We start from the raw sequence: 161,877 nt of genomic DNA, 5'->3' as shown, positions 1-161,877 counted from the left end.
CGCCCCCCCCCCCCCCCCCCCCGCCGCCCCCGCGGGGACCCCCCCCCGGGGCGGGGAACATCTCCACGGGCCGCTCCCCGCCCGCCGCGACGCGGTGTGCCCCGGCTCACGTGAGCCGGACGCGCGTCAGGTCGAACGCAAGGTCACTTGAGGGTGACCTTGGCGCCCTCGCCCTCGAGCTTGGCCTTGGCCTTGTCGGCGGTCTCCTTGTTGACCTTCTCCAGGACCGGCTTCGGCGCGGCCTCGACCAGGTCCTTGGCCTCCTTGAGGCCCAGGCCGGTCAGCTCACGCACGACCTTGATGACCTGGATCTTCTTGCCACCGTCGGCGTCGAGGATGACGTCGAACTCGTCCTTCTCCGGCTCGGCCTCGGCGGCCGGGCCGGCGGGGCCGCCGGCGGCGGCGACGGCGACCGGAGCCGCCGCGGTGACCTCGAAGGTCTCCTCGAACTGCTTCACGAACTCGGAGAGCTCGATCAGCGTCATCTCCTTGAACGCGTCGAGCAGCTCGTCGGTGCTGAGCTTCGCCATGTCTGGCGTCCTTTCTGAAAGTGAAAACTAAGAACGTGGGTGCGCCGGGTGGCCTCAGGCCGCCTCGGCGCCCTCCTTCTCGCGCTTGTCCTGCAGAGCGGCCGCCAGACGCGCGGTCTTGGCGAGCGGAGCCTGGAACAGGGCCGCGGCCTTGCTCAGGTTGCCCTTCATGGCGCCGGCCAGCTTCGCCAGCAGCACCTCGCGGGACTCCAGGTCGGCGAGCTTCGTGACCTCGGCCGCGGAAATGGCCTTGCCCTCGAAGACACCGCCCTTGATGACGAGCTTCGGGTTGGCCTTCGCGAAGTCGCGAAGCCCCTTCGCCGCCTCGACGACGTCGCCCGAAACGAAAGTCAGCGCGGTAGGACCGGTGAACAGCTCATCGAGGCCGGAGATGCCCGCATCGCTCGCGGCACGCTTGGCCAGCGTGTTCTTCGCGACCGTGTAGCTGGTCTCCTTGCCGAGCGAGCGCCGCAGCTGGGTGAGCTGCGAAACCGTGAGCCCGCGGTACTCGGTCAGCACGGTCGCCCCCGCGTTGCGGAAGCTCTCGGTCAGCTCGGCGACGGCCGTGGCCTTGTCGGCCCGGATCGGCTTGTCCGCCATGTCCCTCCTCTCTCGTTGCTCGGAGCTGGTACGCCGGCGACGAGCGGACGCTCGCGACGGCGGCGGAGGCATCACGACAACGAGAAAAGCCCCGGCGCAGGGCGCACGGGGCGAGGGCCGGCACCGTGGGCGCGGTCGGCGGACCACGTACAGCACCGAGTTTCGCTTGCCGCCCTGCGCGGGTCGCCCGTCATCGCGGGACCTTCGACCGTGCCAGGGCACGGTGACCAGCGGTCTCTGGGTGGAACTACGCGCCAAAGGTTACGCGACGTGTCCCGTTACCGCCAAATCGCCCCCGGAGTGCTCCCGGTCACTCAGGCCCGGCTCCGCCGGCCCCAGGCGTAGCCGGCCAGCACCACGGCCGCCCAGGCCAGCCCCCAGGCGGTCAGCAGCAGGCCGGTGGGAGCCGCGAGCGGGCCGGCCAGCGCCCGGGCGGTGGGCAGCACCGGCGGCGCCAGCCAGGGCGCCACCGAGCCGGAGAGGCCCAGGACCAGCGCGCCCACCCCGCCGAGGGTGAGCACGGCGACGCCGTAGCCGGCGCTGCGGGTGATCGCCCGGCAGGCCAGGGCGCCCAGCCCGACCGCCGCCGGCAGGGCCAGCAGGTGGGCCCAGAGGCCGAGCGCCAGCCCCTCGGCCAGCGGCCGGTCCCCCGGCCCGGCCGGGCCGGTCACCCCGCCGACCAGCCAGGGGAAGACCAGCGCGACGGCCACCGTGCCGAGGCCGGCCACAGCCGCCGCGAGCAGGCCGGCGGCCCGCTCCCGGGCCGGGCCGAGGACCACCCGGGCCAGCCGGCGCTGCACGTCGGGCTCGACGTCGAGCAGGATCTTGGTCTGCCAGGCCAGCACCGGGAAGAGGACCACGGCCGAGACGCCGTAGGCCTCCGCGGGCTGGGCCCGGCCGCCGCCATAGAGGACGCCGAGGGCGAGCAGGCCGGCCAGCACCGGGGCCAGCGCCCGGCCGGTACGCAGGAAGCCGACCAGCCGCAGCCGGACCAGCGCGATCACCGGGCCACCTCCGGGGCCGGCCCGGGCGCGCCCGACAGCGGCCCCTCGCCGGGGGCGGCACCCGGCCGGCCGGAATCGCCGGGCTGCCCGGTGCCGGAGAACGGGTCGTCGGCAGCGACGGCGGGCGCGGAATCGGACCCTGGTCGCGTGGCGGGGGGCGGGACGGCGTGGTCGCGTATCCGAAGGACGTGGTGGCCGTCGGCGCGCAACCGGGCGACGGCGGCGGCGACCCCGCCGGCCGGGACGGACAGCTCGACCACGACGGTGGCCACGGCCCCGGACGGCGCCGCCTCGGTGACCGTGCCGTCGGCGACCGACCAGAGCCGGGCGCCGGGGAGCCGGACGGTCTCCCCGCGGTGGTCGCTGACCAGCACCGTGCCGCCGTCGGCCAGCACCTCGTCGACCACCTCCGGCACCAGCTCGCGGGCGGCGGCGTCCAGCCCCTCCCAGGGCTCGTCGAGGACGAGCAGGCCGGGCGGGCGGAGCAGCGCCTGGGCCAGGCCGACCTTCTGCGCGGTGCCCTTGGACAGCTCGGGCAGCCGCACGCCGTGGAAGCGCGTCAGGCCGAGCCGGTCGACCCAGCGCCGCACCGCCCGGTCGGCGTCTGGGCCGGGCAGGCCGGCCACCCGGGCCATCGCGGCCAGGTAGGCGCCCACGGTGAAGGGCTGGTCGGCGGGAAAGCGCTCCGGCACCCAGCCGACGGCGGCCGGCCGGTCGACCACCCGGCCCCGCGTCGGCCGGAGCACGCCGGCGGCGAGCTGGAGCAGGGTGGACTTGCCCACCCCGTTGCGCCCGAGCACCACGGCCACCTCGCCCGGGCCGATCGCCACGTCGGTCTCCCGCAGCACCCACGGACCGCGCCGCTGGTACCGCAGCCAGACACCCTCCAGCCGCATGCGCCGAGCCTGCCACACCGGACAGACGGACGGGGCCCCGCCACGGATGGTGGCGGGGCCCCGTCAGGGCAGTCGTGCTCAGGCCTCGGACGAGGCCTCGGTCAGGTTCTTCACCACGTTCGGGTCGACCGGGACGCCCGGGCCCATGGTGGTGGTGAGGGTGACCTTCTTCAGGTACTTGCCCTTGGCCGCGGACGGCTTCGAGCGCAGGACCTCGTCCAGCACCGCCGCGTAGTTGTCGATCAGCTGGGTCTCGGAGAACGAGGCCTTGCCGATGATCAGGTGGAGGTTGGAGTGCTTGTCCACCCGGAAGGTGATCTTACCGCCCTTGATGTCCGCGACGGCCTTGGTGACGTCCATGGTCACCGTGCCGGTCTTCGGGTTCGGCATGAGGCCGCGCGGGCCCAGGATCCGCGCGATCCGGCCGATCTTGGCCATCTGGTCCGGGGTGGCGATCGCCGCGTCGAAGTCCAGCCAACCGCCCTGGATACGGGCGACCAGCTCGTCGGTGCCCACCTCGTCCGCACCCGCGGCGGCGGCCTCTTCGGCCTTCGCGCCGGCGGCGAACACGATCACGCGGGCGGTCTTACCGGTGCCGTGCGGCAGGTTGACCGTGCCGCGGACCATCTGGTCCGCCTTGCGGGGGTCGACGCCGAGGCGCATCGCGACCTCGACCGTGGCGTCGAACTTGACGTTGGTGGTCTCCTTGGCCAGCTTGACGGCCTCGGCGGGGGTGTAGAGCTTCGACCGGTCGATGACCTCGGCGGCCTTGCGGTAGCTCTTGCTGCGCTGCATTTCTGGTAACTCCTGTGGTCTATGGCGGGCCCGCGACTCCGCGGCCCTCCCACGAACGGATCGGGTGGAGCGGTGCTACGAGGTCAGTCGGCGACGGTCAGGCCCATCGACCGGGCGGTGCCGGCGATGATCTTCTCGGCCTGGTCGATGTCGTTGGCGTTCAGGTCCGCCATCTTCTTCTCGGCGATCTCCCGGAGCTGGGCGCGGGTCACCGAGCCGACCTTCTGGGTGTGCGGGACGCCCGAGCCCTTCTGCACGCCGGCGGCCTTGATCAGCAGCCGGGCGGCGGGCGGGGTCTTCAGCACGAAGGTGAAGGTGCGGTCCTCGTAGACGCTGATCTCGGCGGGGACGATGTCGCCCCGCTGGGACTCGGTCTGCGCGTTGTAGGACTTGCAGAACTCCATGATGTTCACGCCGTGCTGGCCGAGCGCGGGGCCGACCGGCGGCGCCGGGGTGGCCTGGCCCGCCGGCAGCTGAAGCGTGAACGTCTTGACGAGCTTCTTCTTCGGAGGCATGTCTCTTCCTGGGGCTTGGAACTGGGATTTTCGCCGGCCCGCGGGCGCGCACGGTCAGCGCGGTGCGGACAGCCGACGTTCTAGGGTAGCGCAGCCTTCCGCCACCCTTGCCGCCGAGGTCCGGCGGGCCGCGAAAACGGCGCACCGGCGGCCGGCCCGGGGGCCCACCGCCGGTGCGGACGTACGTCAGATCTTGGCGACCTGGTTGAAGTTGAGCTCGACCGGGGTCTCCCGGCCGAAGATCGACACCAGGACCTTGAGCTTCTGCTGGTCGGCGTTGATCTCGCTGATCGTCGCCGGCAGCGAGGCGAAGGCGCCGTCGGTGACGGTGACCGAGTCGCCGACCTCGAAGTCGAGGACCTTGACCTCGGGCTTCGCCTTCTTCTGCTCGGTCTCGACCGCCGGGGCCAGCCACTTGAGCACCTCGTCGAGGCTCAGCGGCGCCGGCCGGTCGGCCCGGTCGGTCGCGCCGACGAAGCCGGTGACCCCCGGGGTGTTCCGGACGCAGGAGTAGGACTCGGCGGTCAGCTCCATCCGGACCAGGATGTAGCCCGGGAAGACCTTCGCCTGGACCTGCGACCGCTTGCCGTTCTTGACCTCGACCTCTTCCCGGGTCGGCACCTCGACCTGGTAGATGAAGTCCTCCATGTCGAGGGAGGTGATCCGGGTCTCGAGGTTGGTCTTGACCTTGTTCTCGTAGCCGGCGTACGAGTGCACCACGTACCAGTCGCCGGGGGCGTAGCGCAGCTTCTGGCGCAGCTCGGCGACCGGGTCGAAGTCCTCGTCCGGGGCGGGCTCGGTGGTCGGGAACTCCGGCTCGCTGGCGGCCTCGACCGACTCATCGTTGGCCGCCGTCGCCACCGTGGACTGCTCGTCCGGGGTCTCGGCGGTCTCGTCGTACTCAGGCACGCTCGCTCACTTCCGTCACTATCGCTGTCCGCAGGTCAGCTCGGGTTGCCGAAGACCCACAGCACCGCCTTCGCGAAGCCGTAGTCCAGGCCGGCCACGATCGCCAACATCACCGCGACGAAGGTGACCACCACGGCCGTGTAGGTCAGCAGCTCCTTGCGGGTCGGCCAGATGACCTTACGCAGCTCGGCCACGACCTCGCGGAAGAACCGCGCGATGCGGGCGAACAGCCCGATCCGCTCGGTGTCCCTGCGGGTCTTCCGCTCCTCGGTGGAATCCGCGCGGGCCCGCTTGCGCGTGGCGGTGCCGCCCCGGGAGACAGGCTCGTCCGCGTCGGTGGCGTCGTCGTCGGCCACACCGTCGACGGTCGCGTCGTCGTCCAGACGCTCGTCGCCGGCGTCCTCGCCGCGCCGCTTGCTCTCGGCCACTTCGCCCTCCGTGCGGGATATCGGGTCGCACGCCGGGCGGCGTGCGCGGCGTGTGGTCACGCCGGCCGGACCAACCGTCCCGCGACGGGCCGCGGCCGGCGGACCGACCGGGAGGGCCCCGAATGCCTCGGAACCAACCCCGCCGATGCCACCACCACGGGCCGGGCGCCGCTGTGCGGCGGCGCGACCCACGGGAACGGTCAGGCCTGAGGCGCAGGGGTGACAGGACTTGAACCTGCAGCCTGCGGTTTTGGAGACCGCTGCTCTGCCAATTGAGCTACACCCCTGTGCGGCAACTCACCCCACCCGGACACACGGTGCCGAGCAGGGGTCACTTGCCCCACGGCGGACCAGTGTACGGGTAGTCGTGCGACTTTCCCAACCGGTCCACCCCTCGCGCGTCGAACGGATCCTCAGCGAGGCGTCCGCACGGTCGCGCGAGCCTGCGACAGCACCTTCTCCCCCAGGCAGGTCGCGGTGATGTCGAGCCTGGTCAGGCCGTCATCGGTGACCTCCTTGACCACCGCGGAGACCTCGACCTCGGCGCCCTCGTCGGTGTCCGGCACGACCACCGGGCGGGTGAAGCGGACGTTGAAGTCGACCACCGCGTCCGGCGCGCCGGCCCAGGTGGTCACCGCCCGGCCGACCAGGGCCATGGTGAACATGCCGTGGGCGATCACCCCGGGCAGGCCGACCTTCGTGGCGGTCCGGTCGCTCCAGTGGATCGGGTTGAAGTCGCCCGAGGCGCCCGCGTAGCGGACCAGGTCCGCGCGGGTCACCCGGAACGTCTGGGTGGGCAGCTCCATCTCCTCAGGCCTCCCCGCGTACGACGATCTTGGACCAGACGGCGACCACCGGCTCGCCGGCGACGGTGGACACGTCGGTGCGGGTGGTGAGGAAGCCGTGCCCGCCCCGGTTGGTGACCTCCTCGATGGTGTTCACGCAGACCAGCTCGTCCCCGGCCACCACCGGCCGGGTGTACGCGAAGCGCTGGTCGCCGTGCACCACCCGGCTGTAGTCGACGCCCAGCGCCGGGTCCTCGACGATCTGCCGGCTGGCGGCCATGGTCACGATCACCGGGAAGGTCGGCGGGGCCACCACGTCGGGGTGGCCGAGCGCCCGGGCGGCCGCCGGGTCGTGGTGCGCCGGGTCGGTCGCCCCGATGGCGGTGGCGAACTCGCGGATCTTTTCTCGGCCCACCTGGTAGGGGGCGGTCGGCGGATAGCTCCGGCCGACGAAGGACGGGTCCAGGGACATGCCGCGAACCTACACGGGAAGCACGAACGCCGATCCGTACGGGCGGTCGGCCGTCGAGGGCCGCCGTCCGTGCGGACCGGCGTTCGGAAGCTGTCTGCGGGCCGGCGGTGCCGGCCGTGGGTCAGCGGGTCTCGCGGTGGATGGTGTGCTTGCCGTCCCGGGGGCAGAACTTCTTCAGCTCGATGCGGTCCGGGTCGTTACGGCGGTTCTTGCGCGTGATGTAGTTGCGCTCCTTGCACTCCACACACGCCAAAGTGATCTTCGGCCGGACATCGGTCGCCTTCGCCACGGCGGAGTGCCTTCCTCGCTCACGGATAACAACTACGGCGCATCAGCCTACGCGCTGACTACGCGGACATGCAAAGTGGGCGCCTGTGGCGCCCATCCCACCGACCACCCGGGCGGACCCGGAGGACGAGAGTAGCGGTGGCCGGACTTGAACCGGCGACACAGCGATTATGAGCCGCTTGCTCTGCCATCTGAGCTACACCGCCGTGGCGGGTCCAGCCGGACCCTCTGAGCCCCCTTACGGAATCGAACCGTAGACCTTCTCCTTACCATGGAGACGCTCTGCCGACTGAGCTAAGGGGGCCTGCCCGATCACCCGTGGGGTGTCGCGCAGAGGAAACAGTACACGACCCCGCCGCCGAGGTGAAATCGGATCCCCCGTTGTCGCGTCCGCGCAGGTCAGGGCACAACCCGCAGGCGGGGAAGCTCGCCCGCCACGATCGTCTCGGGATCGACCTGTGCGCCGAACCAGGCCTCCAACCGCTCGTACGGCAGGGGCCGGCTGAACAGGAAGCCCTGGCCGATCTCGCAGCCGATGTCCTGGAGCAGCTCCAGGGTCAGCTCGCTCTCCACGCCCTCGGCCACCACGGCCAGGCCGAACTGCTGCGACAGCGTCACGACGGCGTTGACGATGGCCAGGTCGCCCGGGTCGGTGGCCATCCCCTGCACGAACGAGCGGTCGACCTTGACCTCGTGCACGGGCAGCCGGCGCAGCTGGGCCAGGGACGAGTTGCCGGTGCCGAAGTCGTCCACCGAGAGGCGGACACCGAGGTCGCGGAGGCGCTTCAGGGTCGGTATGGGACGTTCGGTGCCGTCCAGCACCCCGGCCTCGGTGATCTCCAGCGTGAGCCGCTGCGGCGGTACACCGTACTCGTCGAGCAGGTCCCGCACCAGCGCCGGGAAGTGCTGGTCAGTGAGCGTCCGGGCGGCGAGGTTCACCGAGATGGCGAGGGCCTGGTCCCCGTGGCTCCAGTCCCGGCTGCGCCGCAGGCTCTCCCGCAGCACGAACTCGGTGAGCCGGCCGAGCTGGCCGGTGTGCTCGGCCACCGCCACGAAGTCGTCCGGGACCACCGTGCCGTGCGCCGGGTGCTCCCAGCGGGCCAGGCACTCCACGCCGACCAGGCGCCGGTCCCGCAGCGTGACCTTGGGCTGGAAGTAGACCTCCAGCGCGCCGTCGTCCAGCGCCCGGCGCAGGTCGCCGGCGAGGCCCAGCCGGCGCAGCGACCGGGACTCCAGCGCCGGGCTGTAGAGCTGGACGCCGCCCGGGACCGACTTGGCGGCCGTGGCGGCCAGGTCGACGCGCTGGAGCAGGGCCGCCGCGTCGCTCCCGTGATCGGGATGGACGGCCACCCCCACCACGGTGTCCACGTCCAGGGTGAGGGCGTCGAAGACCATCTCGTCGCGGATCTGCTCACGCAGCTGGCCGGCCAGCTCCAGCGCCGCCTCGGTGCTCTCCAGCCGCAGCGTCACCAGGAACTCGTCGCCGCCGGCCCGACCGACCAGGGCCGAGGAGGGCGCGCAGGCGCGCAGCCGCTCGGCCACGTCGACGAGGACCTTGTCGCCGGCCGCGTGGCCGAGCGACTCGTTGACCTGGCGCAGCCGGTCGACGTCGAAGAGCAGCAGCGCCACCACCTCGCCGGGCGCCGCGATCCGGACCGCCTCGGTCACCGCCGCGGTGATCCGCCGGCGGTTGGGCAGCTTGGTGAGCGTGTCGTGCTCGGCGTCGTGCCGCAGCCGGTCGACCAGCCGGGAGTTCTCCAGGGCGACCGCGGCGTGCGCGGCGACGGTCTCGAACACCGCGATGTCGGCCGAGGTGAAGTGGTTGCCGTCGCCGAGCCGGTTGGCCACCTCCAGGGTGCCGATCACCACCGGACCGGAGCGCAGCGGCACCACCACGGCGTCCTTGACGCGCCGCTCCCCCAGCTCCGCCCGGAACTCGTCGTCGGTCGTCACGCCGTGTCCGACCGCCACGGTACGTCGGGACTCCCGTACCTTCTCGCGCAGTGCCTGTGGGGTGTGCGCCACGTCGAGCAGACCCGGGTCGTCGACCCGGGCGGTCAGCAGCGTCTCCGGGTGCCGCCCCTGGGCCGGGAGCCAGAGGGTGGCGTACTCGGCCTGCATCATGGCCCGCACCCGGCCGAGCAGGGCGTCGGCGAGGGTGCCACTCTGCCCGCTCTCCACCACCGCGCGGGTCAGCTCGTAGAGGTCGGTCACGGTGCGGTGCTGCCGGAAGAACTGCGCGTACGACCGGTAGACCAGCACCACACCGGCGCCGATCCCGGCGAGCAGCAGCAGGGACCACCAGGTGCTGCGCACCAGGATCAGCACGATCAGCCCGATCGAGACGTTGACCCCGGCGGTCAGCAGGCCCGTCTTCGCGCTGCGCAGCGCACCCCGGCCGGTCTGCCAGCCGTGCAGCAGGGTGTGCACGGCGACCACGCTGACGACACTGACCAGCAGGACCATGCTGACGGCGGCGAAGATGCTGACCCAGGTCCGCGGCCCCACCCCGTTCATCGGGGGGAACGCCTGGAGCACCAGCACGGCAAGCGAGGTGCCGGCCGCGGCACGGGCGACGTTGAACCAGACCTTCGGCGCCGAGAACCGGTGCCGGATGTGCGTGATCAGCGCCGTCAGCGTGTAGATGCCCACGACCGTCAGAGGCGGCAGGAAGTAGAGCGCGAGAACCAGCGGCAGCTCGGTCAACGTGAAGCCGAGCGTCTGCCGGCGGACGACCAGGCTCAGCAGCGGCAGCCCCGCCACGATCATGAGGACCAGGAAGAGCGCCGCCTGCGGCCATTTACCGACGGGATGCTCGACCAGCAGGCCGGTCACCGTGGCGCAGGCCACAGCGACCAGCGCCAACGGTGCCGTGATGATCCAGGCGTCCTCAGACGACCTGCGTCGTGGCTGATCGCGACGGCTCATGCCGCTCCTTCGCGTTGGCGGCGCGCCGCCGCGTCACCGACGCGAGTCGTCGCCCGGCCGGCGCCCAGCACTCGTGGCAGCCGGGCTCGACGAACACAGACCGGAGGGACCGGTCACTGCCACACGATGTCCAGGGTCTGCGGGCCCCCCATGCTGCCATCAAAACCGACAACGCCGACACCGCCGATGAGGGCGGCGAGAACGAGAAGTGAGCCAAGCAGCCGGCCCAACCTTCGACCAGACATGATTGCTCCTGTCGAGAGAGTTTCAGCGATGGTGGAGGTTCCACGATCGTGCCACATGGGGTGCACGCAAAAAAGCGGAGGAGGGCCCCCTTCGGGGCGGCAGACAGGGAAATCATCCGTTCGACCGGCGTGCCCGCCCCTCCGGCCCAGCCTGCTGTCACGATCGGTCCGGAGACTGCTACGGAAGGCGCGCAGAACGACTTCACGGTTAAAGCGCGCGTAAGAGCAGATTCGCTTACCAGCCATGATGATCGGCGATCTTGACCACAATGGACGGCGAACCGGACAGCACGGCGACCCCGACGAACAGACTCCACCATCATCGATGTCGGGGCAAGGGGCTCGGGCTGTCCGACAGCTCAGGCGGAGTCCCGCAGCGGCCGGAAGGCGGCCCGCACCTCGGTCGCGAACAGCTCCGACTCGTCCAGGCGGCGAAGTGGCCACCCTTCTCCACCTCGTTGAAGTAGGCGACGCCGGGGTAGGTCAACCAGTACAGCGTGATGTTGTCGACGACGCTGTCCCGGGAAGTAGCCGAAGCCGTCCTTCATGACGGTCTCGAGCGCGCCGTGCGCCGCGCGCAACTGCTCGGTGTTCGCCGGCAGCTCGTCCTTGATGCCGATCGCCCCGGCCAGCAGGTTGAGGTGGATGCCGAGCAGCCCGTCGGGCGCCTGGCGGCCCATCGCGCCCGTGACGGAGGCGCTTACGGCGCCCCCCCCTGCGCGACGTACCGCGGGTAGCCGGGCAGGGACGGCAGCACCAGGTGGAAGGCGTCCTCGGCGGTGCCGCCGTGCGCCGTCGGGTTGGTGAGCGGGCCGACCGCCCCGAGCAGCTCGACGACCGAGCCCGGCGGACCGAAATGCGAACACCGGCTCGGGTACGACCCGGAGCGGCTCACCGACCCCACGAGAAAGGCCCCGGAGCACGTAGCTCACGGGGCCATCTCTGCACCTGGTGGCGGGTAGAGGATTCGAACCTCTGTAGCTTTCGCGACGGATTTACAGTCCGCTCCCATTGGCCGCTCGGGCAACCCGCCAGGGCACACCACCGCGTCGCGACGCGGCGGCGGAAGCAAGGATAGCGGTTGCCCCCGGGGCCACCGCAAGCGGGTACCGTCAGGGGGTCCCACGCTGGTCAGTGGGGGACGGATCAGGACAGACCGCCGGACAGCAGGAGCATGATCATGGCAGCGAACCCGTCGTTCGACATCGTGAGCAAGGTCGACCGGCAGGAGGTCGACAACGCCCTCCGCCAGGCGGAGAAGGAGCTCGCGACGCGGTTCGACTTCCGCGGCACCGGCGCCGAGATCTCCTGGTCGGGCGAGGAGGCGATCGGCCTCCAGGCGGAGACCGAGGAGCGGGTGCGGGCCGCGCTGGAGGTCTTCAAGGAGAAGCTGGTCAAGCGGAACATCTCGCTGAAGTCGCTGGACGCCGGCGAGGCCCGCGCGTCGGGCAAGGTCTTCAAGATCGACGCCAAGGTCATCCAGGGCATCGACTCGGAGAAGGCCAAGGCGATCAGCAAGAAGATCCGCGACGAGGGCCCGAAGGGCGTGCAGGCGCAGATCCAGGGCGACCAGCTCCGGGTCACCGGCAAGAAGAAGGACGACCTCCAGGCCGTCATCGCGCTGCTCAAGGGCGAGGACTTCGGCGTCGCGCTGCAGTTCACCAACTACCGCTAGGACGGGCCGACGGTGGCCGGCGGGCTGGGCGTCCGAGCCCGCCGGCCACGGTCAGCGCGAGAAGATCAGCAGCAGGATCACGGTCACGACCGCGCTGACCAGGAGCGAGCCGAGACAGCCGACCCGGTTCGAGAAGAAGAGGAACATACGTGGGCTTTACCCCGCCCACGAGGATCTGATCACGCGACGAGCGACTGCTCGGCGCGTACCGCGGCGGCCTCGGCGCGGGCGATCGGGCCGGCGGGCGGCGCGGCGACCGCGGCCCCGACGGCGACCGCCGCCCCGGCGAACAGGAACGCCCAGGGCACACCGCCGGCGTGGTCGACGATCAGCCCGGCCACCGCTCCCCCGGCGGCGCTCGCCGCCACGGACATGGTGACCACCCAGGTGTACGCCTCGTTCAGCATGCCGGCCGGGGTGATCCGGCCGACCAGGGTGTTCTCCAGCGTCAGGGCGGGGGCGATGGTGGCCCCGCCGAGCACCAGCGCGACGCCGAGCGCCGCCGGTCCGGGCATCAGCGCGAAGACGGCGAAGCTGGCCGCGACCGCGCCGAGCAGCCAGGCGAACTGGCGGCTCATGTTGGCCGCGGGCTTGCGTACCCCGAACCAGAAGCCGCCGAAGGCGCTGCCGACGCCCCAGACGGCCAGCAGCACGCCGGCGAGGCTCTCCGGGTCGTCGGTGGTGGCGTTCCCGGCGAAGGCCGGGACGATCACGCCGGCCGCGCCGAAGGCGATGCCCAGGCTGGCGACGCAGAGCAGCAGGGCCGGGAAGCCGCCGAGCCGCAGGGGGCCGAGGCCCTTGGCGTGGTGTTCGCGGGGGTGCGGCTGCCAGCCGCGCATGACCCGACCGAGCGCCACGGCGGTGGTGCCGACCAGGGTGACCACGGCGGCGCCGACCAGCGCGGCGGCGGCGTCGGCGACCAGGACGAAGCCGGCCACCAGCAGCGGGCCGAGCACGAAGACGACCTCGAAGAGGGAGGTCTCCGCGGCGAGCGCGGTGTTGCGCAGGTGCGCCCGGCCGGCGGCGTGCGCGGTGAGGTCGTTCCAGGCGCCCCGGATGGCGGCGGTCAGCGGCGGGTAGGTGGCGCCGGCGACGCCGGCGGCCAGGTAGATGAGGGCGAGACTGTCGGACCCGGACCGGCTGGCACCGAGCAGCCCGAAGAGGGCCAGCGGGTGCGCCACGGCGGTGGCCAGCAGCACCGGGGTGGGGCCGACCCGGTCGGCGATCCGCCCGGCGACCGGGCTGAGCGCGGCGCCGGACAGGGCGTAGATGCCACCGGCGACGGCGGCGAGCGAGTAGCGGTCGGTGACCTCCGCGACCACCAGCAACAGCGCCAGCGGGGTCATGCCGATCCCGAGCCGGCCGATGAGGCCGAGGACCAGCAGCATCGGCGCGCCGGGGATCCGCCAGACGCCCAGGTACTGGCGCAGTGCGGCCACGGTCGACCTCCAGGGTGTAACGAGTGGGAGACGTTTCGACCCTAACGCCGGGGCGTATCCGCGGGAAACGGTTTGTGCCCGGACACACCACTCCGCCCGCGTCCGGGTGGACGCGGGCGGAGGCGGGCGGTGCGGGTCAGCGCTCGAACTGCACCGGCCCGGAGTTGCGGGCCAGCTGCTCCAGCCGGGCCACCCGCTGCTCCATGGGCGGGTGGGTGGCGAACATCGCGGCGATGCCGCCGCCCCGCTTGAACGGGTTGTCGATCATCAGGTGCGCGGTGCTGGTGAGCTGGCCCTGCGGCGGCAGCGGGCGGGCCTGCGTACCGGCGTGGATCTTGCGCAGGGCGCTGGCCAGCGCCAGCGGGTCACGGCTCAGCTCGGCGCCGGACTGGTCGGCCTGGAACTCCCGGCTCCGGCTGATCGCCAGCTGGATCAGGGTGGCCGCGATCGGGCCGAGGATCAGGGTGAGCAGCAGCACGGCCGGGTTCGGGGCGTCCTCGTCGTCGGAGGAGCCCAGCGGGATGAACCAGGCGATGTTCGCCAGCGCGGTGATGATGCCGGCCAGGCCGGCCGCCACGCTGGAGATCAGGATGTCCCGGTTGTAGACGTGGGACAGCTCGTGCCCGATCACGCCCCGCAGCTCCCGGTAGTCGAGGATCTCGACGATCCCCTGGGTGACGCAGACCGCCGCGTGCTCCGGGTTACGCCCGGTGGCGAACGCGTTGGGCTGCGCCGTCGGGCTCACGTACAGCCGGGGCATCGGCTTGCCCGCCTGGGTCGAGAGCTCCCGGACCATCCGGTACAGCTCGGGGAACTGTGCCTCGCTGACCGGTTGCGCCCGCATCGAGCGCAGCGCGAGCTTGTCGGAGAAGAAGTAGGTCACGCCGTTCATCAGCAACGAGACGACGACGGCGATGACGAGACCGCCGCTACCGCCGAACCAGTAGCCGACCGCGAGGATCAGCGAGGTCAACAGGCCGAGCAGCGCTGCGGTCTTGAGACGGTTGTGATGCACGATCGCTCCTTCGGTGCGCGGGCCCGCGCGGAGCCCGCTGACCGGTTCAACAACACCGGTACCCGCCAACCATCCAGCTCATGGCTGAAAGTTGGCTGGGGTTTCCTGTGCGCGCGCTGTGCGAGCTGCCCAACGGGGGACCAAACCGTCAGCGGGCCGCCACGTCGAGCACCAGTTGCGGGGCGAAGCCGAGCACCACGGCCAGCGCGGTGGCGACCCCGAGCGCGACCACCACGATCCGGGCCGGGCGGACCGCCACCTCGCCGGGCGCGGCGTAGAGGGTGGCGGCCACGCGCAGGTAGTAGGCCAGGCCGAGCACCGCGTTCAGCGCCACCACGAGGGCCAGCCAGCCGGCGTGCCCGGCCAGCAGCGCGCGGACCACGGTCACCTTGGCGAACAGGCCGGCCAGGCCCGGCGGCAGCCCCGCCAGCCCGATGAGGGCCAGCGCGAACGCCCCACCCACCCACGGGTGCCGCCGCGCCGCGCCGCGCAGGTCGGCCAGGGTGGCGCCGTCACCGTCCGCCGGCCGCAGCGCCACCACCGCGGCGAACGCGGCCAGCTCCAGCAGCACGAAGAAGACGGCGTACGCGACGGCCGCGGCGTACGCCCCGGCGCGGGCGTCGGCGGTGCGCCCGCCGACCAGCGCGAGCGCGCCCAGCGGGGCGAGGATGTAGCCGGCCTGGGCCACCGACGACCAGGCGAGCAGCCGGACCGTCCGCCGCTGGCGCAGCGCCACCAGGTTGCCCACGGTCATGGTGAGCACCGCGAGCAGGGCCAGCACCGGGCCGGTCACGTCGGCCGGCAGCGCGCGCTGCACCACGGCGAGCAGGGCCACCACGCCACCCAGCTTCGAGGCCGTCGAAAGGTACGCCGCCACCGGCAGCGGCGCGCCGTCGTAGGTGGCCGGCGCCCAGGCGTGGAACGGCACCGCGGCGACCTTGAAGGCCAGCCCGGCCACCACCAGCGCCACGGCGACCGTGCTCAGCGGCAGGTCGAGCAGGCCCTCCCGGTCGGCGCCGAAGGCCGCGCCGAGCCGGTCGAGGTGCAGGCTGCCGGTCACCGCGTAGAGGAGCGCCGCGCCGAGCAGAGTGATCGTGGTGGCCACCACGCTGACCACGAAGAAGGTCACCGCCGCCTCGGCCCCGGCCAGGCTGCCCCGGCGCAGGCCGACCAGCACGTAGAGCGGCAGGGTGAGCGTCTCCAGCGCCACGACCAGGGTGATCAGGTCGCCGGCCGCGCCGAGCACCACGCCGCCGGTCATGGCGCAGGCCAGCAGGAAGCAGTATTCCCCGACCGGGATCCGGCCGGCGCGCAGCAGCGGGCCGGAGAGCGCCAGCACGCCGAGGGTGAGCAGCGCGATGACGACCGCGACCAGCGCGGCCCGCCCGGTCCAGAGCCAGGAGCAGTCCGCCCCGACGCAGAAGGTGCGGCGCTCGCCGGCCGCGCCGACCAGCGCCGCGCCGAGCGCGGTGCCCGCCGCGCCGAGGGCGGCCACGGCCACCGTGGCGGCGGCCCGGGCCGCCAGCAGGTCGACCAGGAGCACCAGCACGGCGGTGCCGGCGGCCAGGTAGGCCGGCAGCAGCGCCACGTTGTCCACGCTCTGCACGACGCTCATTTGAGGACTCCCACCAGGGCGCCGACCGGGCCGGAGGCGTAGGACAGGACCAGTGCGGGGGCCAGGCCGACGGCGAGGGCGAGCAGCACCAGCGGCGCCCAGGCGGTCAGCTCCGCCCCGGCCAGGCCCGGCGCGAGCGGAGCCACCGCCGGGCTGGGCCGCCCGTGGGTGACCCGGCGCAGCAACCGGAGGAAGTACGCGGCGGTCAGCGCACCGCCCAGCGCCGCGAGCACGGCCAGGGTGGTCCACAGCCCGCCGCCACGCCGCAGGGCGGCCACCACGGCGAACGCCTCGCCCCAGAAGCCGGCCAGCCCGGGCAGCCCGAGCGAGGCGACCGCCGCGAACCCGAGCAGCCCGGCCAGCCGGGGCGCGGTCTCCCGCAGCCCGGACAGCTCGGCGAGCGACCCGGTGTGGGTGCGGTCCTTGACGGCCCCGGCCAGGAAGAACAGCAGCCCCGTGATGACGCCGTGCGCGATGTTGCCGATGAGTGCGGCCTGGAGGCCGGTGGCGGTGAGCGTGGCGACCCCGAGCAGCACGAAGCCCATGTGCCCCACGCTGGAGTACGCGATGAGCCGCTTCAGCTCGTCCTGGGCCAGGCAGACCAGGCCGCCGACCAGGATCGCCGCGACAGCGAGCACCCCGAGCACCGGGGCGGCCCAGCGGGCGCCCTCCGGGGCGACGCCGACGGCCACCCGGATCAGCCCGTACGTGCCCATCTTGAGCAGCACCCCGGCCAGGATCACGCTGCCCACGGTGGGGGCCTGGGTGTGCGCGTCGGGCAGCCAGGAGTGCAGCGGCCAGAGCGGGCTCTTCACGGCGAAGGCCAGCGCCAGCAGGGTGAACGCGGCCAACTGGGTGCCCCGGGAGAGCCCGGCGCCGCCGGTCAGCGTCACCAGGTCGGCGGTGCCCGCGGCGGCCACCACCACGTAGACGCCGACCAGCAGCAGCACCGAGCCGAAGAGCGTGTAGAGGACGAACTTGCGGGCCGCGCGGCGCCGGTGGTCGCCACCCCAGCCGGCGATGATCGCGTACATGGGGAGCAGGACGACCTCGAAGAACACGAAGAACAGCACGAGGTCGAGGGCGAGGAAGGTGCCCAGGATGCCCACCTCGACGACCAGCAGCAGCGCAACCAGGGCCCGCCCGCTGCCGCCGCCGGAGGGCACGCGCCAGAGCGTGTAGCCGCAGCAGAGCAGGGTGAGCAGCGCGGTGAGCACCACGAGCGGCCAGGAGATGCCGTCCACCCCGAGGTGGAAGCGCAGGTCGAGGCCGGGCACCCAGGACACGTTCACCTGGTGCCAGGGCTGCACGGCCGGCCGGGGGCCGTAGCCGAACCAGCCGTGATCGCCGCCGACCAGCGGCAGGGCGGCGAGCAGGGTCAGCGCGGCGGCGGCCGTGCCGACCAGCCGGCCGGCCCGGTCACCGGGGACGGCTGCGGCCGCGACCGCGCCCAGCGCGGGCACCGCGAGGACCGCGACCAGCAGGAACTGCCCGAACGTCATGAGGCCACTCCGATCAGGGCGACCGCGAGGCCGATGAGCAGCGCGCCGGCCAGCACCCCGGCCGCCGCGCGGGGCAGGGCGGCCCGGTGCAGCGCGGCCAGCCCGCCGCCCAGCTCGACCGCGGCCCGGCCGCTGCCCTCCACGAGGCCGTCCACCCCCAGCTCGTCCCCGGTCCGCACGGCCCGGGCCAGGGCGGTGGTCGGGCGTACGACGAGGGCGTGCTGGACGTCGTCGAGCCGGAACGCCCGGGCGAAGACCGGCCGCAGCGGACCCAGGAAGCGCGCCGGGTCGGCGGCCGGGTCGCGGCGCCAGCCCGCCCAGGCGACGCCCGCGCCGACCAGCAGCAGCAGGAACGGCAGGACCAGGTTCGGCGCCAGGTGAACCAGCTCGACGGCCTCGTCGGTGGCGTCGGCGGGCACCCGCAGCCGGTCGGCGAACCACGGTGCGAAGGCGGCCAGGCCGAGCAGCGCGGCGGGCACCGCGAGCAGCAGCACCGGCCAGCGCAGCACGGCCGGCGGGTCGTGCGGGTGCGCCAGCGGGGTCCGGGTCGCGCCGAGGAAGGTGCGCAGCAGCAGGCGGGTCGCGTACCAGGCGGTGACCGCGACGCCGAGCAGCCCGGCCAGCCAGACCAGCCAGCCCACCCAGGCCGGGGCCGGGCCGGCGCCGTCCAGGGCGGCGGCCTCCGCGGCGGCGAGCACGCCGTCCTTGCTCCAGAAGCCGGACAGTGGCGGCACCCCGGCCAGCGCGCCGAGGCCGATCACCATGCACCAGAAGGTCACCGGCATGGCGGTGCGCAGGCCGCCCATCCGGGACATCAGGGTGGTGCCGACGGCGTGGATGACCACGCCGGCCGCGAGGAACAGCAGCGCCTTGAACGCGGCGTGGGTGAGCAGGTGGAACAGGGCCGCCGCGGGGGCGCCGACGGCGAGCGCGCCGGTCATGTAGCCGATCTGGGAGACCGTCGACCAGGCCAGCACCCGCTTGATGTCGTCCTGTGCGGTGGCCGCGAACGCGCCGAGCAGCAGGGTCACCGCGGCCATCACCCCGAGCACGGCGAGGGCGGCCGGGGCCTGCGCGAAGAGCGGGAAGAGCCGGGCCACCGCGTAGACCCCGGCGGCGACCATGGTGGCCGCGTGGATGAGCGCGGAGATCGGGGTGGGGCCGGCCATGGCGTCGGGCAGCCAGGTGTGCAGCGGGAACTGGGCGCTCTTGCCGGCGACCCCGGCGAGCAGCAGCAGGCAGGCCGCCGTGAGCGTGCCGGCCGGATAGTCGTGGGCCAGCACGTCGGCGATCCGGAAGCTGCCCGCGCCGACGCCGAGCAGCGCGATGCCGAGCAGGAAGCCGACGTCACCCACCCGGGTGACGAGGAACGCCTTCACGGCGGCGGCCGGCGCCTCGGGCAGCCGCCGGTCGTGGGCGATGAGCAGGTAGGAGCAGATGCCCATCACCTCCCAGCCGACCAGCAGCAGGATCAGGTCGCCGGAGACCACCACGGTCAGCATGGCCGCGGTGAAGAGGCTGATCTGGGCCGCGTAGGGCGGGTAGCGGTGGTCCACCTCGACGTCGTCGTGCGGGCCGCGCCGCAGGTAGCCGACCGAGTAGACCTGCACGGCCAGGGCCACCGCGGCCACCGCCACGGCGACCAGCACGGCGACCCCGTCGAGCCGCCAGCCGAGGGTGACCCGTAGCCCGCCCAGGTCGACCCAGTCGGTGGCGCCCTCGACCGGCCCGTCCACCCGGAGCAGCAGCGCCAGCGCCGCCAGCAGCGCGACCGCCGCGCCGGCCACGCCGAGCGCGATCGCCGCCCGCCGCGCCGGATCCTCCCCGGTGGTCGCCCCGCGCGGCGAGGGCGGCAGCAGCAGCCCGAGCAGGCCGGCGATCAGGGGTACGCCGGGCAGCGCCACCGCGAGCAGTCCGGTCACTTGTCCCCCTCGCCCCGGCCCGTGGCGACCCCGGCGGGCGCTTCGGTGAGCGGCACGTCGTCCACCGTGACGCTGGCCCGCAGCCGGTAGAGCTGGAGCACGATGGCCAGCCCGACGCCGATCTCGGCGGCGGCGAGCACGATCACGAAGAGCGCGAAGACCTGGCCGGAGTGCGGCAGCGCGGCACGGACCGTGGTGTCGGCGGTGACCAGGATCAGGTTGACCGCGTTGAGCATCAGCTCGACGGCCATCAGCACGAGGACGGCGTTGCGGCGGCGCAGCACGCCGTAGACGCCGAGGCCGAACAGCAGCGCCGCGGTGACGTACGGGATGACCGGTCTCACGCGCGCCCGCCCTCGTCGCCGGCCGCCATCACGGGGCGGGCCGGCTCGACCGGACCGCCGGGCCTGCCGGGGCGGGCCGGGCCGGCCGCCGGGGTCGCGCCGGGGCGGCCGATGTCGGGGCGGGACAGCACGATGGCGCCCACCAGGGCGGCGAGCAGCAGCACCGAGAGCACCTCGAAGGGCAGCACCCAGGAGCGGAACACCTGCTCGCCGAGGCGCTCGGCGGTGCCCGTGGCGGGCAGCCCGACCCGCGACCAGCGGAACGCGTCGACCAGCAGCACGGCCAGGCCCAGGCCACTGCCGGCGCCGATCAGCGCGGCCGGCCAGCCGGGCCGGTCGAGGTCGTCGGAGGGGCCGATCGGGGCCCGGGTCAGCATCACCGCGAAGAGCAGCAGCACCACCACGGCGCCGACGTAGATGAGCACCTGCACCCAGGCGACCAGCTCGGCGCCGAGCACCAGGTAGTCACCGGCCAGCGCGCCCAGGCAGACCACCAGCCAGAGCCCGGCCCGGACCAGGTGCCGGGTCGCCACCACCAGCGCGCCCGCACCCACCGCCACCGCGCCGAGAGCGAGCAGCAGCACGTCGGCACCCGTCATGACGGCGCGCCTCCGCCCTGCTCGGCGCCCGGCTCGGGGAGTGCCCGGGTCGGGGCCGGGCGCGCGGCGGGGGCCGCGGCCTTGCGGGCGGCGGTGGTCTCCTCCTTCGAGGGATCGCCGTGCGGGTCGTGGGCCGGCGGCGGCGGGACGGTGGCCATCCACTCGCCCAGGTGGTCCTTGTCGTGCAGCAGGTCCTTGATGTCGTACTCGGCGTACTCGAACTCGGGCGTCCAGTAGAGCGCGTCGAACGGGCAGACCTCGATGCAGATGCCGCAGTACATGCACAGCGAGAAGTCGATGTCGAACTTGTCGAGCACGTTGCGCTGGCGGGGGCGGGCGGCGCCGGGGACCGCCACCTCCTCCTTGTGCGAGTCGATGTAGATGCACCAGTCCGGGCACTCGCGGGCGCAGAGCATGCAGACCGTGCAGTTCTCCTCCAGCAGCGCGATCACGCCGCGGGAGCGGGGCGGCAGCTCGGGGACCACGTCCGGGTACTGCTGCGTGGTCGAGCGGCGGGTCATCGTCTTCAGCGTGACCGCCAGGCCCTTCACCAACCCCTCGCCGGGCACCCCGCTGCGCTCGCTCATGCCGCCCATCCTGCCCTGTGCCCCCCGCGCGCGCGACCACCACCCGGACTGTTGGCGGCGGTATCGTGAGCGCGGGGAGAACGGCGCACCGGAAAGGACCCGTCATGACGGCCGCGCTGCAGAGCGACTATCCGCCCGAGGGCGGGTGGACGACCGACGACCTGGACGCGCTGCCCGAGGACGGCCACCGCCGCGAACTGCTCGATGGCGTGCTGCTCATGTCCCCCTCCCCCACCCGGATGCACCAGACCGTCGCGATGCGGCTCGGCGTTGCGCTCGAAGAGGACTGCCCCGACGGCTACGACGTGACCCAGGGGGTGGAGGTACGGATCAACCGCACCCGCTCCTTCATTCCCGACGTGCTGGTGACCACGTCGGCCGCAGCGGCACGCGAGCCGTCGAAGTACGAGCCCCACGAGGTGGTGCTCGCCGTCGAGATCGTCTCGCCGAACACCCGCTCCATCGACCGGGTCCTGAAGCCGTCCCTCTACGCGCAGGCGGGGATCCCGTTCTACTGGCGGGTCGAGTGGGAGGACGAGGGGCTGGTCGTCTACACCTACAAGATCGATCCGGTGCACGAGGTCTACACCGAGACGGGTCGGTGGACGAAGTTCGTGGACACCGGCGAGCCCTTCCCGGTGAACCTGCCGATCGGCCGGATCACTCCCCGTCGCGTGTGAGCGGCGGGAGCATCTCGACGCCGAGTTGCTGGAGGACCTGGAACAGCTCGTTGACGCTCCACACGTCGACGATCCGGCCGGTCTCGTCGAAGCGGAGGAAGCTGGCCCCGGAGTAGCTGACCACCCGGCCGGTGGGCGGCACCGGGCCGAACTGCCCGGCCTGGGTGCCGGCGGCCCGCCAGTGCACGGCCACCCGGTCACCGCCGGCCACCACCTCGACGATCTTGTAGCGCAGGTCGGGGAAGGACGCCCGCCGGTCCCGGTGCCAGGCCAGGGTGGCCTCCGGGCCCGTCCCGCCCAGCCCCGGGCAGTCCTCGGCGACCAGGTCGTACGCGCTCTCCTCGCGGCCGGCGTTCCACACGTCCGCGATGAAGCGTCGGGCCGCCGCCTCCACATCCGTCACCGCGGCAGCCTAGCCCCCGCCCTTCGCGCTCGGCCTGCCAGGAGCGGCCGGAACGACCATGATGGGACCGGAACGAGACATCTTCGGGAGGCGACGTGGGCGGCGACCAGATCCTCGACCGGACCGGCGGCAAGTACGTCGAGCCCGGCGGCGAGTTCACCCGGGACCAGCGCTACATCGCCACCCGGATCACCGCCGACGGGGCCAGCGGCTGGCCGGTGGAGGCGGGCCGGTACCGGCTGGCGGTCAGCCGGGCCTGCCCCTGGGCGAACCGGCTGATCATCGTCCGGCGGCTGCTCGGGCTGGAGGACGCCATCTCGATGGCGGTGGCCGGGCCCACCCACGACAAGCGGAGCTGGACCTTCGACCTCGACCCGGGCGGCCGGGACCCGGTGCTCGGCATCGAGCGGCTGGCCGACGCCTACTTCCGGCGCTTCCCCGGCTACGAGCGTGGCATCACCGTGCCGGCGATCGTGGACGTGCCGACCGGGCAGGTGGTCACCAACGACTACGCGCAGATGAGCCTGGACCTGTCGACGGAGTGGACCGCGTACCACCGGCCGGGCGCGCCGCAGCTCTACCCGGAGCGGCTGCGCGACGAGATCGACGAGGTCAACGCGGTGGTCTTCGCGGACGTGAACAACGGCGTCTACCGGTGCGGCTTCGCCGGCAGCCAGGAGGCGTACGAGAAGGCGTACCACCGGCTCTTCGACCGGTTGGACTGGTTGACCGAGCGGCTGACCGGGCAGCGCTACCTGGTCGGCGACACGATCACCGAGGCGGACGTGCGGCTGTTCACCACGCTGGTCCGCTTCGACCCGGTCTACCACGGTCACTTCAAGTGCAACCGGCAGAAGCTGAGCGAGATGCCGGTGCTCTGGGCGTACGCCCGGGACCTGTTCCAGACCCCGGGCTTCGGCGACACCGTCGACTTCGACCACATCAAGCGGCACTACTACGAGGTGCACCGGGACATCAACCCGACCGGGGTGGTGCCGCTCGGCCCGGACCTGGCGAACTGGCTCACCCCGCACGGCCGCGAGCAGCTCGGTGGCCGCCCGTTCGGCGACGGCACGCCCCCGCAGCCGGCGCCGCCGGCCGAGCGGGTCGACCCGGACCACACCCCCCTGCGCGACGCGGCCTGAGCCCGCCCGGCCTCACATGGCCAGGCGGACGGCGGCGGTCAGCACCAGCTGGGCCAGGGCCAGCGGGACCAGCACCAGCCAGCAGAGGCGCTGGAGCTGGTCCTCGCGCAGCCGCGGGTAGCTCACCCGGAGCCAGATGATCACGAACGCGACGGCGAACACCTTGAGCAGGGTCCACAGCCAGCCGAGCTGGGCGTCGGCGAACGGGCCCTGCCAGCCGCCCAGGAACAGCACGGTGGTCAGGGCGGCGATCACCACGATGCCGACGTACTCGGCCAGCAGGAAGAACGCGAAGCGCAGGCCGGTGTACTCGGTCATGTAGCCGAAGACCAGCTCGGAGTCGGCCACCGGCATGTCGAACGGGGGCCGGCGGATCTCGGCCAGCCCGGCCACGAAGAAGATCACCATGGCGGGCGCCTGCCAGATCAGCCACCAGGGCTGCCACGCCTCGACGATGCCGGGCAGGCTGAGCGTGCCCGCCGCCATGGCCACCGAGGCGGCGGCCAGCACCAGCGGCAGCTCGTAGCCGAGCAGCTGGGCCGCACCGCGCAGCCCGCCGAGCAGGCTGTACTTGTTGGCCGAGGCCCAGGCCGACATGAGCACGGCCAGCACCCCGATGCCGACCACGGCCAGCACGAAGAACAGGCCGATGTCCAGCGGCTGCCCCACCAGGTCGCCCGGGCCGAGCGGGATGACCAGCAGGGCGAGCAGGTAGGGCACCAGGGCCACCGCGGGGGCCAGCCGGAACACCGGCCGGTCCGCGTCGCGCGGGGTGACGTCCTCCTTCTGCACGAACTTGATGCCGTCGGCCACCAGCTGCGCCCAGCCGTGGAAGCCGCCCGCGTACATCGGGCCGAGCCGGCCCTGCATGTGGGCCATCACCTTGTGCTCGGCCTGGCCCACGATCAGCGGCAGGGTGAGGAACGCGACCAGCACGCCCGCAACCCGGAGGACCAGCTCCAACCAGTCCGGCATCAGCCCTCCCCCTCCTCGGCGTCGCCGGCCGGCCGCGGCCGGGCCGGACGGGACGGGCGCTCGCCCGGTGCGGGGCGGGCCGGGCGTTCGCGGGCCGGGCGGGCCGGCGTACCCCCGCGGGGGCCCTCCCCCATCCCGGCCGCACCGGCCGGCGTGGGCGTCGTGCCCCACTCCCCCGGCGCCGGCACGCCCGGCGGCCGGATCGGCCGGCGGCCGCCGCCCGCCTCCGACTCACCCGGTTCCTTCGCGCCCGGCCACGGCTTCGCGACCCGGGAGGCGAGCACGAACTCCTTGCGCAGCGGGTGGCCCTCGAACTCCGGCGGCAGCAGCAGCGGCCGCAGCTCGCCGTGCCCCTCGAAGCCGATGCCGAACATCTCGTGGGTCTCCCGCTCGTGCCACGCCGCGCCGGGGAACACGTCGACCACGGACGCCACGACCGGCGCCTCCCGGGGCACCCGGGTACGCAGCAGCAGCCCGTGCCGGTGCCGGACCGACCACAGGTGGGCCACGATGTCGAAGCCCTCGGCCAGCTCGTCGACGGCCGACAGCCAGTCGAAGAAGTCGCAGCCCAGCTCGTCGTCGCCGCGTGCCGCGCGCACCGCGTCGCGCCAGCTCGCCGGGGGTACGTCGACGGTGGCGCGGGCGTACCCCTGACCGCCGGAGACCGTTGTGGTGGCCTCGACGGGCGCGAGCAGCGCGACCACCCGCCGGCCGACCTCTTCCGGAGTCATGCCGCTGATCCTATGGCCGCCGGCCCGCAGCCGTGTCGGGCCGTCCACGCTCCCCCGGGCGGGATCCGCCGCTTTGCCGGGCACGTGGGCCTCGGGCAGGGAAGGATGAACACCGTGCGCGCTGTCACTGTGACTCCCGGCGTCCCCAATTCCCTGCGCCTCGACGAGGACTGGCCCGAGCCGCCCACGGACGAGGGCGCGATCCTCGTGCAGGCCCTTGCGGTGGGCATCTGCGGGACCGACCAGGAGATCATCGCGGGCGCGTACGGCCAGGCGCCGCCCGGCCAGGAACGGCTGGTGCTCGGCCACGAGGCGCTGGGCCGGGTGCTGGAGGACCCGACGGGCACCCTCCAGCCCGGCGACCTGGTGGCCGGGATCGTCCGGCACCCCGACCCGGTGCCCTGCCCGAACTGTGCCGTGGGCGAGTGGGACATGTGCCGCAACGGCCGGTACACCGAGCAAGGGATCAAGGGTCTGCCCGGCTTCGCCCGGGACCGCTGGCGGGTGCAGCCGAGGTTCGCCGTCGGCCTGGACCCGATGCTCGCCCCGGTCGGGATGCTGCTGGAGCCGACCAGCGTGGTGGCGAAGGCGTGGGACCACATCGAGCGGATCGGCAGCCGGGCCGTGTGGCAGCCGCAGAACGTGCTGGTCACCGGGGCCGGGCCGATCGGGCTGCTGGCCGCCCTGCTGGGCATCCAGCGCGGGCTGTCGGTGCATGTGCTGGACCGGAACAAGACCGGGCCGAAGCCGGAGCTGGTCCGGGCGCTCGGCGCGACGTACCACACCACGACCGTGGCGGAGCTGGACTTCGCGCCGGACGTGGTGGTGGAGTGCACCGGCGCGCCGGTGGTGGTGATGGACGCGATGACCAAGGCCGGGACCAACGGCATCGTCTGCCTCACCGGGGTGTCCAGCGGCGGCCGGACCATCGACTTCGACGCGGGGGCGCTCAACCGGGAACTGGTGCTGGAGAACAACGTGGTGTTCGGCTCGGTGAACGCCAACCGCCGGCACTGGGACCTGGCCGCGCAGGCGCTCGCCCGGGCCGACCAGGCGTGGCTGAACTCGCTGATCACCCGCCGGGTGCCGGTCTCCTCCTACGCCGACGCGTACGCCTCCGGCGGCGAGGACATCAAGGTGGTGCTCGACTTCGAGCGGTGAGGGCGGGGCGGCCGAGCGCGGGCTCCGCCGCCCCGGGAGCCTCAGATGCCGGGCAGCCGGCCGTTGCGGAACAGGTCCACGAAGAGCTGGTGGTCCTCACGGGCCCGGATGCCGTAGGTGTGCGCGAAGTCGATCAGGTAGTCGACGAAGCCCTCCGCGTCGGCGTCCACGACCGCGACGATCGACTCCTCGGTGGAGTAGTCCACGAGATCGTGGCTGGACTCGTCGTCAGCCACCGAGTGCATCCGCGCCACCGCCCGGCCCAGGTCGGTGAGCACCCCGCCGAGCTCCTCGGGCTCGTTGACGTCGGCCCAGTCGAGGTCGGCCGCGTACGGGGAGACCTCGGCGACGAGCTGGCCGACCCCGTCCAGCTCGGTGAAGCCCAGCCACGGGTCGGCGTACGCCTGCAACGCCCGCTGCGACTCGGCGGTCCGGTGCCCCTGGTGCCGGAAGTAGGAGCGGACCCGCTCGTCGTCGATGTGTCGGGCCACCGCCGGCACCTGGGCCTGCTTCATGTAGAGGACGACGTCGTTCTCCAGCGCCTGGGTGTGCCCCTCCAGCAGCAGGTTGTAGGAGGGCAGCCCGGCCGAGCCGATGCCCACGCCCTTGCGCAGCACCACGTCCTTGATGCGGGCGGCGACCGGGCGCAGCCGGCCGGCCGACGCGGGCCGGGTTTCCAGGTACGCCTCGTAGGCCGCGCAGACCCGCTCCCGGGTCGCCGCGTCGATCTCGTGGACCCCGTCGACGAGCGAGAACCGGCGGTCGTAGTCGTCGATGGTCGTCTGCGTGGCGAGCAGGTCGACCCGGGTGTTCAGCCGGGCCTGCTGGAGCACCCGGCGCAGCACGCCGTCGGCGTTCTCCAGGGTGATCGAGCCGATCGCGTCGTCGCCGCCGGCCGCGATGGCCCGCAGCTCGGCCAGGTACGACCGGGCGAAGGCGGCCACCAGCTCGCCGATCACCCGGTCGGAGAGCGCCTTGGCGTAGCCGAGCAGGGCCACGCTGGCGGCGAAGCGCTTCAGGTCCCAGGAGAACGGCCCGACGTACGCCTCGTCGAAGTCGTTGACGTTGAACACGAGCTGCCCGGAGGCGTTCATGTAGGTGCCGAAGTTCTCGGCGTGCAGGTCGCCGTGGATCCACACCCGGCTGGTCCGCTCGTCGAGGAACCGGTCGCTGGCGAAGTCGCCGCGCTGGTCGGCGTAGAAGAGCGAGGCGCTGCCCCGGTAGAAGGCGAACGGTGAGGCGGCCATCTTGCGGAACTTGCGGCGGAACGCCGCCGGGTCGATCGCCATCGACGCGCCGAACTCCTCGGTCAGCACGTCGACGATGAAGGCGGAACGCTTGTCCGCGGACTGGGTCATGGTCCGCAGGCTAGACCTCGGCCGCCACGTCGCGGGTCAGCCGGCCGGGGGACGGACCGGTGGCGCGGTGAGGGATTCCACCGGCCGGGGGGTGCTCTCCGCGGGCCGCGGGTCGACCGGCGGGGCGAGCCGGTCGGGGCGCGGCACGCCGCCGACGCCGGACTCCTCGGCGGCGATCTTCTCCTGGAGGCGGAGGATGCCGTGCAGCAGCGCCTCCGGGCGGGGCGGGCAGCCGGGCACGTAGACGTCGACGGGGATGAGCTGGTCGACGCCCTTGGTCACCGAGTAGGAGTCCCAGTAGGGCCCGCCGCAGTTGGAGCAGGCGCCGAACGAGATGACGTACTTCGGCTCGGGCATCTGGTCGTAGAGCCGCTTGATGGCCGGAGCCATCTTGTCGGTGACCGTGCCGGAGACCACCATGAGGTCGGCCTGGCGGGGCCCGTGAGCGAACGGGATCACGCCGAGCCGCATGAAGTCGTGCCGGCCCATGCTGGTCGCGATGAACTCGATGGCACAGCAGGCCAGCCCGAAGTTGAACACCCAGAGGGAGTAACGGCGGCCCCAGTTCAGCACGAACCGGATCGGCTCGCCGAGCACGGCCGGCAACTGCACCTCGGGCCTCCCTCGCCTGTCTTCGAGTTGACAGTCAACCACAGCACCCGGGACGGCAACCGGTGCAACCGGTGCCGGCGTCAGGGCGTGTGACGGGCGTGACCGCGCCGGCGGCACGTGCACGGGGAGGAACAGATGACGGTGACGAGGGAGCCACGGCTCGGCGAGCCGCCGCCCGGGGAGACAGCGGACCGGCCGGAACGCCCGGGCCGGGGCGAGGCGATCGACTTCGACGGGCTCTACCATGCGCACTTCCGGTCCCTGACGCTCCAGCTCGCCGCCTACTGCGGCGACCTGTCGCAGGCGCAGGACTTGGTGCAGGAGGCGTTCTGCCGGGCGTTCGCCCGCTGGTCGCGGGTGTCCCGCTACGACGACCCGGTGGCCTGGGTACGCCGGGTCGCCTGGAACCTGGCCACGAGCCGGTGGCGGCGGCTGCGCACGGCCCAGTCCTGGCTGCACCGGCAGCGCGAGGAGCACGTGCCGGGTCCCGGGCCGGACCGGGTGGCGCTGACCGCCGCGCTGGCCCAGTTGCCGGCCGTCCAGCGCCGCGCCGTGGTGCTGCACTACCTGGCCGATCTCACGGTCGTGCAGATCGCGGAGCAGGAGGGGGTGCCGGAGGGCACGGTCAAGTCCTGGCTGCACCGGGGGCGGGCCGCGCTGGCGGCCCAGCTCGCCACCACGAACGAGGTGAACCACCATGACTGAGCTCGAAGACATCCTGGTCAGCGGCGAGTTCGCCGCGTTCCGCGAGGCGTACGCCCCGGCGGTGCACCCGGCCGGGACGACGGCGGTGCGGGAGACCGTCCGCCGCCGGCGCCGCCGGACCGCGGTGGTCACCGCGGCGGCCGTGGTGCTCGCCGTGGCCATCCCGGTGGGCGCGAACGCCGCCCTGAACCGGCGCCCCGACCCGAGACCGGGGCCGGCGCAGACCGCCACCCCCAGCCCGTCGGAGACGACCGCCTCGCCGACCCCGCCCCCACCGACGCCGAGCACGGCCAACCCCACCCCGGCCGCCCCGGACGGGCGCATCACCCGGTCCCAGCTGCTCGCCGCCCGGCTGGACCTGCCGACCTGGCCGGGGTACGCCCCGAAGACCTGCGTCAGCGACAACGTCCGGCTCCGGCCCGCGGCGGAGGAGGACTCCGTGCCGAGGCTGCTGGCCGATCCCCGCTACGGCGACCTCGACGGCGACGGCGCGACCGAGACGGTGGCCCTGGTCGCCTGCCGCTACGGCGAGGCCTCCGCGAAGCAGGTGCTGGCCTTCGACCGGGACGAGGCCGGCCGGATCGTCACCATGGGCCGGGTGGTCGCCACCCACGACGGGATGGACGACATCACCGACTTCTCCGTGCAGGACGACGGGAGGATCCGGGCGTACGTGGCCGACATCCAGCCCTGTTGCAGCGTCCCGGAGTGGTCGCCGCAGCGGCAGTGGCGGACGTACGCGTGGACCGGTGAGCGGTTCACCCAGGCGGCGGGGCCGACGAAGTTCGGCGTGGACCCCCGCCTGACCGACCTCACCCTGACGGCCGGCGACCTCGTCGTCGGGCCGGCCGACACCAAGGGCAACCGCACCGCCACGGTGACCGTCACGGTGACCAACAAGGGACCGGTGGACGTGCCCCTGCTCGGCTTCTCCGAGTTCTACAGCATCGGCGAGCCGGCGGGCGGGGACCTGAGCCGGTGCCGGACGGTGCGGTCGGACGGGGGGGACGCCTGCGTCCTCGACGCCCTGGCAGCCGGGAAGCGGAAGACGTACACCTTCACGTTCCGCTACGACCCGCCGGAAATGGCGGACATCCGGCCGACCCTGCGGGTCATCCACTACGACCCGCAGGAGCGGTGGTGGGGCGACCTGAAGTTCAAGGACAACCAGGTCGAGCTGCGCACGGCCGGCTAGACCCGCCGCGTCGCCTTCGCGACAGAGCATGCCGCAACCGGCCGTCCTGACTGGACGTGTCACCAGCATCGGACCGGCGGAAGCGCCGCCGTCCACCAACGGGGATTCACGGGAGGACCAGCATGACCACACGGACGACACGGGTCGCCACCGCGCTGCTCGGTGGGGCCGCCGCCCTGCTCACCCTGGCCGCACCGGCCGCCGCCGCGCCGGAGGCGACCACCGGCGGCATCGACGTCACGGCGCAGCGGCTCGTCCTGGAGCCGACCGACCAGGGGTACGTCGGGACGCTCGCCGCCACCGTCACCAACCGCAAGCCGACCGCGACGTCGGTGAGCCTGGTGATCACGGAGCCGGCCGGCGCCTCGTTCACCACGATCGAGCCCGGCGGGGCCTGCCTCTACGACCGGCTCGTGGAGAACCGGCTGGTCATCAGCTGCATGGGCGACCAGGTCGAGGCCGGGGGAAGCGTCACCTTCCGGCTCGGCTTCCACGTCTGGACCACCGCCCGCGACTACCCCATGGTCGCCGACGGCGGACGGATCGAGGTGGTCCCGAACGGCGCGGCCCGGGCCGCCGACGCCACCGGCTTCACCACCCTCTTCCGTTCCACCACGGGCAGCCTGCGGAAGCCGCGGCCGTACGTGCAGGCCACCGAGACCGACCTGAGCATCCGGGGCGGCGCGGTGACGCTCAACCGGCAGCCGGACGGCAGCCTGCTCGGGCGGATGCCCGTCACCGTGCGCTACGGCAACGACGCCCCGACCTTCGCGCTCAACGTGGATGCGGCCCTGCCCTCCGGGGTGGACGTCCACCACATCGAGCCGCAGGACATGCCGAGCTTCCCGAACTGGTTCACGGTGCCGGGCGGCCGGTTCATGCCGGGCGAGGAGCGGACCTTCGACGTGTTCCTCAGTGCGCCCGCCGGCACGCCGGCCGGTGAGCTGGGCACCGGCACGTTCACCGTGGCCGGGAGCTACTTCTGGGCGGCCGACCCGCCGCAGGACGTGGACCCGGCCGACAACAGCACCTCGTTCGCGGTGACCGCGGTCGACGCGAGCTGACCACCTGCGAGGGCCCGGGACCGCGGGGTTCCGGGCCCTCGTCGTGCTCACCACGTCGGGCGCTGGAGCAGCCCCACGAACTCGACGAGCAGCCGCTCCCGCAGCCGGACCGGGGCCGCCTGGAGCAGCGTGTTCACGGCCGCCATCCGGTCCGGCGCCGGCCCGGCGCCGAGTCCGAGGCCGGCGGCGAGCCCGGCGATCAGGTCCGGGGTGAGCGCCTCCGGGGTGAGGCTGCCGGCGAGCGCCAGCAGCTCCGGCGGCAGCACGACCGGCCCGGCCGCCCGGGCGGCCGCCGTCGCCTCGGCCAGCGCCGGGCCGAACTCGGCCACCCGCGGGGCCACCGCCGCGGTCACCGTGAGGTGCACGCTGGCCGGCAGGCCCGCGTACGCGAGCTGCGGCTGGGTGTGCCAGCCCCGGGCGGTCAGCTCGTCCACCAGCACGAACAGGTCCAGCTCCGGGTCGTCGGCGGTGAAGCAGACCACCGTCGACTCCGGCTCGGCCAGCAGCCGCAGCCCGTCGACCGCGCGGACCGCGTCGGCCAGCCCGGCGACCGCGTCCCGGGTCACCGCGGCCAGCCGCAGGTAGCCGTCCTCGCCGAGGTGCCGCAGGGTGGCGTACGCGGCGGCGATCGGCCCACCCGACCGGGTCGAGGCGATCACCGGGTTGACCATCGTGTAGCCGGGCCAGTCGGCGTACGCGAAGAACTGCGGCGCGCGCAGCCCCGCGTCCCGGTGCAGCAGCACCGACACGCCCTTCGGGGCGTACGCGTACTTGTGCAGGTCGACCGAGATCGAGGTGACCCCGGGCACGGCGAAGTCGAACGGGGGCACCGGCGCGCCGAGCCGGCGCAGCCAGGGCAGTGTCCAGCCGCCGAAGCAGGCGTCCACGTGGCACCGCACCCCGGCCGCCGCCGCCACGGCCGCGATCTCCGCCACCGGGTCGACCACGCCGTGCGCGTACGACGGTGCGGAGGCGACCACCAGCACGGTCTCGGGCCGGATCGCGGCGGCCACGTCGGCGACGGCCGGGCGCAGGGTCACCGGGTCCACGGGCACCGGGTCGAGGGCCACCCGCAGGTAGTGGGCCGCCTTGGCGAAGGCGGCGTGCCCGCTGACCGGCACCACGATGCGCGGCTCGGCGAGGTCGGGCCGGGCGTCCCGGGCCGCCTTGACGGCCAGGATCAGCGACTCGGTGCCGCCGCTGGTGACGCTGCCGACCACGTCCGGCGCGGACGTGCCGGGGCCGCCGCCGAGCAGCCGGGCGGCCGCCCCGACCAGCGCGTTCTCCATGGCCAGCAGGGACGGGAAGGCGGTGGGGTCGAGACCGTTGACGTGCGCGCTCTCCGCGTACGCCGCCTGCGCCAGCTCGTCCAGCCCGGCCACCCCGGGGTCGTAGACGTAGGCGAACAGCCGCCCGCCGTGGGTCGGACGGTCGGCCGCCCGCAGGGCCCGGATCTCGTCGAGGACCCGCGCCGCGGACACCCCCTCGACGGGCAGCGCGCCCGTCCCTGCCGTGTCGGTCATGGTGCTCAGGTTGTTCCTCTCGTGACGGTCCGGCCGGGCGGGCGGACTCGCGTGTCTCAGGCCCGCGCCGCCGGCGCGACCCCGCCGGGTGCGGGCGCGGCGGCCAGGTCAGCCGGGGTCAGGGTGTAGCCGCGCAGCAGCACCACCGGGGCGGCGACGAGCAGCGCCGGCAGGACCGTGAAGCCGAGCAGCACGCCGAGCCGGGCGGTCGCCGACTGGTCCGCCGCGACCCCGGTGGACGAGCTGACGTAGCCCGAGAGCTGGAGGACCAGGCCGTAGATGCCGGGGCCGAGGGCCAGGCCGAACGTCTCGCCGGCGGTCCACAGGCCGGTGAACACGCCGGCCTGCCGCCGGCCGGTGCGCGCGGTGTCGAAGGCGATGCAGTCCGGCAGCATGGCCAGGGCGAAGACCTGCTGGCCGGCGTAGCCGACGCCGATCAGCGCGACCACGGCGTACACCCCGGCGGCCGGCAGCGCCGGGGACGCGACCAGGGCGAGCGCGCCGGCCGCGAAGAGCAGCGACGCGGCGACCAGCGCGGCGCGCTTGCCCAGCCGGGCGCCGGCCCGGGTCCACAGCGGCATGACCAGCAGCGCCGGGCCGACGAAGCAGGCGAAGAGCAGCGTCGGGCCGCTGTCCGGGGCGCCGAGCACCTGGTCGGCGAAGTACTTCACGCCGGCCAGCACGGTGGCCACCCCGGCGGACTGGATCACGAAGCAGACCAGCAGCACCCGGAACGGCCGGTTCCGCCCGGCCACGGCGAGCTGGGCGCGCAGGCTCGGCTCGCTCTCCCTCACCGTGCCGGTCGGCGCGGACCGGGTGCCGAGGAACGCGCCGACCGTGCCGGCCACGATGAGCGCCGCCACGAACAGGCCCATCCAGCGGTGCCCCGGCACGCCGTCGCCGCCGGCGGTCACCACGGCCGGGGCCACCGCGCCGGAGACCAGGATGGCCAGCGCCAGCACCGCGATCCGCCAGCTCATCAGCCGGGTACGCTCCGCCGGGTCGTCGGTCAGCTCGGCGGGCATCGCCACGTAGGGCACCTGGAAGAAGGCGAACGCCGTCGCGGTGGCCAGGAACGCCAGGGCCACGTACGTCCCGGCGGCCGGTCCGGCGCCGAACGGCGCCGCGAAGATCGCGGCGAAGAGCACGGCCAGCGCCAGCCCGCCGACGAGCAGCCAGGGCCGGCGCGCGCCCCAGCGGGACCGGGTCCGGTCGGAGATCCGGCCGGCGACCGGGTTCACCAGCACGTCCCACGCCTTCGGCAGGAGCACGAGCAGGGCGGCCACCCCGGCCGCGACGCCCAGCGTGTCGGTGAGGTACGGCAGCAGGAGCAGCCCGGGCACCGTCCCGAACGCGCCGGTGACCAGCGAGCCCAGCGCGTAGCCGGCGTGCACCCGGCGAGGCAGGCTCCCGCCCGTTCCTGTCATGGAGCCGAATGCTACTCACGTTATGTCGGCGGTCACATCCCCTCGTCGGGCGACCAGGCGGCCGCCGCCATGTCCACCCCCGCGGGGCGCAGCGGGCAGCCCTCGGCGCGCAGCCGGGCCCGCGCCTCCACCTCGTGCCCCGGTGGCAGCCGGCCGGCCGAGTTCACCACCCGGTGCCAGGGCACCCCGCCCCCGTGCCGCGCCATGATCGAGCCGACCAGCCGGGCCGAGGCCCGCCCCGACCGGTCCGCGAGGGCGTCGGCCACCGCCCCGTACGACATCACCCGGCCGGGCGGAATCCGCTCGACCAGGTCCAGCACCGCCTCGACGTACTCGTCAGGTGTCACGGGCTGCCACGATATGGGAACGCGCCGAGGTGCGGCGGACCGCAGCGCGCAGAATGGTCCGGTGCGCGAAGCAGTCACCTCGGCCCGCCGGATCGTCGTCAAGATCGGCTCGTCCTCGCTGACCACCCCGGCGGGCGGCCTGGACGACAGCCGGGTCGACGCGCTGGTCGACGCGCTCGGCGCGCTGGCCGCCGCGGGGCGCGAGGTGGTGCTGGTCTCCTCCGGCGCGATCGCCGCCGGCCTGGCCCCGCTCGGGCTGCCCCGGCGCCCCCGCGACCTGGCCACCCAGCAGGCCGCCGCCAGCGTCGGGCAGGGCCTGCTCATCGGCCGGTACGCGACGGCCTTCGCCCGGCACCGGCTGACCGTCGGGCAGGTGCTGCTCACCGTCGACGACGTGACCCGGCGGGCGCACTACCGCAACGCCTACCGGACCCTGCGCAAGCTGCTCGACCTGCGGGCCGTGCCGATCGTCAACGAGAACGACACGGTGGCCACCGAGGAGATCCGGTTCGGCGACAACGACCGGCTGGCCGCGCTGGTCGCCGCCCTGGTCGACGCCGACCTCCTGGTGCTGCTGTCGGACGTGGACGCGCTCTGGACCGGCGACCCGGCCCGCGCCGGCAGCACCCGGATCACCGAGGTGCACGGCGAGGGCGACCTGGCCGGCGTCGACATCGGCGGGGCCGGCCGGGCCGGCGTGGGCACCGGCGGCATGGTCACCAAGGTCGAGGCGGCCCGGATCGCCACCGGCTTCGGCATCCCCGTCGTGCTCACGGCCGCGCCGCTGGCCTCGCCGGCGCTGGCCGGCGAGCCGGTCGGCACCTTCTTCCACCCGAGCAGCCGGCGCCCGGCCGCCCGCCTCTTCTGGCTGGCGCACGCCACCGCGCCGCGCGGCCGGCTGCACCTCGACCCGGGCGCGGTGCAGGCGGTGGTGGGCCGGCGCAAGTCGCTGCTCCCGGCCGGGATCACGGCGGTCGACGGCGCGTTCACCGCCGGGGACCCGGTGGACCTGGTCGACACCGAGGGCGCGCCGGTCGCCCGCGGGCTGGTCAACTACGACGCGGTCGAGCTGCCCGGGCTGCTCGGCCGCTCCACCACGGAACTCGCCGCGGCGCTCGGCCCGGCGTACGAACGGGAGGTCGTCCACCGCGACGACCTCGTGCTGCTGTGAGGAGTACGCACATGAGCGTGGTCGAGCAGGCCCGCCGGGCCCGGAGCGCGGCGGAGGCCCTCGCGGTCGCCACCCGTACGGTCAAGGACGCCGCGTTGCAGGCGATGGCCGACGCGCTGGTGGCGCGTACCCCGGAGATCCTGACCGCGAACGCGGCGGACCTGGCGGCCGGGCGGGAGGCCGGGCTGAGCGCGGCCGTGCTGGACCGGCTGGCCCTCGACGAGGGGCGGGTGGTTGGCATCGCCGACGCGCTGCGCCAGATGGCCGCGCTGCCCGACCCGGTGGGCGAGGTGGTCCGCGGCGCGACCCTGCCCAACGGGCTGGAGCTGCGTCAGGTCCGGGTGCCGTTCGGGGTGGTCGGCATCATCTACGAGGGCCGCCCCAACGTGACCGTCGACGCGGCCGGGATCTGCCTGAAGTCCGGCAACGCCGCGCTCCTGCGCGGCTCCTCCTCGGCGGCGCACTCCAACGCCGCCCTGGTCGCGGTGCTGCGCGACGCCGTCGCCGGCGCCGGCCTGCCGGCCGACACGGTGCAGCTCCTCGACTCCAGCACCCGCGACTCGGTCAAGGAGCTGATGCGCGCCCGCGGCCTGGTCGACGTGCTGATCCCGCGCGGCGGCGCGTCGCTGATCCGCACCGTGGTCGAGGAGTCCACCGTGCCGGTGATCGAGACCGGGGTGGGCAACTGCCACGTCTACGTGGACGCCGCCGCCGACCTGGCCAAGGCCGTGGCCGTCACCCTGAACTCGAAGACCCAGCGCCTCTCCACCTGCAACACGGCCGAGTCGTTGCTGGTGCACGCGGGCATCGCGGACGCCTTCCTGCCGGCCGTGCTGGCCGCCTTCGCCGACGCCGGGGTGACCGTGCACGGCGACGCGCGGGTGGCGGCCTACTCAGACGCCGTGGTGCCGGCAACCGAGGAGGACTTCGACACCGAGTACCTCTCCGCCGACATCTCCGTCGCGGTGGTCGACTCGCTGGACGCGGCCGTCGCGCACATCCGGCGGCACGGCACCGGGCACACCGAGGCGATCGTCACCGACTCCCAGCCGGCGGCCCGCGAGTTCGTGGCCCGGGTGGACGCCGCCGCCGTGATGGTGAACGCCTCGACCCGGTTCACCGACGGCGGCGAGTTCGGCTTCGGCGCCGAGATCGGCATCTCCACGCAGAAGCTGCACGCCCGCGGCCCCATGGGGCTGCCCGAGCTGACCAGCACCAAGTACGTGGTCACCGGGGACGGCCACCTCCGCTGACCCGGGCGACTCAGGCGGTGGGGGCGGCCGGCTCCGGCGGCGCCGACTCCGGTGGCGGAGCGGCCGGCGGGGCCGGCCTCGGCAACGGCACGACGGGCGGCAGGACCAGCTCGCCCGGGGGCGCCGGGCGCGGCGCGGGCACCAGCGGCGCCACGAACGGCGCGCCGGAGACCGGGGCCTCGGGCGTGGTCGGGCGGCAGGCGCGGATCGCCCGCAACGTCGTGTGCACGTCGAACTGGTGGCCGTCGTCGCTGTCCCAGCCGCCGTCACTGCGCTGGGTCTCGGCCAGCCGCCGGCGGGCCGAGACCAGCAGCCACTGCTCCTCGCCCACGTCGACCCGGCGCAGCGTGGCGGCGAGCCAGGCCACGTCGGCCGGGGACATCTGCGGGATGCGCTCGGCCAGGACCGCCTGGATCCGGGCCGACTCGTAGTACATCTGCTGGCGGTGCAGCACGGCCGCGGCGAGCCAACCGGCGGGCAGGAAGGACGGCCAGCTGCCGTCGGGCGCGAGCTGCGCGGCGAGCGCCTGGGCGGCCCCCTGCACCACGCCGGCGTACGCCCCGCCGACCCGGTGGTCGAGCGGGCCGGCGGCGCGGGCGTCCAGCCCGGCCACGGTGAGCCAGAACCCGGCGTTGGCGGTGAGGAAGAGCCGCGCCTCCGGGTCGCCCGGGGTGGCCCACTCGGGGGCGAACCCGGCCAGCGACGGGTCCTCGTCCCAGCCGCCGTCGGCGAGCTGCCGGGCGGCCAGCCAGTCCAGGGCGTGCCGGGCGGCCGGGCGGCCCAGCGCCCCGAGGTCGTCCAGCTCGGCCAGGCGGTAGCAGGTCGCGTCGACCGAGGCGACCTCGCCGTCGAGCACGGCGGGCCACCCGCCGCCGGGCGCCTGCCCGGACTCGGCCGCGTCGAGCAGGTCCGGCGGCACCGGGGCGCCGGTGCGCAGCCGGGAGAGGCGGGCGCGGTCCACCGCGTCGCCGTGCGCCACGACGAAGCCGATCGCCGCGTCCAGATCCACCACGGCAGTCACGCTACCGGCGCAAACGTGGTTACGCCTCGGTAGCTCGGCCAGGGGTGGCCCGGCCCACCGGCGGTGTGACGAAGGGCCCTCCCGGCAGACCGGGAGGGCCCAACGACCGCGACCTCAGTACGCCGGCAGCGACGGGTCGATCTGCTTGATCCAGGAGAGCACCCCGCCCTGGACGTGCACGGCGTCCCGGAAGCCGGCCGCCTTCAGCGCGGCGAGCGCCTCGGCGGAGCGGACGCCGGACTTGCAGTGCAGCACGATCTGCTTGTCCTGCGGGAGCTTCGCCAGCGCGTCGCCCGAGATGATCTCCCCCTTGGGGATGAGGGTGGCGCCGGGGATCCGGACGATCTCGTACTCGGCCGGCTCGCGGACGTCGACCAGGAAGATGTCCTTGCCGGCGTCCTGCCAGTCCTTCAGCTCCAGCGCGGTGATGGTCGAGTCGACCACCGCCTCCTGCGCCTCGTCGGAGACCGCGCCGCAGAAGTCCTCGTAGTCCTCCAGCAGGTCGGTGACCGTGGGGTTCTCGCCGCAGAGCACGCAGTTCGGGTCCTTGCGGACCTTGATCTTGCGGTAGCTCATCTCCAGGGCGTCGTAGACCATCAGCCGGCCGACCAGCGGCTCGCCGATGCCGGCCAGCAGCTTGATCGCCTCGTTGACCTGAATCGACCCGATGGACGCGCAGAGCACGCCCAGCACGCCGCCCTCGGCGCAGGACGGGACCATGCCGGGCGGCGGCGGCTCCGGGTAGAGGCAGCGGTAGCAGGGACCGTGCTCGGCCCAGAACACCGACGCCTGGCCGTCGAACCGGTAGATCGAACCCCAGACGTACGGCTTGCCGAGCAGCACGGCCGCGTCGTTGACCATGTAGCGGGTGGCGAAGTTGTCGGTGCCGTCGACGATCAGGTCGTAGCCGGAGAAGATCTCCCGGACGTTGTCCCGGTCCAGCGCGGTGTTGTGGATCTCCACGTTGACCAGCGGGTTGATCTCGCGGATCGAGGCGGCGGCGGACTCGGCCTTGGACCGGCCGACGTCGGAGACGCCGTGGATGATCTGGCGCTGGAGGTTGGACTCGTCGACGGTGTCGAAGTCGATGATGCCGAGGGTGCCGACGCCGGCGGCGGCCAGGTACATGAGGGCCGGCGAGCCGAGACCGCCGGCGCCCACACAGAGCACCCGGGCGTTCTTCAGCCGCTTCTGCCCCTCCACCCCGACGTCCGGAATGATCAGGTGGCGCGAGTAGCGACGGATCTCGTCTACGGTCAGCTCGGCGGCGGGCTCGACGAGCGGGGGCAACGACACGGTGGACTCCCCGGGATCGGCGGTGGGACCGCGCCATTGTCGCTCGCCCCGGTAGGGATCGGCCATGATGAGGGCCACGTCGCCCGACATGCGGGAGCGGGAATAACTCAGACCCCGTCGGTCGGCTCGCCGGAGTAGCGGACCCCGTCGACGTACGGCCAGGCGTTCGCCACGCAGCCGTCCAGCCCGTACGTCTGCTGCTGCATCACCGGCGCCGGCTCGCCGGGCCCGGGGCAGGCCTGGTGCAGCTCGCCGAACTCGTGCCCGACCTCGTGGTTGACCACGTACGTCCGGTAGACCTCCAGCGGGGCGCCGTAGTCGGGCACCGCCTCCATCCAGCGGGCCAGGTTGATGACGACCCGTCCGGGCAGCCGGCAGGAGGTGTACCGCTCGGTGCTCAGGCCGCCCTCGGCGCACATCCGCTCGGAGGTGGCCGGGGTGGCCAGGTAGATGGTGAAGTCGGCGGCGGCCGCCTCGGGCACCCGCTGCACCCGCAGCTGCCCGGAGGCGATCCAGCTGCGCGGGTCGCCGAGCACCGCGTCCACGGTGGCGGCGAACTCGTCCGCGTCCTGCCCGGCGTCCCGCTCGACCTCGATCCGGTAGCGGCGCAGCGGGCCGTCGTGGCCGCGTACGGGTGACCGGCCGTCGGCCGCCGCGAAGCTGCCGGGGCCCGCGGTGGGATACCCGCCCGGCTCGGTCCGGGTCCCCGCGCCCGCGCCGTTGGCCAGCGACGGATCGGCGGCGGACAGCGGATGCCGGGTGGACAGGTGCACCGGCCAGTCCGGGCCGGCCAGCCGGGTCGCCCCGAACGCGCCGGCGGCCGCGGCGAGCAGCACCGCCAGGAGCAGCACGGCCCGCCGGCGGCGGCGCATCCGGCGCAGGCCGGGACGGGCCGGCGCCGGGATCCCGGGGTGGGCCGGTGGACGGTCGAAGTCCAGCCGGGTCGACGGGCGGTCACGGGCCGGCGCGGGGTCCTCAGGCGGGTCGTAAGGGGACGACGGCGTCATGACACCAGCGTGCCATGACAATTCGGGCAATTAGCTCTTTTCGCCGACCTTTCCGCGAAATACTGCTCATCGCCAGGATCAGGTCTTTCACACCGCCGGACCGGTGTACCGCTTCCCGGACAGGTACGGCCACGGGTTGGGCCGGCAGCCGTTCAGGAAGAGCGTCTGCTGCTGCATCACCGGGGCCGCCCGGCCCGGCCCCGGGCAGGCCTCGTGGTGGTGCCCCAACTGGTGGCCCACCTCGTGGTTGATCACGTAGAGCCGGTAGGTGTCCAGCGGCAGCTTCGCCGCGACCAGGTGCGGCGCCGAGGTCCGCCACCGGTCCAGGTTGATCACCACCTTGCCGGTGACCCGACAGGACGTGTACGGCACCCCGCCCACCCGGATGTTGATGCCCCCGGCGCCGCAGAGCCGGCCCGCGGTGTCCCGGGTGGCCAGGTAGATGGTGAAGTCGGACGCGTTGCCCGGGCCGACCCGCTGCAACCGCAGCCGGCCACCGTCCACCCAGCTCCCCGGCCCGGCCAGCGCCCGCTGCACGGCGTCGCCGAAGGCGTGCACGTCCTCACCCGAGCCGTCCTCCACCGCCACCCGGAACCGGCGCAGCACCCCGGCCCGGCCCAGCACCCCGCCGGTCCGGTCGTCGTAACCGAAGCTCCCCCGCCCGTGCGACGGCACCGGTCCGGGCAGGCTGAGCACCGGCGCCACCGGGGCACTCGACACCGGGTCCGTCGACGGCGACGGCGACGGTGAGGGCGACGGCGACGCGCCCGACGGCGGCGGCGCACTGGCCGGCACGGGCGCCCGGGCCGCCGAACCGACATCGACGAGCGCCTCGGCCGCCGGATGTTGCAGGGCGACGCCGATGCCGACCGCGGCGGCGGCGAGGAAGGCGCAGACCACGACAGCGGAACGCCAGCGGCCGGCGGGCGGGGCGGTGGGCCGCGCGGCACGCGGACGGACGGAGGTGGGCATCCGGCTCAGCCTGCCATGTCGCGCCGCCGCCCGCTCTCCCCCGTTTCGGCGATCAGCTCGCTGGCCTGCCCCTCCGGGCGCTCGATCACGGTCCTCGCGCCGGCGTCGCCTGGTCCTCGCTCGGCGCCCGGCTGCGCCGCCCAGGTGCGGTCCCCGCCGGGCGGCGACCCGGCGGGGGACGCCTCGGCCAGCAGCGCCAGCACCGCCCGCGCCACGGTGCGAGGCACCTCCAGCTGGGCCACGTGCCCGACCCCGTCGAGCAGCAGCAGGCGGCTGTCCGGGATCACCCGGGCGGCCTGCGGCGCCACCCGCACGTCGACCAGCCGGTCCTGCCGCCCGCCCACCACGAGCGTCGGCGCCCGCACCGCCGACGCCAGCCGCCACAGCGAGCCCGACCCCGGCAGGTACGACCGCAGGAAGCTGGACACCAGGCCACGGAACGTCCGGACGTAGGCGGCGGCGTAGTGGGCCGCCTCGTACCGGATCCGGATCTCCTCGACCGCCTCCAGCCGGCGCTGCGCGCTGATCCGGGTCAGGTCGGCGATGCACGCCTCCATCACCTGCTGCGCCATCACCTCGGGGGCGAGCTGGGCCAGCCGCCAGGCGGCCAGCCGCTCGCCCCGGGGGATCGCCAGCAGCGGCAGCATCCGGCCCTGCAACGAGCGCCGGAAGTCCAGGAACGGCAGGGCCGGGGAGATCAGGGTCAGCGTCCGCACCAGGTCCGGCCGCAGCGCCGCCACCCGGACCGTGACGGCGCCGCCCAGCGAATTGCCGAACAGGTGCACCGGCCCCCGGTCGCTGTGCTCGATCCAGCGGACCACCCGGTCCGCGAAGGCCGGCACGGTGTAGCGCCGACCGGGCTCGCTGCGCCCGAAACCGGGCAGGTCGATCGCCTGACCGTCGAGCCGGTCGGCGAGCAGGCCGGCCAGGTCCGTCCAGTTCTGCGACGAGCCACCGAGGCCGTGCACGTAGAGCGCCGGCTCGGCGCCGGGAGCGGTGGCCGGGGTGTCCCGCACGTACGTCACCGTGCCGTCGAGCCGGACGTTCCGGCCGGGCCAGGGCGGCGGGACGTGGTGCGCGGGCAGGAGGTGGTCCGGCCAGAGGGCGGCGGGCTTCATGGCTCCAGTCTTCCCGGACCGGCCCGGCCCGACACCGGCTCAGGCGAGCAGCGCCTCCAGCCGGCGGTTCACCGCGGCCAGGGTGGCCCGCACGACGGCCTGCCGGGGATCCCCGGCGACCAGGGCCGAGCCGGCGAGCTGCTCCACCCAGCCGTCACAGACCAGCAGCACCACGACGGTCGCCACCTCGCAGTTGCCGAACGGCACCACGGCGGCGTGCTCGACGAAGCACCGGCCCCGCTCGCCGGCCGGCGCGGCCCGGCCGAGCAGTTCGTCCACGGCGGCGGCCGCGGCCACCGCGCAGAGCCGCAGCACGTAGCCGTCGACGGCCGGCCCGGTGGAGTGGCCCTCCGCCGTCCGGTCCCCGGCGATCAGGCGGACCTCCACGGTGGCATCGAGGCCGAAGGTGCTCACCTGGACGTGGTCGATCACCACCCGGGGCCCTGGCAGGCCGCCGGTGTCCAGCGGTCGCGACGGCGCGGTCTCCGTCGTGCTCATCTGCCCACCGGAGTACGAGGTGCCGAGCGTGACCGGGCTGCCGGTGGGTGTGCCGGCCGGGGCGGTGGCCAGCGAGGACTCCTCCACCGTGGCGCGGCCCCGGTGGCCGCTGGCCTGCCGGCGGCGGCGCGGCGGCTCGATGCCCGGGTCGGCGCCCTCGGCCGGCGCCTCGGCGGGCCGGCCGGCGCGCGTCTCGGGCGCGGCGAACCGACCCTCCCCGGACCGGTTCTCGGCCGGCCGGTTGGTGCCGGACCGAGCCGGCCCACCCAGGTCCTCGGCCGGACGGGACTGCGGTGCCGACCGTGCCCGGTTCGTCAGGTCCTCGGCCGGACGGGACTGCGGCGCCGACCGGAGCGCGCCGGGCCGGTCCTCGGTCGGGCGGGGCTCGGCGGCGCGGTCGGTGCGCGGCTGGGCCGACCGGCGGCGGACCGGGGGCGGCGGGGCCGCGGGGGCGCCGGACAGGTTCTGCGGGGCGGCGGCCAACCCCATCCGCTCCTGGAGCAGGCGGGCCACCATCCGGCTCACCTCGGCCGGATCCGCGCCGTCGGCGAGGTCCAGCCGGAGGCTGTGCGCCCCGGCCGGGGTGCGGCGCAGCGCCGCGTCCCGGACGCCGGCCACCTCGCGGACGGCGTCGAGGATCGCGTTGACGTCGAAGCCCTCCGGCCGCTCGCGCAGCGGCGCGGGCTCGTCGTCGCGGCGCAGGTGGGTGGCGATGCGGGCGAGTTCCGGGGTCTCGGCGGACGGTTCCACGGCGGGCGGCTCCGGCACGACGGGCACGTCCGGCTCGGCAGGGACGCGCTGCGGCAGCACCGGGGTGGGCTCCGCCGACCGGGGGTCGGCGGCCGCCTCGGCGGTCGGCGCCGGCTCGGGCGCGGACCGGCGGGCCGCGTAGGGAGGTGCGCTCGTCGGGGCGGGCGCGGGGTCGCGGTCGACGGGGGCCCCGCCACCGGTGGCGGGGGCCCGGGACGCGCCGGCCGGCTCGGCGGGCGGCTGGTCGGCCGCGCCCGGCAGCCGGTACGGCCGGCCCTCCCGCTCCTCGGCGGCGCGGGCGGCCGGCGCGTAGCCGGTGGACGGCGGGCCGGCGGGCGCCTCGCGGGGCACCGGCGGGGCGCTGGTCGGGGCGGTGCGCGGCGGCGCGCTGAACGGGGTCACCGGCACGGGCGGCCCGGCCCAGGGCGGTCGCTCGGGGATCTCGCGGGCGGCCGGCTCGTACGCCGGGCGGGGCTCGGGCTCACTGCGGGACACCTGGTACGGCCGGGACGGCTCGGGGCGGGGCGCCTCGTAGCCCGCGGGCTGCTCGGCCCGGACCGGCTCGTACGGGCGGGCCGGCTCCGGCCGGGGCGGATCGTAGGCGCCGGGCGGCTCGAACCGGGCCGGCTCGTACGGCGGGGAGGGCTCGGGCGCCCACTCCTCGCGGCCGGCCCGGCGGCCGACCGGCTCGTCCTCGCCGGCACGGCGGCCGGGGGGCTCCTCCTCGCGGGCGCGGCGGCCGGCCGGCTGGTCCTCGCGGCCCCACGGCGGCGCCCAGCTCCCGACCGGGCTCGGGCGGTTCCAGGCCGGGCCGGGCCACTCCGGCTCCTCGACCGGGCGGCGCTCCCCGGCATCCCGGTCGTCGGCCGCGGCGCGCGGCTGCTCGGCGGCCGGCCGGCGTTCCTCGGCGGGGCCGGCGGGCGGGGCCGAGGTGGGCCGGTCGGCCCAACCCCGGGAGAGCGACGGCGCCTCGGCCGGCGGCTGCTCCGGCGGGAAGCGGTCGGCCCAGCCGGCGGAGGCGGGCGTCTCGGTCGCGGGCTGTTCCGGGGGGTGGCGGTCGGCCCAGCCGCGGGAGAGCGACGGGGCGGGTTCGGAGCGCTCGCCGGTCGGTGCGTGGAAGCCGGGAGGCACCTCGAAGCCGGAGGCGGCGGCGCCGACCGGCGGCACCTGGAGGGCCGGCGGCGCGGACGTGGGGCCGCTCTCCGTCCAGCGGGTGGCGCGCGGCGTGTCGTCGGAGGTGTGCCGGGACCCGGGCTCCACCTCGGCGGTCGGCTGCTCGACCGCGGGCGCCGGCCGCGGGGCCGGCACGACCAGCCGGTCGCCGCCGGTCTCCCGGCGCGGCTCGTCCGCGGGCGGGGCGCTGACCGGCGCCTGGCGGGTCACGGGCGACTCCTCCCCGGCGTGGTGCACGCCGTTGACGTGACGGCCGTTGACCCGGGCCGGCGGCTCCTCGGCGGCCAGCCCCGGCAGCGGGGCCGGCAGATCGCCGTGCCGGGGGGACGAGGCGCCCCAGCCGGTGGTGAGGTCGGCGCGGGGCCAGGCGCCGGGCGCCGGTGCGCCCCGGGCCCAGCCGGTCGCCGGGGGCGCCCATCCGCTGCCGGCGTGGGCAAGGTCGTCCTGCTGACCCGTGCCGTCGCCGTGCTCTCCCGGGGTGGCGGCTCCGGGTTGCCCTGATTCACTCACCGCGCGCTCCTTGGTCGCCCCCGCTGAGGCTACCGTGTGGTGACAGTGGCGATAAGTTACAGCGGCGGGCCAATTCCGCGCCGGGTTCACCAACCCGGACCGGTTCGGGTGATAAGTGCCGGCTCGTACAGAGAAACTCGGAGGTTCCCATGACCGCTGTGGGGAACGGTGCGCAGACCGCCGGCCGGCCCACCCGCCTGCCCCGCTCGGCGCGGCGCAAGCAGCTGCTCGCGGCCGCCCAGGAGGTGTTCGTCGCGCAGGGCTACCACGCCGCCGCGATGGACGACATCGCCGAGCGGGCGGGAGTCTCCAAGCCCGTGCTCTACCAGCACTTCCCCGGGAAGATGGAGCTCTACCTGGCGCTGCTGGACACGCACTGCGACGCCATCGTGGCGAAGGTGCACGACGCGATGCGCGGCACCCAGGACAACAAGGAGCGGGTCGGCGCCTCGGTGCGCGCGTACTTCGACTTCGTGGATCACGAGAGCGAGGCGTTCCGGCTGGTCTTCGAGTCGGACCTGCGCAACGACCCGGCCGTCCGGCAGCGGGTGGAGCGGGTGGAGCAGGGCTGCATCGCCGCGATCACCGACACCATCATCTCGGACACCGGCGTGAGCCGGGCGCACGCCGAGCTGCTCGCCTCCGGCCTGGTCGGCGCGGCCGAGACGGCCGCCCAGTTCTGGCTGGCCGGCGGCCGCCAGGTGCCCAAGGCGGAGGCCGAGGCACTGGTCGCGGCCCTGTCCTGGCGGGGCATCGCCAGCTTCCCGCTGCAAGGTGAGTCAGCCTGAACATCGGGCCGCCAGATCGGATAGCCTTCCCACGGTGGCTTTTTCGCCCCAGTTGAGGAGGCACAGTGGAGGTCAAGATCGGCGTGCAGTACGCGCCGCGGGAGCTGGTCCTGGAGAGCGCGCAGTCGCCGGCCGAGATCGAGCAGATCGTGACCGACGCCGTCGCCAAGGGTGAGGGCACCCTCTCCCTGACCGACGAGAAGGGCCGGCGGGTCATCGTGCCGGTCACGAAGGTCGCCTACGTCGAGATCGCGGAGGCCTCGCCCCGCGCGGTCGGTTTCACCGTCCGCTGATACCCGCCGGCCCGCCGTGGCGGGGGCATCCCGTCACGGCGGCGCAGGGCGTCAGTTGTTCAGCCCCGCGGCGGTCATCCGCGCGGTGTGCGCGTCGGTCAGCCGGCGGAACAGCGCCGGCACGTCCACGCCCTCGCGGGAGATCAGCGCGGTGAGGGCGCCCCGGTCGGCGGCGGCGACCCGGCCGGCCTGGGAGAGCGCCTCGCCTACCAGGCGCCGGGCCCACATGGAGAGCCGGTTGGCCACCCGGGGGTCGGCTTCGACGGCGGCCCGGATCTCGGTGGCGGCGAACTCGGCGTACCGGGAGTCGTGCAGCACGTCGAGGATCAGGCGCCGGTCCGGCCCGTCGAGGCCGCCGGCGATCTCGCGCAGGAAGTCGTCGCTGATGGCGTCGCCCACGTACGCCTTGGTCACCGCCTCCAGCCAGTCCTTCGGCTCGGTCGAGTCGTGGTACGCCCGCAACGCCTCGACGTAGGGGGCCATGGCCTCGTCGGGGGTCACGCCGAGCGCGGTGATCCGGTCGGCGATCCAGCGGTAGTGGGCGATCTCGGCGGCGGCCATCTGGCTCAGCGCGGCCCGTCGGCGCAGGTCGGGGGCGAGGCGGGCATCGGCGGCCAGCCGGTCGAAGGCGAGCAGCTCGCCGTACGCCACGAGGCCGAGCAGGTCGACCAGGGCGGGGTCGGGGGCGGACACGAGCGCAGGCTACCGTCCAGGCGCAAGACCCGCTGAGGCGTGACCCAGGTCACACCGATCACCCCTGGCCGCCGTGCGGTGACCGGAATCAGGACGGCCCCGGTGCCGTTCAGCTAAGATGACACAGTTGCCGTGGGCACCGATTCGTTCAGCTGAGCTGATCAGCACCGGTCCCCGGCGCGCGTGCGGCCCGGTCCGGCTCGGCGATCACCGCCCCCGACCGTGTGGCCCGCGCCATACCGTTCGCGCCCTGAGGACATGACGGGGCGCACCACGAGAGGGCACCCCCAAATCCATATGAGCGAGCAGATTCAAGGCCAGGAACTGGCCCCCACCGCTCCGGTCCGTCCGGAGGCTCCCACCTTCGCCGAACTCGGCGCCCGCCAGGAGACCGTCGAGGCGCTGGCCGCCGCCGGCATCACCCGCGCCTTCGCCATCCAGGAGTACGCGCTGCCCATCGGGCTGCGCGGCGTCGACCTGATCGGCCAGGCGCCGACCGGCACCGGCAAGACCCTCGGCTTCGGCATCCCGCTGCTGGAGCGCGTCTTCGCCCCCTCCGAGGGCGGCGACGGCGTGCCGCAGGCGCTGGTCGTCGTGCCCACCCGCGAGCTGGGCCTCCAGGTCGCCAAGGACCTCGACGCCGCGGGGCGCACCCGGGGCGTCCGGGTGCTGCCGATCTACGGCGGCGTCGCGTACGAGCCGCAGATCGACGCGCTGCGCAAGGGCGTCGAGATCCTGGTCGGCACCCCGGGCCGGCTGCTGGACCTGGCCAAGCAGAAGCACCTCCGGCTCGACCGGGTGCACGCGCTGGTGCTCGACGAGGCCGACCGGATGCTCGACCTGGGCTTCCTGGACGACGTCGAGAAGATCCTGGCCATGCTGCCGGAGGACCGGCAGACCATGCTGTTCTCCGCCACCATGCCGGACCCGATCGTCGCGCTGTCCCGGCGCTTCCTGCGCCGGCCGGTGACCATCCACGCCGGGCACACCGCCGAGACCGGCCCGTCGCCGCAGACCCAGCAGCTGGTCTACCGCACCCACTCGATGAACAAGGTCGAGATCGTGGCGCGCATCCTCCAGGCGGAGGGCCGCGGGCTCACCATGATCTTCACCCGGACCAAGCGGGCCGCCGACCGGGTGGCCGAGGATCTGGACTTCCGCGGTTTCGCGGTCGCCGCCGTCCACGGCGACCTGGGCCAGGGCGCCCGGGAGCGGGCGCTGCGGGCGTTCCGCGCCGGCAAGATCGACATCCTGGTGGCCACCGACGTGGCGGCCCGCGGGCTCGACGTCACCGGCGTCACCCACGTCATCAACTACGACTGCCCCGAGGACCAGGACACCTACACCCACCGGATCGGCCGCACCGGCCGGGCCGGGGCGTCCGGTGTCGCGGTGACCTTCGTCGACTGGGACGACATGCCCCGCTGGCGGATCATCGACAAGACCCTGGGGCTCGACATGCCCGAGCCGCCGGAGACCTACCACACCTCCCCGCACCTCTACACCGACCTGGACATCTCCCGCGACATCAGCGGCACCCTGCCGACCGCCGAGCGCACCCGCGCCGGCCTGTCGGCCGAGGTCGAGGAGGACCTGGGCGGCGGCCGCTCGCGGCGCGGCGAGCGCGGCGAGCGCGGCCCGCGGCGCGGCGAGGGCCGGGGCGAGGGCCGCGGCCGGGAGCGCCGCCGGGGTCGCGACGGCGACACCGGTGCGGCGCCCGAGGGCGCGTCGACCGAGGCGTCCGCCGAGGAGAGCACCCGCAGCCCGCGCCGCCGCCGGCGTCGCCGGGCGGGCGAGACGGTGGCCGGCGAGGCCACCGCGGTGATCTCCGCCGAGGGTGGCGCCGAGCCGGCCGCGGCCGCCGAGGGCGACTCGGCCGCCAAGCCGCGCCGCCGCCGGCGCCGCCGTGGTGGCGGTGGCGGGGGCACCGGCACGCCGGCCGAGGCGACCGCCGACTGACCCGCGAGACATCCGACGTCCCCCGTACCGGTCATCCGGTGCGGGGGACGTCCCCGTTCCACCTGCCCCCCGGCCGACCCCAGGAAGAGGAAGCCATGCCGGAACCGCTGGATGCCGCGCTGAGCGAGGTGCGGGCGCTGCTGCTCGACCCCGCCCTGACCCGGGCGGTCGCCGCCGGGCGTCGCCGCGGCCAGCGCCCCTCCGTGGTCCGCGCCGAACTGCGTCCGGTCACCCTGAAGGGTGGCCCCCGGCTCCAGATCTCCACGTCCGACGGGGCCCGGCCGTACACCCGGAACGTGGCGCCGGGCGCGGAGGCCGGCACGGCGGTCGACGCGCTGCTCGCCGAGCCCTTCGGCAACTGGCACGTGGAGACCGCCGACAGCACGATCCAGCTCCGGGTGACCAAGTCGGGCGAGGCGCAGGTGCACCGGGCGGCGGCGAGCCGGCCGGCGCCGGAGCCCGGCGGCCATGACCGGGCCAAGGACTGGCTGCTCGACCCGGGTGACCCGATCTTCGCCGAGATCGGCGGCTCGGCCGCCAAGCGCCGCCAGGTGGACGCGTTCCTCCGGGCGCTGGCCGCCACCCTGCCGGACGACCTGACCGGGCCGCTGCGCGTGGTGGACCTGGGCTGCGGCAACGCCTACCTGACCTTCGCGGCCCACCGCTACCTGTCCCAGCGCGGCCTGGACGTGACGCTGGTCGGGGTGGACGTCCGCGAGGACCAGCGCCGGCGCAACACCGAGCTGGCCGAGCGGCTGGGCTGGGCCGACCGGGTGAGCTTCGTGGCCGGCACCATCCTCGACGCCCAGGTCGAACCGGCCCCGGACCTGGTGCTCGCCCTGCACGCCTGCGACACGGCGACCGACGAGGCGCTGGCCCGGGCGCTGCGCTGGGACGCCCGCTGGGTGCTCGCCGCCCCGTGCTGCCACCACGACGTGGCCGCCCAGCTGCGGGCCCGGCCCGCGCCGCGGCCGTACGAGCTGCTCACCCGGCAGGGCATCCTGCGCGAGCGGTTCGCCGACGTGCTCACCGACGCGCTGCGCGCCGGCCTGCTCCGGCTGCACGGCTACCGCGCCGAGGTGGTGGAGTTCGTCGACTCCCGGCACACCCCGCGCAACCTGCTGATCCGGGCCCGGCGCACCGGGAGCGCGCCGACCGACGACCAGCGCGCCGAGTATCGCGAGCTGGTCGACCAGTGGGGCGTCACGCCCCGGCTGGAGACGCTGCTCGCCGACCGCGCCTAGCGGCGGCGGTCGCCGCGGTTGCGCTCCGCGCGGTCGAACGCGGGGACCCGCTCGCCGGGACCGCGGTTGGCGGGCCGGTCGCCGTCCTGGGACGAGGTCGGGAACGGCACCACCTTCGCCGACTCGTCGGCGTTGCCGGCGGCGGCGAACGCGTCCCACGAGATGTCGACCAGCACGCGCTTGAGCTCGGCGTGCCGGGCGGCGGCGTTGCGCTGGAGCGCCATCCGGGCGCCCAGCACCACGCCGACCAGCGTCGTGGTGATCGCGCCGGCCGCGGCGATCAGGTGCACGCCGGTCGCCTGGCTGCCGCGCACGGCCAGCACCAGCAGCCAGATCCAGAAGCCGAGGGCGAAGACGCCGGCCTTCGCCACGAAGAAGAGGCTGACCGCACCGGGACGGTGGGGCACGGGACGATCCGGCTCGGCCATGCTGCTCCTCGACGTCTGTTCGCTGCTCCGGCGGTCCGTCGATTTTAGTTGACGTGGCGCAACTGCCGATGCCCACGCGGTCCCGCCCGCGGGACCTTCCGACCGATCAGTCAGTTACTTATTTCAACCGGCGTACTAGGCTCGGTGCCCAGACTCGGGTGCTCCGGCGGGAAGGGACAGACCCCCCGACATGGGATCGGCAGACGTTTCACCGCAGATGGCCTTCGCGCGTTTCGTGCGACGCGCCATCGATGACGCCCGCGAGGAGCGCGGCTGGACGGTGACCGATCTCGCCACGCACACCGGCGTGGGGCGGTCGACCGTCTTCCGCTGGCTGGCCGGCGACTGGCAGGACTACCCCGAGCTGGCCAAGGTGCGCGGCTTCTGCGCCGCCCTCGACCTGCCGGTGGCGGCCGCCTTCCGCGCCCTGGGCCTGCCCGACGCCGGCCCGGTGCCGCGCCGCCGCGCCGAGGACGGCCCGGTGGAGGCCGACGTGCGGGTGATCCTGGAGCGGCTGGCCGACCCGAACGTCCCCGCCGAGGAGAAGCACCACATCCGCGACCTGCTCCGCTACCTGGCCCGCCGCCCGGTCCGCCGGGCGGGCTGACCCGCGGCTCAGGCCACCGGGACGGTGAACGCGGCCGTGCGCACCACGCCGGCGACCTGGAAGTCCAGGAACATCCGGTAACGTCCCGGCCCGGGCGCGGTCAGCCAGAAGGTCACCGCGTCGCCGTCCCGCACCGGCTCGGGGTGCACGTGCAGGTAGCCGAGGTCGCCCTCGCGGAGCGCGACCAGGTGGCCGTACGCGCCGAGGTAGGGCTCCAGCGGTGCGGCGCCGCCGGGCCCGGTGACCCGGAACCGCAGCGGCACCGACTGTCCCACCGTGGGGGTGCCCTCGTAGGCGACGGTGAACCCGTCGACCGTGGTCGAGGTGGCCGGGGCGGGGAGCGGCCGGGGCGCGTACCCGCCGGGCGCGGCCAGGTCGGCGCCGAGGATCACGGCGGTCTGCCGGCCGTCGTCGGCCACGGCCGTGAAGTCCGCGTACGCCCGCCAGGCGCCCGGCTCGGCCATGGTCAGCGGCACCGACCAGGTGCCGTCGGGGGCCATGGTCGGGTGCAGGTGCTGGTAGCCGGTGAGGTCGCGGCGCACCACGATGAGGTGCATCGGCTTGTCGTGCACGACGGCGAACCGGGTGACCGCCCGCCGCCGCTCGTCCCTGATCTGGAACCGCAGCTCACCCGCCCGGCCGGGGACGAACTCCACGGTCGACGGGGCGAGCGTGTAGCCGGCCGAGCTGATCGACAGCCCGGCCGCGTCGGCGTCGCCGCCCCGGGTGACGGTGGCCCCGCCGTGCGAGTGCGCCCCGACGCCGGGTGCGTGGCTGTGTTCGCCGGTCACCGGGAGGCTCCCGGTGCGGGTCGGGTTCGGCGGCGGGTTCAGCCGGCCGAGACCGAAGCCGAGCAGCACGGCCAGCACCAGCCCGCCCACCGTCAGGGCGAGCCGCAGCGTCGCCCGGTCCACCTCGACCGGCCCGCCCGGACCGGACCCGCCGGCGTCGTCCACGGATTTCACCAGGGCGGGGCCGGCGAGGGGCGGTGACTCAGGCAACGCCGGAGGCCAGCTCGTAGCCGGCCTCGTCGACCGCCGCGCGGACGGACTCGACGGGCAGCGGGGCGGCGCTGGTGACCGTGGCCGTGCCGGTGGCGAGGTCGATCCGGACCTCGTCCACGCCCGGCAGGGCGGACAGCTCCTCGGTGACCGCCCGGACGCAGTGTTCGCAGGTCATGCCGGTGACGGCGTACGTCTGGACGACGGGCGGCTGCTCGGTCATGGGCCCACCGTACCGCCGGTCGGGGGTCGGCCCGCCGACGGTCCGCCGACGGTGGCGACGCTCGCATTCCGGCCGGGTCGGGAACTTTCCGCGCCCCGGACGCGACGGTTCAGCCGGCCACCGCGAGTGCCAGCGGCAGCACGTCGGGCGCGCCGGCCCGGCGCAGCAGCCGGGCCACCATGCTCATGGTCCACCCGGAGTCGATCAGGTCGTCGACGAGCAGCACCGGCCCGTCCAGCCCGGCCAGCGCGTCGGCCAGGTCGGCGGGCACCGCGAAGGCGCCGTGCAGCGCGCGTACCCGCTGGGCGCTGTTGCCGCGCGGCCCGCCGGCCCCGGACGGTCCGGTGGGGACGACCCGGCCGAGCAGCGGCAGCCGGCCCACCGCGGCGATCCGCTCGGCGAGCGAGCCGACCAGCTCGGGCCGGGTGCGGGAGCCGACCGCGACCACGCCGACCGGGCGACGCGGCCACGGGTCGTCGCCGTGCGCCCATGCCTTCAGCACCTCGACCACGGCCGCCGACACGTCGTCGGGGACCGGGCCGTCCGCCGCGTCCGGCCCGACCAGGCCGCGCAGCCGGCCGCCCCAGCCCAGGTCGGACAGGCGCCCCACGGCCCGCCCGGGCAGCGCCTGCTCCGCCGGGGGGATGCGGCCCTTCAGGGGTACGCCGACCGCCTCCAGCCCGGTCGGCCAGAGCTTCTTCGGGGCGATCTCCACGCCGGGGCGGCCCAGGAAGGTCTGCGCGGCGGTCAGCGCGGCGTCGGACACCTCGGTGCCGAACAGCGGGGCGGCGCAGTTGTCGCACCGGCCGCAGTCCCCCGCCCCGGCGTCGTCCAGGCACTCCCGCAGGTAGCGCATCCGGCAGCCGGGCGTCGTCGCGTACTCCCGCATGGCCTGCTGCTCGGCGGTGCGCGCCTGGGCGACGCGGCGCAACCGGGCCTCGTCGTAGACCCAGGGCTCGCCGGTGGCGAGCCAGCCGCCGCGCACCCGGCGGACCGCGCCGTCCACGTCGAGCACCTTGAGCATCAGCTCCAGCCGGGCCCGGCGCAGGTCGACCACCGGTTCGAGGGCCTGGGTGGAGATCGGCCGCTCGGTGTCCAGGGCGGCGAGCACGGCCCGGACCTGCTCCTCGGGCGGGAAGGCGAGCGAGGCGAAGTACCGCCAGATCGCCGCGTCCTCGACGCCGGGCAGCAGCAGCACCTCGGCGTGCTCGACGGCACGGCCGGCGCGGCCGACCTGCTGGTAGTAGGCGATCGGCGAGGGCGGCGCGCCCAGGTGCACCACGAAGCCGAGGTCGGGCTTGTCGAAGCCCATGCCGAGCGCGCTCGTGGCGACCAGCGCCTTGATCTTGTTGTCCAGCAGGTCCTGCTCGGCGGCCCGCCGGTCGGCGTCCTCGGCCTGGCCGGTGTAGGAGGCCACCGACCAGCCCCGGGCGCGGAGGAATTCGGTGGTCTCGCCGGCCGCCGCCACGGTCAGCGTGTAGATGATCCCCGAGCCGGGGAGCCGGTCCAGGTGGTCGGCGAGCCAGGCCAGCCGGTGCGCCGGGCTGGGCAGATCGAGTACGCCGAGCCGCAGCGACTCCCGGTCGAGGGTGCCGCGCAGCACCAGCGCGTCGCCCAGCTGCTCGGCCACGTCCTGGGTGACCCGGGCGTTGGCGGTGGCCGTGGTGGCGAGCACCGGGGTCCGCTCGGGCAGGTTGGCGAGGAAGGTGCGCAGCCGCCGGTAGTCGGGACGGAAGTCGTGCCCCCAGTCGGAGACGCAGTGCGCCTCGTCCACCACGAGCAGCCCGGTGGTGGCGGCCAGCTTCGGCAGCACCCCGTCCCGGAAGTCGGGGTTGTTGAGGCGTTCCGGGCTGATCAGCAGCACGTCCACCGCCCCGGCGTGGATCTCGGCGGTGATCTCGTCCCACTCGTCGAGGTTCGCCGAGTTGATGGTGCGGGCCCGGATGCCGGCCCGGGCCGCCGACTCGACCTGGTTGCGCATGAGCGCCAGCAGCGGCGAGACGATCACCGTGGGGCCGTGCTCACCACGCTCGCGCAGCAGCGCGGTGGCCACGAAGTAGACGGCCGACTTGCCCCAGCCGGTGCGCTGCACGCACAGGACCCGCCGCCGGTCGACCACGAGCGCCTCGATGGCGCGCCACTGGTCCTCGCGGAGCCGGGCGTGCTCACCCGCCAGCCGCCGCAGCACCGCCTCGGCGCGCTCCCGGACAGCCATCCGATCCTGACCCATCCGGCATTTCTACCAGGCGAGCCGCCGCCGGTCCGAGTCACGAGTGCCGGACGGGCGGCGGCTCGGGCGGCAGGAAGAGCAGCACGTCCCGGAGCGTCTCGGTCGCCGCGGGTGGCAGCTGGCACCGCCCGGCCAGTTCCTCCAGCGACCCGTACGGGCCGCGCAGCCAGCGGTCGACCGCCACCTGGCGGCGCTGGTCGGCGGTCAGCCCGGGCAGCGTGGCGAGCACCGGATCGGGCACCGCGTTGACGTCGACCAGGCCGCCGTCGTCGTAGGTGCGGAGCAGGTCCGGTCGGCCGATGCGCAGGTCGACCCGGGCGGCCGGATAGTGGTGCAGCAGGTAGCGGGCCTGCTCCCGGCGCAGCCGCCGCTGCTCGTCGGTGCGCTGCCGGCCGGTCCGGAACAGCCCGCCGACGGCCGCCCAGAGGGTGGGGTTGAGCAGCACGACGTGCGCGATGCCGAGCAGCCAGCAGGTGCCCATCGCGACGATGAGGTAGAGCGCCTCCCCGTCGCTGATCTCCTCGGTCTCCGGGCTGCTGACCGCGAGGACGAAGACGCTGAAGACGAGCAGGAAGTAGCCGATGCCCGCCAGGGCGAGACGCCAGCTACGCCGCCAGAGCGCGTACCCGAGGACCACGGCCCAGGTGAGCGAGCCGAACGACACCAGCACCGTGGCGGTGCCGGCGACCGTCGCGACGAGCCGGACCCAGCCGGGCGCCCGGCGGTCGGCCGGCGCGTCGGCCGGCTGGTTCATGGCGACCAGAAGGGCGTGCGGCACCGGGGTCAGCGGTCCGGCCGGCCCGGCGGCCCAGCCCGGCGCGGCCGGCGGGATCGGCGCGGCAGCCGGGGCCGGTCCGGTGGGGTTCGGCGTCGGGGCGGGCGCCGGCCGGACGGCGACCGCCTCCGGTGCGGCGGATGTCGACCCGTCCGGCAGGCCCGTGCCGTCCGGGGTGTCGCCGGCCCGGGGCGCCGGCACGGCCTCCGGCGCGGGCGGGGTGGGCGGCTCGGACGACACCGGTGGCGCCTGTGGGGTCAGGCTCGGGTCGGAGCGGAGGATGCGCCGGTGCAGGTCCTGGAGCGCCTCGCCGGGCTCGATGCCGTACTCCTCGCGGAGCAGGTCGGCGAAGTCCCGGTAGGCGGCCAGCGCCTCGGCCTGCCGGCCGCCGCGGTGCAGCGCCAGCATGAGCTGGTGGCGCAGCCGTTCGCGGACCGGGAACTCGGCCACCAGCTCGACGAGCCGGCCGACCAGCTCGCCGTGCCGGCCGCTGGCCAGCTCCAGCTCGGTGCGCGTCTCCAGGGCGACGGCCCGCAGCTCCACCAGCCGGTGCCGGGCGGCGTCGAAGTACGCGCCGGTGAACCCGGTGAACGGCTCCCCCTGCCACCGTTCCAGGGCGCCGGTCACCTCGGCCAGCGCGTCCTCGGTACGCCCCGCCGCCTGCCACTGCCGGGCCCGCCGCACGCCCCGCTCGAAGCGGACCGCGTCCACCGCCTCCGGCGGGATCCGCAGCACGTACCCGGCGTCGGTGAGGGTCAGCACCTGCCCCGGCGTACGCGGCGACCGGTCGGGTTCGAGCACCCGGCGCAGCCCGGCCACGTACTTCTGCACCACGTTCGGGCCGTTCGCCGGTGGCTCCTCGGGCCACACCGCGTCGACGATCTGCCCGGTCGGTACGGGACGCCCCGCGGCGAGCAGCAGCACGGCCAGCACGGCGCGCTGCTTGCCGGGGCCGAGGTCGAGCGGGCGGTCCGCGTACCAGGCCCGTTGCGGGCCCAGGATCTCGAAGCGCAACGCCTCTGACATGCGAGTTTCCGCTCCTGTACCCCCGGCCGCCCGCCGCGGCGGCCCACGGCAGTCGGACGGCAGCATATCGGCAGCGGGACGGCCGTGACGGCCTGCCAGAATGCCGGTGCAACAACCACCTGGGAAAGTGAGTCGAACCAAGATGACGCAGCGTACCGGCACCGCCGCGACGTTCCGGCGGGTCGCGGCCCTCGCGACCGCCGTGCTGACAGCCACCGCCCTGTCCGCGGGATGCGGCACCGGCGACGGCGCCTCCAAGGGCGCCGAGTTCACCCCTGGCGCGTCCGCGTCGGCCGACCCGAAGGCCACGCTCCTGGCCGCCGTGCCGGACGAGAAGGACCCGGCGTTCCGCTTCTCCACGCTGGACGGCGCCGACAAGTTCACGGGCGTGGTGGACCCGGCGGCGCACGGCATGGAGCTGGGTATGTCGCAGAAGAACGACGACCCGGAGTTCACCATGAACATGACGTTCCGGGTGATCGAGAAGGACCTCTGGATGCGGGTCAAGCTGACCGGCATGCCCGGCCTGCACGACATGCTGAAGCTCCCGAAGCGCTGGATGGCGCTGGACCGGACCAAGCTGTCCGACGGGTCGGAGGCGCCCGTCTACCAGGGGGCCGACCCGGCCAACACCGCCGCGATCATCCGGACCTCGGACACGGTCGAGGACAAGGGCAACGGTACGTACACCGGCTTCGCCGACCTGACCGACAACGCCGACGTGCAGAGCGCCTTCGACGCGGTCGACGTGGCGGCGCTGGGCGACGCGGCGAAGAAGGTGCCGTTCACCGCGGTCGTCGGCCCGGACGGGAACCTCACCTCGCTCACGCTGGACGTCCCGGCCGCCGGCAAGCAGAAGGCCATGAAGCTGGTCACCCGGTACTTCGACTTCGGCAAGGCGCCGAAGCTCACCGCGCCGGCCGGCGACGAGGTGCAGAAGGCGCCCGCGTCGGCGTACGAGATGTTGAACGGCTGACCTGCGACGCGAGGAGGGGCGGCGGCCACACGGGGGTCCGCCGCCCCTTTCGCGTATGTGTCAGCGGCCGAGGACGGAGCCGCCGTTGACGCCGAGGACCTGGCCGGTGACGTAGCCGGCGGACGGGCCGACCAGGTAGCGGACGGCCGCCGCGACGTCGTCCGGCACGCCGGCCCGGCCGACGAGGGTGGCGGCCACCCGCTTGGCGTGCCCCTCCGGCGTCATCCGGTCGCCGAAGAACTCGGTCTCGGCCACGTACCCGGGGCTGACCACGTTGACCGTGATCTGTTCCGGACCGAGCTGGGCGGCGAGGTCGTACGCCCAGCCGTGCAGCGCGGCCTTCGCCGCCGAGTACGGCCCGCCGCCGCCCCGCTGGGCGGCGATCGAGCTGAGCAGCACCACCCGGCCGCCGGGGCGGCGCAGGGCGGGCAGCAGCGCCTCGGTGAGCAGGACCGCGGTGAGCACGTTGGCGTCGAGGTTGGCCCGCCACCAGCCCGCCACGTCGGCGAGCGTGTCGGTCGCCCCGCCCAGGTAACCACCGGCGTTGTTCACCACGGCGTCGACGGTCCGCTCCCCGACCGCCTCGACGACGGCCGCCACCTGCCCCGGATCGGTCAGATCAGCGGCCACCACGCTCACGGCCTCCGGCCGCCCACACTCGGCCGAGATCTGTTCGGCGGCACCGCGCAGCACATCGAGCCGCCGCCCCACGATGACCACGTCGAACCCGTCAAGCACGAGCCCCCGCGCAACGGCGGCCCCGATCCCGGTCCCACCCCCACTGACGACGGCGAGCCTGCTCTCCCCCATGACCCCTCCCCGTTGATCAAGAAGTTTGCGTCATCCTACGGCGGATTCCCCGACGCAAACTTCTTGATCAACACCCGAGGGACGGGGGTCAGCGGCGGCGGAGGGCCGTTACGAGGGGGGTCAGGCGGGTGCGGAGGCTGGCCAGGCCGCCGGGGAAGAAGTAGACCGCCAGGATGAACACCGTGCCCAGGACGAACAGGGGCTGGCTCAGCGGGTGGCTCAGGACGGCCGGGAGGCTGTTGACCGCGTCGCTGGTGCCGAAGGCGGTGAGGCGGTGGTCCAGGTACATGTAGAGGATGCCGCCGAGCACCGGGCCCCAGCGGGTGCCGGGACCGCCGAGCACCACCATGACCAGCAACGACAGGGTCAGCTCGCTCGACGTCACGTGCGGGCTGGCGCCGCCGACGATCAGGCAGTAGACCACCCCGCCGGCCGTGGCCAGGCCGCCGGCCAGGGTGAACGCGACAAGCTTGAACCGGTACGGGTCGAGTCCCAGCACCCCGATCCGCCGCTCGTCGTCGCGCAGCCCGGCCAGCACCCGCCCGGTCGGCGAGCCGCTCACCCGGTGCACCACGAGAACCACGAGGGCCAGGTACGCGAGCGCCAGCCAGTAGAGGTTCACCGTGTTGGTGACCCCCACGAGGGCGGCCGGCAGCCCGGAGACGTCCAGCGGCAGCCCCTCCTCGCCACCGGTGAGCCCGCCGAAGTCCCGGGCCACCAGGATCGCCCCGACCTGGGCGAAGGCGAGCGTCACCATGGCGAACGCGATGCCGACCGTGCGCAGCGCGACGGCGCCCAGCAGCGCGGCGAGGATCGTCCCGCCGGTGACCGTCAGCAGGGCGGCCTGCCAGAGCGGCAGCCCGGCCCGGGTGACCAGCACGTCGGTGCCGTAGACCCCGGCGGCGAAATAGAGGGCGTGCCCGAAGGAGAGCATCCCGGTCCGCCCGAAGAGCAGGTCGTAGCCGGCCGCCAGGCCGCCGAAGACCAGGCAGATGGCGAGCAGTTGCAGCGTGCCGGGCGAGTTCAGCGGCCCCTCGAAGATGCCCGGCAGGTTGACCGTGGAGTAGGGCAGAATCGCGGCCACCACGAGGGCGACCAGCGGCGCGTACGGGCGCAGGCCGTGCCAGCGGGAGTGCCCGGGGGTCAACTCGTCGGGCACCGCGGCGGGCGGCGCGGGGACCTCGGGACTCTTGACCTCGGTCATGCGTGAGCCACCTTTCCGGCCAGGCCCTGCGGACGCAGCAGCAGCACCACGGCGAGCAGGCCGACCACGCAGAGGTCGCCCAGCCCGGACGTGCCGTAGTAGTTGACGAACTGTTGCAGCAGCCCCACCGCGACCGCCGCGTACGCGGACCCGACCACCGAGCCCATGCCGCCGATCACCACCACGATGAACGCGAAGATCAGCAGCGAGCCGCCCTGCCCGGGCGAGACGGTGCCGAAGTAGACCGAGCCGAGCGCGCCGGCCAGCGCGGCGGCCGCCCCGCCGATCGCGAAGACCAGGGTGAACGCCTTGCGCACATCGATGCCGAGCGCGGTCACCATCTCCCGGTTCTCCACGCCGGCCCGGATGATCAGGCCGTACCGGGTGAACCGCAGGAAGGCGAGCAGCGCGCCGAGCACCACGGCGGCGGCGACGATCAGCAGCAGCCCGGCGTTCGGCACCTGGGCGCCGAGCACCGAGGTCACGTCCCGGGTCCAGCCGGGGCGCGGGAACGGCCGCGCGTCGGCGCCCCAGGTGGCCTGGAGCAGCGCCACCCCGGCCAGCGACAGGCCGACGGTGACCAGCACCTGTTCGATGGTGCGGGAGTAGAGCGGCCGGATCAGCACCAGCTCGACGAGCACGGCCACCACCGCACCGGCGAGCACGCCGAAGGCGACCGCCACGAGGAAGCCGAGGCCGTCCGAGCCGGCACCGGGCAGGTTGCCCGCCGCCCACCAGGTCGCGTACGCCCCCACGCCGAGGAAGAGGCCGTGCGCGAAGTTGAGCACGTCGGCCAGGCCGAAGACCAGGGACAGGCCGGAGGCGACCAGGAAGTAGAGCGCGGCCAGGCCGAGCCCGGTCAGCGTCAACAGGATCACGGTGCTCATGCCTTGACCTCCGCGCCCACGCCCAGCAGCGACTTCGTCAGCGCGGTCTCCAGCAGCAGGTCCTGCGCGTCGCCGGTCCAGGCGACCCGGCCGGCGGAGAGCACCACGGCGTCCTTCGCCAGCCGCCGCACCACGGCCAGGTTCTGCTCGACCAGCAGCACCGGCACGGATTCCGCGACCCGTTCCAGCACCTCGGCCACCTCGGTCACCACCTTCGGCGCCAACCCCTTGGTCGGCTCGTCGACCAGCAGCAGCCGGTTGTCGTTGAGCAGCACCCGGCCGATCGCGAGCATCTGCTGCTGCCCGCCGGAGAGCGAGCCGGCCCGTTGCCGTCCGCGCCGGTCCAGCTCGGGGAAAAGGGCATAGACCTTGTCGTACGCCGGGGTCGTGCCCCGCCGCTCGGCCAGCCGCAGGTTCTCCGTGACGGTGAGCCCGGCGAAGACGCAGCGGTCCTCCGGCACGTAGCCGAGGCCGTCGCGGACCAGGCGGTGGGTGGGGCGGGCCAGCAGGCTGCGCGCGCCCATCCGGACCGTGCCGCGCACCTCGCCGTTGCGCGGGGTGAGCCCGACGATCGCGCGCAGCGTGGTGGTCTTGCCGACGCCGTTGCGGCCGAGCAGCACGGTCACCCCGGTCGGCGCGACCTCGAACGACACCCCCTGGAGGATGTGCAGCCCGGCGATCCGCACCGACAGGTCCTCCACCGACAGGATCGGTTCGGTCATAGCGATTCCCCCAGGTACGCCTCCTGCACGGTGGCGTTGGCCATCACGGTGTCCGGGGTGTCGCAGGCCAGCAGCGCGCCGTGGTGCATCACGGCGATCCGGTCGGCCAGCTCCAGGATCACGTCCATGTGGTGCTCCACCATGAGCACCGACCGCCCGCTGTCCCCGGTCAACGACCTGATCACGCTGACCAGCTCGGGCACGTCCTCGGCGCTCACCCCGGCCATCGGCTCGTCCAGCAGCATCACGCGGGGCTCCCCGGCGAGCAGCAGGGCGATCTCCAGCTTGCGCTTCTCGCCGTGGGCCAGGGTGCCCGCGAGGGCCGTACCCCGGTGGTGCAGGCCGACCCGGTCGAGCGCCGCGTCGGCGGCGGCGGCCACCTCCCGGTCGGCCGCCGCCCGCCGCCACAGCTTCATCGAGCCACCCCGGTGCGCCTGTACGGCGAGCCGGACGTTCTCCCGCACCGTCAGCGAACCGAAGACCGAGGACGCCTGGAAGGTACGTCCCAGGCCGAGCCGGGCCCGCCGGTGCGGGGGGAGGTCGGTGACGTCCGCCCCGTCCAGCAGGATCCGTCCCTCGGTGGGCCGGCGCAGGCCGGTGATCAGGTTGAACAGGGAGGTCTTGCCGGCGCCGTTCGGCCCGATCACGCCGAGGAACTCCCCGGGCGCGAGGTCGAGGTAGACGGAGTCGACGATGGCGACCTCACCGATCCGCCAGGTCAGACCGCGGGTGGCGAGCACTTCTCAGCCCTTCATCTGCGCGACCGGCGGCGCGGTTTCGTCACCGGTCAGGGTCTTCTGCGCGGCCGCCGTGAAGGCGGTCCCGCTGCCGGAGAGCTTCGCCTGGTACATCGGCTGGAGCAGCGCGTGGTCCTCGGCGCGGATGGTCATCTTGCCCTTGACGCCGTCGAACTGCCAGCCCTCCAGCGCCTTGATCATCTTGTCCACGTCGTCGCCGCCCTCCTGCACGGCGCGGACGACCATCTGGGCGGCGGCGAAGCCGTCCGGGTGGAACAGGTCGAGCGCGCCGCCCGGGATCTTGGCCTTGGCGGCCTTGGCGGCCTCGGTGTCGCTGGCCCCGTCGAAGTAGTGCGACAGGAAGGAGATCTTGCTGCCGGCCGCGCCGAAGGTGGGCCAGGAGGCGCGGATGTCCAGGCCGGTGACGACCGTGGTGGAGGCCAGCACGCCCTGCTGGTCGAGGGTCTGCCACATGGCCGGGGCGGTGGTGCCGGCCCAGGCCACGAAGAGCAGGTCGGGCTTGGCGGCCTTGATCTGGCTGGCGAACGGGGTGAACTCGGTCGCGCTGGCCGGGGCCCGGACGCTGCTCACGGTCGCGCCGGCGCCGCCGATCACGGCCTTCACGGCGGCCTCGTTCGCGTCACCGAAGGCGCCGTCCTGGGCGAAGACGACCACCTTCTTGCCGGCGGCGTCACCGATGAACGACTTGGCGGTCACCACGTCCTGGTACGACTGCCGGCCCGAGCGGAACGTGTACTTGTTCGCGCCGGTCACCGCGTCGGTGGCGGCCGGGCCGGAGATGAACAGCACCTTGTTCTGCGCGGCGATCGGGGCGACCTGGAGGGCGACGCCGGACGAGGTGGAGCCGGCGATGATCTTCGTGCCCTTGCCGATGAGGTCCTTGGCCGCGGAGACCGCCTTCGCCGGGTCGCCCGCGTCGTCGACCTCGGTCAGCTCGATCTTCCGGTCACCGACCTTGCCGGTGCCCTTGGTGGCGAAGTCGAGGCCGGCCTTGAAGCCCTCGATGTACTGCTTGCCGTAGCTGGCCAGCGGCCCGGACTGGGAATACACGAGGCCGACCTTGACCGGTGCGGCGTCGCCGCCGCCGGAGGCGGTGTCCTGCGGGCTGCCACAGGCCGTGGCGGCGAGCGCGGCCGCCATCACCGTGGCGGCGGAAAGGAACACCCGTCGCGTGTGCCGGATCGTCATTGCGACTCCAGGTGGGGACAGGGGAAGTGTCAGTTGTCGGCTCACGCTAGAAGTGACGTCACGCACGGGCTATGTGGCCGAAACACACAAGTAACCAGGGTGGGGTGGCCGGCCGTTACAACCACCCCCGACCGGTGGATCACCACCCCGTGCCCGGTGGCCGCGGGCACCACCCGGCGGGGCGCCGCTGTGTCGCGCCCCGCCATCGATCCGGAACGCGCGACGGCCCGGCGGAGTGTTCCGCCGGGCCGCCGCGATCGGTTGTGGGGTCAGAGCTGGAAGCGTGCCTTCCGGCGCACCCGGCTGAGCCCGATCAGGAGGCCGCCGGCCGCCAGCAGGCCGCCACCCAGGTAGGAGGCCTGTGCCACGCTGTCGCCGGTGACGGGCAGCTCGGGCTTGCCGCCCTTGCCGTCCCAGCCACCCTTGTCATCCCGGCCGTCCTTGTCGTCCTTGTCGTCCTTGCGGTGGTCGTACTTGCCGTCCCGGATGCAGATCGTGACGGTGACCGGGTCGGAGACCACGGTCCGGTAGTGGTACCGGCCGGTGGCGACGGCGGTGTTCTCCACCTTGCCGTTCTTGACGTCGCGCCAGTCCACCTCGTGAGGATGGACGGCGTGGCAGTCCGTGCTGGTGCCCGGCGCCAGCGTGGTGCTGTTGCAGGCCACGTACCCGGCGGCCGGGTCGTCGACCTCGACGTCGGTGATCCGCACGGTTCCGGTGTTGGCCACCCGGTAGGTGTAGAAGATCTTGTCGCCCTCGGCCGCGAAGCCGTCGTTCGCACACCGCCCGCGGCAGTCCGACTCGACCCGGGCCTTCTTGTCGATCGACAGGCTGACCTGCGGGTCCCCGGGGTGGCCGGGGTGGCCCGGGTGGCCGGGGTCGCCCGGATCACCGGGATCGCCCGGGTCGCCGGGGTCATCTGGATCCCCAGGATCGCCGGGGTCCCCCGGATCACCTGGGTCGCCGGGGTCGCCGGGGTCACCCGGATCGCCCGGGTCGCCGGGGTCCGCGTCGGAGGCGGCGCAGGTGTGGTGGAGCACGAAGTTCTCGGCCGTCCCGGAGATCACCGCGGTGGCGGCGGTGAGGGTCCAGTGGGCCGGCAGCCGGATGAAGGCGCGGCTCACGCCCTCGAAGTCGACGATCTCGCTGTTCGGCGTGCCGGGGATCGGCCGCGTGACGGTGCCGCCGGGCGTGCGGAACGTCGTCGACAACGACTGGAAGACGCCGCTCGTCTCCGGGTCGCCGGAGAGGTCGAACACCCAGGTCTCCTCGTCCGGGAAGGGCCCGCCGCCCGGATAGCAGAACTGGGGAGCGTCCGCCGCCCGCGTCGGCACGTCGTCCGGATCGATCCTGATCGTCTGGGCGGCCAGGGCCGGCGTGCCACCCAGCAGCAGTGCGCCGGCCAGCACCCCGAGGGCGGCCACCCGCGCTCCGATGCTCGCCCGCCTGCTCGGCGCAGAGGTAATTCTCATGTACATCCCCCGTGTCGTGAATCCTTGACACGGGTCGAAACGACCCTTAATGGGACATGTTACGCAAAGCGGACACGAATCCCACGGACGATGGAACCGCCTCCGATCCTCACCGAAGACGGACGTTGGCGCACTCGCCGTCGTGGTCGGCCGGGAGCGGGCACCGCCGGCGGCCGTCGAGCAGCCGGTCGCTGCTGCACGACCGCGAGCTGATCACCGGTCAGCCGGGACGCGGCACCTGCGTCGCCGACCGCCCCGGGAGGTAACTCCCGACGCCTACAAAGTTGATGTCGTAAACGACTCACGCCCGCCGCGCCCTCGCTCAGCCGGCCGCTCTTGAATCGTTCCCGACATCAGCTCGAAAGGCTCCGGCGAGGACACCCCGACCTCACCCGATCCATCCACGTCATCAAGTTGTCAGCGGGCGGCAAGACCACGCCCGGCCGCGACGACCAGGGCAACGCCACGCGACGGCCCGCACCGCCTCGCCGACATCCCCGCGCCCGCCGCACGAAGGCCCGCGAACCGGAAAGACACGTGGGGTGACCGGTCGCAGCTGATCACCCCACGTCGGGAGAGGCGCCGCGCCGGGGCCCCGAGCCGCCCCGGCGCGGACGCCGGTCAGAGGCCCGCGCGCGCCGCTACCCGCCGTGTCGGGCTGGTCGGCGAAGGCGCCGTCGAGGCCCAGGCCGAAGAAGAGTTCGTACTCGGCGGTGACGTCGCCGCGGGCGTTCGGGTCGGCGCCGATCCGGAAGTCGGCCGGCAGGAACTGGTTCTCGGCGCGGAACGTCCAGGCGTGCACCAGCAGCTTCACCCGGTGCGCGTCGTCGATCACCGAGGTCGGCGCGAGCAGCCTGCCGGCGGCGTCCCGGGGCACGATGAGGTTCTTGCTGAGGCCGACGCCGTCGGCGTAGGTCGCCACCCAGGCCAGGCCGGCGGCGGTGGCCAGGTCGGCGTAGCCACGCGGGTCACCGCCGGCCGTGAAGTCGTAGGGGGCGCCGGCGGCGTCCATGAGCTGCACCAGGCGCACGTCGATCATCCGGTCGAGCTTGCGCAGGTTGGCCGTCTCGAAGCTCTGCACGAAGACCGGGTCGTTGCGGTGGGTCAGCTTGTTGGCCTTGAGCGTGGCGACCAGCGGCTCCTCCAGCGCCAGCCCGATGGAGGCGAAGTAGCTGGGGTGCTTGGTCTCCGGGTAGACGCCGATGGTCCGGCCCCGCGCCTTCGACTCGGCGCGGGCCAGGTCGATGACCTCCTGAAAGGTCGGCACCGGGAACCTGCCGTCGAAGGCGGTGTTGGCCACCCGCACCTGGGGCAGCCGCTCCTTGGCGCGCAGCGTCCGCAGCTCGGCCAGGGTGAAGTCCTCCGTGAACCAGCCGGTGACCTTGACCCCGTCGATGGTCTTCGTCGCCTTCCGGGCGGCGAACTCCGGGTGGGCCGCCACGTCGGTGGTACCCGAGATCTCGTTCTCGTGCCGGGCGACCAGCACGCCGTCCTTCGTCGAGACCAGGTCCGGCTCGATGAAGTCGGCGCCCTGGCGGATCGCCAGCCGGTAGGCCTCCAGGGTGTGCTCCGGGCGGTAGCCGCTGGCGCCGCCGGGGCCACCACGGCCGCCGCGAGCAGCGCGCCGGCCACGCCGAGGGCGGAAAGGGTGCGTCGCAACGCCGTCTCCTGTCGTCGAGGGGTACGCACAGCAGACCGGTCCGGGTTGGCCGGCAGTTGGTCGGTTCCTGGCCTGCCGGTGAATCTCCGGGCGGAAGATGACCTGGTGCGCCGCCTGCTCCGGAACCCCGTACGGCTGGTGCCGTTCGGGTTCCTGGCGGTGATCCTGCTCGGCACCGGCCTGCTGATGCTGCCCTGGGCCACCAGCGAGAGCCACTTCACCCCGTTCGTCATCGCGCTGTTCACGTCGACCTCCGCGGTCTCGGTCACCGGCCTGGCCGTCAACGACACGCCGAACTACTGGAACGAGTTCGGCCTGGCCATGATCACCGTGCTCACCCAGCTCGGCGGCCTGGGCATCCTGACCGTCGCGGCGCTGGTGATCCTGGTGGTGTCCCGACAGCTGGGCCTGCGCAACCGGCTGCTGGTGCAGGCCGAGACCGCCGAGTTCGGCATCGGCGACGTCCGCTGGCTGCTGGTCCGGATCGTCGCGACGGTCTTCGCCACCGAGGCGGTGATGACCGCGATCATCACGGGCCGGCTCTGGCTGGTCTACGACTATCCACCCGGGCGGGCGCTCTGGTTCGCCGCCTTCCACGCGATCCAGGCGTTCAACAACGGCGGTTTCACCCTCTACTCGGACGGCCTGGTCGCCTTCTCCCGTGACCCGTGGGTGGCGCTGCCGCTGGGCCTCGGCGCGATCATCGGCGGCCTGGGCTTCCCGGCGCTGTTCGAGGCCGTCCGGGAGTGGCGCGGTCCGAGCCGCTGGGCGGTCGCCACGAAGCTGACCATCTGGGGCACCGTCGCGCTGATCGGGTTGGGCTTCGCCTTCCTGCTGCTCTCCGAGTGGACCAACCCGGCCACCATCGGCACCTACGACACCCCCGGCAAGGTGCTGGCGTCGTTCACCCAGATCGCCCTGAGCCGCACCGGCGGCTTCGACGTGATCAACGTGGACAAGCTCAGCAACGAGAGCTACCCGCTGCTCATCGTGCTGATGTTCATCGGCGGCGGCAGCGCCAGCACCGCGGGCGGCATCAAGGTCTCCACGTTCTTCCTGCTCGGCTTCGTGATCTGGGCGGAGCTGCGGGGCGAGCCGGACGTGAACGTGGGAGGCCGGCGGGTCGCCACGGCCAGCCAGCGCCAGGCGCTGACCGTGACGCTGCTGAGCGTGGCGCTGGTGGTCCTCGGCACGAGCCTGCTGACCCTGTTCACCGCCAACGTGCGCAACTTCGCCGCGGTGTTCGAGGTGACCTCCGCGTTCAGCACCACGGGTCTGTCCACCGGCCTCGCCCCGGAACTGTCGCAGCCCGGCAAGTACGTGCTCATCGTGCTGATGTTCATCGGCCGGGTCGGCCCGCTCACCCTCGGGTCCGCTATCGCGTTGAACACCCGGCGACACCTGTACCGCTACCCGGAGGAGCAACCCATTGTCGGCTAGGAGGACGGACGACAACAGCGTCGTGGTGATCGGCCTGGGCCGGTTCGGCTCGCGGCTCGCCGGCTCGCTGCTGCAACTCGATCAGGACGTGCTCGCCATCGACCACGAACAGGACCGGGTGCAGCGCTGGGCGTCCCGGCTGGACCGGGTGGTGCAGGCGGACACCACCGAGGAGAACGTGCTGCGGCAGGTGGGCGTGGCGGACTTCCGGCGGGTGGTGGTGGCCATCGGCGCGTCGGTCGAGGCGAGCGTGCTCACCGTGCTGGCGCTGACCGAGTTGGGCATCCCGCAGATCTGGGCGCGGGCCACCTCGGAGAAGCACGCGAAGATCCTCACCTCGGTGGGCGCGCACCACATCATCTTCCCGGAGGCGGAGACCGGCGAGCGGGTCGCGCACCTGATCGTCAGCCGGATGCTCGACTTCATCGAGTTCGAGGACGACTTCGCCATCGCCAAGGTCCGGGTGCCCGCGTCGTTGGTCGGCCGTCCGCTGCGCGAGCTGACCCCGACCGACCGGTACGGGGTGATGGTCATCGGCGCGAAGCCCCCCGGCGAGCCGTTCCGCTACGCCGGCCCGGACACCGTCCTCCAGCCGGACAGCGTGCTCATCGTGGAAGGCGCGATCGGCCGGGTGCAGCAGTTCGCCGCGCTCGGCTGACCGTCACTTCTTCTTGCCCTTACCGCCGTGCCCACCCCCCTTCGGCCGGTCTACCGGCCTTTTCCCTTGCCGCCCTCCTTGCCCTTGCCGGCCTTGTCGGGTTTGGCCCTGCCGGCGGTGCCGCTCTTCGCGGTGGTCCTGGCGGGCGCCTTGGCAGGCACCTTGGCGGGCGCCTTCACCGGCGGTTGGGTGGTCGGCGGCGTCGTCGTCGGCACCGAGCCGGCCACGCCCGACACCTGCACGCCGCAGGTGCTGTCCCCGACCTTGAACTCCACCGGCAGGGGGTTGCTCCCGGTGTAGCTGCCGGTCAGCGAGACCTTCTTCGCGGCGCCCGGTGCCAGCGCGGGCTCCGTGGCCGGCGCCTGGAGCAGCACCGTGTTGCCCTGCTGGCGCACCGCCGGCTGAGCCGTCCCGACCGTCTGCTTGCCCGGGAAGGTGAAGCTCATGGTCCAGTCGCGCAGCTCGCGGGTGCCGGTGTTGGTGAGGGTCAGGTCCGCGGTGAAGTCCTTGCCGGAGTCGCGGCGGAGCACGTAGTCGACGGCACACGGGATCGGCTCGGGCAGCCCCATCCGGGCCTCCGTCGGCTCGACCCCACCGCTGGCCGGGCTCTTCGAGGTCACCCCCCACAGGGTCGCGGTGACCGCGATGAGGCCGGCGGCGGCCACCCCGGCCTCCACCTTGCGGCGGCGGGCGGCGGCGCGGCGGCTACGGGTGCGGAGGACCGAGAAGGGCAGCGCGTCGGTGGCCGTGGACCAGGGCAGGATGGTGGTGCCCGCGTTCTCCATCAGCGCCGGGTCGAACTGGCCGAGCGCCGGGGACACCGGCACGATCGCCGCGATCCCGGCGGCCTCGGCGAGCGTACGGGCCACCTCGGCGGTGGCCGGGCGGTCCTCGGGGCGCTTCGCCAGGCAGCGCCGGACCAGCTCGGCGACCTCGTCGGGGAGGCCCACCACCGGGGGCATCGGGTCCGGCTCGTTGTACATGTGGGCGCGGAGCATCTGGGTGGTCGTGCTGGCCTGCCAGGGCAGCCGGCCGGTGAGCATCCGGTAGAGCAGCAGGCCGACCGCGTAGACGTCGGTGGCCGGGGAGACCTGGCCGTTGTCCAGCCGCTCCGGCGCCAGGTAGGCGGGCGTGCCGAGCAGCGCACCGTCCGGGCCCTTCTCACTCTCCCCCACCAACGCCGAGATGCCGAAGTCGACGACCTTGACCCCGGTCGAGGTGAGCATGACGTTGCCGGGGGTCACGTCCCGGTGCACCACGCCCCGGGCGTGCGCGGTGGCCAGCGCCGACGCCACCTCCGCGCCGATCGTCACCGCCTCCCGCCAGGGCAGCTGCCCGCCCCGCCCGAGCCGGCTGCTCAGCGGCCCGCCGTCGACCAGCTCCATCACCACGTACGGGACGGTCAGGCCGACCTGCTCGGACTCGCCGTAGTCGTACACGTTGGTGATGTTGGGGTGGCAGAGCCGCGCCGCGGCCTGCGCCTCGATCCGGATCCGATGCCGGAACGCCTTGTCGCTCGCCAGCCGCGAGGCGAGCACCTTGATCGCCACCTGCCGGCCGAGCACCTCGTCGTAGCCGCGCCAGACGACGGACATGCCCCCCGCGCCGAGCTGCTCGACCAGCCGGTACCGCTCGCCGAGCAGCTGCGCGCCGTTCCTGACCCCTGCACCCATGGTCGGTCCAGTTGCCCGAGGTCGGCCCTCGTACACCTCACCGGTCGAAATCGGTCAGCAAAGTCACCCGTTCAGGCGGTCGCCAGGAGCTGGTCCACCGGGGCGAAGTCGTCGGTGAGCACCTGCGCGTCCCCCACGAACGCGGCCAGCCTGTCGCCGTGCAGCAGCCGGGCCGGCTCGGGGAGCAGCCGCAGCTGGGCCGGGATACCGTCCAGCGGCAGCGGCGCGTCCGAGGCCACGATGAGGAAGTTCGCGCCGGCCTGCCCGGCGATCGCGCCGGGCGGGGCGATCAGCGCGACGTTGCGGAACTCGGCGGCGACGGTGGCCAGCTCCGCCCGGATGAACCGGCCCGGCGGGTAGTCGATGACGTTCTGCACGTAGATGCCGTCCGGGCGGAGCACCCGGCGGATGTCGGCGGCCATCTCCCTGGTGGCCAGGTGCCAGGGCACCACCAAATGACCGAAGGCGTCACCGACGACGAAGTCGCGGCTGTCGGTGGACTCGGCGCCGAGCAGCACCCGCGCGTCACCCACCCGGGCGCGCAACTGCGGCCCGGTGCGCACGCCCAGCTCCCGCCGGTCCAGCTCGACCAGGCCGCCGTCGATCTCGAAGACGAGGTTGTCGCTGCCCGGCCGGGTGGCGGCCAGGTAGCGCGGCATGGTGAAGCCGCCGCCGCCCAGATGCAGCGCGTCCATCCGCTGCTTCGGCGGCCGGGCCAGGTCCGCGACCAGGCCGATCCACTGCGTGTACGCGTACTTCAGGTGGGTCGGGTCGGCCAGGTCCACGTACGAGTGCTCCGCCGAGTTGAGGTAGAGCGTCCGCCCCTGGGTCCACTGCCCGTCCACCTCCACCCGGGCGCAGTGGTACGCGGTCTCCACGTCGCACGGGTTCGGGGCGACCGCGGACAGGCCGGCCCCGGCCAGGCCGAGCACCGCCAGGGCCGCCTTCGCCCGGGTCGGACCGGGCAGCCCCGTCCCCGACCCCCGGCGCAGATACGCCCCCAGCACCAGCCCGGTCACCCCCAGCACGCCGGCCAGCGCCAGCACGATGACGGTGCTGGGCAGCGCCGCCACCAGCACGAAACCGGTGGCCAGGGTGGCGGTGATGCCGCCCAGGGTGCCGATGCCGGAGAGCCGGCCGACCACCTGGCCGGTGCGGCGCAGGTCGGCGAGCTGGAGCTTCACGACCAGCGGGGTGACCCCGGCCAGCAGCGCCGCCGGCAGCAGCACCGCCAGCGCGGTCAGCAGGAGCACCGCGCTCGCCGCCCCGCCGCGCAGGACCTCACCGGCGTACCGGACCACCGGCAGGGTGACCGCGGTGGCGATGCCGGCCAGCACCAGGGCGGGGGCGAGCAGGGTGCGCGGGTCCCGCCGGTCGGCCAGCCAGCCGCCCATCCACGCCCCGTAGGCGATGGCGCCCAGCGCCATGCCGATCACCGAGCTGGTCACCTGGAGGGTCACTCCGACGTACGGGCCGACCAGGCGGAGCGAGACCGTCTCCAGCACCAGCACCGCCCCGCTGGAGAGGAAGACCAGGAACGCGGCGAGCCCGTTCGGCAGGGCCCGGGGCGGGACCGGCGCGGTCGGCGCCGGCTCCGCGACGACGTCGGACGATGTGCTGCTCACCGTGGCGATGCTACGCAGCGTTCCTCGACGGAGAGGTCAATACATCGAGATGTGAACATGGTTTGTGTGGTCCGCGGCAGGGCTGCCGCCCCCGCTGTACGCCCGCCAACCGGTGTTCGGCATCCAGATCTGGCGGTACCAGATGACGTACATGATGCCGAGCCGGCTGGCGTTGTTCTTGGCCCAGGAGGCGAGGCTGTCCCCGTACGCCTTGTCACCGCCGGTCGCGGTGACGTCCTCGAAGCCGCCGGCGGCGGCGGAGAAGTCGCAGGCCCGGCCCTTGGGATGCTCGCCGTCCCCGCCGCTGCGGAAACAGGAGGCGTAGCGCTTGTAGCCGGCCGCCTGGGCCTGCTGGAGCATGTGCAGGGTGCGCGGGGTGATGCAGCCGTCGGCCGGCGTCGGGTCGTTCACCGAGCAGGACTCCGACGGCCACGAGCCGTCCGGGTTGCGAGGCGCCGGCTTGGCCGACGACGAGCCGCCGCTGAAACCGGAACCGGAGCCGGAGCTGACCTTGGCGAGCGCCACCTCGGCGTCCCGCTTCTTCTTGGCCAGCACGGCGAGCTGCTTCTGCTGCTCCCGGACCTCCGTGTCGATGGCCACCTTGGCCTCGGCCGCCTGGGCCTTCGCCTCGGTGAGGTCGTGCAGGCGCTTGCTGTCCCGCTGGGCCATCATGTCCAGCTCGGCCGCCCGCTGAAGGAACGCGTCCGGGTCGGAGCTGGCCAGCAGCATCGACACCGGGGTCAACCGGCCCAGCCGGTAGGACTGCCCGGCCACCTCGCCGACCTGCGCGGTCAGCTCGACCAGGCGTACCTCCAGCTGCTTGAGCTGGCCGGTCAGCACGGCCTGCCGGCGCTTGGAGTTGTCGAGCCGGTTCTTGGCCTCGATGTGGCCCTTCGCCGCCGCCTCCAGGGCCGCCCGGAGCTGCTTGCTGCCGCCCTCGTTCGGGGCGCTCGGGGTGGGCGCGGCGGCGGCCGCCCCGGCGGGGGCGGGACCGGCGCCCAGCAGCAGGGCCGTCGCGGCGAGCAGGGCGAACAACGACCGGCGGACGCGCCGGCGGGTGAGCCTGGTCCTGGGCACGTGAAGGTCCTTCCGTCGACCGCCGGCCCCCCGAGTCGACCTTGCGCGGCGGCGGCTCCACCGGCGCCGGGCGGCGGCCTGCTGGCGGAGACCGCCGGTCACGATACCGGACCGTCCGCTCCGCGCCATGCCCCCGACCTCGGCGGACGCCGATCGTCGACGGACCGTGCCGGGGCCGTCGCGGACCGCACGGTCAGCCGCCCAGCAGGGCGGCCCGGACCTCGTCCCAGATCTCCTCGCTGGCCGCGACCAGCAGGCCCTTGCCGTCGTCGGCCGGGTGGTAGTCGGTGCCGTCGAAACGGCGCGCCACCCCGCCGGCCTCCCGGACCAGCAGTGTGCCCGGGGCATGGTCCCAGGGCAGGGTGCGCCAGAACAGCACGAACTGCTGGGCGCCGGTGAGCACGTCCAGATATTCGCGGCCGGCGCAGTGCTGGCCGGGCAGCAGCTCGCCCAGCCGCTCGCCGCCCGCCTCCACGCTGCGCCGGAAGTCCGGGGGCAGGAACCGGGTCATGGCGGTGCCGCGCAGCGCGCCGGCCAACGGCTCCCGCTCGGTCGTACGCACCGGCGTGCCGTCCAGCCAGGTGCCCTCGCCCACCCGGCAGGTGGCCATCGTGCCGTCCAGCGGGTCGTAGACCCAGGAGGCGGCCGGCACCCCGTCGGTCAGCAGCGCCACCATGAGGGCGAACGGGCGCCGGCCGGCGGCGAAGTTGGAGGTGCCGTCCACCGGGTCGACCAGCCAGACGTCACCGGCGCCCCGCAGGTGCCGCAGCAGGCTCGGGTCCTCGGCGACCGCCTCCTCGCCGACCACCACCGAATCGGGACGCAGCCGGCGCAGCCCGGCCGAGATCAACGCCTCGGCCTTGCGGTCGGCGACGGTGACCACCTCACCGGGGGCCTTCTCGGAGATGTCGGCGTCGTCGAGGCGGCGGAACAGCGGCACCACGACGTCGGCCGCGACCTCCCGCAGCAGCGCGCCGACCTCCTCCAGCAGCGGGTCAGCCACGCGGCGGCAGCTTGACCACGCTGACGAAGAACTCGTCGATCTGGCGGACCACCGAGATGAAACGCTCGAAGTCCACCGGCTTGGTCACGTAGGCGTTGGCGTGCAGCTGGTAGCTGCGCAGGATGTCCTCGTCGGCCTGCGAGGTGGTGAGCACCACGACCGGGATCCGGCAGAGCTGCTCGTCGTTCTTGATCTCGGCCAGCACCTCCCGGCCGTCGCGGCGGGGCAGGTTCAGGTCGAGCAGGACCAGGTCGGGGGTCACCGCGTCCGCGTACTGGCCCTCGCGGCGCAGGTAGGCCAGCGCCTCGGCGCCGTCCGAGACGACCGTGAGGCGGTTGCGGAGCTTGTGCTCCTCGAACGCCTCCTGGGTCATCAGCACGTCACCCGGGTCGTCCTCGACGAGCAGGACCTCTATCGGGCTCTTGCCGTCCGCCGGCGCGGTCATCCCACCGTCTCCTTCATGCCACCCGTTGTACCGTCCCGGGCCGCCCCCTCGGGCGTCTCTTCGCGGCCCGCGCCGTCCGGCTGCCGCGCCACACTCACGGCGGGGTCCTCGGCGCCGTCCCCGGTCGCCTCCGGGTCCCCGGTCGACTCCTCGACCCGGGCCTGCTCCGCAGCCCGCGCCGCCTCGACGTCCTCCGGGAGGGCGGGGAGGGTGAACCGGATCGTGGTGCCCTCCGCGGTCCCGGTGTCCACCCAGACCCGGCCGCCGTGGTATTCCACGATCTTCTTGACGATGGCCAACCCGATGCCGGTGCCGGGGTACGCGTCCTTGGAGTGCAGCCGCTGGAAGATCACGAAGATCTTGTCGGCGAACTCCGGCTCGATCCCGATGCCGTTGTCCCGGCAGCTGATCTCCCACTCGTCGTCGACCAGCCGGGCGGAGACGTGCACCTTCGGCGGCACGTCCGGCCGGCGGAACTTGATCGAGTTGCTGACCAGGTTGGCCAGCAGGTTGGTCAGCAGCGGCTCCTCGCCGCGGATCACCGGCAGCCGGTCCCAGGTCAGCTCGGCGTCGGCGTACTGCCGGGCCGCCTCGGTCTGCCCGGCCACGTCGCCCATCACCTTGTTCATGTCGACCTCGGTGAAGCCGGTGGTGAGCCGGCCGATCCGGGAGAACGCGAGCAGGTCGTTGATCAACCGCTGCATCCGCTGCGCGCCGTCCACCGCGAAGGCGATGTACTGGTCGGCCCGCTCGTCGAGCTGGCCCGAGTAGCGCCGCTGGAGGAGCTGGCAGAAGCTGGCCACCTTGCGCAGCGGCTCCTGGAGGTCGTGCGAGGCGACGTACGCGAACTGCTCCAGGTCACGGTTGGAGCGGGTCAGCTCCTCGGCCTGCTTCTGGAGCTGGCTGTTGACCCACTCGATGCGCTCGCGGGCCTCGCGTACCTCGTCCAACTCCCGGGCGATCTTCTGCCGCATGATGTCGATGTCGTCGGCGAGCAGGCGGAACTCCGGCGGCCCGGACCCCTCGATCCGGTGCCGGTAGTCGCCCGAGGCGACCTCGCGTACCTGACCGACCAGGCCGGCCAGCGGCCGGATCAGCATCCGGTCCAGCGAGAGCAGCAGCACCGCGCCGGCCACCGCCACCACGAGGGCCGCGACGATCAGGAGCACCACCAGCACGTTGCTGGTCGCGTTGACCTTGTCGGCGGTCTTCTGCCGGACCTTGAGGATCTCGCCCTGGAGGCCGTCCACCGCGGACCGGATGCCGTCGAACTGCTGCCGGGTCTGGTCGGTGATCAGCGCCTGCCCGGCGGACGGACCGCTGCGCTCGGTGGTGCTGATCACCGGCTCGGCGACGGCGGACCGCCACGACGCCGCCCGCTGCTCGACGACGTCCAGCGCGCGCAGCACGTCCGGGTAGTTGACGGCCAGCTTCCGCATCTGGGCGAAGGTGTCCCGCTCCCGGTCCACACCCACCTGGTAGGGCTCCAGGTCCTTGCGGTCGGCGTTCACCGCGTAGCCGCGGACGGCCGTCTCCTGGTCGAGCAGGGCGCTCATCAGCTCCTGCGCCTGGACCCGCAACGGACCGGTCTTGAGCAGCACCGCGTTGATGTTCTGCCGGTTCTTGGCGGCGAGGGTCGCCTCGGCCGCGGCCAGCCCGAGCAGCAGCACCAGCACCACGCCGAGCAGCGCGCCGACCCGCCGTCGCAGGGTCCACCCCTGCTGGTACGCCTTCACCGGCCGCCGCCACGGGTGACGAGCAGCATCGCCACGTCGTCGGCGAGCGGGCCGCCGTTGAGCTGCTCGGCGCGGCCGACCAGCCAGGCGGGCAGCTCGGCCAGGGGCACCGCGCGGTTGGCGGGGTCGGCGAGCAGGTCGGTCAGCCCCGGCACGTCCAGCCGGTCGTCACCGGTGCCCACCCGACCCTCGATGAGGCCGTCGGTGTACATCAGCAGGGACCAGTCATCGGTGTCGAACTCCAGATCGAAGGCAACGGGTCGGCGCGGCCGTACGCCCAGCAGCAGACCGCCCTTGGCCGGCACCGGGGCGACCTTACCCCCGCTGAGCAGCAGCGGCGGCGGATGACCGGCGAGTCGCACGGTGGCCCGGTCGGCGGCCAGGTCGAGCCGGGCGGTGGCCACCGTGGCGAAGATCTCCTGGAGCCGGCGCTCGCTCATCAGCACCTGCTCCAGCGCCGGCAGCACCTCGTCGTCCGGCACCCCGGCCAGGACGAGGGCCCGCCAGGCGACCCGCAGCTCGACGCCGAGGGCGGCCTCGTCCACGCCGTGGCCGCAGACGTCGCCGACGATCAGGTCGATCCGGTCCGGCCGGGTCTGCACCACGTCGTAGAAGTCGCCGCCGATCAGCGCGGCGTGCCGGCCCGGCCGGTAGAAGGTGTGCACCGACACCTGGTCGGTGGTCATCAGCGGCTGGGGCAGCAGGCCGCGCTCCAGGCGCGCCGACTCGGCCTGGCGCAGCTCCACCTCGCGCAACCGGCGGGCGTTCTCGTCCGCCCGCTTGCGCTCGACCGCGTAGCGCAGCGCCCGGGTCAGCAGGACCCCGTCGACCTGCCCCTTGACCAGATAGTCCTGCGCACCCTCGGCGACCGCGACGATGCCCAGGTGCTCGTCGGAGCGGCCGGTGAGCACACAGACCGCCGCCCCGCTGGCCATCTCCAGCACCTGGCGGAGCCCGTCCAGGCCCTGCGCGTCGGGCAGACCCAGGTCGAGCAGGACGCAGTCCACACCCATGACCCGCTGCCGGGCCTCGCTGAGACTGGTGGCGATCAGCAGGTCGATCATCGAGTTGGTCTCGGCGAGCAGCTCGCCGACCAGGAAGGCGTCGCCCTCGTCGTCCTCGACCAGCAGGACCCGCAGCCGCTCGCCGGGCGGCACGGTGGCGTAGTGCCCGAGCCCGGCCTGCGGCACGACGGGGGCACCCGGCAGGCCGGTCCCCCGGTGCGGCCGGGTCACCGCCGCGAGACGCGGGAGTTCGCTGGTGATGTCGGGGCTCCTTCCGAATGCCCTGCTGATCCTGTATCAGACAACGGTCGCACACAACACGACCGGAGTCGGCGCGGGCGGGGCGAGCGAAACCCACCCCACGGACAGCGGCACGGCCGGGGACCGATGTTACGCCGCGACCCGCCCGTGACCGGAGCGCACCGGCCGGCGGGAGTGCCGCCGCAGGCCGCGGGGGTGCAGGATGATGCCCACCCCCGAACCACCCCGAGGAGTCATCCGTGGGCGTACCCCCCACCCGCCCCGCCGACCGTGCGCCGGCGCGGCCGGGCATCCCTCCCACCCGGCCGGCGGACCGGGCGCTGTCCCGGCCGCGGCGGCGGCTGCCCGCCGCGCTCGCGGCGCTCGCCGCCCTGCTCGCCGTCGGCGCCGGCGTCCTGGTCGACCTGGCCACCCCGGCGCCGCGCCCCGCCGACGCGCCCGCGGACGCGTTCAGCGCCGAGCGGGCGTACCAGAACGTCAAGGTCATCGCGGCGCGGCCGCACGTGGCCGGCAGCGCCGCCAACGACCAGGTCCGCGAGCATGTCGTGGGCGTGCTGCGCGGCCTGGGCCTGGAGACCGAGGTGCAGGACACCGTGGCCCCGGAGGCCGGGCAGCTCAGCGGGGCGGCCGGCGGCGCGACCCTGGCCCGGGTGCGCAACGTGGTGGCCCGGCTGCCCGGCACCGACCCCACCGGGCGGGTGTTCCTGGTGGCCCACTACGACTCGGTGCAGTCCGGGCCCGGCGGCAACGACGACGCGGCCGGCACCTCCACCGTTCTGGAGGTGGCCCGGGCGCTGGCCGCCGGCCCGCGTCCCCGCAACGACGTGGTCCTCGTGCTCACCGACGCGGAGGAGGCGTGCCTCTGTGGGGCCGCCGGCTTCGCCGCCGACCACCCGCTGGCCGCCGACGGCGGCGTGGTGCTCAACCTGGAGGCGCGCGGCTCCACCGGCCCCGTGATCATGTTCGAGACGTCCCGGAACAACGCGAAGCTGGTGGAGGCCTTCGGCCGGGCCGCCCCGCACCCGGTGGGCACCTCGTTCGCCGTGGAGATCTACCGGGCGCTGCCCAACGACACCGACTTCACCGCGTTCCTCGACCGGCGGTTCGTCGGCCTGAACTCGGCGTACATCGACGGCGGCGCGGTCTACCACACCCCGCTCGACGTGCCGGCCGCGATGGACCGGGGCAGCCTCCAGATGCACGGCGACAACGCCCTGGGCCTGGCCCGCGAGTTCGGCCGGACCGACCTGCGCGACCTGGGCTCCGACCACGACGACACCTACTTCCCGGTGCCCGGCGGGCTGGTCCGCTACCCCGGCTGGCTGACCCTGCCGCTGACGCTGGTCGCCCTGCTCGCGGTCGGCGCGCTCGGCTGGTTGCTGCGCCGGCGCGGCCGGGCCACCGCCGGACGGCTCGCGGCCGGCGCCGGGCTGGCCCTGGTGCCGGTGGTCGCCGCCCCGCTGGGCGCATGGCTGCTCTGGACCGCGGTCACCACCGTCCGCCCCGGCTACGCCGAACTGCTCGACCCGTACCGGCCGGTCTGGTACCGGCTCGCCGTGGTGGCGCTCGCCGCCGCGATCCTGTTCACCTGGTACGCGCTGACCCGCCGCTGGGCCGGCCCGGCCGCCCTGGCCTTCGGCGGGCTGGTCTGGCTGGCCCTGTTCGGGGTGCTGCTCGCCGTGCTGGTGCCCGGTGGCGCGTACCTGACGACCCTGCCGGCCCTGGCCGGCGCGGTGGCCGGCCTGGCGGCGCTGGCCACCCGGCGGGACGGCCCGTGGCCGGTGCTCGCCGTGACCCTGGCCGGGGCGGTGGCCGTGGTGATCCTGCTGCCCACCGTGGTGCTGCTCTTCCCCGCGCTCGGCATGGGCATGGGTGGGGTGGCGGCGCTCTTCGCGGTGCTGCTCGGGCTGGCCGCGCTGCCCGTGGTGGACCTGCTGCACCCGCAGGCCGGCGGCCAGCGCGGCCTCGGGGCGCTGCGGGCCCGCCGGCTCGGCGCGCTGCCGGCCGGCGCCGCCGCGCTCGCGGCCGTGGTGCTCGCCGGGGTCGGGCTGGCCGTGGACCGCTTCGACGCCGCCCACCCCGTGCCGACCCATTTGATGTACGCCCTCGACGCCGGGACGGGCACGGCCCGGTGGCTCAGCCACGAGGACGACCCGCAGCCCTGGACCGACGGCTTCGTGGGCGGGAAGGCCGACGTCTCGGACGATTTCCCGGGCCTCGGCGACGGGGAGCTGCGGGCCGGGCCGGCCCCGGCGGCGAGCCTGCCCGCGCCGGCGCTGGAGCTGCTCTCCGACACCCGCTCCGGTGACCAGCGGGTGCTGCGGGTGCGCGTGGTGCCGCAGCGGCCGGGGGTCCGGCTGCTCTCCCTGCACGTCGACACGTCGACCGCCACCGTCCGGTCGGCGACCGTGGCGGGGCGGGACGTGCCGGTCAAGGCCCGCGACGGCCGGTGGGGCTTCGGCGTCGTCTTCCACGCCCCGCCGGTGGAGGGCGTCGAGGTGACCCTGACGCTGGCTCCGAAGGCGGGGCAGGTGAACCTGCGCGCGATGGACGCCAGCGACGGGCTGGGCGGGCTGCCCGGGTTCCGGGCGCGGCCGGCGGACGTCGGCGTGGTCGGCTCGCACAGCTCGGAGATGCTGGCGGTGGCGCGGACCTATCCCCTGTAGAAAAAGTTCCGGGGCGGATGTCGAGGGGAGCTGACCCAGCTTCTACCCGTGGGTGCAGGTCAGACCCACGATCCCGACGAGCAGATCATGACGAAGGTGACGACCGGAGCCAGAGCGCGAAGCACATTCGGGATCTGGTCGAGCGGACCGGCGCGCTCGTCGTCGGCCGGCGGCTGTTCGACATGACGAACGGCTGGGGCGGCCGGCACCCGATGGACGTGCCGGTCGTCGTGGTCACGCACCACGTGCCGGAGGGCTGGGACCGGGAGGGCGAGTCGTTCGTGTTCGTCACCGACGGCATCGAGGCCGCCATCGATCGGGCGAAGGCGATCGCCGGCGACAAGGAGGTCGGCGTCAACGGCGGCACCATCGCCACCCAGGTGCTGGAGGCCGGCCTGCTCGACGAGGTGCACGTCGACCTCGTCCCGGTCCTGCTGGGCGACGGCATCCCGTTCTTCGCCGGCCTGAAGATCGCCCCCGTCCAGTTGGAGGGCCCCACCCGGGTCGTCCAGGGCACCGGGGTCACCCACCTGGCCTACCGGGTCCGCAAGCAGGGCTGACGCCGGCGCGGCGAGCCGTGTGGCCCCCGGGGGATCGCCCGGGGGCCACGGTTCAGCGGGTCAGGAGACCTTGTCGATCTTGCAGGAGACGTCGCCGGTCACCTTCTGGCTCAGCACGACCATGCCCTGCTCGACGGCCTTCTGGCCGGGCCGCACGTCGGAGACGATGGCGGTGGTGTTGCCCACCCGGGTGCCCTTGGCGTCGAGCACGAACACGTCCACGAGGTAGGTGTTCTGGTCCTTGCTGGTGTTGTTCACCTCGACGTCGAACTTCACGTTCGCCAGGAACTCGTCGCCGGCCGACTCGGCCTCGCACGACTTGAGCTCGACGTGCCCGGCCTTCGCGTCCTGGCTCTTGCTGACGTCGTCGGCCGCCTTGCCGACCAGGGCGGTGCAGGCCACGAAGCCGCCGCCGCAGAGCAGGACGGCCAGGCCGGCGATGATGAGGAAGACCTTCAGCCCGGTCGACATGCCCTTCTTCGGCGGGGGCGCGGGGGCGAACCCGGGCGACGGGGGCGGGGTCGGCTGCGACATTCGTTGTGCCTTTCATGGACGCTCGTGAGCCTCCGGCGGGTTTTCCGTGCCGGAGGCTCACCGGTGCTTGTTTCTGCAGGTCATGGCGACGCCCCCGACGTGGGAGCGACCCGGCAGAGAGTGCCACGGCAGACGCCCCTACAAGATCGACCACCTCGGTGCTTGCTGCCGGACAATCAGTTACCTTGAGCAACTAGTTGGGCGACGGTTCCCACCCAGTCGGCTGAGCATGATCAGCCGGGACGCCCCCGCAGCAGGGGGCGGCTCAACCGCCCGCCCATGGCGTCGCCCGTGACCACCCCCGCCAGCATCAGCACGACAAGGCTGGCGACCAGCACCGGCGGCCAGCCGCCCACCCACGGCATCGCGGCCACCAGGATCAGCAGCCAGAACACCCGGTGCCATGGGACGGTGCCGACGATCTTGTAGGTGAACAGGGTGCGGCCGAGCAGGAAGAGCGCCGGCCCGCCGAAGATCAGCGCGATCCACCGCCGCGGCGTGTCGCCCGTGGGCCGCGCGACGACCAGGTCGAACGCGGCGGCGGTGCAGACGATGCCGGCGAGCATGACCAGGTGCGTGTACGGCGCCAGCCGGGTCGCCCGCCGCAGCAGCCGCGGGGCGGTGGTCCGCACGATGTCGCCCGCACCCAGGACGTAGATCTGCCAGAGCAGCAGCATGGCGGCGAAGGCGCTCAGGAAGGCGGCCGACCGGGCCAGGGTGAACTCGGACCGGCTGATCTCCAGCGTCGGCACCAGGATGATGTCGCCGAGCGCCAGGATGACGAACTGCTGGTAGCGCTCGCCCAGGTGCTCGGTCGTCTTCTCGTACTGCCCGAAGGGCACCCGGCCGAGACCGGGCGTCGGGTAGCGCGCCGCGGCCGAGACGTAGTCGATCGTGACCGCGACGACCCAGAGCGCCCACGGCCACCCGTCCGGCAGCAGCGCCCCGCCGAGCCAGAAGACGCCGGAGACGAGGAACCAGAAGAGGAAGCGGGCGGCCCGCTGCTCGGCCATGTGCCGACGCCGGTGCAGCACGCCGACCAGCACCACCCCGCGCACCAGGTGCGGGATGACGTAGCCCACCGCGAAGACCAGCGCGTGCGAGTCGACGGCCAGCGCCGCCGCCGTCACGACGGCACCCAGCATGGTCACCATCAGGATGGCCTGGATCGGTCGCTGGTCCGGGTCGTAGAAGTCGGTCGTGGTCGAGGTGATCGACCAGGTCCACCAGACCGCCATCAGCATGATCACGACCGGCGCGAGCTCATTCCACGAGGTCCGCTCCGCGATCAGCATCGAGACCAACGCCAGGGCCGCCACGAAGACGACGTCGAAGAGCAGCTCCAGCAGGGTCGCCCGGGTCGAACCGTTCGGCCGGCGCACCAGCTCGCTGCTGCCTCCGGTCGTCATGCCCGACCTCCCGCCACCCGTCGACGCCGGGTCGCGGGCGACGCTGCGTCCCCGCCGATTATCGGGGCCGCCCCGGTGGCCCGTCCCCGGATCGGCATTCCCCGCGATGTAACAAGCGGCCGGCCCGGTCGCGCCTTTACGAAGGTGAAGCCAAGCTTGGTCGAACGGCACCGCCGTGACTGACCTCTCCGCGATCGCGAGGGAGCGGGCAGCGCTGGCGACGATCGCCGACGCGATCGTCGCGGCGTCGGTCGACAAGGGCCTACGGATCGAGGTGGCCTGCCCCACGTCCCGCCTCGCCGTGGTCGACCACCTGGCACAGGCCCTGCACGCCCGGGGCCGCGTCTGCCGCTGCCGCGCGGCCGGGTCTGAGCCGGGAGAGGCCGCCGGCCCGCCCCTGGATCGGGGACAGCACGGCATCGTGGTCATCACGGGCGGGCCTGCCAGCGACACCGATCGCGGCGTGCTGCGCGTGGACGTCAGGGTGACCGCCGCCGCCCAAGATGGTTTCCCGGCGGGCGGTGATCCGGACATCGTCCTCGACTACCAGGACCCGGACGGGCCGATGATCCGCTACCTCGCGCCCCACCTGTCGGCCGGCAACCGGAGCGGATAGATCCCGCTACTTCCAGCGGAAGTGGACGAAGAGGCGGCCGAAGTTCTTCGAGTCCTTCTCGACCCGGTGGTAGAGCTGCTTGACGTCCTTCTGGTCGAGGAAGCGCAGCACCTTCTTCTTGAGCTGCCCCGAGCCCTTGCCGGGGATGATCTCCACGAGGGTGGCCTTCTTCGCCACGGCCTCGTCCATGATCCCGCGCAGCGCGCGGTCGATGTCGTGGCCGCGGTTGTAGATGTCGTGGAGATCGAGCTTGAGCTTCACCAGCCCATCGTAGGTACGACGAAGGGCAGCCCGGCAGGGCTGCCCTTCGTTGTCGACCGTCAGCGGCCGCCGACCTTGCCCTCCACCCGGCGCAGCGCCGTGGTGTAGTCGGCGTTGGTCGAGTACATGGCCGCCGCGATGCGCAGGTGCCGCAGCGCGTCGGCGGGGCGGTTCATCCGCTCCAGCGTCCGGCCCAGCACGTGGTGCGCGTAGTGGTCGCTCGGGTCCCGGTCGACCAGCTCGCGCAGCTGCTCCTCGGCCCGGTTGAGCTGGGCCGACTGGAAGTACGCCCGGGCCAGCAGTTGCCGGACCGAGGAGTTGCCGGGCTCGGCCTCGACGATGGGCTCGAGCAGCCGGGCCGCTCCGGTCGGGTCACCTGCTTCGAAGAACATGGTCGCCCGCCGGTACTCCGCCAGAAGATCCACTCGACCCACCTCCTCGTGTCGCGCCAGCCCTTTGTCCGACGCTGGCACAACACCAGCCGTACCGCGAGTGTTCCGTCGGGTGTGATCGCGGTCAGGGGGTCGGGTCGAACCGGTCGCCCACCAGGTCCCAGGCCCGGACACCACCGACGATGCCGGCCGTGTTCGGGACGACCACGACGTCGTCGCCCATCCGGGCCAGTTGTTCCGGCCGGATCAGCCGCGAGTTGCCGCCGCCCAGGTAGAGCCGGTCCCAGCGGAAGACCGGGCGCAGGCCGTCCACGACCTGGCGGATCCGCCGGGACCAGAACGCGTCGCCGAGCCGGCGCCGTTCCGGCTCCCCGACGTACGTGTCGTAGGTGGTGTTCCAGCGCACCGGGGCGTGCGACAGCTCCAGGTGCGGGGCGAGCACCCCACCGTCGAAGAGCGCGCTGCCCAGCCCGGTGCCCAGGGTCAGCACCAGCTCGCAGCCGGTCCCGGCGACCACGCCCGCGCCGTGCACCTCGGCGTCGTTGAGCACCAGCGCCGGGATGCCGAACGCCTCGGCCAGGGCGGTGCGCACGTCGTGCCCGGACCACTCGGCGACCAGGGCGGGGTCGAGCCGGCTGCGCGGGCCGGAGCGGGTCACGTAGTGCGGGGTGGCCACCACCACGCCGTGCCGGATCATGCCGGGCATCCCGACGGTGAGCCGGTCCGCCGCGGGCAGCCGGCCGCCGAGGTCCAGCAGCGTCTTGACGAACAGGGTCGGCGGCAGCGGGTACGGCGTGGGGACGCGCAGGGGGCGGGCCCGCATCGTCCCCGCGGCGTCCAGCACGGAGGCCTTGATCCCGCCGCCCCCGCAGTCGATCGCCAGAGTGGTCACCACGGCTGTGAGTCTTCCTCACCCCCGGCCGGCCCCGAGCGCGGGTCGACCGATTCGCCGCGCCGGTAGGCTCGGTCTCCTCATGAGCGCCACGTTGATCGCCAAGGACCTCACCGCCGGGCACGGCGACCGCCTCCTCTTCACCGACCTGGACCTGGTGGTCGCCCCGGGCGACGTGGTCGGGCTGGTCGGGGTGAACGGCGCCGGCAAGTCCACCCTGCTGCGCACCCTCGCCGGGCTCCAGCCGCTGGAGCAGGGGTCGGTGGCGTTGAACCCGCCGGCCGCCACCGTCGGCTACCTGCCGCAGGAGCCGGAGCGCCGGCCGGGCGAGACGGTCCGGGACTTCCTGGCCCGCCGCACCGGGGTGACTGCCGCGCAGGCGGCGCTCGACGCCGCCACCGAGGCGCTGACCGCCGGGACGCCCGGCGCGGACGACGCGTACGCCACGGCGCTGGAGCGCTGGCTCGACCTGGGCGGGGCGGACCTGGACGAGCGGGCCGAGCAGGTGGCCGCCGAACTGGGGCTCCGCGTCGACCTGGAGCACCCGATGACGGGCCTGTCCGGCGGCCAGGCGGCCCGGGCCGGGCTGGCCTCGCTGCTGCTCAGCCGGTACGACGTCTTCCTGCTGGACGAGCCCACCAACGACCTGGACCTGGCCGGCCTGGACCGGCTGGAGCGGTTCGTCACCGGGCTGCGCGCCGGCACCGTGCTGGTCAGCCACGACCGGGAGTTCCTCACCCGGACGGTCACCCGGATCGTGGAGCTGGACCTGCACCAGGGCCAGGTCAACCACTTCGGCGGCGGCTACGCGGCCTACCTGGAGGAGCGCGAGGTGGCCCGCCGGCACGCCCGCGAGGAGTTCGAGGAGTACGCCGGCACCCGGGCCCAGTTGGAGGCGCGGGCCCGGACGCAGCGGTCCTGGATGGAGAAGGGCGTGAAGAACGCCCGCCGCAAGGCCACCGACAACGACAAGATCGGCCGCAAGTTCCGCTCCGAGGCCAGCGAGAAGCAGGCCGCGAAGGCCCGGCAGACCGAGCGGTTGATCGAGCGGCTGGAGGTGGTGGAGGAGCCGCGCAAGGAGTGGGAGCTGCGGATGGAGATCGCCGCCGCGCCCCGCGCCGGCGCCGTCGTGGCCGCGCTCCGGGGCGCCGTCGTACGCCGTGGCGACTTCACCCTGGGCCCGGTGGACCTCCAGATCGACTGGGCCGACCGGGTGGCGATCACCGGGGCGAACGGCTCCGGCAAGAGCACCCTGCTGGCCGCGCTGCTCGGCCGGCTGCCGCTGGACGAGGGGCACGCCGCGCTCGGGCCGGGCGTGGTGGTGGGCGAGGTGGACCAGGCCCGGGGGCTCTTCCTCGGCGACCAGCCGCTGCTGGACGCGTTCGGCGCCGCCGTACCCGAGCAGAGCCCGGCGGACGTGCGGACGCTGCTGGCCAAGTTCGGCCTGCGGGCCGACCACGTGCTGCGGCCGGCGGCCACCCTCTCCCCCGGCGAGCGGACCCGGGCCGCGCTGGCCCTGCTCCAGGGGCGCGGGGTGAACCTGCTGGTGCTGGACGAGCCGACCAACCACCTGGACCTGCCGGCGATCGAGCAGCTGGAGTCGGCGCTGGCCGGCTACCCGGGGACCCTGCTGCTGGTGACCCACGACCGGCGGATGCTGGACGCGGTGAGCGTGAACCGGCGGCTGCGGGTGGCGGACGGACGGATCGCCGAGGATTGATCCGTGCCGACCCGGTCGCGCGGGGTGAGAATGACCCCATGCTCAAGTGGGAGTACGCGCTGCTGGTCCGCCGCCGTCAGGCCGCCACCACCGACATCGGGTGGGAGGTCGTCTTCATCTGGTACGGCCCGGACGGCTCCATGATCGACGTCACGCCGTACGGCGACACCGCGCTGGCCCACCTGAACCGGGCCGGTGACCAGGGCTGGGAACTGGTCGCCATGAGCGAGGACCCGTCGCTGCCCGGCAACAACGAGTTGCACCGCTACCACCTGAAGCGGCCGAAGGCGGCCGCCCCGCAGCCCCGCCAACGGATGCGCGGCTCCCGCACCGCCCGCCGCACCATCGCCGGCTGACCGCCGACGGCGGCGGCCCGGATCCGGGCAGGTGAGGCATATCGGGCGGGGATGCGGGTATCGCGCCGCCCGGAGGTGGGCGCATGGTCGCGATCGGGCAATCCGCACTCTCGGGCGAGCGGCTGCGGGAGGTCGACGGCTTCCTCACCGAGGCGTGGGTCGACCTCGCCCGGCACGACGAGCGGCTGCGCGGGCTGACCGTGGAGGTGCGCTTCGACCGGGGCGTCGCCCATGTCGACGGCACCGTCGCCGATCCCGCCCAGCTGCGCCTGGTCCGGGACCTGGTGGGCCGGCTCGCCGGGGTGCTCGGCGTCTGGTGCCGGGTGAGCGTCGCCGGGCGCGCGCCCGTGGTGGTGGACCTGGGGTGCGGGGCGACCAAGCAGTGGCCGGGCAACCTGGGGCTGGACATCTACCCGGCGCCGGGGGTGAACGCGGTGGCGGACCTGTCCGGCTCGCTGCCGCTGGCCGACGACTCGGTGGACGTCTTCTTCGCGGTGCACATCCTGGAGCACCTGATCGACTTCCTGCCGCTGCTGGACGAGTGCCACCGGGTGCTGCGCCCGGGCGGCGTGCTGCACGTGATGAGCCCCTGGTGGCGGCACGTGAACGCGGTGGCCGACCCGACCCACGTGCGCCTGCTGGACGTGCAGACCTTCAAGGGCATCTGCGGTCAACGCCCGCCCGGCACCCCGCGCTGGTATCCGCTGCACGTGGGCTGCGACGGCGCCTCCATCTTCGCCGACCTGACCCCCCTGCCGCCGGACGCACCACCCCCGTCCAGCTCCCACCTGGCCCGCTTCTTCGACTGACCCGGCCCACCGGAGGGTCAGGGGGCGGACTCGCGGAGGGCCAGGCGGTGCGGGGCCACCAGCTCGCGGGGTGGGGTTTCCGGGTCTGCCGTCAGGCGGTTGGCCAGGAGTTCGACCGCCAGGCGGGCGATGCGTTCCTTGTCGGGGGCCACCGTGCTGAGGGTGGGGATGGAGAAGCGGCCGTCCTCGATGTCGTCGAAGCCGGCCACCGCGACGTCGTCGGGCACCCGCAGGCCGGCCTCGTGCAGGGCGCGCAACGCGCCGAGGGCCAGGGTGTCGTTGAAGCAGAAGACGGCGTCGGGGCGTACCCCGGTGGAGAGCAGGTGCCGCATGGCGGCCGCGCCGTCCGCGCGGTGCCAGGCCGGCGCGGGCGCCACGAGCCGCTCGTCGTACGCGATGCCGGCGTCGGCCAGCGCGGCGGTGTAGCCGGCCAGGCGGAGCCGGGCGCTGGCCCCCTCGGGGGTGCGCTGCGAGCCGATCGCGGCGATCCGGCGGCGGCCGAGCCCGACCAGGTGGGCGGTGATCTCCCGGGCGGCGGCCACGTTGTCGACCACCACGTGGTCGGCGGGGCCGTGGTCGACCCGCTCGCCGAGCAGCACCATGGGCATGCCGTCGAGGCCGACGAGGTCGTCGGCGGTGAGCGCGAGCGGGCTGAAGATCAGGCCGTCGATCATGTGGTCGCCGATGCCGCTCGCGGCCTTGCGTTCCTGCTCCGGGCCGCCGCCGGTCTGGTCGATCAGCACCGTCCAGCCGTGCTCGGCCGCGGCGGTGACCACGTGCCGGGCCAGCTCGGCGAAGTAGGGAATGTCCAGCTCGGGGACGGCCAGGGCGATCACGCCGGTGCGCCCCTTGCGCAGGTTGCGGGCGGAGAGGTTGGGCCGGTAGTTGAGTTCGGCGATGGCGGCCTCGACCCGGGCGCGGGTGTCCGCGCGGACGTGCTGGTAGCCGTTGACCACGTTGGAGACGGTCTTCACCGACACGCCGGCCCGTTCCGCGACGTCCTTGAGCCTGTGCCGCACTGGACTTCCTCCCGGGTGACTGCTGGGGCGCACTCTACCGCGTCACGACGACGTAACGACCCCTTTACATCGTTGCTTACAACGTTGTACAAACCAGGGACACCAGTGACCGAGGTCACCGGGACAGCACCGAGGAAAGGTGGCACTCGTGCCGAACGCGCAGCTGACGATCGACCCGACCTTCACCATCGGGACGGCCGACCGTCGCCTCTTCGGTTCCTTCGTCGAGCACATGGGGCGCTGCGTCTACGGCGGGGTCTACGAGCCGGGCCACCCGGACGCCGACCCGCGCGGCTTCCGGCGCGACGTGCTGGAGCTGACCCGCGAGCTGGGCGTCTCCGTGGTCCGCTACCCGGGCGGCAACTTCGTCTCCGGCTACCGCTGGGAGGACGGCGTCGGCCCGGTCGGCGACCGCCCGCGCCGGCTGGACCTGGCCTGGAAGACCGTCGAGACCAACGCGTTCGGGCTGGACGAGTTCATGACCTGGGCGGCCGAGGCCGGCGTCGAGCCCATGATGGCGGTCAACCTCGGCACCCGCGGCGTGCAGGAGGCGTGCGACCTGCTGGAGTACGCCAACCACCCGGGCGGCACCCAGCTGTCCGACCTGCGCCGCAAGCACGGCGCCGAGGAGCCGTACGGGGTGCGGCTCTGGTGCCTCGGCAACGAGCTGGACGGCCCGTGGCAGGTCGGCCACAAGACCGCCGACGAGTATGGCCGGCTCGCCGCCGAGACCGCCCGCGCCATGAAGATGATCGACCCCTCGATCAGCCTGGTCGCCTGCGGCAGCTCCAACCGGGGGATGCCGACCTTCGCCTCCTGGGAGGCGACCGTGCTGGAGCACACCTACGAGCACGTCGACTACATCTCGGCCCACACCTACTACGACCCGTCCGACGGCGACCGGGCCAGCATCCTGGCGTCGGCCGTGGACATGGACAACTTCATCCGCGAGGTGGTCGCCACCGCCGACCACGTGGCCGCCAAGCAGCGGCAGAAGCGCAAGCTGAAGATCTCCTTCGACGAGTGGAACGTCTGGTACCAGTCCCGCCTCCAGGCCGACCTGGACCGGCGCGGCTGGGTCGAGGCCCCCGCCCTGATCGAGGACGACTTCACCGCGGTCGACGCGGTGGTGGTCGGCGACCTGCTGATCACCCTGCTCCGGCACGCCGACCGGGTCGGGGTGGCCTGCCAGGCCCAGCTCGCCAACGTGATCGCCCCGATCCGGACCCGGACCGGCGGCCCGGCCTGGCGGCAGAGCATCTTCCACCCGTTCGCCCTGACCGCCCGGCACGCGCGCGGCACCGTGCTGCGCACCGAGCCGGTCGGCCCGACCTACGAGACGAAGCGGTACGGCGAGGTGCCGGTGCTGGACACCGTCGCCGTGCACGACGAGGAGACCGGCGAGCTGGCCGTCTTCGCGGTCAACCGGGGCCCGAACGAGCTCCCGCTCGACCTGGACCTGCGCGGCCTGCCCGGCCTGCGCGCGGTCGAACACGTCACCCTCGCGGCCGGCACCGACCCGGCCGCCACGAACACCGAGGCGGAGCCCACCCGGGTGACGCCCCGGCAGCTCACCACCCCCACCCCCGACGGCGGCCGGTGCTCCGTGGCACTGCCCGCCTGCTCCTGGAACCTGCTGCGCTTCGCACCTCAGTCGTGACCAGGCAATACTGCATCCCGTCCCCCAAGGAGTAAGCATGATCCAGAACGAGATGAGCCGGCGCCGGCTGCTCGGCCTCGGCGTCGGGCTCGGCGCGGCGGCCACGCTGACGCTGGCCGGCTGCGGCGGCGGCAGCAGCACCAAGGGGTCCACCGCGGCCGGCAACGGCGGCAAGGAGTACACCGGCCCGAAGGTCGACCTGAAGCTGTGGAACGGCTTCACCGGCGGCGACGGCGACATCTTCAAGAAGCTGGTCGAGCAGTTCAACAGCGAGCACCAGAACATCGCCATCAGCGTGATCACCTACGAGTGGCAGGACTACTACAGCAAGCTGCCCGGCGCGGTCTCCAGCGGCAACGGGCCGGACATCGCGGTCATGCACATGGACCAGCTCGCCACGTTCGCCGCCCGTGGCGTGATCACCGAGCTGGACGACGTGGCCAAGACCCTCCAGCTGAGCGAGGGCGACTTCGCCCCGACGGTGTGGAAGGGTGGCCTCTACCACGACAAGCGGTACGGCATCCCGCTGGACATGCACCCGCTCGGCTTCTACTACAACAAGACCGTCATGCAGAAGGCCGGCCTCGACCCGAACAAGCCGCCGACGACGAAGGACGAGTACACGGCGGCGCTCACCGAGCTGAAGAAGTCGGGCGTCCAGGGCTTCTGGGTCAGCCCCTTCCAGTTCACCGGCGGCATGACCTTCTACAGCCTCCTGCACCAGTGGGGCGGGACGCTCTTCGACGGCGAGGTGGCGAAGGCGACCTTCAACTCGGACCCGGCCGTCGAGGCGTGCACCTGGCTGGTCGACATGATCAAGCAGGGCTTCTCCCCCGCCAACGTCGGCCAGGACGCCGACTACCTGGCGCTCAAGAGCGGCAAGAACGCCTTCAACTGGAACGGCATCTGGCAGATCAACGACCTGAAGAAGAGCGCCGGCCTGGAGTGGGGCGTCGCGCCGCTGCCGCAGATCGGCAGCCAGAAGGCCGCCTGGGCGAACTCGCACAACTTCACGATCGTCAAGCAGCGCAGCGCCGACAACAACAAGGTCTCCGGCGCCAAGGTCTTCATCAACTGGCTCAGCGAGCACTCCCTCGACTGGGCCAAGGGTGGCCAGATCCCGGCCCGCAAGGAGGTCCGCGAGGGCGCCGAGTTCAAGGCCCTGCCGGAGATCAGCGCGCTCGCTCCCGAGCTGGAGTACGCCGCCTTCCCGCCGGCCTCGCCCGGCCTCGGCGAGGTCATGGTCACCTTCTACAACGCCTTCAACGAGGCGGCGCTGGGCAAGAAGTCGCCGAAGCAGGCGCTGGACGACGGCGTGGCCAAGGCGAACAAGCAGCTCGAGGACAACCGCAAGAAGTACGGGAGCTGATCCGCCGTGGCGGACGTGATCGAGGTCGGGGCGGCGCGTGGTGACGCGCCGCCCCCGGCGGGCCGCGCCCGCCGCCGGGGCGTGACGGAACGGGGGCACCGGGCGACGCCCTACCTCTTCCTCGCGCCGTACCTGGTTCTCTTCCTGGTCTTCGGGCTCGCGCCGATCCTGTTCGGGGTCTGGTTCAGCCTGCACCAGTGGGACCTCCAGCTGCCGAACCGGCCGTTCGTCGGGCTGGAGAACTACCGCGACCTGTTCTCCAGCGACTCGGCCGACTACGCGGACTGGTGGGCCGCCGTCCGGGCGACGGCGATCTTCACGGTGCTGTCGGTGCCGCTGCTGGTGGTGGTCCCGCTGGGCCTGGCCCTGCTGCTGAACGAGAAGTTCCCCGGCCGGACGTTCTTCCGCGCCGCCTTCTTCGCCCCCTACGTGCTCGGCGTCGCGGTGATCGGCCTGCTCTGGCGCTTCCTGCTGGACGCGAACCTCGGCCTGGTCAACCGGCTGCTCGGCGCGGTCGGGCTGCCCGCGGACACCCCCTGGGTGACCGACGTGCCGTGGGCCTGGGTCTCCCTGGTCGGCGTGACGGTCTGGTGGACCTGCGGCTTCAACGCGGTGATCTACCTGGCCGGGCTCCAGGACATCCCCGCCGAGCTGTACGAGGCGGCGCGCGTCGACGGCGCGAGCGCCTGGGACCGGTTCCGCCACGTCACCCTGCCGGGGCTGCGCCCGGTGCTGCTGTTCGTGCTCACCACGACGATCCTCGCCTCGGCGAACGTCTTCGGGCAGTCCTTCCTGATCACGCAGGGCGCGCCGGGTGAGCAGACCCGGACGGTGGTCTGGCGGATCGTCGACGAGGGGCTGCGCAACTACGACGTGGGTCAGGCGTCCGCGATGAGCGTGCTCTTCGCGCTGATGCTGGCGGTGGTCAGCATCGTCAACTTCCGGCTGTTCCGCTACCGCGAAGACTGAGGGGACGACCATGACGAACGTGCGTCGGTCCGTGCGCTACGCCGCGCTGGTCCTGATCACCGCGGTGTTCGTGACCCCGCTGGTCTGGATGGCCCTGACCTCGCTGAAGACGTACGACGACGCGCAGCAGGACCCGCCGAGCTGGCTGCCGAACCCGTTCTCCACCTACGGCTACGACCAGATCCTCGGCAACACCGCCAACCCGGTGCTGCGCTGGTTCCTCAACAGCATGCTCGCCGCCAGCCTGCACACGCTGCTGGTCCTGGTCACCGCGTCGATGGCCGCGTACGCCCTGGCCCGGCTGCGGTTCCGGGGCCGGAAGCTGAGCTTCGCGCTGATCGTCGGGACGCTGTTCCTGCCGCCCACCTCGCTGATCATCCCGAACTTCGTGATCGCCGACCAGCTGGGGTGGATCGACACCCTCACGGTGGTGGTGGTGCCCGGCGCGGCGAGCGCGTTCGGCGTCTTCTTCCTGCGCCAGTTCTTCCTCTCCATCCCCGCCGAGCTGGAGGAGGCGGCCGTGCTGGACGGGGCGAACCAGTGGGAGGTCTTCACCCGGGTGCTGCTGCCGCTGTCGAAGCCGGCGCTGGCCACCCTCGCGGTGCTGTCGTTCCTGACCAACTGGAACGACTTCCTGTGGCCGGTCTACGTGCTGTTCAGCCCGGAGCGGCTGACCCTGCCGGCCGGTCTGGGCCTGCTCCAGGGCGCCTACGTGACCGACTACCCGGTGATCATGGCGGGGGCGGTGCTGGCCAGCGTGCCGGTGCTGATCCTGTTCGTGCTCGCCCAGCGGCACATCATCCAGGGTGTGTCCCGCAGCGGCCTGAAGGGATGATCGACCGGCGGATCCGGCGACGCGGCGCGGCGGCCCTGACCGCCGCGCTGCTCGTCGCCGGTTGCGGCAGCGGAGGAACCCCGTCGAGTACGCCGGAGGGCGCGCACGTGTTCACCAACCCGGTCGTCCGCAGCGACGCCCCCGACCCGCAGGCGATCCGGGTCGGCGAGACCTGGTACCTGTTCCACACCAACTCGGGCGGCCGGAACGTCCCGGTGCTCACCTCGCCCGACCTGGTCGACTGGACCCCGGCCGGTGATGCCCTGCCGGAGCTGCCGGCCTGGGCCGACGCCGGGAAGACCTGGGCGCCGGAGGTCATCCAGCTCGCCCCGGACCGGTTCGCCCTCTACTACACGGTGGCCGACCGGGCCTCCGGCCGGCAGTGCCTCGGTCGGGCGGTGGCCACCACCCCGCTCGGGCCGTACCGGGACGACGCGGACGGCCCGCTGGTCTGCCAGGCGGAGCTGGGCGGCTCGATCGACGCCAGCCCGTACCGGGACGCCGACGGGAGCCTGTGGCTCCTCTGGAAGAACGACGGCAACGCCATCGGGGTGGACACCTGGCTCTGGTCGCAGCGCCTCTCGCCGGACGGGCTGCGGCTGGTCGGCACGCCGACGAAGCTGCTCAAGCAGACCGAGCCGTGGGAGGGCACGCTGATCGAGGGGCCGTTCTTCCACCGCCACGACGGGAAGCTGCTGCTCTTCTTCGCCGCCAACGCCTACGACCAGGCGAGCTACGCCGAGGGCTACGCGGTCTGCGAGAGCCCGGCGGGGCCGTGCGTGAAGGCCGCGGAGAACCCGATCCTGAAGTCGAACGCGGTCGCCTCCGGCCCGGGGCACGCGTCGATGGTCTCGAAGGACGGCCGTACCTGGCTGCTGTACCACGCCTGGCCGCCCGGTCAGGAGGGCAGCACCGACCCGGGCCGCCAGGTCTGGCTCGACGAGGTGGTCTGGACCGACGGCCGGCCCGTGGTGAAGGGTCCGACGGCGGAGCCCCAGCCGCGCCCCTGAGCCGCACGGCGCGACATCGCGGTATCCCCGGTGCCGGGATACCGCGATGTCGTCCTCCGGAGGTCGGTCAGCTCGTGACGGCCGGCTCCGGCTCCGCCCGCTGTTCGCGGCGGGCCAGGCGGTTCTTCCGGTGGCCGTAGCCGAAGTAGATGATCGCGCCGAGCAGCATCCAGGCGAGGAACCGGAGCCAGGTCTCCACCGACAGGTTGAGCATCAGGTAGAGACAGGCCAGCGCGGACACGATCGGCAGCACCGGCGAGAACGGCACCTTGAACGGCCGCTCCAGCTCCGGGCGCCGCCGGCGCAGGATCGGCACCGCGACCGAGACCAGCACGAACGCGCAGAGCGCGCCGATGCTGACCAGGTCGGCCAGGGCGGAGAGCGGCAGGAAGCCGGCCAGCAGGGCCACGCCCACCGTCATGATCGCGGAGATCCGGTACGGGGTGCCCCAGCGCGGGTGGATCTTGGCGATCGACGGCGGGATGAGCCCGTCCCGGCCGATGGCGAAGCCGATCCGGCCCATGGCCACCAGGTCGACCAGGATCACGCTGGTCAGGCCGGCGACGGCGGCGATGGAGACCAGGATGGCGGCCCAGCCGGCGCCGACCGCCTCGAAGGCCGACGCGATCGGGGCGCCCTCGTCGATGTCGGTGTAGCGGACCATGCCGACCAGGACCAGCGAGACGCCGATGTACAGCACCGTCGAGATGCCCAGCGTGCCGAGCAGGCCCAGCGGCAGGTCGCGGCGGGGCTTGCGGGTCTCCTCGCCGAGGTTCGCCACGGCCTCGAAGCCGGTGTACGCGAAGAACACCACCGCGGCGGCGGTGAGCACCCCGGCGAAGCCGAAGACGGACGGCTCCAGCCCGAAGAGGGCCTGGGTGACCGGCTGCCGGATGCCGTCCTCGCCGCCCCCGGCCGGCTCGGTGGTCGGGATGAACGGGCTGAGGTTGGCGGCCTTCACGAAGAACGCCCCGGCGACCACGATGAACACGCAGATGGCGACCTTGACCAGGACCAGCAGGTTGGTCACCCGGGCGGACTCGCGGATGCCCACGATGCCGATCGCGCCGAGGATCAGCACGATGGCGATCGCGCCGAGGTTGACCACGCTGCCCTCCTCGGCGAACCAGGCGCTGGGCAGGTCGAACAGTTCGGCGAGGTAACCGGACCAGCCGCGGGCCACCACCGCCGAGCCGAGCGCGAACTCCAGCAGCAGGTCCCAGCCGATGATCCAGGCGACGATCTCGCCCATCGTCGCGTACGCGTAGGTGTAGGCGCTGCCGGCGGTCGGCACGCTGGACGCCAGTTCCGCGTAGCAGAGGGCGGCGAGCAGCGCGACCACGCCGGCGATGGCGAACGAGATCACCACACCGGGGCCGGCGTGGTTCTTCGCCTCGATACCGGTCAGCGTGAAGATGCCGGTGCCGATCACGATGCCGATGCCGAAGCCCATGAGGTCGGTCGCGCCGAGGCGGCGACGCAGCCCGGGCCGGCCGTCCTCGCCGTCGGCCTCGCCCTGGGCGAGCACGTCCCGGATCGGTTTCGTCCGCAGAACGGACATGACCACCTCCCACCGTGCGACCACCACGGTGGCGGTCCGTGACCGGGCAAGCTACCCAGGCCCCCGCCGCGGTAATCCGGTACGGCCCGTGTCGGGGAGGTCACGGACCGGACTGTGGCCCGAGTCACCCTCGGACGTTCGGCCCGACCTGCGCATCGATCCGCCCGGAGGTCTTGCGCCGTCTGCGGATTGATGAAAGTTTTCTACCGGCGATAGATGCTCTGCGGCGAATCTTGCCGGATGCGCCGAGCGTCCTCCGCCACCCGACACCGCCCCCGGGAGCCCCAACGAAGGGACCGCACCGCATGAAGGCAACTCGGCTCAGAGCCGCCGGGCTGGCCGTGGCGCTGCTCGGCGCGCTCGTCGCCGGCACCCCCGCGAGCGCCGCGGAGAGCGACACGGCGACCGACTCCACCGCGACCACCTGCGTCACCGACCCGGCCGTCCCGAAGCGGCAGTTCCGGGCCATGTGGATCGCCTCGGTGACGAACATCGACTGGCCCACCAAGGCGTCCTGGACCGCGCCCGACCAGATCGCCAAGCAGAAGGCCGAATACCTGGCCTGGCTCGACCTGGCCCAGAAGCTCCACCACAACGCCGTCGTGGTCCAGGTCCGCCCGACCGCCGACGCGTTCTGGCCCTCGGAGATCGAGCCGTGGTCGGAGTACCTGACCGGCGTCCGCGGCCAGGACCCGGGCTGGGACCCGCTGGCCTTCCTCGTCGAGGAGTCGCACAAGCGCAACCTGGAGTTCCACGCCTGGATGAACCCGTACCGGGTCTCCATGCCGGCTCCCGGCGGCGCGGGCGCCGACATCTCGAAGCTCGCCCCGAACCACCCCGTGCGCCAGCACCCGGACTGGGTGTTCGCCTACCCGCCGGCCGGGGTCGCCGGCAGCCGGCTCTACTACAACCCCGGCATCCCGGAGGTCCGCGAGTTCGTGCAGACCGCGATGATGGACGCGGTCAAGAAGTACGACATCGACGGCGTGCACTTCGACGACTACTTCTACCCGTACCCGAGCGGCACGTACCAGTACCCGGACGACGCCACCTTCGCCCAGTACAACCGGGGCTTCACGAACAAGGCCGACTGGCGGCGGGACAACATCAACCTGCTCATCCAGGAGATGAACGCCAAGATCAAGGCGGAGAAGCCGTGGGTGAAGTTCGGGGTCAGCCCGTTCGGCATCTGGCGCAACAAGTCGGCCGACCCGCTCGGCTCGGACACCACCGGCTCGCAGTCGTACGACATCATCTCCGCCGACACCCGCAAGTGGGTCAAGGAGGAGTGGATCGACTACATCGTGCCGCAGCTCTACTGGTACATCGGCCAGTACCCGGCCGCCGACTACGCGCGGCTGGTGCCGTGGTGGGCGGAGACCGTGCGGGGCACCAACGTCCAGCTCTACATCGGCCAGGCCGACTACAAGAGCGGTGAACCGGCGTACGGCTCGTTCTGGATGAACCCGCGGGAGCTGTCGAACCACCTGACGCTCAACCGGTCGTACCCGGAGGTGCTCGGCAACGTGCACTTCTCCGCGGTGCAGGTGCGGGCGAACCGGCTCGGCGCCACCGACATCTACGCGGCCGAGCACTACTCCCGCCCGGCGCTGGTGCCGACCATGTCGCAGCTGCCGTCCAAGCCGCTGCTCATGCCGGTCGTCACCCGCGCCGAGCGGCAGGACGACGGGGTTCACCTGAGCTGGCGGCAGCCGGCCGACGGCGAGGGCCCGTTCGGCGAGGCCACCTCGTACGCGATCTACCGGTTCGACGGCGCCGGCCTGGCCGACCGCTGCGACTTCGCCGACGCGTCCCACCTGGTCGCCACCGTGCGCGGCACGGACGGCGACGTGCAGTCCTGGGTGGACACCACCGCGACGGCCGGCGCACACACCTACTACGTGACCGCGCTGGACCGGGTCTGGAACGAGGGCCCGGCGAGCCCGCCGCGCTTCGTGCGCTGACCCGACCGGTGACGCCCGGGGCCCGCTCGCGGGTCCCGGGCGTCGCCGTGTTCAGCCGGCCTTGCGCAGCCGGACCTCCAGCCCGATCAGCCCGTCCCGGTCCACCTCGGCGCCGCCGAAGGCGCTCTCCGCGGCGAGCCGGGCGAAGGCGCCGCCCGTGACCGCCCGCCGGCGCAGCATCCGCAGCGCCGAGCGGGTCCAGAAGCCGTCCAGCCCGCGCAGCCCCATCCGGGCCACCTCCCGCTCGATGTCCGCCGGCGAGGCGTCGGCCCGCAGGTCGTGGATCACCGCCCGGCCGCCGGGCCGCAGCACCCGGTGCAGCTCGTCCAGCGCGCGGACCGGGCGGACGAAGTTCTTGAACGCCGCCTGACAGACGACCAGGTCGAACGAGTCCGCCGGGAAGGGCAGCTCGTGCACGTCGCCCTGGCGGAAGGTCGCCTCGACCCCGGCGCGCCGGGCCGCCTCCCCCGCCAGCTCGACGAACGTCCGGCTGACGTCCAGCCCGGTGATCCGGTACGCCCCCAGCCGGGCCAGCTCGATCGTCAGGTAGCCGGGGCCGGGCGCCACCTCCAGCACCGCTGCCCCGGGCGGCAGCCCCTCGGCCAGCCGGGCGGCCTGCCGCTGGTAGTCGGCCAGTTGCGCGGCCGAGCCGCGGTTGCGGGCGTACCAGCGGGCGGTCCGCCCCTCCATCTCGGGCAGCAGCTTGCGCTTGGGCGCGTGCAGGTCCTTCGTGCTCACTCGGTCCCCCTCTCCCCCAGGTCCGCCCACTCGGGCGGCACCGCTCCGGTCTCGTGCCAGGCCCGCCACTCGGCCACCCCCGGCAGCGCGCCGGTGGTCAGCTCGTCGAGCAGGCCGCGCACCCAGGTGGCCTCGGCCTCCCGGACGGCCAGGTCGTACTCGGCCTCGATGAGGAAGATCCGGGGCACCTCGCGGGCGTGGCCGGCCAGCGCGGCCCGCTGCGCGGCGAGCTGGCCCTCCAGCCGGTCGAGGCGCTGCCGCAGCAGCTCGATCGCCTCGTCGGGCCCGAGGACGCCGAGCACCGACAGGCCGGCCTCGAACCGGGGCTGCTCCCGCTCCGGGACGGCGACCAGCTCCCGGGTCCAGTCGACGAGCTCCGCGCGCCCGGCGTCGGTGATCCGGTAGATGGTGCGCTCCGGGCGCCGCCCCTGCCGTCCGCTCTCCACCGCCGCCAGCAGGCCGTGCCGCTCCAGGTTCGCCACCACCGTGTAGAGCGAGCCCCACTTGATCGGCATGTCCTGGTCCTTGCCGCGGGCGCGCAGGACGGCGGCGATCTCGTAGGGGTGGCGGGGCCGCTCGGCCAGTGCCGCGAGCACGGCGAGGGCCAGCAGGTTCCCGACCCGGCGTCGCTTGGCCACCACCGTCCCCCTCGCGTGCGATTACTCGTACACGAGTATATGGTCCGGGCGCATCCGCGCAAGGCATTCGTCTGTTTCGACGCATGTCACCAACACGTCGTCCGGAACATCGCCCCCGGTTCCGCAGGTGATCGAAAATCATCGACATCTGACCCACCACCCCCGGGGAGGTACCGGTGTCCCGACGTCTCAGCACCCTGCTCGCCGCCGGCACGATCGCCCTGCTCACCGCCATCGGCGTGGCCACCCCCGCCGCCGCCGCGGTGAGCACCGAACAGAAGCTCGCCGTGCTCTCCAGCTGGACGCAGACCAGCGCCAGCAGCTACAGCGCCTGGAACTCCGCCCGGCTCAACAAGTCCGCCTGGACCGAGTACGCCTTCGACTGGTCGACCGACTACTGCTCGTCCAGCCCGGACAACCCGCTCGGCTTCAACTTCAGCCTCTCCTGCTACCGGCACGACTTCGGCTACCGCAACTACAAGGCCATGGGCCAGTTCTCGGCCAACAAGTCCCGGCTGGACAGCGCCTTCTACGCCGACCTGAAGCGGGTCTGCGCCACCTACAGCACCATCGTGCGGCCCGCCTGCTACAGCCTGGCCTGGACCTACTACGAAGCGGTCAGCGTCTTCGGATCCGTGGCCGCCGTGCAGCAGGCCGACCTGGACCGCGCCGCCCGCATGAAGGCCGACGCCGAACGCCGGGCCGCCCTGCGCTGACCCTGTTTCTCGTCGTCGATCAGGGGGTTCGCGTCGCCGGGAGGCCGGAATCCCGACGCGAACCTCCTGGTCAGCTCGCGGTGGAGCGGCGCGGGGCGGGGGCCGTGAAGCGGGGGGAGTCGGGCGTGGTCAGGTCGGGATGTTCCAGGTCCAGGGCCAGGGCGGCGGCCTCCTCCAGACGGAGGGCGGCGCCGCTGGCGTAGGCGGTGTCGAACGCGGCGTCGCCGAGGGCGCGCCGCAGTTCCGCCTGGCGGGCCAGCCAGTACGGGCCGTAGATGCCCGGGGTGGCGCGCAGGTTGGCCCGGGTCGCCTGGGCCGCGCCGAAGAACCGGGCGGCGCTCACCGGCTCCCCGCCCAGCGCGCAGCGCACCGCGATCGCGTTCAACGTGTCGCAGGCCCGGCCCAGGTAGCCGTGGCTCATCCGGGACCGGAGCGCCACCAGCAGGTGCTCGTGCGCGGCGACCAGATCGCCGCGGGCCAGCGCCACCAGGCCGAGCAGCATGTCCACCGAGCGGCGGCCCCGCTCGACCGGGCGGGCCGCCTCCACCGGGCGGGCCGCACCCAGCACCTCGGCCGCCTCGTCCAGCGCGCCCCGCCGCCAGAGCAGCTCGGCGAGGTTGTAGACGGCGAGCAGCGCGTCGGAGACCACGTCCTGGTCGTACGCCCAGTCGATAACCTCCCGGCAGACCCGCTCCGCCTCGACGAACTGTCCCATGTCGACGAGCGGCGCGGCCCGGCCGGCGAGCACCCGCGCCAGCAGCCCCAGGTCGCCGGCCTGCCGGGCGGCCGCCTCGGCCCGCTGCGAGTAGCGCAGCTCCTCGGCGAACTCCCCGTCCGCCCCGGCGTGCAGCGAGTGCATGTGGTACGCCGCCGCCAGCTCGGCCTCCGGGATCGGCTCCCCCGTCTCGGCGATCCGGCCGTAGAGCCGGAACAGCCAGAGCCGCCCCTCCCGGGCCAGCCCGCGCTCCCGCCACCACTGGTCCAGCCCGCCGGCCAGGCGCAGACCGGACCGCGCGCTGCCGCCCGTGGCGCACCAGCGCAGCGCGGCCCGCAGCTCCCCGGCGAGCGGGTCGAGCGCGTACAGGGAGAGGGTGACCGGCCGACCGTCCGGGCCCAGATGGGCGCGGTCCAGGGCGTGCCGGGACCAGGCGACGTGCCGGTCCCGGGCGTGCTGCTCCTCGCCGGCCTCGATGAGCCGCCGCGCCGCGTACGCTCGGATCGGGTCCAGCATCCGGTAGGTGCTTCCCGAGGCGTGCGGCTCGGCCAGCACCATCGACTTGTCCACCAGCACCGACAGCGGGTCGAGCGGGTCGTCGTCGAGCAGCCACTGCACGGTCGACAGGTCCACCGGGCCGGCGAAGACGGCCAGCCAGCGCAGCAGCCGGGCCGAGCGCGCCCCCAGCGTCCGGTACGACCAGGTGACCGTGGCCTGCATGGTCAGGTGCCGCTCGTTCGCCGAGCGCTGCACCGCCCGGCTCGCCGGGGTGGCCGGGGCGGCCCCGGTCGCGGCGGCCACCCGGTCGACGGTGTCCTGCTGGTTGCCGGTCCAGCCGACCTCCACCGGGCCCGGCTCCAGCTCCTCCCGCCCGGCGTCCAGGGTGCCCAGCATGTCGTCGAGACGCTCGGCGAGCTGCCCGGCCGAGAGCACCCGCAGCCGCGCGGCGGCCAGCTCGATGGCGAGCGGCAGGCCGTCCAGCCGGCGCACCACCCGGCGCAGGTCGGCCTGTTCGGCGGGGTCGGGCGCCCGGCCGCCCCGGGCCGCCGTGGTGCGGTCCAGCAGCAGGGCCACCGCGTCGCTCGCCCCGCCGTCCGGGCCCGGGTCCACCGAGAGCGGCGGGATCCGCCACACCACCTCGCCGGGCACGCCGAACGACTCCCGGCTGGTGGCCAGCACCCGCACGCCCCGCCCGCCGGCCAGCAGCCGGGAGATCACCTCGGCCGAGGCGGCCGGCTGGGCGTCGCAGGTGTCCAGCACGACCAGCATCCGCCGCGCCGCCGCGTACTCGACGAGGGTGTCCACCATGGGGCGGCCGGGTTCCGGGCGGAGCCCGAGCACGGCGGCGATCTCGAACGCGACGAGCCCCGGGTCGGTCACCGCGGCGACGTCGACGAACCACACCCCGTCCGGGTACGCCTCGACGACGCCGGAGGCCAGCTCCACCGCCAGCCGGGTCTTGCCGGCGCCGCCCGCGCCCAGCACGGTCACCAGCCGGTACGTCTCGACCAGCCGCCGCAGCTCGGCCCGCTCGGCCTCCCGGCCGACGAACGAGGTGACCAGGGTGGGCAGGTTGTGCGCCACCGCGTCGGCGGTGCGCGGCCGCGGAAAGCTCCGTTCCAGGCCGGGCGCGACGAGCTGGAACAACCGCTCCCGGTCGTCGAAGCCGCGCAGCCGGTGCAGCCCGAGGTCCAACAGGGACACTCCGTCCGGCAGCGGGTCGGCGTGCCGGGCGGTCGCGGCCGAGCAGAGCACCTGTCCACCGTGGGCGGCGGCGGCCACCCGGGCCGCCCGGTGCACCTCGGGGCTGGCGTACTCGCCGTCGCGGGGCTCGGCGTAGCCGGTGTGCAGGCCCATCCGGACCCGGGGCGCGGCCTCCGGGGTGGGCCAGTCGTGGCCGGCCAGCGCGCGTTGCGCCGTGAGGCAGGCGTGCACCGCGGTGGCCGCGTCCGGGAAGGCGAGGAAGAACGAGTCGCCCTCGGTCAGCAGCTCCGCCCCGTCGGTGCCGGCCAGCGTGTGGCGCAGCAGCCGGCGGTGTTCCCGCAGCACCGGGCGGTAGCCCGGACCGAGCAGCTGGGCCAGCCGCGTGGAGCCCTCGATGTCGGTGAAGACGAAGGTCACCCAACCGCTCGGGAGGTCGATCCGTGGCGACATGCGTGGAACCTCCGCCCCGTGACGTCGGCTTCATGCTGCCCTATGGTCACGCGGTCACGCATCGTGAGAACGGTCGGGCAGATTCCGACCCAAGGTGCCAGAGGATCACACGGGCGGCAGGCCGGACCGACCGGCGGGCCGAGGGTGGGCGGGGCCGTCAGCAGCCGCAGGCGCCGCCACAGCAGCCGCCGGACGGGGCGGAGGCCCCGCCGACCGGCCCGGAGCCGCCCCGGCCGGTGACCGCGACGGTGGAGAGCAGCTTCACCGTGTCGGCGTGTCCCTGCGGGCAGGAGGCCGGCTGACCGGCTTCGGCCATCGGGCGGTTGACCTCGAAGGTGTCGCCGCAGGCGCGGCAGCGGAAGTCGTAGCGGGGCATGCCATCAGCGTACGACCGGACCTGACGCCTCGACAGCCATGGGTGATACTCGACGGGTGGTGGACGGCGAGCAGCGATCGACGGTTCGGCCCCTGCGACCGGCCGCGCCGCCCGACGGCGGCGCCGGCCCCGTCCCCCGCCCCCGCAGCAACCCGGCACCGGAGCCGGCCGATCAGAAGGCGAAGCCGGCCGCCGCGAAGGCCGAGCCGGCCGAGCCGAAAGTGGAGCAGGCCGCCGGCCAGGTTGAGCCGGCCGGTGAGCCGGTGGCCGGTCGACGGCGTCGGATGCCGTTCGCGCACGCCGTCCGGGTGCCGCCGCCCCGGCAGCTCGCCGTCGGCGCGGCCCGGGCCACCCGCGCCTGGTCGCGCCGGCCGAGCGGTCGCACCACGCTGCCCGCTCTCTTCCTGCTCGCCCTGGTCACGGCCACCGCCACGGCCGGCGCCCTGCTGGTCCCCGCGGCGGTCCGCAAGCCGGTGGCCGTCGACGCCACCACGAACGCCCCGGTGCAGGGCGTACCCCAGACGGGCGCGGTGCCCGGGGCGACGGGCGTCCCGGTGGGCCCCGGCGTGACCGGACTGCCCGGCACCCCCCTCCCGACCCTCACGGCCACGCCCGGTGGCACGCCGACCGGCCCGGTCGTCGGCCCGGTGACCCCCGGCCGGCCGGCCGACGCGCTGGCCGCCTGGGCGCAGCGGGTGAGCGCGACCACCGGCATCCCGCAGGTCGCCATGCAGGCGTACGGCTACGCCGAGCTGGTGCTCGCCCAGACGCAGCGCAGCTGCCAGCTGAGCTGGACCACGCTGGCCGCGATCGGCTACGTCGAGTCCCGCCACGGGTCGGCCAACAGGGCCACCCTCCGGCCCGACGGTGTCGCCGCACCGGAGATCCTCGGCGCCCCGCTCGACGGGCAGGGCGGCCGCTCCCGGATCCTCGACACCGACCAGGGGCAGCTCGACCACGACCGGGTCTACGACAAGGCGCTCGGCCCGATGCAGTTCATCCCGAGCACCTGGCAGGAGATCGGCGCGGACGCCGACAACGACGGCGTCAAGAACCCGCACGACATCGACGACGCCGCCCTGGCCGCCGGCCGCTACCTGTGCAAGGGCGGCCGGAACATGACGATCCCGGGCGACTGGTGGGGCGCCATCCTCTCCTACAACGATGTACGCCGCTATGCGCAGGATGTCTTCGACAAGGCCGACGAATACGGACGGCTGAGCGGTACGTGACGTGACCGCTCGCGTACATTCACGGACTGGACCCTTCCCCCGGGCAGCCGTTGACGGCAAGCTAGACGGGTGATGATGCGCGAGTGGGACCCTCGGACCGCGTCGTCCGCCGAGATCGCGTCGCTACTGGACACGCTGAACGCGGTGCTGGCGGCCGATTTGCCACAGGATCCGCCCTGGCGGGCGAACTCCCTGCGGGAGTACCTCTCCGAGGTCATGCCGGGTGAGCGCCGGATCTCCTGGGTCGCCGAGGGCGATCCCGGCGCCGACGGCACGCCCGGGCCGATGCTCGGTCACGTCAACGTGCTGCTCCTCGGCGGCATCGGCGTGCTGGAGGTGCTCGTCCACCCGGAGCTGCGGCGCACCGGGCTCGGCCGCGAGCTGGTCCGGGTGGCCGCCCGCCGGGTCTGGGACGAGGGCTTCCAGTCGATCGGCGTGGAGGTGGTCGGCGACACCCCGGCCGTAGCGTTCTACGAGGCGCTCGGCTTCACGAGGGAATACGTCGAGACCCGCAGCGTGCTCGACCTGGGCTCGGTGGAGTGGCCGGCGCTGGCCGAGATGGCCACCGAGGTGGGCGCCGGCTACCACGTCGAGTTCTGCCCGGGCGGGCCGCCGGACGACCTGATCGAGGCGTACGCGCGGGCCAAGGCCGAGGTGCGCGACGTCGACGACGGCGAGCTGCGGCCCAGCTCCTACGACCCCCAGCGGCTGCGGGAGAGCCTCGACACGCTGCACCGGCGGGGCATGAAGCCCTACATCGTGCTGGCCCTGCACGAGCAGACCGGCGAGGTGGCCGGCCTGACCGAGGTGGTGGTGCCGGCGCAGCACCCGACCCGGGCCGACCAGTACGACACCATCGTGGTCCGCGACCACCGGGGCTACGGCATCGACCGGGCCATCAAGGCCCGGATGCTGCTGGAGCTGCGGTCCGCCGAGCCCGAGCTGGCCGAGGTGCAGACCTGGAACGCGCAGGCCAACGAGGCGATGTTGAAGGTCAACGCGGAGCTGGGCTACCGTCCCGACCGGGACTGGTGCGAATACAGCGTCGACGTGGCCGAATTGGTACACCGGCTCGACAACCAGCGCTGACGGATATCCATCAAACGGCTGCCCGGGGGATGGACGGCGGACCGGAACGGCACTTAACGTGCGTTAGTTCCTGTCCACCCATCGTGGAGGCTCCATGCGCACGCGTCGCACCTTCGCCGCGCTCGCGACCACCGCCGCCGTCTCCGTCACGGCCATCGGGATCGCACCCCCCGCGGCCAGCGCCGCGCCCACCGACCTTTTCATCTCCGAGTACGTCGAGGGCTCGTCCAACAACAAGGCCGTCGAGCTCTACAACGGCACCGGCGCGCCGATCGACCTGGCCGCCGCCGGCTACCAGCTCCAGCTCTTCTTCAACGGCGCCACCACCTCGACCAACGTGCCGCTGACCGGCGCGGTCGCCGCCGGTGACGTCTTCGTCTTCGCCGCCTCGACGGCCGCGCCGGCGATCCTCGCCCAAGCCGACCAGACCTACGGCGGCTCGCTCTACAACGGCGACGACGCGATCGTGCTGCGCAAGGGCACGACCGTGGTCGACTCGATCGGCCAGGTCGGCGTCGACCCCGGCTCCGAGTGGGGCACCGGGCTCACCAGCACCGCCGACAACACCCTGCGGCGGCTGCCCTCGGTGAGCGCCGGCGACACCGACCCGGCCGACGCGTTCGACCCGGCCACCCAGTGGGCGGGCTTCGCCACCGACACCTTCGACGGGCTGGGCAGCCACAGCATCGACGGCGGCGGCCCGGTCGACCAGGCGCCGACGCTGACCTGCGGCGGCACGCTGACCCTGGAGGCCGGCGCCACCGCGACGCGCCAGGTCACCGCCACCGACGCCGACGACACCGTCACCGACCTCGCGGTCACCGCGGTCAACCCGGCGCCGGCGAGCGGCTCGATCAGCCGTACCGCGTTCACCCCGGCCAGCGCGGCCGGCGGCACGGCCACCGCGACGCTGACCGCCACCGGCCTCCCGGCCGGCGCCTACTCGGTCACCGTGACCTCGACCGACGCCGAGGGCGGCACCGCGACCTGCACGCTGACCGTGCAGGCCACCGCCGTGCTGTCCGTGGGCGAGGTGCAGGGCCGCACCGGTGACGACGAGAACGGCCGCACCGACCGGTCGCCGCTCGCCCCGGCCAGCGGCAACGGCACCAGCTCCACGCTCTACGACGTGCGCGGCGTGATCACCCAGAAGTCGCTGACCCGCACCTCCGCCGGGGCCGACCAGTGGGGCTTCTACCTGCAGAGCCGCGCCGGCGCCGAGGACGGCGACCCGCTCACCTCGGACGGCATCTTCGTCTTCATGGGCTCGTTCACCACGCTGATCGGCGGCTACGCCCCGACCGTCGGCGACGAGGTGGTGCTGCGCGGCCGCGTCTCCGAGTACTTCAACCAGACCCAGCTCTCCAGCGCCTCGCTGGTGCGCAAGCTCGACTCCGGGCTGGACGTGGACACCGCCGTACGCGTGGACGACGCCCGGCCGCCGGCCGACGCGGCCGCCGCCGGCCTGTTCTGGGAGCGGCACGAGGGTGAGCGGATGCGGGTCCGCTCCGGCAGCGGGGTCTCCGCCCCGCGGCACATCTTCGCGTCCACCCTGGACTCGGAGGTCTACGTGCTGGACCGCGAGGACCCGATCATGAAGCGGTCCGACCCGTACGCCCGCCGGGTGTTCCGGGACGCGCACCCGCTGGACGACATCCCGGGCACGCTGTTCGACAACGGCAACTACCAGCGCATCCTGCTGGGCGCCGGCGGCGTGAAGGCGACCGCCGGGGACTCGAAGGCGCTGCTGCCGGAGGCCCGCACCTTCGACACGCTGACCGAGGACGCCTACGGCGCCATCTCGTACGCGTTCAGCAAGTACAGCGTGCAGCCCGAGCAGCTCACCCTGACCGGCGGCGCGGACCCGGCGGAGAACAACCCGCCGCAGCCGGCCGACCGGAGCAGCGAGGTGGCGGTCGCCACCTACAACGTGGAGAACCTGTACGACTACCGGGACGACCCGTTCGACGGCTGCGACTTCGCCGGCAACTCGGGTTGCGCCGGGGTGAGCTCGCCGTTCGACTACGTGCCGGCCAGCGAGGCGGCGTACACCGAGAAGCTGGGTGTGCAGGCGCGGCAGATCATCGGTGCCCTGCACAGCCCCGACCTGCTGCTCGTGCAGGAGGCCGAGGACCAGGACATCTGCACGGTGGCCGACGGCAAGCTGGTCTGCGGTGACACGAACAACGCCGACGGCGCGCCGGACACCGTCCAGGAGCTGGCGCTGGCCATCGCGGCCAACGGCGGCCCCGCCTACGCGGCGGCGTACGACCGGACCGGCGCGGACGCCCGGGGCATCGCCTCGGCGTTCCTCTACCGCACCGACCGGCTGACGCTGGCCGAGGCGAGCGCCGGCGACCCGCTGCTGGGCTCGGCCCCGACCGTGCAGTACCGCTCGGCGGCCCTGCCCTCGAACGCCGACGTGCAGAACCCGAAGGGGTTCAACGCCGTCCTGCCGGCCGACGTGGACCGCACGACCGGGGTGGACGGCAGCAACGTCTACACCCGCGCGGTCCAGCTGGCCAAGTTCACCGTGGCGGCGGCGCCCGGCTCGACCGAGCACTTCACGCTCTGGGCGGCCACCAACCACTTCTCGTCCGGGCCGGACAGCCGGGTCGGGCAGCGGCGGGAGCAGGCCGCGTACGGGGCGGCGCTGGTGCAGGCCGTCGAGGCGGCCGACCCAGACGCGCGGGTGATCTACGGCGGCGACCTCAACGTCTTCCCGCGGCCGGACGACCCGATCGCCACGGCGGCGAACCCGACGCCGTCGGACCAGCTCGCCCCGCTGTACGAGGCCGGCCTGCACAACCTCTGGGACGACCTGGTGGCGGACGTGCCGGCGGCGGCGTACTCGTACACCTACGACGGGCAGGCGCAGACGCTGGACAACCTCTTCGTCAACGACCCGCTGCACGAGGACCTGGTGCAGGTACGCACGGCGCACATCAACGCCGACTACCCCACCGACGCCGAGGGCCTGGGTGACCGCGGGGCCAGCGACCATGACCCGCAGGTGGCCCGGTTCCGTTCCCGCGCGTCGCTGAGCGTCTCCGACGCCGCGGTGGCCGAGGGCGACAAGGGCGACAGCACCATGACGTTCACGGTGACCGTCTCTCGCCCGCTCTCGGAGCCGGCCCTGCTCTGCGCCACCACCTACGGCACCACGGCGCAGGCCGGGTCGGACTACGACCCGTACGTGGGGTGCCAGACCCTGGCCGCCGGCCAGACCTCGCTGACCTTCCCGGTGACCGTCCGCGGTGACCGGAAGCGCGAGGCGGACGAGCAGCTCAAGCTGTACGTGGCGGGCGTGCCGGGCCTCCGGCTCGCCGACCCGGTCGGCGTGGGCACCATCCGCGACGACGACTGACGGCGGTACCGCGACGCGGCCCGTCGCCCGGCTCACCAGCCGGGCGACGGGCCGTTCCGGTAGCCGCACCGCCGCGGGTCACGCGGGGGCGGGACGCCCCGGTACTTGGCCACCCGCACCTCCCACTGACTGCGCCGACGGAGGGCGTCGCGGTACGCCCGGTCCCGGTAGAAGGTCTCCGGCGGGCGGGCCAGCCCGTACAGGTCCGCCCACCACTCCCCCGGCTCCGGGTCGGCGATCACGTCCAGGTGGGACGGATATCGACGCTCGGCGCCGTCGCGCAGGTCGTCGCGGTCCCGCATCGGCGCGAGCACCCGGCCGAACTCGTCGACCACGGCGAGACGGAACCCGGCCACGCCGATGATCCGACGGAGCATGGCGATGCTCGGGGTCAGCGTGCCGGCCTCGATCCGCCCGACGGTCGACGGATGGACCCGGGCGACGCGAGCGAGCTCCCGCTGGCTGGCGTCGGCCCGACGGCGGACCGCCCGGACGATGCCCGCGGCGGGCCACGGGATGTCGAAGGGGTCGGTGAGCATCGTGGGCGGCTCGACAGGTTCGTCGCTCGTGACCGCCGGCTCGTCGGGGTTGGCGGGGGCGCTCATGCGGCCACGATCGTCCCTCGCCCCTGAACGCGGCAACCCCGACCGGTCCGCCTGTGGACAACCACGGTGCCTGTGGACAGGCCGCGCCACGCCGGCGATCCGTCCATAGCCCTGTCGCGCGGCCGGAAGCCACCACTGAGAGTGAGGATGGCGGAGCGTCACCGAATGCGAGTGGCCCTTGCCTTCCGCCCGGAGCCGCGCGGGCTCCAGAGCGGTTGAATATGGACAAAGCCGGCGCGCTGATCGTGGTGGCCCCACCCCCTCCACCCCGCTTTGCTCTGCAGCCTCATGCGCACCGGGCACGGAGGGTTGCCGCTGCGCCGATGGCTGCAGAGCAAAGCGAGCTTGGGTGAGGGTCGGGGGTGCGGATCGACGGAACGCAGAGTGACCATGCGCGCCCGCCTGTCCCCGCCCCGGGCCGGGCCGTCGGGCTCGGGCCCGGATGCCAGTACCGGTCGGCCGTTGCGGCCCGCCGCGATCCGGGAACGAAATCCGCCCCCGGAGCGTGTACCGGACATGGGAAGCCACCCCTCGGCGCCGGCCGCTCCTGCGGACGTGTTGACGCGCTCGCGCGACACGCCCTCGCACCTGCCGTTCGAGCAGTTCTATCGAGACCACGTGGACCGTGTCCACCGCGCGCTCGCGCTGGCCGTCGGGGACACCGCGGTGGCCCGGGAGGCGACCGACGAGGCGATGGCCCGGGCGTACGCCCGGTGGGACCGGGTGCGCCGGCTGGACAACCCGGGTGGCTGGGTCTTCCGGGTCGGGCTGAACTGGGCCACCTCCTGGTGGCGGAAGGTGCGCCGGGAACGGCCACCGGCCGAGGACCGGCATCCCGCCGCGGCCGCCCCGGATCCCGCCGGGCTGGCCGCGCGGTCGGCCCTGGAACTGCTGCCCCTGAGCCGGCGCACCGTGATCGTCTGCCGGGTGCTGCTGGATCTCTCCACCGCCGAGACCGCCGCCGTGCTGGACCTGACCGAGGGCACCGTCCGCAGCCGCCTCTCGCGGGGGCTGGCCGAGCTGCGGGCCGCGCTGGCCGAGGAGGAGTGACCGTGGACGTCGTACCTGAGGATCTTGCCGAGCTGGTCCACCGCGCCGCTCGCGCGACCGCGCCGTACCCGGCGGATCTGGCGACGCTACGCCGGCGGGCCCGGGTCCGCCGGCGGCGGCGGACCGCGACGGCCGTGGCGGGTCTGGTGGTCCTGGTCGCGCTCACCGGCGGCGCCGTGCCCCTGCTCGTCGGCGGGCACCGGCCGGCCGCACCGCTGGCCGCGCTGTCGCCGTCAAGTTCGTCGTCGCCGTCGCCGTCGCTGACCGTTCCCGGCTCGCCGCCGCCGACACCGGCGCCGGCGCAGCGCCTGATACTGAATGGTGAGGGCGGCACCGTGCGACCGCACCGAGGCGGCCCGGAGATCGGTCTGCTCGGCGGCGTCGCGGACGAGCTGCGCAGCGACGGCTCGGTGCTCCGGCACCGGGTCCCCGCCGGCTGGCAGGAGACCGTGGCGCTGCCCGACGGACGGTTGGTCGGGCTCACGTTCACCGACCTCATGCCCGGCGTGCGCCGGACGGACGGCCCCGACGTGGCCGGTCTCTCCATCAAGCTCATGGTGCTCGGCGCGAACGGAGGCGTCGAGGTCAGCCGGGAGATCCGGGTCAGGGGTCAGGCCCTCGGACTGGCCGGCGCCGACGCGCGGTACGCCTACCTGGCCCGGGACGGCGTGGGCCTGGTGTCCCACGAGCTGACCACCGGCCGGGAGAAGACCCTGATCCGGGTGCCGACCAAGGTCGACGGCGAGCTGCCGTTCCGCGCGGCCGACGTGACGGCCGGCCGCGTGGTGTCGGTGACCGGTCCGGCCGACATGACGCGATGCCAGCTTGACGTGCGTCGACTCGCCGACGGGAATCGGCTGTCCCGCCTCACCGTGGCCGGCGATTGCGCGCCGTCGATCCGGCTCTCCCCGGACGGCAGCCTCGTCGCGGTGCCCTACCGCCGGCCGGTCGGGCGGAACCTCGACTACCGGCTGGCGATCCTGGACACCGCCACCGGGCAGGTCCGCGCTGACCAGCCGCTCGGGACGGCCAGCCCGACCTTCGGCATGACGGGCGGTGGGACCTGGGGTGCCGCCTGGGTCGACGACACCACCGTGCGTGTGGTCTGGGCGCAGCTACCGGACCCGCCCCGGAAGGTCTACTCCGTCGCGGAGCTGGCCCGGGTCGTGACGATCGGCGTTCAGTAGCGCTGGCGGAGCAGCTGGGCGGCCTCGACCGCCCAGTAGGTGAGGATGATCTGCGCGCCGGCCCGGCGGATCGAGGTGAGCGTCTCCATGATCACCCGCTCGCGGTCGATCCAGCCGTTCGCGGCGGCCGCCTCGACCATCGCGTACTCGCCGGAGACCTGGTAGGCGGCGACCGGGACGTTGACCGCGGCCCGGACCGCCGCCACCACGTCGAGGTAGGGCAGGGCCGGCTTGACCATCACCATGTCGGCGCCCTCGGCCACGTCCAGCTCGACCTCGCGCAGCGACTCCCGGAGGTTCGCCGGGTTCTGCTGGTAGGTGGACCGGTCGCCCTCGAGCGCCGACTCGACGGCGTCCCGGAACGGGCCGAAGAAGCCGGAGGCGTACTTCACGGCGTACGCGAGCACCGAGACATCCTGGTGCCCGGCGGCGTCCAGGGCTCGGCGGACCGCGCCGACCTGGCCGTCCATCATCCCGGACGGCCCGACCACGTGGACCCCGGCGTCGGCCTGGGCGACCGCCATCCGGGCGTACGCCGACAGGGTGGCGTCGTTGTCGACGGCGCCGTCGGGGGTGAGCAGGCCGCAGTGCCCGTGCGAGGTGAACTCGTCCAGGCAGAGGTCGCTCATCACCACGGTGGCGTCGCCGACCTCGGCGATCACGTCCCGGATGGCCACGTTGAGGATGCCGTCCGGGTCGATGCCGCCCGACCCGGTCTCGTCCCGCGTCGCCGGCACTCCGAACAGCATGATCCCGCCGACCCCGGCCTGGACCGCCTCGACGGCGGCCTTGCGCAGCGAGTCCCGGGAGTGCTGGAGCACCCCGGGGAGCGACGCCACGGCCCGCGGCTCGGTCAGCCCCTCCTTGACGAACATCGGCACGACCAGTTCGGCCGGGTCGACGCGGGTCTCGGCGACCAGCCGCCGCACGGCCGCGTTACGGCGCAGCCGGCGGGGCCGGATCTCGGGGTACGACATGACGGGCCTCCTGTCAGCGGAACCTCAGGGCGGTCGGGCCCTGCACCTTCGAGCCGCGGCGCTGCTTGGCCGGCATGGCGGCGAGCTTCTCGCGCAGCTCGACGGCGTAGGCGGCGAGCGCCTCCACCAGGTCGGGCACCGAGGCGTGCTGAGGCTGCACGTCGACCCGCAGGCCGAACTCCGTGGCGGTCTCCGCCGTCTTGGGCCCGATAACCGCAACAACGGTACGCGCGTGCGGCTTCCCCGCGATGCCGACCAGGTTCCGGACGGTGGAGGACGAGGTGAAGAGCACCGCGTCGAACCCGCCCGACTTGATCGCGTCGCGGATCTCGGCCGGCGGCGGCGCGGCCCGGACGGTCCGGTACGCGGTCACGTCGTCGACCTCCCAGCCCCGCTCGGTGAGCCCGGCGGCCAGGGTCTCGGTGGCGATGTCGGCGCGCGGCAGCAGCACCCGGCCGACTGGGTCGAGGATCTCGTCGTGCGGCGAGAACTCGGCCAGCAGGCCCTCGGAGGACTGCTCCCCGGAGGGGATCAGCTCCGGCTGGATGCCGAAGGCGCGGACCGCCTCGGCGGTGGCTTCGCCGATGCAGGCGATCTTGACGCCCCCGAAGTGGCGGGCGTCCAGGCCGTGCTCGGCGAACTTCTCCCAGACCGCCCGGACCGCGTTCACCGAGGTGAAGATCACCCAGGCGTACCGGCCGTCGACCAGGCCCTTGACCGCCCGCTCCATCTGGGCCGGGGTGCGCGGCGGCTCGACCGCGATGGTCGGCACCTCGCACGGGATCGCCCCGTAGGCGCGCAGCCGCGCGCTCATGGCGCCGGCCTGCTCCTTGGTGCGGGGTACGAGCACCTTCCAGCCGTACAGCGGCCGGTTCTCCCACCAGCTCAGCTTGTCGCGGTCGGCGACGCCCGCGCCGACGGTGAGCACCACCCGGCCGGTGAAGCCGAGCGCCGCCGCGACGAACGAGTCCACGGTCGACGTGGTGGTGTACTGCGTCTCGCCGGTGCCGTCGCCGGTCACCCCGACGGCGGTGGTGCCCTCCACCCCGGCGGCCAGCAGGCCGTCCCGGATGGCGGCCAGGTCACCGGCGTCCACCGCGATGGCCAGCGAGCCGCGGGCGACGGCGGCGGCCAGCGCGTCGAAGTCCAGCGTGGTGACGTCCTCGACGTCGGCGGCGGTGCGCACGCCCGGCAGCGGCACGCCGGCGTAGGTGGCCACGCCCTCGGCCTGGCCGACGCCCGGCACCACCTCGAAGTGCGCGGCGGTACGCGCCACCGCCTGCACCTCCTTGACCACCGAGTCGTGGCCGAACGGGTCACCGGCGACCAGGTGCACGGCGTTCTGGCCGGACCGGGCCGCGGAGATCAGCACCTTCGCCACGTCCCCCGGCACACCCTCGGCGGGGCTGAACTCGGCGTCGGACCTGGCCTGGGCGCGGACGTGGTCGAGCAGCGACTCGGGGACTCCCCGGTCGTACACCACCTGGTCGGCGTCCACCAGGGCGTCCAGCGCCCGGCGGGTCAGCAGGCCCGGGTCGCCGGGACCGGCCCCGACGAACGCGATCCGGCCTACGGGCTTACGGGTGCGGGTCATTCTGTGCTCCCAAATTGCTGGGTCCCCGGGCCGGCGTGTCCTTCTTGGCCGAGGATCGAGTCGGCGCCGAGTTCGAGGAGTTCGGCGGCGAGTGCCTTGCCGATCTCCGCCGCGTCGGCGGGCGTTCCGGTGCGGGACAGCCGGAGGTCACGGGTGCCGTCCGGGCTGATCACCGCCCCGCGCAGGTAGATCTCCTCACCGGCGTCACCCTCGGCGAGTTCGCCGTAGGCGGCGACGGGTGCGCTGCACCCGGCCTCCAGGGTGGCCAGCAGTGCCCGCTCCGCGACGACCGCGGCGCGGGACGGTGCGTGGTCGAGCACGCCGAGCAGCTCGACCAGGTCCTGGTCGTCGATCCGGCACTCCACGGCCAGCGCGCCCTGGGCGGGCGCCGGCAGCATGAGCATCGGATCGAGCGTCTCGGTGATGACGTCGGTCCGGCCGAGGCGGGCGAGTCCCGCCCGGGCCAGCACGACGGCGTCGAGGTCCGCGTCGGGGCCGAGCACCCGGCCGAGGCGGGTGTCGACGTTGCCGCGGATCGGGGTGACCTCCAGCTGCATGCCGAGGGCGTGCAGCTGGGCGATGCGGCGCAGCGCGCCGGTGCCCACCCGGGCGCCGGGCGGCAGCTCGGCGAGGGTGCGGCCGTCCCGGGCGATCAGCGCGTCCCGCGGGTCCTGCCGCTGCGGCACGGCGGCGATGTGCAGGCCGGGCGCCGCCGCGGTGGGCAGGTCCTTGTACGAGTGGACGGCGAAGTCGATCTCCCGGGCGGTCAGCGCGTCCCGCAGCGCGGAGACGAAGACGCCGACGCCGAGCCGGTGCACCGGGGCCGTGGAGCGGTCGCCGGCGGTCACCACCTCGACCAGCTCGACCGGGCGGCCGGTGGCCGCGGTGAGGGCCTCGGCCACGTGGCCGGACTGGGCCATCGCCAGGGCGCTGCCCCGGGTGCCGAGGCGCAGGGGGGCGGTCATCGCGCACCTCCGGTGAGCGGGTCGGTGTCAGCCGGCATGATGATCTCCGCTTCCACCACGTCGGGGACGATGTCGACCGGGGAGGTCTGCGGCACCTCGAGGTCGAACAGCTCGCGCAGCAGGGCGGCGTACTGGTCGCCGCCGGGCTCGGCGGCGAGCTGGCGGACCCGGACGGTCGGCTGGTGCAGCAGCCGCTGCACCACCCGGTGGACCGTGCGGGCGACCTCGGCGCGCTGGTCGTCGGTGAACTCGGGGCGGCGCTGGGCGAGCCGGCGCAGCTCGGCGGTGACCACGTCGTCGGCGCGCCCGCGCAGGGCCGCCACGGTGGGGGCCACGTCGGCGCCGCGCAGCCAGCTCAGGAACGCCTCGACCTCACCGGCCACGATGCGGGTCACCTCGGCGGCGTCGGCGGCGGCCGGGCCGTCGGCGAGGATCGTCGCCATCCGGTCGATGTCGATCACCTCGACGCCGGGCAGGGCGGCGACACCCTCCTCGACGTCGCGCGGGACGGCCAGGTCGAGCAGGACCAGCGGGCCCCGGGCGGGGTCGCGCCGGGCCAGCGCGCGGGTCACCACGTCGCGGGTCAGGACCGGTTCGGTCGCCGCGGTGGCGGCCACCACGATGTCCACCGTGGTGAGCGCGTCGACCAGCTCGGCCATCGGCACGGCGGCCGCGCCGTACGACTCGGCCAGCCGGACGGCCCGCGCGGCGCCCCGGTTGGTGACGGTGAGCGGGCCGGCGCCCAGCCGGGAGAGGGTGGCCACGCTCAGCGAGCCCATCGCCCCGGCGCCGACGACCATGGCGGGCCGGCCGGTCAGGTCGCCGTCGAGCAGGCCGGCGGCCAGGTCGAGGGCGGCGGTGACGACGCTCTGGCCGGCCCGGTCGATGTTGGTCTCGGCGTGCGCGCGCTTGCCCACCCGCAGCGCCTGCTGCATCAGCTCGTGCAGCAGCCGCCCGGCGGATTCGGCGCCGCTGGCCGAGTGGTACGCGTCGCGGAGCTGGCCGAGGATCTGCGCCTCGCCGACCACCATCGAGTCCAGCCCGGTGGCGACCCGGAAGACGTGGTCCACGGCGGCGGCGTCGTAGTGCACGTAGAGGTGGGTGGCGAGCGCCGCCGGCGGGGCGCCGGCCTGCTCGGCCAGGACCGCGCAGATGTCCCCGAGGCCGCCGTGGAAGCCGGAGACGGCCGCGTACACCTCGACGCGGTTGCAGGTGGAGACGAGCACGGCCTCGGCGACGTACGGCTGGGCGACCAGGCGGTCCAGGGTGCGGGTGAGGTCCGCGGGCGGGACCGCCAGCTGCTCCAGCGTGGCGACCGGGGCGGTGCGGTAGGACGCGCCGACGACGAGCAGTTTCACGTGCCGATCGCCTCCTGGGTGTCGGTGGCCGCGAGCCCGCCGGGGAGCGCGGTCAGCGACGCCTTGCGGTGCTCGTGGAAGGACAGGATCTGCAGCTCGATCGCGAGGTCGACCTTGCGCACGTCGACCCCCTCCGGAACCGAGAGTACGCAGGGGGCGAAGTTGAGGATGCTCGTCACGCCGACGGCCACGAGCTGATCGGCGACGGCCTGGGCGGCCGGCGCGGGGGTGGCGATCACGCCGATCGAGATCGACTCCTCGACGGCGACCCGGGCCAGGTCGTCGACGTGCCGGACGACCAGCCCGTTGATCTCCTCGCCGACGCGGGACGGGTCGGCGTCGAAGAGCGCGGCGATGCGGAAGCCGCGGCTGGCGAAGCCGTCGTAGCCGGCCAGGGCGTGACCGAGATTACCCACGCCGACCAGCGCGACCGAGCGGCACTGGGTGAGCCCGAGCACCGACTCGATCTGCTCGATCAGCAGGGTCACGTCGTAGCCGACGCCCCGGGTGCCGTACGAGCCGAGGTGGGAGAGGTCCTTGCGGAGCTTCGCCGAGTTGACCCCGGCGGCGTTGGCCAGCCCCTCGCTGGAGACCGTCTCGTGGCCGGTCTCGGCGATCGCGTGCAGGGCGCGAAGGTATTCCGGGAGCCGCGCGACGGTCGCCTCGGGCAGTTCCGGGAGCGCCGGCACGGCACCGGCTCGGCCGGGCGCGCCAGGGTGACGGTGCTGACTCATGAGACTCCGTGCGGTGCGATCCTCGACCAGCGACGGTGACCGGTCGTTCCGGGACTCCCGCTGGCGACCGATGTTGCCGGCTGTGCTAGCAGGGCGCGTCGGAACTACAGAGTAGGCGCTTGTGAAGAGGTGCACAAATCGCGATCTTGATAGCTCGCGACGCACCTCCACCTGCCCCTCCATTCCAACAAGATCGATAGACGGAGCTCCCTCGGCGCCGCGTGGCGATTATTGCGCAATCCCGACTTCTCTGACCAATCGCGCGCGCCCGGTAACGCTGTGTCGTCGTCGGGGAGAGGCGCGTCTCACGTCCGGGAGGCGGCGGAGGTAGGGAGAACCCCACCCCGGAGAGGCCCGTGCACGGGATGGGTCGGTCCCGTCCCGGCCCATAGCCTCGGAGCATGACCGCCGTACCGCTGGGCGCCGCGCCCACCACACCCGTCCGGGGCCTCGTCCGCCAGCTCCTGCGCGACTCCGGCTACGTGCTCTTCAGCCTCCCGCTGGCGCTCGTCGGCTTCGTGCTGGCCGTGGCCGGCATCTCGCTCACCGCCGGTCTGCTGGTCACCACGCTCGGTCTGCCGGTCCTCACCGGCACCCTGTACGCGGCCCGGGGGCTCGCCGACCTGGAACGGCTGCGGCTGCCCGCCGTGCTGCGCCAGCCCCGGGTCCGCCCCGTCTACCTGGCGCCCGAGCGGGGCGCGGGCTTCTGGCGGCGGGTCCTCACCCCGATGCGCGACCCGCAGTCCTGGCTCGACCTGCTGCACGCCTTCATCCGGCTGCTGGTGACCCTGCCCACCTTCGTGGTGGTCGTGGTCTGGTGGGCGCTGGCCCTCACCGGCACGCTCTACGGCGCGTACGACTGGGCCATCCCGCGCGGCCCCGACGACCAGGACCTGAGCCAGCTCCTCGGGATGGGTGACGGCGCCGGGGCGCGGGTCGCCCTGAACACCGCGATCGGGCTGTTCGCCCTCTTCACGCTGCCCCTGGTGGCCCGGGCCTGCGCCCGGATCCAGGCCGCCCTGGCCTACTCGCTGCTCACCGGTGTGGCCGAGATGCGGCAGCGGATCACCACGCTGGAGGAGCAGAAGCGGGCCGCCGCGTCCGCGGAGGCGTCCGCCCTGCGCCGGCTGGAGCGGGACATCCACGACGGCCCGCAGCAGCGCCTGGTCCGCCTCGCCATGGACCTGAGCCGGGCCCGTCAGCAGCTCGCCGCCGACCCGGAGGCGGCCCGCCGGACCCTGGACGAGGCGGTCAGCCAGACCCGGGACACCCTCGACGAGCTGCGCGCCCTGTCCCGGGGCATCGCCCCGCCGATCCTGGTCGACCGGGGCCTGCCCAGCGCGCTGGCCGCGCTCGCCGCCCGCGCCCTGGTCCCCACCGAACTGGTGGTGGACGACGAGCTGGGCACCGCCGCCGGGCGGCTCGACCCGGGGCTGGAGAGCACCGCGTACTTCGTGGTGGCCGAGGCGCTGACCAACGTCGCCAAGCACAGCCGGGCCGCCGCCTGCCGGGTCGAGGTGACCCGCAAGGTCGGCCGGCTGGAGATCACCGTGGCCGACGACGGGATCGGCGGCGCCCACCTGGCCAAGGGACACGGGCTCAGCGGCATCGCCGACCGGGTCCGCGCCGCCGGCGGGACCCTGGAGGTGGCCAGCCCGACCGGCGGGCCGACCCGGGTCCACGCGGAACTCCCCCGGTGACACCGCCGCCGGGCGACATTCCTGAGCGGAACACGGCCGCGCTGTGGATCCAGGACGTGATAGACACCGGACCCATGCGGGTGGTGATCGCGGACGACGCCGTGCTGCTCCGGGAGGGGCTGGTCCGGCTGCTGACCGAGTCGGGACACGAGGTGGTGGCCGCCGTCGGTGACGGGGACGCCCTGGTCGAGGCGGTGGTGGCGCACCGGCCGGACGTCTCGGTGGTGGACGTGCGGATGCCGCCGTCGCACACCGACGAGGGGCTGCGGGCGGCCGTGGAGGCGCGCCGGCGGGTGCCGCGTACGCCGGTCCTGGTGCTCTCCCAGTACGTCGAGGTGTCGTACGCCGACGACCTGCTCGCCACGACGGGCGGCGGGGCCGGCGGGGGCGGGATCGGCTACCTGCTCAAGGACCGGGTGGCCGCGATCGACGAGTTCCTGGACGCGCTGGCCCGGGTCGCCGGCGGCGGGACGGTGCTGGACCCGGAGGTGATCAGCCAGCTGCTGGTCCGGCGCCGCCGCAACGACCCGCTGGCCGAGCTGACCCCCCGCGAACGCGAGGTGCTCGCCCTGATGGCCGAGGGCCGTTCCAACACCGCCATCGCCCGCGCCCTGGTGGTCAGCGACGGCGCCGTCGAGAAGCACGTCCGCAACATCTTCACCAAGCTCGACCTGCCCCCCGACGCCACCAACCACCACCGGCGGGTCCTGGCGGTCCTCACCCACCTGCGCGCCTGAGCGCGCCCGGCGGGATCAGACGGTCCGCGCGAGGGCGACCGCCTGGGTGAGGGTGTCGGCCACCGGGTGCGCGGAGGTGCGCAGGCGCGCGGGGTCGGAGAGGCCACCGGTGTAGAGGACGCAGGCGGCCCCCACCGAGGCGGCGGCGTCGCCGTCGTCCAGGGAGTCGCCGATCAGCACCACCTCGCGGCCGTCGAGGCCCAGCTCGGCGAGGTGCTTCTCCAGCCACTCCGCCTTCGGGCCGCCGCCGACCGCGGCGCGCAGCCCGTCCACCCGGGCGAAGTGCGGGGTCAGCCCGTACGTGTGCACCGTGGGCACCAGCTCGTCGTGGAACCACATGGACAGCAGGGACTGGCTGCCCGGCCAGGCGGCGATCGCGGCGGTGGCGTCGGCGGCCAGCGCGCAGCTGGTCAACCCGGCCCGGTACGCCTCGTGGAAGATCCGGTCGAGCCGGCCGAACGCCTCGTCGTCGATCGCCCGGCCGAGCATCTCGGCGTAGTAGTCGCCGATCGGGCGGCGGAACCGGACCCGGTGCTCGTCGGCGGTGACCACCGGACCGCCGGCGCTGGCGAAGGCGACGTTGGTGGCCCGCACCACCAGGTCGAGGTCGTCGAGGAGGGTTCCGTTCCAGTCCCACACCAGGTGGCGGCGCGCAGCGGTCATCGCTGCACTGTAAGGGGCGGCTCAGAGCTGGGGCGTGGTGAGGTCCCGCAGCAGCCGTTCCTCCTCGACCCGCCAGTAGCCGTGCTCCCTGCCGTCGAGCAGCACCACCGGCAGCCGGTCGCCGTACTCGCGTTCCAGCTCCAGGTCGCCCGTCACGTCCTTCTCGATCCAGCGGTCGCCGGTCACCGCCACCACCCGGTCGAGCGCCGCCTTCGCGTCCTCGCAGAGGTGGCAGCCGGGCCGGGTGATCAGGGTGAGCCGGGCGTCACTGGACATCGGATACCTCCGTGCGGATCTCGGTCGGCGGCGCGGGCGCGGGCACCGGAGGCGCCGCCGGGCGGAGCTCGGTCTTGCGTACCTTGCCGATCGCCGAGTGGGGCAGCTCGTCGACGAACTCGACGGCGGTCGGGCACTTGAACCGGGCCAGGTTACGCGCGCAGTGGGCGAGCAGCTCCTCCGCCGTCACCGTCGAGCCGGCCGCCCGCACCGCGTACGCCCGGACAGTCTCGCCGGTCCGCGGGTGCGGCATGCCCAGGACGGCCGACTCGGCCACCCCGGGGTGCGCCTGGAGCACCAGCTCCACCTCGTGCGGGTAGACGTTGAAGCCGTTGACCAGGATCAGCTCGCCGAGCCGGTCGACCAGGAAGAGGTCACCGTCGGAGTCGGCGTACGCCACGTCGCCGGTGGGCCACCAGCCGTCCGGGTCCGGGCCGCCGCGCCCGTCCGGCCAGTAGCCGTCGAAGAGGTTGTCGCCGCGCACCACGATCTGCCCCGGGTCGGTGCCCTCCGGGTCGTCGGAGAGGTGCAGCTCGTCGGCGTCCTCCTCGGCCGTGGGCACCCCGTCGCGCCACAGCTCCGCGCCGTCGGACCCGACCAGGCGCAGCTCGACGCCGGGCAGGGGGCGGCCGATGGAGCCCGGCTTCGGCTCGCCGCCGACCAGGGTGGAGGTGAGCACCGGGGCGGTCTCGGTGAGCCCGTACCCGACGTGCACGGGGTGCCCGGTCACCTCGGTGAAGCGCGCCCCGGCGGCCGGCGGCAGCGGCGCCGCGCCGCACACCGCGACCCGCACCGAATCCAGCGCCCCGGGGCGGTCGCCCGCCGCGTCGGCCCAGGCCAGGAACATCGACGGTACGCCCACCAGCACGCTGACCCGGTGCCGGGCGATCTCGTCGAGCGCCCCGGTAGGGCCCGGCTCGTCGACGAGCACCCCGGTGGCGCCGTGGTGCACCACGGCCCCCAGCCCGGAGTTCAACCCGTACGCGTGGAAGAGCGGCAGCGCGAGCAGCACGGTGTCGTCGGGGCCGACCACCGGCGGGTCGATCCGGTCGACCTGGGCATGGTTGGCGGCCAGCGCCCGGTGCGACAGCATCGCCCCCTTGGGCCGGCCCTCGGTGCCGGAGGTGTAGAGCAGGACGGCGAGGTCGTCCCCGCCCCGGGCCGGGAAGCCGGCCGCCCCGTCACCGTCGGTGACCGGCGGGGTGGTGTGCACCGCGGTGAGCGCGGGCAGCTCGCCGGTGGGTACCCGGTCGACCACCTCGGCCGCGCCGACCAGCACGGCGGTCCCGGAGTCGGCGAGCACGTGCCGCAGCTCCCGGGCGGTGAAGCCCGGGTTGACCGGCAGCGCCACCAGGCCGGCGCGGAGCACGGCCAGGTAGGTGACCACGAAGTCCGGGGTGTTGCCGAAGGCGATCGCCACCCGGGGCGGATGGCCGTCGGGAGCGGACGGTGGCACCGCCGTGGCCAGGGCGCGGGCGGTCGCGGTCACCGAGGCGTCCAGAGCGGACCAGGTCAGCGTCCGGTCGCGCCAGCGCAGCGCGGGACGGTCACCGTCGACGGCGGCCGCCCGGCGGAGCCGGTCGGCGAGGTTCGGCGCGGAGCTGTGGGCTGCGTCCTGCACGGTGGCTGAGTCTGGCACAGCGGCGTCCGCCCGGCCACGCCCGAACGCCGGGGACGCCGCGTGGCGCACCACGGGGCCGGCTCCGCCGGACACGCCGGACCTCGGTCCCCTCGACGGGACTGTCCACCCCGCCAGGAGCGATTCCCGAACGTGGGAAGGGGCCCTCCACCGGTCGGCCGATGGGGTCCTCCGGGCAGCCGGAAACGCACCGGCCGGGTCGCCGCCGCGACACGCCGAGGGCGCAACAAAATTGGCTCCGACCAGGACTTTCCACTCCGGACCAGGTAGCGACGCGAAAGTCAACCGCACACGACGGACAACGCGTCCGCCATTTGTGCGACGGGACCGGAAATACTTCCGCTCTGTGTAACGGACTTGCCACGCGTGGGTGACGTTGGCCCTATCATCACTCGGGTCGGCTCACCCCATTTGCCGTGAGTCGACACCCCTCAGCCCGAGGAGGCCCCCGTGCCTGTGAGCGCATTGGACCAGCACCTCAAGGAGACGTGCCGCCCGTCGGCACGTCCCGGAACGGCCGCGCCCGGTCGGGGCGTACCCGGTCCCGCCGCGACGCCGCGGCGGCCGGTGCGGCCGTGCCCCGCCTGCGTCGGGGAGGCGCGGTGACCACCTTCGGTTACGCGGACCGGCCGGCCGGAGTGACCGGCCCGACCCAGCGAACACCGGTCAACGAGCGCCTGGAGCCCGCTCCACGGGCCGCCGCCGACGGGATGCGCGGTCTCGCGGTACGCGGCGAGGGGCGCCGGGTCCGCAACCGGACGCACCACAACGAGGCGCCGCCACGCCCGGCGACGCCCGGCGGCAACGCGAAGCCCGCCGCCGGCCGGCTCGGCGCGCCGTCCCGGCCCACCATGCCGGCCCAGGGCCGGCGCGGTGAGGCCGCGGCGAACAGCGAGCCCTCGGCGGCCGAGACCGCCGTGCTGCCCGCCGTGACCACCGGCGACACGGCGGTGCTGCCGGCCGTTCCGGCCGCCGCCGCCACCGGCTTCCCGAGCCGCCCCGACCCGTCCGACCCGGCCACCGAGGTCTGGGCGCTGGTCGAGCGGGCGCAGGCCGGCGAGGCCGAGGCGTTCGGCCTGATCTACGACCGGTACGTCGACACCGTCTTCCGGTTCGTCTACTTCCGGGTCGGCAACCGCCAGCTCGCCGAGGACCTCACCTCCGACACGTTCCTCCGGGCGCTCAAGCGGATCGGCAGCTTCACCTGGCAGGGGCGCGACCTGGGGGCCTGGCTCGTCACCATCGCCCGCAACCTGGTCGCCGACCACTTCAAGTCCGGCCGCTACCGGCTGGAGGTGACCACCGGCGACGTGCTCGACGCCGACCGGGAGGACCGGGGGCCCGAGGGCAGCCCGGAGGCCGCGGTGGTCGAGCACATCACCAACGTCGCCCTGCTCACCGCCGTCAAGCAGCTCAACCCGGAGCAGCAGGAGTGCATCGTGCTCCGCTTCCTCCAGGGCTTCTCGGTGGCCGAGACGGCCCGCGCCATGGGCAAGAACGAGGGCGCCATCAAGGCGTTGCAGTACCGGGCGGTCCGGGCCCTGGCCCGGTTGCTGCCGGACGGCTTCCAGCCCTGACCCGACCCGTTCCCACCCGCCCGGCGAGCACCCCGGGCGCGGACCCGCGCGCCCTCCGAACCCCGTGACGACGATCACTCTTGGTGATTTCGCCACCGACCGGGCCGTAACCGGCTACCCGCGCGAACCGTTTCTCCGGGTGCGACCAGTGGTTGTCCCGGCGTCCCCCGGGCCACCCGGTCCGGTGGGTCAGGTCGGCCGTCCCGGTCGGCCGTCGGCCACACGCTGCCACCGGTCGCTGGTGACGACGACGGCCAGAGCGGCCGTGACCAGCGAGAGGGGGTGCCTGCGGTGGACAGCGACCTCTTCTCCCGTCGGCGTGCCGAGCGCTTCGCGCAACTCCTCGACGAGGCCAACGGCGGCCGGCGGCACCACGTCCGTTCCCCGGCCGACGACGAACTCGCCGCGCTCGTCGCGGTGAGTCGGCGGCTCACCGCCGACCGGCCGGACGTCGAGGTGGACACCGAATTCCGCACCGGGCTGCGGGCGATGCTCGTCGCCACCGCCGAACGCGAGGGTGTCACCGCCCCGGCGAAGACCGGCGTCCGCGGCTCCCTGCTGCCGGCGATGACCGGGCGGCGGGCCCGGGCCCGCGGCGCCATCCTGGTCGGCGTGGCCGCCGGCGCGATCGCCCTCTCCGGCATCTCCGCCGCCAGCGAGAACGCGGTGCCCGGCGACGCCCTCTACGGCATGAAGCGCTCGACCGAGCGCGCCCAGCTCGCCCTGGCCAGCTCCGACATCAGCCGGGGCCAGCTCTTCCTCGACTTCGCCCGCACCCGGCTCGACGAGGCCGCCACGGTCCGCGACGACCGGCTCGGCTTCAGCGCCGTGCTGGACGACATGGACGCCGACACCCGGCAGGGCGTACGCCTGCTGACCACGGTGGCCGCGCAGCGCTCCGACCCGGCGGCGCTGGACGCCGTCGACACGTTCCTCGGCGGCCAGCGCCGGGCGGTCAGCGGGCTGCTCGACCGGTCGGACCACGCCGACCGGGACCGCACCCGCCGCTCGCTGGCCCTGCTCGACGCGGCCGGCCGACGCGCCGACGCGCTCCGCGAGGCGATCGCCTGCGGGCTGCCGGCCCCGGCGGCCAGCGACGCGCTCGGACCCGCGCCGACCACCTGCCCCGGCGACCGCTGAACCGGCCGGACAGCCGTTCACGCCACACTTCTCCCGCCGGACATCCGCCCGTCACACGGCGCCGGATAGGCTCGATGCGGAGGGCGTACGCGGTCGTTCGAGGGGAGGTCGCCGTGACCCGGAGCCGCAAGGTGACGGTCAGCACCGACGTCCACGGGCACACCGCCGGCTGGTCGGAGACCCCGGAGGCACCCCCGGCCACCCCGACGCCCGACCCGACGGCCGCCGCGTTCTTCGACGTGGACAACACGATGATGCAGGGCGCGTCGATCTACTGGTTCGCCCGCGGGCTGGCCGCCCGGAAGTACTTCACCACCGGTGACCTCGCCCGGTTCGCCTGGCAGCAGGCGAAGTTCCGGCTGCTCGCCACCGAGCACGCCGGGGACATGTCGCAGGCCAAGGAGGCGGCGCTCGCCTTCGTCGAGGGCTGGCGGGTCGACGACGTCGAACGCCTCACCGAGGAGATCTTCGACGAGCTGATGGCCCCGCGCATCTGGGCCGGCACCCGCAAGCTGGCCCAGCGCCACCTCGACGCGGGCGAGCGGGTGTGGCTGGTCAGCGCGGCCCCGGTGGAGATCGGCCGGGTGATCGCCACCCGCCTCGGCCTGACCGGGGCGATCGGCACGGTGGCCGAGGTGGTCGACGGGGCGTACACCGGCCGGCTGGTCGGCGACCTCATGCACGGCCCGGCCAAGGCCGAGGCCATCACGCAGCTCGCGGCGGTGGAAGGGCTGGAACTGAGCCGCTGCGCGGCCTACAGCGACTCGGCCAACGACCTGCCGATGCTCTCCACCGTGGGGCGCCCGGTGGCGGTCAACCCGGATCCGGCGTTGCTCCGGCAGGCCCGCGAGCGGGGCTGGGACGTCCGCGACTTCCGCACCGGCCGGCGGGCCGTGAAGATCGCCGTGCCGTCCACGGCCGCCGCCGGGCTGCTCGCCGGCGCCGTCACGGCCGGGCTGGCCCTGCACCGCCGCCGGCAGCGCGTCGACTGACGCGCTGCGCGGCTCAGGGGCCGAACGGGTCCGGGCGGCGTTCGAGCAGCCGGTGCAGGGTCTGCTGGATGGTCTCCCGCACCTGGTCGGCGAGGTTGAACACGACCATCGGATCGTCGGCCGAGTCGCGCAGGTGCGCGGTCGGGATCGGCGGGCAGAACTCGATCAGCCACTTGCTCGGCAGCGGCACCATGCCCAGCGGCCCCAGCCAGGGGAAGGTCGGCGTGACCGGGAAGTAGGGCAGCTTGAGCAGCCGGGCCAGCGGCTTGACGTCGGCGAGCATCGGGTAGATCTCCTCGCCGCCGACGATGGCCACCGGCACGATCGGCGTGCCGGTCCGCAGCGCCGCCGAGACGAAGCCGCCCCGCCCGAAGCGCTGGAGCTTGTAACGGTCGGCGTAGAGCTTGCCGACCCCCTTGAAGCCCTCCGGGAAGACCCCGACCAGCTCGCCGTTGCCGAGCAGCCGCTCCGCGTCGGGGTTGCACGCCACCGTCCCGCCGGTCTTGCGGGCGATCTCGGAGACCACCGGCATCCGGAAGACCAGGTCGGCGCCGAGCAGTCGCAGGTAGCGGCGCGCCGGGTGCCGGTCATGCAGCGCGGTCGAGAGCACCAGCGCGTCCAGCGCCACCGTGCCGGAGTGGTTCCCGACCACCAGGCCGGCCCCCGCCGCGGGCACGTGCTCGACGCCGCTGACCTCGGTGCGGAACCAGTCCCGGTAGAGCAGCCGGACCAGCGGGTGGAAGACGGCGTCGGTCAGGTCCGGATCAAAGCCGAACTCGTCCACCTCGTAGTCGCCGGCCAGCCGCCGCCGCAGGAAGGCCAGCCCCTTGGCCACCTTCCGGTCCCAGTGGTCTCCCGGCCGGTCCGCCACCGCCGATCCGCGCGGGGTCGCGTCGCCCGCGACCGGCTCGTCCGCCGGCTTCTCCGCCGGGGCCTTCTTGGCGACGGTCTTCTTCGCCACGGTCTTCTTGGCCACGGTCCTCTTCGGGGTGACGTCGCCCGGCGCGCGCGTGCGCGGGGCCGGGGCCGGCTCGTCGGCGGAGGTGTCCGGCTCGTCGGCGGCCGGCGGCGCCGCCTTCATCGCCGGCTCGGCGGCCGCCGCGGCCCGCCGGTGCCCGTTGCGCCGCGCCGGCTCCGCGTCCGGCCCCGGCACGGTCAGCGGTACGTCGTACCGCGCCTCGCCCCGCTCCTCGCCCGCGCTCACGAGCGCTCCCGCACGGCCGCCCGGACCTGCCGGATGCCCTCCAGCACCAACTGCTCGGCCGTGGCGAGCTGGTCCCGGGTCACCACGACACCGCCGTGGTGGGCGCGGATGAAGTCGTCGAACGCGGCCGCTGTCGAGCGGGGTGTGAAGCCGTACTCGCGCTCCAGTCTGGTGGTGTCCACCACCCGACCGTGCACGAAGAGGTCGACCTGGTCCAAACCGTAGCGGCCGAAGCCCATGCTGCGGGCGATGGCGGCCACCCCGGCGAGGCCCGGCTCCAGCACGGGCACGGCCACCCGGCCGGCCCGGCGGATGGCCTGCGACAGCGAGAGCACCCCCGGCCCGGCGACGTTGTAGGTGCCGGGGTGCTCCTCGGCTACCGACCGGTGCAGCACCTCCAAGGCGTCGTCGAAGTGGACGAACTGCAACCGCGGGTCGCGGCCGAAGACGGTGGGCACCACCGGCTGGGCGAAGTATCGGGTGAGCGTGGTGTCGGCGGTCGAGCCGATGAACGGCGCGAAGCGCAGCACGGTCGCCGTGACGTCGGGCCGGCGGCGGCGGAACCCGCGGACGTACCCCTCGATGTCGAGGATGTCGCGGCCGAAACCGCCGCGCGGCACCTCGCGCGGCTCGGTCTCCTCGGTGAAGACGGCCGGGTCGCGGAACGACACCCCGTACGCGGCGGTCGACGAGCGGACCACGAGCTTGCGCAGCCGCGGCGCCCGCTGGCAGGCGGCGAGGAGCTGCATGGTGCCGATGACGTTCTGTTCCTTCATCGCCGACCGGCCGCCCTGCTGCGGGTCGGGGGCGGTCACCAGCGCCAGGTGCACCACGGCGTCGACGTCGAGGTCGACCAGGAGGCCGCCGAGCGAGTCGAGGTCGAGGCGGACCCGCTCGACCCCCGAGAGCAGGTCGTCGAGCTCGGGGTTGGGGGTGGCCGGGTCGACCCCGATGACGCGTTCGATGCGGGGGTCGGCGGCGAGCCGGGCGGCGACGTGCGCGCCGAGGTAGCGGCCGACCCCGGTCACGACGACGACCCCCGGAGCACCTGAGGTGCCACCGGGGGTCATGTCGTGCGCCTCGGCCGGCAGGCGGGATCGAGCCGGGACGTCCACGGCCTGATCACCTGAGCCTCCGGGGGTCGGCAGGTGGCAAGTGGCGCCGGGTGCCGGGCCGCAGCCCGGCCCCGGTCACTTGCCGAGACGACGACGCTGGACGCGGGTCTTGCGCAGCAGCTTGCGGTGCTTCTTCTTAGCCATGCGCTTGCGGCGCTTCTTGACCACCGAGCCCATACGACAGCCTTTCGATGCAACGTGCGGGGCGGACCGGGAGACACCACGGGACGTGGCGTCGGTGACCGCTTGCGGACAACGGACCGGACCAGCGTGGTGGGCAGGGCACACCAGGGTGCGGTCACGGTCGGGGTCCAGGGTAGCCGGAGTGCGTCAGCAGGACCAACGCGCCCCCGTCGATGCCCGTTACGTCGCACTCGCCGGCCTGGCCGCGCGACGTGTCAGGCGCTTTCCTGGAACGCGCCCCGGAGGTATTCGTGCACGGCGTGCTCGGGCACCCGGAACGACCGGCCGACCCGCACCGCGGTCAGCTCACCGCTGTGCACGAGACGGTAGACCGTCATCTTGGACACCCGCATGACCGTCGCCACCTCGGCGACGGTCAGGAACCTGACATCCGACAGTCGAGCGTCGGACTGCGACCCGGCCATGGCTCACCGACCCATTCCCATGCCCGGCGCGTGCCGCCGAGCAGGTTGCTTCCCGCCACGACGAGCGACGCGCGTGTTACCAGTACGGTAGCGGGGCGGCTGTGACCGGCGCGATCCCTTCTTTCCTTTGATCATGGCGGGTGCCTCGTTGAGCTGGTGTTTTTCGCCCGGACGGGTGGCTCGTCCGGTTCACTCGGCGCGCAACGCGACCACGGGGTCGAGCCGGCCGGCGCGCTGGGCGGGCACCACCCCGAAGACGATGCCGACGGCCGCCGAGACGCCGAAGGCGAGCGCCAGCGACCACCAGGTGATCGCCGCCGGGATCGGCGAGACGGCGTCGACCAGCAGCGCGGTGCCCACGCCGAGCGCCATCCCGGTCAGCCCGCCGATCGAGGTGAGCAGCACCGCCTCCAGCAGGAACTGCACGCCGATGTCCCGGGGTCGCGCGCCGACCGCCTTGCGCAGGCCGATCTCGCGGGTCCGCTCGCGTACCGAGACCAGCATGATGTTGGAGACGCCGACGCCGCCGACCAGCAGCGAGATGCCGGCGATGGCGGCCAGCACCCCGGTGAGCACGCCGAGGATGTCGCCGAGCACGCCGAGGATCTGCTGCTGGGTCACCGCGCTGAACTCGGTGTCCGGGTGCCGGCGGGACAGCTCGGCGACGATCCGCTCGCCGAGCTGGTCGATCCGTTCCCGGTCGGGCGCCTTGACCGCGATGCCGTCGATCCGCTGGGTCCCCCAGAGCCGCTGCGCGGCGGTCACCGGGATGTGCACCTCGTCGTCCCGGTCGACGCCGAGGCTCTGCCCGAGCGGGGTGAAGACGCCGATCACCCGGAACCGGACCCCGGCCAGGGTGACCTGCTGGCCGAGCGGGTCCCGCTCGGGAAACAGCGCCCGGGCCACGGACGCGCCGAGCACCGCCACCCGGCGGCTGGTGTCCACGTCGGCCCCGGTCAGGTAGCGGCCGCGGGCCAGCGTGCGGGTGAAGACCGACGGGGTGGTCTCCAGCACCCCCTGCACGGTGGTGAAGTCGGACCGGGCGCCGGCCCGCGCCGTCGCGCCGGAGGCGATGGTGACGGCCACCCGGCCGGGGTCGCCGACCACCCGGGAGACGGCGTCCACGTCCTTCAGGTCCAGCGGCGACACCACCGGGGCGGTGCCGACGTCGAGCTTGCCGGGAACCACCAGGAGCAGGTTGGAGCCGAGCCCCTCCACCTGCTGTTCGACCTTCTGCTTGGTGCCGGTGCCGATGGCGACCAGGAGCACCACCGAGGCGACCCCGATGATCACTCCGAGCATGGTCAGCGCGCTGCGCATCCGGTTGGCGCGCAGCGCGTCGAGCGCCACCCGCCACGCCTCGGCCACCCTCATCCGGCACCCCCGGCCGGCGTGCCGGTCCCGCCGGTGCGCGGAAGGCGTCCGGTGGCTCCGGTGGCGCCACCGGAGCCACCGGACGGGTGCCCCGGGCCGCTTCCGGACGCGGACCGGGGCTCCGCGCTGGGAGCGGCGTCCAGTGTCTCAGGTCCACCGTCGCCGCCCGACAGCGGTCGATCATGAACGGTGTCGGAGCGGATCAGCCCGTCCCGGACGGCGATCCGCCGGCGGGCACGGGCGGCCACCTCCGGGTCGTGGGTCACCATGACCAGCGCCACCCCGGACTCGGCGTTCAGCCGTTCCAGCAGCTCCAGCACGGCCTCGCCGGTGGCGCTGTCCAGGTTGCCGGTGGGCTCGTCGGCGAGCAGCACCGCCGGGTCGGTGACCAGGGCCCGGGCGATCGCCACCCGCTGCTGCTCGCCCCCGGAGAGCTGGTTGGGGCGGTGGGTCAGCCGGTGGCCCAGCCCGACCCGGCCGAGCATCGCCGCGGCGCGTTCCCGCCGCTGCCGCGCCCCGACGCCCCGGTAGACCAGGGGCAGCGCCACGTTGTCCACGGCGGACGTGCGGGGCAGCAGGTGGAACGCCTGGAAGACGAAGCCGATCGTCTCGTTGCGCAACGTCGCCAGCTCCGGCGCGGTCAGGGTGGCCACGTCCCGGCCGCCGATCACCAGCCGGCCGCCGGTCGGCCGGTCGAGCCCGCCGAGCAGGTGCATGAGGGTGGACTTGCCCGAGCCGGAGGGCCCGATCACCGCCACGTATTCGCCCTGCGCGATGGTGAGCGACACCCCGCGCAGCGCGGGCACCGACACCCCGTCCAGCTCGTACGTGCGGGACACGTCGACCGCCTCGATCGCGGCGACGGTCACGGCAGCTCCTGGCCGTCGTGGACCTGGTCGGCGCCGCGTACGACGATCCGGTCCCCGGCGCGCACCCCGCTGACGATCTGCACGAGGTCCTGCCCCTGCACGCCCACGGTCACCGGCACCCGGTCGGCCTTCCCGTCGCGCAGCAGCCAGACGGCGTCCCGCCCGTCGGCGTTGAAGACCGCCGAGGCGGGCACGGCCACCGCGTCGGCCGCCTCGCGGACCCGGAGGTGGACCACGGCGTTCATGCCGGGGCGGGGCGCCGGGGCGGCCTCCCCCTCGCCGAGCCGCCCGGCCCCGAGGCCGAGCCGCACCCGGTAGGTGACCCCGCCCCGCGCCGAGCTGGTCGGCAGCATGTCCACCGAGCGGACGGTGGCGTCGTACGTCGCGCCGGTCACCGCGTCCAGCTCGACCGTGGCGGCCAGCCCGGCCCGGACCAGCAGCACATCGGTCTCGTCCACCTCGGCGAGCAGGCCGAGCTGACCGGTGTCCACCACGGTCAGCACCGGCGTGCCCGCGGTGACCCGGCCACCGGCCGGCACCGCGTCGTCCACCCCCGCGGGCGGGCCGCCCTGCCCGGCCGCGCCGAGGGCCGACGGGTCGAGGCCCGGCACCGCACCGCCGGCGGCGCCGAGCAGCCCGGTGAGGTCGGTCGGGGTGGCCGCCCGGGTCCCGCCCGGCTGCACCACGCCGGGGATCGGGGCGCGCAGGGTCAGCGCGTCGACCGTCGCCTTCGCCAGGTCGTACGCCTGCTGGGCCTGGAGGCGCTGCGCGGTCGACAGCGCGCCGACGGCGCTGTTCAGCCCGGCCACCCCGCGCTGCACGGCGCTGACCGCCCGGTCGGCGGCGCGGGCGGCCGACGCGTACTGCTCCTGCGCCGACTCGACCTGGAGCAGCAGCGCGGCCCGCAGCTGCGGATCACCGATCTTCCCGGCCGCCTTGCGGGCGGCGGCGAACGCCTCGGTGGCGGCCCGGTCGGTGTCCCGCCGGCGGCCGCCCAGGTCGCCGGCGCCGACGCCCCGACCCGCCCGCTTCGCGGCCCGGAGCGCCTCGCGGGCCTGCGCCAACCGGTCCCGCGCGGACGGCGAGTCGATCACGGCGAGCACCTGCCCCCGCGCGACCCGCTGTCCAGGCTGGACACGCAGGGTGGCCAGGGTGCCGTCGGCGGGGGCCGTGAGGGTCGCGGCGGCCCGGGCGGTCACCGTGGCCGGCGCGTCGATCACCTCGGTCACCGCGGAGCGGCCCACCTGGGCCACGGTGACCGCGGACCGGTCGTCGCCGCACGAGGCGGCGGTGGCGCCGGTCAGCGCGACGACGGCGAGGAGGGCGGTGACGAGACGGGGGCGGCGGGCCGCGGGCAGCCGCGGCGAGGGGGTGCGGGCCACCCGGCCCATGCTACGACCCGTCGACCAGCGTCGACGCCTCAGCCGGCGACCGCTCGCAGGTAGGCCACGCAGTCGTCGTGCAGCCCCGACCAGGGCTCGCCGAACACCTCGTCGGCGGCCTCGGCCATCGACCGGCGCTCGTGTACCACGGCCCGGAAGAAGTCCAGCACCCGCTGCTCCCCGAACCGGTCGACCAGGTGGTGCACGGCCAGGTAACCGATGCCGTAGGCGCCGCCCACCCGGTCGTCGGAGGCGTCGTCGGCCGGGGCCAGCGCGTCGAGCCGGCCGTTCCACCCGCCCCGGACCAGCTTGCGCGCCTCGGCCAGGCCCTCGTAGCGGTCCACCGGCTGGCCGTCGGCGCCCGCGTACTCGGCCAACCCCTCCACCAGCCACCAGCTCGACCGGTCCGCGTAGCCCCCGTCGGGCAGCGACGCGGCGTGGGTCAGCTCGTGTCGGAGCAGGTCGTCGACGCCACCCGGGGTCAGGCTCTGCGCGTTCAGCACGACGTCGTGGTGCCCGCCGCCGACGCCGACCGCGTACCCGGCGGTCCACTTCGGCCGGCCGCCGCCGTACCAGCGCTGCCACTCGGCCCGCCCCGCGTAGTAGACCAGGTAGCGGTCCGGCGGGGGCGCGGACACCGCGTACAGGTCGGCGACCGTGGCGGCGGCCTCGGCCTGGGCGAGCAGGCCCGGCAGCTTGCCCCGCAGCGCCGGCGTGGTCGCGACCACGGCCCGCTTCCCGACCGCCACGGCCAGGTCGCTGACCTCCCAGGGCCGCGCGCCGGCCGGCGTCGCCCGGGACTCCTCGACGGCGGTCAGCCAAGGTTCGGAATCCCCCGCCACCCGCCACCGGGTGCCCAGCTCGACGCTGCTCGGCGTGCAGCCCGGCACCACGAAGCAGTAGCCGACGGTCACCGTCAGCCGCCACTCCCCCGGCCGCCGGTCGTCCGCCGCCGGCACCCCGTCCGCCACCGGCCGCCATGCGGTGACCCGGAGCGCGCGCAGCGCGGCGTACCGCCGGGTGAGCGCGGGTCGGGCGGCGGGCTCCGCGACGGCCAGGAAGCCGGCGCGGTCACCGTCGAGCAGGGCGGCGGCCTGCCGGTCGAGCTGAGCCGCCATCCGCGCGCGAAGCTGCCGCTCGGCCGCCGTGCCGCGGTCCTCGCGGTCCGCCGCCGGCCGCCCGGCCGCGTCGCGCACCAGCCCCAGCAGCAGTACGCCGGGAACCCCGCACGCCACCAGCACGAGCACCAGCCCCAGCACGGCCCAGAGCCGCCACCGCCGCGTCGGGGGCCCACCACCGACGACGAACGGGTGTACGCCGGGAGCGGTGGCCAGCTCACCGGCCGGGTCGGACCGCGGCCCGGGTTCCGAAGCGGAGTCCTCGGCAGCGGCAAGCGCGCCCTGAACGGCCGACCCGCCGTCCCGCGGCACAGTGGCCGGCTGCTCGTCGCCGCTCGCCGCCGCGCCGGCGGGCCGCTCGTCACCGTCGGTCACCGGCGAAGGGTACGACCAATCGGGCGATCCGGGAAGAGTCCCCCCGCGCGTCACGCCGGCCCGCCACCCGGGAGAGATCTTGGTAGGAAACGGCCGCCACCGGGGCCGAAATCGTCCAAGATCCAGTATCAGGGGTCAGACCTTGTCGCCGGACAGGGTGAGGAGGGTCTTGTCCAGCGCCCACAGGGCCACCAGCAGCGCGCCGGGCACCGGGCGGCCGGCCAGGGCGAGCAGCAGGCCGCCGGTGAGGAAGCAGGCGGCCTGCACGCCCAGCTTGGCCGGGGCGGGCAGCGCCACGGTGGCGCGGGGCGAGCAGAAGAGCCCCCAGACCACGGCGATCGCCAGCGGGGCGCCGAGGCCGGCGAGCAGCCGTACCGGCCAGCCGGCGTCGAGGGTGAAGCCCCACCAGCCGGCGGCCGCGAGCATGGCCAACTCCAGCAGGAAGATGAGCGTGAGCAGGGCGGCCTTCACCGGGACCTCCAGTTGCGGTACGCGGTGTCCAGCGCGGCCACCATCTCGTCGAAGGAACGGTCGATGTCCCGGGGCAGCCCGAACCCGCCGGCCGCCTCCAGGGTGATGAACCCGTGCACCGCGGCCCGGAACATCCTGGTGGCGTCGACCGCGGCGTCGCCGTCGAGGTCGTACCCGCGCAGGATCGCGTAGATGGCACCGACGGCCCGCTCGGCGGCGGCCAGGTGCTCGGGGTCGTCGGGGTCCGGCGCCCGCTGGGTGGCCGGGTAGCGGCCGGGGTGCCGGCGGGCGTACTCCCGGAGGGCGGTCGCGGTGGCGCGCAGCGCGTCACCGCCGGCCCGGCCCGCGGCGGCGGTGGTCAGCTCGGTGGCGACCTCGGCGGTGGCGAGCACCGCCAGCTTCTGGTGCAGCGCGTCGACGCCCTTGACGTGCTTGTAGAGGCTGGGCAGCGCGACACCGAGCCGGGCGGCGAGCGCGGCCAGGGTGAGCCGGTCGTAACCGACCTCGTCGGCGAGCACGGCCGCCTCGCGGACCACGGTCTGCGGGGTGAGGCCCGCCCTAGGCACCGGAGGTCACCGCCAGGAACTCGACCAGGTCGGCGGCGGTGGCGTCGGGCTGGTCGGCGTGCGGGTAGTGGCCGGAGTCGGCGATCATGCGGGCCTCGGCGGTGGCGAAGAGCCGGCGGGCGGCCCGCGCCTCGGCGCCCGGGTCGGGGAAGTCCGGGTCCTTCGTGCCCATCAGCACCAGCACCGGCTGCCGCACCTCCCGGGCCCGCTCGCTCCAGTGCGGGTCGACCGGCGCGACCACGCCGCGCACCGCGGCCATCCGGCCCCGGAGCTTGGCGACCATCTCCTTGCGGTACGCGGCGTCGTCGGCGGGCCGCCCGCACGGGAACAGGGTGCGGTGGAACATGCCGAACAGCCGCGGACTGCGCAGCACAACCGCCTGGGCGGCCCGCAGCACCGGGTTGGGCTTCGGCGGGGCGACGAACGGGCTGACCTGGACGATGCCGTTGACCAGCGCGGGGCCGTCGGCGGCGGCGAACACCACGGCGGCGCCGCTGGAGGAGCTGCCGACCAGGGTGGCCGGGCCGCCGCCGAGCGCTCGGACCACGGCGAGCAGGTCGCCGCCGACCTCGGCCGGCGCGTAGCTGGACCAGCGGGGGCTGGAGTCGCCGTGCCCGCGCACGTCCACCGAGGCGACCCGGTAGCCGGCCGCGACCAGCCGGGGCACCAGGTGGCGGAAGGCTGCCCGGTTCTCCCCCATGCCGTGCGAGAGGACCACGAGCGGCCCCTCCCCGTGCACCTCGTACGCGATGGTTCCGCCGTCCCGCGCCACCTGGCTAATCGTCATAGCCATAAAGCTAATGTCATTAGCTTTATGCGTCAAGGCCCCGGAACGCGGAACGGGCCGGCAGGACGACGTCCCACCGGCCCGTTCCGTTCGACTCACTTCTTCGACATCAGGGCGCGGCCGAAGAACATCATGTTGGCGGGGCGCTCGGCCAGCCGGCGCATGAGGTAGCCGTACCACTGGTCGCCGTAGGGGACGTAGGTGCGCACCGTGTAGCCGTCGCCGACGAGGCGCTTCTGCTCCTCGGGGCGGATGCCGAACAGCATCTGGAACTCGAACCGCTCCGGGCCGCGGTCGAACCAGCGGGCCCGGTCCTCGCCGATCGCGATCAGGCGCGGGTCGTGGGTGGCCAGCATCGGGTAGCCGTCACCGGACATGAGCACGTTCATGCAGCGCACGTACGACTTGTCGACCTCGCGGGCGGACTGGTACGCCACCGACTCGGGCTCCTTGTACGCGCCCTTGCAGAGCCGCACCCGGGAACCGGCGCCGGACAGCTCGCGGCAGTCCGACTCGGTCCGCCGCAGGTACGCCTGGAGCACCGCACCGGTCGACGGGTAGTCCTTGCGCAGCTTGGCGAGGATGTCCAGGGTCGAGTCGGTGGTGGTGTGGTCCTCCATGTCCAGGGTGACCGTGGTGCCCACCGCGTCGGCCGCCGCGCAGATCGCCCGCGCGTTGTCGTACGCGAGCTGCTCGTCGAACATCTGCCCGAGCGCGGAGAGCTTGACGCTGACCTCGGCGGCCGGGGTGAGCCCGGCGGCGCCCAGCAGTCGCAGCAGCTTGAGGTATTCGTCCCGGGTGGCGTTCGCCTGCTCCGGGGTGACGGTGTCCTCGCCGAGGTGGTCGAGGGTGACCGCTTGGCCGTCGGCGACGAGTGCACGGGTCGCGCGCAGCGCGTCGTCGGTGCCGGCGCCGGCGACGAACCGGCGGACGACGTCCCGGGTGAACGGGGCCGTCGCGACGAGCCGCTCGACCTGGGATGACCGGGAGGCGGCGAGGATGACGGAACGGAGCATGAGCCGAGCGTAACGCCCGGCGCTGGGCCCGCGCCGGGGGGCGGCGGGCAACGTCACGCAGCGTTCCGACGGCGACCGCGGGGCCGCCCGGCTGGCGGCGATCCGCTACAACGATCACGTGGAACGACGCCCCCGACGCCGGCTCCGGTCGGCCACCGTGCAGCTCGGTGCCCTGACCGCCCTCGCGCTCGCGCTCTCCGGCTGCAACAACGGCTACGACGACGACGATGACGACTGTGCGCTCGGCCCGGCCGGCGGGGGCGGCGACACCGTCGCCGTGGCCCTGCGGGTCCCCGCGCCGGCCGCCGCCCGGGACACCCCGGCGCCGGTCGCCGCGGCGCTGCCCGAGCGCGGCGGCTTCGGCACCCACCTCGCCTCCTGCGGCGGCTGAGGTGCGGCGCGAGACCAGCACCCCGCGCCCCGACTGGGACGCCACCATCCGGGCCCAGGGCCTGGTGTACGTCGACACCGAGCTGCCCGACGGCGAGATCATGTCGTACTGGGACGAGACCGCCGCGTACGCCTTCGAGCTGGACGAGGTGCTCCGGCTGGAGGAGGCGACGGAGGAGCTGCACCGGATGTCGGTGGCCGCCGCCGAGCACGTGGTGGCCCGCAACCGGTACGCCGAGTTCGGCATCCCGGAGTGGGCCGCCGAGGCGGTCGCCCGGTCGCTGCGGGAGGCCCCGCCGACCCTCTACGGCCGCTTCGACCTCTGGTACGACGGCAGCTGGCCGCCGAAGCTCCTGGAGTACAACGCCGACACCCCGACGGCGCTGGTCGAGGCGAGCATCGTGCAGTGGTACTGGCTGGAGCACACCCGGCCGGACGCGGACCAGTGGAACAGCCTGCACGAGCGGCTGGTGGGCGGCTGGGCCAAGATCGGCGCCGGCCTGCACGACCCCCGCGTGCACGTGCTCTGGTCGTCGGAGGAGGAGTCGGGCGAGGACCAGATCACCGCCGGCTACCTGGCCGAGACCGCCCGGCAGGCGGGCCTGGACGTCACGCTCATGCCGATCCAGCAGGTCGGCTGGGACGGGCGGCGCTTCGTCGACGCCGCCGACCGGCCGATCACCACCTGCTTCAAGCTCTATCCCTGGGAGTGGATGCTGGCCGAGCCGTACGGGCCGCCGGCGCTGGCGCCGGGCACCCCGACCACCTGGATCGAGCCGGCCTGGAAGCTGCTGCTGTCGAACAAGGCGCTGCTGGCGGTGCTCTGGGAGCTCTACCCCGGGCACGACTACCTGCTGCCCGCGTACCTGGACTCGCCGCGCGGGATGGCCGAGTACGTGGCGAAGCCGCTCCTCGGCCGGGAGGGCGGCTCGGTACGCATCGTGACCGGCGGCACCGAGATCACCAACCCGGGGATCTACGGCGACGAGGGCTTCTGCTACCAGGAGTTCCGCGCGTTGCCCGAGTTCGCGGGCAGCCGGATGGTGCTGGGCAGCTGGATCGTGGACGGCGAGTCGGCCGGCGCGGGCGTCCGGGAGAGCGAGAGCCTCATCACGGACGGTTACGCGCGGTTCCTGCCCCACTACATCGACGCGCCGCGCACCCCGTGAGTCGTCTACCGTTGGTGTCGTGAACTTCGACGCGTACGCCCGGACCGGTGTTGATCTCGTCAACGCCCGCCTGGACGACCTCGACGACCTGCGGGCCCTCTTCCCGGACGACAACGCGTGGATGCGCGACGAGGTCGCCGAACGGGACCTGACGATCTTCCGGCGGGCGCAGAAGCGCCTGCGCGACATCTTCGACTACGGCACCTCGGGCCGCGACGCCGAGGCGGTGACGGAGCTGAACGCGCTGCTGGAGGCCTTCCCGGTCCAGCCGCGCATCTCCGGTCACGACTCCTCCGACTGGCACATGCACGTGACCAGCCGGGGCGCCTCGGTCAGCTCGGAATACCTGGCCGGCGCGGTCTGGGGCCTGTCGGTCTGGCTCTGCGAGTACGGCAGCGCCCGGTTCGGCGTCTGCGCCGACGAGCGCTGCGGCAACGTCTACCTGGACACCTCGTCGAACTGCTGCCGGCGGTTCTGCTCGGAGCGCTGCGCCACCCGCTCGCACGTGGCCGCGCACCGGGCCCGCAAGCGGGCCGCCGTCGGCGAGCAGGTGACCGTGCCGGCCCAGCCGGAACCGCTCACCCCGGTCAGCTGACCGGGGCGGGCCCCGGCGTCAGGCGTCGACCGGGGAGGGGGCGGTCAGGTTGGCCCGGGCGAACGCGAGCGACTCGCGCAGGTCCGCCTCGCGGACCGCGCGGCTCTTCGCGCCCCGGGTCGTCACCTCGACCGCCACCGAGCCGGTGAAGCCCCGGCCGGCCAGCGAGCGGAGCAGCTCGGCGCAGGGCTGGCCGCCCCGCCCCGGCACCAGGTGCTCGTCGCGCCCCTCACCGGTGCCGTCGCCCAGGTGGACGTGGGCCAGGCCGGACCCCATCCGGTCGGCCATGGCCAGGGCGTCGGTGTGCGACGCCGCGCAGTGCGACAGGTCCAGCGTGTACGAGGCGTAGCCGGTGTCGGTCGGGTCCCAGCCCGGGACGTACGGGACGAACTGCCGGCCGGCCATCCGCACCGGGTACATGTTCTCCACGGCGAAGCGCAGCCCGCCGAAGCGGCCGGCGATCTTGTCGAGCCCGTCGGCGAAGTTGCGGGCGTAGTCGCGCTGCCAGGTGAACGGCGGGTGCACCACGACGGTGGGCGCCTCCAGGACCTCGGCCAGCTCGGCTGCCCTGCGCAGCCGCTCCCACGGGTCGGGGCTCCACACCCGCTGGGTCACCAGCAGGCAGGGCGCGTGCACCGAGAGGACCGGGACGCCGTAGTGCTCGGACAGGCCGCGCAGCGCGCCCGGGTCCTGGCTGACCGGGTCGGTCCAGACCATCACCTCGACGCCGTCGTAACCGAGCGTCGAGGCCAACTGGAACGCCGCCGCCGTCCGCTCAGGGAAGACCGAGGACGTGGACAGGAGCACCGGAACGCGGGAAGTCACGCCCCTCAGGGTAGCCGCACCCGCCAGCGCGCATCAGGACGAGCACCCGCAAAAGGCGTAGAAGGGCTGACCGGGATCACATCGGCGCGAGTTGATCGAGGCGGCGCAGGATGACCCCCTCGCGCAGCGCCCACGGGCAGATGTCCAGGCAGTCCACGTCGAGCCGGCGCAGCACCGCCTCGGCCACCACCGCACCGGCGAGGAGCTGGTGGGCCCGCTGCGCGCTGACCCCCTCCAGCTCGGGCAGCTGGGCCGGCGGGATGTGCCGGATGAAGCCGAGCACCTGGCGCAGCCCGGTGCGGGTCAGGCTGCGCCGCGCCCACAGCCCGGCCCCGGAGGGCGCCGCGCCGGCCAGCCGGGCCAGCATCCGGAACGTCTTCGAGGTGGCCACCGGGCGCTCCCAGCCCACCGCGGTGAGCTGCTCCACCACCGGGTCGAGCTGGGCGTCGACGTACTCCCGCAGCTCCTCCACGGTCTCGGCCGACGGCGGCACGGCGCCGGACGGGTCGACCTTCAGCCGCTCCCGGCTCAGCCGACCCGCGCCCAGCGGCAGCGAGACCGCCACGTCGGGACCCTCGTCGATGCCGGCGGCCAGCTCCAGGGAGCCGCCCCCGATGTCCATCACGAGCAGCCGGCCGGCGGACCACCCGAACCACCGCCGCACCGCCAGGAAGGTCATCCGCGCCTCGTCCGCGCCGGAGAGCACCTCCAGGCGTACGCCGGTCTCGTCCCGGACCCGCGCCAGCACCTCGCCCGCGTTGGTGGCGTCGCGGACCGCGCTGGTCGCGAAGGCCAGCAGGTCGTCGGCCTCCAGACCGTCCGCCGCGGCGCGGGCCATGCCGACGGCCTTGACCAGCCCGTCGGCGCCCGCGTCGGTCAGCGCGCCGTCCGGGCCGATCTGCTCGGCCAGCCGGAGCACCACCTTCTCGGAGTGCGCCGGCCAGGGGTGCGCGCCGTGGTGGGCGTCGACCACCAGGAGGTGCACCGTGTTGGAGCCGACGTCGAGGACACCCAGTCGCATGGTGACGACCCTAGGGCCAACACGTTTCGTCGGCTCGCCGGCCGGGCGCCGTCACCCCGCGTACGCTGGGCCGGGTGACAGGGCAGATCGAGCTTCACGTGCTGGTGGACGACCCCGACGACCCGCGCAGCCGGGAGGTCGGGCTGGACTTCCCGCGGGAGTGGATCGAGTTCGTCGACCCGGCCGACGCGAAGCACGTGGTGCGGGCCGACCTGACCTGGCTGCTCTCCCGCTGGACGTGCATCTTCGGCCGGGGCTGCCACGGCATCATCGCGGGCCGCGCCGCCGACGGCTGCTGCTCGCACGGCGCGTTCTTCACCGACGGCGACGACGAGAAGCGGGTCCGGGCGGCGGTCAAGCGGCTCACCCCGGAGACCTGGCAGCACTTCCGCCGGGGCTTCAAGAACTGGACCGAGAACGACACGATCGACGGCAAGAACCCGGCCCGGCGGACGGCCACCCGCGCCGTCGACGCGCCCTGCGTCTTCCTCAACGACGCCGACTTCCCCGGCGGGGGCGGCTGCGCGCTGCACGCCCAAGCGCTGCGCGACGGGGTGCACCCGCTGGAATACAAGCCGGACGTCTGCTGGCAGCTGCCGATCCGCCGGGACCAGGACTGGCACAAGCGGCCCGACAACACCAAGGTGCTGATCTCCACGCTCACCGAGTTCGACCGGCGCGGCTGGGGCGCGGGCGGTCACGACCTGGACTGGTGGTGCACCTCCTCCACCGACGCGCACGTCGGCGCCGAGCCGATGTACATCTCCTACGGCCCGGAGCTGACCGCGCTGATCGGCGCCCCCGCGTACGCGAAGCTGGCCGAGCTCTGCGCGGCCCGGCTCCGCCAGGGCCAGGTCGCCCCGCACCCCGCCACCGAGGGCTAGTCCCGCCCAGCGGCCGCCAGCACGACGACGCCGTCGTCGTCGCTGTGCACCTCCGCGCCGGGGGTGAAGACGCAGCCGCCGAACGACACCGGGACGTCCCGCTCGCCCGCGCCGGTCTTCGCGCTCTTGCGCGGGTTCGTGCCGAGCGCCTTGATGCCGATGGGCAGGGCGCCGAGGGCCACGACGTCGCGGACCGCGCCGTTGATCACCACGCCGGCCCAGCCGTTCTCCGCCGCCGTGCCGGCGATGAGGTCACCCATGAGGGCGGTATGCAGCGAGCCGCCGCCGTCCACCACCAGCACCCGGCCCTCCCCCGGTTCGGCCACGATCGACTTGACCAGGGCGTTGTCCTGGAAGCAGCGCACCGTGACGGCCGGGCCGGCGAAGGCCCGGACGCCGCCGAACTGGCGCAGCTGGGTGTCGCACGAGCCGAGGGCGTCGCCGTGCCGGTCGTAGAGGTCGGCGGTCGTGGTGGTCTCCATGGTCGTCCTTCTCTCACTCAGGGTTGCGGAGTCGGGGGCGGTGGGCGGTGCAGGCGGGTGGCGGCGACGGCCGCGCCGGCCAGGCCGGCCGCGGTGCAGGCGAGGACGCCGGCCGCGCCGGTGCCGGCCGCGAGCGCGCCGGCCGCGCTGGGGATGAGCACCTGACCGAGCCGGTTGCCGGTGAGCCGCAGCGACATGGCCCGGCCGCGCAGCCCGGGCGGGGCCACCTCGGCCAGGAACGACATGGTCAGCGGTTGGCCGGCACCCAGCCCGAGCCCGGCCACCGCCACCACCACCAGCAGGACCGCGAAGGGCAGCGGGGGCAGCAGCAGGGCCAGCCCGACGGCGGCGAGCGCCACGGTGCCGACCAGCACGACCCGCCGGCCCAGGGCCGCCACGAGCCGCCCGAGCAGCAGCCGGGACGCCATCGAGGCGACCGCCCGGACCCCGAGCAGGATGCCGATCGAGCCGGCGGCGATGCCGCGTTCCGCGCCGAGCGCGGGCAGGTAGACCAGGCTGATGTCGACCGCCGCCAGGACGACGCAGCTCACCGTGAGGGCGCGGACCAGGCCGGGCTGGCGGAGCAGGTCGCGCAGCCCGCCTGCGGCGGCACCGTCGGCGGCCTGCCGGTGGTGTCCGGACGGGCGCAGGAACAGCGCGACGACCAGCAGCGGCAGCGCCACCACCGTGGCGCCGAGGAAGATGGCCCGGGTGTCGGGGATCGTGCGGTCCCCCCCGAAGAGCACGATGAGGCCGGGGCCGAGCGCCTGCCCCAGCGAGGCGGCGAAGGTGTAGTAGCCGAACGCCGCGTCGTACCGGTCGGCCGGGGTGCGGTTGGCGACCAGCGCCTGCTGGGCGACCACCGCGCAGAGGTGCGCGGTGCCGAGCGCCATGCTGGCCAGGACCAGGCCGGCCACCGAGCCGGCGAGCAGCACGAACCCGAGGCCGGCGGCCACCAGCAGGGCCGACCCGGCGAGCGCCACCCGGCGCTCGCCGAGCCGGTCCACGGCGTGCCCGGAGGGCACGGCCAGCACCAGGGGTACGACGGCGAAGCTGGCCCCGAGCACGCCCAGCCAGGCACCCGGCACGTCCAACTCCAGCGCCCGGTACGCGGACGCCGGCCGGAGCATGAACGTGACCGCCTGCACCGCGACGGTGTGCGTGAGCAGGAGGCCCGTCTGGGCGCGCCCGGGGACGGCGGCGCCCCCGGGCGGCACTCAGTCGGCCTTCACGGCGAGCACCGGGCAGGGCACCCGGAGCAGGATCTCCTGCGCGGTCGAGCCCATGATCAGCTTGCCGACCGGGGTGCGGTGCCGGATGCCGATCACGACCAGCGACACGTCCTCCCTCTCGGCGATCTCGGCGATCTCCTCCGCCGCGTCCCGCCCCCGCATGAGCTGCCGGACGTTGTGCGGCACCCCGGCGGCGACCAGCTCGCGGACCACCCGGTCCAGGTCCGGCTCCTGGGCCAGCCGCGGGTCGACGTACGCGTCGCCGCGCGAGGTGTTCACCACGAGCACCGGCTCGTCGCGGAACCGGGCCTGCTCGATCGCGGCCCGCAGGGCTGCCTCGCCCAGCGGCGAGGGGACGTACCCCACCAGCACCGTCATGCCGTCACCAACCTTCCGCGCAGCGGACGCACCACGAACCGGCCGATCAGCGGCCAGAGGAGCACCACGGCGATCGTGGCGTAGATCAGCCAGGACACCCAGCCGCCGATCAGCCCGTGCAGCTCACCGCCGGAGAGCTGCAGCGAGCGCCGGCCCTGCAACTCGGCACGCGGGCCGAGGATGACGCCGACGATCAGCGGCAGGATCGGCAGCCCGAAGCGGCGCATGCCGAAGCCGAGCAGGCCGAGGGCGAGCAGCAGGTACAGGTCGAACGGCTGCGCGTTGACCGCGTACGCGCCCATCGAGGCGAAGAAGAGGATCCCCGCGTAGAGGTAGGGGCGCGGGATCCGCAGCAGCCGCGCCCAGGCCGGGGCGAGCGGCAGGTTGAGCACCAGCAGCAGCAGGTTGCCCACGAACAGGCTCGCGATCAGCGTCCAGACCAGGCTGGACTCCCGCGTGAAGAGCAGCGGGCCGGGCTGGATGCCGTACCCCTCGAAGGCGGCCAGCATCACGGCGGCGGTGGCGTTGGTCGGCAGGCCGATCGCCAGCATCGGCACCAGCGTGCCGGCGGCCGAGGCGTTGTTCGCGGCCTCCGGCCCGGCGACGCCCTCGATCGCCCCCCGGCCGAACTCCTCCGGGTGCTTCGTGAGCTTCTTCTCGGTGACGTACGACAGGAAGGTGGGGATCTCCGCCCCGCCCGCCGGCACCGCGCCGAACGGGAACCCGAACGCCGTGCCGCGCAGCCACGGCTTCCAGGACCGCTTCCAGTCCTGCTTGCCCAGCCACGGCTGGCCCACCGGGATCACCTCGCCGGACTTGCGGCGCAGGTGCGCGGCGATCCAGAGCGCCTCGCCCACGGCGAAGATGCCGACCGCCACCACGACCACGTCGATGCCGTCGGCGAGCTGCGGCAGCCCGAAGGTGAGCCGCTGCTGGCCGGACTGGTCGATGCCGATCACACCGATCACCAGGCCGAGCAGCAGCGAGGCGAAGCCGCGTACCCGGGACGCGCCGAGCACCGCGGTGACGGACACGAACGCCAGCAGCATGAGCGCGAAGTAGTCGGGCGCCCCCAGGCTGATCGCGAACTGCACCACCGGCGGCGTGACCACCACCAGCAGCACGGTGGCGATGGTGCCGGCGACGAACGAGCCGATCGCGGCGGTGGCCAGCGCCTGGGCGGCCCGGCCCGCCTTCGCCATCTTGTTGCCCTCGATGGCGGTCACCACCGACGACGACTCGCCGGGGGTGTTCAGCAGGATCGAGGTGGTCGAGCCGCCGTACATGCCGCCGTAGAAGATGCCGGCGAACATGATGAACGCCTGGGCCGGCTCCATCCCGTAGGTGACCGGCAGGAGCAGCGCCACGGTCATGGCCGGGCCGATGCCGGGCAGCACGCCCACGGCGGTGCCGATGGTCACCCCGATCAGCGCGAACAGCAGGTTCATCGGGGTCAGCACGTGGGCGAACCCGTCGAGCAGGTTGGCGAAGTTGTCCATCTACAGGATCCCTTGCAGCACGCCGGCGGGCAGGTCGACACCCAGCCCGATGGCGAAGGTGTAGAACGTGATCAACGACAGCGCGACGGCGATCAGCAGGTTGCGCACGTAGTGGCGGTTGCCCAGGGCGTAGGCCGAACCCCAGAAGAGGATCGTCCCGCTGATCACCCAGCCGAGCCGTTCGATGAGCACGGCGTTGACCAGGAACGCGCCGACCAGCAGCAGCACGGTGCGCCAGTCGATCGGAAGGCTCAGGTCCACGTCCTCGCCGGCCTCCGGCTCGCCGCGGCCGCCGCGGGCCACGTCCACCGCGTAGATCACCGCGATGACGAGCAGCAGCACGCCGAGCAGGATCGGCACCGGCTTCGGGCCGATCGGGTCGGCCGTGTTGATCGCGCGCCCGATCCGGGTCGTCGCGTCGAAGATGACCAGCCCGCCGACCAGGGCGAGAAACGCCACCACGCCGTACTGCGCCCGGTCGGGCCGCGGGGCCGGCTCCGGTGCGGCGTCCACCGCGGGGTCGGCGGCTGCCGGCTCCTCCGCTGCCGGGGCCGGCGGTGTGGCGGGCGGCGGTGCGGCCGCGGCGGCCTCCGGGCCCGGCTGGGCCGGGATCTCCGGTACGACCGGGGGCCGGGGCGGCGGGTCGCCGCCCCGGTCCGGTCGGGTGGTCATGCCGCTCATGCCAACCCGAGCTGCTTGAGCACGTCGGCCACGGCCTTGTCCTGCTCGGTGAGGAAGGTGCCGAACTCGTCGCCGGTGACGAACGCGTCGGTCCAGCCGCGCTTCTTCAGCTCGGCCTTCCACTCGTCCGAGTCGTGCATCTTGGTCAGCACGTCGATCCAGACCTTCTTGTCGGCGTCGCTGATGCCGGGCGGCGCGACGATGCCCCGCCAGTTGGTGAAGACCAGGTCGATGCCGGCGGACTTCAGGGTCGGCACGTCCTTGAGCGCCTCGATGGGCGCCTCGCTGGTCACCGCGAGGACGCGGATCTGGCCGGCCTCGACCTGGTCGAGGAACTCGCCGAAGCCGCTGGCGCCGAAGGCCACCTTGCCGCCGAGCACGGCCGGCAGCAGCTCGCCGCCACCGTCGTACGAGACGAAGTTGACCTGCTTGGGGTCGATGCCGACGGTCTTCGCGAGCTGCATGGGCAGGAGGTGGTCCGGGCCGCCGGGCGACGAGCCGCCGCCGACCGCGATCCCCTTCGGGTTGGCCTTCCAGGCCGCGACCAGGTCGTTGATGGTCTTGTACGGGGAGTCCTTCGGCACCACGATGGCGCCGGCCTCCTCGATCAGCTTGGCCAGGGGGGTGGTCTGGGTCAGCGTCGCCGCCGACTTGGAGGTGTACGAGGCACCGACCACGCCCAGGCCCATCTGCATGGCCAGCTTGCCGTTGCCCTTCTCGTTCACCGTCCGCTGGAGGCCGACCGTGCCGCCCGCGCCGGGCAGGTTGAACACCTGGACGCCGGAGGCGATCTTGGCGTCCTCCATCACCTTCGCGGCGGTCCGGGCCGTGGTGTCGTATCCGCCGCCCGGGGTGTTCGGGACCATGATCCGCAGGCCGCTGACCGGTTTGCCGTCGTTGCTGGAGCCGCCCTCGTTCTTGTCGGCGGTGGCGCCACAGGCAGCCAGGGCCAGCGCCGTGGCGGCGGCGACCCCCATGACCAGCACGTTTCTCCTAGTTGCCATCTTGTTTCTCTTCCGTTTCGAATGAGTCCAGCGGCAAGATGGTGGCCTCCACCCGGGCAGCTTGTCTGCGTTGTGTCACCAGCGGAAGTTGAGGTCTTTGTGGTCGCGGTCACGTCCCGGCGCCGTACGCTCGCCGGGCAGCTGCTGATCCTCCAGCTCGCGATCATCGTCGTCGTGCTGGTGGCGGTGGCCGCCGTGTCACTGGCCCAGTCCGAGGCCACCTTCAAGCGGGTGGAGGGGGATCGGGTGGCGGCGCTCGGCGAGCAGCTCGCCGCCGACAGACTGCTGCGCGACCGGCTCAACCAGCCGGCGCCGGCCGAGACGATCGCGCCGCTGGTGCAGAACATGGCGACCCGGTCCGGGGTGACCTCGGTGACCGTGGCCGACGCGCGGGGCCGGGTGGTCAGCTCCACCAACCCGACCCTGGTCGGCTCGCTGCTGGGCGACCGCCTGGTGGGTGAGGGCCGGAGCTGGTTCGGCGAGCTGGAGATCGACGGATCCCGGGAACTGGTCGCCCAGGTGCCGGTGCTCGGCGCCCGCGAGGAGAACCTGGGGCACCTTCTGGGCGTGGTGGTGATCGGCGAGAAGTCGCCGACCTGGTCGGAACGGCTGGTCGGGGCCTCGTCGTACCTCCTCACCTACCTCGGCATCGCGAGCGCCCTCGGGGTGGTCGGGTCGTGGCTGCTGGCCCGCCGGATCAAGCGGCAGACCCTCGGCCTGGAGCCCCGCGAGATCGCCGGGCTGGCCGAGCACCGGGAGGCGCTGCTGCACGGCATCGCCGAAGGGGTGATCGCGCTCGACCCGCAGCACCGGGTCACCCTGGTCAACGCGGTCGGCCGGCGGCTGCTCGACCTGCCCGAACACTGCCTCGGCCGCAGCCTCGCCGAGCTGCGGATCAACGGCCGGCTGCGGGACGTGCTGGCCGGCGCGGGCAGCGGACCGGAGGCCCGGGACCAGGTGGTGGTCCGGGGCGGCCGGGTGCTGGTGATGAACCGGATGACGGTCCGCAAGGACGGCCGCCGGCTCGGCTCCGTCACCACGCTGCGGGACCGGACCGAGCTGGCCCGCCTGGAGCAGGAGATCGGCGGGTTCCGCAGCACCACCGAGCTGCTCCGGGCGCAGACCCACGAGTTCGCCAACCAGTTGCACACCATCTCCGGGCTGATCCAGATCGGCGAGCACGACGAGGTGGTCCGGTACGTCGACGCGCTGAGCCGCCACCGCGCCTCGCTCGACCTCACGGTGACCAGCCGGATCCACGACACGGCCGTGGCGGCGCTGCTCATGGCCAAGTCGGCGGTCGCCGCCGAACGTCGGGTGGAGCTGCGGGTCTCCGAACGGACCGGACTCGACCGGCTGCCCCCGGAGCTGGCCGCCGACGTGGCCACCGTTCTCGGCAACCTCCTGGACAACGCGATCGAGGCGGTGGCCGGCCACACGTCCGACCGTCCCGCCTGGGTCGAGGCCGAACTGCGCCAGGACGCCGCCTCGGTGGAGATCGTGGTCCGCGACTCCGGCCCCGGGGTGGCGCCGGAGCTGGCCCAGGAGGTGTTCACCCACGGCTTCACCACGAAGGCGGCCGAGGGCGGCGAGCGCGGCATCGGCCTGGCGCTGACCCGGCTGGTCTGCCACCGTCGCGGCGGCGAGGTCGCGGTGACCAACACCGACGAGGGCGCGATGTTCACCGCCCGGATGTCGGTGCCGCGCGACGTGCCGGAGGGGGCGCGATGATCGACGTACTCGTCGTCGACGACGACTTCATGGTGGCTCGGATCCACCGCGGCTTCGTCGAGCGGATCGAGGGCTTCCGGGTGGTCGGCACCGCCAGCACCGGCGAGGAGGCGGTGGCCGCGGTCGACCGGCTTCGCCCCGACCTGGTCCTGCTCGACCTCTACCTGCCCGACATGTTCGGCCTCGACGTGGTGACCCGGATCCGGGCCGCCCGGCACGACTGCGACGTACTGGTGATCAGCGCCGCCCGGGAGGCCGAGGCGGTCCGGCGGGCGGTCCGCTACGGCGCGGTCAACTACCTGCTCAAGCCCTTCGGCTTCGACGAGCTGCGCACCCGGCTGGAGCAGTACGCGGCCCGCCGCACCGCGCTGCGCGCGGCCGTCGTCGCCGACCAGGCGGACGTGGACCGGGTGCTGTCCCGCAGCGGCTCGACGGCCGCCGCGGCGACCCTGCCCCGGGGCCTCAGCCCAGAGACGGCCGAGCTGGTGGAGCGCGCCCTGCGCGAGCACGAGGGGACGCTCTCGGCCAGCGAGTGCGCCGACCGGGTGGGCATCTCCCGGGTCAGTGCCCGCCGCTACCTGGAGCACTACGCCGGGAGCGGACGGGCCGAGGTGACCCTCAAGTACGGCGCGGCCGGCCGCCCCGAGCGCCGCTACACCTGGCTGGCCTGACCCCGCCCGGCTCGACGTCGCCCACGTGCACGGCGCGGCTCAGCCGGTGGCGGCGTCGACCAGGGCGCGGGCGGTGCGCTTGGCCGCCTCGGCGGCCGCCGGGTCGGCGTCCAGCACGCCGCTGGCCAGGCCGCCGTCGATCAGCAGGGTGAGCTGGCGGGCCAGCAGCTCGGGATCGGCCGCCCCGGCCCGGCGGGCCAGGTCGGTCACCCAGGCCCGGACCACGTTCTTGTGCTCGACGGTACGGGCGTGCACCGGGCTGCCGGTCGGTGACTCGGCGGCGGTGTTGATGAACGCGCAGCCGTGGTAGCCCTCCCGGCGGCAGGCCCCGCCGAGCGCGTCGAACATGCCGACGAGCTGCTCCCGGGGCTCGTCGCCGGCGTCCCGGGCGGCCGCCCGCAGCGCGCCGAACCAGGCCTGGTCGACCTTGTCCAGGTAGGCCAGCACCAGATCGTCCTTGCTCGGAAAGTGCTTGTAGAGGGTGGCCTTGGCCACGCCCGACTCGGCGATCACCGTGTCCACCCCGACGCCGCGCGGCCCGTGCGCGTAGAAGAGCCGGAACGCGGTGTCCAGGATGCGCTCCCGAGCGGAGCCGGCGGGGGTACGGGCCATCAGCCCAGTTTACAGACCGGTACGTCTGCCTGTCGGCGTGCTTCCCTGCCTCCGGGCGTCGCAGTAGACAGACCTGTCTGTTAGTCTCGGTCGCACCGAGCGCGTCGCACCGGCGTCGCGCCATTTCCGGAGGACGGACTCGACATGCGCATCGCAGTACTGGGCACCGGCATGGTCGGTCGGGCGATCGCCGCGCGCGCGGCCGAGCTGGGGCACGACGTCACCGTGGGCACCCGCGACGTGGCGGTCACCCGGGCGGGCGACTGGGCGGACTGGGCCACCGCCCACCCCGGCGTCGACCTGGCCGCTCATGCCGACGCCACCGCCGACGCCGAGCTGGTGGTGAACGCGACCAGTGGCGACGGCGCCCTCCCCGCGCTGACCGCCGCGGGCGAGAAGAACCTGGCCGGCAAGGTCCTGCTCGACATCGCCAACCCGCTCGATTTCAGCAAGGGCTTCCCGCCCACCCTGTCCGTGCTCAACGACGACTCGTTGGGCGAGCGGATCCAGCGGGCGTTCCCGCGTACCCGGGTGGTGAAGGCGCTCAACACCCTCACCGCCGACCTGATGACCCACCCCCGGCAGCTCGCCGACGGGGACCACACCGTCTTCGTCTCCGGCGACGACGGGGAGGCCAAGAAGGTGGTGACCGAGCTGCTCACCAGCTTCGGCCACACCGACGTGATCGACCTGGGCGACATCACCACCGCCCGGGGCACCGAGATGCTCCTACCGCTCTGGCTGCGCCTGTACGGCGGGCTCGGCACCGCCCTGTTCAACATCAAGGTCGTCCGCTGACGCCACGTCCGACGACCCAATCCGGAGACGCCGCTGGCCGGCACCCGTGTTCGGGTGCCGGCCAGCGTGTCGGCTCAGCTGTTCCAGTTGTGGGCGACGATGTCGGCGGCCTGCTGCTCCCACTGCGCGTACGCATCCGGGTAGGCCGAGACCTGCACGGTCTGGGCGGCCTCGGTCAGCGGCATGTCCTGCCAACCGTCAACCTGCTTCAGACCCTTGAGGAACGCCAGGGTGGAGTACTCGGGGTTGGTGATCTGCTCCGGCGTGCCCCAACCACTGGACGGGCGCTGCTGGAACAGACCCAGCGAGTCGTGGTCGTTGCGGTCGCCGAGGTGGCCGAGGTTCTCCAGCTTCGACTCCTGCAGCGACGTGGCGATCGAGACCACGGCGGCGCGCTCCGGCAGACCGGCCTTCTTCGTGGCGGCGATGATCGCCTTGGCGTTGGCGGTCTGCTCGTCGCTCAGGTCGATCGTCGACTGGGCGCCCTGGACACCGTGCGGGATCAGCTTCGCGGTGTCCGGCTTGTCGGCCTGCACCACCGCCGCCTCGGACAGCCCCGTCACCGGCGCCGCCTCGTGGTGGTTCAGCGGACCGGCGGCCAGACCACCGGCGACAGCCAGACCAGCAATACCGAGCACGCTCTTACGCAGCATCGTGTTCATGGAGAAAGCTCCATTCGGGGGTTGGCGCACCACGCCGATGGGGGTCGGCCGTGCGCAAGCACCGTCAGGCGCTCAGGAAGTTTTCGGGGGGATCATCGGCGCGGGGCCGGGAAGCCTCTTCGTCGCGCCGGGACCATGTACAACGACCGGCGGGCCACCATCATTCCGGCCCGGCCACCCCGCCTGGCGGGGCGTCCTCCTCGGTCGTTCACGGGGATACAACGACCCCGACCCGCCGGCCATTCCGCCGCCGGAGTGCGGCCGACGACCTCGCGAAACGGACATACGACCCAGGCGGCCCGAGGTCGGCGGAACACCCAATTGGCGGTCGGTGCGAGGTCGGGGCGATGGGAAAACGCCGGACAGGGGTTACCCTGACACCATGTCGGCCACCAGCACCGCGTACCTCGCCCGGCCCGGGCGACCCGCCGTGGTGGCGCGCACCCTCGGCGAGCTGACCGGCCCCACCCGGGGCATCGTCGAGCTGCCGGTGCGCCTGATGTGGAGCAGCGAGCGTGCCTTCGACCTGGCCGACCCCGACGACCTGCTCTGGATGTACGAGAACGTGCTGCGCGAGACCAGCCGGGTCGAGGATCTGCGCGAGCTGATCGACGGGGGGACGCTGCGCCGGGTGTGGCCGCTGTTGAACCTGCCCCGGGGCGTACGCCTGGCGTGGGAGAGCCGGCACCGGGGCCTGCGCACCGCGTGACCCATCTGCACGACTTCTACCGGGAGGTGGCCCGGGTGGCCCTCGCGGCCGCCGGCCCCCACCGGTTCGTGCTCGGCGGCGGGGTGGCCTGGGCGGCGCACGGCCTGGTCACCCGCCCGACCGAGGACGTGGACCTCTTCGCCGACGTGGAGGGCGCCGCCGCCGCGGCGGCGGCCGGGGTGCGGGCCGCCCTGGAGCGGGCCGGCTATCGGGTGGTCGACGCCGATCCGGACAGCGAGCTGGGTGAGCTCTTCGACGGCTACGACCGGGACCTGCGAGACTTCGTGGTCAGCCGGGACGGCCGGGAGATCCGGCTCAGCCTGGCGCGGCTCGACCGCTACCGCAGCCCGGTCGTGATGGACCTGGGCCCGGTGATGGACGTCCGCGACCTGATCGCCAACAAGACGGCCGCGCTGGTCAACCGCCGGGAGGTCCGCGACTACATCGACGTGTCGGCCGCGCTGGACCGGTACACGGTCACCGAACTGCTGGCGCTGGCCCGGCAGGTGGACCCGGCGCTGGACGCCGACGACGTCCGGGCGGCGGGCCGCTACCTGGACCGGGTGCCGGACCGCCGGTTCGCCCGCTACGGCCTGGACCCCGGCCAGATCGCCGAGGTCCGCCGCCGGATGGCCGCCTGGCCGCGCTGACGGCGGCGGGGCCATTGGCCGGCCGGACTCACTTGGTCGGCTTGCCGCCGGTCACGCCGAGGATCTCCCCCGTCACGTAGCTGGACTCCTGCGAGGCGAAGAAGACATACGCGGGGGCGAGTTCGGCCGGCTGGGCGGGGCGACCCATCGGCGTGTCGGTGCCGAACTGCTTCACCTTGTCCTCGGGCATGGTCGCCGGGATCAGCGGGGTCCAGACCGGGCCGGGCGCCACGGCGTTGACCCGGATGCCCCGGTCGGCCAGGTTCAGCGCGAGGGCCTTGGTGAAGTTGGCGATGGCCGCCTTGGTGGTGGCGTAGTCGAGCAGTTGCGGCGCCGGGTTGAACGCCTGGATCGACGAGCTGTTGACGATCGCCGAGCCCTCGGGCAGGTGCGGCACGGCGAGCTTGCAGAGCCAGAACATGGCGTACACGTTGGTCTTGAAGACCCGGTCGAACTGCTCGGTGGTGATGTCGAGGATGCCGTTGTCCTGCGACATCTGGAAGGCCGCGTTGTTGACCAGGATGTCGATGCCGCCGAGGTCGGACAACGCCCGCTCGATCAGCTCCCGGCAGTTCGCCTCCTCACGCAGGTCGCACCGCACGGCGACGCCCTTGCGGCCGGCCTGCTCGACCAGGCTGACGGTCTCCCGGGCGTCCGCCTCCTCCTCCTCGCCGAGGTAGGAGATCAGCACGTCGGCGCCCTCCCGGGCGTACGCGAGGGCGACCGCCCGACCGATCCCGGAGTCACCGCCGGTGATCACCGCCCGCTTGTCGGTGAGCCGGTCGCTGCCCCGGTACGACTCCTCGCCGTGGTCCGGCTTCGGACCCATCTCCCGCTCGGTGCCGGGCGTCGACTGCTGCTGGCCCGGCTGGCCCTGCTGCTGGCCGTACTGGCGGGTGGGGTCCTGCTGGGTGTACTGGTCCTCGCTCACCGGGTCTCCCTCGGGCCGTCGTCGCGCTCCCCTGCCGCCCTACCCCCGGACCGGGACCGGAAACGGCGGTGTTACACGCCGGTGGCCGGCGGCGCTTGTGGTGTGAGATACCTCTGGGCGATGTGGCGTCTGTGACACACGGTCGTTATGGTGCGCAACGGCGCCCACGAGGCGCGTCCACCCCCATGGAAGGGCACCTCATGACCACCTCCTCCGGCGCCTCGCGCCGCCAGGTGCTGGCCGTCGCGGCCGCCGCCGCGACCGCCCCCCTGATCGCCGGCGCTCCCGCCGAGGCCGCGTCGAAGCCGTCGAAGACCTGGGACCTCACCGTCCTCGGCACCTCGGACACCCACGGCAACGTCTACAACTGGGACTACTACCGCGACGCGGAGTTCGACGACAGCAAGCACAACGACGTCGGCGTCGCGAAGCTGGCCACCCTGGTCAACCAGATCCGCGCGGAGCGCAAGGGCAAGGCGACCCTGGTGCTGGACGCCGGCGACACCATCCAGGGCACCCCGCTGGCCACGTACTACGCCAAGCAGGAGCCGATCACCGAGACCGGCGCGACGCACCCGATGGCCAACGCCATGAACGTGCTGAAGTACGACGCCGTCACGCTCGGCAACCACGAGTTCAACTACGGCCTGCCGCTGCTCGCCACCTGGATCGGCCAGCTCGGCTTCCCGGCCCTGGCCGCGAACGCGATCAACGAGAAGACCGGCAAGCCGGCCTTCCTGCCGTACGTGATCAAGGAGGTCGCGCTCGGCGGCTACGACTCCCCCACCCTGAAGGTCGGCATCCTCGGCCTGACCAACCCGGGCGTGGCCATCTGGGACAAGGGCAACGTCGAGGGCCGGCTGGTCTTCGCCGACATGGTGGCCACCGCCGCCAAGTGGGTGCCGGTGATGCGCGAGCGCGGCGCCGACCTGGTCATCATCTCCGCCCACGGCGGCGACAGCGGCACCTCCAGCTACGGGCCGGAGCTGCCGAACGAGAACCCGGTGGCGCTCATCGCCGAGCAGGTGCCGGGCATCGACGCCATCCTCTTCGGCCACGCCCACAACGAGGTGCCGCAGAAGTTCGTCACCAACAAGGCCACCGGCGCCCAGGTGCTCACCTCGGAGCCGTCGAAGTGGGGCCAGCGGCTGACCCGGATGGACTTCACCGTCACCAAGGTCAAGGGCCGGTGGCAGGTGGTCGCCAAGTCCGCCACCACGCTGAACACCAACACCGTGGTCGAGGACCCGGCGGTGCTCGCGGCCGTGCGCGGCCAGCACGACAAGACCGTCGGGTACGTCAACCAGGTCGTGGCGCAGTCCACGGAGGAGCTGTCCACCGTCGAGTCGCGGTACAAGGACACCCCGATCCTGGACTTCATCAACCACGTGCAGGCCGAGGTGGTCAGCAAGGCGCTGGCGGGCACCGCGTACGCGGGCCTGCCGGTGCTGTCGCAGGCGTCGCCGTTCAGCCGGACCGCCGTCTTCCCGGCCGGTGACGTGCGGATCCGCGACGTCGCCGGCCTGTACGTCTTCGACAACACCCTCGAGGCGGTCGTCATGACCGGCGCCGAGGTGAAGGCGTACCTGGAGTACTCGGCGAAGTACTTCAAGACCTGGGCGGCCGGGGTGACCATCGACCTGCCGAACATCAACGACCCGAACGTGCCGGACTACAACTACGACGTCGTCTCGGGGCTCGAGTACGACATCGACATCGCCAAGCCGGTCGGCCAGCGGATCACCCGCCTGGTCCTGCCGGGCACCGACACCCCGGTCGCCGCGGACGCCCAGTTCGTGGTGGCCGTCAACAACTACCGGCGCAGCGGTGGCGGCAACTTCCCGGGCATCGTGAAGACCCAGGTCTACAACCAGCAGCAGGAGATCCGCCAGCTGCTGATCGACTGGGCGCAGGCCAAGGGCGAGATCCGGCCGGGCGACTTCTTCGTCGACAACTGGAAGCTGGTCCGCGACGGCGTGCCGGTCTTCTGACCCGTACCACCGACGGGCCCCGGGGTGTGCGCACCCGGGGCCCGTCGGCCGTCTCCGGGGCCGGTCAGCCGCCGCCGGCGCGCAGGTCCCACTCGTGCTGCCCGCCCGTGGGGTCGGGCCGGTCCCGGCGCGGCTCGGTCTCACTCTCGGTCGACTCCACCCGCTCCTCCGGCCGCACCCCGGGCGGCAGTTCGCCGAAGCGGACGTGCCGGAGGAAGGCGTACTCCTCGTCGGTGAACGACTCGCGCGGTTCGCTCATGACCGCATTGTGCGCCCGGCCGCCCACCCGTCGCATCAACCGACCCGGGGCGGGTAAGCCGCCGCGACGACCCGTCCGGCGACGAGGTGGAGGACGACCATGCGCGCCATCCGGATGACCGCCCCGGGGGTGCTGGAGCAGGTGGAGGTGCCCACCCCGACCGCCGGACCGGGCGAGGTGCTGCTGCGCGTCGGCGCGGTCGGCGCCTGCCACTCCGACCTGCACATCCTCGACGCCCCGGCCGGGTTCTTCCCGGTGCCGATGACCCTCGGGCACGAGATCGCCGGCACCGTCGACCAGTTGGGGCCCGGCGTCACCGGCTGGTCGAGCGGCGACCGGGCCGCGGTCTACGGGATCATCGGTTGCGGCCGCTGCCGGGCCTGCCTGCGGGGCGCCGAGAACGCCTGCCGGGTGGTGCCGGTCGGCGGGATCGGGCTCAGCCGCGACGGCGGGCTGGCCGAGCACGTCGTGGTGCCGGCGTCCCGGCTGCTGCACGTCGGGGAGACGGACCTCACCCAGGCGGCGCCGCTCACCGACGCGGGGCTGACCCCGTACCACGCCGTCGAGCTGGCCCGGGACCGGCTGCGTCCGGGCACCTCGTGCGTGGTGATCGGCATCGGCGGGCTGGGCCACATGGCCGTGCAGATCCTGGTCGCCACCACCGCGGTACGGATCATCGCGGTGGACACCAGCGTCGCGGCCCTGGACCTGGCCGGCCGGTTGGGCGCGCACGACGTGGTGCAGGCCGGGCCGGACAGCGTGGACCGGATCCGGGCGCTGGTGGGCCCGCCGCCCGACGGCGCGGACGTGGTCCTCGACTTCGTCGGCGCCGACCCCACCGTCACCACGGCCCGGCAGGTGGTCGCCACCGGCGGTCAGGTGCTGCTGGTCGGCCTGGCCGGCGGGACCCTGCCCGTCCGGCCGGTCGCCGACGAGCCACCGACCGTGCCGCTGGAGACCGCCGTCCAGGTGCCGTTCTGGGGCACCCGGTCGGAACTCCAGGAGGTGATCGCCCTGGCCCGGTCCGGTCAGCTCCAGGCCGACGTGCAGACGTTCCCCCTCGCCGAGGCGCCGGAGGCGTACGAGCTGCTGCGCCGCGGGGAGATCCACGGCCGCGCCGTCGTCGTGCCCTGACTAGCGCGGGGCGGTGGCGTTCGGCCGTCGCGCCGGCAGCCGGTCCAGCAGCGCCAGGCCGGCCCGCACCGGGCGGCGGGCGAGGGTCCGCTCGAAGCTGGCCTGCCCCAGGCAGAAGCGGACGAACATCCGCCAGCCGGGCGGCGTGGCCAGCAGCGCGTGGAACACCTCGGGTCGCCGCGCGAAGACCTCCAGGAGCCGGTGCCCCGCCCGCATCTCCGGCACCAGCCGGAGGCGGACCTCCCGTTCGTAGGCGTCCAGGTCGCCGCCGGCCACCGCCTCCCCGGCCAGCCGGCCCGACCGCAGGGCGAAGCTGATGCCCTCCCGGCTCCACGGCTCCAGCAGGCCCGCCGCGTCGCCGGCGACCAGCACCCGGCCGCGACGCAGCGGCGAGTCCTCCGCCCGGCACCGGGTCAGGTGCCCCGAGTCGTGCTTCGGCGTGACCCCGGCCAGGCCCAGCCGGGCCACGAAGTCACGCAGGTAGGCGCGGGTCGGCTCGCCCTCGCCCCGGGCCGCGATGACCCCGACGGTGAGCCGGTCACCCTTCGGGAAGACCCAGGCGTACGAGCCGGGCACCGGCCCCCAGTCGAGGAGCACCCGCCCGCGCCAGCGGTCCTGCTCGGCGGGCGGGACCGGCAGCTCCAGCTCCAGCCCCAGGTCGACCTGCCGCCAGATGACCCCGACGTGCCGGGCCGTCATGCCGGAGGAGCCGTCGGCGCCGATCACCGCGCGGGCGCGTACCGTGTCGCCGTCGGCCAGCCGCAGGCGTACCTCGTCGGGGTCCTGCTCGACGGCGCGGACGGCGACGCCCTCGCGGATCTCCGCCCCGGCGGCGACCGCGGCGGCCCGCAGCCGGTCGTCGAACTCCTCCCGGCGGACCATGGCCACCAGCGGTGTGGAGTGCCGGCGGGTGAAGCCGCGTCGCCCGTCCCGGGTGAACGTGATCCGGTCGACCCGGTCGTGCGCGGGCACCTCGATCCGGTCGGCGATCTCGGTCAGCGAGGTGCCGATCAGCCCGCCGCCGCAGGTCTTGTACCGGGGGTGGGTGGCCCGCTCGACCACCAGGGTGCGCGCGCCGGCCCGGGCCGCCGCGTGCGCGGCGGAGAGGCCGGCCGGACCGCCACCGACGACGACGAGGTCCCAGATGATCACTGGTGCAGCCTAGGGCACCCTGCCCTCGGCCCGCCCGGCACGCGCCCCGCGCGACCCCCCGATCGGGTGGGCATCATCGGACGCCGCCCGGGTAACCGCCGGGCGCAGGCCGCCCGCCGGTCGGGCGGTCCACGCCGAGGAGGGAAGCGATGCAGCAGGTACGGCTGTCTGCGGTCGAGGAACGGGTGTACCAGGCGGTGACCGCGCTGGAGGTGCGGGGACACGTCCCCTACCCGGACCTGATCGCCCAGGAGACCGGCATGACCGAGGACGAGCTCCGCGAGCCGCTGCACCTGCTCACCGAGCGGGGGCTGCTGCACCGGGAGGACTCCCCGATGTCCGGGCTGGACTTCGGACCACGGTGGTGCGCACGCCAGATGACCTGACATCGTCGTTTGCCCCATCGGGGGCCGGGTAGCGATCGGTGATGCGTGATCGACGCTCTTCGGGGGGCACGATGAGCACGGACCGGTCGTCGACGCCGGTGGACACCGCCGGGTCCGACGACCGGCGCCGCTGGAAGGCGCTCAGCGTCGGCCTGGTCGCGGCGTTCATGACCCTGCTGGACGTCAGCATCGTCAACGTCGCCGTGCCGTCGATCGACCGCGCGATCCACGCCACCCCCAGCGACCTCCAGTGGGTGCTGTCCGGGTACGCGCTCACCTTCGGGCTGGTGCTGGTGCCGGCCGGGCGGTTCGGCGACGCGCGGGGCCGGCGTACCGCCTTCGTGGTCGGGGTGGCGCTGTTCACCGTGACCAGCGCGCTGGCCGGCCTGGCCCGCTCGCCGGAATGGCTGATCGCCGCCCGGCTCGTGCAGGGCGCCGCCGCCGGGGTGGTCAACCCCCAGGTGAGCGGCATGATCCAGCAGTTGTTCCGGGGCGCCGAGCGGGGCCGGGCGTTCGGGCTGCTCGGCGCCACCATCGGCGTCTCCACCGCGGTCGGCCCGCTGCTCGGCGGGCTGCTCATCGAACTCGGCGGGGAGGAGCACGGCTGGCGCTGGGTCTTCTTCGTGAACATCCCCGTCGGCATCCTCGCCGTGGTGCTCGGCTGGCGGCTCATCCCGGCCCGCCCGGCCGGCCAACCGGACCGGCACCGGCTGGACCCGGTCGGGGTGCTGCTGCTCGGCCTCGGCGTGACCCTGGTGCTGCTGCCGCTGGTGCAGCGGGAGCAGTGGCGCGGGGCCGGCAAGTGGGCGCTCATCCCCGTCGGCCTGCTCTTCCTGGCCGGCTTCGCGCTCTGGGAACGGTGGTACGCGCAGCACCGGCCGCCGCTGTTCGACCTGCGGCTGTTCCGGCTGCGCTCGTACACCCTGGGCTCGCTGATCGGCCTGGTCTACTTCGCCGGGTTCACCGCCATCTTCTTCATCTTCACCCTCTACATCCAGGTCGGGCTCGGCTACAGCGCGCTCGCGGCCGGCCTGGCCATCACCCCGTTCGCGCTCGGCTCGGCGGCCGCCTCGGCGCTGGGCGGCCGGGTCGTCACCCGGTACGGCCGGCCGCTGGTCGCCGCCGGCCTGCTCGTCGTGGTGCTCGGCCTGCTCGCCACCGTGTGGGTGCTGCGGGACTCGCCGCACCGGTCGGTGCCGCTGCTGACCGCCGTGCCGTTCCTGCTCGCCGGCCTGGGCAGCGGCCTGGTCATCGCGCCGAACCAGACGCTGACCCTCTCCGAGGTGCCCGTGCCGCAGGCCGGAAGCGGGGCCGGCATGCTGCAGACCGGACAGCGGATCGGCTCGGCGGCCGGCATCGCCGGGGTCGGCGCACTGTTCTTCTCCTCGCTGGCCGACAGCAAGGGCGACTTCTCCGTCGCCTACCGGCACTCGCTCCTGCTGGCCGTGGGGATCATCGCGCTGGCCCTGGTGGCGGCGCTGGTCGACGTCGTGGCCGGCCGCCGCCATTCCGGCGACCCCTCCTGAGCCGCGTCAAATGAGAACCGGCGCGGAACAGGTTGCGAATTCGTCGTCCTGAGGGGTGCGCCGGAGACGTAGACGGCGGTAGATACATGGGTCATGACGAACACCCTCGACCGTCGTACCCTCCTGCGCCTCGCCGGGGCATCCGCCGGCACCGCCGTCCTGGCCGGCGCCACCCTCGCCGGACCGTCCCCCGCCGGCGCGGCCACCGCCGCCTTCCGGCACGGCGTCGCCTCCGGTGACCCGCTGCCGGACGGGATCCTGCTCTGGACCCGGGTCACCCCCACGCCCGACGCGCTGCCCGGCTCCGGCGCCGGCCCCGACGTGGAGGTGAGCTGGCAGGTCGCCACCGACCCCGACTTCCGGGCGCCGGTCGCCGCGGGCACGCTCACCACCGGACCGGCCCGCGACCACACGGTGAAGATCGCCGTGTCCGGCCTCGCCGCCGCCACCACCTACTGGTACCGCTTCGGCCACGCCGGCGCCTGGTCGCCGACCGGCCGGACGATGACCGCACCGCCCGCCGACGCGGCCGTCGACCGGCTGCGGATGGGCGTGGTGTCCTGCGCCAACTGGGAGGCCGGCTACTTCGCCGCGTACCGCCGGCTGGCCGACCGGGGCGACCTCAACCTCGTCGTCCACCTCGGTGACTACCTCTACGAGTACGGCACCGGCGAGTTCGCCGCCGCCGGCCGGGTGGTCCGGCCGACCCAGCCCGCGCACGAGGTGCTCACCCTGGCCGACTACCGGATCCGGCACGCGCTCTACAAGACCGACCCGGACCTGCAGGCGCTGCACGCCGCCGTGCCCTGGGTGATCACCTGGGACGACCACGAGGTCGCCAACGACGAGTGGTCCGGCGGCGCGGAGAACCACACCCCCGGCACCGAGGGCCCGTTCGCCGACCGGCTGGCCGCCGCCCGGCAGGCGTACCTGGAGTGGATGCCGGTCCGGGTCGGCGCGGACGGGGCGATCTACCGGCGGTTCCGCTTCGGCCGCCTGGCCGAGCTGTCCATGCTGGACCTGCGTTCGTACCGGTCGGCGCAGGCCTCCGGCCCCGCCGTCGACGACCCGAACCGGACCATCACCGGCGACGCGCAGATGGCCTGGCTGAAGGCCGGACTGTCCGGCTCCGCCGCCCGGTGGAAGCTCGTCGGCAACCCCGTGATGATCGCCCGCCTGGACGTCGGCGCCCTGCCGTCCTGGCTGCTCGGCCCGCTCGGGAAGCTGCTCGGCATCCCCGAGAACGGCGGGGTGCTCAACGCCGACCAGTGGGACGGCTACAACGCCGACCGCAACGAACTCGTCGGCCACCTCCGGGCCACCGGCACCCGGGACGTGGTCTTCCTGACCGGCGACATCCACACCTCGTGGGCCAACGAGGTCACCACCCGGACGACGCTGTTCGAGCCGGCCGCGGCGGAGTTCGTCGTACCGTCGGTGACCAGCGACAACGTCAACGACTTCCTCAAGCTGCCGGCCGGCAACGCGCTGAGCCAGGTCGGCGCCGGGCTGCTCCGCTCCACCAACCCGCACGTGCGCTGGGCCGAGCTGGACGGGCACGGGTACGGGGTCCTCGACGTGACGCCGCAGCGCTGCCGGATGGACTGGTACCACCTCGCCGACCGGACCAGCAGCACCAGCGGCAGCCGGTGGGTGGCGGGCTGGTCGGTGGGGACCGGCTCCTCCCGCCTGCGGGCCGAGAGCGCGCCGGTGTGAAAACGCCGCTGGCCGGCACCCCGTGGTTC

General features: G+C 73.8%; 155 protein-coding genes, 4 tRNA genes and 1 pseudogene. 54 read left to right on the top strand and 106 right to left on the bottom strand.

The genetic code is table 11. The features are described 5' to 3' along the window. Positions 1-143: 143 nt before the first annotated feature. From rplL to FXF50_RS22665, 18 genes are all read right to left on the bottom strand, one after another. Positions 144-530 carry a 50S ribosomal protein L7/L12 gene (gene rplL / locus FXF50_RS22750; protein ID WP_091262814.1) on the bottom strand — a complete coding sequence of 129 codons (387 nt, stop codon included), beginning with the start codon at positions 528-530 and terminating at the stop codon, positions 144-146. Positions 531-584: 54 nt separating this feature from the next. Next, a complete protein-coding gene (rplJ, locus tag FXF50_RS22745; protein ID WP_148430896.1) occupies positions 585-1,130 on the bottom strand; it encodes a 50S ribosomal protein L10 in 546 nt (181 codons plus the stop codon). 314 nt (positions 1,131-1,444) lie between these two features. Then, positions 1,445-2,134, bottom strand: a complete 690-nt coding sequence (locus tag FXF50_RS22740) for a hypothetical protein (protein WP_148430895.1) — start codon at positions 2,132-2,134, stop codon at positions 1,445-1,447. Further along, positions 2,131-3,030 (bottom strand): ATP-binding cassette domain-containing protein, encoded by a 900-nt coding sequence (locus FXF50_RS22735; RefSeq protein WP_148430894.1) that lies wholly within the window; start codon positions 3,028-3,030, stop codon positions 2,131-2,133. Before FXF50_RS22735 ends, FXF50_RS22740 begins: the two co-directional genes overlap by 4 nt. Positions 3,031-3,108: 78 nt before the next feature. Then, positions 3,109-3,825: a 50S ribosomal protein L1 gene (rplA, locus tag FXF50_RS22730; RefSeq protein WP_148430893.1), complete on the bottom strand. Its 717-nt coding sequence runs from the start codon at positions 3,823-3,825 to the stop codon at positions 3,109-3,111. An 83-nt stretch (positions 3,826-3,908) separates the two neighbouring features. Continuing rightward, a complete protein-coding gene (gene rplK / locus FXF50_RS22725) occupies positions 3,909-4,340 on the bottom strand; it encodes a 50S ribosomal protein L11 (RefSeq protein WP_091570017.1) in 432 nt (143 codons plus the stop codon). A 186-nt stretch (positions 4,341-4,526) separates the two neighbouring features. After that, positions 4,527-5,249: a transcription termination/antitermination protein NusG gene (nusG, locus tag FXF50_RS22720; RefSeq protein ID WP_046567240.1), complete on the bottom strand. Its 723-nt coding sequence runs from the start codon at positions 5,247-5,249 to the stop codon at positions 4,527-4,529. 35 nt (positions 5,250-5,284) lie between these two features. Continuing rightward, entirely contained in the window at positions 5,285-5,677 is a 393-nt protein-coding gene (gene secE, locus FXF50_RS22715; protein WP_148430892.1) for a preprotein translocase subunit SecE, read from the bottom strand. 214 nt (positions 5,678-5,891) lie between these two features. Further along, positions 5,892-5,964: transfer RNA gene (locus tag FXF50_RS22710), tRNA-Trp, on the bottom strand. 126 nt (positions 5,965-6,090) lie between these two features. Further along, a complete protein-coding gene (locus FXF50_RS22705; RefSeq protein ID WP_091317948.1) occupies positions 6,091-6,483 on the bottom strand; it encodes a MaoC family dehydratase in 393 nt (130 codons plus the stop codon). A 4-nt stretch (positions 6,484-6,487) separates the two neighbouring features. After that, on the bottom strand, positions 6,488-6,934 hold the full coding sequence (locus FXF50_RS22700; RefSeq protein WP_148430891.1) for a MaoC family dehydratase N-terminal domain-containing protein: 447 nt from the start codon (positions 6,932-6,934) through the stop codon (positions 6,488-6,490). A gap of 121 nt (positions 6,935-7,055) precedes the next feature. Then, complete coding sequence (rpmG, locus tag FXF50_RS22695) at positions 7,056-7,223, bottom strand: 50S ribosomal protein L33 (protein ID WP_067301359.1); 168 nt, start codon at positions 7,221-7,223, stop codon at positions 7,056-7,058. A gap of 132 nt (positions 7,224-7,355) precedes the next feature. Next, positions 7,356-7,428, bottom strand: a tRNA-Met gene (locus tag FXF50_RS22690). A gap of 25 nt (positions 7,429-7,453) precedes the next feature. Beyond that, positions 7,454-7,526: transfer RNA gene (locus tag FXF50_RS22685), tRNA-Thr, on the bottom strand. 95 nt (positions 7,527-7,621) lie between these two features. Beyond that, positions 7,622-10,150: a bifunctional diguanylate cyclase/phosphodiesterase gene (locus tag FXF50_RS22680; RefSeq protein ID WP_148430890.1), complete on the bottom strand. Its 2,529-nt coding sequence runs from the start codon at positions 10,148-10,150 to the stop codon at positions 7,622-7,624. Positions 10,151-10,754: 604 nt separating this feature from the next. Beyond that, positions 10,755-11,075: a hypothetical protein gene (locus FXF50_RS29975; RefSeq protein WP_255510152.1), complete on the bottom strand. Its 321-nt coding sequence runs from the start codon at positions 11,073-11,075 to the stop codon at positions 10,755-10,757. A gap of 20 nt (positions 11,076-11,095) precedes the next feature. Then, a complete protein-coding gene (locus FXF50_RS29970) occupies positions 11,096-11,290 on the bottom strand; it encodes a hypothetical protein (protein WP_255510151.1) in 195 nt (64 codons plus the stop codon). Between the two features lie 54 nt (positions 11,291-11,344). Then, positions 11,345-11,428, bottom strand: a tRNA-Tyr gene (locus tag FXF50_RS22665). Between the two features lie 147 nt (positions 11,429-11,575). Between FXF50_RS22665 and FXF50_RS22660 the strand changes: the two genes are divergently transcribed. Continuing rightward, entirely contained in the window at positions 11,576-12,070 is a 495-nt protein-coding gene (locus FXF50_RS22660) for a YajQ family cyclic di-GMP-binding protein (RefSeq protein WP_148430888.1), read from the top strand. Between the two features lie 179 nt (positions 12,071-12,249). Here the strand turns inward: FXF50_RS22660 and FXF50_RS22655 are convergent, their stop codons facing one another. From FXF50_RS22655 to FXF50_RS22620, 8 genes are all read right to left on the bottom strand, one after another. Further along, positions 12,250-13,509 (bottom strand): MFS transporter, encoded by a 1,260-nt coding sequence (locus FXF50_RS22655; protein WP_148430887.1) that lies wholly within the window; start codon positions 13,507-13,509, stop codon positions 12,250-12,252. A 136-nt stretch (positions 13,510-13,645) separates the two neighbouring features. After that, positions 13,646-14,524: a zinc metalloprotease HtpX gene (gene htpX, locus FXF50_RS22650; RefSeq protein WP_148430886.1), complete on the bottom strand. Its 879-nt coding sequence runs from the start codon at positions 14,522-14,524 to the stop codon at positions 13,646-13,648. 148 nt (positions 14,525-14,672) lie between these two features. After that, entirely contained in the window at positions 14,673-16,139 is a 1,467-nt protein-coding gene (locus FXF50_RS22645) for an NADH-quinone oxidoreductase subunit N (RefSeq protein WP_148430885.1), read from the bottom strand. Then, complete coding sequence (locus FXF50_RS22640; RefSeq protein ID WP_148430884.1) at positions 16,136-17,641, bottom strand: NuoM family protein; 1,506 nt, start codon at positions 17,639-17,641, stop codon at positions 16,136-16,138. The genes FXF50_RS22645 and FXF50_RS22640 overlap by 4 nt, the downstream gene beginning before the upstream one ends. Then, entirely contained in the window at positions 17,638-19,563 is a 1,926-nt protein-coding gene (locus FXF50_RS22635) for an NADH-quinone oxidoreductase subunit L (protein WP_148430883.1), read from the bottom strand. Before FXF50_RS22635 ends, FXF50_RS22640 begins: the two co-directional genes overlap by 4 nt. Then, the gene (gene nuoK, locus FXF50_RS22630; protein ID WP_148430882.1) at positions 19,560-19,907 is read right to left on the bottom strand and encodes an NADH-quinone oxidoreductase subunit NuoK; all 348 of its coding nucleotides are present in this window, start codon (positions 19,905-19,907) and stop codon (positions 19,560-19,562) included. The genes FXF50_RS22635 and nuoK overlap by 4 nt, the downstream gene beginning before the upstream one ends. Then, the gene (locus FXF50_RS22625; protein WP_148430881.1) at positions 19,904-20,506 is read right to left on the bottom strand and encodes an NADH-quinone oxidoreductase subunit J; all 603 of its coding nucleotides are present in this window, start codon (positions 20,504-20,506) and stop codon (positions 19,904-19,906) included. The genes nuoK and FXF50_RS22625 overlap by 4 nt, the downstream gene beginning before the upstream one ends. Continuing rightward, on the bottom strand, positions 20,503-21,102 hold the full coding sequence (locus FXF50_RS22620; RefSeq protein WP_370464138.1) for an NADH-quinone oxidoreductase subunit I: 600 nt from the start codon (positions 21,100-21,102) through the stop codon (positions 20,503-20,505). The genes FXF50_RS22625 and FXF50_RS22620 overlap by 4 nt, the downstream gene beginning before the upstream one ends. A gap of 95 nt (positions 21,103-21,197) precedes the next feature. Between FXF50_RS22620 and FXF50_RS22615 the strand changes: the two genes are divergently transcribed. Further along, positions 21,198-21,773 carry a Uma2 family endonuclease gene (locus FXF50_RS22615; protein WP_148430879.1) on the top strand — a complete coding sequence of 192 codons (576 nt, stop codon included), beginning with the start codon at positions 21,198-21,200 and terminating at the stop codon, positions 21,771-21,773. On the opposite strand, the gene FXF50_RS22610 is transcribed toward FXF50_RS22615, so the two are convergent. After that, complete coding sequence (locus tag FXF50_RS22610) at positions 21,754-22,176, bottom strand: ester cyclase (protein WP_148430878.1); 423 nt, start codon at positions 22,174-22,176, stop codon at positions 21,754-21,756. The genes FXF50_RS22615 and FXF50_RS22610 overlap by 20 nt on opposite strands. Before the next feature lie 95 nt (positions 22,177-22,271). Between FXF50_RS22610 and FXF50_RS22605 the strand changes: the two genes are divergently transcribed. Then, positions 22,272-23,321 (top strand): glutathione S-transferase family protein, encoded by a 1,050-nt coding sequence (locus FXF50_RS22605; RefSeq protein ID WP_148430877.1) that lies wholly within the window; start codon positions 22,272-22,274, stop codon positions 23,319-23,321. A 12-nt stretch (positions 23,322-23,333) separates the two neighbouring features. Here the strand turns inward: FXF50_RS22605 and nuoH are convergent, their stop codons facing one another. Further along, positions 23,334-24,296: an NADH-quinone oxidoreductase subunit NuoH gene (gene nuoH / locus FXF50_RS22600; protein ID WP_148430876.1), complete on the bottom strand. Its 963-nt coding sequence runs from the start codon at positions 24,294-24,296 to the stop codon at positions 23,334-23,336. Then, complete coding sequence (locus FXF50_RS22595; RefSeq protein ID WP_255510150.1) at positions 24,296-25,027, bottom strand: NADH-quinone oxidoreductase subunit C; 732 nt, start codon at positions 25,025-25,027, stop codon at positions 24,296-24,298. Before FXF50_RS22595 ends, nuoH begins: the two co-directional genes overlap by 1 nt. Before the next feature lie 114 nt (positions 25,028-25,141). Between FXF50_RS22595 and FXF50_RS22590 the strand changes: the two genes are divergently transcribed. Next, the gene (locus FXF50_RS22590) at positions 25,142-26,188 is read left to right on the top strand and encodes a glucose 1-dehydrogenase (RefSeq protein WP_187399770.1); all 1,047 of its coding nucleotides are present in this window, start codon (positions 25,142-25,144) and stop codon (positions 26,186-26,188) included. A 41-nt stretch (positions 26,189-26,229) separates the two neighbouring features. On the opposite strand, the gene FXF50_RS22585 is transcribed toward FXF50_RS22590, so the two are convergent. Together FXF50_RS22585 and FXF50_RS22580 are read right to left on the bottom strand one after the other, a co-directional pair. Next, the gene (locus tag FXF50_RS22585) at positions 26,230-27,546 is read right to left on the bottom strand and encodes a DUF2252 domain-containing protein (RefSeq protein ID WP_148430874.1); all 1,317 of its coding nucleotides are present in this window, start codon (positions 27,544-27,546) and stop codon (positions 26,230-26,232) included. Positions 27,547-27,582: 36 nt separating this feature from the next. Further along, positions 27,583-28,158 carry an NADH-quinone oxidoreductase subunit B gene (locus FXF50_RS22580; protein ID WP_091317803.1) on the bottom strand — a complete coding sequence of 192 codons (576 nt, stop codon included), beginning with the start codon at positions 28,156-28,158 and terminating at the stop codon, positions 27,583-27,585. Between the two features lie 135 nt (positions 28,159-28,293). Between FXF50_RS22580 and FXF50_RS22575 the strand changes: the two genes are divergently transcribed. The 3 genes from FXF50_RS22575 to FXF50_RS22565 all read left to right on the top strand — a co-directional run bounded on the left by FXF50_RS22575 (position 28,294) and on the right by FXF50_RS22565 (position 31,122). Then, complete coding sequence (locus FXF50_RS22575) at positions 28,294-28,863, top strand: SigE family RNA polymerase sigma factor (RefSeq protein ID WP_148430873.1); 570 nt, start codon at positions 28,294-28,296, stop codon at positions 28,861-28,863. Beyond that, complete coding sequence (locus FXF50_RS22570) at positions 28,856-30,058, top strand: hypothetical protein (RefSeq protein ID WP_148430872.1); 1,203 nt, start codon at positions 28,856-28,858, stop codon at positions 30,056-30,058. Before FXF50_RS22575 ends, FXF50_RS22570 begins: the two co-directional genes overlap by 8 nt. 122 nt (positions 30,059-30,180) lie before the next feature. Further along, positions 30,181-31,122 (top strand): hypothetical protein, encoded by a 942-nt coding sequence (locus FXF50_RS22565; RefSeq protein ID WP_148430871.1) that lies wholly within the window; start codon positions 30,181-30,183, stop codon positions 31,120-31,122. Between the two features lie 47 nt (positions 31,123-31,169). On the opposite strand, the gene FXF50_RS22560 is transcribed toward FXF50_RS22565, so the two are convergent. Genes FXF50_RS22560 through FXF50_RS22550 form a run of 3 tightly spaced genes read right to left on the bottom strand, consistent with a single transcriptional unit; the run spans position 31,170 to position 34,419 of the window. Then, positions 31,170-32,645 (bottom strand): aminotransferase class V-fold PLP-dependent enzyme, encoded by a 1,476-nt coding sequence (locus FXF50_RS22560; RefSeq protein ID WP_148430870.1) that lies wholly within the window; start codon positions 32,643-32,645, stop codon positions 31,170-31,172. Between the two features lie 56 nt (positions 32,646-32,701). Beyond that, positions 32,702-34,072, bottom strand: coding sequence for an MFS transporter (locus FXF50_RS22555; protein ID WP_148430869.1), 1,371 nt, complete (start codon positions 34,070-34,072; stop codon positions 32,702-32,704). 32 nt (positions 34,073-34,104) lie between these two features. Next, the gene (locus tag FXF50_RS22550; protein WP_091317788.1) at positions 34,105-34,419 is read right to left on the bottom strand and encodes an MGMT family protein; all 315 of its coding nucleotides are present in this window, start codon (positions 34,417-34,419) and stop codon (positions 34,105-34,107) included. 13 nt (positions 34,420-34,432) lie between these two features. Here FXF50_RS22550 and proB point away from each other — a divergent pair, with 13 nt between their 5' ends. Both proB and FXF50_RS22540 read left to right on the top strand, forming a co-directional pair. After that, positions 34,433-35,590 carry a glutamate 5-kinase gene (proB, locus tag FXF50_RS22545; RefSeq protein ID WP_148430868.1) on the top strand — a complete coding sequence of 386 codons (1,158 nt, stop codon included), beginning with the start codon at positions 34,433-34,435 and terminating at the stop codon, positions 35,588-35,590. 11 nt (positions 35,591-35,601) lie between these two features. Then, positions 35,602-36,843 (top strand): glutamate-5-semialdehyde dehydrogenase, encoded by a 1,242-nt coding sequence (locus FXF50_RS22540; RefSeq protein ID WP_148430867.1) that lies wholly within the window; start codon positions 35,602-35,604, stop codon positions 36,841-36,843. A gap of 193 nt (positions 36,844-37,036) precedes the next feature. Here the strand turns inward: FXF50_RS22540 and FXF50_RS22535 are convergent. The 6 genes and pseudogenes from FXF50_RS22535 to FXF50_RS22510 all read right to left on the bottom strand — a co-directional run. Beyond that, positions 37,037-37,906: pseudogene (locus FXF50_RS22535) on the bottom strand (hypothetical protein); the annotation flags it as partial. Positions 37,907-37,978: 72 nt separating this feature from the next. Then, positions 37,979-39,226, bottom strand: a complete 1,248-nt coding sequence (gene moeZ / locus FXF50_RS22530; RefSeq protein ID WP_187399775.1) for an adenylyltransferase/sulfurtransferase MoeZ — start codon at positions 39,224-39,226, stop codon at positions 37,979-37,981. A gap of 41 nt (positions 39,227-39,267) precedes the next feature. After that, entirely contained in the window at positions 39,268-40,167 is a 900-nt protein-coding gene (locus tag FXF50_RS22525) for a DUF3152 domain-containing protein (RefSeq protein ID WP_148430865.1), read from the bottom strand. 87 nt (positions 40,168-40,254) lie between these two features. After that, the gene (locus tag FXF50_RS22520; protein WP_148430864.1) at positions 40,255-41,139 is read right to left on the bottom strand and encodes a DUF3152 domain-containing protein; all 885 of its coding nucleotides are present in this window, start codon (positions 41,137-41,139) and stop codon (positions 40,255-40,257) included. A gap of 5 nt (positions 41,140-41,144) precedes the next feature. Continuing rightward, positions 41,145-42,257, bottom strand: coding sequence for an alpha/beta fold hydrolase (locus tag FXF50_RS22515; RefSeq protein ID WP_148430863.1), 1,113 nt, complete (start codon positions 42,255-42,257; stop codon positions 41,145-41,147). A 39-nt stretch (positions 42,258-42,296) separates the two neighbouring features. Then, positions 42,297-45,188, bottom strand: coding sequence for a hypothetical protein (locus tag FXF50_RS22510; protein ID WP_148430862.1), 2,892 nt, complete (start codon positions 45,186-45,188; stop codon positions 42,297-42,299). A gap of 149 nt (positions 45,189-45,337) precedes the next feature. Here FXF50_RS22510 and FXF50_RS22505 point away from each other — a divergent pair, with 149 nt between their 5' ends. Both FXF50_RS22505 and FXF50_RS22500 read left to right on the top strand, forming a co-directional pair. Further along, positions 45,338-45,976: a TetR/AcrR family transcriptional regulator gene (locus tag FXF50_RS22505; RefSeq protein WP_107079693.1), complete on the top strand. Its 639-nt coding sequence runs from the start codon at positions 45,338-45,340 to the stop codon at positions 45,974-45,976. Between the two features lie 65 nt (positions 45,977-46,041). Then, the gene (locus tag FXF50_RS22500) at positions 46,042-46,269 is read left to right on the top strand and encodes a DUF3107 domain-containing protein (protein WP_091317774.1); all 228 of its coding nucleotides are present in this window, start codon (positions 46,042-46,044) and stop codon (positions 46,267-46,269) included. Between the two features lie 51 nt (positions 46,270-46,320). Here FXF50_RS22500 and FXF50_RS22495 read toward each other — a convergent pair whose 3' ends face one another. Then, complete coding sequence (locus FXF50_RS22495; protein ID WP_148430861.1) at positions 46,321-46,962, bottom strand: ferritin-like fold-containing protein; 642 nt, start codon at positions 46,960-46,962, stop codon at positions 46,321-46,323. A 297-nt stretch (positions 46,963-47,259) separates the two neighbouring features. On the opposite strand from FXF50_RS22495, the gene FXF50_RS22490 reads away from it, so the two are divergent. Then, entirely contained in the window at positions 47,260-48,921 is a 1,662-nt protein-coding gene (locus FXF50_RS22490; RefSeq protein WP_148430860.1) for a DEAD/DEAH box helicase, read from the top strand. A 95-nt stretch (positions 48,922-49,016) separates the two neighbouring features. Continuing rightward, entirely contained in the window at positions 49,017-50,165 is a 1,149-nt protein-coding gene (locus tag FXF50_RS22485; RefSeq protein WP_148430859.1) for an SAM-dependent methyltransferase, read from the top strand. Here FXF50_RS22485 and FXF50_RS22480 read toward each other — a convergent pair. After that, positions 50,162-50,593, bottom strand: a complete 432-nt coding sequence (locus tag FXF50_RS22480; RefSeq protein WP_148430858.1) for a hypothetical protein — start codon at positions 50,591-50,593, stop codon at positions 50,162-50,164. The genes FXF50_RS22485 and FXF50_RS22480 overlap by 4 nt on opposite strands. A gap of 190 nt (positions 50,594-50,783) precedes the next feature. Here FXF50_RS22480 and FXF50_RS22475 point away from each other — a divergent pair, with 190 nt between their 5' ends. Then, positions 50,784-51,200 (top strand): helix-turn-helix domain-containing protein, encoded by a 417-nt coding sequence (locus tag FXF50_RS22475; RefSeq protein WP_091317762.1) that lies wholly within the window; start codon positions 50,784-50,786, stop codon positions 51,198-51,200. Between the two features lie 8 nt (positions 51,201-51,208). Here FXF50_RS22475 and FXF50_RS22470 read toward each other — a convergent pair whose 3' ends face one another. The 4 genes from FXF50_RS22470 to FXF50_RS22455 form a co-directional block, all read right to left on the bottom strand. Continuing rightward, positions 51,209-52,201, bottom strand: a complete 993-nt coding sequence (locus FXF50_RS22470; RefSeq protein WP_255510149.1) for a hypothetical protein — start codon at positions 52,199-52,201, stop codon at positions 51,209-51,211. Beyond that, complete coding sequence (locus FXF50_RS22465) at positions 52,194-52,424, bottom strand: heavy-metal-associated domain-containing protein (protein ID WP_148430857.1); 231 nt, start codon at positions 52,422-52,424, stop codon at positions 52,194-52,196. Before FXF50_RS22465 ends, FXF50_RS22470 begins: the two co-directional genes overlap by 8 nt. A 109-nt stretch (positions 52,425-52,533) precedes the next feature. Beyond that, entirely contained in the window at positions 52,534-54,654 is a 2,121-nt protein-coding gene (locus FXF50_RS22460; protein WP_148430856.1) for a RecQ family ATP-dependent DNA helicase, read from the bottom strand. 37 nt (positions 54,655-54,691) lie between these two features. Beyond that, on the bottom strand, positions 54,692-56,455 hold the full coding sequence (locus tag FXF50_RS22455) for an AfsR/SARP family transcriptional regulator (RefSeq protein ID WP_148430855.1): 1,764 nt from the start codon (positions 56,453-56,455) through the stop codon (positions 54,692-54,694). A 142-nt stretch (positions 56,456-56,597) separates the two neighbouring features. Here FXF50_RS22455 and FXF50_RS22450 point away from each other — a divergent pair, with 142 nt between their 5' ends. Continuing rightward, positions 56,598-57,431 (top strand): hypothetical protein, encoded by an 834-nt coding sequence (locus FXF50_RS22450; RefSeq protein ID WP_148430854.1) that lies wholly within the window; start codon positions 56,598-56,600, stop codon positions 57,429-57,431. A 60-nt stretch (positions 57,432-57,491) separates the two neighbouring features. Here FXF50_RS22450 and FXF50_RS22445 read toward each other — a convergent pair whose 3' ends face one another. From FXF50_RS22445 to FXF50_RS22405, 8 genes are all read right to left on the bottom strand, one after another. Further along, the gene (locus tag FXF50_RS22445) at positions 57,492-58,241 is read right to left on the bottom strand and encodes an SDR family NAD(P)-dependent oxidoreductase (protein WP_148430853.1); all 750 of its coding nucleotides are present in this window, start codon (positions 58,239-58,241) and stop codon (positions 57,492-57,494) included. Between the two features lie 88 nt (positions 58,242-58,329). Beyond that, positions 58,330-59,445: a branched-chain amino acid ABC transporter permease gene (locus FXF50_RS22440; RefSeq protein ID WP_148430852.1), complete on the bottom strand. Its 1,116-nt coding sequence runs from the start codon at positions 59,443-59,445 to the stop codon at positions 58,330-58,332. Continuing rightward, entirely contained in the window at positions 59,442-60,332 is an 891-nt protein-coding gene (locus FXF50_RS22435) for a branched-chain amino acid ABC transporter permease (protein WP_148430851.1), read from the bottom strand. Before FXF50_RS22435 ends, FXF50_RS22440 begins: the two co-directional genes overlap by 4 nt. Further along, positions 60,329-61,054 (bottom strand): ABC transporter ATP-binding protein, encoded by a 726-nt coding sequence (locus tag FXF50_RS22430; protein ID WP_148430850.1) that lies wholly within the window; start codon positions 61,052-61,054, stop codon positions 60,329-60,331. Before FXF50_RS22430 ends, FXF50_RS22435 begins: the two co-directional genes overlap by 4 nt. Continuing rightward, positions 61,051-61,794, bottom strand: a complete 744-nt coding sequence (locus tag FXF50_RS22425) for an ABC transporter ATP-binding protein (RefSeq protein WP_148430849.1) — start codon at positions 61,792-61,794, stop codon at positions 61,051-61,053. Before FXF50_RS22425 ends, FXF50_RS22430 begins: the two co-directional genes overlap by 4 nt. A 3-nt stretch (positions 61,795-61,797) precedes the next feature. Continuing rightward, complete coding sequence (locus FXF50_RS22420; protein WP_148430848.1) at positions 61,798-63,000, bottom strand: substrate-binding domain-containing protein; 1,203 nt, start codon at positions 62,998-63,000, stop codon at positions 61,798-61,800. A gap of 269 nt (positions 63,001-63,269) precedes the next feature. Next, on the bottom strand, positions 63,270-64,472 hold the full coding sequence (locus FXF50_RS29590; RefSeq protein ID WP_148430847.1) for an LPXTG cell wall anchor domain-containing protein: 1,203 nt from the start codon (positions 64,470-64,472) through the stop codon (positions 63,270-63,272). Between the two features lie 409 nt (positions 64,473-64,881). Next, entirely contained in the window at positions 64,882-66,348 is a 1,467-nt protein-coding gene (locus FXF50_RS22405) for a glycerophosphodiester phosphodiesterase (protein WP_370464137.1), read from the bottom strand. Between FXF50_RS22405 and FXF50_RS22400 the strand changes: the two genes are divergently transcribed. Both FXF50_RS22400 and FXF50_RS22395 read left to right on the top strand, forming a co-directional pair. Then, a complete protein-coding gene (locus FXF50_RS22400) occupies positions 66,238-67,572 on the top strand; it encodes a TrkH family potassium uptake protein (protein ID WP_148430846.1) in 1,335 nt (444 codons plus the stop codon). The genes FXF50_RS22405 and FXF50_RS22400 overlap by 111 nt on opposite strands. Beyond that, positions 67,562-68,230 (top strand): TrkA family potassium uptake protein, encoded by a 669-nt coding sequence (locus FXF50_RS22395; protein WP_148430845.1) that lies wholly within the window; start codon positions 67,562-67,564, stop codon positions 68,228-68,230. Before FXF50_RS22400 ends, FXF50_RS22395 begins: the two co-directional genes overlap by 11 nt. Before the next feature lie 50 nt (positions 68,231-68,280). Here FXF50_RS22395 and FXF50_RS22390 read toward each other — a convergent pair whose 3' ends face one another. From FXF50_RS22390 to FXF50_RS22360, 7 genes are all read right to left on the bottom strand, one after another. Then, entirely contained in the window at positions 68,281-69,903 is a 1,623-nt protein-coding gene (locus FXF50_RS22390) for a serine/threonine-protein kinase (protein ID WP_148430844.1), read from the bottom strand. 71 nt (positions 69,904-69,974) lie between these two features. Continuing rightward, entirely contained in the window at positions 69,975-71,528 is a 1,554-nt protein-coding gene (locus FXF50_RS22385) for a fused MFS/spermidine synthase (protein WP_148430843.1), read from the bottom strand. Between the two features lie 36 nt (positions 71,529-71,564). Next, a complete protein-coding gene (locus FXF50_RS22380) occupies positions 71,565-72,605 on the bottom strand; it encodes a hypothetical protein (protein ID WP_148430842.1) in 1,041 nt (346 codons plus the stop codon). Between the two features lie 193 nt (positions 72,606-72,798). Beyond that, a complete protein-coding gene (locus FXF50_RS22375; protein ID WP_148430841.1) occupies positions 72,799-73,608 on the bottom strand; it encodes an inositol monophosphatase family protein in 810 nt (269 codons plus the stop codon). Further along, positions 73,601-74,053 (bottom strand): response regulator, encoded by a 453-nt coding sequence (locus FXF50_RS22370; protein ID WP_148430840.1) that lies wholly within the window; start codon positions 74,051-74,053, stop codon positions 73,601-73,603. The genes FXF50_RS22375 and FXF50_RS22370 overlap by 8 nt, the downstream gene beginning before the upstream one ends. Continuing rightward, positions 74,050-75,789, bottom strand: coding sequence for an ATP-binding protein (locus tag FXF50_RS22365; RefSeq protein WP_148430839.1), 1,740 nt, complete (start codon positions 75,787-75,789; stop codon positions 74,050-74,052). The genes FXF50_RS22370 and FXF50_RS22365 overlap by 4 nt, the downstream gene beginning before the upstream one ends. Then, positions 75,786-76,979: a PP2C family protein-serine/threonine phosphatase gene (locus FXF50_RS22360; RefSeq protein WP_187399769.1), complete on the bottom strand. Its 1,194-nt coding sequence runs from the start codon at positions 76,977-76,979 to the stop codon at positions 75,786-75,788. The genes FXF50_RS22365 and FXF50_RS22360 overlap by 4 nt, the downstream gene beginning before the upstream one ends. A 314-nt stretch (positions 76,980-77,293) precedes the next feature. Here FXF50_RS22360 and FXF50_RS22355 point away from each other — a divergent pair, with 314 nt between their 5' ends. Continuing rightward, positions 77,294-79,720 carry a M28 family peptidase gene (locus tag FXF50_RS22355; RefSeq protein ID WP_255510148.1) on the top strand — a complete coding sequence of 809 codons (2,427 nt, stop codon included), beginning with the start codon at positions 77,294-77,296 and terminating at the stop codon, positions 79,718-79,720. A 17-nt stretch (positions 79,721-79,737) separates the two neighbouring features. Next, positions 79,738-80,280: a dihydrofolate reductase family protein gene (locus FXF50_RS22350; protein ID WP_148430838.1), complete on the top strand. Its 543-nt coding sequence runs from the start codon at positions 79,738-79,740 to the stop codon at positions 80,278-80,280. Between the two features lie 60 nt (positions 80,281-80,340). Here the strand turns inward: FXF50_RS22350 and FXF50_RS22345 are convergent, their stop codons facing one another. Continuing rightward, positions 80,341-80,814 (bottom strand): FxLYD domain-containing protein, encoded by a 474-nt coding sequence (locus FXF50_RS22345; RefSeq protein ID WP_148430837.1) that lies wholly within the window; start codon positions 80,812-80,814, stop codon positions 80,341-80,343. 233 nt (positions 80,815-81,047) lie between these two features. Further along, positions 81,048-82,223: a low temperature requirement protein A gene (locus tag FXF50_RS22340; RefSeq protein WP_148430836.1), complete on the bottom strand. Its 1,176-nt coding sequence runs from the start codon at positions 82,221-82,223 to the stop codon at positions 81,048-81,050. Between the two features lie 175 nt (positions 82,224-82,398). Here FXF50_RS22340 and FXF50_RS22335 point away from each other — a divergent pair, with 175 nt between their 5' ends. Then, positions 82,399-82,839: a hypothetical protein gene (locus tag FXF50_RS22335; protein WP_148430835.1), complete on the top strand. Its 441-nt coding sequence runs from the start codon at positions 82,399-82,401 to the stop codon at positions 82,837-82,839. Positions 82,840-82,845: 6 nt separating this feature from the next. Here FXF50_RS22335 and FXF50_RS22330 read toward each other — a convergent pair whose 3' ends face one another. The 3 genes from FXF50_RS22330 to FXF50_RS22320 all read right to left on the bottom strand — a co-directional run bounded on the left by FXF50_RS22330 (position 82,846) and on the right by FXF50_RS22320 (position 84,387). Next, the gene (locus FXF50_RS22330) at positions 82,846-83,100 is read right to left on the bottom strand and encodes a Smr/MutS family protein (protein WP_046564396.1); all 255 of its coding nucleotides are present in this window, start codon (positions 83,098-83,100) and stop codon (positions 82,846-82,848) included. A 59-nt stretch (positions 83,101-83,159) separates the two neighbouring features. Continuing rightward, on the bottom strand, positions 83,160-83,525 hold the full coding sequence (locus tag FXF50_RS22325) for a M48 family metallopeptidase (protein ID WP_148430834.1): 366 nt from the start codon (positions 83,523-83,525) through the stop codon (positions 83,160-83,162). A gap of 91 nt (positions 83,526-83,616) precedes the next feature. After that, complete coding sequence (locus tag FXF50_RS22320) at positions 83,617-84,387, bottom strand: ROK family protein (RefSeq protein ID WP_148430833.1); 771 nt, start codon at positions 84,385-84,387, stop codon at positions 83,617-83,619. Positions 84,388-84,466: 79 nt separating this feature from the next. Between FXF50_RS22320 and FXF50_RS22315 the strand changes: the two genes are divergently transcribed. The 3 genes from FXF50_RS22315 (at position 84,467) to FXF50_RS22305 (ending at position 87,269) form a co-directional block, all read left to right on the top strand. Beyond that, positions 84,467-86,104 carry an ABC-F family ATP-binding cassette domain-containing protein gene (locus FXF50_RS22315; RefSeq protein ID WP_148430832.1) on the top strand — a complete coding sequence of 546 codons (1,638 nt, stop codon included), beginning with the start codon at positions 84,467-84,469 and terminating at the stop codon, positions 86,102-86,104. 38 nt (positions 86,105-86,142) lie between these two features. Then, positions 86,143-86,460 carry a hypothetical protein gene (locus tag FXF50_RS22310; protein WP_091317692.1) on the top strand — a complete coding sequence of 106 codons (318 nt, stop codon included), beginning with the start codon at positions 86,143-86,145 and terminating at the stop codon, positions 86,458-86,460. Positions 86,461-86,543: 83 nt separating this feature from the next. Next, complete coding sequence (locus FXF50_RS22305; protein WP_148430831.1) at positions 86,544-87,269, top strand: methyltransferase domain-containing protein; 726 nt, start codon at positions 86,544-86,546, stop codon at positions 87,267-87,269. Positions 87,270-87,286: 17 nt separating this feature from the next. Here FXF50_RS22305 and FXF50_RS22300 read toward each other — a convergent pair whose 3' ends face one another. Next, complete coding sequence (locus FXF50_RS22300) at positions 87,287-88,288, bottom strand: LacI family DNA-binding transcriptional regulator (RefSeq protein WP_148430830.1); 1,002 nt, start codon at positions 88,286-88,288, stop codon at positions 87,287-87,289. A 148-nt stretch (positions 88,289-88,436) separates the two neighbouring features. Here FXF50_RS22300 and FXF50_RS22295 point away from each other — a divergent pair, with 148 nt between their 5' ends. Genes FXF50_RS22295 through FXF50_RS22275 form a run of 5 tightly spaced genes read left to right on the top strand, consistent with a single transcriptional unit; the run spans position 88,437 to position 94,131 of the window. After that, a complete protein-coding gene (locus FXF50_RS22295; RefSeq protein WP_148430829.1) occupies positions 88,437-89,948 on the top strand; it encodes an alpha-N-arabinofuranosidase in 1,512 nt (503 codons plus the stop codon). A 37-nt stretch (positions 89,949-89,985) separates the two neighbouring features. Further along, positions 89,986-91,317: an ABC transporter substrate-binding protein gene (locus FXF50_RS22290; RefSeq protein ID WP_148430828.1), complete on the top strand. Its 1,332-nt coding sequence runs from the start codon at positions 89,986-89,988 to the stop codon at positions 91,315-91,317. A gap of 6 nt (positions 91,318-91,323) precedes the next feature. After that, positions 91,324-92,286: a carbohydrate ABC transporter permease gene (locus FXF50_RS22285; protein WP_148430827.1), complete on the top strand. Its 963-nt coding sequence runs from the start codon at positions 91,324-91,326 to the stop codon at positions 92,284-92,286. Between the two features lie 10 nt (positions 92,287-92,296). Further along, entirely contained in the window at positions 92,297-93,121 is an 825-nt protein-coding gene (locus FXF50_RS22280; protein WP_148430826.1) for a carbohydrate ABC transporter permease, read from the top strand. Beyond that, positions 93,118-94,131, top strand: coding sequence for a glycoside hydrolase family 43 protein (locus tag FXF50_RS22275; protein WP_148430825.1), 1,014 nt, complete (start codon positions 93,118-93,120; stop codon positions 94,129-94,131). The genes FXF50_RS22280 and FXF50_RS22275 overlap by 4 nt, the downstream gene beginning before the upstream one ends. A gap of 67 nt (positions 94,132-94,198) precedes the next feature. Here FXF50_RS22275 and FXF50_RS22270 read toward each other — a convergent pair whose 3' ends face one another. Continuing rightward, a complete protein-coding gene (locus FXF50_RS22270; protein WP_148430824.1) occupies positions 94,199-95,692 on the bottom strand; it encodes an amino acid permease in 1,494 nt (497 codons plus the stop codon). 305 nt (positions 95,693-95,997) lie between these two features. On the opposite strand from FXF50_RS22270, the gene FXF50_RS22265 reads away from it, so the two are divergent. Then, positions 95,998-97,656, top strand: coding sequence for a glycoside hydrolase family 10 protein (locus FXF50_RS22265; protein ID WP_148430823.1), 1,659 nt, complete (start codon positions 95,998-96,000; stop codon positions 97,654-97,656). A 51-nt stretch (positions 97,657-97,707) separates the two neighbouring features. Here FXF50_RS22265 and FXF50_RS22260 read toward each other — a convergent pair whose 3' ends face one another. Together FXF50_RS22260 and FXF50_RS22255 are read right to left on the bottom strand one after the other, a co-directional pair. Further along, positions 97,708-98,394: a class I SAM-dependent methyltransferase gene (locus tag FXF50_RS22260; protein ID WP_222866084.1), complete on the bottom strand. Its 687-nt coding sequence runs from the start codon at positions 98,392-98,394 to the stop codon at positions 97,708-97,710. After that, positions 98,391-99,032, bottom strand: coding sequence for a PadR family transcriptional regulator (locus FXF50_RS22255; protein WP_148430822.1), 642 nt, complete (start codon positions 99,030-99,032; stop codon positions 98,391-98,393). The genes FXF50_RS22260 and FXF50_RS22255 overlap by 4 nt, the downstream gene beginning before the upstream one ends. Before the next feature lie 176 nt (positions 99,033-99,208). On the opposite strand from FXF50_RS22255, the gene FXF50_RS22250 reads away from it, so the two are divergent. Beyond that, on the top strand, positions 99,209-99,748 hold the full coding sequence (locus FXF50_RS22250) for a phospholipase (RefSeq protein WP_148430821.1): 540 nt from the start codon (positions 99,209-99,211) through the stop codon (positions 99,746-99,748). A gap of 70 nt (positions 99,749-99,818) precedes the next feature. On the opposite strand, the gene FXF50_RS22245 is transcribed toward FXF50_RS22250, so the two are convergent. Continuing rightward, entirely contained in the window at positions 99,819-102,617 is a 2,799-nt protein-coding gene (locus FXF50_RS22245; RefSeq protein ID WP_148430820.1) for an adenylate/guanylate cyclase domain-containing protein, read from the bottom strand. A gap of 157 nt (positions 102,618-102,774) precedes the next feature. Next, positions 102,775-102,993, bottom strand: a complete 219-nt coding sequence (locus FXF50_RS22240; protein WP_148430819.1) for a zinc ribbon domain-containing protein — start codon at positions 102,991-102,993, stop codon at positions 102,775-102,777. 38 nt (positions 102,994-103,031) lie between these two features. On the opposite strand from FXF50_RS22240, the gene FXF50_RS22235 reads away from it, so the two are divergent. The 3 genes from FXF50_RS22235 to FXF50_RS22225 all read left to right on the top strand — a co-directional run bounded on the left by FXF50_RS22235 (position 103,032) and on the right by FXF50_RS22225 (position 108,681). Continuing rightward, positions 103,032-104,225: a lytic transglycosylase domain-containing protein gene (locus FXF50_RS22235; RefSeq protein ID WP_148430818.1), complete on the top strand. Its 1,194-nt coding sequence runs from the start codon at positions 103,032-103,034 to the stop codon at positions 104,223-104,225. A gap of 72 nt (positions 104,226-104,297) precedes the next feature. Next, positions 104,298-105,314 carry a GNAT family N-acetyltransferase gene (locus tag FXF50_RS22230; RefSeq protein WP_148430903.1) on the top strand — a complete coding sequence of 339 codons (1,017 nt, stop codon included), beginning with the start codon at positions 104,298-104,300 and terminating at the stop codon, positions 105,312-105,314. Positions 105,315-105,408: 94 nt separating this feature from the next. Further along, positions 105,409-108,681 (top strand): lamin tail domain-containing protein, encoded by a 3,273-nt coding sequence (locus tag FXF50_RS22225; protein ID WP_148430817.1) that lies wholly within the window; start codon positions 105,409-105,411, stop codon positions 108,679-108,681. A 32-nt stretch (positions 108,682-108,713) separates the two neighbouring features. On the opposite strand, the gene FXF50_RS22220 is transcribed toward FXF50_RS22225, so the two are convergent. Beyond that, positions 108,714-109,286 carry a helix-turn-helix transcriptional regulator gene (locus FXF50_RS22220; protein ID WP_148430816.1) on the bottom strand — a complete coding sequence of 191 codons (573 nt, stop codon included), beginning with the start codon at positions 109,284-109,286 and terminating at the stop codon, positions 108,714-108,716. A 618-nt stretch (positions 109,287-109,904) separates the two neighbouring features. Between FXF50_RS22220 and FXF50_RS22215 the strand changes: the two genes are divergently transcribed. Both FXF50_RS22215 and FXF50_RS22210 read left to right on the top strand, forming a co-directional pair. After that, positions 109,905-110,336 carry an RNA polymerase sigma factor gene (locus tag FXF50_RS22215; RefSeq protein ID WP_255510147.1) on the top strand — a complete coding sequence of 144 codons (432 nt, stop codon included), beginning with the start codon at positions 109,905-109,907 and terminating at the stop codon, positions 110,334-110,336. Positions 110,337-110,338: 2 nt separating this feature from the next. Continuing rightward, positions 110,339-111,523, top strand: coding sequence for a hypothetical protein (locus FXF50_RS22210; protein ID WP_148430814.1), 1,185 nt, complete (start codon positions 110,339-110,341; stop codon positions 111,521-111,523). Here the strand turns inward: FXF50_RS22210 and hemB are convergent. Genes hemB through FXF50_RS22185 form a run of 5 tightly spaced genes read right to left on the bottom strand, consistent with a single transcriptional unit; the run spans position 111,517 to position 117,151 of the window. Beyond that, positions 111,517-112,500, bottom strand: a complete 984-nt coding sequence (hemB, locus tag FXF50_RS22205; RefSeq protein ID WP_148430813.1) for a porphobilinogen synthase — start codon at positions 112,498-112,500, stop codon at positions 111,517-111,519. The two genes, FXF50_RS22210 and hemB, sit on opposite strands and share 7 nt — an antisense overlap. 13 nt (positions 112,501-112,513) lie before the next feature. Further along, on the bottom strand, positions 112,514-114,094 hold the full coding sequence (locus tag FXF50_RS22200) for a uroporphyrinogen-III synthase (protein ID WP_148430812.1): 1,581 nt from the start codon (positions 114,092-114,094) through the stop codon (positions 112,514-112,516). Further along, positions 114,091-115,059 (bottom strand): hydroxymethylbilane synthase, encoded by a 969-nt coding sequence (hemC, locus tag FXF50_RS22195; protein ID WP_148430811.1) that lies wholly within the window; start codon positions 115,057-115,059, stop codon positions 114,091-114,093. Before hemC ends, FXF50_RS22200 begins: the two co-directional genes overlap by 4 nt. Continuing rightward, positions 115,056-116,417: a glutamyl-tRNA reductase gene (locus FXF50_RS22190; RefSeq protein ID WP_148430810.1), complete on the bottom strand. Its 1,362-nt coding sequence runs from the start codon at positions 116,415-116,417 to the stop codon at positions 115,056-115,058. The genes hemC and FXF50_RS22190 overlap by 4 nt, the downstream gene beginning before the upstream one ends. Further along, entirely contained in the window at positions 116,414-117,151 is a 738-nt protein-coding gene (locus tag FXF50_RS22185) for a redox-sensing transcriptional repressor Rex (protein ID WP_091317636.1), read from the bottom strand. Before FXF50_RS22185 ends, FXF50_RS22190 begins: the two co-directional genes overlap by 4 nt. A gap of 401 nt (positions 117,152-117,552) precedes the next feature. On the opposite strand from FXF50_RS22185, the gene FXF50_RS22180 reads away from it, so the two are divergent. Next, positions 117,553-118,851 carry a sensor histidine kinase gene (locus tag FXF50_RS22180; protein ID WP_148430809.1) on the top strand — a complete coding sequence of 433 codons (1,299 nt, stop codon included), beginning with the start codon at positions 117,553-117,555 and terminating at the stop codon, positions 118,849-118,851. A gap of 74 nt (positions 118,852-118,925) precedes the next feature. Next, a complete protein-coding gene (locus FXF50_RS22175) occupies positions 118,926-119,588 on the top strand; it encodes a response regulator transcription factor (protein WP_148430902.1) in 663 nt (220 codons plus the stop codon). 15 nt (positions 119,589-119,603) lie between these two features. On the opposite strand, the gene FXF50_RS22170 is transcribed toward FXF50_RS22175, so the two are convergent. The 3 genes from FXF50_RS22170 to FXF50_RS22160 are packed head-to-tail and all read right to left on the bottom strand — an operon-like array spanning position 119,604 to position 122,148. After that, positions 119,604-120,251 carry an HAD family hydrolase gene (locus FXF50_RS22170; RefSeq protein WP_148430808.1) on the bottom strand — a complete coding sequence of 216 codons (648 nt, stop codon included), beginning with the start codon at positions 120,249-120,251 and terminating at the stop codon, positions 119,604-119,606. A gap of 21 nt (positions 120,252-120,272) precedes the next feature. Then, positions 120,273-120,527 carry a glutaredoxin family protein gene (locus tag FXF50_RS22165; protein ID WP_148430807.1) on the bottom strand — a complete coding sequence of 85 codons (255 nt, stop codon included), beginning with the start codon at positions 120,525-120,527 and terminating at the stop codon, positions 120,273-120,275. After that, positions 120,517-122,148 (bottom strand): AMP-binding protein, encoded by a 1,632-nt coding sequence (locus FXF50_RS22160; RefSeq protein WP_187399768.1) that lies wholly within the window; start codon positions 122,146-122,148, stop codon positions 120,517-120,519. The genes FXF50_RS22165 and FXF50_RS22160 overlap by 11 nt, the downstream gene beginning before the upstream one ends. A 620-nt stretch (positions 122,149-122,768) precedes the next feature. On the opposite strand from FXF50_RS22160, the gene FXF50_RS22155 reads away from it, so the two are divergent. The 3 genes from FXF50_RS22155 (at position 122,769) to FXF50_RS22145 (ending at position 125,875) form a co-directional block, all read left to right on the top strand. Next, positions 122,769-123,743 carry an ECF subfamily RNA polymerase sigma factor, BldN family gene (locus tag FXF50_RS22155; RefSeq protein WP_148430806.1) on the top strand — a complete coding sequence of 325 codons (975 nt, stop codon included), beginning with the start codon at positions 122,769-122,771 and terminating at the stop codon, positions 123,741-123,743. Between the two features lie 291 nt (positions 123,744-124,034). Further along, positions 124,035-124,883 carry a DUF5667 domain-containing protein gene (locus tag FXF50_RS22150; protein ID WP_148430805.1) on the top strand — a complete coding sequence of 283 codons (849 nt, stop codon included), beginning with the start codon at positions 124,035-124,037 and terminating at the stop codon, positions 124,881-124,883. A gap of 74 nt (positions 124,884-124,957) precedes the next feature. Continuing rightward, positions 124,958-125,875, top strand: a complete 918-nt coding sequence (locus FXF50_RS22145; RefSeq protein ID WP_255510146.1) for an HAD family phosphatase — start codon at positions 124,958-124,960, stop codon at positions 125,873-125,875. A 13-nt stretch (positions 125,876-125,888) separates the two neighbouring features. Here the strand turns inward: FXF50_RS22145 and FXF50_RS22140 are convergent, their stop codons facing one another. The 12 genes from FXF50_RS22140 to FXF50_RS22080 form a co-directional block, all read right to left on the bottom strand. Further along, entirely contained in the window at positions 125,889-126,956 is a 1,068-nt protein-coding gene (locus tag FXF50_RS22140) for a 1-acyl-sn-glycerol-3-phosphate acyltransferase (protein WP_370464139.1), read from the bottom strand. Between the two features lie 119 nt (positions 126,957-127,075). After that, on the bottom strand, positions 127,076-128,149 hold the full coding sequence (locus FXF50_RS22130) for an NAD-dependent epimerase/dehydratase family protein (protein WP_148430803.1): 1,074 nt from the start codon (positions 128,147-128,149) through the stop codon (positions 127,076-127,078). 120 nt (positions 128,150-128,269) lie between these two features. After that, positions 128,270-128,371, bottom strand: coding sequence for a 30S ribosomal protein bS22 (locus FXF50_RS22125; protein WP_007465623.1), 102 nt, complete (start codon positions 128,369-128,371; stop codon positions 128,270-128,272). A 221-nt stretch (positions 128,372-128,592) separates the two neighbouring features. Beyond that, complete coding sequence (locus tag FXF50_RS22120; protein WP_013288759.1) at positions 128,593-128,802, bottom strand: helix-turn-helix domain-containing protein; 210 nt, start codon at positions 128,800-128,802, stop codon at positions 128,593-128,595. A 189-nt stretch (positions 128,803-128,991) separates the two neighbouring features. Continuing rightward, entirely contained in the window at positions 128,992-130,176 is a 1,185-nt protein-coding gene (locus tag FXF50_RS22115; protein WP_148430802.1) for an ABC transporter permease, read from the bottom strand. Further along, positions 130,173-131,045, bottom strand: a complete 873-nt coding sequence (locus FXF50_RS22110; protein WP_148430801.1) for an ABC transporter ATP-binding protein — start codon at positions 131,043-131,045, stop codon at positions 130,173-130,175. The genes FXF50_RS22115 and FXF50_RS22110 overlap by 4 nt, the downstream gene beginning before the upstream one ends. Then, a complete protein-coding gene (locus FXF50_RS22105; protein ID WP_148430800.1) occupies positions 131,042-132,436 on the bottom strand; it encodes an efflux RND transporter periplasmic adaptor subunit in 1,395 nt (464 codons plus the stop codon). Before FXF50_RS22105 ends, FXF50_RS22110 begins: the two co-directional genes overlap by 4 nt. Positions 132,437-132,465: 29 nt before the next feature. Beyond that, the gene (locus FXF50_RS22100; RefSeq protein ID WP_148430799.1) at positions 132,466-133,920 is read right to left on the bottom strand and encodes a hypothetical protein; all 1,455 of its coding nucleotides are present in this window, start codon (positions 133,918-133,920) and stop codon (positions 132,466-132,468) included. 135 nt (positions 133,921-134,055) lie between these two features. After that, complete coding sequence (locus FXF50_RS22095; protein ID WP_148430798.1) at positions 134,056-134,391, bottom strand: YrdB family protein; 336 nt, start codon at positions 134,389-134,391, stop codon at positions 134,056-134,058. Next, positions 134,388-134,957 (bottom strand): TetR-like C-terminal domain-containing protein, encoded by a 570-nt coding sequence (locus FXF50_RS22090; RefSeq protein WP_148430797.1) that lies wholly within the window; start codon positions 134,955-134,957, stop codon positions 134,388-134,390. The genes FXF50_RS22095 and FXF50_RS22090 overlap by 4 nt, the downstream gene beginning before the upstream one ends. After that, positions 134,950-135,744, bottom strand: coding sequence for an alpha/beta fold hydrolase (locus FXF50_RS22085; RefSeq protein ID WP_148430796.1), 795 nt, complete (start codon positions 135,742-135,744; stop codon positions 134,950-134,952). Before FXF50_RS22085 ends, FXF50_RS22090 begins: the two co-directional genes overlap by 8 nt. Positions 135,745-135,839: 95 nt before the next feature. Then, positions 135,840-136,760: a proline dehydrogenase family protein gene (locus tag FXF50_RS22080; RefSeq protein WP_148430795.1), complete on the bottom strand. Its 921-nt coding sequence runs from the start codon at positions 136,758-136,760 to the stop codon at positions 135,840-135,842. Between the two features lie 118 nt (positions 136,761-136,878). On the opposite strand from FXF50_RS22080, the gene FXF50_RS22075 reads away from it, so the two are divergent. The 3 genes from FXF50_RS22075 to FXF50_RS22065 are packed head-to-tail and all read left to right on the top strand — an operon-like array spanning position 136,879 to position 138,914. Next, on the top strand, positions 136,879-137,151 hold the full coding sequence (locus tag FXF50_RS22075; protein WP_255510145.1) for a hypothetical protein: 273 nt from the start codon (positions 136,879-136,881) through the stop codon (positions 137,149-137,151). A 1-nt stretch (position 137,152) separates the two neighbouring features. Beyond that, positions 137,153-138,319, top strand: coding sequence for a glutathionylspermidine synthase family protein (locus FXF50_RS22070; RefSeq protein ID WP_148430794.1), 1,167 nt, complete (start codon positions 137,153-137,155; stop codon positions 138,317-138,319). Positions 138,320-138,338: 19 nt separating this feature from the next. Beyond that, positions 138,339-138,914: a CGNR zinc finger domain-containing protein gene (locus tag FXF50_RS22065; RefSeq protein ID WP_091317585.1), complete on the top strand. Its 576-nt coding sequence runs from the start codon at positions 138,339-138,341 to the stop codon at positions 138,912-138,914. A gap of 18 nt (positions 138,915-138,932) precedes the next feature. On the opposite strand, the gene FXF50_RS22060 is transcribed toward FXF50_RS22065, so the two are convergent. Together FXF50_RS22060 and FXF50_RS22055 are read right to left on the bottom strand one after the other, a co-directional pair. Next, positions 138,933-139,739 carry a sugar phosphate isomerase/epimerase gene (locus tag FXF50_RS22060; protein WP_187399767.1) on the bottom strand — a complete coding sequence of 269 codons (807 nt, stop codon included), beginning with the start codon at positions 139,737-139,739 and terminating at the stop codon, positions 138,933-138,935. Positions 139,740-139,815: 76 nt separating this feature from the next. Beyond that, positions 139,816-140,760, bottom strand: coding sequence for a Ppx/GppA phosphatase family protein (locus FXF50_RS22055; RefSeq protein WP_148430793.1), 945 nt, complete (start codon positions 140,758-140,760; stop codon positions 139,816-139,818). A gap of 74 nt (positions 140,761-140,834) precedes the next feature. On the opposite strand from FXF50_RS22055, the gene FXF50_RS22050 reads away from it, so the two are divergent. Beyond that, positions 140,835-141,644: a hypothetical protein gene (locus FXF50_RS22050; protein WP_148430792.1), complete on the top strand. Its 810-nt coding sequence runs from the start codon at positions 140,835-140,837 to the stop codon at positions 141,642-141,644. On the opposite strand, the gene rraA is transcribed toward FXF50_RS22050, so the two are convergent. Genes rraA through FXF50_RS22020 form a run of 6 tightly spaced genes read right to left on the bottom strand, consistent with a single transcriptional unit; the run spans position 141,641 to position 146,920 of the window. After that, the gene (rraA, locus tag FXF50_RS22045) at positions 141,641-142,126 is read right to left on the bottom strand and encodes a ribonuclease E activity regulator RraA (protein ID WP_148430791.1); all 486 of its coding nucleotides are present in this window, start codon (positions 142,124-142,126) and stop codon (positions 141,641-141,643) included. The two genes, FXF50_RS22050 and rraA, sit on opposite strands and share 4 nt — an antisense overlap. A gap of 17 nt (positions 142,127-142,143) precedes the next feature. After that, a complete protein-coding gene (locus tag FXF50_RS22040; protein ID WP_222866083.1) occupies positions 142,144-143,343 on the bottom strand; it encodes an MFS transporter in 1,200 nt (399 codons plus the stop codon). After that, positions 143,344-143,736, bottom strand: a complete 393-nt coding sequence (locus tag FXF50_RS22035; protein WP_148430790.1) for a universal stress protein — start codon at positions 143,734-143,736, stop codon at positions 143,344-143,346. After that, positions 143,733-145,235, bottom strand: coding sequence for a tripartite tricarboxylate transporter permease (locus FXF50_RS22030; protein WP_148430789.1), 1,503 nt, complete (start codon positions 145,233-145,235; stop codon positions 143,733-143,735). The genes FXF50_RS22035 and FXF50_RS22030 overlap by 4 nt, the downstream gene beginning before the upstream one ends. Beyond that, positions 145,236-145,907 (bottom strand): tripartite tricarboxylate transporter TctB family protein, encoded by a 672-nt coding sequence (locus FXF50_RS22025; RefSeq protein WP_255510144.1) that lies wholly within the window; start codon positions 145,905-145,907, stop codon positions 145,236-145,238. A 5-nt stretch (positions 145,908-145,912) separates the two neighbouring features. After that, positions 145,913-146,920, bottom strand: a complete 1,008-nt coding sequence (locus FXF50_RS22020) for a tripartite tricarboxylate transporter substrate binding protein (protein ID WP_148430787.1) — start codon at positions 146,918-146,920, stop codon at positions 145,913-145,915. Positions 146,921-147,019: 99 nt separating this feature from the next. Here FXF50_RS22020 and FXF50_RS22015 point away from each other — a divergent pair, with 99 nt between their 5' ends. Together FXF50_RS22015 and FXF50_RS22010 are read left to right on the top strand one after the other, a co-directional pair. Then, positions 147,020-148,651, top strand: coding sequence for an ATP-binding protein (locus tag FXF50_RS22015; RefSeq protein ID WP_255510143.1), 1,632 nt, complete (start codon positions 147,020-147,022; stop codon positions 148,649-148,651). Continuing rightward, entirely contained in the window at positions 148,648-149,322 is a 675-nt protein-coding gene (locus tag FXF50_RS22010) for a response regulator (RefSeq protein WP_148430785.1), read from the top strand. Before FXF50_RS22015 ends, FXF50_RS22010 begins: the two co-directional genes overlap by 4 nt. Positions 149,323-149,361: 39 nt before the next feature. Here the strand turns inward: FXF50_RS22010 and FXF50_RS22005 are convergent, their stop codons facing one another. Further along, positions 149,362-149,934 carry a TetR/AcrR family transcriptional regulator gene (locus FXF50_RS22005; RefSeq protein ID WP_148430784.1) on the bottom strand — a complete coding sequence of 191 codons (573 nt, stop codon included), beginning with the start codon at positions 149,932-149,934 and terminating at the stop codon, positions 149,362-149,364. A gap of 144 nt (positions 149,935-150,078) precedes the next feature. Here FXF50_RS22005 and FXF50_RS22000 point away from each other — a divergent pair, with 144 nt between their 5' ends. After that, positions 150,079-150,732, top strand: coding sequence for an NADPH-dependent F420 reductase (locus FXF50_RS22000; protein ID WP_148430783.1), 654 nt, complete (start codon positions 150,079-150,081; stop codon positions 150,730-150,732). A 74-nt stretch (positions 150,733-150,806) separates the two neighbouring features. Here the strand turns inward: FXF50_RS22000 and FXF50_RS21995 are convergent, their stop codons facing one another. Beyond that, a complete protein-coding gene (locus tag FXF50_RS21995; protein WP_148430782.1) occupies positions 150,807-151,394 on the bottom strand; it encodes a hypothetical protein in 588 nt (195 codons plus the stop codon). Positions 151,395-151,776: 382 nt separating this feature from the next. Here FXF50_RS21995 and FXF50_RS21990 point away from each other — a divergent pair, with 382 nt between their 5' ends. Both FXF50_RS21990 and FXF50_RS21985 read left to right on the top strand, forming a co-directional pair. Continuing rightward, on the top strand, positions 151,777-152,103 hold the full coding sequence (locus FXF50_RS21990; protein ID WP_091258112.1) for a hypothetical protein: 327 nt from the start codon (positions 151,777-151,779) through the stop codon (positions 152,101-152,103). Continuing rightward, positions 152,100-152,753, top strand: coding sequence for a nucleotidyl transferase AbiEii/AbiGii toxin family protein (locus FXF50_RS21985; RefSeq protein ID WP_148430781.1), 654 nt, complete (start codon positions 152,100-152,102; stop codon positions 152,751-152,753). The genes FXF50_RS21990 and FXF50_RS21985 overlap by 4 nt, the downstream gene beginning before the upstream one ends. Before the next feature lie 28 nt (positions 152,754-152,781). Here FXF50_RS21985 and FXF50_RS21980 read toward each other — a convergent pair whose 3' ends face one another. Next, positions 152,782-153,684, bottom strand: a complete 903-nt coding sequence (locus FXF50_RS21980) for an SDR family oxidoreductase (RefSeq protein WP_148430780.1) — start codon at positions 153,682-153,684, stop codon at positions 152,782-152,784. 200 nt (positions 153,685-153,884) lie between these two features. On the opposite strand from FXF50_RS21980, the gene FXF50_RS21975 reads away from it, so the two are divergent. Beyond that, positions 153,885-155,675: a bifunctional UDP-sugar hydrolase/5'-nucleotidase gene (locus FXF50_RS21975; RefSeq protein ID WP_148430779.1), complete on the top strand. Its 1,791-nt coding sequence runs from the start codon at positions 153,885-153,887 to the stop codon at positions 155,673-155,675. Between the two features lie 64 nt (positions 155,676-155,739). Here the strand turns inward: FXF50_RS21975 and FXF50_RS21970 are convergent, their stop codons facing one another. After that, the gene (locus tag FXF50_RS21970) at positions 155,740-155,934 is read right to left on the bottom strand and encodes a hypothetical protein (RefSeq protein ID WP_229792022.1); all 195 of its coding nucleotides are present in this window, start codon (positions 155,932-155,934) and stop codon (positions 155,740-155,742) included. Positions 155,935-156,033: 99 nt separating this feature from the next. Here FXF50_RS21970 and FXF50_RS21965 point away from each other — a divergent pair, with 99 nt between their 5' ends. Beyond that, complete coding sequence (locus FXF50_RS21965; protein WP_148430777.1) at positions 156,034-157,068, top strand: NAD(P)-dependent alcohol dehydrogenase; 1,035 nt, start codon at positions 156,034-156,036, stop codon at positions 157,066-157,068. Here FXF50_RS21965 and FXF50_RS21960 read toward each other — a convergent pair whose 3' ends face one another. After that, on the bottom strand, positions 157,069-158,220 hold the full coding sequence (locus FXF50_RS21960; protein WP_148430776.1) for a geranylgeranyl reductase family protein: 1,152 nt from the start codon (positions 158,218-158,220) through the stop codon (positions 157,069-157,071). Positions 158,221-158,369: 149 nt separating this feature from the next. Here FXF50_RS21960 and FXF50_RS21955 point away from each other — a divergent pair, with 149 nt between their 5' ends. The 3 genes from FXF50_RS21955 to FXF50_RS21945 all read left to right on the top strand — a co-directional run bounded on the left by FXF50_RS21955 (position 158,370) and on the right by FXF50_RS21945 (position 161,848). Then, the gene (locus FXF50_RS21955; RefSeq protein ID WP_148430775.1) at positions 158,370-158,606 is read left to right on the top strand and encodes a hypothetical protein; all 237 of its coding nucleotides are present in this window, start codon (positions 158,370-158,372) and stop codon (positions 158,604-158,606) included. A gap of 71 nt (positions 158,607-158,677) precedes the next feature. Next, positions 158,678-160,132: an MFS transporter gene (locus FXF50_RS21950; RefSeq protein ID WP_148430774.1), complete on the top strand. Its 1,455-nt coding sequence runs from the start codon at positions 158,678-158,680 to the stop codon at positions 160,130-160,132. A 93-nt stretch (positions 160,133-160,225) separates the two neighbouring features. Next, on the top strand, positions 160,226-161,848 hold the full coding sequence (locus tag FXF50_RS21945; RefSeq protein ID WP_148430773.1) for an alkaline phosphatase: 1,623 nt from the start codon (positions 160,226-160,228) through the stop codon (positions 161,846-161,848). The last annotated feature ends 29 nt before the right edge of the window (positions 161,849-161,877 follow it).

It is taken from the genome of Micromonospora sp. AP08 (genome assembly GCF_008085935.1).
GTDB lineage: Bacteria > Actinomycetota > Actinomycetes > Mycobacteriales > Micromonosporaceae > Micromonospora > Micromonospora chersina.
This window is presented reverse-complemented; position numbering and strand designations above follow the sequence as displayed.

What these genes read in the sequence shown, in the direction of transcription:
- rplL (WP_091262814.1), bottom strand. Translation starts at nt 530, where the DNA reads ATGGCGAAGCTCAGCACCGACGAGCTGCTCGACGCGTTCAAGGAGATG.
- rplJ (WP_148430896.1), bottom strand. Translation starts at nt 1,130, where the DNA reads ATGGCGGACAAGCCGATCCGGGCCGACAAGGCCACGGCCGTCGCCGAG.
- FXF50_RS22735 (WP_148430894.1), bottom strand. Translation starts at nt 3,030, where the DNA reads ATGCGGCTGGAGGGTGTCTGGCTGCGGTACCAGCGGCGCGGTCCGTGG.
- rplA (WP_148430893.1), bottom strand. Translation starts at nt 3,825, where the DNA reads ATGCAGCGCAGCAAGAGCTACCGCAAGGCCGCCGAGGTCATCGACCGG.
- rplK (WP_091570017.1), bottom strand. Translation starts at nt 4,340, where the DNA reads ATGCCTCCGAAGAAGAAGCTCGTCAAGACGTTCACGCTTCAGCTGCCG.
- FXF50_RS22705 (WP_091317948.1), bottom strand. Translation starts at nt 6,483, where the DNA reads ATGGAGCTGCCCACCCAGACGTTCCGGGTGACCCGCGCGGACCTGGTC.
- FXF50_RS22700 (WP_148430891.1), bottom strand. Translation starts at nt 6,934, where the DNA reads ATGTCCCTGGACCCGTCCTTCGTCGGCCGGAGCTATCCGCCGACCGCC.
- FXF50_RS22680 (WP_148430890.1), bottom strand. Translation starts at nt 10,150, where the DNA reads ATGAGCCGTCGCGATCAGCCACGACGCAGGTCGTCTGAGGACGCCTGG.
- FXF50_RS29975 (WP_255510152.1), bottom strand. Translation starts at nt 11,075, where the DNA reads ATGGGCCGCCAGGCGCCCGACGGGCTGCTCGGCATCCACCTCAACCTG.
- FXF50_RS22660 (WP_148430888.1), top strand. Translation starts at nt 11,576, where the DNA reads ATGGCAGCGAACCCGTCGTTCGACATCGTGAGCAAGGTCGACCGGCAG.
- FXF50_RS22645 (WP_148430885.1), bottom strand. Translation starts at nt 16,139, where the DNA reads ATGAGCGTCGTGCAGAGCGTGGACAACGTGGCGCTGCTGCCGGCCTAC.
- FXF50_RS22640 (WP_148430884.1), bottom strand. Translation starts at nt 17,641, where the DNA reads ATGACGTTCGGGCAGTTCCTGCTGGTCGCGGTCCTCGCGGTGCCCGCG.
- FXF50_RS22625 (WP_148430881.1), bottom strand. Translation starts at nt 20,506, where the DNA reads ATGACGGGTGCCGACGTGCTGCTGCTCGCTCTCGGCGCGGTGGCGGTG.
- FXF50_RS22620 (WP_370464138.1), bottom strand. Translation starts at nt 21,102, where the DNA reads ATGGGCGGCATGAGCGAGCGCAGCGGGGTGCCCGGCGAGGGGTTGGTG.
- FXF50_RS22615 (WP_148430879.1), top strand. Translation starts at nt 21,198, where the DNA reads ATGACGGCCGCGCTGCAGAGCGACTATCCGCCCGAGGGCGGGTGGACG.
- nuoH (WP_148430876.1), bottom strand. Translation starts at nt 24,296, where the DNA reads ATGCCGGACTGGTTGGAGCTGGTCCTCCGGGTTGCGGGCGTGCTGGTC.
- FXF50_RS22595 (WP_255510150.1), bottom strand. Translation starts at nt 25,027, where the DNA reads ATGACTCCGGAAGAGGTCGGCCGGCGGGTGGTCGCGCTGCTCGCGCCC.
- FXF50_RS22585 (WP_148430874.1), bottom strand. Translation starts at nt 27,546, where the DNA reads ATGACCCAGTCCGCGGACAAGCGTTCCGCCTTCATCGTCGACGTGCTG.
- FXF50_RS22575 (WP_148430873.1), top strand. Translation starts at nt 28,294, where the DNA reads ATGACGGTGACGAGGGAGCCACGGCTCGGCGAGCCGCCGCCCGGGGAG.
- FXF50_RS22570 (WP_148430872.1), top strand. Translation starts at nt 28,856, where the DNA reads ATGACTGAGCTCGAAGACATCCTGGTCAGCGGCGAGTTCGCCGCGTTC.
- FXF50_RS22565 (WP_148430871.1), top strand. Translation starts at nt 30,181, where the DNA reads ATGACCACACGGACGACACGGGTCGCCACCGCGCTGCTCGGTGGGGCC.
- FXF50_RS22560 (WP_148430870.1), bottom strand. Translation starts at nt 32,645, where the DNA reads ATGACCGACACGGCAGGGACGGGCGCGCTGCCCGTCGAGGGGGTGTCC.
- FXF50_RS22555 (WP_148430869.1), bottom strand. Translation starts at nt 34,072, where the DNA reads ATGACAGGAACGGGCGGGAGCCTGCCTCGCCGGGTGCACGCCGGCTAC.
- proB (WP_148430868.1), top strand. Translation starts at nt 34,433, where the DNA reads ATGGGAACGCGCCGAGGTGCGGCGGACCGCAGCGCGCAGAATGGTCCG.
- FXF50_RS22540 (WP_148430867.1), top strand. Translation starts at nt 35,602, where the DNA reads ATGAGCGTGGTCGAGCAGGCCCGCCGGGCCCGGAGCGCGGCGGAGGCC.
- moeZ (WP_187399775.1), bottom strand. Translation starts at nt 39,226, where the DNA reads ATGGCCGATCCCTACCGGGGCGAGCGACAATGGCGCGGTCCCACCGCC.
- FXF50_RS22525 (WP_148430865.1), bottom strand. Translation starts at nt 40,167, where the DNA reads ATGACGCCGTCGTCCCCTTACGACCCGCCTGAGGACCCCGCGCCGGCC.
- FXF50_RS22520 (WP_148430864.1), bottom strand. Translation starts at nt 41,139, where the DNA reads ATGCCCACCTCCGTCCGTCCGCGTGCCGCGCGGCCCACCGCCCCGCCC.
- FXF50_RS22515 (WP_148430863.1), bottom strand. Translation starts at nt 42,257, where the DNA reads ATGAAGCCCGCCGCCCTCTGGCCGGACCACCTCCTGCCCGCGCACCAC.
- FXF50_RS22505 (WP_107079693.1), top strand. Translation starts at nt 45,338, where the DNA reads ATGACCGCTGTGGGGAACGGTGCGCAGACCGCCGGCCGGCCCACCCGC.
- FXF50_RS22490 (WP_148430860.1), top strand. Translation starts at nt 47,260, where the DNA reads ATGAGCGAGCAGATTCAAGGCCAGGAACTGGCCCCCACCGCTCCGGTC.
- FXF50_RS22485 (WP_148430859.1), top strand. Translation starts at nt 49,017, where the DNA reads ATGCCGGAACCGCTGGATGCCGCGCTGAGCGAGGTGCGGGCGCTGCTG.
- FXF50_RS22480 (WP_148430858.1), bottom strand. Translation starts at nt 50,593, where the DNA reads ATGGCCGAGCCGGATCGTCCCGTGCCCCACCGTCCCGGTGCGGTCAGC.
- FXF50_RS22475 (WP_091317762.1), top strand. Translation starts at nt 50,784, where the DNA reads ATGGGATCGGCAGACGTTTCACCGCAGATGGCCTTCGCGCGTTTCGTG.
- FXF50_RS22465 (WP_148430857.1), bottom strand. Translation starts at nt 52,424, where the DNA reads ATGACCGAGCAGCCGCCCGTCGTCCAGACGTACGCCGTCACCGGCATG.
- FXF50_RS22460 (WP_148430856.1), bottom strand. Translation starts at nt 54,654, where the DNA reads ATGGGTCAGGATCGGATGGCTGTCCGGGAGCGCGCCGAGGCGGTGCTG.
- FXF50_RS22455 (WP_148430855.1), bottom strand. Translation starts at nt 56,455, where the DNA reads ATGTCAGAGGCGTTGCGCTTCGAGATCCTGGGCCCGCAACGGGCCTGG.
- FXF50_RS22450 (WP_148430854.1), top strand. Translation starts at nt 56,598, where the DNA reads ATGACGCAGCGTACCGGCACCGCCGCGACGTTCCGGCGGGTCGCGGCC.
- FXF50_RS22445 (WP_148430853.1), bottom strand. Translation starts at nt 58,241, where the DNA reads ATGGGGGAGAGCAGGCTCGCCGTCGTCAGTGGGGGTGGGACCGGGATC.
- FXF50_RS22440 (WP_148430852.1), bottom strand. Translation starts at nt 59,445, where the DNA reads ATGACCGAGGTCAAGAGTCCCGAGGTCCCCGCGCCGCCCGCCGCGGTG.
- FXF50_RS22435 (WP_148430851.1), bottom strand. Translation starts at nt 60,332, where the DNA reads ATGAGCACCGTGATCCTGTTGACGCTGACCGGGCTCGGCCTGGCCGCG.
- FXF50_RS22430 (WP_148430850.1), bottom strand. Translation starts at nt 61,054, where the DNA reads ATGACCGAACCGATCCTGTCGGTGGAGGACCTGTCGGTGCGGATCGCC.
- FXF50_RS22420 (WP_148430848.1), bottom strand. Translation starts at nt 63,000, where the DNA reads ATGACGATCCGGCACACGCGACGGGTGTTCCTTTCCGCCGCCACGGTG.
- FXF50_RS29590 (WP_148430847.1), bottom strand. Translation starts at nt 64,472, where the DNA reads ATGAGAATTACCTCTGCGCCGAGCAGGCGGGCGAGCATCGGAGCGCGG.
- FXF50_RS22390 (WP_148430844.1), bottom strand. Translation starts at nt 69,903, where the DNA reads ATGGGTGCAGGGGTCAGGAACGGCGCGCAGCTGCTCGGCGAGCGGTAC.
- FXF50_RS22370 (WP_148430840.1), bottom strand. Translation starts at nt 74,053, where the DNA reads ATGACCGCGCCGGCGGACGGCAAGAGCCCGATAGAGGTCCTGCTCGTC.
- FXF50_RS22350 (WP_148430838.1), top strand. Translation starts at nt 79,738, where the DNA reads ATGTCGAGGGGAGCTGACCCAGCTTCTACCCGTGGGTGCAGGTCAGAC.
- FXF50_RS22345 (WP_148430837.1), bottom strand. Translation starts at nt 80,814, where the DNA reads ATGTCGCAGCCGACCCCGCCCCCGTCGCCCGGGTTCGCCCCCGCGCCC.
- FXF50_RS22340 (WP_148430836.1), bottom strand. Translation starts at nt 82,223, where the DNA reads ATGACGACCGGAGGCAGCAGCGAGCTGGTGCGCCGGCCGAACGGTTCG.
- FXF50_RS22315 (WP_148430832.1), top strand. Translation starts at nt 84,467, where the DNA reads ATGAGCGCCACGTTGATCGCCAAGGACCTCACCGCCGGGCACGGCGAC.
- FXF50_RS22310 (WP_091317692.1), top strand. Translation starts at nt 86,143, where the DNA reads ATGCTCAAGTGGGAGTACGCGCTGCTGGTCCGCCGCCGTCAGGCCGCC.
- FXF50_RS22305 (WP_148430831.1), top strand. Translation starts at nt 86,544, where the DNA reads ATGGTCGCGATCGGGCAATCCGCACTCTCGGGCGAGCGGCTGCGGGAG.
- FXF50_RS22290 (WP_148430828.1), top strand. Translation starts at nt 89,986, where the DNA reads ATGATCCAGAACGAGATGAGCCGGCGCCGGCTGCTCGGCCTCGGCGTC.
- FXF50_RS22280 (WP_148430826.1), top strand. Translation starts at nt 92,297, where the DNA reads ATGACGAACGTGCGTCGGTCCGTGCGCTACGCCGCGCTGGTCCTGATC.
- FXF50_RS22275 (WP_148430825.1), top strand. Translation starts at nt 93,118, where the DNA reads ATGATCGACCGGCGGATCCGGCGACGCGGCGCGGCGGCCCTGACCGCC.
- FXF50_RS22270 (WP_148430824.1), bottom strand. Translation starts at nt 95,692, where the DNA reads ATGTCCGTTCTGCGGACGAAACCGATCCGGGACGTGCTCGCCCAGGGC.
- FXF50_RS22265 (WP_148430823.1), top strand. Translation starts at nt 95,998, where the DNA reads ATGAAGGCAACTCGGCTCAGAGCCGCCGGGCTGGCCGTGGCGCTGCTC.
- FXF50_RS22245 (WP_148430820.1), bottom strand. Translation starts at nt 102,617, where the DNA reads ATGTCGCCACGGATCGACCTCCCGAGCGGTTGGGTGACCTTCGTCTTC.
- FXF50_RS22240 (WP_148430819.1), bottom strand. Translation starts at nt 102,993, where the DNA reads ATGCCCCGCTACGACTTCCGCTGCCGCGCCTGCGGCGACACCTTCGAG.
- FXF50_RS22235 (WP_148430818.1), top strand. Translation starts at nt 103,032, where the DNA reads ATGGGTGATACTCGACGGGTGGTGGACGGCGAGCAGCGATCGACGGTT.
- FXF50_RS22230 (WP_148430903.1), top strand. Translation starts at nt 104,298, where the DNA reads ATGATGCGCGAGTGGGACCCTCGGACCGCGTCGTCCGCCGAGATCGCG.
- FXF50_RS22225 (WP_148430817.1), top strand. Translation starts at nt 105,409, where the DNA reads ATGCGCACGCGTCGCACCTTCGCCGCGCTCGCGACCACCGCCGCCGTC.
- FXF50_RS22220 (WP_148430816.1), bottom strand. Translation starts at nt 109,286, where the DNA reads ATGAGCGCCCCCGCCAACCCCGACGAGCCGGCGGTCACGAGCGACGAA.
- hemB (WP_148430813.1), bottom strand. Translation starts at nt 112,500, where the DNA reads ATGTCGTACCCCGAGATCCGGCCCCGCCGGCTGCGCCGTAACGCGGCC.
- FXF50_RS22200 (WP_148430812.1), bottom strand. Translation starts at nt 114,094, where the DNA reads ATGACCCGCACCCGTAAGCCCGTAGGCCGGATCGCGTTCGTCGGGGCC.
- hemC (WP_148430811.1), bottom strand. Translation starts at nt 115,059, where the DNA reads ATGACCGCCCCCCTGCGCCTCGGCACCCGGGGCAGCGCCCTGGCGATG.
- FXF50_RS22185 (WP_091317636.1), bottom strand. Translation starts at nt 117,151, where the DNA reads ATGAGTCAGCACCGTCACCCTGGCGCGCCCGGCCGAGCCGGTGCCGTG.
- FXF50_RS22180 (WP_148430809.1), top strand. Translation starts at nt 117,553, where the DNA reads ATGACCGCCGTACCGCTGGGCGCCGCGCCCACCACACCCGTCCGGGGC.
- FXF50_RS22175 (WP_148430902.1), top strand. Translation starts at nt 118,926, where the DNA reads ATGCGGGTGGTGATCGCGGACGACGCCGTGCTGCTCCGGGAGGGGCTG.
- FXF50_RS22170 (WP_148430808.1), bottom strand. Translation starts at nt 120,251, where the DNA reads ATGACCGCTGCGCGCCGCCACCTGGTGTGGGACTGGAACGGAACCCTC.
- FXF50_RS22165 (WP_148430807.1), bottom strand. Translation starts at nt 120,527, where the DNA reads ATGTCCAGTGACGCCCGGCTCACCCTGATCACCCGGCCCGGCTGCCAC.
- FXF50_RS22145 (WP_255510146.1), top strand. Translation starts at nt 124,958, where the DNA reads ATGCGGAGGGCGTACGCGGTCGTTCGAGGGGAGGTCGCCGTGACCCGG.
- FXF50_RS22140 (WP_370464139.1), bottom strand. Translation starts at nt 126,956, where the DNA reads ATGAAGGCGGCGCCGCCGGCCGCCGACGAGCCGGACACCTCCGCCGAC.
- FXF50_RS22130 (WP_148430803.1), bottom strand. Translation starts at nt 128,149, where the DNA reads ATGACCCCCGGTGGCACCTCAGGTGCTCCGGGGGTCGTCGTCGTGACC.
- FXF50_RS22125 (WP_007465623.1), bottom strand. Translation starts at nt 128,371, where the DNA reads ATGGGCTCGGTGGTCAAGAAGCGCCGCAAGCGCATGGCTAAGAAGAAG.
- FXF50_RS22120 (WP_013288759.1), bottom strand. Translation starts at nt 128,802, where the DNA reads ATGGCCGGGTCGCAGTCCGACGCTCGACTGTCGGATGTCAGGTTCCTG.
- FXF50_RS22115 (WP_148430802.1), bottom strand. Translation starts at nt 130,176, where the DNA reads ATGAGGGTGGCCGAGGCGTGGCGGGTGGCGCTCGACGCGCTGCGCGCC.
- FXF50_RS22105 (WP_148430800.1), bottom strand. Translation starts at nt 132,436, where the DNA reads ATGGGCCGGGTGGCCCGCACCCCCTCGCCGCGGCTGCCCGCGGCCCGC.
- FXF50_RS22085 (WP_148430796.1), bottom strand. Translation starts at nt 135,744, where the DNA reads ATGACGATTAGCCAGGTGGCGCGGGACGGCGGAACCATCGCGTACGAG.
- FXF50_RS22080 (WP_148430795.1), bottom strand. Translation starts at nt 136,760, where the DNA reads ATGCTCCGTTCCGTCATCCTCGCCGCCTCCCGGTCATCCCAGGTCGAG.
- FXF50_RS22055 (WP_148430793.1), bottom strand. Translation starts at nt 140,760, where the DNA reads ATGCGACTGGGTGTCCTCGACGTCGGCTCCAACACGGTGCACCTCCTG.
- rraA (WP_148430791.1), bottom strand. Translation starts at nt 142,126, where the DNA reads ATGGAGACCACCACGACCGCCGACCTCTACGACCGGCACGGCGACGCC.
- FXF50_RS22035 (WP_148430790.1), bottom strand. Translation starts at nt 143,736, where the DNA reads ATGACGGTGCTGGTGGGGTACGTCCCCTCGCCGCTGGGCGAGGCAGCC.
- FXF50_RS22030 (WP_148430789.1), bottom strand. Translation starts at nt 145,235, where the DNA reads ATGGACAACTTCGCCAACCTGCTCGACGGGTTCGCCCACGTGCTGACC.
- FXF50_RS22025 (WP_255510144.1), bottom strand. Translation starts at nt 145,907, where the DNA reads ATGACCACCCGACCGGACCGGGGCGGCGACCCGCCGCCCCGGCCCCCG.
- FXF50_RS22020 (WP_148430787.1), bottom strand. Translation starts at nt 146,920, where the DNA reads ATGGCAACTAGGAGAAACGTGCTGGTCATGGGGGTCGCCGCCGCCACG.
- FXF50_RS22010 (WP_148430785.1), top strand. Translation starts at nt 148,648, where the DNA reads ATGATCGACGTACTCGTCGTCGACGACGACTTCATGGTGGCTCGGATC.
- FXF50_RS22005 (WP_148430784.1), bottom strand. Translation starts at nt 149,934, where the DNA reads ATGGCCCGTACCCCCGCCGGCTCCGCTCGGGAGCGCATCCTGGACACC.
- FXF50_RS22000 (WP_148430783.1), top strand. Translation starts at nt 150,079, where the DNA reads ATGCGCATCGCAGTACTGGGCACCGGCATGGTCGGTCGGGCGATCGCC.
- FXF50_RS21995 (WP_148430782.1), bottom strand. Translation starts at nt 151,394, where the DNA reads ATGAACACGATGCTGCGTAAGAGCGTGCTCGGTATTGCTGGTCTGGCT.
- FXF50_RS21990 (WP_091258112.1), top strand. Translation starts at nt 151,777, where the DNA reads ATGTCGGCCACCAGCACCGCGTACCTCGCCCGGCCCGGGCGACCCGCC.
- FXF50_RS21975 (WP_148430779.1), top strand. Translation starts at nt 153,885, where the DNA reads ATGACCACCTCCTCCGGCGCCTCGCGCCGCCAGGTGCTGGCCGTCGCG.
- FXF50_RS21970 (WP_229792022.1), bottom strand. Translation starts at nt 155,934, where the DNA reads ATGAGCGAACCGCGCGAGTCGTTCACCGACGAGGAGTACGCCTTCCTC.
- FXF50_RS21965 (WP_148430777.1), top strand. Translation starts at nt 156,034, where the DNA reads ATGCGCGCCATCCGGATGACCGCCCCGGGGGTGCTGGAGCAGGTGGAG.
- FXF50_RS21955 (WP_148430775.1), top strand. Translation starts at nt 158,370, where the DNA reads ATGCAGCAGGTACGGCTGTCTGCGGTCGAGGAACGGGTGTACCAGGCG.
- FXF50_RS21950 (WP_148430774.1), top strand. Translation starts at nt 158,678, where the DNA reads ATGAGCACGGACCGGTCGTCGACGCCGGTGGACACCGCCGGGTCCGAC.
- FXF50_RS21945 (WP_148430773.1), top strand. Translation starts at nt 160,226, where the DNA reads ATGACGAACACCCTCGACCGTCGTACCCTCCTGCGCCTCGCCGGGGCA.